Raw genomic sequence first — 223,855 nt, forward strand, 5'->3', positions numbered from 1 at the left:
GCGGTTGCTGGTCGAACTGGACGCCAAGCGCCGGCTCGGGCTCGGCCTGCTGGCGATGGACGATGCGACGGCCTTGCTGATCGAGATCGCCGGGCCGGATCGGCATGGCGGCGACGAGTCCGCGGTGCGCGAGCTGGCCGAGCACTGTGGGCGGTTGCCGTTGGCGTTGCGGATCGCGGGTGCGCGGTTGCGGCATCGGCCGGCCTGGTCGATGCAGCACCTGAACCAGCGGCTGCGGGGACGGCGCCGGTTGCGCGAGCTCGATGGCGACTCGAACGGGGTCCGGTCGGCGTTCGCGGTGTCGTACGAGCATCTGCCCGAGGATCAGCGCCGGATGTTCGCGTGCCTCGGGTTGTTCCCCGGCAAGGACTTCGACGCGCACGCTGCCGCGGCGCTGGCCGGGATCGACGTACCGGCGGCTGAGGTACTGCTGGAGAGCCTGGTGGATGCGAGCTTGCTGCTGGCGCCGCGGCCGGGGCGGTACGAGTTCCATGACTTGCTGCGTGGGTATGCCGCGGAGGTTGCCGATGACGCGAGTGCAGTCGGTCGGCTCGTCGAGCACTACCTGGCGGTGGCCGGTCCGGAAATTGGTCCGGATCTGAGCTGGGCCGATGTCGAGCGGCCGAACTTGCTTGCTGCGTTGGAGGTTGCCGAGGACGCGGCGGCGGTGCGGTTCGCCTTGGTGCTGGCTCCTTACCTGCATCGCCGTAGCCGGCTGGACGAGCTGGACGCCGTACTGACGACCGGGCTGGCTGCTGCCGCGCGGCGGCAGGATGCGGTCGGTGAAGCGCGGCTGCTGTTGCTGCGTGGGAACTTCGGGCAGTTCCGTTGTGGTCCGCAGAAGGGATTGTGCGATCTGCGCCGGGCCGCGGAGTTGGCGCCGGACGACGAGCCGGGGTTGCGAGCGCGGATCCTGGGATCGTTGGGCTACACGCAGGGCACGCTGGATCCGTCGTCGAGTCATGCCGACCTGCTGCGGACGTCGTTGCGGCTCGCGAACCTGGCCGGGGATCGTGAAGCCGTCGTCGAGACGCTGGGTCGCCTTGCTGCACTGGCGGTTCGGCAGCACGGGTTTGCGATGGCGCTGGAGTACTACGAGCGAGCGCTCGAGCTGGCGCGTGAGATCGGTGACGAGCGACTCGAACCCGAACTGCTGAACGGCATCGCCGTCTGCCGTCTCGCGGCAGACGACCCGCTACCTGCTCTCGAAGCGACGCGCGCCGCGCAACGTCTGGCCGCCGTGCACGAGCTGGACTTCTCAATGAGCTACGCCTTGTGTCACCAAGGTGAGGCCCACCGCCGCCTCGGCCGCACCAAGCTGGCTGTCGAGATTCACGAGCAGGCCCTGAAGCTGGCGATCGGCAACTGCACCCACCTCGACGAGGTCGACGCGCGGCTGCACCTGGGCCGCAGCCTGCTCAGCGCCGGTCGTGAGGAGTCGGCCGCCGAGCAGTTCGATCTGGCCCTCCGCCTCAGCCAGGACCGCGGTCACGCTCTGGGCATCGTCGATGCCCTCGCCGGCCTGGCCGACTGTGCACCACAGCCCGCCCGGGCCGACCGTCTGATCCGCCGAGCCCGTGACGTGGCCACCGAGGCCGGGTACGGCGCTCTGGCCGCCCGCTTGGAGTGTCGCCGTCCAGCGGTTCAGGTCTGATCAGGGTTCGCGGCGCCGGAGCTGGTTGATGGTGTGGGTGACGGTTGCCGGGTTTGGTGTGCTGTGGCTGGTGCGCTGGCTGAAGAGGTGGGCCGTGGTGGTGGCGAACCAGCAGACGGTGGTCACGAGAGCTATGGCTGGTCCGGGGCCCGGCCAGCTGTCACCCAGTGCTTCCACTTGACCTGCTTGGTAGGCGCCAGCCAGTAAGAGCAGGGTGATGACTGCGACGATGCACGCCGTGGCCTGGGCCCGGTGACCGGGCTTGAGCATCAGCAATGCGACTGTGGCGACTAGACCGACCAGCCATGTGAGGGCCAGCTGCGGCTGGGTTTCGAGACCCAGTTGCCAGACCGAGAGTCCGAGTCGGCGGCTGTAGGCCCACGGCAGAAGCAGTGTGAGGCCGGTAGCCAGTGCGGCGAGCAGTCCGGCTCGGGCGAACCAGCGATGCTCGTTGACGGCCAGCTTCTGCTCGGCTGCCGCCAGACGGATCGGCAGCTCTTCGTCCGGGAGGGTGCTCATCGGGCGACGTCCAAGCGCACCACGTCGTTGCCCAGCTGGAAGTACAGGGCCTGACCGATGACAGTCACCTGATCTGCAGCCTGCGGCACACCCTGTCCCGGGCCTGCGAGCACAGTGACCCGGCCGGCATCCACGCGCAGCAGGTGCACGGCGTCGTACCCCCAGAGCTTGCCATCGGGTCCGGCGAACCAGGTCCCGGGCGCATCACGGAGCGGCCGTAGCTCACCGTTGACCACAACTCGTCGTACGCCGTCCGGTCCGTAGAGGTTCAGCTCGCGGTGCACTGTGGTCCGGCCACGCACTAGATGTACGGCGCGGTCGGGATCCGCAAGGGTCCACCACACTCCGCCTTGACCGTCGGGCGCCCACGCGTGAGCAGCGAGCGGTAGCCGGATCCGCACCAGCTTGCCGGCGGCGTCGAGTCCGAGCTGGGTACTCACGCCAGGCGAACCCTGCTGCGGATCCACAGTCTCGACGGGCGGCAGTACGGTCGCCCGGAAGTTCGTCGTACCGCGCACTGGTGTTCGCCGATCGCAGCGTGGCTCTGGATCGGGTGCGGCCGGGTACGTCGAGGCTGCGCTCGCCGCAGCTGGGATCTGCAGGATCTGACCACCGCCACCTGGTGCAGTCCCCAGCAGCACCGATCCATCCGGCCGTGCCTCGATACTGCTGACTCCGTCAGCGCCTCCGGGCAGCTTGCGCAGTACGCCGTCCGGCGTGATCACCGATGTCGGCGCTCCACCGCCCAGCCAGATGTTGCCGCGGACATCGACCGCGAACGCATCGACCGTCGTCGACGAGCTGGCAGCGTCCCTGCTCAACAGACAGCCGGCCGGGGCCACTCCGGTCAGCTGCTGAGTCGCTCCGCCTGGACGCGCCATCGCCAGACCGGTGGCGCCTGTGCGCCAGACCGTCGTACCGTCCGGGCCGCTGGAGACAGCGTTGCCCTGTGCACCCACTCCGGGGTTGATCGTGAAGTCCTGCAACCGCAGGCCGGTCCGGAGCTGATTGGCCGGGATCTGCCACGTGGTCGAACCACCCCACACCACAATCGACCGGTCGGCGTTCCGATGACTCAGCGCCGGACCGACGCCTGAGGCAAGGACCTCTACGCCAGGAGTCACGTAGTACTGGCCGTCGGGGTCCTTGTGGCTAAGGCTGATATCCGCCTGCGCCAGGTCGAGTGGGACGGAAAGGATCGCCCAGGGCTTCCCGCGTGCTCCACCAGCCAGCAACACGAGCTGGTCGTCGGTGACGCCCCACAAGGCCGGTGCGGTCGGACCGTGGTTCAGCGTCACCTGGGGGAGCGCGACGCCGTCGTCGTACGCGAAGACTGTTGAGCTCTCCGAACCTGTCCGCCCCAGCAACCACAGCCCGGGTGAGCCGTCCAGAGTGCTTGCCAACGAGTCGAGCGGATCAGATGTGCCAATGGCGACCCGCATCCCGAGCCGGTCGACCAGCTGCCCACCATGGAGGTTCAGCATCCGGTGCGGCGCACCAACAGTCGTCTCCGGCCGGTACGTCGTACCTGTCGCAGACGGCACGAGCAGTCCGGCTACTGCGCCGACGCCGCCGAGTAAAACCACCAGCCGGCCACCGATCAGTCCAGTGGCAATCAGAAGGACGGCCAGCACCAGAGCGGTCCAGGCGCCGATGCCTGGGTGATACCCGACGCCGTTCGGCAGTATCGGTGGCAGCCACAGCAGATGCGCAGTCAGCCCAGCCACTGTGGCCGTTCCGCACGCGACAGCCGCCAGACGTCGTACGAGACCGCGAGTGGCCAGGGTCGCGACGGCGAGCGCGCAGAGGATCAGCGCCCAGGTCCGGGCCGACGGGATCTCCCAGAGCTGCGCCCGGATCAGCCCGGCGTCCGCAAGGCCGACGGCGACCGGATCCCGGAGCTCACGCCATGGAAGAACAGTTGAGAACAGAACCAGTACGGCGAGAGCGCCGGTTGCGAACGGCATCATCCCGGCCCGGATCGAGGTCCAACTCTCGGTCCGATCGATCATTCGGACAAACAGTGCCCGCAATTCGGACTGATTCAGCGGCTCGGCGGACGGGTTCGGCGAGTCGTTCCCAAGAGTTGGCCGAGGCGTCATCGGGCGCCGGACCAACTGGGTTGCCCAGTAGCCGGCCACTGCGGTCGCGAGGGTTCCGCAGGCCAGTGTCCCGATCACAGCCGGTGAGAAAGAACAGCTCGGCCGACCTTGCTGAACGAATCCGGTCCAGGCCGCCATGGTGACTGCCGCGACCACCGCCGTACCCCATCCGCGGACCTGCCGCCGTAGCCCGGAACTCTCGGCAGACAAGCGATCCGCGAGGATCAGGAGCACGATCACGACCGGTAGGACGAGGGCCGCGGACCGGCCGCCGACCGGTTGGACACCGGCCCGCCAGAGGTAACAGCCTGTGCCGGTCCGGCCTGGTAGCAGAACCGCGAACAGCGCGCCGACGGCAAGACACGCAAGTACTACACCGGGTTTGCCGGTACGTCGTATGGTCCTACGATGCGTGAGCAGATCAGTACGGATCAGTGCTGCCGCCGCCTGCGCTTCGGTGGGCAGATCGCGCAGCGGCATGAAAAAGAAGTTACCTCGCACCCCTGTGCCGCGTTGTAACCCTGTGACCACGTTGATGGAACCCGGACTGTCGGAAAGGGGGCGAGGGATGGAATCATCTCGTCGCATGGACGCGCCGCGTCTGCCCCTGACCCAGGAACCGGTCGTCGACACCGGTTCCTTTGGTGTGCGGCAAGCGGGCGGCGTGCTCGAGCGCGCACAGCGGATCGCGGACACCCTGCGCGAGCAGGCGGAGTACGAGAACGACCTGGCCCGCGAGGAGGCCGAGCGCGCCCGGACCGAGACCGAGCAGCTCCGCGCCGCGGCCGAGGCGGCGGCCAAGAAGCTGCGCACCGACGCGACTACGTCCGCGCAGCGACTGCTGAACGACGCCGAGCGCGCGGCCGAGCAGCTGCGCGTCGAGTCCGAGACTGAGGCAGAGCGGGTCCGGAGCGAGGCCCAGGAGGCCGCTGACCGGCTGCAGGCCGAGTCCACCGCAGAGGCAGAGCGGGTACGCCGGGAGGCGGCCGAGGCGGCTGAGAAGCTCCGAGCCGAGTCGACCGCCGAGGCGGAGCGCGTCCGGTCCGAGGCAACGACACTGGCCGAGCGGCTGACCGCAGGTGCCGAGCACGCTGCCGAGCAATTGCGCGCAACGGTCGCCGAGGAAGTGGCCAAGCGGCGCCACGACTCCGAATCGGCCGCCGAGCAGTTGCGGGCCGAGAGTCAGGCGGCAGCCGACCAGCTGCGGGCCGAGTCACAGGCCGCGGCCGACCGCCGGATCAATGGCGCCGAGGCCGCAGCAGCCCGGGTGACTGAAGCTGCTGAGTCTGAGGCGGCCCGGCTGAAGTCCGAATCGGAGGCTGAAGCCGCCCGAGTCACGGAAGCTGCCGCGTCGGAGGCGGCCCGCCTGAAGTCGGAGTCGGAGGCTGAAGCCGCCCGGGTCACCCAAGCTGCGGTGTCCGAGGCGGCCCAGCTGAAGTCGGAGTCCGAGGCCGAGGCCGCTCGGGTCAAGCAGGAGGCCGAGACTGCGGCTGCCCGGTTGACGGCAGAGTCCGAGTCCGAGGCCGCGCGGATCAAGGAAGAGGCCGACGAGCTGCTCGTCGCCGCCCGCGAGGCCCGGGAAGCGGCCGAGCTGATGGTCGATCGGGCCGGGCGCGAAGCGCAGCAGCTGGTGGCCGATGCCGGTGAGCAGGCCGCGCTGGTGTCGCAGGCCGCCGTACAGAACGAGGCGGAGCTGATCGCTCGCTCCGAGAGCGAGGCCGCCGAGCTGCGGGCCGCGGTCGAGCGCGAGGTCGAGGCAGCCCGGGAGAAGTCGCGGGTCCAGATCGCCGCGGCGCATGCCGAGATCGAGCGGTTGCGCGGCGAGAACCGGGCCGAGCTCGAGCGCCGGACGGCCGAGCTCGAGGAGACCGAGCGGGCCAAACTGGCCGCGATCTCGCTGGAGATCGACAAGCTCCGGGCCGAGGCCATGGCCGAGATCGCCGAGCGCAAGGCCGAGGCCGAGCTGTCCAACGAGCGGCTGATGGCCGACGCCCGGGCGCAGGCCAAACTGGTCGTCGACTCCATCGAGGCCGACCGGCGCAACGCGAGTGGCGAGGCCCAGCGGATCGTCGAGGAGGCGAACAAGGCGGCCGAGACGGCGCTGGCCGAGGCCGAGAAGCAGACGCTGTGGAGCAAGAAGACCGTCGACGACCTGATCAGTACGGCCGAGGCCGAGGCGCAGACGATCCGCGAGCAGGCCGCCGCGCAGGCCAGTGAGTTGCTGCTGCAGAAGCGGGCGCACCTGCGGCGCGTGGTCAGCCGCTCGACCAGCCGGCTCAAGCAGACCCAGGAAGCGATCGCCAAGGAGAACGCCGAGCTCACCGTGCTCGCCGAGCACACCTTGGAGTCCGCCTCCGCCCAGGCCGAGGCGACCCTGTCCACGGCGCGCCACGAGGCCGAGAAGGTGACCGCGCAGGCGCAGGCCCGGGCCGATCGGGTGAAGGCCGCGGCCGAGCTCGAGGCCAAGGAGATCGTCGACCGGGCCACCCGGCGGGAGACCGAGGCCCAGTCCAGTACCCAGGTTCTGCGCGAGCGCGCGGCCAAGGATCTCGCCGACGCGCAGCGCCAGTCGCACGAGCTGATTCGCAAGTCCCGCGCCGAAGCTCAGCAGCTCGAGGCGCAGGCCCGCGAGCATGCGGACGAACTGCGCGCGCAGGCCCGTAAACTACTCGCCGATGCCGAGGCGAGGGTCGCGGCACTGAATCAGCGCCGCGACGAGATCACCAAGGAGCTCACCCAGCTTTCGGGTGTGATCGAGGCACTCGCTGTACCGGGGTTCCGCCCAGGTGGTGGAATGTCTTCCAGTGAGGGTTCCACGGGGGAATCAGGATGAGGACGTGACAGTCAGATCCTTGTCAGTGACAATGTGTGATCCACCCACCCATCGAAGTGAGTATCGGAAAACATGAGCAGTGAAAGCCCAACCCCGTTCCGTACCGTTCTGCGTGGCTACGAGCCCGCTCAGGTGGATCAGCACATCCGTGAGCTGACCACCTCGCTGACCGCTCTGCAGCAGCAGTCCGAGCAGCTCCAGCGGCACGTCCAGGAGCTCCAGCAGCGCACCGACGCCGCGGAATCGGCCGTTATCTCCGCCCAGGAGGACAACAAGGACCGTGCCCCGACGTTCACCGAGTTCGGTGAGCGGGTCGCGAAGATCCTGTCGCTGGCCGATGACGAGGCCCGTGACCTGGTGACCCGCGCGCGGACCGACGCCGAGGCGATCGTCGCCGACGCCGAGGCGCACGCGAAGAAGGTCCGCAAGGAGGCCGAGCAGTACTCCCTGGACTGGAAGAGCGAGGTGGACGCGGAGGCCGCCCGGATCCTCGAGGAGGCCCGCACCCAGGCCGACGACATGCGCGACGAGGCCGAGCGCGACGCGACCGCCCGCCGGTCCGAGGCGCAGGCTCTCTACGAGCAGGAGCGCGCGAAGTCCGCACAGGCCGCGGCCGCCTTCGAGACCACCCTGGCCGAGCGCCGGGGCAAGGTCGAGCAGGAGTTCGCCGCTCGCACGGCACTGGCCGAGCAGCAGCTGGCTGCTGTCACCGACCGCGCCGCGCAGGTTCAGCGCGAGGCGGACCGGTCCCGGTCCGAGGCCGAGCGCCTGGCCCAGCAGCAGCTGGCCGACGCGAACCGTCAGGCTCAGGAGATCGTCGCCGCCGCGAAGGACAAGTCCGAGCGGATCCGCGCCGAGTCCGAGCGTGAGCTCGCCGCCGCGACCCAGCGCCGGGACAGCATCAACGCGCAGCTGACCAACGTCCGCCAGATGCTGGCGACGCTGTCCGGCAGCCCCGCGATGCCGCTCGACCTGCTGGCCGACGACGACGCCGAAGCCACCACGGGCAGCAAGAAGAACTGAGTACGACGTCAAAAGGCCGGCTCGCATTTCGCGAGCCGGCCTTTGCGCTTCAGGTAGGCAACCGGTAGCGGTTGCGGGGTAGCGGCTCCACGAGGCCGTCGGCGACTAGGCCGTCAAGGGCGCGTTCGCGTTGGACGGGGTCCTGCCAGCAATCGTCGAGGGCCTTCTTCGGTACGGCGCCCGGCTCGGAGCGCAGGACGGCGAGCAGCCGGCCACGGACTTGGCGGTCGGTGCCTTCATAGGTCTGGCCCTTGCGCGGCGGACCTTCGTACGGCGGACTGCCGGCCAGCACCCACGCGCACTGGCTGCGGATCGGGCAGTCGCCGCATCTCGGCGTACGGGCTGTGCAGACCAACGCACCGAGCTCCATGGACGCCACTGCCCACCGGGCGGCTGTTGCCTCATCTGATGGCAGTGACGAGACTGCGAGTCGTTGGTCGGCCGCAGTGGGGGAGATGGTCGGCTGTGCGACGCCGGTGAGGGCTCTGGCGAGCACGCGACGGACGTTGGTGTCCACGACTGCGTGCCGTTGCCCAAACGCGAACGAGGCGATCGCAGCGGCGGTGTAGGTGCCTACACCGGGCAGAGCGAGCAGTGCGGCGTGGTCGTCCGGCACCTCTCCACCATGGCGCTCCACGATCGCCTGTGCTGCCGCGTGTAGCCGCAGAGCGCGCCGGGGGTACCCGAGCCGATCCCAGGCCCGCACAGCCTCACCTGGTGGCTCTGCAGCCAGGTCTGCCGGCTTTGGCCATCGCTCCAACCACCTCTGGTACGCCGGGAGCACGCGCGCGACTGGAGTCTGCTGCAGCATGAACTCGCTCACCATGACTGCCCAGGGACTCGCTGCGGGATCCCGCCACGGCAGTACGCGCGCATTGGCGTCGTACCACTCCAGAACGGAGGTGTGGAGAGAGGTGAGCGGCGAGCCTGACTGGTGGAGCACAGAGCCGATATTAGGGTGCGTGCATGAGCAGCCTGCTCCATCCGGTCGGGCACCTGCCCGCCAGCGTCTACTGGTTCCGTCGGGGACTGGTGTTGTTCGTCCTGGCGCTGCTGTTCTTCCTGATCTTTCAGTTGTTCCCGGGTGGTGGCGACCCGAAGAAGTCGGCGGCTGTCGGCGACCCGCAGAATTCGCAGACACCGCAACCGTCGGTCAAGCCGTCGAAAACGCCCACCGCCAAGCCGACGGAGAAGTCTTCGAAGACGACTCCCCCCGAGGACGTCAAATGCTCCGCGTCGAATGTCCGGGTCGAAGTGATGCCGGCTGTTCGCCGAGTCACCTCCGGGGCCGCGCTGAACTTCGTCATTCGGTTGAACGCCGTCTCTGACGAGTGCAAGGCAAGCATCGACCCGGACTCGCTGACCGTCTCGGTCACGTCCGGTGCCGATCTCATCTGGACCACAGGCCATTGTGGGCAAGCGATTCCGAAGGCCACGCTGGTCGTTGCCAAGGGCAAAGAAGCTGCCAGCACAGTGGTCTGGAACGGGCACCGGTCCGGCCCCGGCTGCCTCCCTGGACAACCGGTGGCCAAACCGGGGACCTACGTGGTCAAGGCCGAGTTCTCCGGCCGCGAATCAACCTCGCAAGCCTTCACGATCGCCTGACGTCGCTGCTACCGGTGCCGGGGATCGCAGGAAGCCGGCCGAGGTGAGGGTGATCCAGATGATCCACAGCCCGAAGCCGGCGAACCCGAAAGCGCCAAGCGCGCTGTGGGTGGTCGCTGACCAGGGCGCGAGAACGGAGTTGGTGAGCGTCAGCAGGCCGCTGGCCAGGCCGAGGTAGGCGTGCCACGGCCGGAGGTTGCCGGTCCGCAGGCCGGCCATCGAGAATCCGCCGACCGTGAGGGCGATACCGATCGCGTTGACGGCGAAGTACGCGTTGTGCAGCGACCACAGTGGCGCGCCGTCGACGAGTGCGATCTCGGTCCCGACGACTCCGGCGAACAAGGAGATCAGCAGCACCGCGCCGATCACGCCGACGATCGTCCAGGCTTCGCCGCGGTCCTGCTCCGCCTTCCGCCAGCGTGCATGGGTCCCGGCCGCGAACACGGCCAGGAACATCCAGGCGATCGGCGCGATGGCGCTGCTGATCCGCGCTGCGTCCCCGTGTTCGGCGAAGAAGGTAGCGACCTCGGCGGGGGTGGCGCCGATCTGGGGAGGCAGCTCGGTGGCGACCGTGACCAGATTGGCGAGGATGACGGAGCCGGCGAAACCCAGCCCGGCCCAGCCTGCGAGACGTTGTGAATGCATGATGATCCCCCGGGAACAATATTGGCTATAGCTAGTGTTAAATGACTTTAGGGAGTGACAAGTCAATTGTCCACGGAGTCCGGCCCAGAGCTGCCCGAACAGGCATCGCAGCGACGCGGGTACGACGCGCCGCGGCGGCGTGCCCAGGCGTCCCAGACCCGGGCGGAGATCGTCGCCGCGGCGCGGCAGCTGTTTGCCGAGCGCGGCTGGGCGGCCACCACGGTGCGCGATATCGCCCGGGCCGCGCAGGTCTCCGAGCCCACCGTCTACTCGGCGTACGGCGGGAAGTCCGGGCTGGCGGTCGCGCTGATCGACGGCATCGACCCGTCGGTCGAGGTGGCAACCGTCCGGTCGCGCCTGGCCGCGTCGGACGAGCCGGCCGACCAGCTGGCGGCGCTGGTCGGTTACGACCGGGCGCTGTTCGAGCGCTCCGGTGACGTCCTGCTGATCCTGCGCGAGGCGGGCCGGACCGAACCTGAGCTGGCGGCGGCGTACGAGCGCGGCCGGGCGCGTGGCGAGGAGGTCTGGCGCCGGGTGTTCACGGGCTGGCCGCGGTCGGCGTTCGCGCGCGGAGTCACCGTCGACAACGCCTGTGATTCGTACGCCGCGATCTGCAACGTCGATGTGTTCACAACACTGCGGACCGAGCGCGGCTGGTCAGCCGACCAGGTCGAGCGCTGGTGGCACGACGTACTGGTGAAGGTGTTGCTGGGACCTCAGACGTAGCGTTCGAGGATGCTGGACTCGGCCAGGCGGGAGAGGCCTTCGCGGACAGTACGGGCGCGGTTCTCGCCGACGCCTTCGACGGTTTGGAGGTCGTCGATGCTGGCGGCGAGGAGCTTCTGCAGGTGGCCGAAGTGCTCGATCAGGCGGTCGATGACGGCGCCGGGGAGGCGGGGAACCTTCGCGAGCAGGCGGTAGCCGCGTGGGGTGACCGCGGCGTCGAGCTGCTCGGCGCCGCCGAGCTGCAGGGCGCGGGCGACCTGGCCGATGTCGAGCAGGTCGGTCGGGCTGACCGCGTCGAGCTCGAGCAGTACGTCGTCCGCCGTCTTGGCCTTGCGGCCGCTGGCCGGCGGGAGGTAGTCGCGGACGACGAGCTCGCGCTCACCGGCGACGCCGGCGACCAGCTCGTTCAGCTGGAGAGTGAGCAGGCGGCCGTCGGTGCCGAGCTCGACCACGTAGCCGTCGATCTCGGTGGCGATCCGGCGGACCATCTCGAGCCGTTGCGCGACCGCGGCCACGTCGCGAACCGTGACCAGGTCCTCGATCTCCAGTGCGGACAGCGTGCCGGAGACCTCGTCGAGACGCAGCTTGTACCGCTCGAGGGTGGCCAGTGCCTGGTTCGCCCGGGACAGGATCGCGCCGGAGTCCTCGAGGACGTACCGCTGGTCGTCGACGTACAGCGCGATGATGTGCATCGACTGCGACACCGAGATCACCGGGAAGCCGGTCTGCCGGGCGACCCGGTCGGCGGTGCGGTGCCTGGTCCCGGTCTCGTCGGTCTGGATCGACGGATCCGGCATCAGGTGCACGGCGGCCCGCATCAGCTTGGTGGCATCGCGGTCGAGCACGATCGCGCCGTCCATCTTGCTCAGTTCGCGCAGGCCGGTCGCGGTGAACTCGATGCCGATCTCGAAGCCACCGGTCGAGATGGAGTCCACGACCTTGTCGTGTCCCAGCACGAGTAGGGCGCCGGTCCGGCCCCGCAGGATCCGTTCCAGGCCTTCACGCAGTTCGGTACCCGGTGCCACGGCCATCAGAGTCGCGCGCATCCGGGCGCCGGTGCTGTTCTTGTCGGAGTTCGGGGCCACGGAAGGTGAGTCTATGCGGTTGTCCGCGGGTCATGGGTGCTAAGTCCCCGCGGACCGCACTCGCGGGGACCCTCGGTCCGGTTGAACTTGCAGTTGCGCGTGCACGCGCTCGTGCATCTGGACCGTGCAGTTCCCGATTCCCGCGTGGACGGGCTCCGGAAGGCCGTGACGCCTGCTGCGTCAGGGGGTCCGGACGACCTGTCCGGCGTACGAGAGGCCGCCGCCGAATCCGAACAGCAACACCGGCGCGCCGGACGGAATCTCCCGCTTCTCGACCAGCTTCGACCACGCGATCGGGATACTCGCCGCGGAGGTGTTGCCGGACTCGACCACGTCCTTGGCGACCACCGCGTTGACCGCGCCGAGACGCTTGGCCAGCGGCTCGATGATCCGCAGGTTGGCCTGGTGCAGGATGACGCCGCCGAGCTCCTCGGGCTTCAGGCCGGCCTTCTCGCAGACCTGCTGGGCGATCTCCGGCAGTTGCGTGGTGGCCCAGCGGAAGACGCTCAGCCCGGCCTGCTGGAACTTCCCCTCGCGACCCTCGATCCGGACCGCGTCGGACATCTCCGGCACCGAACCCCAGACGACCGGGCCGATCTCCGGCTCGTCGCTGGCGACCAGCACTGCCGCCCCGGCACCGTCACCGATCAGCACGCAGGTGGTGCGGTCGGTCCAGTCCGTCCAGTCGCTCAGCTTCTCGACGCCGATCACGATCGCCTTCGTCGCGGCGCCGGCCCGGATCGCCTGATCGGCGGTCGCGAGGGCATAGGCGAAACCCGAGCAGGCGGTGTTGATGTCGAGAGCGGCCGGGTGCGCGAGGCCGAGCCGCGCGGCGACCCGGGCGGCGATGTTCGGTGAGCGGTCGATCGCCGTACAGGTCGCGACGACGACGTAGTCGATCTCGCTGCTGTCGATACCGGCATTGGCCAGCGCCTTGTCGGCGGCCCGCCAGGCCATCTCGTCGACCTGCTCGTCAGGTGCCGCGATCCGGCGCTCCTGGATACCGACGCGGCTCTGGATCCACTCGTCGTTGGTCTCGACCATGGTCGCCAGTTCGGCGTTGGTGAGCACTCGCTCCGGCTGGTAGTGGCCGAGCGCGACAACTTTGGAACCGGTCATCTGGTGCTCCTGCGGTGATCCGGCGTACGCCGGGCGGGGGCGCGGGGTTCGACGATGAACCCAGCCTGGGGGGCTACCCCAGAGTACGTTCCCCGGTCACCCAGTGGGCATCCCTCGTCTCACGCCCCACGTAAAGGTGTGGTCAGGAACACAGGATCAGGTGAGGCCGGCGGCCAGCAGGGCGGAGCGGATGTCCGGGGCGGCGAAGGTGCGGAGACCGTACTTGGCCTGGATGTCCATCGGCTTGAGGTCTTTGCTGCGGTTGGGGATGTCGGCGGGGATGATCGCCTTGGTGAAGCCGAGACGGGCGGCTTCGGCGAGGCGCTTCTCCAGGCCGCCGACCCGGCGGACCTCGCCGGCCAGCCCGACCTCGCCGATGGCGACCAGGCCGGGGTGGATCGGGCGGTCCATGACCGAGGAGGCGACCGCGATAGCGACGGCCAGGTCGGCGACCGGTTCGGTGATCTTCACACCGCCGACGGTGGCGACGTACACCTCTTGGTCGTGCAGCTTCATGCCGGCGCGGTTGCCGAGGACGGCGAGCACCATGGAGACCCGCTGCGATTCGAGACCGGACGTCGTACGGCGAGGTTGGGGTGCTGCGGATGGGCCGACCAGGGCCTGGACCTCGGCGAGCAGCGGGCGGCGACCCTCCATCATCACCGTCACGCAGGTGCCGGCGACCGGCTCGGCGTGCTCGGAGACGAACAGGCCGGTCGGGTCGGTGACCTCGACGATGCCGGTGTCGACCATGTCGAAACAGCCGACCTCGTCGGACGGGCCGAACCGGTTCTTGGTGGCGCGGACCATCCGGAACCCGGAGTGCCGGTCCCCGTCGAACGCGAGCACGACATCGACCAGATGCTCCAGCATCCGCGGACCGGCGATCGCACCCTCCTTGGTGACGTGCCCGACCAGGACGACCGCGATGTTCCGCTCCTTCGCCAGCCGCACGAGCGCGCCGGTGACCTCACGGACCTGCGTGACACCGCCGGGCGCACCATCGACCTCCGGATGCGCCATCGTCTGCACCGAGTCGATCACCAGGAACGCCGGCTCGACCGCGTCGACCTGACCGACGACCGCGCCCAGGTCGGTCTCGGCCGCCAGATACAACTCGTCGACCAGAGCATCGGTCCGGCCGGCCCGCAGCCGCACCTGGGCCGCCGACTCCTCACCGGACACGTAGAGCGTGCGCTGCCCACTGCGCGCGGACTGCGCCGCAACCTCCAGCAGCAGCGTCGACTTGCCGACGCCGGGTTCACCGGCCAGCAGGATCACCGCCCCCGGCACGACCCCACCCCCGAGCACCCGGTCGAGCTCACCGATCCCGGTCGGCCGCGACTCGGCCTCGATCGCGGACACCTTGCCGATCGGCATCGCCGGCGACGTCACCGGCCCGGCCGTGATCCGGGAAGCCTTCGCCGCCCCGACCTCCTGCACCGTCCCCCAGGCCTGACACTCGCCACACCGACCGATCCACCGCGCCGAAGTCCACCCGCACTCCGCACACGCGAACGCCGACTTCCCCTTAGCCGTCACCACCTTCGCCATACCGCTCAACCTATAGCCGGCCGCCGACAAAACCGCAGAACCTCAGTGTGAGCGACGATCGCGGAGCCACCTGCGGAACCGGGCCGGCCAGGGCAGGTGCGCGGGCGGTCCCGGGCTCGGCGGTGCGGACGAGGTGTCCCCGACTTCCTTCAGGTACCTCGTCAGCAGCGGGCTGTCCGACATTCGGAGGTCGGCGCTGGCTGCGAGATATCCAGCTGCCTGCTTCAGGTTGCCGGCGACGGCCTGCGCCGAGCCGAGGTGCTGGAGACAGCGGGCCTGTGCCTCCCGATCGTCGATGTCGGCGTTGAGGTGTGCCGCATGCCTCCACCAACCCTCGGCTTCGCGCGGGTTCCGCCGCATCCACGCCGCCACCCCGATCAGTTCCGACGCGTGCGCCTCGCCGCTGACGTCGCCGGCGGCGGTGGCCCGGGCGATGGCCGCGTGCAGATGGTCCACGGCACCTTCGGCGTCGTGGCGGTACAACTGAACGACCGCGAGGTTGACGAGAATCGTGATCTCGGCCGTCAGGTCCGGTCCGGGCCGCCGCAACCGCGCGTCGTCCAGCCGGTTCCGTGCGGTCGACAAGGCTTCGTCGCGATCGCTGCCCGCGGACGTCCCGACTGCCCGGTGCAGACTCGACAGCGCTCGCTCCACGTGCCGGCGAGTCGCCATCGCGGCCGCCGTGCGGCCCTTGGGCGCCAGCTCGCTCGAGATCCCGAGCCACAAGGTGGCCGACCGCAGATCGCCCGTCATCCGGTACGCCGTCGCCGTCCGGGCCGCCGCAAGTTCTTTCAGGTCACTCCGCCCGCATCCCTCACCGACCGTCCTGAGGAACTCGCTCAGCTCCAGCAGCGCGTCCGGATCGGCCTGCCGGACGTACCAGAGCTCGAGTGCGTCGCAGATTCGGGCAAGGTCATCGGCGTTCTCCGGTCCCGGCTTGCCGGACTTCAGCAGCGCGCGCAGCCGGTCCGCGTTCATGGCGTACCACTCGGCCGCGTCGATGCCGCCGCTCTTCGACCCGAGCGCGACCATCCACTGCTCGGCCTCCTCTGCTGCCAGGTGCAGTTCCGACGTGGTGACCACTCGCCCGCTACGGGCCCGGCGGATCGCGTTCAGCACGGCCGGTGCGTTGTAGACGATCGCGATGACGCCGAGAACCACAGTGAGCGCGATCCCGATGCGCTGGATCCAGCCGCCGCTGTCAAGGCTCTGCGTCAGCAGTTCCGATGCGAGCCCGGACAGCAGACCGGTGGCGAGTGCACCGATCGCAAACCCCAGCCTACGTCCCAAGGGCGCCTGCTCAGGCTTCTGCTCGGCTTCCGTCACGGCTTGCTCCCGGTGGTCAGACCGCGCACCACTGTCGACCAGAACGACAGCAGCAGTACCACCGGCACCACGGATGCGACGACGGCGGCTGCTGCGACTGTCCCGCCCGACGCGGCGAACTGCCGAGCCTCACCCCACAACACCAGCGACAACGGCGTCGTACCCGGACCACTGATCAGGAACCCGACAATGAAGTCGTTCCACACCATCGCAAACTCCAGGACCGCAACGGCAACGAGTGCAGGCCGATATGTCCGCTGCACCGTTGCCAGTACGGCGCTCTGTCGCGCAGAGCCCTGCAGCGCCTCGGAGACCAGCGCCGGCGGTGCGGCCGCGAACGCGGACCGCAGCAGTAACACAGCGAACGGCAGACCGGCAGCCGCATGCACCAGAGCCAACGCGACACGCGATCCGGCGAGCCCCGCAGCCCCGATTGCGTCGCGCAAGGGAGCGGCGTACAGCTGCACAGGCGTCACCGCGAGGACAACGAACACCGACATCACCACGCGCCCCAACCAGGTCGGCAAGCCGCCCCACGCGACCAGATAGGCAGTCGGTACGGCGATCGACAGGAGGACTGCCGTGGCTGCGGCGGCAATGAGCGCTGTGGACAGCAAGGCGCTGAGCAGGCCTGCGTTCGCGGCATCGGCGAACGACGAGAATCCGAGACCCGACGGCGACCACCAACCGCGCAGACCGGCCTCCCGTGGCGAGTGGAGCGCAGTGGCGACCAGCACCACGGCCGGGAAGATCCAGACCAGGCTGACGACGAAGCCGGCAGTCCACCCGATGCGCCGCGCTCGCCGGCTGGGCTTCGGCCGGCCCAAGGCCGGGTCCTGGCGGGTCACCGGTACCGGCATTGCCCAGCGCCGACGTCGCAGCCCGCGGACCCCGATCAGCCCAACCGCGGCCACGATGGCGAACAACACGACGCCGAGTGCCGCCGTACGTCCGGAGGGGTCGCCGCTCGTGGTGGCACGCCACCAGTTGAGGCCGAGTACGTCGGCGGACTGCTGCATCGGCCCCGGGACGGCGATCAGCACCAGGTCGAAGATGCGGACTGCCGCGACCACCACCGTCAGTGTGACGACACCGGTGATCGGACGGAGCAGTGGGATCTCCACGGCCCACAGGCGGCGCCATCCGGTGACACCTTCCGCAGCGATCGTCCGGGTGACGTCGTCTGGGATCGCGTCCAGGCCGGCGCGGAACAACGAGACGATGTACCCGAGCCAGGTCCAGCCGAACGCAGACACCAGCACCAACCAGAACAGGCCGGGCCCGAGCCATACCGGACTCGATCCGAACAGCGCGGACCACACCGCGGTCACCGTCCCGCGTTCAGGCGCCGGGTCGAAGAGCAGCCGGAACGTCACACCGGACACCAGGACCGACACGGCGAACGGGACCACCAGCGCAGGTTGCAGGAACGGGGTCAGTCCGGGCAGTCGATAGCTCAGCAGTGCAAGGAAGAACCCGACGACGACGAGCCCGAACGCAACGAGCACCCAGAGGAGGCTGTTGCGCACCGCATGCAGTGCGGCCGGGTCGCCCATCACTGCGAAGTTGCCGAAGCCGAAGCCGTCCGGTGTGCGGAACGCTGTCACCACGGTGACACCGATCGGAATCAGCAGAACGCAACTGAGCAGCACGGCCGGTAGACCCAGGAGATACGGGCCGGCCGGTCGCCGAGGCCGTCCGGGGACCGGACGTCCGCTGACCCCGCGGCCGACGACCTCCAGCGTCAGGCCGTTCGTCTCCAGACCCATCAGCCCTCGACCTCCCGCATCTCGTTGACAGTCGCGTCCACTGCTTCCGGCAGGACAGCGGCGCCGCGACCGCCGACCTTGACGAGGAAGTCCGTCAGTACGCGCCGCAGCCCGTTGGTGTCGCCGAGGCGGCCGAGCCGATCGGACAGGTCGAACTGCAGCAGTTCGCCAGGAGCGGCCAGCTGTTCGGCGAGGCGGGTGAGCTCAGGGGAGTAGCCCTTGACCCGTGCGTCGCTCAGGAACCCGCCCTCCTTGATCCATGGGTCCACGGCTGCTGGTGCAGCCAGTCGTCGGACGAGATCGCGGGCGTCGTCGGTGGTGGGCTTCTGCAGCACCATCACGTCGGCGCCGACCACTACTGGTGCCTGTGCGCCCGGGACGAGGGGCGGGAAGGTGAAGAGCCCGACGTCCCTCGGGTCCGCCGCGAATTGCCTCACCACCGGCTCGGCGAAGTCGGATGCCAGGACCATGGCGGCTCTGCGATGACCGAACACCTCGATGATCGCGTCCGGGAACTGCTGCACGAGCGAACGCTGCACTCCGCCCGCGAGACCGCCGGGAGCCGACCACATCGTCCCCAGCAACCGCAGAGCCGCAGCGAACTGCGGCTGTCGCGACGGACGCGGATCGGTGGCTGTCGCAAGCTCTGCGTAGACAGCGGGCGCAATGCCCAACAGCACGTTCTCGAAGAAGTCGGTGAGCACCCAACCGTCCCCGGCAGCCAACGACAGCGGCCTGATACCGGCCTGAGCCAGGGTCCGGTTGACCGCCAGCCAGTCCGGCCACGACGCAGGTGGCTGGAGGCCGGCCGCCCGGAAGACCGACGGCCGGTACCAGACCGCGGACTTGTGCGCTGTCTTGAACGGGATGCCGTACGTCGCCCCGTCGTGCACCAGGAGCTCGTCCCAGAGCGCGGACCGCCTGGCGAGGTCTGCAGGCATCGGCTCCAGATCGCGCAGGTGACGTGGGACCAGACCGGGCTGCGGCAGCATCACCAGATCCGGGGGCCGCGTGCTGCGAGCGCCGAACGCGCTGGAGATGTCGTCACCGAGTGGCACGACCTCGACCGTGTAGTCGAGGTCGCCGAGACCGTCGAGCACCCTGTGGAACGCCCGGAGCTCCTGTCCACCCCAGCTCACGGCGACCCGGACGCTGCGACGCAGGCCGAGCACATCGTTCGAGCAACCCGCGACCAATAAGGTAGCGGCGCCGAGGAATGCTCTGCGGCTACTCCTCATAGCGAAAGCCCGCTGTGCGCGCGGCGCTGGTCGTAATCAGCAGGATTGCGCTGGAGCGGAGATCTGGGTTGCTGCTGATCGCCAGCAGCGATCCCCAGGTCGGCAAACCGTTCGCGTCCTCGAGCAGGAGCACGCGTGGGTGCGCGCCGAGCGCACGAGCCACACCGGCCAGTCGGCGGCGACCTGGTGTCAACTGGTGCGGGTAGCGATCCAGCAGGTTCTCGACGCCGCAGTTGGTCGCCCTGGTGTGGCTTTGTTGCCGAGCCTCTCTCGTGGTGAGTCGGCGGGCCGCCTTGTGCCCGTGCACGATGTTGCCCAGCACGGTCAGATGCGGCAACAGGCCCCCTTCGGCCGGCACCAGTCGCACCAGTCGCTTCGGTCCGCCCGCTCGCACGACGACCCCCTCGGGCGGGTCCTCCGCCCCGGTCACGAGGTCGGCGAGCCGACGACGGTCCGCCGAGGACGGCATCACGACCGCTCGCTGCTCGCCGATGTCGACCAGAAGCTGCGCAGGCAGCCCCGGCACATGTTCGAGCTGCAGACCGTCCATGTCGTTGCTGGCGCCTCCCGAGCTGGTCCGTCAACCCTTCTGCAGTCATCGGCGATCGCGCAACTCCAACGGGGTGTCGTTTCAGAACCGGTTCAGTAGGTCTTGCTCCAGAGGTTGATCGCGTAGTCGACCTCGACGCCTGAGTGCTCAGCGATGAAGCGGTCGGCGTCCGCAGGGGTGAACTCGATGCGGAGGACGGCCTCGAGGTCGGCGCGGGTCTCGAAACGCCAGCCCATGTCGAGTGTGGTGCGCTGCCAGCCGTGTTCGGCCCAGAAGCGCTCGACCGCGGGGGCCTTGATCATCGGGTACGCCGAACTGAACCAGCGACCGAACGTCGACCGGCTGCCGTCGTTGTCGATCACGAAGGCCGTGCCGCCGCGCCGCATCACGCGGTCGAGCTCGGCCAGGCCCGGTTCGCAGCCGGGCCCGAAGAAGTAGGCCCAGCGAGCGTGCATCACGTCCACCGACGCGTCCGGTACCGGTAGCCGTTGGGCCGTGCCCTGGCGGACGTCGACGTTCGGCAAGTTCCTGGTACGGCGACGCGCAGCCTCGGCCAGCCCGGCGTGCGGTTCGACCCCGATCACCCGGGCCGCGGTGGCGGCGAAGCGTGGGAGGTGGAAGCCGGTTCCGCAGCCGATGTCGAGCACGGTGGAGCCGGCCCAGTCGTGGATCGCTCGCATCGCCGGTTCGATGACGCCGTTCGGATCGACGGCGTGGTTCTCGATCTCGTACACCTTCGGGTGGTGCCAGATGTTGGGACTCGGGATCCCACCTTCCGCAATGCTCACGCCACAGAGCCTATTGACTGCTTGGTAGTGGCTGCGAGCAGGGCGACCGGGATCAGCAACAGGCCGCACAGTACGGCGAGCCAGTGGAACCCGAGGTACGCCAGGACCGGGCCGGACGCGATTCCGGAGACCGAGGCCAGCACGCCCATCGTCAGGTCGGACAGTCCTTGGGCCGACGTGCGGATGTCGTCAGGGACGGACTGGGACAGCAGAGCGGATCCGGAAACCAGACAGGCCGACCAGCCCAGGCCGAGCAGGACCAGTGCGGTCGCAGTCAGTCCGTGAGCGCGGTCCGGCGCAACTGCCGCCACTGTCATCGCCATGGCGAGCACAGCCAGGCCAATGCCGACGGTGGGGATGCGGCCGAGCCGGTCCGCCAGCCAGCCCATCACCGGAGACAGTGCGTACATGCCGGCCACGTGACCGCTGATCACGAAGCCGACGATCGTCAGTGAGGCGCCATGGTGCTGCAGGTGGACCGAGGTCATCGACATCACCCCGACCATCACCGCATGGGCCGTGGCGATCGCCAGCAGCCCCAGCCGCGCATGAGGGATCGCCATCACGCGCCGGAGGGTCACCAGCAGGGGTTGACGTTCCAGAGTCAGGTTCCGGGGCCGGGGCAGGCGGCGGAGGCCGAACCAGACGATCACCAGGCTGACCACCAGAGTGGCCACGGAGAACAGATATGGACCGGCCAGCGGCAGGATGCCGAGCGCGTCACCGACAGCCCCACCTAGGCCAGTCAGGTTCGGCCCGATGACCACACCGATGGTGGTGGCCCACACGACCAGCGACAGTGCCCGCGCGACGTGTGCCGGGTCGGCTGCGTCAGTAGCGGCGTACCGGGACTGCAGGTTGGCGGCGGAGCCGCTGCCGAACAGACAGCCGGCCACCAGTAGCAGTGCGAGCGAGTCGATCTGCGCAGCGACGATGCTGAGCACTGCACCGGCAGTCGCGATCAGGTAGCCAGTGGCCAGCGAGAGGCGCCGGCCCCGGGCCCGGGCGAGCCGAGCCAGCGGTACGGCGAGGATCGCGCCGCCGAGCGTGGTCGAGGTGGCGACGAGACCGGCCATCGACGTCGAACCCGAGATTCGCTCGGCCAGCAGCCCAGCGACCGCGAATCCGCTGGCCACCGCCACTCCGCCGAGCACGTTGCTGGCCATCAGGGTCCGGACGGTCGTTCGCTGGAGGTCGGCGGTCACTCGGTCACTCTCTCATCTCCCTGACAGCGCAGCCGAAATATTTTTAGAATAGGGTTGCATAAATAACCCTGCCTGCTTTGGAGCCACCGATGCCCGACATCGCGATCGTCCCCGCGCCGCGCGAACTCACCGTCACCGACGCTCGCTGGATCACCGCGGACCCGGTCGCCGAGGCGATCCGCGACGTGGTCGAGAACCTCGATGACACCGAGTACCGGATCGACGTGACGGCGGACGGTGCCCGGCTGGCCGCGGGCTCCGAGGACGCGCTCCGGCACGCCGAGACGACGTACGGGCAGTTGCTCGACGCGGCCGAGCCGGCGGCGGACGGGAAGGTCGCCGTACCGGGGGTGCACATCGCGGACGCGCCGCGGTTCGCCTGGCGGGGTGTGATGCTCGATGTCGCACGGCACTTCATGCCGAAGGACTTCGTCCTCAAGGTGATCGACGTGCTCGCCCTGCACCGGCTGAACACGCTGCACTTCCACCTCACCGACGACCAGGGCTGGCGGGTCGAGATCGAGGCCTACCCGCGGCTCACCGAGGTCGGGGCGTGGCGGGACGAGACCATGGTCGGCAAGATGTCGCACCTGCAGACCGAGTTCACGTACGACGGCACCCGGCACGGCGGCTTCTACACCAAGGCCGAGCTGCGCGAGATCGTCGCGTACGCCGCCGAGCGCGGTATCACCGTGGTCCCGGAGATCGATCTGCCGGGCCACATGCAGGCCGCGATCGCGGCGTACCCGGAGCTCGGCAACTTCCCGGAGAACCAGCTGACGGTCCGCCAGGTCTGGGGGATCAGCGACGACGTGCTGAACGTGAACGACGAGACCGTCGAGTTCGTCCGGACCGTGCTGCGGGAGGTGCTGGACATCTTCCCGAGCCCGTACATCCACCTCGGCGGTGACGAGTGCCCGGCGGTGCAGTGGCGGGTGGCGGACGACGCGCAGAAGCGGCAGGCGGACCTCGGGCTCGACGACGCCCAGCAGCTGCAGGGCTGGTTCACCGAGCAGGTCGCGGTGGTGCTGGAGGAGGCCGGTCGCCGGCTGGTCGGTTGGGACGAGATGGTCGAGACCGACTGCCCGAAGGACGCCGTCATCATGGCGTGGCGCAGCGCCGAGCGTGGCGAGGTCGCGGTGAAGGCCGGGCACCAGACGGTGATGACGCCGTGCGAGTCGGTCTACTTCGACTACTACCAGGGCGACCCGGCCACTGAGCCGCTCGCCATCGGCGGCTTCATCCCGCTGGAGAAGGTGTACGACTTCGAGGTGATCCCGGCCGGTCTGAGCGACGCTGAGGCCGCGCTCATCATCGGCGCCCAGTGCAACGTCTGGACCGAGTACATGGAAGGCCCCGAGCAGGTCGGCTACATGCTGCTGCCGCGGCTGTCCGCCCTCGCCGAGCGCGCCTGGGGTTCCCCCAAGGTCTCGTACGACGAATTCCTCGGCCGCCTGCGTCCGCATCTGGCGCGCATCGAGTCGTTGGGTGTGAACTACCGACCGTTGGACTGATCTTTCCTGAGCCTTCAGTTGCTGAGGGGATAACAAAATCCCCCTCAGCGCTGTTAGCTGGGATAGAAGGCAGCGGAGGTGCTCATGACCGCAGTAGGACCACTCGACGCGATGTTCCTGCTCGGTGAGAGCCGGGAGCAGCCGATGCATGTCGGCGGGGTGATGCTGTTCGAGCTTCCCGAAGGTGCCGGGCGGGACCATGTCTTCCCGGAGGGGGCGCGGGACTTCGTGTCCCGGCTTTACCACGACATTCTGGCTGCGCCGAGAGTGAATCCGGTCTTCTCGCGCCGCGTCCGGAACCGGGCACTCGACCTCGGCTACTGGTCCTGGGAGCAGGACGACGACATCGACCTCGAGTACCACGTCCGGCTGTCCGGACTGGCTCGGCCGGGGCGGTTCCGCGAGCTGTTCGAGCTCACCAGTCGCCTGCACGGCACCCTGCTCGACCGGCACCGGCCGCTCTGGGAGATCCACCTGATCGAGGGTGTCCAGGGCAGGCGGTTCGCCGTCTACAGCAAGATCCATCACTCGATGATCGACGGCGTCACCGCGCTGAAGTGGATGCAGGACACCCTCACCACCGATCCCACGAGGACGGACATGCCGGCCACCTACGCGCTGCCGGCGAAGGAGTCTGTGGCGAGGAACGGCGGCGGAGTTCCTACTGCTACCGAACTGCTGGCTGCTGTGGGCCGTACGCCGGGTCGTGCTGCTCGCGCGGTAGGTGAGGTCGGGAAGACGCTGGCGAATGTCGCTGGGCTCACGCCCGTCGGACTGAAGAGTCTGTTGCACGAGCACTCGTCGGTGGCGTTTCAGGCACCGCGGACGATCTTCAACCAGGGGATCACCGGGGCGCGGCGGTTCGCGGCGCAGTCGTGGCCGATCGAGCGGCTGGAGAAGGTGCGCGCGATCACCGGCGCGACGCTGAACGACGTACTGCTCGCGATGTGTTCCGGTGCCTTGCGCAACTATCTGCTGGAGCAGAACGCCTTACCTGACAAGCCTTTGACGGCCATGGTGCCGGTGTCGTTGCGAGGTAAGGACGATGCACCTGGTGGCGGGAACGCGTTGTCGACGTTGATCGCGGATCTCGCCACGGACGAGGCGGATCCCGAGCGGCGGATCAAACGGATCACCGCATCGACGTCGTACAGCAAGGGGGTGTTGTCCGGGCTCAGCCCGTTGCAGAACCTGATGGTCGGCGCGCTCGGCTTCGCCGCCGCCGGCCCCTCCGCGGTTCTTCCGGGCGTCGCCGGGCTCACGAACCCGCCGTACAACCTGGTGATCTCGAACGTGCCCGGCCCGGCCGAGAGCCCGCTCTACTGGAACCGCTCCCGCCTGCTCGGCATGTACCCGGCGAGCATCGTGATGAACGGTCAGGCGCTGAACATCAGCGTCACCAGCTACGACCACCAGCTGCACTTCGGCCTGGTCGGCTGCCGCCGTACCGTCCCGCACCTGCAACGGCTACTCGCCCACCTTGAGACTTCCCTGTCCGGGCTCGAGAACATCCACTAGTGCGGCCTGTTCGCTGAGCAGCCGGAAGCCGCAGGCCTCGGCGATCGATGCGGCCTGTACGGCGGCCTCGGCCGCGGCTGCCGGTTCGCCGATCGCACGTCGCGCCTGGGACAGCGTGATCAGTGCCTCGGCTTCGAGGTACGGGTAGGTCCCGCGCGCGATCGGGAGGCAGGTCTCGATCCACCGCACAGCGGCGGGAGCGTCGCCGAGGGCGAGCTGGACCTGGGCGACCGTCGCGGCGGTCTTGGCCTGGGCGGCCGGGTCGTGGATGGTGACCGCGAGTTCGTAGGCCCGGTGAGCGGCCTGCAGTGCGGCCGGTCCGTCTCCGCGCTGGATGTACAACTTGGCCAGCTCGTCCAGGGTCGACAGCTCGCCGCGAGGGTACGAACTGCGATGGTGGGCATCCAGTACGTCGCTCAGCAGCGCGGCCGCACGGTCGGCCTCGCCCAGTTGGCGCACCGCACTCGCCAGGTTCCCTCGGATGGCGAGCGTCGCCATGTCGGGCCCGGTATCGCTGACCTGCAGGGCGGCGCCGAACAGGTCGGCTGCCTCCTGGAATTCGCCCTGATACAGCCGGATCATCCCGAGACTGTTGAGCACGATCGCGCGGAGGTGGCCGTGCTGGTTGTTCTCGGTCAGCTCGAGCGCGCGATGGGTCCACAGTTCCGCGTCGGCGAGTTGGCCTCGCAGCTGGTGAAACCATCCGATGATGTAGGCCAGGTAGGCAGCGGCTGCGGGCCAGCCGATGGCCAGGGCGAGACTGTAGGCAGTCAGACCGTCGGCCAGTCCCTCCTCATCCCGTCCAAGAGCTCCGACGGCCTGGCTGTGGCTGATCAGCATCGTGACCCGGGCCGCCTCGTCGCCGGCCGTTTCGGCAGCCGCCAGTCCAGCCTGTGCCGCCGGTAGCCAGGCGTCGACATGCCTGCGGTGCAGGAAATATCCCCGGAGCTGGTCGACGATCCGCCAGGACAGCGACCGGTCGTCGGAGTGCGCCGTGTTCTGCACGACCGCCAGCAGAGCGGTGACTTCTTCGTCGAGCCAATCGAGCGCGTCGGCTCGCGACCCGAAGAAGGTGCCTGGTGCGGGATGGGTAGCGAGCCGCACGAGTTGCGGGTGCACGAGATTCATCGCGGCCGTCGTCGCCTCGAGGTACCAGGCGTACAGCCGGGCCCGGGCGGCGGTGCCCTCGGCGTCGCCGGCGAGCAGCCGGCGCGAGTAGAGGCCGAGCAGATCGTGGAACCGGAAACGGTTCTTCGTGTGCTGCAGGAGCATGTTGGCCTCGAGCAGCACCTCGAGGACCCGATCGGCCGCTGCCGTCGGGATGCCGAGCAGCACTCCGGCGCTCTCGGCGCTGAAGTCGTCGCCAGGGTGCAGGCTGCACAGCCGGAACGCGCGCTGGGCGTCGGCGCTCAGGTCTGCGTAGCTCAGGTCGAAACTGCTGAGCACACTGGACTCGCCGAGGCTGAGCTCGGTGAGCCTTCTGTTGCCGTCCTCCAGCCGGTGGGCCAGATCGGCAACCGTCCACTGCCGCCGGGTGGCGAGTCGTGCGCCGGCGATGCGCAGTGCGAGGGGGAGCCGGGCGCAGGCCTCCGCGAGGGCACTCACCCCCGACCGATCGTCATCGAGCCGTCGGCTGCCGGCGGTAGCGGCAATCAGCAGGACCGCGTCGTCGTGCGGGAGCGGCTCAAGGTCCACGACGTGGGTGGTGGCGAGGTCCGGCAGCCGCCGTCGGCAGGTGATGATCACGTCGCTGCCACCGGCGCCTGGGAGCAGCGGCCGGATCTGCGCCGCGTCCTGGGCGTTGTCGAGCAGGATCAGCATCCGGCGGTCGGCGAGTTCGCTGCGCAACAGCGCGGCCGCTTCGGCGGCGTCGGTTCCGATCCGTCGCCCCGGTATGCCGAGTGCGCGGAGAAAGCGGCCGAGGATCTGCAACGGTTCCGGGGCCACCGCGTCGGCGCCACGCAGGTCGGCGTACAGCTGGCCGTCCGGGTACTGCGAGCGGAGACGATGGGCGGCGGCCAGGGCGAGGGCGGTCTTGCCGACTCCGGGGATCCCGCTGATCAGGACCGCTCGGGACGACAGCGCGCCGGGCCGGGCGAGCGTCGTACAGATCATGTCGAGCTCTTCGGCGCGCCCGATGAAGTCCGGAGGTGCGGACGGCGTTTGCTGGACGACAGTTCGTCTTGGTGGGGGCGATGTCCCACTGCGAAGTACTTCGAGATGTACGGCGCGGAGTCCGTCGCCCGGGTCGACGCCGAGCTGGTTGGCGAGTGTGGACCGGATCCGGTCGTACGTCGCGAGGGCCTCGGCCTGGCGATCCGCGGCCGCGAGGGTCTGGATCAGTTCGACATGGAGTGGCTCGTCGAGCTCTTGCCGTCCGGCCAGGTCACGCAGGGCTCGCAAGGCTTGTTCCGGCTGACCGGCGTCCCGCGCCAGCTTGGCGAGGGTCCGGACCGCGTCGGCGTACTCGTTCGAGATCGCGACGTAGAGCGGGTTGGTGTCGATCAGCTCGACATCGGTGGTCCCGCGCCACAGGTCGACGGCTTGGGAGAGTTTGGCCAACGCGGTGACTGGCTCGGCGTGGGCCGCTTCGGTCGTGAGAGCGCGAAACGCCAGCAGATCAAGGCTTTCGGTGCTGACCGCCAGCCGGTAACCGGCCGGTCCGCCGACAATCACCTCGGGGGCCGGACTGCCGGTCTCGAGCAGTCGCCGCAACCGGGCGATCCGGGTCTGCAAGAGGTTCGCCGCGTTGAGCGGGACGTCATGCGGCCAGAGCAGATCGATGAGTTCGGTCTGGGCGACCGTCGTACCGGCACTGAGAGCGAGCCTGGCCAGCAGAGCGCGTTGCGGTCCGCCGCCGATCGGTACGGCGACCTCGCCATGCCAGGCCTCCAGCGGGCCGAGGACACAGATGCGTAGCGGCCCGCCGCTGCTCGCGGCCGGGATCGTGACGGCTCGGCCGGCTATCGCGGCGGCTCGGAGCTTCTCCGCGTCCGCACTGCTCAGTGCGAGCGCGGCGGCGATGGAATCGATCGAGTCCCGCTTCGGGGCACGACTCCGGCCTTGCTCCAGATCGCGGATCGCACCCGCACTGAGGCCGGCCAGGTCGGCGAGTTCCCGTTGGGTCTGGCCGGCGTCCTGGCGGAGATTGCGCAGCAAATCACCGAAGCCAGTATCCCGGGGCGTGGGCACAGCGAGCATCCTACGCACTACAGGGCGCCAGGGCTGCCGGTCGTTTGACCGACAGCCCTTGTCGAGGCTCAGCCGCACGCCCCCGTCTCCCAGTTGTGGGAACGGAGCCAGCGCGGGGTGTTGAGCGTTCCGTGCTGGCCGCGAGGAGTGCAGCCGGCGTTGTACTCACGGTTGTAGTCGGGCCTGGTGTAGTAGCGAACGCCGCTGTACGCGGTGCTGGCCCCGTTGTTGTAGACCGATTTGACCTGGAGCTCGTCGGCCCAGGAACAGGTCACGCTGCCTTGCAGCCAGTGGTTGTCATTGCCGAACCATGCGCACGCACGGCCGGATCCACCGGTGCCGGAGTAAAAGCAGACATAGCCACTGGCGCAGGTCCAGGCGGGTGCGAACTCCTGCTTCTGTTCGTCCCACACCTGGCCGGTCTGCTCGGCGATCTGCCCCATCGACGCGGCAGTGGCCTTCTCGGTGGGCGCGGGAGCGGCACTGGCCGGCGCGGACAGCGCCAGCACGGTCGCAACGGCGCCCAGAACGGCGATCAACGATTTCCGGAAAGTAGTCATGGAGCGACGTTACGAACTGCGATCGCCGCGCCACTGTCCGTACTCCACCCGTACCGCTAGGCCAGCAGCGCGTCCATCTGGCCGATGGCTTCGGTCAGGCCCTCGGCCATGCCCATGCTGATCAGCTGCTCCATCTGCTCGCTGCTGTCGAAGACCGACCGCAGCTCCATCCGCGTGCCGCCGTCGTACGGGCTCAGCGTCATCGTGGTCGTGTTCGTCGGCATCGTGTCGACCGGCTTGCCCTCGGCATCCGCGAACCCGTCGACGAACTCCAGCGATTTCGGCTCGTCCACGGCGATCATCCGCCACCAGGCGTGGTGCTTGTCGCCCTCGGGACCCGTCATGAAGTAGGTGACCTGCCCGCCGGGCGTCAGGTCGTGGTCGACCACGGTTGCCGGGTACGTCGGCGGGCCCCACCACTGCTCGAGCTTCCGCGGATCGGCCCACAGGTCCCAGACCTGCTCGGTGGTCGCGCTGAACTCCGCCACCAGGGTCAGGGTCAGTGCGTCCAGGTCCTTGTCAACGCTCTTCACGCTCATCGTTCTCGTTCCCTTCGTCAAGAGGGCCGGCCTGCAGGAGGTCCGACATCCGGTCCACGCGGGCGCGCCAGACCGCTTCGAGCTGATCGATCGCCGCGCGGGCCTGGCGGACGGCCTCGACATCGGTCCGCACGAGCTGCTCCCGTCCGCTGCGCTCCTTGGTCACCAGCCCGGCCTGTTCCAGGACGGCGACGTGCTTCTGCACGGCCGCGAAGCTCATCGAGTAGTTCTCGGCGAGCCGGGACACGGACGCCTCGCCGACCAGGCAGCGGCGCACGATGTCGCGCCGCGTGCGGTCGGACAATGCGTGCAGCAAGCGATCGGCGACTTCTTCACGTACAACCATTTGGTTGTACGTTAGCCCTGCGGAAGGACCGGGGTCAAGGCCAGGGGGTTTCAGATCCGTACGACGCCGGTCGGGGTCTCGAACTGCGCCGCGATCAGGCCCGGCTGACCGTTCGGGCCGGCCCACTTCACGTCCAGGTCGTCGAGGAGGTGGTCGGCGGGGTGGCCGATCCAGTCGGTGACGCGGATCGGGTCGCCGGCGATCTCGAGCGCGGTCAGGCGAAGGTCCTTGCCGCCGACCGACGGGTGCTGGGTGAGATCGTCCCAGTGGATGAAGAACGGGAGCTGCGGGTCGGCGATCAGGCCCTTGACCCCGATCTGCCGCCAGGTGAGGTTCACCCCGTCGGGGCGGTGCCGGTTGCCGGGCACGGACTCACGGCCGAGCCGCCGTTCCATCCGGACCATGTCGCGGATCGCGACCACCCAGCCCAGCCAGCCGCCGCCGAGCTCCTTGCGGGCACGGACGGCCTGGCCGAACGGCGCCTTGTCGGAGGCAGGGTGGTCGAGCACGTCGACGACCTCGATGTAGCGGTCGTTCTCCAGCGGCAGGATGTAGTTGATCGTCCCGAAGCGGGGGTGCACGCCACCGTCGACGAACTCCGCACCGAGCAGCGCGGACAGTCGCCTCACAGTGGCCAGGCACCCGTCGGGGCCGGCTGCATACGACAGATGATCCAGACGCATGCCAGCATTCTGGCCCCAAATTCCGTCCGTTGGGGCGGAACGGAGTGTCGGTTGCGTGTCGGTCAGCGGGACGCGGGGTGCGGCAGCAGCGGGCGGGCCGTCTCCAGGCGCTGGCGGCAGAGGTCGGCGAGGACGTCGTACGCCTTCAGGCCCATCAGGGTCTGCAGCTCGACCTTGCTCGACTCGAAGACCGCCTCGACCGCGATATGTGCCTCGGTGTTACCGGTGCAGTACCAGTTCAGGTCGTGGCCGCCCGGGCCCCAGCCGCGGCGGTCGTACTCACCGATGCCGACCTCCGTGTACGTCGTCCCGTCCGGGCGCTCCACCTCGCGGAACGTCCGGCGGATCGGCAGCTGCCAGCAGACATCGGGCTTGGTCTCGACGAAGTGCACGCCCTTCTTCAGGGCCAGGCCGTGCAGCGAGCAGCCGCCCGTACCGCCGTTGAAACCGGGGCGGTTCAGGAAGATGCAGGCACCGTCGAAGACCCGGGTCTTGCGGTCGCCGTCGTCGTCGGTCTCGACCCAGCCGTTCCGCTTGCCTTCCTTGCGGAACTGCCAGTCCTCCTTGGTCAGCTCCTTCACGTACTCCTTGACGCGGTTCTCGTCCTCGTCGTCGGAGAAGTGCGCACCGAGCGTGCAGCAACCGTCGTTCGGCCGGCCTTTGTAGATGCCGGCGCACCCACCGCCGAAGATGCAGCTCCAGTTCGACGTCAGCCAGGTCAGGTCGCAGCGGAACACCTGATCCGGATCGTCAGGATCGGTGAACTCCACCCACGCACGGGGAAAATCAAGAGAAACCTCAGGCACCCGTGCAGCGTACGCGCCCGTTGCCACGAACTGCGAACGGCAACTCCGAAACAACTCTTCCACCTCCGGTCGAGTAGTTTGTTGGGTATGCGGCTCGGCGTACTCGACGTAGGTTCCAACACTGTCCACCTGCTCGTGGTGGATGCGCACCGCGGTGCCGCACCGCTACCGGCGTACTCGCACAAGACCGAGTTGCGGCTGGCCGAGCATCTCGACCAGGACGGCCGGATCGCCGACGCGGGCGCCGACGAGCTGGTCGCGTTCATCTCCGAGGCCGCCGAGCTGGCCGAGGACAAGGGCTGCGAGTCGGTGATGGCGTTCGCGACCTCCGCGCTGCGGGAGGCGCCGAACGGCGAGAAGGTGCTGGCGCGGGTGCGCTCGGAGAGCTCGGTCGATCTGCAGGTGCTGAGCGGGGTCGACGAGGCCCGGCTGACCTTCCTCGCGGTACGGCGCTGGTTCGGCTGGTCGTCCGGCCGGCTGGCGGTGTTCGACATCGGTGGCGGCTCGCTGGAGATCGCGGCCGGGTCCGACGAGGAGCCGACGGTCGCGGTCTCGGCACCCCTCGGGGCCGGGCGGCTGACCCGGGAGGGCCTGACCCAGGACCCGCCGGACAAGGACGAGGTCCGCGCGCTCCGCAAACGGATCCGGATGGAGATGGCCGCGGTCGCCGGGGGCGTACTGCGGGCCGGCAAGCCGCAGCGATCGGTCGCGACCAGCAAGACCTTCCGGTCGCTGGCCCGGATCTGTGGCGCTGCTCCGTCCGACGACGGTCCCTACGTGCCGCGCTCGCTGCACCGCAGCGACCTGGCCGAGTGGACACCGAAGCTGATCAAGATGTCGTCGGCCGAGCGGGCCTCCCTGCCCGGAGTGTCGGCTGGTCGCGCGTCGCAGCTGGTCGCCGGTGCACTGGTCGCCGACGCCGTGATGGACCTGTTCGACCTGTCCGCACTCGAGGTCTGCCCGTGGGCGCTGCGTGAAGGCGTCATTCTGTCCGAGCTCGACCAGCTGCAGCCCCGGTGAGCCCGATGCCCGCTGCCACCACTGCCAAGATCGGCCTGTCCACCGCTTCGGTCTACCCCGAGACGACCGCGAGTTGCTTCGAGCTGGCCTCCCGCCTCGGGTACGACGGGGTCGAGGTGATGGTCGGCATCGACCCGCTGAGTACCCAGATCGACGCCATCCAGCGGCTCGTCGACTACCACCAGCTGCCGGTGCTGGCGATCCACGCACCCTGTCTGCTGATCACGCAGCGGGTCTGGGGGACCGATCCGTGGGGCAAGCTCGAGCGGTCGGCCGAGGCCGCGAAGGACCTCGGGGCGGACGTCGTCGTCGTACATCCGCCATTCCGTTGGCAGCGTGACTACGCCCGCGGGTTCGTCGACGGGATCGCGCGGCTCGAGGACGAGACCGGTGTGATCTTCGCGGTCGAGAACATGTACCCGTGGCGCGCGCCCGGCAAGGGCCTGCAGGCGTACGCGCCGAGCTGGGACCCGACCGAGCAGACCTACGCACACACCACGCTCGACCTGTCGCACTCGTCGACCGCCGAGCAGGACTGCGTCGAGCTCGCCCGGACGATGGGCCGGACGCTCAAGCACATCCACCTCACCGACGGCACCGGCTCGGCCAAGGACGAGCACCTGGTGCCGGGCCGCGGCACCCAACGAGCTGCTGACCTGCTCACCACCCTGGCCAGCCAGGACTTCCGCGGGCACATCATCGTCGAGATCAACACCCGGCGCGCGACCAGCCGGTCCGAGCGTGAGGTCGACCTGATCGAGTCGCTCGAGTTCACCAAGAAGCACTTCACTGCGGCCAAGCAGAGCATCAGTCGCCGGTCCTCGTTCGCGGTCACCCCGGAGGGGGAGATCTCGGAGCTCACTCCGTGACAGCCCGCCGTACGACGGAGGGTCCTGCTGCTCGTTCCGGCCGGCCCGGGCGGCGTCCCGGCGGACCGGACACCCGTGGCGAGATCCTCGGCGCGGCCCGTAAATCCTTTGCGGACAAGGGATTCACGGCCACCTCGATCCGCGCGGTAGCCCGCGAGGCCGGCGTGGACGCGGCGTTGGTGCACCACTACTTCGACAGCAAGGACGAGCTGTTCATCGAGGCGATGGCGCTACCGGTCGACCCGCGTCAGGTCGCCGCCATCGTCATCGAAGGCCCCCGCGACGAGATCGGCCGACGGATCGCGACCGTGTTCCTCGGCGTCTGGGAATCGCCGGACGGGCAGCAGCGGATGCGAGCGATCGTCCGCAGCATCGCGGGTAGTGAAGAGGTCGCCCGGGTGATGCGCGAGGGCATCACCCAGCTCATCCTGCAGCCGGTCTCCAAGGCGCTGGACGTCCCCGACGCGCCACTGCGGGTCAGCCTGGTCGCGGCCCAGCTGATGGGGCTGGCGATGGTCCGCTACCTGATCGAGCTGGAGCCAGTCGTGTCCGTCGACCTGCAAACGCTGATCGACCGCCTGGCCCCCGTCCTCCAGCACCACCTCACCGGGTGATCCCGACCGACCGCGAGATCCTCGCGATCCACCGGGAGGCGGCACCGACCCGGGCCGCCTTCGAGTCGGTCTACACCCATTGCCAGATCGTGTGCACGCTGGCCGAGCAGTTCTTCGCCGGGCTGGACGTCGACACCGATCTCGTCCGGGCCGGGGCGCTGCTGCACGATCTCGGCGTCTACCGGGTCGACGGTACGGCGTACGTCCGGCACGGCGTCCTCGGCCACGAAACCCTTGCTGCGCTGGGATTCCCGGAGGAGATCTGCCGGTTCGCGTCCTGCCATACGGGCGTCGGGATCACGCGGGACGACGTACTGACCCAGCAATTGCCGATCCCGGTGGCGGACTATCGGCCGCGGACCAGGGAGGAGGAGCTGGTGATGTATGCCGACAAGTTCCACAGCAAGCGGCTGCCTCCGGTGTTCGTGAGCGGGGACAGCTACGAGGTGATCGTCAGTCGCTGGGGTGTGGACAAGGCGGCGACCTTCGTGGACCTGCGGCGCCGGTACGGCGACCCGGCGCTCGACGGGTTGAGCGCTGCGACGGGACACGCGGTGGTCTGAGGTCTTGCCAACCGGGCCGCTGCGGTGGCTTAATTCATCACATGGTGAAAAACGCGGTGAGTTGCCGGGATGTCGTGGTGGTGCGCGGCGATCGGGAGGTCCTGCACGGGGTGGACTTCGACCTGCGGGCCGGGTCGGTGACCGGGTTGCTGGGGCCGTCGGGGTGTGGGAAGACGACGCTGATCCGCGCGATCGTGGGGTTACAGGCGCGGGTTTCGGGGTCGGTGTCGGTGCTGGGGGAGCCCGCTGGGTCCGTCGGGCTCCGTGGGCGGATCGGGTACCTGACCCAGGAGCCCAGTGTGTACGGCGATCTGACGGTGGTCGAGAATCTACGGTTCTTCGCGGCGGTGCTCGGGGCGGAAGCGGACGACGTACAGCGGGTTGTCGACGCAGTGGACCTGCGGTCGCATGCCGACGTACGGGTGGATCGGTTGTCGGGTGGGCAGCGCTCGCGGGCCTCGCTGGCGGCCGCGTTGCTGGGGTCGCCGGAGTTGCTGGTGCTGGATGAGCCGACGGTGGGGCTGGATCCGGTCCTGCGGCGGGACCTCTGGGAACTGTTCCATCGGCTGGCGGATGCGGGAGCCACGCTGCTGGTCTCCAGTCACGTGATGGACGAGGCCGCACGCTGCGATCGGCTGCTGCTGATGCGAGACGGCGAACTGCTGGCCGATGACACCCCGCAGGCCCTGCTCGACGCGGTCGGAACCGATGACATCGAGCAGGCATTCCTGACGCTGATCGAACGGAAGGCGGAAGCGCGATGACTCTGCGAGTGACGTTGGCTGTTGCCGCGCGAGTGCTGTCGCAGTTGCGGCGAGACCATCGCACGGTGGCGATGCTGATCGTGATGCCGGCGCTGCTGGTCACGTTGATGTGGTGGATGTTCCACGACTCACCGACCACCTTCGACCGCGTCGGTGGGCCGCTGCTGGCGGTGTTCCCGGCGATCATCATGTTCATCGTGACGTCGGTGGCGACCCTGCGCGAGCGGTCGAGCGGAACGTTGTCGCGGTTGTTCACGCTGCCGATGGCCAAGCTCGATTTCCTGCTCGGCTATGCCATCGCCTTCGCGGTGATCGCCGTCGTCCAGGCCCTCGTGGTGGTCTCGATCGCCTTGTACGCCTTGGATCTGGACATCCAGGGCGCCGCCTGGCAACTCGGCGTGGTGGCGGTTCTCGACGGCGTCCTCGGTACGGCGCTCGGCCTGTTCGCCAGCGCCTTCGCCGCCACCGAGTTCCAGGCCGTCCAGATGATGCCGGCGGTGATGATCCCGCAACTCCTGCTCTGCGGGCTCCTGCTGCCGCGGGACCAACTTCCCGACGTACTGCACGCCGTCAGTACCGTCCTACCACTCTCCTACGCCGTCGACGCGGTGACAGGAGTTGCCCAAGGCAACAGTCCGGTCGCGGAGATCCTCGTCGTACTGGGCTTCATCGTCGCGGCCCTGGGCCTCGGAGCCGCGACGCTGAAACGCCGTACCGCCTAGGTGAACGCCGGCCCACGGACGGGCCGGCGTTCAGTGGTTCAGCCGCCGATCTTCTTCAGGAATTTCCCGTTCTTGTCGTAGGCCTTGTAGACCGGGTACTCGGGCTTCTTCGGGTCGCCCGTCCAGGTGTGGGGTTCGATCGCCCAGGTGCTGGCCCACCAACCGTCCTTGGCCGGCGTCCGGTACGACTTGCCGTGCAGGCTGACCTCGACCGTGGCGGTCTCGGCCGGAGCGCGTCCCCAGGCGGTGGCGGAGCCCTTGCCGCACTTCTTCGTCGAGCTGTCACAGGGTCCGCCACCGTAACCGGCAGCGAACATCTCCGCCCACTTCTTCCCACGGGCGGGGGCGAGGATCGGATCCCGGTCGGGCTCCGGGGCCTGCAGGCGGGAGAACAAGGTGTTCGTCATGTCGCCCATGGGGCCGCCGCGGCTGTCGAGGCTGCAGGCGATCATGCTGCGACCCGACGGAGAGACTGCGATGATCTGTGCCTGCTTGAGCGTCGCCGACCGGTCGGCGGCCATGATGCGCCATCCGGTGACATCGACCCAGGTCTGCACCGAGCAGTTTCGCAACTGGCCCGCCGCGGTCTTGGGCAGTGGGTCGGCCGCCGCCGCGGCGACCAGCTTCGCCGACGGCTTGTCGCCGCCGGGGATCTGGCAGAAGCGCCGAGCTTTCGCCGGGAGCTTCGGCATCTCGTACGACGGCTTGCTCCCGACCCGGTGCGTCCGCGCGGAGGACTTGAGCTTCTGATGCTGACCGGGATACCGCAGGTCGCAGAGCTGCTGAGCCTGCTCATGGGTGACGTCGACGAAGAGTGCCGCCTCACCGTGCGGCAGGCCCGGGACGGCCTCGAACTGCGAGCTCTCCGCACCGGCGACGCCCGGGTCCTGACCGGCCGAGCTGAGGTTGGGGATCAGGCTGGCGGCTAGGGCGATCGCGGCGACGCCGGCGATACCACCGCTGGCGCCCAGCAACCGGCGGCGGCGCAGGCCGCGACGGCCTCGGGTGAGTACCGCGGAAGTATCGAAGGCGGGCAGCGGTTCGGCCTCGGCAACGCGGTGCAGCTGAGCACTGACTTCGGGGTCGTTGTACATCGGGTCCTCCTTCACAGCGCCGGGCTTGGTCGGCGGGTCATGGCTTTGCGGAGAGTGTCGAGGCCACGGGCTGCCTGGCTCTTGACGGTGCCTTCGGAGCAGCCGAGTACCTCGGCGGTCTGCTCGATGGACAGGTCCTCGTAGTACCGGAGGACCACACAGGCGCGTTGCCGTGGTGCGAGTGTGCGCAGCGCTTCGAGGACTTCGTCGCGGCTCGCGTGGCCGGCGGTGAAGTCCTCGGTGACCGGCTGGTCGGGCACTGCGGCGATCGTCACCTCGCGCCGCCACGGTCGCCGGCCGCCGTCGTACGCGGCGTTGACGACCATCCGGCGCGCATAGGCGAACGGATTGCCGACCCGGTTGACCTTCGGCCAGTGCAGGTACAGCTTGTACAGCGCGTCCTGCACGATGTCGTCAGCCTTGTGCCGGTCGCCACTGATCAGGTACGCCGTTCTTCGCAGCGACGGATTGGCCGTCTCCACGAACTCCACAAACGCCTGGTCCCGCTCGCTCATCCGTGCCCTCCCGCTCTCAGGTCCCCCTCAAGACGGAAGGGCGGCGTACCGGGGTTGCATGTCTCAGAGGTTTGGTTTGCCGGGCTGGTAGACCCAGGTCTGGAAGAAGGTGCCGAGGTCGCGGTGGGTGAGTCGCTCGACGAACTCGATGAAGGTCTGGGTGGAGACGTTGCTGTGCCGGTGGGTGGTCGGCCACTGCTTGAGGAGCCGGAAGAACGCCCGCTCGCCGATCTTCAGGCGCAGGGCGTGCAGGGTCATCGCACCGCGGGTGTAGACGAGGTCGTTGTAGATCCTGTCCCGGCCGGGGTCGGCCACCTTGCCACTCCAGTCCCGGTCCTCGGCGTAGGCCTCGTCGAAGGTCTTCTGGACCGGGATGCCGTTGAACTTCTCCTGGTAGAGCCACTCCGAGTAGGTGGCGAAGCCTTCGTTGAGCCAGATGTCCGACCAACGTGCCGGGGTGAGGCTGTCGCCGAACCACTGGTGACCGAGCTCGTGGGCAAGCAGGCCACCGCGGACGTTGCTGCTGCGCTGGTCGTACACTGGCCGGCTCTGGGTCTCGAGCGCGTAGTGGACGCCGACGTCGGCCATGATCCCGCCAGTGGAGTCGAACGGGTAGCGCCCGTACAACGAGGACTGCCACTGGACGATCTGCGCGGTGGTGTCGTTGAACAGCTTGCCCTGACCGGCCTTGGTGTCGATCGACTTGCCGATGGCGGTGATGTTGTCCAGGCCGTCGCTCGTCCGGGTGCGGGTGACGTTGTAGTTCCCGATCGCGATCATGCCCAGTTCACTGGCCATCGGCTTGTTCATGTGCCAGCGGAACGTGGTCTTGCCGGCGTGCTTGGTGGTCGGGCCGGGTTCACCGTTGGCCAGCACGGTCAGTCCGGTCGGCACCGTGATGGTCTGGCTGTACGTCGCCTTGTCGGCCGTGGTGTCGTTCACCGGGTAGTAGGTCGCCGCACCGATCGGCTGGTTGAGCGCAACCGCGCCGTCCTTGGTGGCCGCCCAGCCGGAGATGCCCAACGCCGGGTCGTCGATCTTCTGCGGAACACCCGCATACGACACCGCCACCACAAACCTGCTCCCACGCCACAACCCGCGCGACGGAGTGATCACCAACTCCTGCGCACCAGTCCGGGTGAACGACGCAGCCCGACCGTTGACCGTCAGCTTGCTGATCGTCAACGGTCCCAGAAAGTCCAGGTTGAACCGCGACAGATTCTGCGTGGCCCTGGCGGTGATCGTCGTCGTCGCGTCGATCGCCTTGCTCGCCGGATCGAACCCGAGCCGGATGTCGTAATGACTGACGTCGTACCCACCGTTCCCCATGTCCGGGAAGTAGGAATCCCCGGCCCCGGGAGCCCCCGGCAAGAACACCGGCGCAGCATTCGCCGTCAGATTCGACGCCCCCACCAACCCCAACGCCAGGACAACGGACACAAACCCGCGACGACGCCCCACAAGTCCTCCTAGATTGCCGGCAACGAACCCCCAGCAGACTAAGCGACCAAAGGCTGTCACCGGCCGGACCGCCATCACCGTCCAACCCACCCAGCAGCACCCCTCCCCGCCTGAGCCCACCCTAGGTCCGCGCGGCGTGACCACCTCAGGGCCCGGACCCCCAGCCCATCACAACTGCCCCGCACCCACCGCCCTCACGCTCACCCGTTGCCCGAACAAGCAATTGCAATGGCCCTGGGGTCCGCATCCACGACAACTGCAGTTGGCGAGCGGCCGCCCGCAGCACCGCGCCGCACAACCACGTCAGCCCGGCGTGCGACCGCCTCAGCCCACGGGCACGAGCCTCGGGCGCGACTCCCACTCACTCCATCCCAGTCGTGTGAGAGGGGGGACTAGCCCGAGAGGTGGGAGACGTTGTCCCAGGCTGGGTCTTGGGTGGTCGTGACGGCTACTTTGCCGTGGGTCCAGCCGGGGGTGGCGGCTTGGAGCTGGGCGGCGGCGGGGGTGGTGCCGTCGGTGTAGTAGTGCAGGAGGCGGGTGCCGGCGGAGGTTTCGTGGGCGAGGAGGTTGCCGGAGCCGCCGAGGCGGGCGGTGAGGTGGTCCTCGAAGGCGCGGAGTTCGTCGAGCATGTCGGACTCGGGGAGGCCGTCGTCGCGGACCACGGGGTAGCCGACGGAGATCTCGACGTGGGTGTCGAGGTGCGGGCGGCGGATGGAGCGCAGGGGGTATTCGGCGGTCGCGATCAGGCGTTGGCCGTTGCGGGTTCCCTCGAGCATCTTCCAGGCGGGGCTGCCGTCCTCGAGGGTGTGTTCGGCCGCGAAGCCCGCGACGGCGGGCAGCAGGGTGTTGATCGGCCGGGCGTCGACGGGTGGGCGGTCGAGGGTGTCGATGGCGCCGATCCAGGTCTCGACCATCTCCTCACCGAGGACGAGGTCGAGGATCAGGAAGGTGACCCGCTGCCGCACCTCGGCCGGCAGATCGGGGAACGCCGGATGAAACACGCCGACGTGGATCGCGGAGGCGTCCGGATCGACCTCGACAACGGCTTGCTCGATCGGTACGGCAGGCAGTCCCTCGAACTGGATCGTGCTGATCGGCCCCGGTCGCCGCAGATCGGCGTACTCCCACAACTCGTCGGAAACCGGCGCCGAGCGGAGCCAGCGGCGGGCGGTCGCGCGGCGGCTCGGGTTCCCGGCGGCGGTGACGATGAGGGCGTGCTGGGCGTGCAGGCCGGGTCCCAGCTCCCAGTCGAGCTCGGGGTGGACGCGGTTCACCCACTCGCTCAGGGTCGCGCCGATCGCGGCGGGTTCCTTCCGGGCGATCGCTTCGGCGACGAGCGTCGCGCCGGCCGAGGTCCACCAGGTCCAGAACGCGCCGATCGGGTCGGCCTCCACGACGGCCGCCTTGCGACGCTTGAAGATGGGCATACGTCCCATCTTCCCTCGCCAGAGGTGCGGATACCGTCCGTAATCAAACCAGTACGCGACTGGTGTGGTCCCGGCCACAGGATTATGGGGCGCCTGGTTCAGGCGCGTAACCTGCAGACACCACTGGCATACGGGGCCGGGTGGCTTGAGGAGGAGAACAGAAGTGCTTCGGCGAGTCCTGCTGGGCATGTCCCGCAGCCCCCAGATCAAGAAGGCCGTCTCGGCCATGCCGGTCTCCAGTGGCATCGTGGCCCGGTTCGTGGCCGGCGAGACCGCTCCGGAGGCCGTGCTGGCCACCGAGAAGCTGGTCAGCAACGGCCTGAACGTCACCCTGGACCACCTCGGTGAGGACGTCACCGACCTGTCCGCGGCGACCGCGACCGTGGACGCCTACCTCGAGCTGCTCCGCAAGCTCTCCGAAGCCGGCCTGACCAAGAACGCCGAGGTGTCGGTCAAGCTGTCCGCCGTCGGCCAGGCGCTGCCCGGTGACGGCGAGAAGATCGCCCTGGAGAACGCCCGGACGATCTGCCACGCCGCCCGCAACGCCGGTACGACGGTCACCCTCGACATGGAGGACCACACCACCACCGACTCCACCCTGGGCATCCTGCGCGAGCTGCGCCAGGACTTCCCGGAGACCGGTGCGGTGCTGCAGGCCTACCTGCGCCGGACCGAGGGCGACTGCCGCGACCTCGCGCACGCCGGTTCCCGGGTCCGCCTCTGCAAGGGTGCCTACAAGGAGCCCGAGTCGGTCGCCTTCCAGGACAAGCGCCAGGTCGACAAGGCATACGTCCGGGCGCTGAAGATCCTGATGAACGGCGCCGGCTACCCGATGATCGCCTCGCACGACCCGCGGCTGATCGCCATCGCCGGCTCACTCGCCGACCGCGCGAACCGCCAGCCGGGCAGCTTCGAGTACCAGATGCTCTTCGGCATCCGCCCCGAGGAGCAGCTCCGGCTGGCCGGCCTCGGCCACACCATGCGGGTCTACATCCCGTACGGCGAGGACTGGTACGGCTACCTGGTTCGCCGCCTGGCCGAGCGCCCGGCCAACCTCCAGTTCTTCGCCCGCTCCCTGATCAGCAAGAAGTAGGCATCAGCACGGCGACCCGTACTCGGTGCCGTACCACCGGCTGTAGTCACTCATGTTGCGGACCACGCCGTCCTTCAGCTCGTACAGCCGGAACCGTACGCACTTGCCTTCTTCGTGGTTGTAGTTGCAGGTTCCCCAGCCCTGCGCCGACGGCAGGGCCTGGCAGTACCGGTCCTTGCCGTAGTTGGTCTGCACGTGGACCACGGCTGCCCAGTCGTTGGTCCAGCCGTCGGAGACCCACTGGACGTCGCCAACCCACTGGAAGCAGGCGGAGCCGACGTTTGTCCCGGCGAACCGGCAGGTGTCGTAGTTGGGCGGGCCGGCCGCCCTCGTGGCCTTGTCCGGGTGCAACCACGGCGGGTCCGCGGCGGCGGCCGGACTGACGTTGCTGCCGAGCAGCAGTAGCGCGGCGGCAACAGCGGTGAGGGTACGGCGAAGTCGCATGGGCGGTTCCTTACGGGGCGGAGGGACGGATAGGACATCCTATGTCCTGTTCGTGGACAAATGATCGGAGTGCGTGGCGGATCGTCAGTACTGTGTGGTCATGACTGACCAGGTGGCCATTCTCGGGGCCGGTGTGATGGGCGAGACGTTGTTGTCGGGGCTGATCCGGGCCGGGCGACGACCGGAGCAGTTGCTGATCACTGAGCGGCGGGCCGAGCGTGCTGCCGAGCTGCGCGAGCGGTACGGCGTCGATGTCGTGTCCAACCTGGATGCCGCGGCGAAGGCCGACACCCTGGTGCTGGTCGTGAAGCCGCAGGACATGCCGGAGTTGCTGGGCGAGATCGCGTCGGTGGTGCGCCCGGAGCAGACCGTGGTCTCGCTGGCCGCGGGCATCTCCACGAGCTTCATCGAGTCGCGGCTGCCCGAAGGTGTCGCGGTTGTCCGGGTCATGCCGAACACGCCGGCCCTGGTCGACGAAGGCATGGCGGCGATCTCCCGCGGTGCGCACTGCGACGAGAGCCACCTCGCGTTGGCCGAGGGTCTGCTGTCCGCGACCGGCCGGGTGATCCGGGTGCCGGAGAAACAGCAGGATGCGGTGACCGCGATCTCCGGGTCCGGTCCGGCGTACATCTTCTTCGTGGTCGAGTCGATGATCGAGGCCGGTGTCCACATGGGGCTGCCGCGCACCACGGCGACCGACCTCGTCGTCCAGACCCTCTTCGGTTCAGCGAAGCTGCTGCGGGAGACCGGTGAGCACCCGACCGTGCTGCGCGAGCGCGTGACGTCACCGGGCGGTACGACGGCCGCAGCCGTACGGGAGCTGGAGGACCACAAGGTCCGGGCCGCGTTCCTGTCCGCGATCGAGGCGGCCCGCAACCGCTCGCGGGATCTCGCCGCCGAATAACACCTCTGGTGAGGCTGGCGTTACGCTGACGCTCATGGGTAATCGTTCGGAGCAGCAGAGCCCCGAGCAGCTGAGCCCTGCTCCGGAGCCGGTGGCCCAGCTGCCGGCCTTGCCGTGGCGGGTCCCGCTGGATCCCGCGCCGTGGTGGGCCTGGGCGTTGTTCATCGCGCCGTTCATCGCCGTACCGGCGCTGAACTCGTGGCTCTGGATGGGCGCCCGCGACATCCTCGCGGTCTTCCTGCTGACCGTCATCGGCGCCTCGGTGGTCCGGGTCGCCGGCGGCGTCGTGCTGTACCGGGTGATGCTGACGCCGACCGCTCTCAAGGCCCGCACGAGCATGCTGATCCGCAGCCTGCGCTGGCAGGACGTGGACAAGATCGAGGTCGGCGACGACAACGTCGTGCTGACCCGTGGCAAGGACGAGAACGAGATCAACGGCATCCCCGTCGGCCGCACCGCCGAGGTCGCCGCGGTGATGGAGGCCCTGCGCATCCAGGCCGCCGGCCGCCCGACCCGCCGCGCGACCCCGCGTCCCGGCATCGGCGCCCTGCTCGTCCTGCTCTACCTGGTGCTGTCCTTCGGTTCCTTCCTGATGCGCTGGCACCTGGTCTGACACGCGGCATAGGGTCGAAGCCATGGACTTTTCTCTGTGGCCGAACGCCGGCCGGACCTGGACCGACGTACTCGAAGGTGCGGAGTACGCCGAACGCACCGGCTGGTACGGCGTCTGGATCGCCGACCACTTCATGAAGAACGACAACGACCTGTCGGTGCCGGTGAACGAGGCCTTCGCGCTGCTGGCCGGTCTCGCGGTCCGCACCGAGCGGGTGCGGATCGGGTCGATGGTGCTCGGCAACACCTACCGGCATCCGGCCGTGGCGGCGAACGCGGCCGCGACCATCGACCAGATGAGCAACGGCCGGTTCGTGTACGGCATCGGCGCCGGCTGGCAGGTGAACGAGCACGAGGTCTACGGCATCGAGATGCCGCCGACCAAGGAGTTGCTGGCCCGCTTCGAGGAGGCCTGCCAGGTCCTGAAGGCCCTGCTCACCGAGGACCGGGCGACCTTCGACGGCAAGTACTACCAACTCAAAGGCGCCCCGCTCGAGCCGAAGCCGGCCAAGCTGCCGGTGCTGATCGGTGCCGCCGGTGAGAAGGTTGCCCTGGGCATCGTTGCTAAGTACGCCGATGAGTGGAACCACTGGGGCCGCCCCGAACTCGCTGCCCACAAGGGCAAAGTGTTCGCCGAGCACTGTGAGCGGAACGGCCGCGACCCGAAGACGGTACGCCGCTCCGCCCAGACCTTCCTCGAGGTGATCGCCCCCGGCGACACCGACGCGGTCGCGCGCAAGGAGAACTTCGAGTCCCGCGGGCTGCACGTGATCATGGGCTCCGCCCAGGAGGTCCTCGACGTCGTCGCCCAATACCCCGACGCGGGCATCGATGAGGTGCTCGTCCCGGACCACTGGTTCGGTTCCGGCGCCAAGCGCTTCGAAACCCTCGAACGCCTCCGCGAAGAGGTCTTCAACAAGATCTAGAGAGACAGCGTGGCCATCACGGGCCAGTGATCGCTGGGCAGCCGTCCGCCCGGACGGAAGTGCGAGACGGCTGCCTCGGTCACGGTCCAGGCCGGGCTGATCAGGATGTGGTCGATCCGTTCATCGTCCTCGGCGCCGGTGAAGTCGTGCCAGCTACCACCGGCATCGGCAGGTACGGCGTACCGCAGTCCGGCGTCCGTCAGCGCCTTCAGTGGCGGGGAGTCCGGGGTCGCGTTCAGGTCGCCCATCACGATCCACGGCAGGTCGCCGGTGGTCCACTTCGCGACCAGGCGCGACGACTGCAGCTGCGCGACCTCGCCCGCATGGTCGTAATGCGTGTTCAGCACGCCGATCGTCGTACCACTGCGGTGCCGCAGCCACACGAGCGTCGCCACCCGGGTCAGATGCGCGTCCCAGCCGACCGATCCCGGCGTACCGGGGTCGTCGGACAGCCAGCGGGTCTCGGACCGCTCGATCCGCCAGTCACCGGGCCGGACCAGCACGGACGAATGCTCACCGGCACTCATCCCGTCGTCCCGCCCGGCGCCGACGATCTCGTACTTCGGGAACCGGAACCGCAGGTAGTCGAGCTGGTCGGGCAGCACCTCCTGCAACCCGACCACATCGGCCTCGAGGAGCTCGATCGCCGCCACCGCCGCCTCCCGCCGGAGCGGCCAGGCGTTCTCGCCGTCCGGGGCGGAGGAGTTGCGGAGGTTGAAGGTGGCGGCGCGGATCTTCATGGCAACGATCCTGCCAAACCCATCGCAATGGTCGCCGCCCGGAGTCGCGGAGTGCTCGCTTCGAGGGCCCGATCCCGACCTTGCGCCAGCAGTGCGTCGATCGCCCCAGGATCGGTCGCCAGCCGGGCGTACTCCTTCTGCAGCGGCTCGATGACGGCCAGTACGGCGTCCGCCACCTCCTGCTTGAGGTCGCCGTACGACGAGTACGCTGCTGCCAACGCGACCGGATCGCCGTCCGTACAAGCGGCCAGGATCTCCAGCAGGTTGGTCACCCCGGGCTTCGCGGACTCGTCGTGGCGGACCTCGTTCTCGGAGTCCGTGACGGCCCGCATCACCTGCCGCCGGATGACGTCCGGCGGGTCGAGCAGCCGGATCGTCCCGACCGCGTCGTCGGAGTCGGACTTGCTCATCTTGGCGGTCGGGTTGGCCAGGTCCTTGATCCGCGTGGCCAGCGCCGCCTTGTGCAACTCCGGTACGACGAACGTCTCGCCGTACTCGCGGTTGAACCGGATCGCGATGTCCCGGGCCAGCTCGACGTGCTGATCCTGATCGCCGCCGACCGGGACCCGCTGGGCGCCGTACAGGAGGATGTCCGCCGCCATCAGGCACGGGTACGTGAACAGCGACGCCCGGGTCATCGGCCGGCCGCCCTTCTGTTTGTACTGGATCATCCGGGACAGCTCGCCGACGTACGAGGTGCATTCGAGCAGGTACGCGAGCTGGGCGTGCGTCGAGACGTCGGACTGGACGAAGACCGCACCGGGCGGGATCCCGGCGGCGAGCATCAGCGTCGCGCACTCCCGGGTGAGCGTGGCGAGCCGCCGTGGATCGTGTTTGGTGGTCATCGCGTGCAGGTTCGCGACGAAGAAGAATCCGTCGGGGTCGGTGAACCGCCGCAGGGCGCCGAGGTGGTTGCCCAGGGTCAGCCGGCCGGACGGGGTGATGCCGGAGAGCGAAGTCATGTCATGACCTTTCGGTGAGGTGAGTGGCGAGAGCCCCACCGAGGGCACAAAAAAAGGCCGTCTCGGCGAGACGGCCTCGTGGATGCGTGTGAACGCCGGGTGACCGCCCTAGACGGCCCACCACAGCTGAAGATTCGTGTTCACAGCCTCAGATTAGCTCACTGTGGGCGATCGGTCTGCACTTCTTCCGCAAAATCTGTAACGCTTTGCAGTCCGGCACCGATGAACCGGACGTTGGACCCGCTGCTGACCCAGCGCTCGGGCGGGCCGGCGCAGCCTGGGAGGGGTGTTGCGCCGCCCGCCGACTCGGGTTTGTCAGGATGAGGTCATGACGGTGCTGGTACGGCGACTGGCCGAGGACGACTGGGGGATTCTGCGCGAGGTCCGCCTCCGCTCCCTGCTGGACGCTCCGGAGTCGTACTACCAGACGTACGGTGAATCGGTCGGGCTGACCGAGGCCGATTGGCGCGCCCGGATCGGGGCGGCCGACAAGGTTGCGCTGGTGGCCGAGTCCGACGGGAAGTCCGCTGGGATGGTCCTCGGCGTCCCGGCCGGACCGGACGAGCGGGATCCCGACGCCGCGCTGATGCTGTCGATGTGGGTCGACCCGGAGTTCCGCGGTCAGCGGGTCGCCGACGCCCTGACCACCGAGTTGCTCGCGTGGTCCCGGGAGCAGCAGTACAAGCGGCTGCTGCTCTGGGTGTACGACGCCGCCCCGCGAGCGGCCGCGTTCTACCGCCGGGCCGGGTTCGAGCCGACCGGACGCGTCGAGACGTTCTACGACCCGACGCGCCCGCTCACGCTGATGTCCCAGACTCTCTAGGCGGTCGGCACCAGGCTGATGTCGATCGCGTCCAGCTCGGTGTAGCAGTCACCCTTCATGAAGGTGACCGTGTTCTTGCCCGCGTTCAGCGGCAGGTCGACCTTCGAGACGCCGAGCAGGTCCCAGCCGTACGACGGGTAGCTGACGATCGCCTGCGGGCCGCCGTTCGCGCTGACCTTGTGCGTACAGACGGCGTTCATCCCGTTCGCGCCGCGGGCCCGGATCCGGTAGTGGCCCGCGGCACCGACCTCGAAGGTGAACTTGACGAAGCTGGTCTCCAGGTCGATGTAGCCGATCTTGGCGCCGCCGGAGGCCGACACGATCTGGGTTCGCCGGGTCGGCGCGCCGCTGATCGACGCGTTGGCCGACTGCTCGGCTTCCAGCCGGGTCACCTGCTGCCCGGTCAGCGCGGCGTACCAGCGAACCGCGGCCTTCGACGCGGCGCCGTAGTTCGGGTGCCACATGTCGACGAAGTCGTAGGGCTGGAACAGCGTCGCGTTCGCGTCCAGGGCGGTCACACTCTTGCCGGCGGCAACCTTCGCCGCGACGATCCCGGGAATCGTGTAGTTGAAGGCGGCGACCCGGCTGTGGTGGTTGGGGTCCTGGAGCTGCGGGATCGTGGTCACGAAGACCTTCACGTCCGGCAGCGTCGTGGTGATGCTGTCGATCAGGGCCGACAGTCTGCCGGGCGCGGCGCCGGCCGACGCGTCGTCGTACATGTCGTTGGTGCCGATCTGGAGTGTGATCACGTCCGGCCGGTAGGTGTTCAGCCAGCCGACGACGTTGGCCTGGATCTGGCTGATCGTCCAGCCGCCGTGGCCCTCGTGGTCGGGGTCCATCAGGTTCGCCGGGCCGGCGGCACCCGAGCCGACGAAGTCGACCGGCCGCCCGTCCGCCCTGAGCAGTTGCCACAGGTCGGCGCGGTACGACCCAGCCCCGCTGCCGGTGGAGCTGCCCGTGTTCGAGTCGCCGATCGGCATGAGCTTGGTCGGGGTCGCCCGCTCGATCGGTACGGCGGGGCCGTCGGCAGCAGGTGCGTTCGTGGAGCTGGTGACGGTGGCGGCGGTGACGGCGCTGCCGATCAGGGCCGCGGTGCCGAGCAGGGCGGGCAGTGCGCGATAGATCGCACGCATGAGGTTTCTCCTCGAGGTGGGCGGGCCGGAGGTGGCGCCTCGATCGTGAGCCGCTGCGCGAACACCGGCAAACCTTTCGACGGACCCTGAACATCTGGTGGACCGCTATGGTCGGATCCATGAGTGGTGAGGCGAGACTGGTCTATGAGGACGGGCTGACGAAGTACGACTTCGGGCGCGGGCATCCGATGAGTCCGATCCGGGTCCAACTGACCATCCGGCTGGCGCGGGAGCTCGGCATCCTGGACCAGTTGACGGTGGTCCCCGCGCCGGTGGCGAGTGACGAGCTGCTGCGGACCGTGCACACGGCGGAGTACGTCGAGGCGGTCAAACGGGCCGGCGAACATCCCGACGTACCGGATCTCGAGCACGGTCTCGGGTCGGACGACACCTACAACTTCGCGGGGATGCACGACGTCAGCGCGCAGATCGCCGGGGCCAGTGTCGAGGCTGCGCGGTCGGTCTGGGAGGGCGAGGTGCTGCACGCGGCGAACATCGCCGGCGGGCTGCACCACGCGATGCCGAACCGGGCCAGCGGCTTCTGCGTCTACAACGACCCGGCGATCGCCATCCAGTGGCTGCTCGACCACGGCGCCGAGCGAGTCGCTTACGTCGATGTCGACGTGCACCACGGCGACGGCGTACAGGAGGTCTTCTACAACGACCCCCGGGTGCTGACTGTGAGCCTGCACGAGTCGCCGACCACGCTCTTCCCGGGGACTGGCAGTGCAGGCGAGATCGGTGGACCGGACGCGCAGGGGTCGGCGGTCAACATCCCGCTGCCGCCAGGGACCGGGGATGCGGGCTGGTTGCGGGCGTTCCACGCGATCGTGCCGGATGTGATTCGTGCGTTCCGGCCGTCGATCCTGGTCACGCAACACGGATGCGATTCCCATGTGGAGGACCCGCTCGCTCATCTGACCAAGACGGTCGATGGGCAGCGAGCGGCGTACCTGGCCCTGCACGACCTGGCCCACGAGGTCACCGGCGGCAAGTGGGTGGCCACCGGCGGCGGGGGTTACGCGATCATCGACGTCGTCCCGCGCGCCTGGAGCCACCTGCTGGCGATCGTCGCGGGGAAGCCGATCGATCCGCAGACCCTGGTGCCGGAGGCGTGGCGCGAGGAGGTGCGGATCCGGTTCGGCCGGGTCGCGCCGCTGCGGATGACCGACGGCCGCGATCCCGAGTACGCCGACTGGTCGGCCGGCTACAACCCCGACACCTGGCTGGACCGGTCGATCAAGGCCACCCGGGACGTCGCTTTTCCGTACCTGGGCCTTGACCCGACGTACTGACTTCGTCACAGGATCGAGTCACACGAGTCCCCCTCTTTCCCATTCGCACCAACAGCCACTACCCTCGTCACATGCACGGACGGAGGTGCCGGAGGGGAAGCCGGCGCACGATCTGTGCTGGAAGTGCGGTGCGCAAATGGCATCAAAGAAGTCCGGTGGTGAGCAGCCGCTCGCAGAGGTGAAGTTCCTGACCGTGGCAGAGGTTGCCACGGCCATGCGCGTGTCCAAGATGACGGTGTACCGGTTGGTGCACTCCGGTGAGCTGCCCGCGGTGCGGGTAGGTCGTTCGTTCCGGGTGTCTGAGGATGCCGTGCACGACTACCTCAAGGGCGCCTTCTTTCAGGCCGGATAACCACGAGAGAGGCGGCCGGATCCCTGTTTGGGGACCGGCCGCCTCGTCATGTCAGCTCACGGAGGGCTGCTGCGGCGCGCTGGACGACCTCGTCGGGTAGGTGGTCCCAGAGTTTGTGATGGGCCGCGGCACTGGCCGAGACGGCCGCCTCGGCCAGCTGGACACCATCCTCGGTCAGCCGGATCTGCGTCCCCCGGCCGTCGTCCGGATCAGGCTCGCGGACGACGAGCCCGCGCCGTACGAGCTGGTTGACGACGTTGCTGGTGCCGCCGGAGGACAGCAGCAGGTTACGGCTGAGGTCGGACGGCTTCTGCCGGTACGGCGCTCCGCCGCGGCGCAGCGAGACGATCACGTCGAACTCCGCGCTGGTCAGCCCGAGCTCGCGGAGCACCTGCCGGGTCGCCTCGTTCAGACCGCCGGCCAGCACCATCAGCCGCTTGGTCAGCTCGCTGGTCGGATAGAGGACGGCCGGCAGCTCGCGCTGCCAGGACGTGAGCAGCTCGTCCACCCGATCGGTCGCCATGGTTGACAGTCTAGATGTCTTTGGTGATAGCTTTCAGTAAAGCTTTCTAGTGAGGAGATTTCATGCGGACAGTGCTGCAGGGTGGGTTGGTGATCGACACCGCGCCGGAGGTGACGGTCCGCCGGGAGGTCGACGTACTGATCGAGGACGGCCGGATCGCGGCGATCGGGCCGGGGCTGGCGACCGAGGGATCCGAGGTGATCGACGCACGCGGGCGGATCGTGCTGCCCGGGTTTGTCGACACTCACCGGCATGTGTGGCAGACGGCGCTCCGGGGGATCGCGGTCGACGGTGACCTCGGGATGTACTTCGAGCGGGTGCTCGCCGGTGCCGGGATGCGCTTCCGGCCGGAAGATGTTGCTGCTGGCAACTTGGTTGGCGCGCTGGAGTGCCTGGACGGCGGGATCACGACCGTGCAGGACTATTCGCACGTCCAGGGCTCGGCCGAGCATGCGGATGCGGCGGTGCAGGCGCTGGAGCAGAGCGGGATCCGGGCGGTCTTCGGGTACGGGCCGTCACCGCTCGGCGGTGGCGCGGTGGACGGCGCCGGCCTGCGACGCCTGCTGGACCGAGCCTCGGACCGGATCGGATTCGCGGTCGCCGCGATCGGCCCGGCGTACGCGCCACTCGAGACTGTCCGCGCCGACTGGGCGCTGGCCGACGAGCTCGGCCTTCCGGTGGTGGTGCACGTCAGCAGTAGTGAACTCGCCCCGACCCCGATCGCCCTGCTCCGCGAAGCCGGTCTGACCCGGGCGAACACGCTCTACGTGCACGGCAACAGCCTGCCGGACGCCGAGCTCAAGCTGATCGCGGAGTCCGGCGCGAGCGTCTCGGTCACCCCTCTCGTCGAGGCGCGCCTCGGCCTCGGCCCAGCCATCGCCGGACGGCTACGGGCAGCCGGCGCCCCCGTCAGCCTGGGCATCGACACCGTGGCCTCAGCGGCCGGCGACATGTTCAGCGTCATGCGCGAGATCCTCTCGCTGGGTCACGACACCTTCACCGCCGCCGAAGTCCTCCAGTTGGCCACGATTGCCGGCGCCCGGGCCCTCAACCTCCCTGACATCGGTTCCCTTGCCATCGGCAACCAAGCCGACCTCGTCCTGCTCCGCGCCACCGACCTCAACCTCGCCGGCGGCCTCCAGGACCCAGTAGCCACCATCGTCACCTCCGCCCACCCCGGCAACGTGGAAACAGTCCTGGTCGGCGGCACGGTCGTCAAACGCAACGGCCACCTGACCACCACGCCCCTCCCCGACGCCCTGGCCGCCCTAGCCACCTCCACCGCCCACCTCCTTGCCGGCTGAATCTGTGTCCGGTGTAAACTGTGTCTATGGGACACAGAAGAGGGTTACTTCCGGCGGTGGGGCTGTTTGTGCTGACGCCCTTGGTGGCCGAGTTCGTGCCGGGGTACATCTCGATCGACCGGATTGTGGGGGCGGTGGTGCTGGCGCCGATGTACGGCGGTGGTGCGCTGCTGATTCGTGAGGTGGTCAGGCGGATGGGGCGGGGGTGGTGGACGATCCTGCTGCTCGCGCTCGCGTACGGGCTTGTTGAGGAGGGGGTGGCGACTCAGTCGCTGTTCAATCCGGGCTACGCCGGGCTGGCGCTGCATGAGCCTGCGTATCTGGCGGGGGTGGAGCTCGGTGGGTGGTGGACTGTGTTCGTGCTGCTCCTGCATGTGGTGTGGAGCATCGCGGTGCCGATCGCGCTGGTCGAGACGCTGACGCCAGACCGGCGTACGACGCCCTGGTTGGGCAACGTCGGGTTGGTGATCACGGGGCTGCTGTTCGTCCTCGGGGCCGGGGTGATGTCCGCGTTCACGTTGGCGGATGACCCGTTCGTGGCTTCGCATGCGCAGTTCGCCGGGGTTGGCATCGCCGTACTGGTTGTGGTTGTGCTGGCCTTCGCTGTCGGGCATCGATTGGAGGCCCAGGTGGTCGAGCAGCGGCGCGCGCCGTCCGCCTGGTTGGTGGGTGCTGTGTCGCTGGTGGCCAGTTCGCTGGTCGCCGGATCGGCGTTCTTGGTCACGGGCGGTTCGAACGACCACCTGGGATGGATCCTCGTCGGCGGCTATCTGGTGTTGGCCGCGGTGGTGATCGCGGCGGTACGGTACTGGTCGGCGAGTCCCGGCTGGAGCGCGGTGCATCGGTTGGCGCTAGCGGGTGGAGCGCTGCTGACGTATGTCTGGAACGCGTTCCCCGAGACTCCGCCCGAGCTGACCGACCCCGGGATCGACCTGGCCGGCAATCTGCTCTTCGGGGCCGGAGCGCTCGCCTTGCTGGCCCTGGCGATCAGGCGAGTCACCGGGCCAGCAGGTCCTTGAGGGCGGTGACAACTTCTTCGGGGCGTTCTTCGGCGAGGAAGTGGCCGGCGGTGGTGGTTTGGTGGGTGAGGTCGGGGGCCCAGGCGCGCCAGAGGGCGGCGGCGTCGAAGCCGAGCGCGGAACCCCAGTCCTGCTGGATGACGGTCACCGGCATCCGGAGTTTGTTGCCAGCAGCAAGGTCTTCGGTGTCGTGGGTGACGTCGACGGTGGCGGAGGCGCGGTAGTCGGCGACGATGGACGGGATAGCGGCCCGGGAGGCCTCCAGGTACGCCGTTCGGACGTCGGCCGGGATCGCGGTCGGGTCCTTGGTCCAGATGTCGAGGAAGTGACCGAAGAAGGTGTCGGGGGCGCCGGCGATCAGCGTCTCCGCGAGGCCTGGCGGCTGGGCCATCAGGTAGAGGTGGAATCCGACGGCTGCGGTGGTCCCGTGCAAGACATCCCACATGTCGAGGGTCGGGAGTACGTCGAGCGACAGCAGGTGGGTGACGACCTCGGGGTGGTCGAGGGCAACCCGGAAAGCGACCAGGGCACCACGGTCGTGACCGGCCAGCGCGAACGTCTCGTGTCCGAGGGCCTTGGCGACGGCGACGATGTCAGCGGCCATGGTGCGTTTCGCGTAGCCGTCGGCCGGCTTGTCGCTGGCGCCGTAGCCGCGGAGGTCGGGGCAGATGACGGTGTGCTCGGTGGCGAGCTTGGTGGCCACGTGCCGCCACATCAGGTGCGTCTGCGGGAAGCCGTGCAGCAGGACGATCGGCGTACCGCTACCGCCGACCGCGACGTTGAGTGTGACGCCGTCGGCGCCGGGGAGCTGGTGGTACTCGAATCCGTTGATCTTCACCCGGCCAGGGTTGCGGATGCGGATGAGCGCTGGATGAGCACGTTACGGTGAGCGGGTGGAGTTCGGGGTGCTCGGGCCGGTGGTGGCCTGGGACGACGCAGGGCAGCTTGTTGCGCTGAAGGGGCCGCGGCATCGGGCGGTGCTGGCGCGGCTGATCGTGGCGCGTGGCCGAGTGGTGCCTGCGACGCGGCTGGTGGACGACCTCTGGCCGGATCCGCCGGATGGTGCGCTGAGCGCCGTACGGACGTTTGTGGCCGCACTGCGCCGCTCTCTCGAGCCGGACCGAGCGCCGCGGAGCAAGCCGCGGTTGCTGGTGACCGAGGGGCCCGGGTACGCACTGCGGACCGATGCGGTCGACGCCTGGCGTTTTGAGGCGGCTGTTGAGGCGGGGGAGTACGAGACCGCGCTGGGGTTGTGGCGCGGTCCCGCGTACGCCGACTTTGCCGATGAGCCGTGGGCGCAGGGAGAGCGGTCGCGGCTGACCGAGCTGCGGTTGCTGGCGGTAGAACGGTTGGCGGCGACGCGCCAACCTGCGGAGGCCGTAGCTGAGCTGGACGCACACGTGACCGACCACCCGTGGCGCGAGGAGGGCTGGCGGCTCCTGGCGCTCGCGCTCTACCAATCCGGTCGGCAGGGCGACGCACTCGCCGTACTGCGGCGTGCCCGCGCCATGCTGGTCGCACAGCTGGGCATCGACCCCGGACCGGCGCTGGCGCGGCTCGAGGAGGACATCCTCAACCAGGCCGCGCACCTGCAGCCGGCGTCGGTGTGGTCCGCGACCGCGGCCGCCTATCAGCGGACTGCGGGTGCACGGGCTCAGCTGGAATCAACAGTCGGGTTGCTACGCAGTCTCGCGGTGACCGGTGAGCTTGCCGAGGTACGGCGGCATCGGCTGGCCGCGATTACCGCTGCCGAGGAGCTCGGTGATGCTGATCTGGTCGCGCGCGTGATCGGGGCGTACGACGTACCGGCGATCTGGACGCGGTCGGACGACGAGACGCAGGCCGCGGCGATCGTTCGTGCTGCTGAGCGGGTGCTTCCGACCCAGGATCATCCGACGATGCGGGCCCGGCTGCTGGCTACAATCGCCTTGGAATCAAGGGGTTCCAGTGCTGCGCGGCCTTTGGAAGCGGCTCGGGAGGCCGAGCAGATCGCGCGGACTCTGGACGATCCGGCCGTCCTTGCCTTCGCGTTGAACGGCGTCTTCATCCAGTCCTGCCGCCGGCCCGGCCAGTCGGCGGTTCGGGACGGGATCGGGGCCGAGCTGATCGCTCTCGCCGCGCGCCACGCACTTCCGGCGTACGAGATCCTCGGGCACCTGATTCGTCTGCAGTCTGCCTGCGCGGTCGCGGATTATGTTGCCGCTGACAACCATTCCGCCGCTGCCGACGACCTCGCGGCGCGGCACGACTCCCCACTCGTCGGTGTCTTCACCCGGTGGTACGACGCCCTCCGCGCCGACACCCCGGCCGCTTACCTGCAGGCCGCCGCCCAGCACCCTGCCACTGCTATGCCAGGCCTGGACGCCGGCCTACTCCCACTGGCCCTGGCTGCCCAGGCCATCCGCCACGGAACGCCCGTCCCCGACGCCGACTACGGCCCACACGCTCCCTACATCCACCCCGACTCCCACGCGCCCGACCCACCCCCGGGCCTCTTCCTCGAACTCCACTGGACGCTCATCGCTCGCGCCGCCACCACCCGCGGCGACGACCAGACGCTCGCCCGAGCGCGCGCCGTACTGGCTCCTGCGGCAGCCGAACAGGCAGGAGGCCAATCCGGCCTCCTGACCCTCGGTCCGATCAGCGACTACCTCTAGACCACGGGCTTCCGGGCGCGGACGGCGAGCGCGTGAGGTACGCCGGGGCCCTCGGGCTCGATGAAGCGCTCGAGTGTCAGGCCTGTGGTGAGGAAGGCGTTGAGGTACTGGGCAAGGGGAACGTGGTTCATGCCGATGTGCTCGCGGATGCCACCTTTGCCCCACCAGGGCGCGGACTGGTGCCAGCCGGGTTGCCGGTACGTCGTGTGTGCGGTCCGGCTGTCGTCTTCCTCGTTGTAGACGACATGCGGCCCGTTGAAGCACGGGTGCACGCCGTACTCGATGAAGACGCCACCTGGCCGCAGGACGCGAGTGGCCTCGCGCAGGACGTCGCCGAAGTCGTCGACGTCGGTGGAGATCCACATCACCAGCACGGTGCTGAAGGACTCGTCGGGAAACGGCAGCGCGGCCGCGTCACCGACCATCAGCGGGCCGTCGGTGCGGGTGCGCGCCAGACGGAGTTGATCGGACGAGTAGTCGAGGCCGACGACCTCGCGGCCGCTCGCGCGGATGGTTTCGAAGTTCCGGCCGGTGCCGCAGCCGATGTCCAGGCACGGGCCGGAGCCCTCGCCGAGCAGCTCGAGCAGACCTGGCTGATGTGGCTCCGCGCCGACCACGAACCGGTCGTCGTACCAGTCGGCCAGACCGTCGTAGCGGGCGTTGGTGACAGTGTTCATAGAGCCTCCCCAGACGTGATCTCCACCCTACCCAAGGCCCGCTTTAGGTCCACGACGATACGTACGGGTAAGCTTTGCCGACGTTCTCTTTGAGTTTGGATGGTCCACTGTGGGTTCCGTAATCAAGAAGCGCCGCAAGCGTATGGCGAAGAAGAAGCACCGCAAGCTGCTGAAGAAGACGCGGGTTCAGCGCCGCAAGCTCGGCAAGTAGCCCCACCTTCTCCCTAGGTTGGGTCCGCCGCGCCCCGGTTGATGAGGGTGGCGCGGCGTTCAGTGGGGTTGTTGCTGTCTGGCTGGGGGCTTCTCGTGGCACAGGTGGTAATGGTGACCGGCGTCTCGCGAGACGCCGGTGCTCGTTGTGCCCGCAGGCTGGCCGATGATCCGTCGATCGGCACGGTGCTCGGCGTCGACGTGGTTCCGCCACGGGCCGAGCTGGGCCGGGTCCGGTTCGTGCGAGCTGATATCCGCAACCCCGTGATCGCGAAGGTGATCGCTGCCGAGGGCGTCGACACCGTCGTCCACACCGGCGTGGTGGCCACCCCGGGGAGTGCCGGCGGCCGGTCGTCGATGAAGGAGATCAACGTCATCGGCACCATGCAGCTGCTGGCCGCGTGCCAGAAGGCGTCCGGCGTGGCCAAGCTGGTGGTGAAGTCGTCGACCACTGTGTACGGCGCGGGTCCCCGCGACCCCGCCATGTTCACCGAGGAGATGGCGCCGCGGGCGATCCATCAGACCGGTCTGAGCAAGGACGCGGTCGAGGTCGAGGGATATGTGCGCGGGTTCGCCCGGCGCCGCCCCGATGTCTGCGTGACCACGCTCCGGATGGCGAACTGGATCGGCCCCAAGACCGACTCCCCGATGACCCGGTACTTCGGCCTCCCCGTCGTACCGACGATCTTCGGGTACGACGCACGTCTGCAGTTCCTGCACGAGGACGACGGGGTCGAGGCCATCCACCACGCCACGGTGAACGATCTGCCCGGCACCTTCAACCTGGCCGGTGACGGCGTGCTCGCGCTGTCCCAGGCGATCCGGCGGCTCGGCCGGCCGACGCTGCGGCTGCCTCCGTTCACCGCAGCCACCTCAGCCGCCGCCGTACGGCGTGCCCGGCTGGCGGACTTCTCGCCGGACCAGATCACCTTCCTCACCTACGGCCGGGTGGTCGACACGACGCGGATGCGGAGCACCTTCGGGTTCGAGCCGCAGTACACGACCGCTGAGGCGTTCGCCGAGTTCCGCCGTTCGCTCGGCCCGGGCGCGGCCAGTCAGGTGGCGTCGCTGCTGACGAGCGGGCTCGGAGCACTCCGTGGCTGACGCGGACGTGATCCCGATCGGTTCCGGTGGCCGCCCGGGGCGCGGCAGCGGCCGCCGTACGACGCCGTCCGCAGCTGCTCGCGCTCTCGCCGGCCCGGGCGCGCGGCCGAAGAAGCCACGCAAGACGAAAGCCGCCGAGGCCGAGGCCGTCGATCAGACGGTGACCGAGTTGCCCCCGCCTGCCGATGCCGAGAGCAGCCCGGCCCAGGGAAGCAACACCGGAGGCGGCGAGGACAGCACCACCCGGGGGAGCGAGCTCGGGGGCGGTGTCTCCGGGGAGAGCGCCACCCGCAGCAGCACGCGGGCCGAGGGGCGCGGACCGGATCTTGCGGGGCTGGCCGGGCTGGACTTTGCGGCGCTCGAGAAGGTTGTGCGGGAGATGTTCGGGGCGGACGGTGAGCGGCGGATCGCGGAGTGGTTCGCGTTCCTGCGCCGGCGGCTGTCGGGGGAGTACGAGGTCGACGAGTTCGGCTTCGACTCCGACCTGACCGACCAGATCCTGCTGCCGATGCTGCGGCCGCTCGCGGAGAAGTGGTTCCGGGTCGAGGTGCGCGGGGTGGAGAACATCCCGGACACCGGCAGCGCGCTGATCGTCGCGAACCACTCGGGCACGATGCCGCTCGACGGCCTGATCACCCAGCTGATCGTCGCCGACCACACCAACCGGCCGCTGCGCACGCTCGCCGCCGACCTGGTGTTCCGGACGCCGTTCGTCGGTGAGTGGTCCCGCAAGGGCGGCGCGACGCTGGCGAACAACGACGACGCCGAGCGCCTGCTCCGCCAGGGCAACCTGGTCGGCGTCTGGCCCGAGGGTTTCAAGGGACTCGGCAAACCGTTCAGCGAGCGCTACAAACTGCAGCGGTTCGGCCGCGGCGGCTTCGTCAGCGCGGCGATGCGGACCGGCGTACCGATCGTGCCCTGCTCGATCGTCGGCGCCGAGGAGATCTACCCACTCGTCGGCAACCTCTCCTCACTGGCCCGCCTGATGGGCGTCCCCTACGTCCCGGTGACCCCCTTCTTCCCCCTGCTCGGCCCCCTCGGCCTGATCCCCCTCCCGTCCAAGTGGCTGATCGAGTTCGGCGAACCGATCCGCACCGACGAGTTCCCCGACGGCGCCGCCGACGACCCCATGCTGGTCTTCAACGTGACCGACCAGGTCCGCGAAACCATCCAGCAAACCCTCTACACCCTCCTGGTCCAACGCCGCAGCGTCTTCTTCTGACCTACCCCTCCCGCGGTCGGCAAAAGAAGAAGCCCGGCCGCTGGGGCCGGGCTTCTGGGGTGCTGTTACTTCCAGGGTGGGAGCAGGGTTTGCAGGACACCCGGGATGTTGATCAGCGGGGGGAGGCTCAGGCTGGGGAACGGCCAGGGCCAGGACGGGGTGACCGATGGGGGGCCGGACGGGGTGCCTGATGGCGTACCGGTCGGCTGGGACCCGGACGGGCGTGGGGGAGTCTTCAGACTGCTCGGTGGCGTCGTGGGCTCCCCGACCAATGTCGTGTTCGGCACCTTGGTGGGTGTGGTGGTGGGCTTGCTGGTCGGAACCGTCGACGGCTTGACGGCCGGCGGGGTCTTCGGGCTGCCCTTGGGCGGCTTCACCGACTCCTCGACCGTGGTCGGCACCTGCTCGTTCTTCGGCGCCTTCGGTTTGTCGCACTTCGGGCAGGCCGTCGTGCTGTGCTGGGCCAGTTGGTCGATCGTGGCCAGGGCCTCGACCGCCGACTTCAGCGACTCCGGTGGCAGCTTCGGCGCCAGCTCTCCCAGCCCCTGGCGGGCGCTGGTGATGAACGCCGTGACCGCGGTGATCGAACTCGCGTCGCCGTCCTGCTGGTACGACGCGACCAGCCGGGACACGCCCTTGCGGGCCTGCGCCGAGAAGTCGTCCAGCGTGCCGTTGATGGTGGCCGCGGACCCGCCGTTACCGGCGAGTGCCTGGACCTCGGACAACCGGGTCTTGGCGTGCTCGAGATCGCGCCGGCCGCGGGAGTCGTCGCCGATCCCCACATTGGTCGCCACGTTCTCGATGCTGCGCTTCATCCCGTACAACGTGTCGCCGGGCATCGCCTGCTGCGCGGCAGCGGCAGAACCGATGCCACCTCCCAGCAGCACCAGCGCGGCGGTACTGGCCACGAGCCGGATGCGCCGGCCATGACGATGGCGGATATCTGTCACGGACGCGTCGACGTCCTCGCCACTCGGCGGGTCGTCGGAGCTGTCAGGAGTGCTGCGCACCATGGTCGGGGTCGTGGTCGCCGCGCGGGCGGCCGCCTGCTCCAGCAGGCGGTGCCTTAGCTCGGCGCTGAACTCCGGCCGAGGTGCAACTGCGCCGGCGGTCCTCAGCCGTCCGACGAGTTCTACAGCCTCTTCCAACTCCGGGTCATCGCTCAGTCGCGAAGAGTGACGGGGCCCGTGATCGACGGCGTGCGCGAAGGTCTCCGCGCGCGCTCGAGCCCTGTGTAGGTCACTCATGGATCTCGTTCTCCTCAATGGCCAGTCGGGGTCACCGACAGGTCCTCACGAGGGAGAACGATGAAACTCCCTGACGGGTTACGGAAGACTGTCGTTGTCATCCGTCTCACCTCAAGTCCTTGGGGATAACCTTCGCCAAGTGCCGGACGGCCCTCAGTTGCAGTTGCTTGACGGCGCCTTCGGACTTCTCCAGCGCCCTGGCCGTTTCCGCGATCGACAAACCGGCGAAGAACCGCATCGTCAGGCAGTCGCGTTGTTCGTCGGGCAAGCCCGCGACGGCGTCCCGCAGTACCTCGGCGGTGGCGGCGGCCAGTACGTCGACCTCCGGCCCCTCGGTCTGCCGGTCGTGCGTCTCGATCTCGTCCGTGACCACCTCGAGCCGGACCCGGCCGGACTTGTAGTGGTCGGTGATCAGGTTCCGGGCGATCGTCACCAGCCAGGCGCCGAAATCCCGGCCCTGCCAGCGGAACGAGTCCAGGGCACGCAGTGCCCGGACGAACGTCTCGCTGGTCAGGTCCTCGGCGAGTGCCGAGGACGACACCCGCGCGTAGATGTAGCGATAGACGGTGAGCGAGTACTCGTCATAGAGCTCACCGAAGGCACCGACGTCACCTGCCTGAGCGCGATCGACGAGCTCAGCCCGTCTCATCCCGTCCGGACTTGGCTCCGGCGTCGTCAAAATCTCTCCCCGTTCGAAAGACACGTCGTCTGACACATCCGCGCATGGCCACTCACGGCTGGGACGTGCGAGCACTGAGCGTTACGTCTGCAGCACTCACTGTCAACAGCTGGTGGCGTGCCGCCTTCCCGTCGGTCGATCGTCACGAATGCGCCAGCGGACTGCTTCCGTCACCACCTGATGACGCAACGCAGCCTGCTGTCGGGGTTGTCGCGCATGGTCTCCCCGTCATGGACGGGTTTCTGCAGTGTGAGGTTCAGCAGAAGCACATCCACGAGTTCACCTGTATATCTCCCGTCACGCTCTGCTGCAACCATTCCGTGCGCGCCGGGTCCTCGGTGAGCCTGGAAAAGCCATGACAGACTCAGCGGGTGGACTTCAACTTCGCGGACCTTCTTCGTGACACAGCGCGACGTCACGGCGATCGGATCGCGCTGGTCGACGGCGACCGGCGACTGACCTGGACCGAGCTCGACGCGGCCGTCGAGACCGCTGCCCGCGGGTTCGCCGCGGCCGGCCTGGTGCCTGGGTACCGGGTCATCCTGCTGATGGCCAACAGCATCGAGTTCGTCACCTCCTACCTGGGCGTTCTTCGCTCCGGCCTGGTCGCCGTACCGCTGAACACCGGGCTGACGAAGCCCGAGGTGGACACCGTCGTGGCGCATTCCGGGGCCCGGCTCGCGGTCACCGACGAGGACCTCGCAGGGGTCGTCGAGGGGGTCCGGACGATGCGAGCCGGCGAGCTCCAAGGTGACGCTGTGTTACAGCCGACGAACGACCCGGAGACTCTCGCGGTCCTCCTGTACACCTCGGGGACCAGTGGAGATCCGCGGGCCGCGATGCTCACGCACCGCGCTCTCACGGCCAACGTGAAGAATCTCTCCGGCCTCGGCCCCGACAGAATGGGACCCGAGGACGTGGTGCTCGGCGTACTGCCGATGTTCCACGCCTTCGGTCTCAACGCGGTCCTCGGCTGGACCGTCGCGAGCGGTGCGGCCCTGGTGATCGACAAGCGCTTCGACGCCGCGCACACGCTTGATCTGGTCAAAGAGCACGGGGTCACCCGGTTGCCGGTGGCCCCACCGGCTCTCCACGCGCTCCTGACCCGTCCCGATCTCCGTACGGCGCTCTCCGGCGTGAAGGTGGTGCTGACCGGCGCCTCGACGCTGGATCGCGGCCTGGCCGATCGCTTCGAGCAGGAGACCGGACTCTTCGTCCACCAGGGCTACGGCCTGACCGAGGCCTCCCCGGGCGTGACCACGACCCTGGGTGAGGGTGAGCCGAAGCCCGGCTCGGTCGGTCGCCCGCTGCCGAACGTCGAGGTCCGGATCGCCGACGAGCAGGGTGAGGACGTCGAGGGCGACGATCCCGGCGAGATCCTGATCCGCGGGGCGAACGTCTTCTCCGGCTACTGGCCGGACGGTGTGGACGGCCCGGATGCCGAGGGTTGGTACCGCACCGGTGACGTCGGGTACCTGGACGCCGACGGTGACCTCTTCCTGGTCGACCGGTTGCGCGAGCTGATCATCGTCTCCGGGTTCAACGTCTTCCCCAGTGAGGTCGAGGACGTGCTGGTCGGGGCCGACGGCGTACTGGAGGCCGCCGTGATCGGGGTCCCGTCCGAGGAAACCGGTGAGGCGATCAAGGGCTTCGTCGTACCGGAGCCTGGCGTGACGCTGGAGCCGAGCAGAGTTCTGGAGTACGCCGGGACCCGGCTGGCGCGGTTCAAATGCCCGAGCGAGCTCGAGATCGTCGAGCAACTGCCGCACTCCGTCACCGGCAAGGTGGCCAAGGGCCGGCTGCGGGCGGAGGGATGAGCGCCCGCGTCACGCTCTACGGCAAGCCCGGCTGTCACCTCTGTGACGACGCCCGGGCGATCGTCGCGGCGGTCTGCGCCGAGCTCGGGGTGGAGTGGACCGAGGTCGACATCACTCAGGATGACGCGCTGTTCACCCGGTACGGCGAACAGATCCCGGTCACGCTCGTCGACGGCAAGCAGCACGATTTCTGGCGGGTGGACCCCGCTCGGCTCCGGAAGGCGCTCACTGCTTAGTGCTGTCGGTCACCCTGGGGTTCGCCGATTTTGTTCTCACGTTCACAAGCTCCTAGAGTAAGAGGAGCCGCAGGGTACTGAACGCGGCTGATGAGAACCACCCCCCAGGAGAATTGTGACGCGTGCCAGCAGCCGTCGTCCCGGCCCGCCGACGAGAACCGAACGCGGCATCCCCGAGGCGACTGTCGCGCGCTTGCCGGTCTATCTGCGGGCGCTGACCGCGCTGTCGGACAGTGGTATCGCGACCGCGTCGAGTGAGGACCTGGCCACCGCGGCCGGCGTGAACTCGGCCAAGCTCCGCAAGGACCTGTCCTACCTGGGCTCCTACGGCACCCGCGGTGTCGGGTACGACGTGGAGTACCTCCGCTACCAGATCGCCCGCGAGATCGGCGTCACCCAGGACTGGGCGGTCGTCATCGTCGGGATCGGAAACCTGGGGCACGCGCTCGCGAACTACTCCGGTTTCGGCACCCGCGGGTTCCGGATCGTCGCCCTGCTCGACGCCGACCCGAAGCTGGTCGGCGAGCGGATCGGTGACATGGAGGTCCGCGACTTCGCCGAGCTCGAGCACATCGTCGAGACCGACCGGGTCTCGATCGGCGTCATCACCACCCCCGCCGGTCCGGCCCAGGAGGTCTGCGACCGGCTGGTCGCGGCCGGGGTGACCAGCATCCTGAACTTCGCGCCGGTGGTGCTGTCCGTGCCCGACGGTGTCGACATCCGCAAGGTGGACCTCTCGATCGAGTTGCAGATCCTGGCGTACCACGAACAACGAAAGTCCGGAGAGGTGGCGCTCCCCCAGGTGCCCGAGCTACCAGCGACCAACGCGCTCGCTCCCGATCTGCCCGCCGTCGGTGGGGGTGTGATCGCATGAGCTACCTGGTGGTCGGGATCAGTCACCGCAGCGCGGACATCAACGTGCTGGAGCGGGTCGCGCTGGATCCGGACGCGGCGACCAAGCTGGCGCTGGCCGTGCAGAGCACCCCGGCCGTGACGGAGTCCGCCGTACTGGCGACCTGTAACCGCACCGAGGTGTACGCGACCGTCGACCGCTTCCACGCCGGCATGGACGAGGTCACCGCGATCCTGTCCGACATCACCGGCGTACCGCTGATCGATCTGGCCGAGCACCTGTACGTGCACTTCGAGGAGGGCGCGGTCGCGCATCTCTTCCAGGTCGCGGTCGGGCTCGACTCGATGATCGTCGGCGAGAGCCAGATCCTCGGCCAGGTGAAGGAGTCGCTGCGCGTCGGCCAGGACCTGGAGACGGTCGGCACCGACCTGAATGCCCTTCTGCAGCACGCGTTGCGGGTCGGCAAGCGGGCGCGCGCCGAGACCGGTATCGACTCCGCGGGCCGCTCGGTCGTCTCGGCCGGGCTGGACGCGGTCGGCGGTTTCGAAGGCCGCCGCGCCCTGATCGTCGGCGCCGGTTCGATGGCCTCGCTGGCCGCACAGACGCTGATCAACGGCGGCGCCGCGAGCGTGGTCATTGCCAACCGCAACTATGAGCGCGCGGTCGCGTTGACCGATCGCATCGGCGGTACGGCGATCCAGCTGGCAAACGTTCCGGACGCCCTGGCCGAGGCCGACCTGGTGGTGTGCTGCACCGGTGCTCGTGGCGTCGTGCTGACCGCGGAGATGATCCAGAACGCCAGTGATGGAAGGCCTTTCGGTGTGCTGGACGTTGCGCTGCCGCGCGATGTCGCACCCGAAGCAGCCCGCATTCCCGGCGTCACGCTCGTCACGCTTGCCGACCTGGCCGGGACGGCCGGTGGCAGCGAGGTCGACATCGAGGACGTACGGCGGATTGTCGCCGCCGAGACCGGTGCGTTCGAAGCGACCCGGCGGGCTGCCTCGGTGGCCCCGACTGTGGTCGCGTTGCGCACGATGGCCAGCGAGCTCGTCGATTCCGAGCTGGCCCGGCTGGAGCGCCGGCTGCCCGGCCTGGACGACAACCAGCGGCAGGAGGTGGCCCGGACGATCCGCCGGGTCGTCGACAAGGTGCTGCACAACCCGACCGTCCGGGTGAAGGAACTTGCCGCCGATCCCGGCGGACCGACGTACGCGAACGCGCTGCGCGAACTGTTCGCCCTCGACCAGGCGACGGTCGACGCGGTGACGACGCCCAAGGCGCGCGGAGGTGAGCACGCATGATCCGACTGGGGACCCGGCGGTCCGCACTGGCGACCGTCCAGGCCAACCTGGTGGCCGACCAGTTGCGCGCCCTCGGGCACGAGGTCGAGCTGGTGCCGATCGTCACCACCGGCGACGTCAACCTCGCGCCGATGCAGCAGATCGGTGGCACCGGGGTGTTCGTCAGCGCACTGCGCGACGCGCTGATGGCCGGTGAGATCGATGTCGCGGTGCACTCCCTGAAGGACCTGCCGACCGCACCGGTCGAGGGCCTGACGCTCGGCGCGATCCCGCTCCGCGAGGACCCGCGCGACGTACTCGTCGCCCGCGACGGACTCACGCTGGGTGAACTGCCGCAGGGCGCCCTGGTCGGGACGGGCTCGGCGCGCCGGACCGCGATGCTCGACGGGCTCGGTCTGGGACTGGAGATGACCGGGATCCGCGGCAACGTGGACACCCGGATCAAGCTCGTCACCGATGGCAAATTGGACGCGGTGGTACTTGCGAGGGCAGGGTTGTCCCGGTTGGGACGGCTCGCCGAGGTGACCGAGACCCTGGATCCGATCCAGGTTCTGCCCGCTCCCGGACAAGGTGCCCTGGGCATCGAGTGCCGGGCGGACGACACCGCGGTACTGGCCGCCCTGGCTCCGCTGGAGGACCCGGCGACCCGGGCAGCGGTGACAGCGGAACGGCAGATGATGGCCACACTCGAGGCAGGATGCTCGGCTCCGGTCGGAGCACTCGCCGAGGTGGTCGAGGGTGAGGACGGCCCCGAGCTCTGGTTGCGGGGCGCGCTCGGCCAGGACGACGGCGTACGGCGGCTCTCCGCGAACGGGCCGGTGGACGATCCGGTGTCCCTCGGCATAGCGCTGGCGAACGAGTTGCTGGAGCGCGAATGACACCACCGGCACAGGGCACGACGACAGCCAAGAAGACAAGCACCACGAGGACGAGGGCGAAGGCAGACGTGAGCAGCGCACAGACAGCAGCCTCCACCGCGACATCCGCGACACCTCAGACCGTGCCGGCGAAGGCTGCCGCGACGAGTGCCGCCAAGCAGCCGAGACCACTCGGCCACGTCACGTTCGTCGGCGTCGGCCCGGGTGACCCCTCGCTGCTGACGCTGGCCGGACGCGACGTCCTGGCCGGTGCGGACGCGGTCGTCGTCGAGGGTCCGGAGCACGACGCCTTCCTGGCGTACTGCAAGCCGGGTGTCGAGGTGATCGACGGCTCCGGCGCCGAGGGCAGCCGCGCACTGCGCGTCGCCGCCCGCGGCCGGCTGGTGGTGAAGACCGCCAAGTCCGCGGCGAACGTGGTGCGCCTGCTGACCGGCGACCCGTTCACCTTCTCCAGTGGTGCCGAGGAGGCCGCCGCGTGCCGCAAGGCGGGCATCGGCTTCAACGTGATCCCCGGTGTCAGCGAGGTGAGCGCGGTCCCGACGTACGCCGGAATCCCGCTGACCATGAAGAACGACCGCGAGGTCACCGTGGTCGACCTGGCCGAGGCCAAGCTCGACCTGAGCCGGCTGCACACCAAGCAGACGCTCGTCCTGCTGAACGCGACCGACGTCCTCAAGGACACCGTGGCCGCGCTCGTCGAGGCCGGTTTCGACGCCTCGACCCCGGTCGCGGCAACCGTCGGCGGGACGACGACCGCGCAGACCAGCGTGATCGGCACCCTCGAGACGATCGTGGCCGACCTGCGGGCCGCCAAGGTCACCGGCGAGGCCGTGATCGTGGTCGGCTCCGTGGTCGAGCAGCGCGAGGCGCTGTCCTGGTTCGAGACCAAGCCGCTGTTCGGCTGGCGGATCCTGGTGCCGCGCACCAAGGACCAGGCCGGTCCGCTGATGGACCGCCTCCGCCGGTACGGCGCGATGCCCGAAGAGGTACCCACGATCTCGGTGGAGCCGCCGCGCAACCCGCAGCAGATGGACAAGGCGATCCGCGGGCTCGTCGAGGGCCGCTACGAGTGGGTCGCGTTCACCTCGGTCAACGCGGTCAAGGCGGTCCGGGAGAAGTTCGACGAGTACGGGCTGGACGCGCGGGCGTTCTCCGGACTGAAGATCGCGGCGGTCGGCGACAAGACCGCCGAGGCGATCGGTGCCTGGGGCATCCGTCCGGACCTGACCCCGACCGGTGAGCAGTCCGCCGCCGGCCTGGTCGAGGACTGGCCGCCGTTCGACGAGGTGCTGGACCCGATCAACCGGGTCTTCCTGCCGCGCGCCGACATCGCCACCGAGACGCTGGTCGCGGGACTGACCGATCTCGGCTGGGAGGTCGACGACGTCACGGCGTACCGGACCGTGCGGGCCGCCCCGCCGCCCGCGCCGACCCGTGAGGCGATCAAGTCGGGCAAGTTCGACGCGGTCGTCTTCACCTCGTCGTCCACCGTGCGCAACCTGGTCGGTATCGCCGGCAAGCCGCACGCCTCGACGGTGATCGCGGTGATCGGCCCGGCCACGCTGAAGACGGCCGAGGAGCACGGACTGCGCGTCGACGCGATGGCGGATGCGCCGTCCGCCGAGGAGCTGGCCGATGCGCTCGCCCGGTTCGGTGCGAGCCGGCGTGACACCATGGTGGAAGCGGGCGAGCCCGTGACCCGCCCCTCTGAACGTCGTGCAGGATCTCGTCGGAAGAGCTAATACTGTGCCTGGATTCCCGGATGTGAGGCCCCGCCGGCTGCGGTCGTCGGCGGCGATGCGCAGGCTGGTCGCGGAGACCACGATCGAGCCGCGGCAGCTGATCCTGCCGATGTTCATCCGGGAAGGGGCCCGCGAGCCGCTCGCGATCAGCTCCATGCCGGGCGTCTACCAGCACACCCGGGACACCGCGCGGAAGGCGGTCGCCGAGGCGGCGCAGCTGGGGCTCGGTGGCGTGATGCTGTTCGGTGTACCGGAGGAGAAGGACGAGGTCGGCTCGGGTGCGCTCGATCCGGACGGCATCCTGAACGTCGCGATCCGGGACGCGGTCAGTGAAGCCGGCGACTCGTTGCTGGTGATGTCGGACCTGTGCCTGGACGAGTTCACCTCGCACGGGCACTGCGGCGTACTGGATGCCGAGGGCCGGGTCGACAACGACGCGACGCTGAAGATCTATGCGGAGATGGGTGTCGCACAGGCCTCGGCCGGTGCGCACATCGTGGGTCCGTCCGGGATGATGGACGGCCAGGTCGGCGTCGTACGGCGTGGTCTGGATGCGGCCGGGTTCCAGGACACGGTGATCCTGGCCTACGCGGTGAAGTACGCGTCGAGCTTCTTCGGGCCGTTCCGCGAGGCCGTGAACTCGTCGCTGCAGGGCGACCGGAAGACCTACCAGCAGGACGGTGCGAACGCGCGCGACGCGATCCGCGAGGTCGATCTGGACATCGCCGAGGGTGCGGACATCGTGATGGTGAAGCCCGCGCTGCCGTACCTGGACATCATCCGGCAGGTTCGCGACCACGTGAACGTGCCGGTGGCGGCGTACAACATCTCCGGTGAGTACGCGATGGTCGAGGCGGCCGCGGCGAACGGATGGATCGACCGGGAGCGGGCGATTCTCGAGACGCTGACGTCGATCCGGCGCGCGGGGGCCGACCAGATCCTCACCTACTGGGCCGCGGAGGCTGTGGACCTCCTCGGGCGTCGCTGATCCCAGGCTCGCGTTAGTCTCGGGGCGACGTCCTTTGTTGCTCCGAGAGAGGTGTTCGCGTGTCCACCACGGACCCGGCCGACCAGCCGAACGAGGCCCTGCAGGCTGCCCGCGACCAGTTGCAGGCTGCCCGGTCTGAGCTCCAAGGTGCCGAAGCGGCTCTCCGCGCGGCCCTGGACGAGACCGAGGACGACAAGTGAGTACGCCGGCCCAGGAGCAGGTGCGTGCCCAGGAACGGGCCGCCTGGCTGGCAGAGACCGCGTTCAACGCACTGTCTGCCGCCCGGGTGTCGCTCGGACGCGCGGCTGATGTCACCCGTGAGGTCGACAACTACCTCCGGCGCAGCGAGGAAGAGATCTTCGAGCTGCCCGTACAGGCCAACCGCGTCCAGACCGCCGACGAGCCCCGCCCCTTCCAGCGGAACGCGCAGGAGCTCGCCGACCAGGCCGACCAGCGAATCCGCTACGCCCGCCAGGGCATCACCGAGGTCCGCGACCGCGTGGCCGACGGCGGTCGCGCCCTGAAGGCCGGGCGCGACGCCCTCACCGAGCTGTCCGAGCTGCCGGTCCAGCACGACACCGCCGCGATGGACCGCCTCTCGCACCAGCTCAACACCCTCGATGCTGCCGTCGGCAACTTCACCGAAAGCATCGACAACGCCGACCGCCGCCTGATCGCCACTCGCGAAGCACTCGACCCGCTGGTCAATTCCAGCAGCCACGTCGACAACCGCCAGGCCGCGGCCGCCCTCATCACCAACGCGGCCCAGTCCGCCGACACCCAGCTCATGCAGACCCGCGCCGGCCTCAACACCCTCAACGAAGCCTTCGAGGACACCCGCGGCGACTCCACCCAGGCCACCGCCGAATCCGCCGAACTGGCCCGAACCTTCCACGCCGCCGCCAACCCCACCCCCCGCACCGCCCAGCACCACCAGCAAGCCGCCACGGAAGACGCCCACAAACCCAAACAGTCCGAAATAGCCTCCCGCCTCCGCGACCTCTAACTACCCCACCTGACGGGGTTCGTGGGGACGCGACTCGGCCGGAGTTCGCCGACGCCGGCTACCGGAGGACGGTGTAGTCGGACTGGACGAAGCCTGCCTTCAGGGTCCGGGTGGCGTTGTGGACCAGGGTGACGTCGTTGTCCAGGGCACCGAACAGGGGTAGGCCGGATCCGATCAGGACCGGTGCGGTGGTGATGGTCAGCTCGTTGAGCAGGCCGGCTCGCAGGAAGGTCTGGATGACGGCACCGCCGTCGGCGTAGATCCGCTGGGCGCCGCGATCCGCGAGGGTCTCGACCAGGCCGTCCAGGGTGCGGTGCACGATGACCCGCTCGTCGACGTCGGGATCGAGCGTCGTACTGAGTACTTCGACGTGTTTGCCCTCGTAGGGCCAGAAGCCGAACGTGAGCACCTTCTCGAAGGTCTTGCGGCCCATCACGACGGTGTCGATCGAGGCCATGAACTCGTCGTATCCGGTGTCACCTGCCTGCTCTCCGCGTTCGGTGAGCCAGTCGATCGAACCGTCCGGCCGTGCGATGTACCCGTCGAGGCTGGTGGCGATGAAGACCGCCGCATGAAAAGTCACGAGAACAGTTTTGCAGGTGTCCGGAAGCGGCCAAGTCGAATCGCTTCGACCCCTTGTCCCGGTACCGCTTTCCCGGCATGCTGTCCGGCGACAGGGCAAGCGCTTTCCATAGGAGGAGGATCGATGTCGCGACGGGACAACCTGGCCGCCTACCTGTTCCTGTCGCCGTGGCTGCTCGGGCTCTTCCTGATCACCATCGGTCCGATGATCGCGTCGCTCTACCTGGCCTTCACCGACTACAACCTGATCCAGGCACCGCAGTGGATCGGGTTCCAGAACTTCACCCGGATGCTCTCCGACGAGCGGCTGCACAACTCGTTGCGGGTGACGTTCACCTATGTGTTCGTCTCGGTCCCGCTGCAACTCGCGATCGCCCTGCTGCTGGCCGTGGTCCTGGATCGCGGCGTCCGCGGGATGGCCTTCTACCGCTCGGTCTTCTACCTGCCGTCGCTGCTCGGCTCGAGTGTCGCGATCGCGATCCTGTGGCGGCAGGTGTTCGGCACCGAGGGCCTGCTCAACCAGGTGCTCGCGCTGGTCGGGATCGAAGGCAAGGGCTGGATCTCCGACCCCAGTACGGCGCTCGGCACGCTCGTGGTGCTGAACGTCTGGACGTTCGGTTCGCCGATGGTGATCTTCCTGGCCGGCCTGCGGCAGATCCCGACCATGTACTACGAGGCGGCGGCGGTCGACGGGGCTTCGACGCTCCGGAGGTTCTTCGGGATCACGATGCCGCTGCTCACGCCGATCATCTTCTTCAACCTGGTGCTGCAGATCATCCACGCGTTCCAGTCGTTCACCCAGGCGTTCGTGGTCTCGGGCGGCAGCGGCGGACCGTCGGACTCGACGATGTTCTTCACGCTCTACCTCTACGACCGCGGCTTCGGGAACTTCGACATGGGCTACGCCTCGGCGATGGCCTGGTTCCTGCTGGTGGTCATCGCGATCTTCACCGGGGTCAACTTCCTCGTCTCCAAGTACTGGGTGTTCTATGAGAATTGATCTCCGCCCGCGGACGGTGCTGATCCACCTGGCACTGATCGCCACCGCCCTCGTGATGCTGTACCCGCTGATCTGGATGGTCGTGAGTTCACTGCGTCCGGGCAACGAGATCTTCCGCGAGCCCGGCCTGCTGGTGAAGGACCTGCGGATCGAGAACTACCGGGCCGGCTGGAACGCGCTGACCGAGCCGTTCACCCGCTACCTGCTGAACTCCGCGGTCGTCGTCCTCGGCTCGATCCTCGGCAACCTGGTCTCGTGCTCGATGGCGGCGTACGCCTTCGCCCGGCTGGAGTTCGCCGGGAAGAAGATGTGGTTCGCGATCATGCTGCTCAGCATCATGCTGCCGATCCACGTGGTGATCGTGCCGCAGTACATCCTGTTCTCGCACGCGGGCTGGATCAACACGTTCCTGCCGCTGATCGTGCCGAAGTTGCTGGCCACCGACGCGTTCTTCGTCTTCCTGATGGTGCAGTTCATCCGCGGGATCCCGCGGGAGCTCGACGAGGCGGCCACGATCGACGGCTGCGGCCGGGCCGGGATCTTCCTGCGGGTGATCCTGCCGCTGATGGTGCCCGCCCTGGCGACCACGACGATCTTCACGTTCATCTGGACCTGGAACGACTTCTTCGGCCAGCTGATCTACCTGACCGACCCGCACATGTACACCGTGCCGGTCGCCCTGCGCTCGTTCGTCGACGCGACCTCGAGCTCGTCCTGGGGCTCGATGTTCGCGATGTCGGTCGTCTCGCTGGTCCCCGTCTTCCTCGCGTTCCTGCTCGGCCAGCGCTTCCTGGTCAAGGGCATCGCCACCACCGGTATCAAGTAAGGAGCCTGCCATGACACGTCTCAAGGCACTGGCCGCCGTCGCGATCGTCTCCACCCTGCTCGTCGCGAGCGCCTGTGGTGGAGACTCGGGCGGGCCGGCCGCGAAGGATGGCGAGGTGACGCTGCGCTTCTCCTGGTGGGGCAGCGACGCCCGCACCAAGCTCACCCAGTCGGCGATCGACGCGTTCCAGAAGGAACACCCGAACATCAAGATCAAGGGCGAGTACGGCGAATGGGCCGGCTACTGGGACAAGCTCGCCACCACCGTCGCCGCGAACGATGCCCCCGACGTCATCCAGATGGACGAGAAGTACCTGCGCGAGTACGCCGATCGCGGCGCGCTGCTGGATCTGAAGAAGGCCGGTGACCTGAAGACCGACAAGTTCCAGCCGGACACCCTGGGGGCCGGTGAGTTCGACGGTGGACTGTACGGACTGAACGCCGGGATCAACTCGTTCGCCGTCCTCGCGAACCCGGCCCTGTTCAAGGCTGCCGGCGTCGCCCTGCCGAACGACACGACCTGGACCTGGGACGACTACAACCGGATCGCTGCCGAGCTGACCACCAAGCTCAACGGCAAGGGCTGGGGCACCGGTGTCATCGGGGCCAACGAGGCCGGACTGAACCTGTGGGCCCGCCAGAACGGTGAGTCGCTGTGGACGCCCGACGGCAATGTCGGGGTCTCGGCCGGGCAGACCGCCAAGTTCTTCGAGTACGTGCTCAAACTGCGGGACAGCAAGGCGATCCCGTCCGCGGAGACGATCACCCAGGACATGACCGCATCCCTCGACCAGACCTCGCTGGCCACCGGCAAGGTGGCGATGAGCTTCGGCTGGAGCAACCAGCTGAACGCCTTCAGCAAGGCGTCGGGCCAGGAGCTGAAGCTGCTCCGGATCCCGAGCGCGACCGGGCAGGCCGCGAAGAACGGTTCGTATTACAAGGGGTCGATGTTCTGGTCGGTCTCCTCGCGGTCTAAGCATCGTGAGGCGGCGGCACAGTTCGTCAACTTCCTGGCCAACAACCCGGCGGCGGGCAGCATCCTGCTGGCCGAGCGCGGCGTACCGCCGAACACCGAGATCCGCGCCGCCGTCACCTCGAAGCTGCAGCCGGCCGACGCGGCCTCGGCGAAGTTCATCGAGGACATCGGCAAGGAGCTCGGCGAGCCCTCGCCGGCGCCGCCGGTCGGAGGTGGTCAGGTGGAGAAGATCATCCAGCGCTACACCACCGAGGTGCTGTTCGGACGGCTCGCGCCGGACAAGGCAGCGCAGCAGTTCCTCGACGAGGTGAACGGAGAGCTCAAATAAAGAACACACGGATCGCCGTGGCCGGGGTGCACGGCCACGGCGCGACCCACGTCCGCGATGCCCGCTTGTACGGCGATCTGGTGGCGATCGCCGATCCGCGGCCGCCGGAAGACATCGACGTACCGGTGTATCCGTCGCTCGGAGAGTTGCTGGCGGCAACCGAAGTCGATGTCGTGGTGATCAGTACGCCGATCCAGACGCACGTCCCACTGGCCGAGCTGGCCATGCGGGCCGGCGCCGACGTCCTGCTGGAGAAGCCGCCGACGGCGTCGATGGCCGAGTTCGATCACTTGTCCCGGGTGATCGAGGAGACCGGTCGCGCGTGCCAGGTGGGCTTCCAGGCGCAGGCGTCGGCCGCGACTCTGCAGCTCGCGCAGTTGCTGGCCGGTGGTGTGCTCGGCGAGATCCGCGGCATCAGTGCCACCGGCAAGTGGTTGCGGAAGGCCGGCTACTTCGACCGCGCGCCCTGGGCCGGCCGGCGGACGCTGAACGGCGTCGCCGTGGTCGACGGCGCGGTCACCAATCCCTTGGCGCACTCGACTGCGGCCGCTCTGCTGCTCGACGGTTCGACCGGTGTGGACGACATCCGTTCGGTGGAGACCGACCTGTTCCGGGCCAACGACATCGAATCCGACGACACCTCCACGGTCCGCATCACCACCACCCGCGGTACGTCGATCTTGATCGCGGTGACCCTGTGCGCGGCCGACCAGGCCGACCCCGCGGTGATCGTGCACGGCTCGGAAGGTCGCGCCGTACTGAACTACACCACGGACACCCTCGAACTACCTGACGGCAGGCAAACCCTTGGGCGGGGCAACCTGTTGCAGAATCTGATCGCGCATCGCGCCGACGCCGCCGTACCGCTGTATTGCTCGTTCGCCGCGACCGGTGGTTTCACTCGCGTGGTCGAAGCCATCCGGTTGGCGGACGAGCCGGCGGTCATCCCGGATGCCTGCGTGCGCTGGGAAGGCGAAGGGGCCGAGCGGCACCCGATCGTCCGCGATGTCGAGAAGTGGATCGACCGCGCGTCCGACGAGCTGGCGTTGTTCCGCGAACTCGGTGCGCCCTGGGTCTGAGTACTGCGGACCGTTTGTCCGTACACCGGCAGATCACGACAGCGGAGGTTTTCCTCCGCACCGTTCCGTGACTTTGTCGAGTTTGCCTTTCGGACGTGTAAAGGCGAGGGTATTGGGCAGGTTCGAGACGTTTCCGGATTCGCCTCCCCTATCGGGGCCGGGAACCGGTAGCCTCGTGCCGCCGTACCAGTCAGCCCCGCCGTCCGCGACGGAACTGCCGGAGTGCCCAAACCGGTCAGGAGACCACGTCTTGCAGGAGAACACCAGCAACACCAGTACTGGCGAACTGGCGAACGTACCCCTCACCGGGGCGGACAAGGTCGCCTACGCTTTCTACGCCACGGCGGCCGCGGCCGCCCTCGTCGGACAGGTGTGGGCGGGTGTCACGCACATCCCGTGGCCCGACGCCGGCTTCTCGACGTTCCTCAAGATCGTCCTCGTCACTCCGGCGGTGGCGGTCCTCGAGCTCGGTGGTGTCGCCACCGCCGCGCTGGCCGACCTGCGGCGCCGCAAGGGTGAGACGGCCTACGCCTACCGGGCGATGTCGTTGTTCGCGGCCGTGATCGCGGTCGTCTTCAACGTGGTCGGGCACTGGCGGCCGGAGGAGCGCTTCCTGGCCTTCGGCTTCGGCGGCCTGTCGGCGTTCGCCTATGTGCTGTGGCTGATCCACAGCTCGGCCCGTCGCCGCGACGCACTGCGTTCCGCCGGGCAGATGATGACGACGTCTCCGGTGTACGGCGTGGTCCAGTGGGCGCGTGAGCCCAAGGTGACGTGGCAGGCGCGGTCGCTGGCGATCGAGCACGGGTACAGCCTCTACGAGAGTCTGCACGCGGCCCGGCACCAGATCCGGAACAAGACCCGCCGCGATGCGATCGCGAGCACGGTCGCGGAGTACATCCGCTCCGAGCACCAGGACGAGCGGCTGGCGAAGATCGCCGAGACGACGTACGACCCGGACCGGCTGGCCGGCATGCTCGAGGACCGGATCAACTACGAGGTCATCACCAACAAACTGACCAAGGCGATCTCGCCGCCGCCGGAGCCGGAGGAGACTCCCGACCCTGACCTGCGGGCAGCTGTCTGGGTGGTCGAGGGTGAGGCACCGCGGGCGCGGCAGCTCCGGGCCTCGGACACCGGCGTCTCGCTGCGCGACGAAGGCGCTTGGGGCGAGGCGATGACCGGTGAGCTGATGGCGGTGGACTACCTGCCGTACGACCGCAACACCGACGAGTCGGTCGCCGAAGCGGTCGTGGTCGAGGACGAGCAGAAGCACGTCGTACAGAACGGCGCCAAGGTCAACGGCAAGCTCAAGCCGACCGCCCCGAAGGAGAAGGTCGAGCCGGTCGTGCAGAAGCCGGCCGCCCCGTCCCCCTTCGCCGGGCCCACCGACACCGAGCCGCCGGCCCTGATCACCACGGCCCCTGAGAAGAAGGCCGCCGAGAAGAAGGCCGCCTCCGACTCTCCCAAGGGCGACGACGAGCCGGAGCCGACCGCCCTCGAGAAGCTGCGTTCACGCGCCTGGGCCCTGCTGGCCGACTGGCCCGAGGACCGCGAGCGCACGGCCCAGGCCCTGTCCGCCGCCATCGCCTCCAGCGAGCCGATGGCCGCCCGCTTCATCCAGCAGTACGACGTCGAGCACGGCCTGGCCACCACCTCGCCGAACTGATTCGTCATCAGAGCCCGCGCCAGTCCTTGGCGCGGGCTCTCAGCTTTCCCAGACCGGCACCGAAGGCAACCCGAGTCGCACCCGCGCCGCATCCGTGAGCCGTCGCTTCAGCTCGCCGTACTCGCGTACTGCGGATGGCGTCTCAGAGGGTGGTGCCTGGGGTGCCGACGCCGTGGAGGAGGGTTTCTATGACCTGGGTGGCGACGAGATTGGTGTCGAGTTCTTGGTCGGGGTGCTGGGCTGCTTCTTGGCAGACCTCGTGGAGGAGGGCGTAGTAGACGCGGCGGGCCCAGAGTGGGGTGATGCCGGGGCGGAGGATGCCGGCTTCGGCGAGGCGGGCGAAGAGGTGGTCGCAGCGCTCGAGGACGCCGGCCTGGATCCGGTCGGCTTCGTTGCCTGGGGCAAGTGATGCGTTCATCGCGAAACCCCAGGAGAGCTTGACGGCCAGCACGTTGGCGGTCGCCTGGTAGAGGGCGATCAGTGGGGGTGTGGAGTCCGGGCGGGCCGCGTCGACGGCGTCGGACAGTTGCTGAGCGGCCCAGGTGGCGAGGGCGGTGATCAGCGCCTCGCGGGTGGCGAACCGGCGGTGCACGGTGGTCCGGGCGACGCCGGCCGCGGCGGCGATCTCCTCCATCGTGGCGTTCGGTTTGCGGTCCAGGGTGCGCTCGGCCGCCTCCAGGATCGTCAGCACGGTACGGGCACTGTCCGCGCGCAGCCTGGTCTCGGTCATGCCCTCCAGACTACCCGGAAGATGCGTCTCAGACACTACTTGCAACATTCATGATGCAAGTAGTACCTTGAAGAGGTCAACGGAGACGCAACTAGGGAGAAGCTCATGGATCTGCAGCTGAAGGACAAGACAGCGCTCGTCACCGGTGCCAGTCGCGGAATCGGCCTGGCCGTGGTCGAGCAGCTCACCGCCGAGGGGGTTCGGGTGGCCGCGGTCGCACGGACCAGTACGCCGGAACTGCGCGCGACCGGGGCATTCGTCGTACAGGCTGATCTTGGTACGGCGGGTGGGCCCGAGCATGCGGTTGCCGCGGCGCTCGCGGAGTTCGGCGAGCTCGACCTGCTCATCAACAACGTCGGCGGTGGTGAGGGTGAGGTCGGGGCCGGCTTCCTCGACTTCGACGACGCCACCTGGGCCACGGTCTTCGAGCTGAACTACTTCGCCACCGTCCGGGTGACGCGGGCAGCCCTGCCGAGTTTGGTGCGACAGCACGGCTCGATCGTCAACCTGTCGTCGGTCGGCGCGCGGATCCCGTCCGGCGGCCCGGTGCCTTACACAACCGCCAAGGCGGCGCTCACGGCCCTGGGGAAGGCGCTGGCCGAGGAGTTCGGTCCTCAGGGCGTCCGCGTCAACACGGTCTCGCCGGCTGCGGTGCGGACGGCGCTCTGGACCTCACCCGAGGGGTACGGCGGCCAGCTCGCCAAGCAGCTCGGTATCCCGCAGGAGCACTTGCTCGCGGCGCTTCCGCAGCAGACCGGGATGCTCACCGGCCGGCTGATTGAGCCGGCTGAAGTGGCCGCGCTCGTGGTGCAGCTGTGCTCGCCGCTGACTGCGAGCATTACCGGCGCCGACTACCTCATCGACGCCGGTAGCTCAAAGACAGCCTGAGTTACTTGGTGCCGAAGCTGTAGACGGTCGTCGACTTGTAGGTCTGGCCGGGGCGCAGGACCGTCGACGGGAAGTTCGGCTGGTTGGGGGAGTCGGGGAAGTGCTGGGTCTCGAAGGCGAACGCGTCGCCCTGGCGGTAGGCCTTGTTGCCGATCCCGCGGAAGGTGCCGTCGAGGAAGTTGCCGCTGTAGAACTGGGCGCCGGGCTCGGTGGTGTGCACGGTCACCGTGCGGCCCTCCGCCGGCTCCCAGAAGCGGGCCGCGAACCGCATCCCGTCCGCGTCGGCCTTGCCGCCGAGGACGAAGTTGTGGTCGTATCCACGGCCCACGACGAGCTGCGGGTGGTCGCCGCGTAGCCGCGCGCCGATCGCGGTCGGCTTGGTGAAGTCGAACGGCGTCCCGGCGACCGGCGCGATCTCGCCGGTCGGGATCAGGCCGGCGTCGACCGGCGTGTACTTCGGTGCGTTCAGCTGCAGCACGTGGCCGTCGATCGAGCCGCTGCCCTCGCCGGCCAGGTTGAAGTAGACGTGGTTGGTCAGGTTCACGATGGTCGGCTTGCCCTTGACCGTCGCGTGGTAGTCGATCCGCAGGTTGTCGTCACGGTCGAGGGTGTACGTGACGGTCGTGGTGAGCTCACCAGGGAAGCCCATCTCGCCGTCCGGGCTGACGTAGCTGAACGCAACGCCCACCGCCTTGGACGTCTGGACGGTCTTGGCCGACCAGACCCGCTTGTCGAAACCCGTCGTACCGCCGTGCAGTGCGTTCTCGCCGTTGTTGACCGGGATCTGGTACGACGCCCCGTCGATCGAGAACTTGCCCTTCGCGATCCGGTTGCCGAAGCGGCCGATGGTGGAGCCGAAGTACGGGCTGAGGGTGGCGTAGTCGGGCAGGTTGTCGAAGCCGAGGCTGATGTTCTCCACCCGGCCGCGCCGGTCCGGCGTCTCGACCCGCTGGATGGTGGCACCCCAGGTCAGCATCGAGATGGTGACTCGCCCGTTGCTGAAGGTGTAGACGTCCACCTTCTTCCCGTCCGGCGTGGTCCCGAACGGGTCTTTGCGGATCTCCAGCTTGCCGTGGTGTGCGCCCATGGGAGCAAACCTATCCGGCGCACCGGTGGCCTCTGCAGTGCTGGTCAGGGCTCCGGCGGTGGCAGCGCCCAGGCCCAGGGCGCCGGCCGTCCGGAGTACCTGACGGCGAGGCAGGTGATCAGGCATCGCATTCCCCTCACTGAGTCGAGAACGGCGGCGGGAGCGTTTCCACGTCGCCTCGGCGCACTGTAAGCACTCCGGTCCAGTGTTTGGAACAGTTCGGAAGGGTGTGAATTCGTCCGACCTCTCCAACGATGGCAAACTCTCTGTAGCCGGCTGACCGGATCGGTCCGGTGTCCGCCGCGATCAGGCCTACTCGACGAGGCGACGGTCCGTGACGATGGAGCCATGAGCCGAACCGCACTTCTCGTCGTCGACGTCCAGGAATCGTTCCGGGTCCGCCCGAGCTGGCAGGTCGTCAACCACCCCGACATCGCTGACCGCGTCAACCGACTGGTGGCCGCGGCCCGTGCGGTCGGCGACCTGGTCGTCTGGGTCCTGCACACCGAACCAGGCACCGGTACGACGTTCGATCCGGCGAGCGGACATGTCCGCCTGATCGAAGGTCTGGAACCGGCCGAGGGTGAGCCGGTGATCACCAAGACCGCCCACAACGCCTTCACCACCACGAATCTGCAGCAGATCCTCACCCAGCACGGTGTCACCGAGATCGTGGTCAGCGGCATCCGCACCGAGCAGTGCTGCGAGACCACCACTCGCGTCGCCTCGGACCTCGGGTACGACGTCGTGTTCGTCACCGAGGCTTGTGCGACGATGCCGCTACCGCACTGGACGCTGCCCGCGGATGCGACCGTCGAGGAGATCCTCGCCGATCCCCGAACCCTGTCCGCCGAGGCCGTCACCGAACGTACCGAGTACGCCCTCGCGGGACGGTTCGCCACCATCCGGACGCTGGACGACCTGACCGCCGTACCCGTGTCATCCTGACCGAATGGGGAGTATCCGGGTCGTCTTCGTGCTGGTGCCGAAGCTGCACTTGCTCGACCTGGCTGGGCCTGCGCAGGTCTTCTCGACCGCCGAGACCCTCGGCTACGGCTATGAGCTGACATATGTGGCCGAAGCCGAGGAGGTCATGACGGCACAAGGCGTGCCGCTGAAGACCCAGCCGGAGTGGCCGGAGCTCGGTCCGGACGACCTCATCGTCGTACCGGGCTGGCGCTCGCCGCGCCTCCTCCCGGTGCCGCCGATCGGCGCTGCGTTCCAGCAACGCCTTCGGGATCACCATGCGGCCGGGGGATCAGTGGCGAGCGTCTGCTCCGGCGCTGATGCGCTCGGCGCGGCCGGTCTGCTCGATGGCCGTCGCTACACGACCCATCACGACCTGACCGACATGATGGCCGCTCGCTACCCGCGGGCGACCATCGTCCGCGACGTCCTGTACGTCGTCGACGACCGCGTCATCACCTCCGCCGGGATCGCCAGCGGCATCGACCTCGCCCTGCACCTCGTCGCAGGCGCACGCGGCGCCGAGGCAGCCGCCCGGGTCGCGCGCGAGATGGTCGTCTACGCCCGCCGCAACGGCGACGAACTGCAAGAGAGCGCAATGCTCCGGCACCGCGGCCACCTGAGCGATCTCGCCCATCGCATCCAGGACGTCATCGACGCCCGGTACGCCGAACGCCTGCTACTCGCGGATCTCGCCGGCCAGGTCGGTGTCAGCGAACGCACCCTGACCCGCATGTTCACCACAGCAACCGGCCTCACCCCACTCCGCTACCAGCAACTCCTCCGCCTGGAACGAGCCGAACACCTCATCGGCCACGGCAGCACCATCGAAGCCGCCGCCCGAGCAGTCGGCTTCGAAGACGCCCGCATGCTCCGCCGCCTCCGCTCCCGCACCCCATCTAACGTCCGAAGATCCGGAGGCGGGCCCTGCGACTTCTTCGGACGTTAGCTCGGGGTGCGCGCAACGTCCGAAGATCCGGAGGCGGGCCCTGCGGATTCTTCGGACGTTGTGAATCACTTCGTTCGGTAGGCGGTGGTGAGTTTGGCGACGGCGGTGGCGAGGTGGCCGGTGAGTGCCGAGTGTTCGGCGTCTGCGGTCAGCTTGGAGGTGGGCTCGGTCAGGTTTTGGCCGATCTTGGTTTGGGTCATCCAGCGGGCTGCGGCGACTACTGCGTCACCCTCGGCGAAGGTGTCTACCTTGGTGCGGTCCAGGTACTTGGCGGACTGCTCGAGTGCGGCCAAGGCGATAGTTGCCTGGGGCCCTGACCAGTCCTTGACGCCGAGGGCGATCGAAGCTGCTACGCCGGCTGCCAGTGCGTACGGGTCGTGCTTGCGGAGCAAGGTGTTTCGGGCGTCGGTGAGCTTCTGGCGAGCTGCTGCTTGCGTGGTCAGGCCCCAGCCGTACGGGTACTGCGGGTCGTACGACGCGTCGCCGACGTTCAGCGGCTGCTGGGCTTCGGTGCGCGGCCAGCTCACCGGCAGCCGGCCGCTGAACGGCTTCTTGCCGAACAGTACGTCGGCCACGCCCGCACCCTCGGTCCCCGGCAACCATGACGCGACCAGCGCGTTGATCTTGCCGAGCTGGTCGGAGACGACCTGCGGCCGGCCGGACACGGTCAGCACGACACACTTCATCGCGCCGCAGACCTTGTCCACAGTGGCCTTGTCGGCATCCGACAGCAACTGGTCGTGACCGTTGCCGACGTCGCCGACACCTTCGGCGTACGGGCGTTCGCCGACCACGACCACGCCGACGTCATGACCGGTCAGAGGCGCCGAGGCATCCGCGCTGAACGTTGCCGACGGCACCACTTCCTTGATCCCGGCGAGGATCGTCGTACCAGTGGTCGTCGCGCCGGACTTGCCCTGCCAGGTGATGCTCCAGCCGCCGAGCTGGTTGCCCAGGTCATCGGCGTTGCTACCGGCCACGTAGACCTTCGAGGTCGGTGCCAGTGGCAACAAGTTGCCCTCGTTCTTCAGCAGCACCTGGGACTTCGCCGTCGCCTCCCGCCCGACCGCGCGGTGTGCGGCCGAGCCGACCGTGCCGAGCTGTGCCGGGTCGGAGTACGGCTTCTCGAACAGGCCGAGCTTGAACTTCTCACCAAGGATCCGGCGCACCGCGTCGTCGACCCGGCTCAGCGGAACCCGCCCGGCACCGACCTCGGCAGTCAGCCCCTGCGTGAACTCCTGGTACCGCGCCGGCACCATGATCATGTCCAGACCGGCGTTGATCGAGGTCCGGATGTCGCTCGCGTAGTCGCCGGGCAGCTGGTCGATCGCCGCCCAGTCGCTGATCACGAAGCCCTTGAACCCCATCCGGTCCTTCAGGACGCCGTTGATCAGTTCGTCGTTGCCGTGCATCTTCACCGGCGGCGCACCGTCGATCGAGACACTCGAGAACGACGGCATCACCGTGCCGACGCCGAGGTCGACCGCCTTCTTGAACGGTGCCAGGTGCAACCGCTCCAGCTCTTCACGCGTGACCTGGGTGATGCCCTGGTCGATCTTGTAACCACCGGTCGTCGACGACCCGTACGTCGTACCTCCGTCGCCGGCGTAGTGCTTCGCCGACGCCAGGACGCGGTCCTTGTTCTTCAGCTGGCTGCCGTCGGCCTTGCCCTGCATGCCGGTGAGAACGGTGGCCATCGCATCCACGAGTGCCGGGTCCTCGCCATAGCCCTCGTAGGCCCGGCCCCAGCGGTCGTCGCGGACCACGCACAGGCACGGCGCGAAGTCCCACGGGATGCCGGTCGCGCGAACCTCGGTCGCGGTCACCTCACCGGTACGGCGAGCCAGGTCCGGATCACGAGTCGCGCCGAGACCGATGTTGTGCGGCAGGATCGTCGCGCCGACCACGTTGTTGTGTCCGTGCACGGCGTCGACCCCATAGATCAGCGGAATCTGCAGCCGGGTGGCCTGCGCGCTCCGCTGGAAGGTGTCGATCATCGCGGCCCAAGAAGCCGCAGTGTTCGGCGTCGGCACCGACCCGCCACCGGAGAGCAACGAACCGAGCGCGTACGTCGCGATGTCGCCGCGGGTCTTGAGCGCGTTCCGCTCGGCCTGGGTCATCTGGCCGACCTTCTCGGCGAGCGTCATCCGGGAGAGCAGGTCGTCGACCCGCATCTTCACCGGCAGCTTCGGGTTCAGGTACGGCAGGTCGTGCGCGTCGATCACCACGACCGGCTGGGTCGCCGGCGGCTTGGCGCCGGTAACGGTCAGTTCGAGCGGGATCGTCTCGGCGACCTCCGCCGTACCGTCCTTCCGAGTCGCCACAGTCACGGTCTGGCTCGCCCCGGACGCCGTACCGGCCGGGAACGTGAGCGTGCCGGAGGCCGGTGTGTAGTCGTCGGCTCCAGCAGTCCCGCTGCCGGCGGTGTAGGCGACGGTGACCGGCTCCTCGAGCGGCGCGCTGCCAGTGGTCGTGACCGCGACCTTCACCTGGGCGCTGCCACCCTCCTTGACCGGGTAGACCTCGGCGTCCGTGCTGATGCTCGCCTTGGTCGCCGGGTCGGCCTTGCCGTAGGTCTCGACCTGGTCGATCTGGAACTGGCCGGGTGCCCCACCGGGCATGGTGAACGCGTAACCCCACATCTGGGTGAGGCCGAGGACCTGGTCGATACCACCAACCGGTTGGTAGTCACCGCGGTAGACGAAATCGCTGAACGGGATCTCGACCTGGTGCCAGCCTTGCCAGTCGTCGGTGAAGCTGGTGTTCCACAGCTCCGACGCCTCGGCGTTCGCGCCCCCGTCCTTGATCTCGAAGAAGATCCGCTTCCCGGTCCCGGGCTCGGTCTGCGCGGGGTTCTGGCCGTACCACCAGAACCGGATGCCTTTGAAGGCCGACCAGTTCCCGGGGTTCTGGTCGAAGGTGATGTCGTGGGTGAAACCGCCCCAGCCGCTGATGTTGTACGTGCCGTGCAGGACTGAGCCACCTGCCGGTGCGTCGGCGCGGGCCTGGAGCTCCATCGTCGGCGGGTCGTCGGCGTCACTGCCCCAGCCGAAGATGCCGGGGTTCGGCGGTGACGCGAACGGCTCGGCCCCCTCGAAGGCAGCCAGCGTCAGCGGCGTCGGATCGGCGGCGACGGCTGGACCGGCCACGAGCGTGCCGGCCAGCAGCGCGACCGCGGCGGCCACCGCCGTTCGCCGTCTGGATTTATGGGCAACTGGCCACCTGGGCATGGGCGACTCTCCTGACGCTCAGCGCGGGCGCGCGCCCGCGTCGCGCCCGACTCTGGGCGCTCCCGGCGCCCAAATCAAGAGGGCGGCGGTTCCGGAACTAGAGCGCTCTCATAGAACACCTTTCGACCTCCATGTAAAGGCCAGGCAGGTTTCTTGTGCTCCAGGGGACCGGCTTTTATGCTCACATATGGAGATTCATCTTCGATATTTCGAAGCTTAAGACCTTCCCCCGCCCACTGGAGCGTCCGATGCCGAACCTGCCCCGTCGTCAGTTCCTCGCGTTGTCCGGTGGTGCCGCGTTGGCGGGGCTGGTCGCCGGCCCCGCTACCCCGGCCGCGGCCCGGCCGACCGCCGTACCGCCGCCGACCATCCCCGCGCTGCAGTCGTGGACGGCAGCCAGTGGCCAGTACGTCGCTCCTGCCAATATCCGGATCATCGTTCGGGGTGCTGACGCCGCGGCGTTGCGTCCGCCCGCTGAGACGCTTGCCGCCGCGCTGGCGAAGGCTTTGAATCGGCCCGCTCAGGTCGAGGTGCAGGACACGCCGGCACCGGCCGCCGGTGACATCGTGCTCAGCCTGGCTGCCGCAGTCGTGAACGCCGAGGGGTACGAGATCAAGGTCGGTGCCGCGCTCGAGGTCAGCGGCCAGCGCGCCGGAGTCTTTCACGCAGCCCAGACCATCGTGCAGTGGCTGAAGCAGGCGACGACGGTGCCCGGGGGAGTGGCCCGGGACTGGCCGAAGTACCCGGAGCGCGGCTTCCTGGTGGCCAACGCGGCCCGGTTCTACACGACTGCTTGGTGGAAGGGCCAGCTCGACGAGATGGCCTACCTGAAGCTGAACATGCTGTGGGTGAACATCGGCTACGACACCGCGCCGCTGGCCCAGGCGAAGGAGATCGAGGCGTACGCCGCGAAGTACAACATCGGGCTGGTCCCGCTGACCGGGATGCCCGGGCACATGGACAAACTGCTCGCGAATCGGCCGGACCTGAAGCTGCCGAACTGGGGTTCGCACATGGACATCAGTAAGGACGCGGCCTACGAGTTCGGCCGGAACGACGTGCTCGCGCCGAACCTGCGGGAGTTCAGTACGCCGTACTGGCACCTCGGTGCGGACGAGTACATCACCGACTTCTCGCAGAACGCCAAGGTCCGCTACGACCTGTTCCCGCAGCTCGGTATCAAGGCCAAGGAGCGGTTCGGCGCCAACGCGCAGCCGGTGGACGTGTTCACCGGCTTCCTGAACGACATGAACGAGACCGTCCGGGCCAGTGGCAAGCAGATGCGGATCTGGAACGACGGCCTGCTCACCAGCATCACCGAGGCTCCGCTGAACAAGAACATCGTCGTCGAGCACTGGGTGAGCTGGGAGGGCCGGAAGACCTCCGAGCAGCTGCTCACCGAGGGGTACCTGGTTCACAACTCCAACGGCGACTTCCTGTACTACGACCCGGCGACGACCGAGAGCCCACGGCGAGTGCCGGATCCGAGGCGCCTCTACAACGAGTTCCACCCCGGCCGCTTCACCGACCGGACCGTCGACCGGAACCACCCCGGGCTGCGCGGCGCCAAGCTGCATCTGTGGACGATGCCGTTCAGCGAGCACGAGGAGCTGCAGTCGTACCTGCTGACCGAGCCGTTCCGCTCGCTGTCGCAGGTGCTGTGGGACTCGCCACGGCCGGCCGACACCTACGACACCGGTTTCTCGGACCTCATCCGGACGGTCGGTCGGCCGCCACTCTTCCCGATCGGCCGGTTCACCACCGCACCGTTGCCCGGAGCAACCAGTGTCTGGCCGCAGCGCAAACTGCAGGTCACCTTGTACGACGACATCGTGCCGAGCTCGGTCCAGATCCGCGAGGGTGGCAGCGAGACCGGGATCCCGGGACAGACGACGTACGACGCAGCGTCGCGGACGGCGACGTTCACCCCGGCCGCGGTGCTGCCGTACGGCAAGAAGCTGGCGATGAGTTTCGTCGCGCGGACCACCAGCGGGCAGAACATCGTCGGGGAGTGGCCATTGACGGTTGCGAAGCCGCCGAGCCTCGCCTATCCGCGGTCGCTGTTCAACGACGAGGACGGTCCGGGGGTCGAGTGGTACTCCGATCTGCGCGAGTCCGAGCTCGGGGTGCGCTTCCGGGTCGACCGGCCGGGCGTCGTACTGGGGGTGAAGTTCTACAAGGCGCCGCGGGATGTCGCTGTCCACACTGGGAGTCTGTGGTCGCCGTCCGGGCAGAAGCTGGCGACGGCAACGTTCGCAGGTGAGACGTCCGGTGGGTGGCAGGAGGTGCGGTTCGCGCAGCCGGTCCGGATCGATGCTGGGGGCAACTACACGGCCTCGTACCACTCGCCGGCCGGGTCCTTCGGGTACAACCACAACTTCTTCGACGGCCGGACCCAGGACAACGGCGTACTGCACACTCCGACCGCGGCCGGCTACTTCTCCCACGGACCGACGTGGTACCCGACCCAGAGCTGGAAGAACACGAACTACTGGGTCGACGTGATCTTCCAGCCGGACACGTACACGTTGTTCAACGTCGGCGACGCGCCGGTCTTCGGCACCACCGAAGCGACGTCACTCGAACTGGGCATGCGGTTCGGATCGTCGGTCGGCGGCAAGGTGCACGGTGTGCGGTTCTTCAAGGGCACGCACAACACCGGCACCCACGTCGGCTCGCTGTGGACCGCGTCCGGACAGAAGCTCACCAGCGCGACCTTCACCGGTGAGAGCGCCGGCGGCTGGCAGGAGGTCCGGTTCGCACAACCGGTCACCATCGAGGCCAGCGCCGACTACGTCATCTCGTACAGCTCGGGCGGCGGCTTCAGTGCCACCGACCAAGGGCTCGCGAGTGCCCGCACGAACGGCACGCTCTTCACGCGCACAAGTCAGCCGGCCGGTATCTACGCGCTGTCCGCCGGCACCTTCCCCACGCTCTCGTACCAGGCCCGCAACTACTTCGTCGACCCGGTCTTCTCCGAAGGATAGGCAACCATGACCTCGAATCTGCCCAGACGACACTTCCTGACCCTCGCCGGCGGGGCCGCCCTCGCCACGGGCATCAGCACGACGACCGCTTCCTCCGCTGCGGCCACGGATCAGGGCGCGCTCGCCGTACTGCCCGAGACGATTCCCGCCCTGCAGGAGTGGCAGGCCCGCACTGGTTCCGAGTACGTCGCACCTACCTCCGGTCCGTTCCGGATCATCCTGCGGACCGGCGACGGTGCGCAGCTGGTCAAGGCGAAGGTCATCCTGCAAGAGGATCTCCCGAAGGTGCTGGGCGGGCGGACGGTCGAGGTCGTGACGCAGGACAACCCGGCACCGGCGGCCGGCGACCTCGTGGTCACACTGGGCGCACCGCCGAACCAGAACCTCGAGGGCTACGAGATCGAGGTCGGCACGGCGCTGTGGTTGCGCGGTACGGCGGCCGGCGTGGTGCACGGCGTCCAGACCATCCTGCAGTGGCTGAAGCAGCGGACGATCCTGCCGCCCGGTCTGGTCCGCGACTGGCCGAAGTACCCGGAGCGCGGGTTCCTGGTCGCCAACTCGGCCCGCCACTACACGATGCAGTGGTGGAAGGGGCAGATCAACGAGCTGGCCTTCCTGAAGATGAACATGCTCTGGGTCTACGTCGGGTACGAGTCCACCACCTCGCTGGCCCAGCTGAAGGAGATCTCGGCGTACGCGACGAAGTACAACATCGCGCTCGTCCCGCAGGTCAACATGCCCGGTCACATGGACCGGTTGCTGGAACCCGGGATGGGCCTGCCGGGTCGCGGCGACCTCGACCTCAGCAAGGAGGAGGCCTATCCGTTCGCCCGCGGTCTGTTCGAGAAGTACCTGGACGAGTTCCCGACGCCGTGGTGGCACCTCGGCGCCGACGAGTACCTGACGGTGCTCGACGGCGATCCGGACTACACCGTCGAGTACGCGCGGTATCCGGAGCTGGGGCAGGCGGCCAAGCGGCGGTACGGCGCGGACGCGAACCCGGTGGACATCTTCACCGGTTTCCTCAACGAGATGAACGTGACGGTCCGCGCCCACAACAAGCAGCTGCGCGTCTGGAGCGACGGTCTGCTCAACAACATCCTGCGGGCGGGCGTGAACCAGAACATCATCCTCGAGCACTGGATCACCTGGCCCAACCGCCTGACGCCGACCCAGCTGCTCAACCAGGGCTACCAGGTGCACAACTCGAACGGCGAGTTCCTGTACTACGACCCGCCGAACCCGCCGGGTCTCCCGAACGGCCGCCTCCCGAATGCGGAAGCGATCTACAACCGGTTCCACCCGGGAGTCTTCCCACGCCCGCGCCCGGATGCCGACCTCGAGGTCGTCGACAAGAACCACCCTGGTCTGCGCGGCGCCAAGCTGCACCTGTGGACGCTGCCGGCGACCGAGCCCGAGGAGATCCAGTCGAACAACCTGCGCCTGCCGTTCCGGTCGCTGGCTCAGGTGCTGTGGGGCTCGCCGTTCCCCTACGCCCGGTACGCCGACGGCTTCCCCGGGATGGTCAACCGCGTCGGCCGGCCGCCGCAGTACCCGATCGGCCGGCACCAGAAGTCGCCGGCGGCCGGGCACACCTCGGTCCCGCCGGCGCGCCCGGCGCGGGTGATCTTCTTCGACGACATCGTTCCCGAGAGCGTCCAGATGGCCGAGGGCGGGATCGAGGCGGGGACGCCGGGGCGGACCACGTTCGACCCCGCGACCAACACGGCGACCTTCACACCGCTCGCGCCGTGGAGCTGGGAGAAGACCTGCGAAGTCCGTTACAGCGCCCGGGACACTCTCGGTCAGACGCTCCAGGGCAAGTGGACCTTCAAGGTGGCGAAGCAGCCGACTATCACGTACCCGCGGTCGCTGTTCAGGGACATGGACGCTCCGAAGGTCGAGTGGTCCTCCGATTCCCGCGAGACCGAGCTCGGCGTCCGGTTCCGCGTCGACCGGCCGGGCGCCGTACTGGGGGTGCGGTTCTACAAGGCGCCGGGGGACAACGTCGTACACACCGGAAGTCTGTGGTCGCCGGCCGGGGTCGAGCTGGCCACCGCGACCTTCAGCGGTGAGAGCGAGGCGGGCTGGCAGGAGGTGCGGTTCGCGCAGCCGGTGCTGATCGAGGCCGGGGGCAACTACACGGCGTCGTACCACTCACCGAACGGGACCTTCGCGTACGACCACGACTTCTACGCGGGCCGTACGCAGGACAACGGAGTCCTGCACACCCCGACCGGGGCCGGTCACTTCGCCTACGGACCGACGTCGTACCCGACCGAGACCTGGATGAACACGAACTACTGGGCCGATGTGATCTTCCAGCCGGACACCTACACGCTGTGGAACGTCGGCGATGCGCCCGTGTTCGGGGCGACGGAGTCGACGTCGCTGGAGATGGGCGTGAAGTTCACCAGTTCGACGGCGGGCAAGGTGCGCGGGGTGCGGTTCTTCAAGGGGACGCACAACACCGGGGCGCACACCGGATCGCTGTGGACAGCTGCCGGGGTGAAGGTTGCCACCGCGACCTTCACCGGTGAGTCGGCCTCCGGGTGGCAGGAGGTGCGCTTCGCACAGCCGGTCACGATCGACGCGTGGGCGCCGTATGTCGTGTCCTACAGTTCGGCGGGTGGGTTCAGCGCCACCGAGAACGGGCTGGCGGAGATGCGGCTGAATGGTTCGCTGCGCACCGACGGTCCGGGGATCTACGCGCTGAAGGCGGGCGATTTCCCGACACTCTCCTACCAGAACCGCAACTACTTCGCCGATGTGGTCTTCTCGGAAGGGTGACGACACTGACTGACGTGCGGATCACCGATGTCGAGGTGCTGATCCTCGACAACGGGATCGAGTACGGGACCCGGCTCGGCGACGACGAACGGGCCGGGCCCCGGCACACCTGCCTGATCCGGGTGGCGACCGACGCCGGCGTCGAGGGGTACGGCGATGTCGACTCGCACCCGTGGGTGGTGAAGTCGATCGTGGAGGCGGTGACCCACATTCCGGCGTTCTGCGCCGGGTTACGCGAGGCCGCCATCGGTCAGAACGTGTGGGACCGGAACGCTTTGTGGGACAGGCTGTACCAGCACTCCTGGTACCACGGCCGTCGCGGGCCGGCGTTGCATGCTCTGAGCGGGATCGACCTTGCTGTGTGGGATATCTGCGGCCGGCTGTCGGGGCAGTCGGTGGCCTCGTTGCTGGGCGGTCGGCGGCGGGACCGGGTGCTGGCTTATGCGAGCACGTTGTTGTTCCGCGAGACGCCGGACGAGATGCGCGCGGCGACGCGGTCCTATCTGGACCGTGGGTTCCGCGCGATCAAGTTCGGTTGGGGGCCGTGGGGTTCGGACCTGTCCCGCGATCGCGCGCTGCTCGCCGCCGCGCGGGCAGAGGCGGGTCCCGACGTACGGCTGATGGTGGACGGCTACCTGCAGGGCGACTTCAACGCCGTACGGCGATTTGTCAGCAGCCTGGAGGACCTGAACCCGTACTGGGTCGAGGAGCCGTTCCGGGCCGATCGACCCCGGGACCTGGCCCGGCTCGGCCGGGAGACCGGTCTCACCATCGCATCCGGTGAGCAACTCGGCGGCGACGAGTTCGACGAACTGCTGGCCGAGCCCGGCGTCAGCATCATCCAGCCGGACCTCTCCCGCTGCGGCGGCTTCACCGCTCTCCAGTCCCTGGCCGCCACGGTAGCCCGCTCAGGCCGCCACATAGTCCCGCACGCCTGGACCTCGCCCCTACTCACCGCCGGCACACTCCAAGCCGCCGCCTGGCTCCCCGACCCCGTCATGGTCGAGTACAACGTCTCCACAGCCCCCATCAGCCAAGACCTAGCCACAGGCCTATCCCTCGTCGACGGCCACGTGGTAGTCCCCGATGCCCCCGGAGTCGGCGTACAAATCAACCCCGCCGTAATCACCAAATACCGCATCGCCTAACGCTTCCCCAAACGAGTCAGAGTTGGCCGGGGAGGTCGGAGGGCCAGGGGATTCGGCGGTCGGTGAGGCAGGGGCGGAAGGACTCGGCGTGCGGGACCAGGAGGCGGCGGCCGGTGAAGCGGTCCTGCTCGGCCAGCTGGTCGGCGTAGTCCTCGCCGCCGCTGAGTTCGCGCATGACGTCCATCTGGCTGCGGTGCCGGCGGATCAGTTCGGCCTTGCGGGTGGCGTGTTCGGGGCCGAAGGCAACGAAATGGGTGGCCTCGAAACCGTGGCCGGGCCCGGGATCGACGTACCAGATCCGTGGTGCGTGGGCGAGGACGCCGGGGCTGGGGGCGAACGACGAGAGCGGCGCGAGCAGGGCGCTGTCGGTGACGAGTTTCGCGGTCAGGACGTGGTCGGGGTTGTAGTCGGTCGTCCAGTGCGTGAAGACGACCTCGGCCCCAACCTGGCGCAACGTGCGGATCAGGTCGGCCCGCAACTCGGCGTCCTCGATGACGAAACCGTCCTCGCGCGCCAGGCTGATGTACTCGGCATCGAAGTACGCCGCGACCTCCTGCATCTCCGCGGTCCGGATCTCGGCGGCCCGCTGCTGCTCCTCCGGCGGGTGGTACGGCAGCCCTTTGTCGCCGGTGGTGATGGTCACGAACGCGAACTCGTGCCCGGCGTCGCGCAGCCGCAGCAGCGTGCCCAGGCAGCGCATCTCGTCATCGGGGTGAGCGAACACGCAGACGTACTTCATGGTCAGAGTCCTCGGAGCCGAGCGAGTGAGGTGGACAAGGCGCCGTCGACGGTCAAGAACGATCCGGAGACATACCCGGCAGCCTCCGAGGCCAGGAAGCCGACCGCCGCCGCGACCTCCTCCGGCCGCCCATGCCTTTTGAACGGAAGCAGTCGCCCCGCGGCCTCGAGCGCCTCGGCGCCATGGAACACCTCCTCGCCCGGAGTCGCGATCCACCCCGGTACGACGGCGTTCACCCGGATCCCGCGGTCCGCCCACTCGTGGGCGAGCGTCCGCACGACCTGCCCGAGTGCACCGTGCGCTGCGTTGTACCCCAGGCAGTTCGCGAACGGCTGTGTCTCGTGCAGCGACCCGATCGCGACGTACGACGCTCCCGGCGCGGGCGTCAGCGCGCGGAAGAACTCGAACGCGCCCACCGGCCCGACCGTGAGGCTCCGCACCAACGACTCGCGGCTGAGCTCAACCGCAGGCGTGTGCTCTTCGTAAGCCACCGCATAAACCGCACACCCCACCGGCCCGAGCTCCGCGGCCGCGGCTCCCACCATCCGTCCGAAGTCCGGATCGGCCGCATCGCCCGCCAAAGCCACGGCCCTCGGGCACTCCGGCGCTTCGGCGTCGCCCTCCCAAGCCACCGCCCGCGGCGCCGTCGTAGAGCCGCTCGCCGGCACCTCCTGTCCCGCTCGGAGACTTCGGATCGCCTCGGCGGTGCGCTCTGCGGCGTCAAGGTCCCGGTCTACGCACAGCACCGCGTCGTACTGCTCAGCGAGCTGTCGTGCGCACGCTCCGCCGATCCCCCCTCCGGCCCCGACCACGACCGCCAGCATGCCGACCTCCATGTTTCGCTATTCCGAAGAAATCTCCAGCAAATCGTATCCTGCGGTCGCAACGACCGAGGGAAGCTGGAGATCGTCCACACCGATCCCGAGATCTCGCAGCAGGCCGACAAGTTCTGAGTGCAGTCGGCCGGCTCGATCCTGCTCGCCCAGGGCCGCGTGGACCGCAGCGAGCCGGGCCAGGTCGTGGGCGACCTCGAGCCGTACGCCCTCGCGCCGATGTCGCAGCAGGGCCCGCTCGAGCAACGGGGCCGCCTCAGCCGCTCGCCCACGGGCGAGCAGGATGTCGGCGCGGACGCGCAACTCCTCGTCGGTCGGCTCCGAGTTCGGTATGCGCGGGCCGCCCGACGCCGAGCTGTCGTTGAGGATGTGTTCGGCGCGACAGACGTCATCGGCGCGCAGCGCGATCGCCGCTCGGGTCTGGGCGATGTCGAGCAGGACGTTGCGGTCCTCCAAGCTCTTGGCGAGCTGTTCGGCCTCGTCCAGCGCCAGCTCAGCTGCCGCCGCGTCGCCGGTCAGTGCGAGGCAGTCGGCGTAGGTGATGAGCCAGATGCTCAATCGCCGAGACGGCCCGCGCGCCCGTTCAGCCTGCAGGGTCTCGGCGACCAGCGTCGCACCACGGACAGGGTGTCCGGTGCGTGCCAGCATGATGCCGAGGTGTCCGCGGGCCAAGGCCACCATCGTCGCGTCGTGACGCGCCGCCGCACCGGACGAAGCTTCTTCGAACCGTGCCGCCGCCTCCTCGAAGCGACCGAGCTCGCGCAGCGCACAGCCGAGCTGCACCAGGGCGCTCTGCTCCATCGACCCGGCATCGAGCTGGCGGGCGACGGCGAGCTGTGCCTGTGCGAGATCCACCAGCTCGGAGAATCGACCCGCCTCGGCAGCGGTGTGGAACAACGACCGCAGGACGCCCCGGCGCAGAACTGGGTCCGAACAGTCGACGACCCGCCGCAGCAGACCCGTACGGACGTGTGTCTCGCCGCGGACCACGAGGTAGCCGTCCGAGCGCAGCGCGAGGGCAGCTGCCAGATCGAGCTCACCGGCGCGGCTCAGCGCGTGGACGAGGTCGCGGATGCTGTCGATCTCCGCGTCGAACCAGGCTGCGGGTTGCTCCGCCGCGACGGAGACCCGACGAGGTGGGAGACCCGCCGGGATCGTGGCGCCGTCCGGACCGATCACCGGACGCAGTCCGTGACCGATGCCGTCGTCGGCCTGCGAAGCCAGTCCCAGCCAGGCCATGGCGGCGGCACGGCGGCAGCGCGCGACAGCGCTCACGTCCTCCTCGCGGGCAGCGCGCTCGCCGGCGAATGCAGCCACGAGAGGGTGCAGGGTGAACCGGAGTTGTCCCGCGGCATCACGACCGCACGGCTCGACGAGATGGACGTCGACAAGCTCATCCAGCGCCCGTGAGCCCAGGAGTACGTCGCCTTCCAGCGCCACGCCGGCGAACCAGGCCGGCCAGGTCGTCACCGCAACGGCGGCGACCCGCCGGAGCAGTCGCTGAGCGGGTCCGGACAGGTGTCCGTCGTACGACAGCGCGATGCTGGCCCGAACGTCGACGTCCCCGATGGCGAGCTCGTCCAGGCGGATGTGCTCCTCGCTGAGATGGTCGACGACCTCGGACAGGTCGACGGCGCCGGACGCCAGCCGGGCAGCGACGACCATCAACGCGAGGGGAAGGTGCCCGCACAGCTGCACGGCAGACCTGGCGAGTCCCGGTGCCGGCTCGGTGACGTCCCGACCTGCCTGCAGCAGATCGACGGCGACCTCGGTCGACAGCGTGGGTACGTTGCGGCGGATTACGTCGTCAAGGCCGGCGAGCCGGTGACGTGAGGTGACGATCGCGGCCGAACGCGGCGACGGTGGGAGCAGGTCGCGGACCTGTCGTTCGTCGAGGGCGTCGTCCAGGACCACCAGCACGCGGCGGTTCGCAATCGCACTGCGGTAGAGCGCCAGCCGTTCTTCACGCCGAACGTGGGTTGGGGGAGCGGTGACGCCGAGCGCACGGAGGAACCGGTCGATGACCTCGTCGGGGTCACGTGGATCGCGCGCGGTGCCGTCCAGCTCGGCGTACAGGGTGCCGTCGGGGTACCCGTCCTGGACGCGGTCGGCGAGAACGACAGCAAGCGATGTCTTGCCGATGCCGCCCGCTCCGACCAGAAGCACCGTGCCCGGACGCGGTTCAGGCGTCCGTAGGACATCGGTCAGCGGGCCGAGGATCTCGTCACGGCCGGCCAGTGAGATCGGGCGGGGCAGTTGACGCGGCACGTGCCGAGGAGAGGCCGACGGTGGATCGGCATCCCGCAGAAGGCTGGAGTGGGTCTCCTGGAGATCCGGCCCGGGCTCGACACCGAACTCGTCGACGAGCCGGCGTCGTAGATCCTGGTAGGCGCCGAGAGCCTCGGTACGTCGGCCGCTTCGGGCCAGGGCGCGCAATCGAAGGTCGTGCAGGCCTTCGTGCAGTGGATCGGCGGCCAGCAGGGCTTGCACCGTCTCGAGAACGCCGGCGTGATCGTGCGTCGCGAGCTGCGCCTGCGCGAGTGCTTCCCCGGCCGCAACCCGCTCGCGGTGGAGCGACTCGCGGGTCGCCGCGGCCCAATCACCGGACAGGTCGGCGAGAGCGTCCCCGCGCCACAGCGACAACGCGGTGCCCAGCTCGATCCGGGCGTCGTCGTACTGCTTGTCCTGCAACTGCTCCCGCCCACGGAGGACGGACAGCCGGAATTCGTGCAGGTCGAGTCCGTGGTCGGTGAGAGCGAGCTGATAACCCAGTGGACGGGTCACGATGAGGGCCCCGGTCGGGTCCAGCTTGCGGCGCAGCCGAGCGATGATGTTGTGCAGCTGCTGCCGGGCGGACCGCGGCGGGCACGACCACACCGTGTCGATCAGCCGGTCGGACGGCGTGACCCGGTCGGCGTTGATGAGCAGCATCGACAACACGAGCCGCTCCCGGCCGCCGAGCGCGCTGGGCTCGGCGGCCACCTCGACCGGTCCGAGAACGCGAAAGTACACACCACATTCTCGGTCAAGGTCGGGTCAGCTGCGGAGGATCAGGTGCCAGTGCGGGTTGTGCGTGCTGACGTAGGTGCAGCTCCAGGACCAGCCGTAGTACGGGTTGGTCGGGGACGGGTTGCCGGTGATGTTCTTGCCGGACTGGTTGCAGGCGCCGCTGGTGCTGTACCAGCCGCCGTTCGCTGTGGCGGCCGACGCGGTGCCGGTGGTGGCGAGCGACACCGCCAGGACACCGGCGGCGAGTGCACCGGTCAGCGCAGCAGACTTGCGGAACGTGGACATCGTGGCTCCTTCCTGAGGCCCGCCGCGAGCGACGGACCAGACGGGATGACGCGCACAGGTTCGCCGAGCACGCTCACCATCGGCTCACCGTTCGCTCACAACGCCACCGGCCGCATATGCGGCCGCTGCCCGCCGGCCAACTGGAACCGGACCAGTTCCGCGGCCGGGATCCGCAGCTCGCCGAGCTCTTCGGTACGTCGCTCTGCCACCCAGTCGATCAGTTTCCGGGGCTCGGGGATGTCGCCGGTGAAGTGCAGCAGGTTCACGTACCAGATGTCACGCCGCCCGTACGGCCGCTCGAACCACCCGTCCGGACCCAACTCCAGCGCGAGCCGATCCATGAACTCGTCAGCTACGTCGTCGGCCGGCTCCGCAGCAGCCATCACGCTGCCCGGGGTGAGCGTCAGCCCGGTGACTCGCATTCGGAAGGGGGCGGCCGCCGTACGCGCTATTGCGCTGAGATATCGCGCGCAGGCCGGATCGCCCGGTGGCACCTCGCTGCGGTAGCCCTCCAACGCTCGCACGGTGAAGTGGGCCGATCCGAGTTGCCCGGTCTGCCAATGGCCGGGCCCCGCCAGTTCGGCGGCTTCCGCGGTCAGGTCGTCCAGGAACGCCGTACCGGCGGGAAGAATCACCGACAACGGCCAGCGCCCGCCCTCCGCCGGCGGTTCGTCACGGGAGTGTGCACCGGCGGCGATCAGCGGTGCGGCCTGGTCGAAGAGCTCGTCGAACTTGCTGATGATTCCTCCTCGGATCGGATGCCGGGGGATACGACGCCGGAAGCGATTCAGAAGTTCTAGTGGTCCGATTGAGAACGAATTAGAGGGCTGGGTGGATGGACCCGGGGCCCTGCTGGTGGAAAGGATGGAGACCATGACTACACGTTTCGGTTTGTTCGTGCCGCAGGGCTGGAAGATGGATCTGGCGCAGATCGCGGATCCGGTGGAGCAGTGGGAAGCAATGACGGCAGTGGCGAAGCGGGCCGACGAGCAGTCCTGGGACTCGATCTGGCTGTTCGACCACTTCCACACGGTGCCCGAGCCGAGTGACAACACGACGTTCGAGTGCTGGACGGCGACCGCCGCGCTGGCCCGCGACACCCAGCGGGTGAACATCGGCCAGATGGTCGGCTGCAACGGCTACCGCAACCCCGCGCTCTACGCGAAGATCGCCTCCACCGTCGACGTCGCCAGCCACGGCCGCCTGTACGCCGGAATCGGCGCCGGCTGGTACGAGCACGAATGGAAGGCCTACGGCTACGAGTGGACCGACGTGAAGCCGCGGATGGCCGCCTTCCGCGAGGCCACCGAGATCATCCACCGGATGTGGACCGAGGACCGCCCGGTCGTCCAGGGCAAGTACCACTCGATCGACGGCCCGATCAACCTCCCCAAGGGCGCCGGCAACAAGAAGCCCAGCCTCTGGATCGGCGGCGGTGGCCCGCAGGTCACCCTCAAACTCGTCGCCCAGTACGGCGACGCCGCGAACATCGGCGGCGGCAACCCCGAGGTGATCCGCGAGAAGGTCGCCGTCCTCAAGGACCACTGCGACAAACTCGGCCGCGACTACGACTCGATCATCAAGTCGACCGGTATCAACGCCTTCCCCATCGACAAGGGCGACGACCCGAAACTCGCCACCGACCGCGCCCGCGGCCCGCTCGACTGGGACCGCTTCTCCAACGACAACAACATCGAGACCGAGGACGAGCTCGCCCTCCGCGTCGAAGCCGCCCTCGAAGCCGGCGCCGACTACGTCATCTTCTACGTCCCCGGCGTCGCCTACGACCTCAACCTGGTAGACCGAGTAGAGCAGGTCGCCAAGCGCTTCAGCTGATCCCCGCGCGAAACCCCCTCGCGGCCGACTACGCGGTCCACCCCACCCACCCTCCTGCGCTCGCAACGCTCGCTGACCTGCTCGCTACCGCTCGCCACGACCACATGTCGCGTGCGGCGCAGGCAGGTGCAGCGGCTCCACGACGCGGGCGACGTGGAGCGGGGAGCCGCGAGGGCCCGCCACACGGTCTGTGGGTAACTCTGCGGCGGATTGCGGACCGCCAGCACTCCACAAGTGCGTCCAACGGCAGCTGTCACGCCTGAACACACCGCGCAACCCGCAATTGTGGAGTGCTGCGCGTCCGCGGCTATGGAGGCTCGAGCGCATTGGCCCACGTGGCTGACAGCTGCGCCGACCCCGCAGCTCACGCGACCTGCAGTCAGGGCGAGCGGTAGCGAGCAACCCCAGCGAGCGTTGCGAGCGCAGGAGGGTGGGCGAGGGTGTACGACCCGGCGTAGAAAAGGGCGACGCCACGGAGCTGGGGGGGAGTAGCTCCGTGGCGTCGCCAGGCGCGCCTAGGGAGGGGTGGGGGCAGGCGCGCCGTCTGGGGGTCAGCCGCCGAGGCCTCCGCCGAGGAGGAGGCCGAGGAGGGAGAGCAGGTTGCGGATGACCTGGTCGACGGCTTTGGCGCCGCCGGTCTGGTAGGCGGTGACGCACTTCTGCAGGTGGGCCTGGGTCGGCTTGGTGATGCCGGCCTTCTTCATCTCCGACTGGCAGTACGTCGTTGCGTTCGACAGCTCGGTGACTGTGCTGCCGACCGTGCCGACGATCAGGCCGACGGCGGTTTGCAGCGTGGCCACGCCCGGGGCCGGGGGCTTCGGCGAGGTGGTGGGGGGCTTGGGGGACGACGGGGTGCCGGGCTCGGTCGGCTTGGTGGTGGGGGGCTTGGTGGCCGTTGGTTTGGTGCTCGGCTTCGGCGGGGTCTTGGTGGGGGTGGTGCCTGGCTTGCCCGGTTGCTCGACCGTGCCGGTGGTCGGGGTGGGCTGCGGGTAGGACTGCTGGTCGTTGGCCTGCGGGAGGTTGTCGTCCGCGGGGGCGTCGATGTCCGGGTTGTCGATCTGGTCACCGGCCCGGTCGACGCCCTGGTTGCCGTCTTCGGTGCCGTTGCCGACCGCGATCCAGCTACCGGTCGCGTACGCCTTGGCGATGTTCATCACCAGGTTGGCGTAGTCGGTGGAGTGGTTGTAGCGCAGCAGGGCCTTGGTCAGGTCGCTCGCCTTGGCCATGTCGGTCGACCCGGAGCACAGGTAGACACCGGCCGACATCGCCGCGTCGTCGATGTCCTGCGGGTTCCGCACACCGTCGCCGTCACCGTCGACACCCATCGAACGCCAGGTGCCGGGGATGAACTGCATCGGCCCGACCGCGCGGTCGAACGCGGTGTCGCCGTCGAACGAACCGGCGTCGGTGTCGTTGATCTTGGCCGTCTTCGTCCCGTCCAGCCGGGGCCCGAAGATCCCTGGTACGGCGACGCCCTTGCTGTTCAGCATGCTGCCGCCGAAGCGGCCGTGGTTCGACTCGACGCGGCCGATCGCGGCGACCAGCGTCCACGGTAGATGGCAGGTCGGATCGGCCTGTCCCAGCAGTTGCTGGGTCCGCGAGTACGCCTTCAGTGCTGCCTTCGGAATGCCGTTGCGGGACAAGCCGGACACCACCTGGTTGGCCGGCTCACCTGGCTCGACACCGTGACCCACCACGCCCGGCACCGGCACGTTGGCCGGCTCCGCGATCGGTGTGTTCGGTACGACGACCGAGTCCTTACCTGACAGTCCTTGGTCCAGCGACGCCGTGGCGACCGCCGGATCGTCGGTTGCGCTGACGGTGAACGCGCTCGCGAACAACGCCAGCGGAACGAGCGGCGCAACGGACCGCCAGCCGTTTCCCGTGGCGCGGCGCTTGCCCTTCGCCATCGATGATCCCCTCCGTGACTCATCGACCTGTCCAGCCCCACGCCGCGAACAGGTCCTTCGTCGTTGCCGGTCAACCGTCGCAATAGGTACAACGTCCGCCCCGTTGCGTGGGTTACGCGCCGGACCTCGACCGTGTACGTGCAGTCACCCGGGTACCCATACTGGCCCGTAACAACGCCGCTGTGAACCCCTCGGCAGCGCGAATCCTGCCGCCCGCCCACCGAGTGCGCGGGTCTGTCGGGAAGAATGGCCGCCGTGCCCGACCACACAGAACAGTCCGCCGCGCTCTTCGACAGGGCCTCCGCTGTCACCCCGGGTGGAGTCAACTCTCCCGTCCGGGCGTTCCGCGCCGTCGGCGGCGTGCCGCGCTTCATGACCAGCGGTGATGGAAGTCACATCACCGACGTCGACGGTAACCGCTATCTCGACCTGGTCTGCTCCTGGGGCCCCATGCTGCTCGGCCACGCGCACCCCGAGGTGACGGCCGCCGTCCAGGCCGCGGTCGCCCGCGGGACGTCGTACGGGACACCGACCGAGCCGGAGGTGCTGCTCGGTGAGGAGATCGTCGCGCGGACGCCGGTCGACAAGGTGCGGCTGGTCTCGTCCGGGACCGAGGCGACGATGTCCGCGCTCCGGCTGGCCCGCGGGTTCACCGGCCGTGCGAAGATCGTGAAGTTCGCCGGCTGCTACCACGGTCACGTCGACGCGCTGCTCGCTCAGGCCGGCTCCGGCGTGATCACACTCGGTATCCCCGGTACGCCGGGAGTCACCGAAGCGACCACCGCCGACACGATCGTGCTGCCGTACAACGACCAGGCCGCCGTCACCGCTGCCTTCGCCGAGTACGGCGACCAGATCGCGGCCGTGATCACCGAGGCCTCGCCCGGCAACATGGGTGTCGTCCCGCCCCGGGACAACTTCAACGCGTTCCTCGCCAAGACCTGCACGGACCACGGCGCGCTGTTCATCTCCGACGAGGTGATGACCGGCTTCCGGATCACCAAGTCCGGCTGGTACGGCGTCGACGGCGTCCGGCCCGATCTGATGACGTTCGGCAAGGTGATGGGCGGCGGCTTCCCGGCTGCGGCGTTCGGCGGCCGTGCCGACGTGATGGCCCACCTCGCCCCCGAGGGCTCGGTCTACCAGGCCGGGACCCTGTCCGGGAACCCGATCGCCACCACCGCCGGCCTGACCACGTTGCGGCTGGCAACCGACGAGGTCTACGCGAAGCTCGACCGGACCGCACTGACCATCCAGGGCCTGGTGAGTGCCGCCCTGGACAAGGAAGGTGTGCCGCACGTCATCCAGGCGGCCGGGAACCTCTTCAGCGTCTTCTTCGTGGAGTCTGAGGAGAAGAGCGTCATCACGAACTTCGCCGATGCCGGCGAGCAGGTGCTGCCGAGGTTCGGTGCGTTCTTCCATGCGATGCTGGACGGCGGGGTGTACCTGCCGCCGAGCGCGTTCGAGGCCTGGTTCGTGAGCAGCGCGATCGACGACGACGGGCTCGCCGAGATCGAGTCCGCCCTCGCACCCGCGGCTGCTGCAGCGGCCGCCGTACAGAACTGAGAGGCAAGCGGTGACCGAAACGACGGTCGTGCACGTGATGCGTCATGGCGAGGTGCACAACCCGACCGGCGTGCTCTACGGCCGGATCCCCGACTTCCACCTGTCCGACCTCGGCCGCCAGATGGCCGATCGGGTGGCGGAGCACGTCAAGAACCGCGACATCGTGCACCTGGTCAGCTCGCCGCTGGAGCGGGCCCAGGAGACGATGGAGCCGATCGCCTCGGTGTTCGGGATCACCCCGGACATCGACGAGCGGGTGATCGAGGCGGCCAACCTGTTCGAGGGCAAGAAATTCGGCGTCGGCGACGGTGCCCTGAAGAACCCGAGCGCCTGGTGGCTGCTGCGCAACCCGGTGAAGCCGTCCTGGGGTGAGCCGTACCAGCAGATCGTCCGCCGGATGCGGGACGCGATCGAGACCGCCCGGCAGAAGGCCGCCGGGCACGAGGCCCTGATCGTGTCGCACCAGCTGCCGATCTGGATCGTCCGGTCCGCGATCGAGGGCCGCCGGCTGTGGCACGACCCGCGCAAGCGGCAGTGCAGCCTGGCCAGCGTCACCTCGTTCACCTTCCACGGTGAGTCGATCGTCTCGGTCGGCTACTCCGAACCGGCCAAGGACCTGCTACCGGTGAAGAACCCCAAGAAGTTCGTCGGCGGCGCGTGATGAAGTTCCGCCGTACGGCGTTCCTCGCAGCGGGCGTCCTGCTGATCACCGGATGCACCACCGGTCAGCAGTCGGCGCAGAACCGGGATGGTCAGTCCGGCTTCGTCAGTGGCACCGGCAATGTGTCGGTCTTCGCCAAGGCCGACCGCAAGCCGGCCCCGGTGCTGAGCGGCGACACCCTGGACGGCAAGAAGTGGACGCTGTCCGACCAGCTCGGCAAGGTCGTCGTCCTGAACGTCTGGGGCTCATGGTGCCCACCGTGCCGCCAGGAGGCCCCCGACTTCGTGAAGGCCGCGGAGGAGCTCGGTACGTCGGTCCAGTTCGTCGGACTGAACACCCGCGACCTCGACCCGGCCCCGGCGCGCAGGTTCCAGCAGGAGTTCAAGGTTCCGTACCCGAGCGTCTACGACCCGTCCGGCAAGGCGCTGCTCCGGTTCCGCGGCCAGATCTCGCCGAACGCGATCCCGACCACGCTCGTGATCGACAAGGACGGCAAGGTCGCGGCCCGCGCGATCGCGCCGATCACCAAGGACACGTTGCTCGGCATGGTCAAGGACGCTGGTTGAGCTGATGGGTCAGTGGTTCGCCGACGCCATGACGGGGTCGATGCTGGTGGCACTGCCGATCGCGGTGCTGGCCGGTGCGATCTCGTTCTTCTCACCCTGCGTCGTACCACTGCTCCCCGGCTACCTGTCCTACGTGACCGGACTGTCCGCGGCCGAGCTCGGCTCGAACCAGCGCGGCCGGATGCTCGCCGGTACGGCGCTCTTCGTGGCCGGGTTCTCGGCCGTGTTCATCCTGACCGGGGTGCTGTTCGGCAAGGCCGGTGACCTCCTGATCGACCACCAGGGGCTGATCACCAAGGTGCTCGGCGGGGCGACCGTCGTACTGGGGCTGGTCTTCCTCGGCGGATTGGGCTTCCTGCAGAAGGATCTGCGGGTGCACCGGGTCCCGGCGGTCGGGATCGCAGCCGCGCCGCTGCTCGGCGTGCTGTTCGGTTTCGGCTGGACGCCCTGTATCGGGCCGACCCTCGGAACCGTGATGACACTCGCGACGACCGAGGGCAGTGTCGGGCGCGGCGCGTTGCTGGCCGGGGTGTTCAGCCTCGGGCTCGGGATCCCGTTCGTCGTTGCTGCGCTGGCGTTCCGGCGGATGCTCGGCGCGGTCGCGTGGGTGCGCAAACACCAGTTGCTGGTGATCCGGATCGGTGGCGTGATGATGATCGCCGTCGGTCTGCTGCTGTTGACAGGAGTGTGGGATGTGATGACCGCGGACCTGCGGCAATGGGTCGCCAACTTCGGGTCGGCGGTGTGAGATGACCGAGGTCAAGGACCGCATCGCCGCCGGCTCCAGCCCGGACGGGCGCCCCGACCTGCCGGCCCTCGGCTTCGTCGGCTGGCTGCGCTGGGCGTGGCGGCAGCTCACCTCGATGAAAACCGCGCTGGTGCTGCTGTTCCTGCTCGCGCTCGGCGCCGTACCGGGCTCACTGATCCCGCAGACCGGGGTCGACCCGATCAAGGTCGCCGACTTCCTCGAGATGCATCCGAAGCTCGGCCCCTTCTACGACAAGCTCGGTCTCTTCGACGTCTACAAATCAGCCTGGTTCTCGGCGATCTACCTGCTGCTGTTCATCTCGCTGATCGGCTGCGTCGTCCCCCGGCTCGGCGTCTACCTGAAGGCCGTTCGCTCCCGCCCCCCGAAGCCGCCACGCAACCTGAACCGCCTGGCCGGCTTCGAGACCTTCACCGTTGACGACGACCCGGACGCCGTACTGGAGTCCGCTCGCAAAGAGCTGCGCCGGCGCCGCTTCCGGGTCGAGTCGTACGACGGCGCGATCGGCGCCGAGCGTGGTTACCTCCGCGAGGCCGGCAACCTGCTCTTCCACTTCTCCCTGATTCTGGCGCTGATCGGCGTGGCCTGGGGTTCGCTGTTCGGTTACCGCGGCACCGTGCTGGTTGTCGTGGGCAACAGTTTCGCCAACTCACTGGCCCAGTACGACGACTTCACGTCGGGCGCGGCCTTCGACACCGAGAACGACCTGCCGCCGTTCGCGCTGACCGTCAAGGACTTCGAGGCGAAGTTCCAGGAAAGCGGTCCGCAGAAGGGCGCTGCGCGCGAGTTCAACGCCGATGTCAGCTACCAGGAGACGCCGGACGCGCCGGAGAAGTCGTACGACCTGCGGGTCAACCACCCGCTGAAGCTCGACGGCAGCAGCGTCTACCTGCTCGGCCACGGTTACGCGCCGAAGGTGACGGTGAAGGACGGCAGCGGACAGGTCGCGTTCTCCGGGCCGGCGCCGTTCCTGCCGCAGGACGGCAACTTCTCGTCGTTCGGCGTGATCAAGGCCCCGGACGCGCGACCGGTGACGCTGGGCTTCGAAGGCTTCTTCCTGCCGACCGCGCTCATCGACGATCTCGGCCCGCGCTCGGTCTTCCCCGACGACCTGAACCCGGAACTGGTGATGACCGCCTTCTACGGCCGTCCGCAGCCGGAGACCGGGAAGCCGGAATCGGTGTACCAGCTGGACAAGACCAAGCTGACCCAGTTCGAGAAGGACGGCGACAAGCTGCGCTTCCAGCTCAAGCCCGGTGAGAGCCTGGCGCTGCCCGACAAGGCCGGCTCCATCACCTTCGACGGGTACAGCCGCTGGGTGAAGCTGCAGGTCAGCCACACCCCCGGGACCGGTCTCGCACTCGGCGGTGTCGTGCTGATGATCCTCGGGCTGATGGGTTCGCTGTTCATCCACCCGCGACGTACCTGGGTGCGGGTCCGCACCGAGGACGGGCGTACCGTGGTCGAGGTCGCGGGGCTGGACCGGGGTCCTGAACGCGGTCTCGGCGACGAACTGCAAGCCATCACCAAAGCTCTCAACCCCTCGAGCACGCAGGAGAAGAAACCATGAGTCCGGAGACCTACGCGCAAGTCTCCAACCTGCTGATCCCGACGGCCACTGTGATCTACGCGATCGCGATGGTCTCGCACGCGTCCGAGTGGGCGATGGGCCGGGCGGTTGTGAAGGTCGAGGCGAAGGAAGAGGTCCTGGTGACCTCCGACGGCCAACCGGTCTCGAGCGGTACGGCGACGGCTGCGGCCGGTCCGGCCGACCACGACGCGCCGTCCGTGCGGATGGCTGCGGCCAGCCGCATCGGCGTGCTGCTGACCTGCCTGGCGTTCGTCCTGCACCTCGGTGGCGTGGTGACTCGTGGGCTGGCCGCGGGGCGCGTGCCGTGGGGCAACATGTACGAGTTCTCCATCACGGCGTCCCTGGCGGTCGCGGTGGTGTACCTCGCCTTCGTGCAGCGGTACCGGCTGCAGTGGCTGGGGCTCGGGGTCACGCTGGTAGTGGCCGCCGTACTGGGGCTTGCGACGCTCGCGCTCTACACGCCGGCCGGTCCGCTGGTGCCGGCACTGCACTCGTACTGGCTGGTCATCCACGTCTCGGCGGCCGCGATCTCCGGTGGCGCGTTCACCGTCGGCGGGCTCGTCTCCGTGCTCTACCTGATCAAGGCCCGGGCCGAGCGCAAGGTGCTGGACGGCGGCTCGATGTCGACCGCGCTGAGCCGGCTCCCGAGTGCCGAGGCGATGGACGGTACGGCGTACAAGGTGCTCGCGTTCGCCTTCCCGCTGTGGACCTTCGGCGTACTGGTCGCCGGGCCGATCTGGGCCGAGTACGCCTGGGGCCGGTACTGGGGCTGGGACCCCAAGGAGGTCTGGTCGCTGGTCACCTGGGTCGTGTACGCCGCCTACCTGCACGCGCGGGCGACGGCCGGCTGGCGTGGCCGCCGGGCCGCCACGATCGCGATCATCGGCTGGTTCGTCTTCATCTTCAACTTCGTCGGCGTGAACCTGCTCGTGTCCGGCCTGCACTCGTACGCCGGGGTCTGACATGCAGGAATTCGCCGTCTACACCGGGTTGCGGGCCGGGTTGTTCGCGATCTGTTTCGCGGTGCTGTACTTCCCGCTGCGGAACCAGCTGAGTGTCTTCCCGTTGCTGCTGGTGGCGCTGATCATCTCGTCGATCCTGTCGATCTTCGTCCTGCGGGCGGCACGGGACCGGCTGGCCGGGAAGATCGAGCACCGCGCCGGCAAGATCTCGCAGCGGATCGAGCAGACCCGCACCGCCGAGGACGACCAGTAACGGTTCCCCGCTCCTGACGCCGTACCACTGCATCGAGTGGTACGGACAGTGACGCACGCCACTTTTCTGCTGCCCGAAAAACCTTTGTGCATCCATTCACATGAGGCGTACCGTGATGGATAGAACGAAACGGTTTCGTTCTATCTGCAACCGGACGCTTACTCAGGGTGATGATGATCGAAACTGCACGGCAGCGGCCCCGGGTCGAGGGTGGTCGCGAGGAGGAGATCCTCGAGGCGACCGTCACGGTGCTGGCCGAGCTCGGCTACGACCGGCTGACCATGGACGCGGTCGCGGCGACGGCGAAGGCGAGCAAGGCGACGCTGTACCGGCGCTGGTCGACCAAGGCCGATCTGGTCGTGGAAGCGATCAGCCGGGCCAAGGGCTGCCCGCTGCCGGAGGATGTCGACACCGGCAGCCTGCGCGGCGACCTGATCGCGATGTCGTGCGGCGAGGGTGGGTTCACCGACGAGCTTCCGATGTCGGTGATCGCCGGGCTGGTGACGGCACTGCACCGCGACGTGGACCTGCAGAAGGCGTTCCAGGAGCGGTTCCTGGCGCCGCGACAGCACATCAGCGCCGGGGTCTACACCCGGGCCGTCGCCCGCGGTGAGATCGGGCCGGACGCCGACATCGAGATGCTCTCGGTGACGCTGCCGGCCGTGATCGTGCACCAGGCCTACATCCTCGGCCAGCAGCCGACCGAGGAACTGATCCTCCGAGTGATCGACCACATCATCCTGCCTGCGGCGCGGGGGTCGCAGGCAAGCTGACCGGCGAGGGGCTGGTCGGCGCATCCGTGAGGCACTGCGCAAGAGGGGAAACTTTTCATGTCCGAAGACGTCGTCAAGGGCGATCGCCCGGTCGACTCCGTGCCCGAGCACGGGCACCGCAATCTGGGGATCGCGCTGGCGCTGATCAGCATGGCGCAGTTGATGGTGGTGCTGGACGGCACCGTCGTCAACATCGCGCTGCCGCACATCAAGGACGCGCTGGGCTTCACCGACGCCACGCTGACCTGGGTCGTCAACGCGTACGCGCTGGCCTTCGGCGGCCTGCTGCTGCTCGGTGGCCGGATGGGTGACATCCTCGGCCGCCGCAAGGTGTTCATCTTCGGTGTCGTCCTGTTCGGGGTGGCATCGTTCGTCGGCGGTATCGCGCAGAGCGAGAGCGTGCTGCTCGCCAGCCGGATCCTGCAGGGTGTCGCGGCGGCCGCCGCCTCACCGAACGCACTGGCACTCATCACCACCACCTTCCCGGCCGGCAAGGAACGCAACCGGGCGATGGGCGTGTACGCCGCGATGTCCGGGGCCGGTGCGGCCGTCGGCCTGATCCTCGGTGGCGCGCTGACCGAGCTGTCGTGGCGCTGGACCTTCTTCATCAACACGCCGATCGGCCTGATCGTCGCCGTACTGGCCTTCCGCTACCTGGGGGAGTCGGCGCGCCAGAAGGGCAGGTTCGACCTGCCGGGTGCGATCACCGGGACGGTCGGTCTGACCGCGCTGGTCTACGGTCTGACCCGCGCCGGCTCCGAGGGCTGGGGCGACGCGTTGACGCTGGCCTTCATCATCGGCGGGGTGGCGCTGATCGGGGTGTTCCTGCTGATCGAGGCCCGCTCGCGGCACGCACTGATGCCGTTCCGGATCCTCGCGAACCGGACCCGCGGGGTCAGCTTCTTCGTGATGCTGATCGTCGGTGCCGCGATGTTCTCGATGTTCTACTTCCTGGGCATCTTCGTGCAGATGATCATGGGCTACAGCGCGATCGTGACCGGTCTCGCCTTCCTGCCCTTCAGCGTCGGCATCGTGGTCGCGGCGCAGGTCGCCTCGACGCTGATCGCCCGGATGGACCCGCGCTGGATCTCGGGTGCCGGTGGGTTGTTCGTCGCGGCCGGCATGTTCGGCTTCAGCCGGCTCGCGGTCGACTCGACGTACGTGACCGACCTGCTGCCGTTCATCCTGCTGCTGTCCTTCGGGATGGGCCTGATCTTCGTACCGCTCACGCTGACCGCGGTCAGCGGGGTCGCCGACGAGGACTCGGGCGTGGGCTCCGCCGTACTGAACACGGTCCAGCAGATCGGTGGAGCGATCGGCCTGGCGCTGCTCGGCACGGTCTCCACCAATGCGATCAAGGACAAGTTCACCGAGCTGGCCCCGGGCCTGCAGAAGGCCGCCGAGGCCGGGCAGTCGCCGGAGCAGCTGGAGCAGCTGAAGAACCAGTTCACCGCGGTCGCCACCACGCACGGGTTCACCCGCGCGTTCCTCTGGTCGACCTTCCTGGCCCTCGGATCGGCGATCATTACCCTGATCGGCCTGTCGGTCAAGCACAAGGACCTCGCCGGCGACGGCAAGACCCCGGTGCACATCGGCTGATCGCCCCGCATGCTGAAAGGCCCGCTTCCCGGGAGGGGGGAAGCGGGCCTTTCTCTGCTCTACAGACTCTTCTGCATGATCTTTTCTCTGAGGACGCGGTCGCCGTCGACCTCTTCCTGGCTACCGGTCACGGCGTACCCGCTGCGTGCGTAGAGCCCGATCGCCTTCTCATTGCCCTCAGCAACCATCAGTTCGAGGGTGTGGGCGCCGCTGCCGCGCGCGCCTTCCTCGACCCAGGCCATCAGCAAGTCGCCGACGCCCTTCCCGCGACCGGCCGGCGCGACCCACATCGACATCAGCACGATCACGCCGTCCGCCTCCGCAGGAGCGCCGCTGCACATACCGACCGGCGTACCGTCGTGGTAGACCACCGCGTTGCGAGCGCCCGGCATCTCCAGCCGGGCCCGCCACTTCTCTTCCGGCGCGTCCACCCAGTCGGCCAGCTTCGAGCCGAACGCGTACGGCGCCTCGGCCAGTGCCGCCAGCCGCAGGTCCCGCCAGACCTTCCAGTCGTCGGACGTGAGCTCCTGAACTTCGATCATGCCGCCAGGATCCCTCGGTTGCTGGTCCGGCGACACTCAATTAGCGCGGCGGGCGGAGTTTGTCGGAGACCCAGTCGCGGACGCCGCCGAGGCCGTCGCCGAGGTCGCGGAGGAGTTTGGCGAGAGGGTCCTGTGAGCGGGCGAAGGCGTCGCTGTAGGACTTGGCGGCGTTCTTCGCCTCCTGCGACATCGAGGCGTTGTCGTCGTCCTGGCGCTTGGGGTAGTCGCCGGAGACGACTGTCGTGTACTCGCCCTCGTCGACCCAGCGGCGCAGCTCGTGCGCGCGGATGACGGCCAGCGGGTGCGACTGGGCCTCGAGGAGCAGCAGCTTCAGGACGCTGTCCCGCAGGTCGCCGGAGCTCTCGTACTCCGTGCCCTGCGCGAGGAAGGCAGTGGTGTCGAGCTCGGCGAGCTGACCGCCGCTGGCCAGCTTCATCTGCACGCGGAGCGCGACGGCCGGATCCTGTACGGCGAGGAGGCCGGCGCGGTCACCGGACAGCTCGGCCTTGCGGGACCACTCGTGCAGCGCGGCGATGATCGCCCGGATGCCCAGTGCGCCGATCGGCATCCAGTTCATCGCACCGGTCAGGCGCATCAACCAGAACAGCAGCGACTGGTACAGCGCGTGCCCGCTCTGCGCGTGGCCGAGCTCGTGACCGAGGATGAACCGCAGCTCCTCCTCGTCGAGACCCTGCAGCAGGGCGCTGTTGACGACGATGATCGGCTTGTCCAGACCGATCGTGAACGCGTTCCAGATCGGGCTGTTGGTGACGTAGAGCTCGGGCAGCTGCCGTACGTCGAGAGTGCTGCCGGCCTCGGTGTAGAGCCGGTGGACCCGTGGGAACTGGCGCTCGTCGACCCGGATCGCCGATCCGAGGAACTGCAGCCGGACGGCGCGCTCGTCGATCAGCCCGGAGATCTTCCGCAGCACGAAGTCGAAGCCCTTGAGCTGCCGAAGCGCCACCAGAGCGCCTCGGTCGGCCGGGTGCTCCCACGCGCGCGAACTGATGTCCGTCAGCGTGACCCTGGTCCTGGTCGGCCGGTCGTCGTTGTTGGTCATCGTTCCCCCACAGGTCGTCGTGTGCGTCCCAAGGTAGCTCGCTTCGGGGGTCTGACCGACTTTGGCCGGATTGCTCGTAAGTGCAATCTCGAACCGGCACGCTGGTGAGGACATAGTCTCCAACCGCCCCTGGAGGACCAGATGATCCGCCCTGCCCTCAGTGCGGCAGTCGCCTTGGCTGCACTGACAGTCGCGCCGGCACTCCCCGCCGGCGCCGCCCACGACCCCGCACCCGCCCCGAACAGCTACATGGCCCAGCGGGCCGCGTTACAGCAGAACAGGTCCGCGGACGCCGTCACCGCGCGCCCTCTGCTCCGCGTTCCGTTCCGATGCGGGGAGAACTGGTCCGGAGCGAGCCGCTCCGGCCACAGCCCGTCGTACTACTCCGTCGACTTCAACTGGGGCTCGGGTCGCGACGACCTGGGCAAACCTGTGAAGACCAGTGCAGCCGGCACTGTCGTCCGGTCGGCATACGACGCCGGCGGGTACGGCAACTACATCGAGATCGCCCACGGCGACGGCTGGAACACCCTCTACGCCCACCTCCAGAACCGCGCGTTCGGTGTCGGCGCCCGAGTAGCCGTCGACGCGCAGATCGGCCGCGTCGGCGAGACCGGCAACGTCAGCGGACCCCACCTGCACTACGAGCAGATCCACAACGGCACAGTCGTCCCCGCCCTCTTCGGCACGAGCACCTGGGTCGCCTACCCCGGTCCCGCCACCTACGCCCGAGTCCGCGACTGCTGAACCACCTTGCCTCGGCCCCCGGGCGCGCTCGGAATACCTAAATCTTGACGGAGCACCTAGCCTGCTGCGCATGAGTGACAGCGGGGTTTGTCGTGAGGTGGACCGTCGGGACGAGAAGGCGCGCGCCTGGGTGTCGGAGGCGATCCGGATCGTCGAGGCGGATGCGAACCGGAGTGCGGACACGCATCTGCACGTGTTCCCGATGCCTGCGGTCACCGGTGTGGACCTTTATCTGAAGGACGAGTCGGTGCATCCGACCGGGTCGCTCAAGCACCGGCTGGCGCGGTCGCTGTTCCTGTATGCACTGTGCAACGGGTGGATCTCCGAGGGGACGCCGGTGATCGAGGCGTCCAGCGGGTCGACGGCGGTCAGCGAGGCGTACTTCGCCCGCCTGCTCGGGCTGCCGTTCGTGGCGGTGATGCCGGCCTCGACCAGCCCGGAGAAGATCGAGCTGATCGAGTTCTACGGCGGCCGCTGCCACTTCGTCGAGCGGTCCGGCCAGATCTACGGCGAGGCCAAGCGCCTGGCCGAGGAGACCGGCGGTCACTACATGGACCAGTTCACGTACGCCGAGCGCGCCACCGACTGGCGCGGTAACAACAACATCGCCGAGTCGATCTTCGAGCAGCTCTCGCTGGAGCAGTACCCGGTCCCGACCTGGATCGTGGTCGGCGCCGGCACCGGCGGCACCTCGGCCACCATCGGCCGCTACGTCCGCTACCAGCGCCACGACACCTCGGTCGCCGTCGTCGACCCGGAGAACTCGGCCTTCTTCCCCGCCTTCGAATACGGTGACAACGACTTCGCCACCGGCCGCCCCTCCCGCATCGAGGGCATCGGCCGCCCCCGCGTCGAACCCTCCTTCGTCCTCGGCGTCGTCGACCGGATGATCGCCGTCCCCGACGCCGCCTCCATCGCCGCCATGCAGTTCTGCTCCCGAGTCACCGGCCGCCTGGTCGGCGGCTCCACCGGCACCAACCTGTGGGGCTCCCTCCGCCTGGCCGCCGAAATGCGCCGTACCAACACCCGAGGCAGCATCGTCACCCTCCTCTGCGACAGCGGCGAACGCTACGGCAACACCTACTACGACGAAGCCTGGCTCCGCACCAGCGGCATCGACATCACTCCCTACCTGGCCACCCTCGACACCTTCGCCACCACCGGCGAATGGACCGAACCCCAGTAGTAGGCGCTTGGCCCACCACTACGTGTTCTTACCGACGGCTCAGGGTTCGGTGAGTTTGGTGGTTAGGTCGTCGGCGAGTTTGGTGAGGAGGCGGCCCAGGTCGGCTCGGTCCTGGGCGGGCCAGTCGTTGATGACGTCGCGGAACCAGCCGAGGACTGTGGTCATGTAGCGCTGGGCGGCTTCGGTGCCGGTGGGGGTCGGCTCGATGAGGCTGACGCGTTTGTCGTGGGGGTCGGCGACGCGCTGGACGAGGCCGCGTTGTTCGAGGGCTTGGACCTGGCGGGTGACGTGTGGGCCGACGACCTGCATGCGGTCGGCGATCTCGCCGACGCGGAGCGGGGTGCCCTCGGTGACGAGGGTGACGAGGATCGTCAGGCCGGGGCGGTCCAGGGACAGGCCGGTCGCGTCCATGGCCCGCTGAGCCATCCGGCCGCGGTTCATGGCCGTACTCAGCTGGGCGATCCGGGGGAGGACGGCCAGGAGGTCGTCATCGCTCATTGATTACCTAACTTAGGTATGTATATGCTTCAGGAGAACGATACCTAAAGTACCTATCTTTCTCGGAGGATGCATCATGACGCGCAGTGTGCTGATCTCCGGCGCCAGCATCGCCGGTCCGACGCTCGCCTACTGGCTGGACCGCTACGGCTTCGACGTGACCGTGGTGGAGAGGTCCGACGCACTCCGGGGCGGCGGCTACGGCATCGACATTCGCGGTACGGCGCGGGACGTGGTCGACCGGATGGGCCTCCTGCCGGTGCTGCGGAAGGCGCATCTCGACACCCAGCGACTCTCGTTCGTCGAACCCGACGGTGCGCCGATCGCGTCGATCCGGCCGGAACGCATGACCGGTGGGGAGGAGGGACTCGACCTCGAGGTACGGCGGGGAGACCTGGCGGACGCGCTCTACGGCTCGATCCGGGATCGCGTCGACTTCCGGTTCGCCGACTCGATCGCGCGGCTCGACGACCGTGGTGACCGGGTGGACGTGGTCTTCGCCAGTGGTGTGGAGCGGTCGTTCGACCTGGTGATCGGGGCCGACGGCCTGCACTCGAACACGCGCGCTCTGGTCTTCGGGCCGGAGGAGGACTACCACCGCTACATCGGCTACGTCTTCGCCGGCTTCACCCTGCCGAACGACTTCGGCCTGTCCCACGAAGGCGTTATCTGGAACGCCCCTGACCGGTGCGCGGTCCTCTACGCGCACGAGCCCGGCGAGCCGACGTACGGGTTCCTCACCTTCGGTCTGGACGAGCCGCCGTACGACGCCTTTCGTCAGCCGGAGGCGCAGCGGGAGCTCGTGGCGAGCCGGTTCCCGGACCAGGGCTGGGAGGTGCCGCGGCTGGTCGAGGCGATGCGGACGGCGGACGACCTGTTCTTCGACGTGGTCAGCCAGATCCACATGCCGGGCTGGTCGCAGGGACGGGTCGCTCTGGTCGGCGATGCGGCGTTTGCGACGTCGTTCATGTCAGGTCAGGGCTCGAGCGTCGCCCTGGTGGGTGCGTACGTGCTGGCAGGTGAGCTGGCCACCCATGAGGACCACACTGAGGCTTTCCAGGCCTACGAGCAGCGCGTGCGTGGATTCGTCGAGCAGAATCAGGCACTGGTCCAGTTTGGCCGCTCAAGCATCGCACCGGCGACCCAAGAGCTTCTCGATGCGCGCAATGAGGCGCTCCGCGGCCAGACCGTCAGCCATGAAGCAGGCGTGGCCGCTCACAGCGCACTGGTGCTGCCGGACTACGAGGCGATGAAGAGTCCGGCCGTGAGGCCGACTGCGTAGACGAGTTCGGTGAGGCCGGTGCCCTGCAGTACGGGGATCAGGGCCGGGCCGACGGCGTCGCTCAGCACGATGCGGATCGCCTTGATAGCAAGCGGTACGGCGATGAAGGCCAGCAGTGCCCAGGGGGTAGCGAAAGCAGAGGCGATCGCGAGGACGAACGCCAGTCCCACCAGCCCGGCGTACAGCTTCCGGGAGCGCGCAGCGCCCAGTACGACGGCCAGGGTGCGCTTGCCGGTCACCGTGTCGGTGGGGATGTCGCGGAGGTTGTTGGCGACCAGGAGTGCACAGGCGATCGCACCGACCGACACAGCACCCGCCACTGCGACCCAGCTCAGCTTCTCGGCCTGCACGAAGGTCGTGCCCAGTACCGCGACCAGTCCGAAGAACAGGAAGACGCTGACCTCTCCCAGTGCGCGGTACCCGTAGGGACGCTTGCCGCCGGTGTAGAACCACGCACCGACCAGTGAGGCTGCGCCGGCGACCAGCAACCACCAGCTGGAGGTGGCGCACAGCACGATGCCGAGTGCGGCGCCGACACCGAAGCAGGTGAACGCTGCGGTTTTCACCTGTCCCGGCGTGGCGACCTTGGAGCCCACCAGCCGCAGTGGGCCGACCCGGACCTCGTCCGTGCCGCGGATGCCGTCGCTGTAGTCGTTGGCGTAGTTCACCCCGATCTGCAGGGCCAGGGCGACGCCCAGGGCCAGCAGCGCCTTCCACCAGACGAAGGCGTCCAGGTACGCCGCGGCTCCGGTTCCGACCAGGACGGGAGCGACGGCGGCGGGGAGTGTGCGGGGTCGCGCGCCTTCGATCCACTGCGCAGGGGTGGCCATGGACAGAGATTCTTTCAGCCGTACGCTCGGACTGACATGTCTACCCTCCATCTGGTCCCCGGTACGCCGGACGCCGTGCTCCGCGCGCTGACCGGCGTACTGGATGGCAGCGGCCCGCCGTTCGCCCCAGTACCGGCGGATTTGGCGGCTGCGGAGCGGGTACGGCGTGCTGCGGTACCGGACCAGCCGTTGGAGGACGACTGTGCAGTCGTACTGACCACCTCGGGGTCATCTGGTGAGCCCAAGGGCGTCCTGCTGTCCCGGGACGCATTGGTCGCGTCAGCCGAAGCCACGCACGAGCGGCTCGGCGGACCGGGGCAGTGGCTGCTCCCGATGAAGCCGTACTTCGTCGGTGGTCTGCAGATCCTCACCAGGTCCGTGCTGGCCGGTCAGACGCCGGTGGTACTCCAGGACAGCTTCAGCGACTCCGCCGCGACCATGACCGGCTCCCGTTGCTACACGGCGATGGTGCCGACCCAGCTGGCCCGCTACCTCGAAACCGACCTCGACGCGTTACGAAGCTTCGACGCGATCATCATCGGTGGCGCGGCCACGCCGGCTGCACTGAAGACCCGTGCGGCCGAGGCGGGCGTCACCGCGATCCCGGCGTACGGAATGACCGAGACCGGCAGCGGCTGTGTGTACGCCGGTCTGCCGCTCACCGGGACGTCCATAGACCTCGATGACGGCCGCATCCTGATCAAGGGCAGCACGCTGTTCTCCGGCTACCGCCTGCAGCCAGAGCTGACCGCAGAGGTGCTGCGGGACGGCTGGTTCCGGACGCAGGACCGTGGTGAGCTCGTCGACGGCCAGTTGCGAGTCATCGGCCGCATCGACGACGTGGTGATCTCCGGGGGAGTCAACATCACCCTGCCCACGGTGCAGGCCCGACTGCTCGAGCATCCGGAGGTGAAAGACGCTGTGGTCCTCGGATTGCCCGATGCGGAGTGGGGGACCCGAGTGGTCGCGTATGTCGTGGGCGAACCGAGCCTTGCCGAGCTGCGGGACTACGTCGCCGAGGTGCTGCCTCGAACCTGGGCCCCGCGCGAAGTGCGCCATCTGGACGCACTCCCGATGCTTGCCTCCGGCAAGGTCGATCGGCAGGCCCTGCTGTGATCACGTACTCGATCGGCCTCAAGAACAAGTTCCGCGGCATCACCGTCCGCGAAGGCATGCTCTTCGAGGGTCCGGCCGGCTGGGCGGAGTGGAGTCCGTTTCTGGACTACGACGACGCCACCTCCGTCCCCTGGCTGCGCGCTGCACAGGAGGCCGCGTACGACGGTTGGCCGGCGCCACTGCGCGACGTCGTACCGGTCAACTGCACTGTCCCCGCGGTCAGCCCGGAGAAGGCCGCGGCGATCGTTCGATCATCCGGTTGCCGCACCGCCAAGGTGAAGGTGGCCGAGCCTGGTCAAACGCTCAAAGATGATCTCGCCCGGGTAGAAGCCGTGCGGGATGCGATCGGTCATGGTCAGGTGCGCATCGATGCGAACGGACTCTGGTCGGTCGATCAGGCTCTCCGTGCTTTGACCGAGTTGTCGCGTTTCGATCTCGAGTACGTCGAGCAGCCGTGCGCCGCGGTCGAGGACCTGGCTGCGGTTCGCCGGCGGACCGACGTACTCGTGGCCGCCGACGAGTCGATCCGCCGGGCCGAGGACCCCTTGCTGGTCAAGAAACTCGACGCGGCCGATATCGCGGTGCTCAAGGTGCAGCCGATCGGCGGCGTCCGTGCCTGCCTGGAGATCGCGGAACAGATCGGTCTCCCAGTCGTCGTCTCGTCCGCCCTGGAGACCTCGGTGGGCATAGCGGCCGGAGTCGCCCTCGCAGCGGCCCTGCCCGAGCTCCCGTACGCCTGCGGTCTCGCGACTGTCTCCATGTTCACCAGCGAAGTCGTCAGTGAACCGCTGCTGCCGGTGGACGGCTTCCTGCCGGTCAAGCTCGTGCAGCCTGACCAGCTCGAAGCCAACCGGGCCGACCCGGAGCGGACCGCCGTGTGGGAAGAACGCCTGACCCGAGTGCAACAGAGGAGTACCCGATGAACCCGTCCACTGCGTTCGCGACCGTGGTGGTCGACGAGCTGATCCGCTGTGGAGTCCGGGAGGCCGTGGTCTCCCCAGGCTCCCGCAGCGCCCCGCTGGCCCTCGCCTTGGCCGAGGCGGACCGCACCGGCCTGCTGCGGCTGCACGTCCGGATCGATGAGCGTACGGCGGGCTTCCTGGCGATCGGCCTGATCCGCGGCACCGGTCTGCCCGTGCCAGTGGTGACGACCTCCGGTACGGCGGTCGCCAACCTGCACCCGGCTGTCCTGGAAGCGTCGCACAGCGGACTGCCGTTGATCGTGCTGAGCGCGGACCGGCCGCCCGCACTCCGCGGTGCCGGAGCGAACCAGACGACCGATCAGCTCAAGGTGTTCGGCAATGCCGTGCGACTGTTCCATGAGATGGGCACTCCGGTCCGAGAGGTCGGCCAGGTTGCGTACTGGCGCTCACAGGTCGCCCGGGCAGTGGCCAATGCGGCAGGTGCGCGGTCGGCGGACCCGGGGCCAGTGCAGCTCAACTGCCCGCTCGCCGAGCCTCTGGTTCCGACTGAGGGTGAGGACTGGCCCGAGCCGTTGGACGGCCGCAGTACCGGGCCATGGACCGCCGTACACGCGGCCGCTGGTCAGCCGTCGGCTGTGGCACCCGGACCGAAGACCGTGGTCGTTGCGGGCGACGGTGCGTCGCAGGCAGCGCGGCTGGCGGCGGAGGGTGGCCGCTGGCCGTTGTTCGCCGAACCGTCCAGCCGGTCAAGGACCGGGCCCGCGGTCATCTCGGCGTACCGATTGTTGCTACAGGCAAGTGATCTGGCCGCCGAAATCGAACGGGTGCTGGTGTTCGGGCACCCCACGCTGTCCCGGCCGATCTCGAAGCTGCTCGCCCGCGCCGACGTCGAAGTGATCGTGGTCGCGCCGACTGGACTGTGGCCCGACCCGGCCCGCCGTGCCGCGGCCGTGGTTACCGGCCTAGAGGTCGCAGCTCCGGACACCACAGACTGGCTGGAGCGCTGGCAGCACGCAGACCAGACCGCCCGCCCGGCGATCGACAAGCTGCTCACCGACGGTCTCACCGGGCCGGGGATCGCGGCGATCGTCGGCGCCGCCGCCGGTGCCGACGGCATGCTCGTGGTCGCGTCGTCCAACGCAGTCCGCGATCTCGACCTGGCTCCGGTCGTCCCGATCCGGACCATCGCCAACCGCGGTCTGGCCGGTATCGACGGCACCATCTCGACCGCGATCGGCGCCGCCCTCGCGAACGCGGGACCGACGTACGCGCTGATCGGCGACCTCGCCTTCCTGCACGACGCGAACGGGCTCATCATCGGCCCGGACGAAGCGCGTCCGGATCTGCGGATCGTGGTGGTCAACGACAACGGTGGCGGGATCTTCTCCACCCTCGAACAGGGTGATCCGACCCACGCGTCGCACTTCGAGCGCATCTTCGGTACGCCGCACAACACCGACCTGGGCGCACTCTGCGCTGCGAGCGGGACGCCGTACCAACTGGTCGAGACCGCTGCGGACCTACAGGCCGCACTGGCGGCCACGGTGGCCGGTGTGGACGTGATCGAGGCCCGCGTGCCGCGGTCTACGCACCGACCGTTGGCTGAGGAGCTGGTTGCGGCACTTCGGTCCGTCTGACGACACGTGCCGGGTGCAGCTTGCGCAGCCGGTTGAGCAGCGGTGCGACGACCGCAATCACCAGTGCGGTCGTCGTGAGGATCGGAATGGTCGCACCGCGCAGTGAGGAGTTCAGTGGCGCAGCGATCGTGAAGATCAGACTGACTGCAGCAATGCTGGTCACCAGACGACGCCCCGGTCGAGCGACGGCCAGGAAGGGCAGACACCACAGGAAATACCAGTCATGGGCCGTCGGACCGAGCAGGACGATCGCCAGCAACGCTATGCCGACAGCACGGGCCGCGTGATGGATCGACGACCGCAGACTCAGTACGGCGATCAGGGTGATCGCCAGGAGCATTCCAGCCAGCTTCACAACTTCCAGAGCCTGCTCCGCCGCAGTGTCCTGACCGAACAGATCGAGTACGCCGTGCGCAGCGTCGCCGACCAGGTTGGCGATCGAGAACGGTGATCGAACCAGTCCTGGTACGTCGAGTGCGTTCAGCCAGCCCGAACCGACACCAGTGAACGCACCGACCGTCACCAGCGACAGCACTGACACCGCACCGGCAATAGCGAGACTGGCGAACCGCGACAGCCGTCCGGCCAGTGGACTCATCACTGCGGCGATGGCGATCACCACCAGCCCACCAGGAAGCTTCACAGCGGCAGAGATGCCGGCCACGACAGCCGCCGTACCCCAGTGGCCTGTGAGGGCCAGTGCGAAGGCGCTGCAGGCCAGACCGAGCATGAGGATGTCGTTGTGGGCAGCGCCGATCCCATGCATCAGCAGCATCGGGTTGGCGACCACCAGCCAGGTTGCGAACACCGGATCGACCCGGCAAGCCCTCGCGAGCCGCGGTACGGTCCAGGCGATCAGCACAATGCCGATCACTGCCAGCAGACGATGCGCCAGCATCAGCACGTACGGATCCATGGTCAGGTGGGACACCAGGCCGCCGTACGCGAGCGGTATCGGCCCGTACGGCGCCGGCGTCTCCATCCACCGTGGATCGACCGCCTCGATGATGGGGCCGGACAGTGCGGCCGGACCGACCGCATAGGGGTCGAAACCCTCGGCCACCAAAGCACCCTGCGCCGCGTAGCTCCAGGCGTCCCGGCTGAACAGTGGCGGGATCAGCAGCAGCGGCAGACTCCAGTACGTCGCCATCCGCACCAGCCGTGGCTTCTGGCCGGCCATGACGTTGCGGCCGACCTCCAGCCAGGCCCACGCCATCAGCCCGAGCCCGGCCACCATGAACGCCAGTGCGATCATCCGGCCGGCCAGTGTGGTGCGCAGATCGCCGGTCACCGGGAACGACGCCACCCATGACGAAGGAGGCACCACCGAGGTCACCAGACTGGTAACGGCGACGACGACAGAGCCCACCAGTCCACGGATCAAAGGCGAACGCACGGCCGGACACTAGCCCGGCCATGCGACGCCCCGATGAACTTAAGCCGATTCTTTCCTGAAGGTCCGGGCACCGACTGCCAGCCCGACGACAGTCAGCAGCACAACCCAGAACAGACCCCAGAGCGCCGCACTGCTGGCAACCTCACCCCGGAACATCGCCCGGACTCCGTTGACCACGTGCTTGAGCGGACTGATGTCGGACAGCCGCTGCAACCAGGTGGGACCGATCTGCATCGGCAGCAGGATGCCGGACAGCAGCAGCAACGGCATCGCGATCCCATTGAGCAGCGGGGCCAGTGCGTCCTCGCTCTTGGTGATGAGTGCCACCGAGTAGGACAGTGACGCGAAAGTCGCGCCGAGCAGCGCCACAATCACCAGTGACAGCAGCACGCCCTTCCATGGTGCACGCAGCCCGAGTGGCAGCGCGGCCACGAGCAGCAGCACCGACTGCGCGACCAGTACGACGACATCGCGCAGTACACGGCCTGCCATCAGAGCGATCCGGGATGCCGGGGTCACTCGGTCGGCCTCGATCACACCGGCCCGGTACTCCGCGATCAGCCCGAAGCCGACGAACATCGCCCCGAACATGCCGAGCTGGACGATCAGACCGGGGATGAACACCTGGTACGCGTTCGTGGTCGCGCCCTCGCTGATCTGCGCGGTGATCGGCTTCAGCAGTGGGCCGAACAGGAACAGGTACATCAGCGGCTGGCTGAGCATCAGGATCGACCACATCGGGTTGCGCAGCGACAGCCGCATCGCCCGGTTGAAGACGATCCAGGTCTCCCGCAGTACGTTGCTGCCGCGGGTGGAAGCCATGACATCGGCGCTCATGCCGCGACCTCCTTGTCAGCAGGCGTTGCGGTGTCCTCGTCGCGCAGCGAGCGGCCGGTCATGGTCAGGAACACGTCGTCCAGCGTGGGGCGATGCACCTCGACCCCCTCCAGCTCGATGCCCTGGGCGTCGATGGATCGCAGCAGACCGGGCAGCACCGAGCCACCGCGCGGGATCCGGAAGCTCACCGCCTGTCCAGCGGTCTCGATCGCCACAGCGCCGTCCAGTTCCGCAACGATCTTGGAAACCGCTGGTGCCTGCCCAGCGTCGGCGAGTGCCAGCCGGACACCGTCACCGGAGACCTGCTGCTTCAGCTCCTCCGGGCTACCGGCGCCGACGATCTTGCCGTGGTCGATGACCAGGATCCGGTCGCAGAGCGCGTCCGCCTCGTCCAGGTAGTGCGTGGTGATGAAGATCGTCGCGCCCCGGTCCCGCAGCCCGCGGATGTGCTCCCACAGGTTCGCCCGCGCCTGCGGATCGAGGCCGGTCGTCGGCTCGTCCAGGAAGATCAGCTTGGGGTCGTGGATCAGCCCCATCACGATGTCGAGCCGCCGCCGCTGCCCACCGGACAGCGTCTTGCACTGCCGGCGCCACAGCCCCGGCAGATCCAGCTCCTCGAACAGCCGCTGACCGCGGGCAGCCGCCTCGGCCTTCGGTACGCCGTACAGCCGGGCGTGGTCGACGACCTCGTCACCGGCGATCGCCTCGGGCAGTGTGGACCCGCTCTGCGGGACGTAGCCGATCCGGCGGCGGACGCCGACCGGGTCCTTCGCCAGGTCGCACCCGGCCACTGTCGCGGTGCCGCTGGTCGGCTGGATCAGAGTCGCCAGCATCCGCATCGTCGTCGTCTTACCGGCCCCGTTGGGCCCGAGGAAACCCACGATCTCGCCATCGGCGACCGCCAGGTCCACCCCCTGTACCGCCTGCACCGGCCCCCGCCGGGTCTTGAACGTGCGGACAAGTCCGCGAGCTTCGATCATCATGTAGACAGTCTGCTCAATCAATATTGAATAGTCAACATTGAATAACCGCCCCAGTAGCACCATCTCCCACCCCGCATTTCGCTGGCTGGCCAGTCATGTTGGGGGTTAAGCACCCTGAATCACGGTGCTTAACCCCTGATTTGAGTGCCTAGCCAGGCAAATGGGGGTCGGTCAGCTGCTGGGGCGGTCGCGCCATTCGGCGATCAGGGCGGGGTCGGGATTCCAGTCCGGGGGCTCGCCGGCGAAGGAGTAGGCGCCACTCGCGATGCGGGCGCGGAACTCGCGGGTCCAGTCGAGCTCCCCGCCGTCGCGGGCCGCGGCGATCCGGAGCATCTCGACGACCTGGTTCGGCGTGCCGGGAGCCGCCTCGACCTGCCGCTCCATGAACGGCGCCGCCTTCAGCCGCGCCTCCATCTGAGCGATCCGCGACTCCAGCGCAGTCAGTACCTCGTCGCGCTCGAGGGTCCACAGGAAGCTCAGCGCCGCCTGCATCCGGTCCGGGTGGAAGCCGTCCACGGTCCACAGGTGATGCCGCAGCAGCGAGAAGAACTCGGTCTCCCCATCCGCCGTCAGCTTGTACGACGTCCGCCCGGGCCGGTGCCCTGGACCTTCCTCGAGCTCGGCCAGGTACCCGTGCTTGGCCAGCGTCCGCAGCCCGGTGTAGATCGAGCCCGGATTGATGTTGGCCCAGTCCTGCACATTCCAGGTGAGCAGCTCGCGGCGCAACTGGTACCCGTAAGCCGGCTGGAAGATCCGGACGATCCCGAGCAGCAGCAACCGCGTGGTGGACATGTCCGCAGTGTAATTCCCGGTGGTACTGGGGGAGGCGTAGTCTCGACGACCATGCGCGTCCAGGTGACCAGCGACCCGGCTGACTTCTCGCAACTCGTCTTCCCTTTCCTGCAACAGGATCCGGTACTGAACACGGTCATCCTCAGCAACGTGCACGAACGGGCCATCGGGATCCGGCCGGTCGACGACATCCCGCCGTACTTCGTCTCGGTCCATGACGAGGAGGTGGTCGGGGTCGCGATGCGGACGTCCGGGCGCGGCGTCTACCTCGGATCGCTGCGCGCGGACCTCGTGGACCTGGTGACCGATCAGTACCTGGAGCTGTACGACGGCGTGGTCTCCGAGGGCCTGTACGACGAAGTGGTGCCGGGCGGGGTTGCCGGGGACGCGGCGGCCGCGCAGCGGTTTGCGGAGCGCTGGTGCGAGCGGCGCGGTGGTCAGGTGCAGGAGGCGATGCGCACGCGGCTGCACAAGCTGATCACCCCCGCGCAACTGACCGCCGAGGCCGGAGTCGCCCGGCTGATGCAGTCCGAGGACATCGACCTGGTCGCGGCCTGGGGCCGGGACGGCTTCCCGGAGCTGGGCGACGACACCCGGGACTGGGCCGAGCACAAACTGGCCGAGAACACGATGTGGATCTGGGAGGTCGACGGTGAGGCGGTGAGCATGGTCGGCTACCACCGGCCGATCTTCGGGGTCTGCCGGGTCGGCCCGGTCTACACGCCGCCGGAGCACCGCCGGCACGGTTACGCGGGTGCGTTGACCAGTCACGTCACCGCGGAGATCCTTGCTGACGGCAACCAAGCCTGCCTTTACACGGACCTGGCGAATCCGACCTCGAACAAGATCTACCACCAGGCCGGCTACCGCCCGCTCGCCGACTTCGTCGTACTGGAATTCACTCCGTGATCGCGCGGGCGACGTACGACGCGGCCGCCTTCCAGGAGCTGGTGTTCCCTTACCTGCAACGCGATCCAGTACTCAACACCACGCTTCTGACTGCTGTCTCGGACAGCGTTCACGGGATCCTGAACGATCCGGAGCCGACGGTCTTCGTCTCCGTGCACGACGACGCGGACGAGGTGATCGGCGCGGTCATGTGGCGGCCGTTGCGCGGGATCCAGCTGGCCGGGCTGCCGGCCGACCTCGTGCCGCCGGTGCTCGACGTACTGGCCGAAGCTGTGCCGGATGCTCAGAGTGTGCACGGATCGGAGAAGTCGGCGCGGCTCTTCGCCGAGCAGTTCGGCGCGCGCACCGGCCGGTCCTTCGCTGTCGTCGATCGCTCCCGGCTGCATGTCCTCGGCGAGTTCGTTGCTCAGCAGGCCGACGGTACGGCGAGGCTCGCCACTGAGGGCGATCTGGATGTGCTGGCGCCGATGTTCGCTGCCTATCGACTCGAGGTCGGTCATCCCGGTGAAGGCGCTGAGGCCGTCCGGACGTGGCTGCTGCAGCGCGTCGAGCGGGGGCGGCTCTGGGTGTGGGAGGACGGCGGACGGGTCGTCACGATGGTGGGCCACCAGAACCCGGTCTTCGGGGTCGTCCGGGTCGGTCCGGTCTACACGCCACCCGAACACCGCGGTCGCGGCTACGCGAGCGCGCTGACCGCCCACGTCACCCGGCACCTTCGCGATGCCGGTGATCAGGTCTGCCTGAACACCGATCTGGCCAACCCGACCTCCAACAAGATCTACGCGGCCATCGGGTACCGCCCGGTCCAGGACTTCGTCGCCTATGCGTTCTCCTGAACACCTTGCCCTGCTGGAGGAACTCGACCAAGGCGGCACCCTGGTCGAGGTCCCCGGCGGGTTCGCAGTCGCGCGCGAACCGCGCGGGATCCGGCTGGGCGACGTACCGGATCAACCTGACGCGCTGGTCGCGGAGCTCCTCAAGGTTGCCCCGCACTCCACCGGCATCGAAGGGGAAGGCGAGCCCGCCGCCCGCTTCGCCGAGGCCTGGTCGGTTGCCACAGGCAAGCAATTCCACGAGGTCGGCGGCGTCCGCCTCTACCGCCTCACCGAACTGCACCCACCTTCAGCAGCAGGCACACCCCGCCTGGCCGAGACTTCCGACGTACCGGTCTGTGCCGACTGGCTGGCCGAGATGAGTCGCACCGAAGATGAACGCCGAGGCTGGGTCCCCGGTGACCGAGCCGCCGACCTGACAGCCGCCGTACAAGCGTTGATCGCAGCGAACCGCCTCTGGCTCCTCGAAGCCGACGGTCACCCCGTAACCCTCGGCGCCCACCGCCTGCCACTGCACGGCGTCGTTCGCCTAGGCCCGATCTACACCCCGGCCGCCCACCGCCGCCACGGCTACGGCACCGCCATGACCGCCCACCTGGCCCGGTTGTTCCACGGACGAGCCGAGGTCTGCCTACGCACAGATCTCGGCAACCCGGACTCCCACCGCGTCTACCAACGCCTCGGCTTCACCCCAGTCACCGACCTCCGCCGCTTCACCCACCCCTGATCCACCCCAGCCCACCCCGCGCGCAACACGAACGGATATCCGTCCGTGTTGCCCCTTCTCCGGTCGTATACGGGGGGAGAAGGGGCAACGTCAGGGGTTATCCGTTCCAATTGCCGGCGTGGTCCGCGGCACCACCCCAGTCGCCGCGAGCTGGCTGGGCGGACGGCCACGCCATCACAAATGGGCGTGCGCGCTGGAGCCACGCGTGGGCGGTGGCGATTCGGGTGATTGTGATGGCCTGGGGGTCCGCGAGGCGGGGGTGGTCAGGCGATGGTGAGCGACTCGCCGGGGGCGAGCTTCTGGTACGGGCGGTCGTCGGAGTTGAGGAAGCGCGGCATCATGCCGAGGCCGATCTCCGACAGGAGGCCGTCGTGGATGCCTACCAGTTGCTCGGCCTTCACTGCGCGGGCGTAGTCGATGGCGGGTGGCAGTGCGAACCATGGGCCGGAGATGGGGACCAGGTTGGTGTGGACGGCGCGGTCGGGCTGGGTGAAGGAGTCGCCGGGGTGGTAGACGGCGTCGTCGATCAGGAAGCCGACGTTCTCGCAGGGCACGCCCCACTCGGGCAGGATCACGGCGTGGTCCTTGCCGTAGGCGCTGACCGCGAAGCCGGCCGCGTCGAAGGACTGACCACCTTCGACCACCTGCACACGGTCTCCGAGCTCAGTGAGCTGCGCGGCGACTCCGGCGTTGGTGTAGACGGGCACGTTCAGAGCCTTCACGCGCTCGATGTCCAGGTGATCCTGGTGCTCGTGCGTGACCAGTACGGCGTCGGCCCGCTCGAACGCGGCGTCCTCGCTGAACGAGCCCGGGTCGACGAGCAGCGTCTTCCCATCTTTCTCGAGCCGAACACACGCATGCGCAAACTTCGTCAGCTTCATCACCACACCAGCCTAGTGAGAATGCCGCGCAATTCCAGGCCCGCGCGGCCACCCGCCTACCGCCGATCAGTCGCCGAGGGCGTCTCGCATGGGGACTAGTTTGGCGTTGGTTTCGGCTAGTTCGGCGATCGGGTCGGAGCCGGCGACGATGCCGGCGCCGGCGAAGAGGCGCATGCGGCGGGCGTCGGTGGGGTCGGCTTGGCCGCAGCGGAGGGCGATGCACCACTCGCCGTCGCCGGCCGCGTCCATCCAGCCGACCGGTCCGCTGAAGCGGCCGCGCTGCATGCCTTCGATCTCGCCGATCAGGTCGCGTGCCACCGGGGTCGGCGTACCGCAGACTGCTGCCGACGGGTGCAACGCCGCGGCGAGGCCGAGGGCGGAGGCGCCGTTGTTGGCGACGCCGGCGACGTCGGTGGCGAGATGCATCACGTTCGGCAGGTGCAGGACGAACGGAGTCTCCGGCACGTTCATCGACTTGCAGTGCGGCTTCAGAGCATCGGCCACCGACCGTACGGCGAACTCGTGCTCCTCGAGGTCCTTCGACGACCGGGCCAGCGACGCGGCCAAGGCGAGGTCGTGCGCGTCGTCCCCGGTACGGCGGATGGTCCCGGCCAGCACGCGGGACGTGATCAGGCCCTTCTCCCGGCGTACCAGCAGCTCGGGTGTCGCGCCGATCAGGCCGTCGACCGAGAAGGTCCAGCAGTTCGGGTAGGCCGTGGCCAGCCGGCGCAGTGGCCAGCGCAGGTCGATCGGCTGCTCGGCGATCGCGATCAGGTCGCGGGCCAGCACCACCTTGTCCAGCTCGCCGGAGGTGATCCGCTTGATGGCGTCGGCCACGATGCTCGACCAGTCCGTCCCCGACCGCGCTCCGTCGGCGAACGTGACGTCGTACACCGGAGAGGCTTCGTGCGTGACCAGATCGGGAGGTCCGGCGAGTGAGCTCGCCGGTGAGATCGTCGTCACCCAGGTGGTACCGCCACGGCGCCCGACGATCACCTCGGGAACCACCAGCTCACCCGGGTCCTCGTCGGTGAAACCAAAGGAGCCGAAGCAGACCAGTCCGGACCCTGGTACGCCGATCTCGTCCCGGACGACGGCCGCGCCGACCAGCTCCTGCCACCAGAGCACGGCGTCGGTGAAGCGGTTGCCACCGGCAACGTCGAGCCGCGCGGCGACTCCCCAGCCGATGTGACCGTCACCACGTCGCACCCAGCTCAGCCCGCCCTCGGCCGGCAAGTGATCGATCAGTTGCGCAGCCACCCCTGTCACCGGCTGGCTGCGAACCACCAGATGCGGTGCCGCCACACGACCGGATCGGACCGGTTCAGACAGACTCACGCAACCACTCCTCGCTAGCGCTCAGGCCCCGGATCACGACGGCCACTAATGCACCCACGAGAGGCAAGCGTACGACCGTCCGATGTCCAGTGAATTTCAGCGCCTGTCGCAGCCGTGATGAACTAGACAGGTGACCCGCGCCGACTTGAGCAAAGATCCGCATGCTGTGGCCGCCATGTTCGACAACGTGGCGGAGGGGTACGACCGCACGAACGCGGTGGCCACGATGGGGCTGGAGAAGCTGGTCTGGCGGCCGGCGACGCTGGCCGAGATCGCGCCGCGGAAGGGGATGAAGATCCTCGATCTGGCGGCCGGGACCGGCGCGTCGAGTATCAAGTTGCGCGAGGCCGGGGCCGAGGTGGTGTCCTGCGACTTCTCGGTCGGGATGCTCCGGGTCGGCAAGCGGAACCACCCCGAGCTGGACCTGATCGCGGGGGACGCGCTGCGGCTGCCGTTCGCCGACGACTCGTTCGACGTGGTGACGATCTCGTGGGCGCTGCGGAACGTGAACGATGTCACTGCCGCCCTCCAGGAGATGCTCCGGGTGACCCGGCCGGGCGGCCGGCTCGTCATCCTCGAGCAGTCGCACCCGACCTGGAAGCCGTTCCGGGTGGTCTACCTCGAGTACATGATGCGCGCCGTACCGGTGGTCGCGAAGGTGGTCTCGAGCAACCCGGAGGCCTACGGGTATCTGGCCGAGTCGACCCGTGCGTGGCTGCCGCAGGAGCCGCTGGCCCGGACGATCGAGGCGGCCGGCTGGACCCGGGTGCACTGGGCCAATCTGACCGGTGGTCTGGTCGCCATCCACCGGGCCGTGAAGCCGGCTTAATTACGCAAGGAAAACTGTGCGTAATTTGCTTGTCTGCAAGGGGGTTGGGGCGAGTTTCGTGTCCGCGTCAGGCAGTCCTAGACTGTCGGATGACCAGGCTTAGTGAATCCCTTCACGAGCCGTAGAGCCCCCAACTTTCAGGTCGGGATGAGATGAGCCAGAGCGTGTCGGCAGGGCCCCAGTCCGAGACCGCCGATGTGATCGTGGTCGGTGCGGGACCCGCTGGTTCGTCGGCGGCGTATCACCTGGCCAACGCGGGCCTCGACGTCCTGTTGCTGGAGAAGACCGCGTTCCCGCGGGAGAAGGTCTGCGGTGACGGGCTGACCCCGCGCGGGACCAAGCAGCTCATCAACATGGGCATCGACATCTCCGAAGAGGCCGGCTGGATCCGCAACTACGGGCTCCGGATCCAGGGCGCCGGACATGTCCTCCAGCTCGACTGGCCGGATCTGGCCAGCCACCCGAACTACGGCCTGACCCGGAACCGGATGGACTTCGACGACCTGCTCGCGCGGCAGGCGGTCAAGGCCGGCGCGCAGTTGCGCGAGCGGACCAACGTGACCGGCCCGATCCTGGACGACAAGGGGCACATCGTCGGCGTCACCGCGAAGCCGGTCGACGACAACGGCCGTCGCGACGGGGCCGACATCGAGTTCCGGGCGCCACTGGTGATGGCGGCCGATGGCAACTCGTCGCGGCTGAGTATCGGGATGGGCCTGCACAAGCGGGACGACCGGCCGATGGGCGTCGCCGTACGGACGTACTTCACCAGCCCGCGGCACGACGACGACTACCTGGAGTCCTGGCTCGAGCTGTGGGCCGACGACCCCAAGCAGCCGAGCCAGAAGCTGCTGCTGCCCGGCTACGGCTGGATCTTCGGCATGGGCGACGGCACCGTGAACGTCGGCCTCGGCATCCTGAACACCTCCGATGCCTTCGGCAAGGTCGACTACGCCGACCTGCTGAAGGCGTGGCTGAAGAACACGCCGGAGGAGTGGCAGTTCCGCGACGAGTTCCAGACCATCCCGATCCGTGGGGCCGCGCTGCCGATGGGCTTCAACCGGCAGCCGCACTACACCCGCGGCCTGATGCTGCTCGGCGACGCCGGCGGCATGGTCAACCCGTTCAACGGCGAGGGCATCCCGTACGCGATGGAGTCCGGGATGTTCGCCGCCGAGGTCGCCGCCCAGGCCCTGCACCGGCAGCCGAACCAGCGCGAGCGCGCGCTGTCGGCGTACCCGAAGGCGCTGAAGCAGGAGTGGGGCGGCTACTACTCGCTCGGCCGGGTCTTCGTGAAGCTGATCGGAAATCCGGAGGTGATGCGGCTCTGCACGAAGTACGGTCTGCCGCGCACCACCTTGATGAAGTTCACCCTGAAGTTGCTGGCCAACCTCACCGATCCGCGCGACGGCGACGTGATGGACAAGATCATCAACGGGCTCACGAAGGTCGCCCCGGCCGCCTGAACGGCGGGGCGAGTGAGCTGAGTCACTCCGGTACTGATAACACAGTGCTGGCTGAAACGAACCAAACAAACACCGACCACCGGCTGTAAGGAAGGAGCCCAGAGCGATGCACCCCTACGTCCCGATCCTCGCTCTCGGTGTACTCGCGGCGCTCTTCGTGCTGGGCAGCATCACCGTGAGCGCGCTGGTCGGCCCGAAGCGTTACAACCGGGCCAAGCTCGACTCGTACGAGTGCGGGATCGAGCCGACCCCGCAGCCGGTCGGCGGTGGCCGCTTCCCGGTGAAGTACTACATCACCGCGATGCTCTTCATCGTGTTCGACATCGAGATCGTCTTCCTCTACCCGTGGGCGGTGGCCTTCGACCAGATGGCGCTGTTCGGGCTGATCGAGATGGTCATCTTCATCGTCACCGTCTTCATCGCGTACTCCTATGTGTGGCGTCGCGGTGGACTGGAGTGGGACTGACATGGGTCTAGAAGAACAGCTTCCGGCCGGCGTACTGCTCGGCACCGTCGAGGGCCTGCTCGGCTATATGCGCAAGGCGTCGTTGTGGCCGGCAACCTTCGGGCTGGCCTGCTGCGCGATCGAGATGATGACGACCGGAGCCCCGCGGTACGACGCGGCCCGGTTCGGCATGGAGGTCTTCCGGGCGTCGCCGCGGCAGGCCGACCTGATGATCGTGGCCGGCCGGGTGAGTCAGAAGATGGCCCCGGTCCTGCGCCAGATCTACGACCAGATGGCGAACCCGAAGTGGGTGCTCGCGATGGGCGTCTGCGCCTCGTCGGGTGGCATGTTCAACAACTACGCCGTCGTCCAGGGCGTGGACCACATCGTCCCGGTCGACATGTACCTGCCCGGCTGCCCGCCGCGGCCGGAGATGCTGCTGGACGCGTTCCTGAAGATCCACGACCAGATCCAGCACAGCAAGCTCGGCGCGCACAAGAAGGTGCTGCAGGCCGAGCAGGAGGCCACCGCACTGACGGCCGCCCCGACGCTCGAGATGAAGGGTCTGCTCCGATGAGTGAGCACCAGCCGGAGAACCTTCCGGCGACGTCTGACGCTGGTGACGCACAGACGCCGGGTGCGGAGGTGATCGACCAGCGCGAGGGCATGTTCGGTGTCCGCGGCACCGGTGACACCTCCGGCTTCGGTGGCCTGCGCCGCCAGGTCGCACTCCCCGGCGGTACGCCGAAGCCGTACGGCGCCTGGTTCGACGGAGCCGTCGACCGCCTCGTGGGTCTGGTCGGCGATGACGCGATCGAGAAGGTCGTCGTCGACCGCAACGAGCTGACCCTGCACGTGGCCCGCGAGCAGCTGGTCGCGGTCTGCCAGCAGCTGCGGGACGACGAGGCACTGCGCTTCGAGTTCTGCTCCGGTGTCAGCGGCGTGCACTATCCGAACGAGACCGGCCGCGAGCTGCACGCGGTCTACCACCTGTTCTCGATCACCCACAACCGGCGGATCCGGCTCGAGGTGTCCTGCCCGGACAGCGACCCGCACATCCCGTCGGTGGTCTCGGTCTACCCGGCCAACGACTGGCACGAGCGCGAGACCTGGGACTTCTTCGGCATCGTCTTCGACGGGCACCCGGCACTGACCCGGATCCAGATGCCCGACGACTGGCCGGGGCACCCGCAGCGCAAGGACTACCCGCTCGGCGGCATCGACGTCGAGTACAAGGGCGCCGTCATCCCGCCGCCCGACACGCGGAGGTCGTACAACTGATGACCGAAACACACGCAGACCCCTACGCGACCACCCGGGACACCACCGAGGGCAAGGTCTTCACCGTCACCGGTCAGGACTGGGACTCGGTCGTGGCCGGCCTCGGCGAGGAGCCCGAAGAGCGGGTCGTGGTCAACATGGGGCCGCAGCACCCGTCGACGCACGGCGTGCTCCGGCTGATTCTCGAGCTCGACGGTGAGACGGTGACCGAGGCCCGCTGCGGCATCGGCTACCTGCACACTGGCATCGAGAAGAACATGGAGTTCCGCTCCTGGACCCAGGGCGTCACCTTCGTGACCCGGATGGACTACCTCTCGCCGTTCTACAACGAGACGGCGTACTGCCTGGCGGTCGAGAAACTGCTCGGGATCGAGGACCAGATCCCCGAGAAGGCCAACGTGATGCGGGTGCTCCTGATGGAGCTCAACCGGATCAGCAGCCACCTGGTCTGTATCGCCACCGGCGGGATGGAGATCGGCGCGCTGACCGTGATGACGATCGGGTTCCGCGAGCGCGAGATGACGCTGGACCTGTTCGAGCTGATCACCGGCCTGCGGATGAATCACGCGTTCATCCGGCCCGGCGGTGTCGCCCAGGACCTGCCCCCGGGCGCGCTGGACAAGATCCGCGAGTACATCACCTGGATGAACAAGCACCTCCCGGAGTACGCCGAACTCTGCAACGCCAACCCGATCTTCAAGGCGCGGCTGCAGAACGTCGGCTACCTGGACCTGGCCGGCTGTATGGCGCTGGGCATCTCCGGACCGACGGTGCGTTCCACCGGCTACGCGCTCGACCTGCGCAAGACCCAGCCGTACTGCGGCTACGAGACCTACGACTTCGACGTACCGACCTGGGACAGCTCGGACTCGTACGGCCGCTTCCGGGTCCGGCTGCAGGAGATGTGGGAGTCGCTGAAGATCATCGAGCAGTGCGCCGACCGGCTGGAGAAGATGGACGGCGACCCGGTGATGGTGGCCGACAAGAAGATCGGCTGGCCGAGCCAGCTGGCGGTCGGCAGCGACGGGATGGGTAACTCCCTCGACCACATCAAGCACATCATGGGCGAGTCGATGGAAGCCCTGATCCATCACTTCAAGCTCGTCACCGAGGGGTTCCGGGTGCCGGCCGGTCAGGCCTACGTGGCGATCGAGTCGCCGCGCGGCGAGATGGGCTGTCACGTCGTCTCCGACGGCGGCACCAAGCCGTACCGGGTGCACTTCCGGGACCCGTCCTTCGCAAACCTGCAGGCGATGCCGATCATGTGTGAGGGCTCACAGGTGGCCGACGTGATCGTCGCCGTTGCCAGCCTTGACCCGGTAATGGGTGGAGTGGACCGATAGATGGCGAACGATCACGCGACCGCGACCAATGTCCCGGTCCCTTACAGCACCGGTGACTCGAAGATCACCGAGACCACGATCGCGGAGATGCGCGAGCTGGCCGCCCGGTACCCGGTCGGCCGGTCCGCGCTGCTGCCGATGCTGCACCTGGTGCAGTCGGTCGAGGGCCGGGTCACCCCGGAGGGCATCGAGGCCTGTGCCGACGTGCTCGGGCTGACCGGTGCCGAGGTCTCCGCGGTGGCGACCTTCTACACGATGTACAAGCGCCGCCCGGTCGGCGAGTACCACGTCGGGGTCTGCACCAACACGCTCTGCGCGGTGATGGGCGGCGACCTGATCTTCGAGCGGCTGAAGAGTCACCTCGACGTCGGGAACGACGAGACCACCGAGGACGGCAAGATCACCCTCGAGCACATCGAGTGCAACGCCGCCTGCGACTACGCGCCGGTGATGACGGTGAACTGGGAGTTCTTCGACGACATGACGCCGGAGTCGGCCACCCAGCTGGTGGACGACCTGCGCGAGGGCACCGAGGTGAAGTCGCCGCGCGGCGCCACCATCTGCTCCTGGCGCGAGGCCGAGCGCGTGCTGGCCGGCTTCCCCGACGGCCGCGCCGACGAGGGCCCGACCGGTGGCAAGGCCTCGCTGGCCGGCCTCCGCCTGGCCCGTGAGCGCAACTGGACCGCCCCGAACGGCAGCAGCGCCGGCAACGGCCGCGCCGCCGAGACGACGGTCTCCCCGGAGGCCGCGGCCGGTCCGCGCCCGTCCGACCAGCCAGGCAAGGAATCCCAAGCCGTCGACGGCGACGATTCGCGGAAGGAGGACTGACCATGCTGACCCCGGTACTGTCCGACAACTGGGACCAGATCAACGCGTGGCAGCTCTCGTCGTACCAGCGCACCGGTGGGTACGACGCACTCCGCAGCGCACTGCGGATGCAGCCTGCCGACGTGGTCACCGCCGTCAAGGACTCCGGTCTGCGCGGTCGTGGTGGCGCGGGCTTCCCGACCGGGATGAAGTGGTCGTTCATCCCGCAGGACAACCCGAAGCCGAAGTACCTGGTGGTGAACGCCGACGAGTCCGAGCCGGGCACCTGCAAGGACATCCCGCTGATGATGGCCTCGCCGCACACGCTGGTCGAGGGCGTCATCATCTCGTCCTACGCGATCCGCGCGAGTGTCGCGTTCATCTACGTCCGCGGTGAGGTCCTGCACGTGATCCGCCGGCTGCAGCAGGCGGTCCAGGAGGCCAAGGACGCCGGCTTCATCGGCACGAACATCCTCGGTACCGGCTACGACCTGGACGTCGTTGTGCACGCCGGCGCCGGCGCCTACATCTGTGGCGAGGAGACGGCGCTGCTCGACTCGCTGGAAGGCCGGCGTGGTCAACCTCGGCTGCGTCCCCCGTTCCCGGCGGTCGCCGGTCTGTACGGATGCCCCACAGTGATCAACAACGTCGAGTCGATCGCGTCTGTTCCCGCCATCATCAAGAACGGCGCGGACTGGTTCTCCTCGATGGGCACCGAGAAGTCCAAGGGCATGACGCTGTACTCGCTGTCCGGGCACGTCACCCGCCCCGGCCAGTACGAGGCGCCGATGGGCATCACGCTGCGCCAGCTGATCGATCTGGCCGGCGGTATCCGGGACGGGCACGAGCTGAAGTTCTGGACGCCGGGTGGTTCCTCGACCCCGCTGCTGACCGCCGAGCACCTCGACGTCCCGCTGGACTACGAGGGTGTCGGTTCGGTCGGCTCGATGCTGGGCACCAAGGCGCTGCAGATCTTCGACGAGACCACCTGCGTCGTCCGCGCCGTCCTGCGCTGGACCGAGTTCTACAAGCACGAGTCCTGTGGCAAGTGCACCCCGTGCCGTGAGGGCACCTGGTGGCTGGTCCAGATCCTCGAGCGGCTGGAGCACGGCAAGGGCACCGAGGAAGACCTCGTCACCCTGCTCGACCTCTGCGAGAACATCACCGGCCGGTCGTTCTGCGCCCTGGCCGACGGTGCGACCGCGCCGATCAGCAGCTCGATCCAGCACTTCAAGGACGAGTACCTGGCGCACTTCGCCGAGGGCGGCTGCCCGTTCGACCCGATGGCAAGCACTGTCTTCGCGACTGCTGGAGCAAACGCATGACGACCGCTGAAGTGGAGCGGACCGACCTGATCACCGTCACCATCGACGACATCGAGGTCAAGGTTCCGAAGAACACCCTGCTGATCCGGGCCGCGGAGCAGATCGGGATCCAGATCCCGCGGTTCTGCGACCACCCGCTGCTCGACCCGGTCGGCGCCTGCCGCCAGTGCCTGGTCGAGATCACCGACGCCGGGAACGGCCGCGGGATGCCGAAGCCGCAGGCCTCCTGCACGATCACCGTCGCCGACGGCATGGTGGTCCGTACCCAGGTCAGCTCGCCGGTGGCGGACAAGGCCCAGCACGGTCAGATGGAATTCCTGCTGATCAACCACCCGCTGGACTGCCCGGTCTGCGACAAGGGCGGCGAGTGCCCGCTGCAGAACCAGGCGATGACGAACGGCCGCGGCGAGACCCGCTTCCACGAGATCAAGCGGACCTACCCGAAGCCGATCAACATCTCCGCCGAGGTGCTGCTGGACCGCGAGCGCTGCATCCTCTGCGCGCGCTGCACCCGCTTCTCCGAGCAGATCGCCGGTGACCCGTTCATCGCGCTGATCGAGCGGGGTGCGCTGCAGCAGGTCGGCATCTACGAGAAGGAGCCCTTCGAGAGCTACTTCTCCGGTAACACCATCCAGATCTGCCCGGTGGGTGCGCTGACCAGCGCGGCGTACCGGTTCCGGTCGCGGCCGTTCGACCTCGTCTCGGTGCCGTCGGTGGCCGAGCACGACGCGTCGGGTGCCGCGATCCGCGTCGACCACCGGCGCGGCAAGGTGATGCGCCGGCTGTCCGGTGACGACCCGCAGGTCAACGAGGAGTGGATCTCGGACAAGGACCGGTTCGCGTTCAACTACGCGAGCACCGGTGACCGGCTGACCCACCCGATGATCCGCGAGGACGGCGTACTGCGGCCGGCGTCGTGGCCGGAGGCGTTGTCCTACACCGCGGAGAAGCTGACCGCGGCCCGGGGCAACGCGGCCGTCCTGACCGGTGGCCGGCTGACCCTCGAGGACGCCTACGCGTACTCGAAGTTCGCCCGGGTCGCCCTCGGCAGCAACAACATCGACTTCCGGGCCCGCACGCACTCCGCCGAGGAGGCCGACTTCCTGGCCGCCGCGGTGGCCGGGACAGGACTCGGTACGACGTTCGCCGATCTCGAGAAGGCCGGATCCGTACTGTTCGTCGGGTTCGAGCCGGAAGAGGAAGCGCCGTCGGTGTTCCTGCGGCTGCGGAAGGCCGTCAAGGCCCACGGCACCAAGGTGTTCACGGTCGCCGCCTTCGCCTCCCGCGGAGTCGAGAAGCTGAACGGCGTCGTCGTCCCGGCCGCGCCGGGCACCGAGGCCGCCGTACTGTCCGAGCTCAGTGGCGATGCCAAGGCTGCGCTCGGTGCCGACTCGATCATCATCGTGGGCGAGCGGCTGGCCAGTGTCCCGGGTGGGTACTCGGCCGCGCTGCGGCTGGCGCTCGACACCGGTGCGCAGCTGGCCTGGATCCCGCGGCGCGCGGGTGACCGCGGTGCGCTCGAGGCCGGTTGTCTTCCGGGTCTGCTGCCCGGTGGCCGTCTGGTCGCCGACGCGCAGGCACGGGTCGACCTGCAGGCCGCATGGGGTGTCGACAGCCTTCCGGCCACTCCGGGCAAGGACCTGACCGAGATCCTCGCGTCCGCTGCATCACTGGACGCACTGGTTGTCGCGGGCGTCGAGGTCGACGACCTGCCGGACCCGGCTGCCGCACTGGCCGCACTGGCCGCGGCGCCGTTCGTGGTCAGCTTCGAGGTTCGCAACTCGCAGGTGACCGAGCACGCCGATGTCGTCTTCCCGGTGGTTCCGCCGGCGGAGAAGGACGGCACCTTCGTGAACTGGGAGGGTCGCGAGCGGCCGTTCCCGGTGGTGCTCAAGGTGCCGGCCGCGATGCCGGACGTCCGGGCCCTGGCCGCACTGGCCCAGGAGATGGACAGCACGCTCGGATTCACCACCCCGGCCGGCGCCAAGCGCGAGTACGACGAGCTCGGCCGCTGGGACGGTGACCGCTCCCAGGAGCCGACGTACCAGGCCGGTCCGGCGCTCGGCGCCTTCGACTCCACCCGCCTGGCGACCTGGCGGATGCTGATCGACGACAGCCGCGCCTGCGACGGCGAGCCGCACCTGACGGCGACCGCGCGCAAGCCGGTCGCCCGCCTCTCGGCGACCACGGCGCACCGCGTCGGCGTCGCCGACGGTGACGAGCTGGTGGTCAGCACCGACGCCGGTTCGGTCCGGCTCCCGGTCGTGATCACCCCGATGACCGACAACGTGGTGTGGCTGCCGACCAACTCGGCCGACTCGCACGTACGTCGTTCGCTGCACGCCGATCACGGATCGATCGTGACGATCGCCGGAGGAAACGCATGACGATGATCCCGCTGGCTGCCCCGCCGGATGCGGGGGTCGGCAGTGACCCGTGGTGGGTGATCGGCCTCAAGGTGCTGATCATCTTCGTGCTGCTGGTCGTGCTGACGCTGTTCAACATCTGGTGGGAACGCCGGGTGGTGGCACGGATGCAGCACCGGGTCGGACCGAACGTGCACGGACCCTTCGGTCTGCTGCAGTCGCTGGCCGACGGTGTGAAGCTGATGCTCAAGGAAGACCTGATGCCGAAGGGCGTGGACCGGTTCGTCTACGTGCTGGCTCCGGTGATCGTCGCCGTACCGGCCTTCCTGACCTTCGCGGTGATCCCGTTCGGGCCGACCGTGAAGATCCCCTTCACCGAGACCTACACCCGCCTGCAGCTGACCGACCTGCCGGTCTCGGTGCTGTACGTGATGGCGATCGCCTCGATCGGTATCTACGGCATCGTGCTCGGCGGCTGGTCGTCCAACTCGACGTACTCGCTGCTCGGTGGTCTGCGCTCCAGCGCCCAGATGATCTCCTACGAGGTCGGCATGGGCCTGGCGCTGGTGACCGTGTTCCTGTTCGCCGGCTCGATGTCCACCTCGGAGATCGTCGCGGCGCAGAGCACGCACCAGACCGTCAACCTGCTCGGCGCGGACATCCCGATCCCGGGCTGGTACGCGTTCCTGCTGTTCCCGTCGTTCGTGATCTACGTGGTCTCGATGATCGGTGAGACGAACCGGGCGCCGTTCGACCTGCCGGAGGCCGAGGGTGAGCTGGTCGCGGGCTTCCTGACCGAGTACTCCTCGATCAAGTACGCGATGTTCTTCCTGGCCGAGTACATCAACATGGCGACCGTCTCGGCGTTGGCCACCACGCTGTTCCTCGGCGGCTGGCAGGCACCGTGGCCGATCTCGCTGTGGGACGGCGCGAACTCCGGCTACTGGCCGGTGCTGTGGTTCTTCGGCAAGCTGATGGCCTTCATCTTCTTCTACATCTGGTTGCGCGGAACGCTGCCGCGACTGCGCTACGACCAGTTCATGAAGCTGGGCTGGAAGATCCTCATCCCGGTCTCGCTGGGCTGGATCCTGCTGGTCGCCACCGTGCGTGCGGTCGGCCGGGAGACCACCTTCAGCCGGACCACGCTGCTGGTCGCGGCCGCGGTCGTGGTGGTGCTGGCACTGCTCAGCATGCTGCTCCCGAGCAAGCCGAAGGACGAGCAGCCCGCCGAGGTTGCCGATGGCAAGGACTTCGACGCCTTCGCGGGCGGCTATCCGGTACCACCACCGATCGTCAGTACGCCGAGCCAGCGCGAGACCGACAGTCGTAGCAAGGAAGGCAGTCGTGGCTAGTGTCAAAGAGTCCCTCTGGGACCCGGTAGCAGGGTTCGGGGTCACTTTCCGGACGATGTTCCGCAAGGTGTTCACCGAGGAGTACCCGTTCGAGAAGAAGCCGACCGCACCGCGCTTCCACGGCCGGCACCAGCTGAACCGCTGGCCGGACGGTCTGGAGAAGTGCATCGGCTGTGAGCTGTGCGCCTGGGCCTGCCCCGCGGATGCCATCTACGTCGAGGGTGCCTCGAACGTGGACGGCGAGGACTCCGCACGGTTCTCACCCGGTGAGCGCTACGGCCGCGTCTACCAGATCAACTACCTGCGCTGCATCCTCTGTGGACTGTGCATCGAGGCGTGCCCCACCCGGGCCCTCACGATGACCAACGAGTACGAGCTGGCCGACACCAGCCGCGCCTCGCTGATCTACGAGAAGAAGGACCTGCTGGCCCCGATGCTTCCGGGTATGCAGGAGCCGCCGCACGCGATGCAGCTCGGCGCGACCGAGAAGGACTACTACCGCGGTCTGACCGGCGCGGCCACCACCGAGGGTGGTGACGCCAAATGATCACCCTGGTGACCGGACCGCAGGTCGCGTTCTGGCTGCTCGCGCCGGTGATGGTGCTGGCCGCGATCGCGATGGTGCTGGTCCGCAAGGCCGTGCACTCGGCGCTGCTGCTGGCGACGGTGATGATCTGCCTGTCCGTCCAGTACGCCGCACAGGACGCACCGTTCCTGTTCGCCGTCCAGATCATCGTCTACACCGGCGCGATCCTGATGCTGTTCCTGTTCGTGCTGATGCTGGTCGGTGTCGACGCGTCCGACTCCCTGGTGGAGACGATTCGCGGTCAGCGGCTGCTCGCCGGTCTCGCCTTCCTCGGCTTCGGCCTGCTGATCGTCTTCGCGGTCGGCAACGGGATCTACGGCAACCCGATCGGCCTGGCCGACGCGCAGCCGGACGGTAACCCCAAGGGCATCGCGCAGCTGCTGTTCGGCAAGTACGTGTTCGCCTTCGAGGTCACCTCGGCGCTGCTGATCACCGCCGCGCTCGGCGCGATGATGCTGGCGCACCGCGAGCGGCTGACCAAGAAGCGCACCCAGCGCGACCACGCCGAGGAGCGGATCCGCAAGTACGCCGAGCAGGGGATCCACCCCGGTCCGCTGCCGACTCCCGGCGTACTGGCCCGGCACAACGCCGTCGACACGCCGGCGCTGCTGCCCGACGGGTCGATCGCACCGACCTCGGTTTCGCGCGTCCTGCAGGCTCGTGGCACCGTGTTCCCCGAGGCGGAGGAGCGCGCGGACGTCGAGACCGTCCGCGAGATCACCGAGGGCGACCCCGGTGACGAGGTCCGCTCCGACGCGGAGAGCACCGACCTGAGCGGATTCGGCAAGGAGGACAAGCTGTGAGCACCGAGCCCTACATCGTGCTCGCCGCGATTCTGTTCAGTATCGGCGCCCTGGGTGTGCTGGTACGCCGGAACGCGATCGTCGTGTTCATGTGTGTCGAGCTGATGCTGAACGCGGCCAACCTGGCGTTCGTCAGCTTCGCCCGCCAGCACGGCAACCTCGACGGCCAGATCGCCGCCTTCTTCGTGATGGTGGTGGCCGCGGCCGAGGTCGTGATCGGCCTGGCGATCATCATGGCCATCTTCCGCACCCGTCGTTCGGCCTCGGTCGACGACGCCAACCTGCTCAAGTACTGAGGTCTGAAACCGATGAGTCATGAGCTGACGTGGCTGCTGGTCGCGATTCCGGCGGTGTCCGCGGCGATCCTGTTGCTGGGTGGTAAGGCCACCAACGCATGGGGTCACCTGCTCGGCACTGCGGCGTCGCTGGCCTCGTTCGTCTGCGGTGTCCTGCTGTTCGTCCAGATGCAGGGGCTGCACGGCGAGGAGCGGTCCGAGACGGTTCGCCTGTTCGAGTGGTTCACGGTCGGCAGCGTGAAGGTCGACTTCACTCTGCTGGTCGACCCGCTGTCGATCCTGTTCGTGCTGCTGATCACCGGTGTGGGTTCGCTGATCCACATCTACTCGATCGGCTACATGGAGCACGACGCCCGGCGGCGCCGGTTCTTCGCCTACCTGAACCTGTTCATCGCGGCGATGCTGCTGCTGGTGCTGGCCGCGGACTACCTGCTGGTCTTCGTCGGCTGGGAGGGCGTCGGTCTGGCGTCGTACCTGCTGATCGGGTTCTGGCAGCACAAGAACTCGGCCGCGGTCGCCGCCAAGAAGGCGTTCGTGGTGAACCGGGTCGGTGACATCGGCCTCTCGCTCGCGGTGATGAGCATGTGGGCCCTGTTCGGTTCCTCGGCCTTCACCACGGTGAACTCCGGCGCCGAGAGCATGTCGAGCACCTGGGCCACGCTGGTCGGCCTGATGCTGCTGCTGGCCGCGTGCGGTAAGTCCGCCCAGGTGCCGCTGCAGTCCTGGCTGCTGGACGCGATGGAGGGCCCGACCCCGGTGTCGGCGCTCATCCACGCGGCGACCATGGTCACCGCGGGCGTCTACCTGGTGGTCCGCTCGCACGCGATCTTCGAGCAGAGCGAGGCGGCCTCGACCGCCGTCGTCATCGTCGGAACCGTGACGGCTCTCGCCGGTGCGATCATCGGTACCGCCAAGGACGACATCAAGAAGGCGCTCGCCGGTTCGACGATGAGCCAGATCGGCTACATGATGCTGGCCGCCGGTCTCGGCCCGGCCGGCTACGTGTTCGCGATCTTCCACCTGATCACGCACGGCTTCTTCAAGGCCAACATGTTCCTCGGCGCCGGTTCCGTCATGCACGGGATGAACGACGACGTGAACATGCGCCACTACGGTGCCCTGCGGACCTCGATGAAGGTCACCTTCGCCACCTTCGCGTTCGGCTACCTGGCGATCCTCGGCATCCCGCCGTTCGCCGGCTTCTTCAGCAAGGACAAGATCATCGAGGCCGCGTTCGCGGACAACATCGTGATCGGTCTGTGTGCGCTGCTCGGTGCCGGGATCACCGCGTTCTACATGACGCGGGTGATGCTGATGACGTTCTTCGGCGAGAAGCGCTGGGACAAGGACGCGCATCCGCACGAGTCGCCCAAGGTGATGACGATCCCGCTGATCATCCTGGCGGCGCTGTCGCTGGGTGGCGGCGCGCTCTACTTCGCCGGGCACTGGATCGAGCACTGGCTCGAGCCGGTCGTCGGGAAGCACGAGGAGCACCACCTGCCGCTGCCGGCGATCGTGATGACGCTGATCACCCTCGCGGTGGTCGCCATCGGTCTCGTGATCGCCGTGCTCAAGTACCGGCGGGACATCCCGCGCGAGGCCCCGGCCGGTTCGCCGCTGACGGTCCTCGCCCGGCGTGACCTGTACGGCGACGCCCTGAACGAGGCGGTCCTGATGCGCCCGGGCCAGTACCTCACCCGGACGCTGGTCTGGCTCGACAACCGCGGCGTGGACGGCCTGGTGAACGGGCTGGCCGCACTGTTCGGTGGGATGTCCGGCCGGCTCCGCCGGTTCCAGACGGGCTTCGTCCGTTCGTACGCACTCAGCATGGTCTTCGGCGCCGCATTCGTGGTCGTCGCCCTCCTCGCGGTGAGGTTGTCGTGAAAATCGGTTGGCTGACCCTCTTACTGCTGCTGCCCTTCGTGGGCGCCCTGGTCACCATGGCGGTGCCCAAGGCGAAGGCACTGCTGTCCAAGCAGGTTGCGCTCGGCTTCTCGCTCGTCACCCTGGTGCTGACCGCGATCGTTGCGGTCGGCTACCACCAGAACGGTGGTGAGAAGTACGCCGAGTCGCACACCTGGATCAAGGCCTTCGGGGCGAACTACGCGCTCGGTCTCGACGGTGTCGGCATCGTGCTGGTGGTCCTCACCGCGCTGCTGACGCCGATCGTGCTGATCGCGTCCTGGAACGACGCGGACAAGGGCCGCTGGTCGGAGAAGTCCTTCTTCGCCTGGATCCTGGCCCTGGAGGCACTGTCGATCGGAGTCTTCTCCGCCACCGACGTGTTCCTCTTCTACGTGCTGTTCGAGGCCACGCTGATCCCGATGTACTTCCTGATCGGTGGGTTCGGCGGTCCGCAGCGCTCGTACGCCGCGGTGAAGTTCCTGCTCTACTCGCTGCTCGGTGGGCTGCTCATGCTCGCCTCGGTGGTCGGTCTCTACGTGATCTCCGCGCGCGCCGGCGACCCGTCGTACCTGCTCAGCGATCTGGTCAAGCTCGACATCAGCCAGAACACGGAGCGGTGGCTGTTCCTCGGCTTCTTCTTCGCCTTCGCGGTGAAGGCGCCGATGGTGCCGTTCCACACCTGGCTGCCGGACGCCGCCGGTGAGGCGACCCCGGGCACCTCGGTGCTGCTGGTCGGCATCCTGGACAAGATCGGCACCTTCGGGATGATCCGGTTCTGCCTGGGCCTGTTCCCGAACGCGTCCGAGTGGGCCACCCCGGTGGTGCTGGTACTCGCGCTGATCTCGGTCCTGTACGGCGCCCTGGTGGCGATCGGCCAGACCGACATCAAGCGGCTGATCGCGTACACGTCGATCTCGCACTTCGGCTTCATCGTGATGGGCATCTTCGCGCTGACGTCACAGGGCCTGACCGGGTCGACGCTCTACATGTTCAACCACGGTCTCTCCACCGCAGCGCTGTTCCTGGTGGCCGGGTACCTGATCTCCCGGCGCGGATCGGCGCGGATCGCCGACTACGGCGGGGTCGAGAAGGTCGCCCCGGTGCTGGCCGGCCTGTTCCTGTTCGCGGGGCTGTCCAGCCTGGCGCTCCCCGGTCTGTCGCCGTTCATCTCCGAGTTCATGGTGCTGGCCGGGACGTTCGCCAACCACAAGGTGATCGCGGTGATCGCGGTCCTCGGCATCGTGCTGGCAGCGCTCTACATCCTGCTGATGTACCAACGCACGATGACCGGACCGGTGCGTGACGGGATCGAGAAGCTCAAGGACCTGAACGCGCGGGAGATCCTCGCGATCGTGCCGCTGGTGGTCCTGATCATCGGCCTCGGCATCTTCCCGAAGCCGATCGTCGACATCATCAAACCCGCGGTCGAGTCGACCATGCAGCGTGTCGGAGTCACCGACAAGGCGCCGGAGATCCCCGTGACGGAGGGACAGAAGTGATCGGCCTGATCCTGCCTGCGGCGGACTTCGTCGCGCCGAAGATCGAGTACACCGAGCTGATGCCGATGCTCGTGGTGTTCGGCGCGGCCTGTGTCGGCGTCGTCGCCGAGGCGTTCCTGCCGCGCGCTCTGCGGCACATGGCGCAGCTGGCCATCACCGTGGTGGCGATCGTCGTCGCCGGGGTGCTGACCGGGCTGCTGATCAACGGCAACAAGGAACTGATCGCGGCCCAGGGTGCGATCTCGGTCGACGGCCCGGCGCTGTTCACCTGGCTGATCCTGCTCGCGCTGACGCTGATCAGCGTGCTGCTGTTCGCCGAGCGCTCGCTCGACGGTGGCCTGTCCGCGTTCGCGAGCCAGGCGGCCGCCGTACCGGGGTCCGAGGCCGAGCGTGAGGGTACGGCGGCCCGGATCGAGCACACCGAGATCTTCCCGCTGACGCTGTTCGCGGTCGGCGGCATGATGCTGTTCGCGTCGGCCAACGACCTGCTGGTGCTGTTCGTCGCGCTCGAGGTCTTCTCGCTGCCGCTGTACCTGCTGTGCGGGCTGGCGCGTCGTCGCCGGCTGATCTCGCAGGAAGCCGCGATGAAGTACTTCCTGCTCGGTGCGTTCGCCTCCGCGTTCCTGCTGTTCGGGATCGCGCTGCTCTACGGGTACGCCGGCACGATGTCGCTCGGCGGGATCGCGGACGCGCTGGCCCAGGACACCGGTGCGGAGTCCATCCTGCTGGCCGGAACCGGTCTGATCGGGGTCGGCCTGCTGTTCAAGGTCGGCGCCGTACCGTTCCACTCCTGGACGCCGGACGTGTACCAGGGTGCGCCGACGCCGGTCACCGGGTTCATGGCGGCCTGCACCAAGATCGCCGCGTTCATCGGGCTGATGCGGGTCTTCTACGTCGCACTCGGCGGATCGCGCTGGGACTGGGCGCCGATGATGTGGGTCGTCGCGATCCTCACCATGGTGGTCGGTTCGATCGTCGCGATCACCCAGACCGACGTGAAGCGGATGCTGGCCTACTCGTCGATCGCGCACGCAGGCTTCCTGCTGACCGCGTTCGTCGGCCTGGCTCAGGCCGGGAGCGGTGTCCACAACGGGATCACCTCGACCCAGGCGGTGCTCTTCTACCTGGTCGCCTACGGCTTCTCGACGATCGGTGCCTTCGCGGTCGTCACGCTGGTCCGGGACGCGGGTGGCGAGGCCACCCACCTGTCCCGCTGGGCCGGGCTCGGCAAGAAGTCGCCGCTGCTGGCCGGGATCTTCGCGTTCTTCCTGCTGTCCTTCGCCGGTATCCCGCTCACCGCGGGCTTCACCGGCAAGTGGGCGGTCTTCAGCGCAGCCTGGACCGGTGGGGCGTGGCCGTTGGTCGTCGTCGCCGTCCTGTCCAGCCTGGTCGCCGCGTTCTTCTACGTCCGCGTGATCGTGCTGATGTTCTTCTCCGACCTGCCGACCGACGCGCCTGATGTGGCGCTGCCGGGCTGGCAGACCACGACCGCGGTTGCCCTCGGTCTCGCCGCCACAGTGATTCTCGGCCTGGTCCCCGGACCGGTCCTCGAACTGGCGGCCCGCGCGGGTGAGTTCATCCGTTGAGTCCGACCCCGCTGCCGGCCGAGAGCCTGGGCTTCGCGTTCGCCGATGAGGCGCTCGAAGCCCGGGTCCGCGCTGGGCTGGAGGCTGTGGAACAGGCGCTGCACGACTCCACCGAGTCCGAGGCGCCGTTCGTCACTGCCGCCGCTCAGCACGTCATGGTTGCCGGCGGCAAGCGGTTCCGGCCGCTGCTGGTGCTGATCGGCGCCGAGTTCGGCCCGGTCCCGGCGTCTGCTGACGTCGTGAAGTCCGCGGTCGTGGTCGAGCTGACCCACGTCGCCACCCTGCACCACGACGACGTGATGGACGAGGCCGCGCTCCGCCGCGGCTCGGCCACCGCGAACGCCCGCTGGGACAACTCGGTCGCAATCCTGTCCGGCGACTGGCTGTTCGCCCGTGCCTCCGACCTGGTTGCCGACCTCGGCCCCGAGGCCGTCCGGATCCAGGCCCGCACCTTCGGCCGCCTGGTCGAGGGCCAGATCCGCGAAACCCTCGGCGTCGGCGAAGGCCAGGACCCGCTCAAGCACTACCTGTCCGTCGTCGCCGACAAGACCGGCTCCCTGATCGCCACCTCGGCCCTCTTCGGCGCCCGCTTCGCCGGTGCCTCCGAAGAGATCCAGGAGGCCCTGCGCGCCTTCGGCGAGGAGATCGGCGTCGCCTTCCAGCTCGCCGACGACATCCTCGACATCGCCGGCGAATCCGGCCAGTCCGGCAAAACCCCCGGCACCGACCTCCGCGAAGGCGTCCCCACCCTCCCGGTCCTGATCTTCCGGGCCCAGGCCGACCCCACCGACCCCGGCGACGCCCGCCTCCTGGAGCTCCTCGACTCGGACCTCTCGGACGACGCCCGCCTCGGCGAGACCCTCGACCTGCTCCGCGCCCACCCCGCCTTCACCCAAGCCGAGGACGACGTCCGCCGCCGAGCCACCGACGCCCGCCGCCTCCTCACCCCCCTCCCCGAAGGCCCGGCCCGCCAAGCCCTCGACTCCCTCTGCGACCTGGTCGTCACCCGCTCCGTCTGACCCCCGCCGTCGAGCGGTTCGGGGCTGGGTGGAAATGGTTGGTGGTGCTGATTCAGCGATTCTGCCAGGTGGGGCTGTCGGCGTAGTGGTTGTCGTAGAGGTCGCTGGTGGCGGCTACTTCGGACCAGTCGGTGGTGCCTTGGTAGGCGCCTTCCAGGAGGCGGTAGTAGCCGAAGCGGGGTTTGGCGTGGGTGAGGACGAAGAGGACTTCGGCGGGTTCGGTGCCGGCGGCCTCGAAGGCGTGGGTGGTGCTGGGCGGTACGACGAGGAAGTCGCCTTGGTCGAGGAGGATCAGCTCGTCGTCGAGGAGGACGCGGAGCCGGCCGGTGAGGACGAAGAAGAGTTCCGAGGCTTCGTGGTGCTGGTGTGGGGGAGCGCCTTCCTTGCCGGGCCGGAAGGTGGAGCGGTGGCTGGTCAGCTGCCCGCCGGTCTGCGGTACGTCGGCCAGCAGGGTCACGCCGCTGGCGGACAGGACCTCGCCGTCGGTGGCGCGGACGAGGACGGGCTTGGTGAAGGTCATCTCTGCTCCTTGAAATATGGACATCTAATATCCAGAATTAGGACAAACCTCAGGACTTGAGGTTGGCGAAGCGGGTGCGGGTGTTCTCGGGTGCGTCGGGATAGTTCCGTACGACGCGCTCGGCCACGGCGGCGATCGTCTGGCCGGCGAGCTCGCGCCGGTAGGTCAGCTCCGCGGCGCGCATGGCCTGGGAGATCTCGCAGATCTCGCGGTAGTCGGCCTTGGGGTCGCCGCCGGGGCCGACCTTCAGGATCTCGGTGCAGCGGAACGCGTCATCGGCTCCGTCGATCGCCACCACGATGTCGAGCAGGCTGATCTTCCGCGGGTCCCGGGCGAGCTGGAAGCCGCCCTTGGGGCCCGGGACCGACGAAAGAATGCCTGCTCGTGCGAGCGCCTGCAACTGCTTGTTCAGGTACGCCGTGGGGAGCTCGTAGAAGGCGGCGAGGTGCCTGGCGGTGACCGCCTGGCCGGGCAGCCAGCTGAGATTCACGCAGCTGTGCAAGGCCCACTCGACGCCCTCGTTCATCTTCATAATCTGGACATTAGATGTCCAGGTTATGTGCTGTCAACCTACGAACCGACGCGGCCGCCGTCGCGGCGCCAGACGCAGGCGATCGCGGGGCGCGGGAACTTGTCGGTGTGCGGCCAGGTGGAGGTGGGCTTCTCGAAGGTGGCGTCGTCGGTCTCGCCGGGGTGCTGGACGGCGACGAAGGCGGTCTTGTCGTCCTCGGAGACCAGCGGGCCGCAGGCCTCGGCCGCGAACGGCACCGAGAGGAACTGCTTGACCTGACCGCGGTTCGGGCCGGCCACCGGGACGGTGAAGATGCCGTCGTTCGAACCGAGCACGTTGCCGTCGGTGGAGATCCACAGGTTGCCGGAACCGTCGAAGGCGACGTTGTCCGGGCAGGAGATCGGGCTCACCTTGGACTTGTCGAAGCCGCCGAAGTAGGTCTCCTGGGCGGTCGGGTCGCCGCAAACCAGGAACAGGGTCCAGAAGAAGCCGGTCTTGGCCGCGTCGTCGCCCTCCTCGGTGATCTCGAGGATGTAGCCGTTGCGGTTACCGGCCTTCTCGATCAGCGGCCCGTCGAGCTTCTCGCGGACGTGTGAGGTGGCGATCGGGTTGGCCTCGTCGGCCGGGAAGCTGCCGCCCCGCTTGTCGTTGTTGGTCAGCGCGGCGTAGATGCGGCCGTTGACCGGGTTGCGCTCGACGTCCTCCGGGCGGTCCATCCGGGTCGGGCCGACCCTGTCCGCCGCGATCCGGGTGTCGATCAGGACGTCGGCGACCGACATCCCCTCGACGTACGACGTGGTGTGGCTGGTCAGCGGGATCCACTGGCCGGTGCCGTCGTGCAGGCCGTCGCCGTTGCCGTCACCGGTGAACTTGGCGACGTACAGGGTGCCGGCGTCGAGCAGGCCGAAGTTCTTCTTCCGGTTGTCCGGGTCGTACTTGCCTTCGGAGACGAACTTGTAGATGTACTCACCCTTCTCGTCGTCACCGAGGTAGACCGCGATCCGCCCGTCGGCGGTGATCGTGGTGGTCGCACCCTCGTGCTTGAGCCGGGCCAGCATGGTCCGCTTGCGCGGGGTCGCGCGCGGGTCGTACGGGTCGACCTCGACGATCCAGCCGGAGCGGAACACCTCGGTCGGGGTCTTGGTCAGGTCGAAGCGCGGGTCGACGACACTCCACTGGCGCGCCGACTTCGTGACCGTGGTCGGGACGCCGTACCGCTTGTACGACGCCGCGTACTCCGCCGGGGTGCTGCCCGAGACGTCGTAGTACCCGTTGAAGTTCTCCTCGCCGGACAGCACGGTGCCCCACGGCGTGACGCCGCCGGCGCAGTTACCGAAGGTGCCGTAGGCAACCTTTCCGACGCGCTTGTCCTCGGCGGCCGGACCGGTCACCTCGAACTTCGTGGTGGCGGTGATCCGGCGGTTGTAGCGGGACAGGTGCTTGTCGCGGCGCCACTGGCCCGTGTGGCCGACGCGCTCGATCTGGACCACCGACATGCCGTGCGCGGCCAGGCTGATCTTGGCCTGGGCGGCCAGGTCGTACTTGCCGGTGGGGAACATCAGGTACTCGTCGGTGTACTCGTGGTTGCAGACCAGCAACGACTTCCGCTCGTCGCGCAGCGGCACCACCATCGTGTAGTCGTTGTTGTACCCGAACTGCTTGGCCTGCGACGCCGCCGACTGCTTGTGTGCGTCGAACCGCGGAGCGCCGTACTCGACCGGGTCGCCCCAGGCGATGATCACGCCCTGCTCGTAACCGCGCGGGATGACGATGTCGTCCTTGCGGTTCGGCGGTACGACGGCGTGGGTCAGCTTGCCGTGACCACCACCGAGGCCGGGGAAATCACCGTTGCCCTTGGGGAAACCGCCGTACACCTGCTGGTCGGCGGTGGCCGGGAGGTTGGTGGCCAGGGTCGCGACCCCGGCGGCAGCAGCGCCGGCCGCACCGACCTTCAGCATGTTGCGGCGGGTGAAGGCCGACCGGAACACGGACTGGATGTGCTCGTTGTCGGACGTGTTCGGCTGAGCGTGGTCGCACTGGTTGGCGCACTTCATCTCACAGGTGCGGAACGAGCGGGAGCCATGGCGGGTACCGAGCTGACTGATCAGCGGCAGGAACTTGGTCACGTCGGGACCCTAGGGAGCGCAGGCGGTCGCCGAGTGAAGGTCAGATGAACGTCGGACGGCTTAGGTTGCCCTAAGTAGCCAAGAGGAGTCGAACACTCACGCTGCGGAGGTGGCCAGCGCGGCCCGCTCCAGCGCCATTGTCCGGTGGCGCCGCATTCCGTCGAAGGTGAAGATCACCAATGCCACCCAGACCAGGCCGAACCCGGCCCAGCGCATCGGCGACATGTGCTCGTGGAACAGCGTGACACCGCAGATGAACTGCAGGATCGGGGCGATGTAGTTCAGCAGGCCGAGAGTCGTCAGCGAGGTCCTGGTCGCGGCCGCGCCGAAGAACAGCAGCGGTACGGCGGTCAGCGGGCCGGTCAGCAGCACCAGCAGGAAGTACCCGGTCCCGGCGTGGGTGACGGTCGACTGACCGTGTGCACCCAGTACGACGAGGGCTGCGATCGCCAGCGGTACGACGGTGGCCGACTCGACCGCCATACCCTCGATCGCCCCCGCGTCGGCCTTCTTCTTCACGAGCCCGTAGAAGCCCCAGGAGAACGTCAGGATGATCGCGATCCACGGCGGCCGGCCGTTCTCGATCGCCAGCCCGAGGACGGCAGCGAATGCGATCGCCAGCGCGACCCACTGTGCCGGGCGCAGCCGCTCCTTCAGGACGACTACGCCGAGGAAGACCGCGAACAGCGGGGTGATGAAGTACCCGAGCGAGGTCTCGACCACATGGCCGTTGATCACGCCCCAGATGTACGTCCCCCAGTTGACCGAGATCAGCAGCGCGGCGCCCATCAGCGCCCACCGCTTCCGCGGCTGCCGGAGCAACGCCTTCACCTGGTCGAACTTCCGCAGTACGGCGACCAGGGCGGCGATCGTCAGCAGCGACCAGATCACCCGGTGGGCGAGCAACTCGATCGCGCCGGATCGGTCGAGGAGCCGCCAGTACAGCGGGAACAGGCCCCACATCAGGTAAGCGGTGAACCCGTAGATGAACCCTTTTCGCTGATCCGGCACAGCTTGCACTCTAAGCGCGAGCGTCAGTTGCATCCAAGAGCTTTGCTCATGACGTGAGACGGTGACCAGGATCGCGTGGGCGGCGCTGGCCCGATGGGGTTGGATAGAGGGCAGGACACTAGGAGGCACGCGTGGGTGTGAGGACCGGACTGGTCTCGGTGACGTTCCGTCAGTTGCCGGCCGACGAGGTGGTGGAGGTCGCGGCGAAGGCGGGTCTCAAGGCGATCGAATGGGGTGGCGACATCCACGTCCCGCTCGGCGACCTGGTCGCCGCCCGCCGCGTGAAGAACCTGACCGAGCTGCACGGACTCCAGACCGTCGCCTACGGCTCCTACCTCCGCGCGGGCGCGGCCGACCGCGAGCAGATGCGCGCCACTGTGGCAACGGCCGAAGCCCTCGGCGCCTCCCGCATCCGCGTCTGGGCCGGCACCGTCGGTACGGCGGAAGCGGGCGTCGGCGACCGGATGGCGGTGACCCGTGGACTCGCCGAGCTGGCCGACGTGGCTGCCAGCTCCGGTATCGAGATCGCCCTGGAGTTCCACCGCAACACCCTGACCGACGAGGTCGACTCCACCATCACGCTGCTGATGGACGTCGGCGCCCCGAACCTCACGACGTACTGGCAACCTCCCGTAGGCATGGCCGACGAAGAATGCCTCCAGCAACTGGACTCCCTCCTGCCCTGGCTGACCACAGTCCACGTCTTCTCCTGGGACCCCGACGGCACCCGCCGCCCCTTGGCCACTCGCGAGTCGCTGTGGCGCCAGGTCCTCGCTCGGTTGGCGGGCGACCCCCGAGAGCTCAACGCCCTCCTGGAATTCGTCCCCGACAACAGCCCCGAGCAGCTGGTCAAAGACGCCGCCGACCTGCACGCCTGGCTGTAACACCAGGCGCGCAGGCCGCGCGCTAGGCGGGCAGGTAGATCGCGATGAAGACCTTGCCCTTGGTCGGCTTCCCCTTCGTCACCTTCATCTCAGCCTGACCGGCCGGCCCAGGGCCCCAGCCGCTCAGCCCGCTGCCCAGCCCACCGGCAGTGCCGGCGGCCTTGCCGATCCCGCCGGGCTGACCGCGGAACGACATCTCGCCCTCCGCTTCCCCGGGGATGCCGAGTTCGGAGCTGCCGTAGGCGATGAGGAACGGCTTGTCGGCGGGGGTGTCGATGGTGACCCGGCCTGACGGTCCTGCCGCTTCGCGCACCTGCGCGAGCTGGTAGTCGTAGCCACCGAACTCGACCCGCTCCGCGATTCCGACTCCGTCGATCACGCGCTGCTTGCCCTGCGCGTAGATGCCGAGGCCGAGCCGGACGTTGTCCCTCGGGGCTGGGACCTTGCCTTTGGCGACGATCCGAGCGACGACCTCGACCTGCTGCCCGGCCGGCGGGGCCGGGACAATGTGGCTGCTGCCGCGGCCCGCGTCGGTCGAGGATGCCTCGCAGGTCATCTTGCTGATCGAGGTGTCGTTGAAGAACGTCTGGACCTCATAGGGCTGGGCATCGAACGTCGATGCGCTGTTCGCCGTGCAGAACCCATGCAGGACCAGCGGGGCACCCGTCGAGGTGAAGCTGAACCGGACCTCTTTGGCGCCGGGTTCACCGGCAGCGGCACCGAGCAGGGTGTCACCGCCGACCTGCTTGCGGTAAACCACGCCGGAGGACTGGTAGTCGTCCGGGCCGACTGGTGGGGTGCGCGCCGCGAGCCCCTCGGTGTAGGTCAGCACCTCCGGCGTGGAGTAGAGGCCGACCTGGATGCTTCCGGTCGACTTGGCCAATTCGCCGGACTCGCTGACGACCTGTGCGGTGACCGTCGTCGGCTTCCCGATCGGGGAATCGAGCCAGAGCGGTGAATCGGTCCGCAAAGTGCTGACCAGTGCGGCGTTCGAGGCCCAGGCGTCGGCGCCCAGGTTGCAGGGCATCCTTCCGGCGTATGCGTCGCCAACCCAGATCCGGACCTCTGCGAATCCGGCATAGCCTTCGGACTCGCAGGCGCCGCGGACGTTGATGCTCTTGGTTGTCGGCGTCCACGCGAAGGAGACCTTGTTCTCGTTCTTGTCGCCGATCCACGCCTTGAGCAACTTGTCGGACCCGACCATGCCCGGCACGGTCCTGCCGTTCTCGATGTAGTCCGACGGCTTCTCCTCGGCCGGGTCCGGGGTCGAGGTGGTGATGACGCCGGGGACCACGGCCACGGCGAGGATCGCGACGGCTGCTACCGAGGCGAGGGCTGTCGCCGTACGGCGTTGCTTCGTGCGGCGGATCTTGTGCCGGATGCCGGGCAGGAGGTCGGGCTGGCGGGCAGCTGATTCTTCGGCGCGGGCGGTCAGCTCGGTGCGGAGGTCTTGGAGGTTCATCGGGGGGTCTCCTGGGTGGCAGGGGTGCCGGAGAGGAGGGCGGGGTCCAGGCGGAGTTTGGCCACGGCCTTGCTGGCTTGGCTCTTGACGGTGCCGACGCTGGTACCGAGGAGGCGGGCGGTCTCGGCCTCGGTCAGGTCCTCGTAGTAGCGCAGGACGATCACGGCGCGCTGGCGGCGGGGGAGCCGTTGGAGCGCGTCCCAGAGATCGCCTTCGTACTCGGGGCCGGCGGCGGAACTCTCGGGGAGTTCGTCGCTGGGGATCTCGTGTGTCCAGCGGCGGCGCCACCAGGAGGCGTAGGTGTTCACCATGATCTTGCGGACGTACGGCTCGGGATCGTCGCGTTCGATCCGGGACCAGGCGAACCAGGCCTTGGCGAGTGCGGTCTGCACCAGATCCTCGGCCAGGGCGTGGTCGTGGGTGAGCAGGTACGCCGTCCGCAGCAGGCGGCCCGAGCGGGCGGCGACGAACGCGTCGAATCCCTCGCTGGATGTCACCGGCGGCCCCGTTTCTCCTGCGCCCAAAAGACCACGCTGCGTGAGCGTGCCGATTTTCGTAGTCACATCCTGCCTGACCAGGTGTCCCCGGGATTTGGTTGCCTGTTCGGAAGAAAGTTCCGGACAATCCCTGGTAATGCGGTGGATCTTGCCGCACTGTGGTCGGCAGACAAGTCACTTCACCGCCCGGAGGTTGTCATGTCCCACCTCATCGGCCGCCCGCTCCCGCGGCTCGCCGCCATCTTCCTGCTGTTCGCGGCGATGCTGGCCGCGACCCTGACCACCCAGTTCGTCACCGCCCCCAAGGCGCACGCCGACGGTTGCTACACCTGGAGCCGGACCCTCAGCGAGGGGGCGGTCGGCGCTGACGTCGAGCAGTTGCAGATCCGGATCGCCGGCTATCCCGGGTACGGAAAGCATCTGGCCATCGACCGCGACTTCGGCCCCGCCACGAAGGCCGCCCTCGTGCTGTTCCAGAAGGCATACGGGCTGCCGGCGACCGGCATCGCCGACGGCACGACGTACAACAAGATCTACGCACTGCAGGACGACGACTGCACCCCGATCCACTTCACCTACGCCGAACTCGACGACGGCTGCGGCGGTTCCGGGTACGACGGCGGTCCGCTGAGTGCGGCCGACACCAAGCTCAACGCGCTCAAGACCATGTGGCAGCTCGAAGCCATGCGGCACGCCATGGGGGACCAGCCGCTGAACATCTCGAGCGGATTCCGCAGCATCCCGTGCAACCGTTCGGTCGGCGGCGCCAGCGACAGTCAGCACCTCTACGGCCGCGCGGCCGACCTGGTCGGTTCACACTCGCTGTGCGCGCTGGTCAAGCAGGCCCGCTACCACGGCTTCGGTGGCATCCTCGGCCCGGGCTTCTCCGGTCACAACGACCACGCCCACCTCGACATCCGCACCAGCAACTACTGGAGCGCCCCCAGCTGCGGCATCTGATTTGGCTGGCTAGCCACTCAAATCGGGGGTTCTGCACCGTGGTTGACGGTGCAGAACCCCCAATTTCGCTGCCTAGCCAGTCAAATGCGTCAGAGGAGTTGGCTGACCGTGTGGATGACCAGGCCGACGAGGGCGCCGACGACGGTGCCGTTGATGCGGATGAACTGGAGGTCGCGGCCTACGTGCAGTTCGATCCGGGCCGACGCCTCGCGGCCGTCCCAGCGGGCGATCGTGTCGGAGATGACCGAGACGATCTCGGTGCCGTAGGTGCGGATGACGTAGCTGACCGCCTCGGTGGCGCGGGCGTCGACCTTGCCCCGCAGTACGTCGTCGTCCTGCAACCGCTGACCCAGGTCCTGGATCACCTTCACCCCGCGGACCCGTAGCGTGCTCGCCGGATCCTGGATCGAGTCGATGAGTGCCGTGCGCAACGAATCCCAGACCGCCGTGAGGCTGGAACCCATGTCGGGGTGGGTGAGCATCCGCGCCTTGAAGGCCTCGAACCGTTCCATCGTCTCGGGGTCGTTCTGCAGGTCGACCGCGAGCTTCTGCAGCAGCCGGTCGACGGCCTGCCGGGCCTTGTGGTCCTGGTTGTCCCGTACGTCGGCCAGCCAGGCGAGCGCCTCGCGGTGGATCCGGTCGACCACCAGCCGGTCGACCCACATCGGCGACCACCGCGGCGCCCGCGGGCCGACCACCTCGGCGAGCAGTTCGCGGTTCTCGCTCAGCCAGTCGTGCGCCTCGATCATCAGCAGGTCGAACAGCGCGTGATGAGCCCCGTCGTCGACCACCGACTCGAGGAAGTGCCCGGCGATCGGGCTCAGCGGTTCCTGGACGAACCGCGGCAGCAGCGATCCCCGGACGAACGCGGTCACGTCGTCGTCCCCGAGCTTCGGCAGCGCGGCCCCGATCGTCCGGGCGCCTTCCGCGACGATCCGCTCGGCATGGTTCCCGGCGGCCAGCCACTCACCGGCCCGGCGGCTGACATCGGCCGACCGCATCTTCTCCGCCACGACCTCTTCGGAGAGGAAGTTCTCGGTGACGAACTGTTCGAGGCTCTCGGCCAGCATGTCCTTGCGGGTCGGCACGATCGCGGTATGCGGAATCGGCAACCCCAGCGGATGCCGGAACAATGCAGTCACCGCGAACCAGTCGGCCAGCGCACCAACCATCGCCGCCTCGGCCGCCGCATTCACGTAGCCCAAGCCGCCGTCGCGGTGCAGCGTGATCACGTAGACGATCGCAGCCAGCACCAGCAACGACAGTGCGACCAATCGCATCTGCCGCAGCCCACGCCGCCGTACCTGATCGGCGGCGCTCAACGTCATAGTCGCCATACTCCGATCCAACCAGGTGATACCCAGGGATCCGGTCAGGCGGTTGCCTGGTTCACCCCTGATTTCGCCGTCCGACGATCCATCAAGCCCGAGATCACCGCGAAAATCAGCCCGGCGACCGCCAGTGCTGCGCCGACCCGGCTCGGCCATTCGTAGCCGTAGCCGGCCGACAGTACGAGGCTGCCGAGCCAGGCGCCGAGCGCGTTGGCGATGTTGAGTGTGGAGTGGTTCAGCGACGCGGCCAGTGACTGTCCCTCGTGAGCGACGTCCATCAGCCGCGTCTGCAGCGCGGGGATCAGGATGCTCGCCGAACCGCCCATCAGGAACACCGCGATCAGCGCGGTCGGCTTGGTGTTCGCCATCCACCCGAACACACCGAGGACGATGGTCACCGCGATCAGGCCGCCGTACAGGCTCGGCATCAGCGCACGGTCGGCCAGCCGGCCACCGATCAGCGTGCCGCAGGTCATCCCGACGCCGTACGTCGCCAGCACGATCGTGACCGCGGACGGGGAGAAACCGGCCAGTTCCGTCATCGTCGGGGTGATGAACGAGTACGTCGCGAACATGCCGCCGAACCCGACCATTCCGACCAGCAACGCCATCCACACCTGCGGCCGGGCCAGCGCACTCAACTCACTGCGCACGTTCGTGTCACTGCCCACGGCTTGCGGCGTCACCCAGAACCAGACGGCCACCAACGTCAGCAACCCGAGCCCACCAACCGCCAGGAACGGTGCCTGCCACCCGAGGCCCTGTCCCATCAAGGTCGTCAGCGGTACGCCGATGATGTTCGCCACCGGCAGCCCGACCATGATCATCGACACGGCCCACGCCCGCCGGTTCGCCGGCACCATCGAGGCCCCGACCACCGCACCGATCCCGAAGAACGCGCCATGCGGCACCCCGGTCAGGAACCGCGCCGCCATCAACAGCTCGTAGCTCGAAGCAACAGCCGACAAAACGTTGCCCACCACAAACATCGCCATCAGCCCGAGCAGCATCCGCTTCCGCCCGGTCCGCGCCCCCAGCGCCGCAATCACCGGCGCCCCCACCACAACCCCCAGCGCGTACGCCGAAATCACATGGCCCGCGGTTGGAATCGAGATCCCCACCCCCGCCGCGATCTGAGGCAGCAACCCCATCGTCACGAACTCGGTCGTCCCGATCGCAAATCCACCGGTCGCCAACGCGAACAACGCCAACCCCACCCGCCGAGACACACCCCGACCGTCAGCAGTCACTCCACTAGTCACCCCTGAGTCTCCCAAACCCCGCCCGCCACCACCCACAAACCTGCCACCAGATTGTCAACTTCCCAGGACTTCAGGACGAACTCGGGCACCAGGCTGACGGACCTCGGGGGCCGTTCCTGACAGATGTCATGTTGTGGGAGCATCCGGCATGGCCAACTTCGGTGATTTTCAGCTGCAGATCTATCTGCAAGGAATGCTGCAAGGGACCCGGCCGGAGATCACGACCGACCTGGCCCGGCTGGAGTCACAGGCGGCCGGGACGCTGTCCGCGGAGGCGATGGGTTACATCGTGCCGAGCGCGGGGAACGGCGCGACCGCGCGGGCCAACCTGGCGGCGTTCGATCGGTGGCGGCTGGTGCCGCGGATGTTGCGCGGGAGTACCGAACGCGACCTGAGCTGCACGATCCTCGGTACGGCGATGCCCGCGCCGGTGCTGGTCGCACCGATCGGTGTCCAGACGCTCGCGCACCCGGACGGCGAGCTGGCCGTGTCGCGCGCCGCCGACACCCTAGGCATCACCTACACGCACTCGACCCAGGCCAGCCACGCGATCGAGCAGATCGAGGCGAAGAGCAAGTGGTACCAGCTGTACTACCCGACCGACCGCGACGTCTGCCTCAGCTTGCTGCAACGCGCCAAGGCCAGCGGGTACGGCGTCCTGGTGGTGACCCTGGATACCGGCACGATCGGGTGGCGTCCGGCCGACCTGGATCGCGGGTTCCTGCCGTTCCTGAAGGGTGAGGGGCTCGCGAACTACTTCAGCGACCCGGCCTTCCAGTCCAAACTCGCCAAGCCGATCGACGAGGATCCGGGCGCCGCGGTGATGCAGTGGGCGCAGATGTTCCCGAACGTCGGTCTCAGCTGGGACGACCTCGGATTCCTGCGCGACAACTGGGACGGTCCGATCGTCCTGAAGGGCATCACCGCCGTCGAGGATGCCAAGCTCGCTGCCGAGCACGGTTTCGAAGGCCTCGTGGTGTCGAACCACGGTGGTCGCCAGGTCGACGGCGCGATCGCCGCGCTGGACGCGCTGCCCGCGATCGCGGAGGCGGTTGGTGAGCAGATGACCGTCCTGTTCGACTCCGGCGTACGGACAGGCGCGGACGCGGCGAAGGCGCTCGCTCTGGGCGCCAAGGCGGTGCTCCTCGGCCGGCCGTTGCTGTACGGCCTCGCGCTGGCCGGCCAGGCCGGTGTCGAACACGTCCTGCGCTGTTTCCTCGCCGAACTCGACCTGACCCTGGCCCTCTCCGGCTACGCCAACCACCGCGAACTCAACCGCGATTCGGTAGTGCGCGCGTGAAGGCAGTCATCTTCGACCTCGACAACACCCTGTTCGACCACACAGGTTCCGCCGCGATCGCCGTACACGCCTGGATCTCGAAGCTGGGCGGTACACCGTCCGACGCCTTGCTGGCCGAGTGGTTCGCCATCGAGGACCGCGTCTACCCCCGCTGGCTCGCCGGCGAACTCACCCACCAGGGCCAACGCCGAGCCCGCCTGCACGAATTCCTCCCGCTCCTCGGCCACCCGGTCCCCGCCACCGAGCCCGAACAGGACGAGTTCTTCGCCGGCTACCTCGAGCTGTACACGGCGAACTGGTCGGCCTACCCCGACGCCCGCCCCGCCCTGGAAGTTGCCCGCAGCAACAACTGGCGCATCGGCATCCTCACCAACGGCAGCACCCGTCAGCAGAACGCCAAACTGAACGCCATCGGCCTCGCCGACCTGGTCGACGTCGTCTGCACCACCGAGTCCCTCGGCATCAGCAAACCCCACCCCCACTCCTACCTCCAAACCTGCGCCCACCTGGGCGTAACCCCCGCCGAAACCCTCATGATCGGCGACAACCTGGAACTGGACGTAGTAGGCGCCCAAGCAGCCGGCCTAACCGCCCGCCACCTCAACCGCCCCGCCGGCAACCTCCTCACCGACCTGCTGCTTGGAGAAGTTGTGTAGTACAAAACTGAGTTATGTAGTACATTACCTAGGTGGCGATCACGTGGGCACCAAGCGCGGACAAGCACGGCATCGATCGTGAGGACGCACTTCACGCGATCATGAACGCGCACTACGTTGAGCAGGAGTTCGACGAACCGCGGCCGCCGGCAAGCATCCGGCCGACGTTGTTCATCGGACCACCCAGGCAACTCGGCGGTCCGTTGCTGGAAGTTATGGTCGAGGTCAATCCGCCCCGAGACCTGCACATCTTCCACGTGATGGTCGCACGGCCCAAGCATCTTCAGCGTATGAAGGAGGATAGATGAGCGAGAAGGACTACGACGCGGCCGCGGAATGGGCCGAGCATGACATGGCGCTCCCGGAGGACTCGCAGTCCGCGCTTCGGGGGCAGGCTGCAGCCGCCTTCGGCAGCGATCTCATCGAGCGATCCCGCGGTGGCCGGCCGTCGATCGACCCGGATGCGGCGCCGGGTGAGACCTCGCCTGTGCGGCAGGTTCGGTTGCCACGCAGCATCGACAACGATCTCGTCGCCTTCGCGGAAGAAAACCATCGAAAGCTCAGCGAAGTGATGCGTGAGGCGATTGCTGAGTACCTCATCACGCACCGAAAGGCCAGCTAGACGGCCTGATCCCGCTTGATGACTTCGCCTGGCCTGGGTCTGCCCAGGCCAGGCGCTGTCAGTCGACGGTCCAGGTGTCGGTGCCGGTGATCAGGGACTGGAGGTCGCCGGGGCCTTGGGCTTGGGTGGCGGTGGTGATCTGCTGGCGGACGAGGTCGTCGTAGGCGGGGCGGTCCACCTGGCGGAAGATGCCGATGGGGGCCTGGTGGAGGACGCCGGCGTCGGTCAGGCGGGAGAGGGCGAAGGCGTAGGCGGGGTCCTCGGTGTGGGCGTCGTGGACGACCAGGTCGGACTCGCCGCCGGGGAGGTCGGCGACCTCGCGGACGGCGAGGGAGGCGAAGCCGTCGCGGACGACGCCGAGGTGGCCGTCGACACCGAACCGGATGGGGGCGCCGTGGACGAGCGGGATGATCGCGTCGTCGCGGGTGTCGGGGTTCTTGAAGGCGTCGAAGGCGTTGTCGTTGAAGATCGGGCAGTTCTGGTAGATCTCGACGAACGACGTGCCGCGGTGTTCGGCGGCCGCGCGCAGCACCGAGGTGAGGTGCTTGCGGTCGGAGTCGACCGTGCGGGCCACGAAGGTCGCCTCGGCACCGAGGGCCAGCGAGACCGGGTTGAACGGCGTGTCCACCGAACCCATCGGGGTCGACTTCGTCACCTTGCCCGGCTCGGAGGTCGGGGAGTACTGACCCTTCGTCAGACCGTAGATCCGGTTGTTGAACAGCAGGATCTTCAGGTTCACGTTCCGCCGGAGGGTGTGGATCAGGTGGTTGCCACCGATCGACAGCGCGTCGCCGTCACCGGTCACCACCCAGACGCTCAGGTCGGGCCGTGCCGTCGCGAGCCCGGTCGCGATCGCCGGCGCGCGCCCGTGGATCGAGTGCATGCCGTACGTCGACAGGTAGTACGGGAACCGTGACGAGCAGCCGATCCCGGACACCATCGCGACGTTCTCGCGCTTGATCCCGAGCTCCGGCAGGAACCCCTGGAAAGCAGCCAGTACGGCGTAGTCGCCGCACCCCGGGCACCAGCGAACCTCCTGGTCGGACACGTACTCCTTGCGGTTCTGCGGCCCGTCCGCGACCGGAACACCCTTCAGGCCGCCCGGCAGTCCCAGATCAACCGTGCTCATCGTGCACCCTCCAGGTGATCCCAGTGCGTCAGGTTCGCTGCCGCCGAGCCCAGGTGGCGCGCGTCGTCGTCGATCCCTTCGGTCTCCTCGACCAGGTTGCCGATCACCTCGGCGAGCTCGGCCGCGCCGAGCGGCATCCCGCGGACCTGCGCGTACGAGACGACATCGATCAGGTACTTCGCCCGCAGCAGCATCGCCAGCTGCCCGAGGTTCATCTCCGGGACCAGCACCTTGTCGTAGCTGCGCAGCACGTCCCCGAGGTTCGCCGGGAACGGGTTCAGATGCCGCAGGTGTGCCTGCGCGATCTTCCCGCCGACAGTCCGCACCCGCCGCACACCGGCCCCGATCGGCCCGTACGTCGATCCCCAGCCGAGCACCAGCACCTTCGCCGTACCGTCCGGGTCGTCGACGTGCAGCGGCTCGATCGTCCGGGCGATCCCGTCGATCTTGGCCTGCCGGGTCCGGATCATCAGGTCGTGGTTGGCCGGGTCGTAGGAGATGTTGCCGGTCTTGTCCTCCTTCTCCAGACCACCGATCCGGTGATCCAGCCCTGCCGTACCGGGGATCGCCCAGGCTCGCGCCAGCGTCTCCGGATCACGCAGATACGGCAGGTACGCCGGCTTGCCGTCGGCCGCCGTCGCATTCGGCTCCACCGTGAAGTTGGGATCGATCGTCGGCAGCGACTCGACCGACGGGATCTGCCACGGCTCCGAACCGTTGGCCAGGTAACCGTCGGACAGCACGATCACCGGCGTCCGGTAGGTGACCGCGATCCGGGTCGCCTCGACCGCGATCGCGAAACAGTCCGCGGGGGACTGGGCCGCGACGATCGGCAGCGGCGCCTCGCCGTTGCGGCCGAACATCACCTGCAGCAGATCCGCCTGCTCGGTCTTGGTCGGCATCCCGGTGGACGGGCCCGCGCGCTGGATGTCGCAGACGACCAGCGGCAGCTCGAGCATCACGCCGAGACCGATCGTCTCGGACTTCAAGGAGATCCCGGGCCCGGACGACGTGGTCACGCCGAGCGCACCACCGAACGACGCACCCAGCGCAGCACCGACCCCGGCGATCTCGTCCTCGGCCTGGATCGTGGTCACGTTGAACCGCTTGAGCTTGGACAACTCGTGCAGTACGTCGGACGCCGGAGTGATCGGATACGCGCCGAGCACCATCGGCAGCCCCGCCCGCTGGGCGCCCGCCACCAGGCCGTACGCCAGCGCGAGGTTGCCGGAGATGTTCCGGTAGGTGCCGGTCGGCATCACGGCCGGCTTCACCTCGTAGCGGACCGAGAACTCCTCGGCCGTCTCACCGAAGTTGTAGCCGGCCCGGAAGGCCGCGATGTTCGCGTCGCGGATATCGGGCTTCGAAGCGAACTTGGTCTCCAGGAACTTGATCGTCGACTCGACCGGCCGCTGGAACAGCCAGGAGACGAGACCGAGTGCGTACATGTTCTTCGCCCGGGACGCGTCCTTACGGGACAGCCCGAACTCCTTGACCGACTCCACCGTCATACCGGTCAGGTTCAGCGCGACCACGTGGTACGCCTCGAGCTCGCCGTTCTCCAGCGGGTTCTCGTCGTACCCGATCCGCTTCAGGTTCCGGGCCGTGAAGTCCGCGGTGTCGACGATCACCGTCGCGCCGCGCGGGACATCCTTGAGGTTCGCCTTGAGGGCGGCCGGGTTCATCGCGATCAGGACGTCGGGCGCGTCACCCGGCGTCAGGATGTCGTGATCGGCGAAGTGGAGCTGGAACGACGACACTCCCGGCAGAGTCCCGGCTGGTGCCCGGATCTCGGCGGGGAAGTTGGGCAACGTCGACAGATCATTGCCGAACGATGCCGTTTCCGCTGTGAACCTGTCCCCCGTGAGCTGCATCCCGTCGCCGGAGTCGCCGGCGAAGCGGATCACCACGCGGTCGAGCTGCTTGACCTCGATGGTCACTGTTCTGTTCATCTCCAAGTCGGCACTTGGGCCGGCGCACCGCCTTGTGAGCGGCAACCGGTCCCCCCAGGGCAGGGCGGTAACCCCAATATTAGTTCGCCCTTAGAACGGAACCACGCGAAAGCCCCGCCGGTCCACAGCCTGGGACGGGGTGTTGAAAGCTGGAGGCCTGTGCACCACCGGTATCACTCTGAGCAGCCGCTCGGTTGCGGAGGTGGAGCACCAGGAGGCAGGGTGTCTCCATGGTCCGTCGTCCCGTGGTCGCTCTCGCCTGTCTGCTGCTCGCCCTGACCGCTTGCGCGGCTCCGGCGGCACCTTCCAGCGGCGCACTGAGCCTGTCTGGAACCGACCGCTCCGACGGTACGGCGGACGCCGTACTGCCCGCGGCTGCCGCGGCACCGGCCCGCGCGCTCAAGATCACCGGGATCAAGACGACCAACGCGACCACCGGGGTGATCACGGTGACCGGCACGGTCACTCCGGCCCCGGTCAAGGGCACCCGGATCCGGCTGCACCAGTGGATCCCGACCACGAAGAAATGGCAGGAGATCGGCCACGGCTTCTCGGTCGGCACCGGCGTGACGATCAAGGTCACGCAGCCGGGCTCGGTGCGCGACTACCGCCTGAACGTGTACGCCCAGGCGCCGTACGCCGCCTCCACCTCGAAGCCGATCACCTTCCAGCACTTTGTCTGGCGCGGGTTGTTCAAGCGCGGCGTACTGGCGTCGGGCGGTAAGGCGAACCCGCAGTTCACCGTCATCCCGCCGAGCGAGGGGCCGCGGCGTTCGGAGGCAGACCTGCTCGCGGACAAGGGTGGTTACGTCTGGGGCGAGGTCGACTCGACCGGGTGCCGGCACTTCAAGAGCTGGCTCGGCAACCTCACCGACGGCACCGCGCGGCTCTCGATCCACAACGGCCCGCGGGCGAAGGCGATCGCCTCGATCCGGCAGTTGCAGGAGACCGAGGGCAACTTCCAGGCCAAGATCGACGGCGTCACTCGGCTCCGCCTGCAGGCGACCGACGTCAAGTCCGGCTACGGCCCCTACATCTCGGTCGACTCCTACTTGCTCTGCACGAACTAAGCTTTCAGCTGTGTCGGAGAGCTATGGCGTTGTCGCGGCGATCGTCGTCCTGGGTCTGCTCGGGCTGATCGGTGCGTTCGCGCTGAACAAGGCGCTGACCGTCACCTACCCGACCGAGGGCAAGCTCACGACGTACGAGTCCGGTGTCGACCCGGTCGGCGAAGGCTGGGCGCAGGTCCACATCCGGTACTACCTGTTCGCCTACCTGTACGTGATCTTCGCCGTCGACGCGGTCTACCTGTTCCCGTGGGCGACCGTGTTCGCGCAGCTCGGCGTCGCCACGCTGATCGAGATGTTCGTCTTCCTCGCGTTCGTCGCGGTCGGGCTGCTCTATGCCTACCGCAAGGGAGTCCTCCGGTGGACCTGATGAACAGCCTTCACCGTGATGCGATCGTCGCGGACGCGCACAACGACCTGCTGATGCTGGTCGCGCGCCGGCCGAAGGCCGTCTGGTCGTCGTACTTCCGGGAGCGGTGGATCCCGCAGCTGCGGGCCGGCGGGATCGACGTTCAGGTGCTGCCGGTCTTCATCGACGACGAGTTCCGGCCCGAGGGGGCGTTGCGGGAAACGCTGCGGATGATCGAGGCCGCGCACCGGATCGCCGAGGGCAACGCGGACGAGGTCGCACTCTGTACGGCGCCTGGTGATATCGCGGCCGCGAATTCCGCCGGGAAGATCGCGCTCGTGCTGGCCCTCGAGGGCTGCCCGCAGATCGACAACGACCTGGAGCTCTTCCAGACGCTGCAGCGCCTCGGGGTCCGGATGGTGTCGTTCACCCACTTCGGCCGCAGTGCTCTCGGGGACGGCTCGGGTGAGGACGCGACCGGTGGTCGGCTCACCCTGGCCGGTGTCGAGGCGGTCGGGTTGCTGGAGGAGCTCGGCGTACTGATCGATGTGTCGCACGTCGGCCGGCGCGGGGTCGAGCACATCCTCGAGCTGGCCCGGAAACCGATCGTTGCCTCGCATTCCAGTGCCTTCGCGCTCCGCGAGCACCACCGCAACCTCACCGACGAGCAGCTGCGCGCGATCGCGGCGACCGGCGGCGTGATCTGCGTGAACTTCTTCGCCGGCTTCCTCACTGCGGAGAAGCCGACCATCGAGCACCTGGCCGACCACCTCGAGTACGTCGTCGACGTGGCCGGCGCGGATCATGCCGGCTTCGGCAGTGACTTCGTCGCCGAGGTGTTCGACGAGAAGATCCCGGCCTGCGACAAGCCGCTGATCATCCAGGGCCTCGACGCCAGTGTGTACGTGCCGGGCCTCGAAGGACCGGCCGGGATGCCGCTGATCACCGACGCGCTGCAGCGTCGCGGAATGCCCGAAGCGACCCTGCGCAAGGTCCTCGGTGCGAACCTGACGGCGCTGCTCTCCACCGTCGCCTGAACCGATTTTCGTCGCGCTCCGTATTCATGGTGCGAGAGGTCTCGTTTCTCCGGAGGTGACAGATCGTCATCTCTGTCAGGCGTGAAATGGTTGCTTTATCACCCTTTGTAATTGCGTAAGGCAACAAGTGTGAGCGTGATCGCCGTGTTCATAACGCATTGCGTCCGGACTGTCGCCAATAGGTCGATTCGCGGTTATCGTGATTACGCCGGGGTACCACACAGGCAGAGGGTGGTGGGCGATGATTTGGCAACTCTGGGTGGCGATCGGCATCGTCGCGGCCGTCCTCCTCCTGCTCGCGGCGACCCGGATGCGGCACGCCCAGCACGTCTTCGACGACATCACCCAGGTCGAGCGCCCGGCGCACGCCGACGAGCTCGCAGACCGCCGTACCGGACGGGTCGCACCCGAGACGGGCCGGCACCGCAAGCACGGCTGACATTCTTCGAGGCGGCTCGCCCGCCGAGGTTCGGAGCGCCCGGTCCCCACACCGGGTCCCGCCCAGCACCGCTCATGATCGGTGGCCGCACAGCGCCGATCGTGAGCGGTGCACTCTGTGTCGTAGGTCAGTCGTTCGATGAAGCAACAATCCGTGCTGGGTCAGACGCTTGTTGAAGGCAACAGAGAGTCGTGTGTCATGCGCTTAATCCAGTAGGCCGTCTCGCCGGGCTACCGCGGCGGCTTCGGTCCGGGAGCGGACGCCGAGTTTGCCGAGGATGTTCGACACGTGCACGCTGACTGTCTTCTCGCTGATGTACAGCTCACGAGCGAGCTGCCGGTTGGTCCTGCCCTCGGCCAGCAGCTTCAGCACCTCGGTCTCGCGAGCCGTCAGCGAACCACCGCCCAGCCCCGGACCGTCGGTACCGCCGAGCTCATCGAGTAGTGGTTTGGCGCCGAGCGCCCGCGCTGCCTCGGCAGCCAGGAGCGCCTGCTCGTTCGCCTCGGAGACCTTGCCGGCCGCCCGAAGAGCGTCGGACAACCGCGCCCGCGACCACGCCTGCTCGTGGACATACCCGTACCCGAAGGCTTCCGTCGTCCGCCGCCACACCGCCACGTGCTCCTCGGGCGAGGGCGGATCGATCCCGGTCAGCCACCGCAGCCGCTCCCACTCGGCCTCGAGACGCGACAACCAGGCAAGCCCTTCGACGCCCAGCAACCGCCCGGGCGGCAGGCCCTTCTCGGCCGTCATCTGACCGCCCGCGACCAGCTCCGCACCGCGGGCGACCAACTCCTTCGCCGCGGACGGCTCACCGACCGCGCGGTGGCAGAGCACCTGCAGGCCGATGGCCGAGAACCGGATCCGCCCGGTGAACAACTCCGTCTGATAGATGTCCTGGGACAGGGCCGTGATGTCCGCGATCAGCTTCTCCGCGTCGGCCGGCCGATCGAGCTGCCGGTACGCGTCGACGGCCGGCTGGAGGCCGTTGATCGGCAGCAGCAGATCCAGCTCCCACCACTTCCGCAGCGTCTCCATCTCCTCGGCGACGGCAGTGTCTCCGCGGCCGCCCCGAACGTTGAACTCGATACCCCGCAAAGCGGCCGCCGACGCTGCCGGCGTACCGGAATCGACCCGGGTGGTCTCCGTCACTGCATCCCACTCGCCGAGCGTGAACTGCGTCAACGCGAGCATCCGCCGGGCGTCGAACCCGTACGCCGCCCACTGCCGGCCCAGCTCGGTGGCTCGCCGGCAGGTGGTGGCGAAGGTCGCCTTGGCCGCCTGCAGGTCACCTTCCTCGTACTGGATCGAGCCGAGCAGGAACCGGCTGCGCACCTCGGCCGCCGCGTCACCGGCCAGCTCGGCGCGCACCGCGGCTTCTTCCATCTGCCGCGCCGCGGTCGCCGGATCGCCGGCCCGGCGACGCAGCTGGGCCAGCGTGATCCCGGCGTCACCAGCGGCCGACTCCTCGCCGGCCTCGCGGGCGATCTCGAGCGCCTTGTGCGCCCAGCGCTCGGCCTCCATGGACCTGCCGAGACCGGCCGAGACCCGCGCGTACAGCGTGGCGATCTGTGCCTTGAAGACGGTCGACGGCTCGTCGGCGACCAGCTTGAGCGCCTGGGTGGCGGCCTCGTTCGCCTCTTGGTCCTGATCGATGACCAAGGCGATATCGGCCAGCGGCAGCAGCAACTGGGCCCGCTGAATCTTGGGCGCGTCGGCCGGCAGATCGGCGAGCGCCTTGCGGAGCAGCTTGAGCGCCCGCAGGTGCTGCGACGAGAGGGTGGCCGCCATCGCGGTGTCGGCGATCAGCCAGGTCTTGTCGATCGTGTTGTCCTCGGCGGCGTTCGGGAACAGCTCCAGCGCCATCTCGTAGTGCTTCAGCGCCTCCTGGGGCGCAGCGACCGAGATCGCCTCCTGCCCGGCCCGGACCCGCGCCTCGAACGCGGTCGCCAGATCATGTGAGCGAGTCGCATGCCCGGCCAGCTCAGCCGCCGTACCAGCGACGGTCTGATCCTTCAGCGCCTGCACGTACGACGCATGCTGGCGAACTCGCTCGCCGGGCAGCAGATCGTCGTACACGGCCTCGGCCAGTAGCGCGTGGCGGAAGTAGTAGCTGGCATTGCCCGGTACATCGATGATGTGCGCGTCGATGAGCTCGCGCAGCGCGACGTCCAGCTGGCTGTCCGGCAGCCCGGCGACCGTGGTCAGCAGCGTGTGCGGAACCCGGCGGCCGGCCACCGCGATCACCCGCGCGACCTGGCGAGCCTCATCGGACAGCGGGTCGAGCCGAACCAGCAGCAGATCAGCCAGATCAGGCGGAACGGCGGCGCTGTCGCCCATCGACGACGCTGCCACCAGCTCCTCGGTGAAGAACGCATTGCCGCCGGCCCGATCGAGGATCCGCCGTACGTCGCTCTCCGGGAGTGGCTCGGTGAGCAGGGAATCGAGCAATGAGCGCGACTCGGTGGCGTCCAGCGGCAGCAGGTTGACCCGGCGGACGCGCGGGTTGCGCGACCACTCGGCGATCGGGCGGCGCAGCGGGTGCCGCCGATGCAGGTCGTCGCTGCGGTACGAAACCACGAGCGTGAGGCGCTGCGCGGTCAGCCGGGTGATCAGGAAACCGATCAGGTCCCGGGTGGAGTCGTCGGCCCAGTGAGCGTCCTCGACGATCACCAGCAGCGGCTCGCTGGTCGACAACGCGGTGAAAGCGCCGAGGACCGCGTCGAACAGCGCGGCGCGATCCAGCGGGCCGTCCTGCGGAACCGGCTGGGCGCCGATCAGGCGGTGGGTCGGCAGCAGCCGGCCGATCGCCGGGAAGTTGGTGAGCACGCTCTCAACGAGATCCGGCCGGTCACCGGCCAGCCGGCCGAAGATCTCCGAGAACGGCAGATACGGCAGGCCGGCGTCACCGAAGTCGGTGCAGTGCCCGACCAGTACGCCGAACCCGCGCTCGTGGGCACCGGTCGCCACCTCGTCCAGCAGGCGGGTCTTGCCGACGCCCGCGTCACCGGACAGCAGAACGGCACCGGCGCGACGCGTTTTGGCGTCGTCGACGGCACTGAGGAGGGCAGCCATCTCGGTCGAGCGGCCGACGAGAGGTGTCGAGGTCCAGGGCACGGTGTCCATCTTCGCCCCTGGAGCCGACACAAATCGACGGCATCCCGTCCGATGAGCGCCACCGGCAACAAAAACGCCGTCCCTGACCTGGACTATCCGGTCAGGGACGGCGGTCCTGGCACTCATGCGGCCGTAGTGAAGGAACGGCGGCGGGCGTGCCGCGGGGCGGGCTTGGCGGCCTGCTCCGGACGCGTCCAGCGGCTCAGCTTGCGGAACTCACGCGTGGTGCGCTCCTGGCGGTAGGCAGTCTCTGCCTGGATCGTCTGCGGTGTGATGAACATGGTGTACCTCCCTTCAGGCTTTCCGGCCGAACAAGTGGGTGAGGGCCCGGCGGGCTCCGGTGCTCCGGTGCTGCCGGAAGTCACGGGCGAGACGCTCCTGGCGGTAGGCGACCTCGGCCTTGACCGATTCGTTCGTGTACATGGCGTTCTCCTTGGTTGGTGCCGGCGTCCTGCCGACATGAGTAACTCTGTTCTTCTGAGGTAGCTCCGCACATCGGAACTCCTCCCTATCCCGGCTCCCTAGGGGGTCCTAGGGAGTCCGGGCCGGCACCTAGGAGGTGCCTCGAGGGGTGTTCACATGACGGGGTGGGCGCGGAGTTCGGGGGCGCAGGGCTCGGGCCGCTGCGTCTTCGGCTTGCGCTGGAACCAGAGCGGGCGCTGATACGAGCGCCGCAGCTTCTCCTGGCGGTACTGGACCTCGGCCCGGACCATTTCTGGCGTGTAGAAGGACATGCCCAGACAGTGCTCGCCTGAGGAGCAGCGCCGCATCGGCACAACTCCCTATGCCGGGCTCAGGAGGTTCCGTAGTCCAGGCTGAGCTCGAAGTAGGAGGGGTCGAGCAGGCACTCTGCGTACTCGGCGAAGCGGTCGTCCGCGGTCCAGCTCGTCCGCTCGGTGTGCAGGAACCAGGAGCCGGTACGGCGTCGCAGCAGCTTGGCCTCGTCTGCCTGGAGCGCTCGGGCGCGGAGCCGTTGTTGGCAGTGGTCCGGGTGGAGACCGGCGCGGGTCAGGGTGAGCGCGATCGAGTCACCCACCAGACCGCGTTTCGGCAGCTCACGCAGGCTGTCCAGCGCCGGGATCCAGCTGCGCTCCCAGGCGATCGGTTTGCTGCCGGTGACTTGCAACCGCTCGATCACTATCAGTTTCTCGGTGCGGTCATGCCGGTGGTGCGTGTGTTCGTGGGCGATGCGGATGGTGCGGAGTTCGACTTCGAGGTCTCGGTCGGTGGGGGAGTGGGTCCAGCCGAGGCGGCCGTCGAGGGGGCGGCCGTCGAAGACCACGAACGAGCCTTTGCCGGTCCGGGTGCTGATCAGGCCTTCCTCGGTCAGCTGGGCCAGCGCCGCGCGGACCGTGTTCCGGCTGACCCCGAACCGGCGTGCCAACTCGACCTCACCGGGCAGGCGGGCCCCACGCCGTACCAGCCCGGCTTTGATCTCCCGGGCGAGCACGGCGGCGACGCGCTCGTGCTTGAGGCCCTCTGGCATTAAGCGACGGCCTCCTGGCGGCGGATGGCGCGGCTGCCGGTGACGAGCTGGACGACGAAGCCGAGGACCAAGGCGACCAGGACGCCGAGGTTGGCGTAGGCCCAGGCACCGTCCTTGAGGCCGAGGCCGAACGGCTGGAGCAGATAGCCCTGCCAGCCCAGCCAGGAGGCGAAGGTGTTGGTGACCAGGCCCCAACCGATGCCGGTGGCAACGAGCATGGTCAGGACGGGCGCCCAGCGGATATCGCCGTACCGGCCGATCGGGTCGTAGAGGTCGCGTTCGGCGTAGTCGCGGCGGCGGGTCGCGATATCGGCCAGCATGATCCCGCACCAGGCCGCGATCGGGACGCCGAGAGTGATCAGGAAGCCCTGGAACTGGCCGAGGAACTCACCGCCGAAGAACACCACGTAGATCGTGCCGGCGATCATCACCACACCGTCGATGAGCGCAGCGACCCACCGCGGAGCCGGGAGGCCGATGGAGAGCAGGGCCAGGCCGGACGAGTAGATGTCGAGGACGGCGCCGCCGACCAGGCCGAGTACGGCGACGATCACGAACGGGACCAGGAACCAGGTCGGCAGCGCGGCGGCCAGAGCGCCGATCGGGTCGGCGCCGATCGCCGTACTGAGGTCTGCGGAGGAACCAGCCAGGAGGAGACCGAAGAAGAGCAGTACGAGCGGCGCGATCGAACCGCCGAACGTCGTCCAGCCGACCACACCGCGGCTCGACGACCGGCGCGGCAGGTAGCGGGAGTAGTCGGCGGCCGCGTTCACCCAGCCGAGGCCGAAGCCGGTCATCAGGAAGACGAGCGCACCGATCACCTCCTGCGTCGAACCGCTCGGGAGCGCGGAGACGGTGCTCCAGTGGATCTTGTCCGCGACCAGGGCGATGTAGACGACGGTCAGGACGCCGGTGACCACGGTGATGACCGTCTGCGCCCGCATGATCAGGTCGAAGCCGAGGACGCCGCAGACGACGATCAGTACGCCGACGACCAGTAGCGCGACGATCTTCGTCACGGTGCCGCCGCCCCAGCCGAGCCGCTCGAACACGGTCGCCGTGGCGAGTGTCGCGAGGATCGTCAGCACGGTCTCCCAGCCGACCGTCAGCAGCCAGGACACGAGCGACGGCAGCTTGTTGCCGCGCACCCCGAAGGCCGCGCGGCTGAGCACCATCGTCGGCGCCGAACCACGCTTGCCGGCCAGCGAGATCAGACCGCAGAGCAGGAACGAGAACACGATCCCGACCGCCCCGGCCACAACCGCCTGCCAGAACGAGATCCCGAACCCGAGCGCGAACGCGCCGTAACTGAGCCCCAGCACCGACACGTTGGCCCCGAACCACGGCCAGAACAGCTGACTCGGCCGCCCCTTCCGATCGGCGTCGGCAATCACGTTCAGCCCGTTGCTCTCCACACTGAAGGCGCGGGTCTCGACCTGCTCAGCCATGGCCGTCTCCTAGCAGAATGAACCTGTTCAGTCCTGTTCAATCACGGTAGTCGAGAATAGGCGGCATGCGAAGCGCAGCGGTGGACGGATTCGAGCTCGAGTACGACCGGTTCGGCGAAGGCCCGGCGGTGGTGTTGCTGCACGGCTGGCCAGGCGACCGAACCGACTACCGCCTCCTCGCCCCACTCCTCGCCGACCGCGGCTTCGACGTAGTAGTCCCCGACCTCCGAGGCTTCGGCGCCTCATCCCGCGCCGCGGCCGCCCCCGAGGCGTCCCCTCCCATCACCACACCCACCGATCCGGCACAGTTTGGTGCGGCTGGGCAGGCTCGGAGTGTTGTTGGGTTGATCGAGGAGCTCGGACTCGACCAGCCCGTGCTCGCGGGCTATGACGTGGGTAGTCGGGTGGCACAGGCGATCGCGCGGACACACCCCGAGCTGATTGACGGACTCGTGGTCGCACCGCCGTTGCCGGGGATCGGGAAGCGGGTCTTCTCGGAGCAGGCACAGCGGGAGTTCTGGTACCAGTCGTTCCACCGGCTCCCGCTGATCGAGGAGCTGATCGACGGCAAGCCGGATGCAGTCCGGTCGTACCTGAACCACTTCTGGCAGCACTGGTCCGGCCCGGGATTCGTGCCCGACCTCGACCACCTGGTCGAGGTGTACTCGGTCCCTGGCGCGTTCACCGCCTCGCTCAACTGGTACCGCGGTGGCTCCGGCGCGGTCGCGATGTCCGCGGCCGAGACGGCGCCCGCGTCGTACGACCGGATCAATGTGCCGACGGTCGTGCTGTGGCCGGAGTTCGACCCGCTGTTCCCACGGGCGTGGTCGGACCGGCTCGACGACTTCTTCAGCGACGTCCGGCTGCGGACGGTCGACGGCGTCGGGCACTACGCGCCGCTGGAGTACCCGGAAATCCTCGCCGAGGAGATCGCGGGACTAGGCTGAGCCCATGTCCCAGACCGACCTGCCGCTGCCGGCCGTGCGCCCGGCCGTGGGTGCGCTGGCCAAGCTCGCGCCCACCCCGGTCCGGTACCTGCTGAACTGGGGCCGGAAGTACTCCCTGTGGGTGTTCAACTTCGGCCTGGCCTGCTGCGCGATCGAGTTCATCGCGGCGTCGATGGGACGGCACGACTTCATCCGGCTCGGTGTCATCCCGTTCGCGCCGGGCCCGCGGCAGGCGGACCTGATGGTCGTCTCCGGCACGGTCACCGACAAGATGGCGCCGGCCATCAAGCGGCTCTACGACCAGATGCCGGAGCCGAAGTACGTGATCTCGTTCGGCTCCTGCTCGAACTCCGGCGGCCCGTACTGGGACTCGTACTGCGTGACCAAGGGCGTCGACCAGATCATCCCCGTCGACGTCTATGTGCCCGGCTGCCCGCCGCGTCCGGAGGCGCTGCTGCAGGGCATCCTCAAACTGCAGGAGAAGATCGCCGGCGAGAAGCTCGCCGACCGATACGACGAACCGTCGGCCGCCGCGCTCACCCGCGACCTGGTGCCGCCGCAATGAGCGATGCGCTGGATGCCCTCACCACAGCCGGCATCGAGGCAGTGGCCGCGGACAGCTTCGGTCCCGCGACGATCGACGTACCGGCTGCTGACTGGGTCGCCGCGCACGAGGTGTTGCGCGACGGGGTCGGGTTCACCTTCTTCGACTTCCTGTCCGCCTCCGACGAGCTCACCGACGGCTTCCGGATCGTCACCCACCTGGCCGACTTCTGGGGCGGTGCGCACGTCGACCACGTCCTCGTCCGCACCCTGATCCCCCGCGCCACCCCGCAGCTCGCCACCCTCTCCGACCTGTACGCCGGCGCGAACTGGCACGAGCGCGAGACCCACGAGATGTTCGGCATCACCTTCGACGGCCACCCGAACCTCGTCCCCCTCCTCCTGCCCGACGGCTTCGAAGGCAACCCGCTCCGCAAAGAGTTCATCCTCGCTGCCCGCGTCGCCAAACCCTGGCCCGGCGCCAAAGAACCCGGCGAGTCCGACCACGCCCCCACCTCCGGCGCCCCCTCCCGCCGCCGCACCCTCCCACCCGGCGTCCCCGACCCCGACTCCTGGGGCCCCCGCCCACCCGGCACCCCCGACCCAGACCCCCTGGCCCCCGCCCAAGCCGCCGCCACCCCAGCCCGCCGAACCCCACCCAACCGCCGAACCAAAAAACAAACCACCCCAGACGCGGCTACCCCCGCAAACGCAACCGCCCCTGCGGATGCACCTGCCCCCACAGACGCCACCCCACCCACGGATGCTGCTCCTCCCGACGCGTCTTCGCCTGGGTCTGCCTGACGACACTGCGTACAGACGAACGGGTAATAGTCACTCCGTCAGCGGATTCTGCCGCGCCCGGACGCTGCGGCCCGGCAGTTGCTGCGCACTACTACCCGTTGTTCTGTACGCCTTCGAAGTCGGCGGCGTGGTCCCGGGCCCAGGTGGCGAAGGTCAAGGCCGGGCGGCCGGTCAACGTGGCGACTGTGGTGGTGACGGGTTCGGGGGTGATGACGAGGCTGGACCAGTAGGTGACGGCGCTGTCGGCGAGGAGAGCGTCGGCGCCTTGGGCGAGCATTTCCTGGCGGGCCTCGTCGTCGGTCAACTCCTCGACCCGGATCGGCCGGCCGACGACCTCGGCGATCGTGGCGACCTGGTCTTCCTGGGTGATGGCTTCGGGCCCGGTGAGCTCGTACGACTTCCCGATGTGGTGATCACCAACGAGAGTCAGTACGGCGACCGCTGCGATGTCACGCTCGTGGATGAGGGACCGCGCGGCCTTCGGATAGGGAATCCGTACGACGCCAGTGCGGATCTGCTCAGCCCAGCTCAGCGTGTTCACGGCGAACCCGCTTGGCCGGACGAACGTCCAGTCCCGATCCTTCAGCAGCTCCTCGATCTCGCCCCAGAACCCACCCCCACCCAGCGTCGACAGGTACACGACTCGCCGCGGCAGCTCCGCGACCACGGCCGCGGCACCTTCCGACGAGAACCACGGCCACAGCAAGAAGGCGGCATCCGCCCCAGCCGCAGCCCGTCGTACGGCGGCTGGATCCTGCAGATCACCTGCCACCAGCTCGACATCCGCGGGTAGGTTCGCGAGGTCCGGCGTACGGACCAAGGCTCGGACGGTGACCCCGGCGGCGAGGAGGCCGGTGACGATGTGGCGGCCGGTGCGGCCGGTGGCTCCGATGACGAGAACTGTGCTCATGACGCCAACGATCGGACCTCAACGGTGGTTCAGGTCAAGCGGAACTCGATAGGGTGGCGGGCATGCTGGAGTTCGTGGTGCGGGTGGTCGGCGTGATCGTCGCCTTCCTGGTGGCGCCGCTGGTGGTCGGTCAGGCCGAGCACAAGGTGATGGCGCACATGCAGTCACGGCTCGGCCCGATGTACGCCGGGGGATTCCATGGCTGGGCGCAGCTGGTGGCGGACGGGGTGAAGTTCGTCCAGAAGGAGAGCGTGGTCCCGGCCGCGGCGGACCGCCGGGTGTTCGAGTGGGCGCCGTTCGTCGCGATCCTGCCGTACATGGCCGCGCTGGCCGCGATCCCGATCGCGCCGGGCATCGTCGGCGCGGATCTGGAGTCCGGGCTGTTCTTCGTGCTCGCGGTGATGAGTGTCGGCGTGCTCGGTTCGCTGATGGCGGGCTGGGCCAGCGGGAACAAGTACAGCCTGCTCGGCGGTCTCCGGGTCGCGGCCCAGCTGATGAGCTACGAGCTCCCGTTCGTGCTGTCCGCGGCCAGCGTCGCCGTCGCCGCCGGCTCCCTGAGCCTCACCGGCATCGCCAACGCCTGGAACCCGTGGTGGCTGCTCTGGCAGCTCCCCGGCCTGGTCGTCTTCTTCATCGCCGGCCTCGCCGAGCTGCAACGCCCACCCTTCGACATGCCGGTCGCCGACTCCGAGGTCATCTTCGGCCCCTACACCGAGTACACCGGCCTCCGCTTCGCCCTCTTCCTGCTCGCCGAGTACGCCGGCATCGTCATCCTCTCCGCCCTCACCGCCGTCCTCTTCCTCGGCGGCTGGTCCGGCCCCGGCCCCGACTCGATCGGCTGGATCTGGACCATCCTCAAAACCGCCGTCGTCGCCTTCGCCGTCATCTGGGTCCGCGTCTCCTTCCCCCGCATGCGCGCCGACCAACTCCAAAAACTCGCCTGGCAGGTCCTGGTGCCGGTGGCACTGGCCCAGCTCGCGATCACCGGCATCGGCGTCGTCTTGACCTAGACCACGCTCCAGCAGGCAGAGTCGACAGCATGATCCAACGGACTCGTTTCGAGGAGCTCCGGCGCACCGCCTGACCCGAACGACAGGACGTGTAGGTATGCGGCGGCGCTCGCGTGGCATGTCCAGGCGGGCGCTGCCGTCTACGTATACGGCTACCTCCTGTCGTTAGGGCGGTTAGGGGGTGGCGAGGGCTTCGGTGGGGGATAGGTGGGAGGCGCGGATTGCTGGGTAGAGGCCGGCCAGGGCGCCGATCACGAGGGTGGCCAGTACGCCGCCGGCCAGGGCCCAGACGGGGATTACGGTCAGCCAGTTCTGGTACGACGCGTAGGCGGCGGTGACTGCGGATCCGAGGAGGGCTCCGCCGAGGCCGCCCAGGGCGGAGAGCAGCAGGGACTCGGTCAGGAACTGGGTGCGGATCTGGCCGCGGGTGGCGCCGAGGGAGCGGCGGAGGCCGATCTCGGCGCGGCGTTCGAGGACCGAGATCACCATGATGTTGGCGACGCCGACCCCGCCGACGAGCAGGGCGACCGCGCCGAGACCGAGGAGCAGACCGGTAAAGGCCTGACCAGCGGCCTGTTTCGCGGCGAGTGCGTCGGAGGGGCGCGACACCTCGACCTCGTTCGGCGCTTCGGGGTTGGCTGTTGCCCCGAGCACCGATCGGACTGCCTCGACCTGGGCGTCGTCCGAGCGGGTGTAGATCGTGGTCGGGTGCCCGTCGAAGGCCAGGGTGCTGGCGGCGGCCGGCCAGCCCATCAAGGCGGCAGCGTCCAGTTCGGGCGCCAGCGCGGCCGGTTCGAGAATCCCGAGCACGGTGAACCAGGTGTTGCCGATCAGCACCTGGACCTCCGGGCCCGCGCGGGTGATCCCGAGTCGCTCGGCCGCGCCGGCCCCGAGCACAGTCGCCGGGTAGCGGCCGGTCGCGGCGTCGAGCCATTTGCCACTGCGGACCGTTGCGCCGATGGTGTCGAGCAGGTTCGTCCGAGCGGCGTACGCGATGATGCCGTTCGTCTCGATGACCGGGATCTTGTTGCTCCGGTACACCGAAGCGCCGTCCACCGTGCCGACCGCCGACTCGGCCCGGACGGGCGCGATCCGGCGGACCATCTCCTCCGCGGTGAGTGGGAGCTGGGCCTGCTCGCCGGTCAGCCGGACCCCCGGCGCGACCGTGAGCAGATTGGTGCCCAGGGCATCGAGTTGCCCGTCGAGCTCGGCGCGGGAGGACGACGAGATACCGACCACCGCGACCATCGCGGCGATCCCGATCGCGATCCCCAGCGCGGACAGGAACGCCCGCATCGGCCGCGTCCGCAGTCCTACGGCACCAACTCGTACGACGTCACGCAGCCCCAGGCTCGCCGGCCGCAACTCGCTTCCCTCACGACCGGCCCGTCGCGCGCTCATATCCCCTCCTCCAGGATCAGGCCGTCGCGCATCCGGACCTGACGCGGCAGCGCGGCCGCGATGTCCCGGTCATGCGTGATCACGACGACCGTCGTACCGCCCGCATGCAGGTCCCGCAGCAGCTCCATCACGCCGGCACCGGACGCCGAGTCGAGTGCTCCGGTCGGCTCATCAGCCAGCAGTACGGCGGGTTCGCCCGCGACCGCTCGTGCCACGGCGACCCGTTGTCGCTCGCCACCGGACAGCTCATGGGGTTCGTGATCCATGCGGTGCCCCAGGCCGACCCGCTCCAACGCGGTCGCCGCCCGCTTCCGCCGTACCGATGATCGGAGCCCGGAGTAGAGCAGCCCGTCGGCCACGTTGTCCAGGGCGCGACGGCCGGACGCGAGATGGAACTGCTGGAACACGAACCCGATCCGGGTCGCCCGCAACGCGGACAGGCCCGAGTCCGACAGCCGCGCCACGTCGTACCGGTCGATCCGGACCGCGCCGGAGGTCGGCCGGTCGAGGGTGCCGAGGACGTTCAGCATCGTCGACTTGCCGGAGCCGGACGGGCCGACGATCGCGACCAGTTCGCCGCGGTCGATGCGCAGACTGACACCACCGAGGGCGGTCACACCGCCCGGATACACCTTGGTCACCTCGTTCAGCTCGATCACTTGGGGATCCCCACTACGGTGCCGGCCTTGATCCCGGCGCCGCTGACCTCGACCTGACCGCTCGCGAACAGACCAGTCTTGACCGGCACGTACGACGATGCCGTGCCGTCGGTGACCTCGACGCCGAAGCCGCCTTCGCGCAGGGCGACCAGTGCGGAGACCGGGACGGTCAACACGTTCTTGCGTTCCGAGGAAGTAAAGGTCACATCGACGGAAGCGAGCGCCCAGGCGGCGACGGCCTTTTGGTTGTCGATAGCAACGATTACTTCCACCTTGGTCTCCGGATCCTTGGCCGGGTCGGCGGCCGGGATGATCACCGTCGACACCTTCTCCACCTTGCCCGGTACGGATTTGCCGTCCGGCAGCGTCAGGTCGACCTTCGACTGCGGCTTAGCAAGACGTTGATCCGCCGCGTCCAGCTGAACCGTGACGGCCTTCCGCGTGCCGGTGTAGGTGAGCACCGGCTGGTTCGGCCCGAGTGGTGCGCCTTCCTCGGCCTGGACGCTGTCGACGCGAATGTGGGCGGGAGCGAACAACACGGACCCGAGCTCCACCACGCCGGTCTCGTCCAGACCGAGATCCTCCTGCCACTCCGAAACAGCTTCGGCGGTATTGGCGGTGTACTCGTCGTCAACAGTGAAACCGTCATAACCCAGAGCCTGCAGATTGTGCTCGAGCTGCTGGACGTCCGGTCCTTCGCTCCCGTCCGCGAGCCGCCGGTACGACGGCAGAGCGCCGTACAGCAACGTGGTTGGCTTGTTGTCGACGCTGTAGACGGTGTTGCCGCGCCGGAGTTCCTGCCCGCTGTCCGGCAGGCTGGTGATGGTTCCGGCGACCCGGTTGACCGCGGTGGACGTCGTACCGAAGCCGAGCTCGCCGTCTGCGGTCTCGGTGTCCTTGAGCGTCTGCTGGGTGACCTTGGCGGTGTTGACCGGCAACGGCTGTGCGGTCTGATTCGTGGCCTGGCTGGTGTCGCCCCGGTTGACCAGGAAGGCGCTCATCGCACCTCCCGCGGCCAGGACGGCCACAGCTGTCAGCATCTTTCGCATCAGCGCGCCGCCAGGATGCTCTGGCACGCTTCCTGCGCCTTCGGGAAGTCGGGGTCTTCACCGACCTCCGGGCCGATCATGATGCCGCGCTGACCGGGCTTCGGGTCCGGGAACTTCTCCACACCGTTCTCCCGCATGCATGCCGCGTGCTTGCGGCCGTTCTCCTCCTGCTGCGGATTCGGTGCGGCGTCGGCCTGCGGGTTGTACTCCCGGCACGCCTCCATGGCCTTCTGGACCTGCTCCTGCGAGACCCCCGAGCCAGGACCGAACTTGAGCATCGGCCCCTTACCGGGCTCCGGATCCGGCACGTTCAGCCCGTTCTCGCGCAGGCACTGGGTGAACTTGACCGCCTTCTCGTCCCGGCTCAGGCTGGGCGACGCGCTGCTGCTCGGGGCGGTGGACTGAGCGCCGGAGCCCGACGCGACCTGGCTGTCCGGCGCCTCCGCACCACAACCAGTCATCAGTACGACGGCCGCCAGCGCCGCGGCGGCCAAGGTGGTCTTGCGCATGAACATCTCCTCTAGCTCGGGGTGATGGCCACAGCCTTCGCCGAAGGCCGTTTCCCGGCTGTTTCCGAGTGCGATAACGCGGAGGAAACCTGGCGGTCGGGGATCATGGGGACTGTGCGCGTACTGGTGGTCGAGGACGAGCCGCTGCTGGCAGCAGCGATCGCGGAGTGGTTGCGCGACGATTCGCATGCCGTCGACGTGGCCGGCGACGGTGCTGCCGCGCTCGAACGGCTGACCACGAACGAGTACGACGTACTGGTGCTGGACCGCGACATCCCCGTCGTACACGGTGATGACGTGTGCCGGCAGGTGGTGGAGTCCGGGTCGATGACCCGGGTGCTGATGCTGACTGCGGCCGCGGCGGTCACGGACCGGGTCTACGGCCTCGGTCTCGGGGCGGACGACTACCTGACCAAGCCGTTCGCCTTCGCCGAGCTGGCAGCACGGGTGCTGGCGCTGGGCAGACGGAGTCACCCGGCCGATCCGCCGGTACTGCGGCGGGCCGGTGTCACGTTGGATCCGGCCCGGCACGAGGTGTTCCGGGACGGTCGCTATGTACCGCTGTCCAAGAAGGAGTTCGCCGTACTCGCGGAGCTCCTCAGAGCCGACGGTGCGACCGTGTCGGCCGAACAACTGCTGGAGAAGGCATGGGACGAGCACGTGGATCCGTTCACCGGAGTGGTGCGGCTGACCATCCTGAAGCTGCGCCGGAAGCTGGGCGAACCCGGTCTGGTGGAGACGGTCACCGGCGTTGGCTACCGCATCCCCTGACACTGCGGGGTCGCCTGACCCTCCTGTACGGCGGCCTGTTCCTGGCGGCGGGCGCACTGCTGCTCGGACTGACGTATCTGCTGTTCAGCAACAACTTCGGGCAGCAGTACCGAGTGATTGTGCAGGGCACTTATCTCAACCCGGGTCAGACCGGGAAGCCGCCAGTGCCGAACCAGGTGTTCGCCACGGGCAAGGACGGCACCATACTCACTGGTCCTGCTGCCGAGCAGGCGATGCGCGAGCAGCGCGAGCAGGTGCGGCAGGCGGCGACCAAGTCGCTTCTGACCCAGGGCAGCATCGCACTGGTGTTGGTCGGCGCATTGTCGGCTGGATTCGGTTGGCTGGTGGCCGGCCGGGTGCTGGCGCCGCTGCACCGGGTCACGGACACCGCCCGGCGCATTGCGGCCTCACCGGCGGCGCTGCACGAGCGGATCGCTTTGCGAGGACCGGACGATGAGGTGAAGAACCTGGCGGACGCGTTCGACACCATGGTCGAGCGGCTGGACCATTCGTTCGACGGTCAGCGCAGGTTCGTCGCCAACGCGTCGCACGAGTTGCGGACGCCACTCACGCTTGGGCGCGCGTTGGTCGAGGTGGCGATGCATCGCCGGACTGCCTCGGCGGACGTGAAGGAACTCGGGGAGAGCCTGCTCACGATCAATGCCCGGCATGAGCAGTTGATCGACGGACTGCTGATCCTGGCCGACTCGGAGAAGCAGCTGACCACGCCGTACCCGGTCAACCTCGCGGATATCGTCGACCACGTCGCCGGCCAACTCGGCGCGGAAGCTGCCGCGGCCGGGATCGAGATCATCCGCGGACCCGGCGACGCACCGGCCCGAGGTGACGCGCTGCTGCTGGAACGCCTGGTCCACAACCTGGTCGAGAACGGCATCCGCCACAACGTCCACCCGGGCTGGGTTCGGGTGATCTCCCGCGCCGCCGGCGACCAGGTGCAGGTCGAGGTGACCAACACCGGCCCGGAGATCCCGCCGTACGAGGTGGACGCGCTGTTCAAGCCCTTCTACCGGCTCGGCGCTGAGCGCCTGGTCAGCGGGAAGGGCGCCGGCCTGGGCCTGTCGATCGTCCGATCCGTAGCTGAGGCCCACGGCGGAACCGTCACCGCCGTACCCCGGCCCGCAGGTGGTCTGGAGATCACCGTCACCCTCCCAGCAGACCCGAGCTAGAGCAGCCTGCGTACCTTCGCCGGTGCCCGGGCTGTCCATGAATCGGTCACGACCTCGGTCAGCTCGTTTTCGTCCAGTTGGTCGAGCCACGCGAACACGGCTGACGGGAACGCCTTGGCCAGCCAGTAGGCATCGGGCGACGCAGCAACCAGCGCTTGCCGATCGGCCGGATCGGGAACCCAGAATTGCAGGATCTCCCGGCCCTCGTCGTTCCAGCGCAAGCGAGCGAACTGACGGCCGGCCACCTCGTACGTCGGCGACCCCTCGTGAGCGACCCCCGGAGCAGTCTCCGGGAGCTCAGCAGCGACCCGGCCGACGCGCACCCAGTCCGCCATCAGGACCTTGCGAGGAACGGCGCCGGATCGCCGTACCCGAGATCGGTCATGCCGGCCTTGCGGAACGCGTCGACGACCAGCGTCCGGCGTACCGCGGCGAAGGTGAGCACGTGCGCGATCATGCTCCCGTAGCTGGAGACTTTGGGCGGAGCGCAGGTCGAGTCGACGAAGGTTTCGTCGAACGAGTTCTCGGCGCTGACCCGATGGACCAGCTCGAGGAACCGCGGCCCCGCCACTTCGTAGCGATCCCGCAGCTGACCCAACGACACAGCTCTGCCGCTCTCCGGGAACTCGAACGGTTCGGCGGCCACGGCCGCGAGCCACATCTCGAGCTGCCAGACCATCCGGTCCAGCATCCGTCGTGGCGTGATCGGCGGTTCGTCCAGATCAGGTGCGGGGACCTCACCGTCGAGGACGTCGGGCGAGATGTCGCGGGCGCGGTCGATCAGTTCGCCGAGCAGACTCACGTGGTGCTCGGCGAGACCGGTGACGATGTCCATGCTGGTGACCTTTCGTCGGGCCGGCAGGCGGAGACCCGCCGGTGGATGGAAATGGACCCCGCTCGGTGCGTCGAGGAAGAACGGATGCGTCGGCTGCCGGCGCCACTGCTTCGGCGTCGTCCCGTAGGACCGCGAGAACGCCCGGGTGAACGCCTCGTGCGACCCGAACCCGGCATCGACCGCGATGTCGAGGATGCCGCGATCAGTACCGGCCAATTGGTACGCCGCTCGCTCCAGCAGCAACCGCCGCCGGAGGGCGATCGGGGTCTCACCCGCCACTGCCGTCGCGATCCGGTCGCAGTGGAACCGCGACAGGTGCAACCGCCGAGCCAGCTCGGCCCCGGATGCGGACACGTCGTCCAGGCTCTCGCCGACCACATCCACCAACGCCACGAACAGATCCATACGTAGATCCTGCCGATCCGCGGTCCCGTGAGTCTTGACCGCTTTTGCTCACTGTCTTCTGAGATTCACCTCGGCGCCACTGCTGAGCCGTTGATCTCCGGTGCCAGACCTGATGGCATTGGTCCGGACCAATCAATTGCCTTCGGAGGAGCCTGTGAACCGCCCCTTAGCTGTCACCGCTCTCGGTATCGTCGCCGCCACCAGCCTGCTCGCCACCTCCGCCTTCGGGGTTGCCGAGGCCCGCACCCAGAAGGTGCTGGTGATCGGCATCGACGGCGCGATGCTGACCAAGATCCAGGCCTTCAACACCCCCGCGATGAAAGAGCTGATCAGTACCGGCTCGGCCGCCAAGACCTCCTTGTACGCCGCGCCGTTCGCTCCGACCGTCTCGGGACCGGGATGGGCGACCAACGCGACCGGCGTCTGGCCGGACAAGCACAAGGTGAAGAGCAACAGCTGGGGAACGGGTTCGAACCTGACCCAGTACCCGGACTTCCTGACCCGGATCGAGCGCGCCCGCCCCGAACTGTCGACGTACGCGATCGCCGACTGGACCCCGCTGACCACCAACAGCGCCGGGCAGGCGATCTTCAGCGACGAGATCCAGAAGAAGGTCACCTACGACGGTGACGCCCTCGGCTGGGCGGCCGCCGATGCGCGGATTGCGACCGAAGCCGCGGCGTACCTGAAGGACACCGGCCCCGACGCGTCCTTCGTGTACTTCGGGGACGTCGACATCGCCGGCCACAGCTGTGGTGCCGCCGGTGCCTGCTACCGCAAGGCCACCGAGCAGACCGACAAGCACATCGCGACTCTGCTGACCGCGGTCCGCGCGCGGCCGACGTACTCGAACGAGGACTGGACCATCCTGGTCACCTCGGACCACGGCCACACCGAATCCGGCGGTCACGGTGGCAGCTCGCCCGCCGAACGGTCGTCGTTCATCATCCGCAACGGCCCCGGTACGACGCCTGGTACGCCGGCGATCGCCCCGAAGAACGTGGATCTCGCGGCCATCGTGCTGAGCCGGTTCGGGGTGTCCGCTCCAGAGCTCGACGGTCAGGCGACACCGCCCGCGGATCCGTTCGACTCGTTGGCCGGCTCATTGCAGTCGCGTTTGGACGAGACCGGCGTACCGGCCGAGGTGAAGGGCTGGACCCACAGCACGCCGGCGGGGTGGACGATCGACAACGCTGGTCTTGGTACTGGTGGCGTCCGTGAATGGCAGGGCTGGTCGTTCACCACGGACGACTTCTGGACGCGTGCGGCTCCCGACCAGTCGCGGGAAGGCAATGTCCGGGCGCGCGGTGTCTTCGCCGTCGCCGACTCCGACGAGTGGTCCGACAAGTCCCGCAGCGGTCTGTTCAACAGCAAGCTGTCGTCGCCGGCCTACGACGTCACCGGCGCAACGACCGCAACCGTCACCTTCTCCTCGCACTACCTGAAGAGTGGCAACGAGACCGCGACCGTGCTCGCCGCCTTCGACAACGCGGCACCCAAGCCGGTCCTCACCTACACAGCCGACGCCATCGCCAAGCAGGAGCGCCTCACCATCCCCGTCCCCGCCGGCGCCCGCAGCCTCAAGCTCACCTGGTCCCTCACCAACGGCGACAACGACTGGTACTGGGCGATCGACAACCCGAAGATCAGTCGCTAACGACACGTAGTAGTGGTAGAAACGGCGCCCGCGCGGGAGCTCCCCGCGGGCGCCGTCGTCTACGTACACACCTACTACCTGTCGTTACCGTCACTCAACAGCGTGGTAGAGGGCCAGAAACAGTTCTCCCGAGACCTGGCGCTTGGTTTGGCGGAAGATGACGGGGCCGGCGGCTTGGGCGGGGACCGGGGCCAGGTAGAGGCCGGAGGCCGGGCCGTCGGCGGGGGCGAATTCGTAGGACCGGCCGCCTGGCGTGCCTGCGAGCTCCAGGGAGTGCGCCCGGCCGCTGGCTTCGACACCGAAGACGGCGAGGTACGGCTCGAAGGCCGGGCCCTGGAGCTCGATGTTCGCGTAGTTCGGGCCGGACGTGGAGGTGGCCTGGACTTCGTCCAGCTGGTAGCGACGGCCGTGGAACTGGGCGATGACCGGGAGCTCGATGTAGTTGTAGGCACCGAAGGCACGGGTTTCGGCGCGGGTGTAGACGGCGGCACCGAGGAGCAGGCCGCGCGACTTCACCTCACGACCGTTGCCGTCGACAACTGTTGCGGTCAGCTGGACGGTGCGGCCGACGCGGACGCCCAGGTCCTGGCTCGGATCGGCCCCGAACCGCTCGCCCGGGAGCGGGTCGGACACGTTGTCGCAGGGGCGGGAGGTAATGACCTTCCCGTTGAGCCGCAGTACGACGGCGCCGATCCCGCTAGCCGACCCGTTCCCGGGGATCGTGCAGAAGATCCGGAAGTCGACCTTCGTGTCAGTCGGCGTCCAGGAGAACGACAACGGCCGATCGTTGATGCGCGCCACCTGCAGTTCGGCGCCGGCCACCTCGGCTTGATAGTTGACGCCGTTGATGACGTAGTCGTTCTTGGCCGGTTGGACCGGGCTAGTCGGCATGCCGTCGCTCGGGGGCGACGTGACCTGCGTCGGAGCGGGAACCGGGGTGGTCGCCGGTTCACCGCGGTCGAGGACCGGTGTACCGGTGAGGACCGCGCCGACCGCGACCAGGCAGGCCGCTGCACTGACAACCCCGGTCGCGACCCGGCGGCGTCGTACCTGGGTCGCCCGGCGCTGGACCTGGGCGAGCGGGGCCGGGGTGGCGAGATCGATCTCGTCCGCCTGGTCGCTGAGGTGGCGGCGGAGTTCGTCGAGGCTCATGACTGCTCCAGGGGGTGGTCGACGAGACGGGGATCGATGCGGAGTTTGGCCAGTGCCCGGCTGGTCTGGCTCTTGACGGTGCCGACCGAACAGCCGAGGATCCGGGCGGTCTCCGCCTCGGAGAGGTCTTCGTAGAAACGCAGTACGACGACCGCCCGCATCCGCCGGGGGAGTCGCTTCAACGCGCGGCCGAGGTCGACCGCAGGTTCCCCGTCGTACTGCGGGGAGTGGGGGAGCTCGTCGGTCGGATGCTCACCGTTCCAGCGGCGGCGCCACCAGGCGGCGTAGGTGTTGAGCATCGTCCGGTGCACGTACGCCCCCGGCTCGTCGATCCGCGCCCAGGCCAGCCAGCACCGGGCCAGCGTCGTCTGCACCAGGTCCTCGGCCAACGCCCGGTCCTGGGTCAGCAGGTACGCCGTCCGCAGCAGCTGCCCGTATCTCGCCGCGACGAAGTCCTCGAACTCCGCCCGGTCCACTGTCATTCCCACACCCTGCCCGAGTACCTGGGCCAACGCAGAGGTTGCACGCGGTGTCGATCCGGGCCCACCTCGTTCGTGTAGAGGGTGAGACTAGAGACCAGGAGGTCATGATGACGCAGTACTTGCTGAGCATTTATCAGCCGGACGGACCCGTGCCGGAGCCGGAGGTTCTCGAGAAGGTCATGCGGGAGCTGCAGGCAGTGAACGAGGAGATGCAGGCGGCGGGCGTGTGGGTGTTCGCGGCCGGGCTGCACCCACCGGAGACCGCGACCGTGGTCAAGGCGTCCGGCGGGGACGTGCTGGTGACCGACGGGCCGTTCACCGAGGGGAAGGAACACCTCGGCGGGTTCACGGTGATCGAGGTCGAGGACCTGGACGCCGCGCTGCACTGGGCCCGGAAGGTGGCGGTGGTGCTGGATCCGCTGTCGATCGAGGTGCGGCCATCCCAGGGCTGACTGTCGCCGAGGTGTTCCGGGCCGAGCACGGCCGCGCGGTGGCTGTGCTCACCCGGATCTTCGGTGATCTCGAGATCGCGGAGGACGCCGTCCAGGAGGCGTTCGCCACGGCGGTCGAGAAGTGGCCGGAGACCGGTGTACCGCCGAGCCCGGCCGGCTGGATCATCACGACCGCGAAGAACCGGGCGATCGACCGGTTGCGGCGTGAGGACAAGCGTGAGGACAAACATGCGCAGGCGGCGTTGCTGCATGCGCAGGACGAGCCGGAGGAGGTGGGAGCGGTGTACGACGAACCGTTGCGGCTGCTGTTCACCTGCTGCCATCCCGCCCTCGCGCTCAACGTCCGGGTCGCACTCACGCTGCGGATGCTCGGTGGGCTGACGACGACCGAGATCGCCCGCGCCTTCCTGGTGCCGGAGCCGACGATGGCGCAACGGCTGGTCCGGGCCAAGACGAAGATCCGCGCGGCCGGCATCCCGTACCGCGTCCCGTACGAGGCTGACCTGCCCGAACGCGTCCGCGGTGTCCTCGCGGTCGTCTACCTGATCTTCAACGAGGGGTACGCCGCTTCGTCCGGCGACACCCTCGTGCGTGACGACCTCGCGCTGGAGGCGATCCGGCTCGGCCGGGTCCTGGTCGACCTGATGCCCGACGAACCCGAGGCAGTCGGCCTGCTCGCCCTGATGCTCCTCCAACACTCCCGCCGCCGGGCCCGAGTCGACGCCGACGGCTCACTCATCCGCCTCAAGGACCAGGACCGCATCCAGTGGGACCCCGACCTAGTCGCGGAAGGCCAAGACCTGGTACGCCGTTGCCTCCGCCGCAAGCAGCCTGGTCCCTACCAACTGCAAGCCGCGATCAACGCCGTCCACAGCGACCCGCCACCCACCGACTGGACCCAGATCCTCCAGCTCTACAACCACCTACTAACCCTCGACCCCACCCCGGTAGTAGCCCTCAACCGAGCCGTAGCCCTGGCCGAAGTAGAAGGCCCAGCCGCAGCCCTGACCGTCGTCGACGAGCTCAACCTGGACACCTACTACCTCTTCCACGCCATCCGAGCAGACCTCCTCAGCCGCCTAAACCGCCCCACCGAAGCCCGAGACGCCTACCGCGTCGCCCAGGAGCTCACGGAGAACGCCGCCGAGCAACGCTTCCTCGCCACCCGCGCTCGCGCCCTCCCCACCTGACCTGGCTAGGGAGCTGCCCGCCCCCTGGAACTTCGCCTGGCGCCCCCAACCACATCAGTAGGGTTCGGCTATGCCGGGATTCGAGCTGATCTGTGAGGTGGAGCCGCCGACGCGGCCTGATCTGAAGAAGGTGCGGCACCAGATCGGGGTGATGAGCCCGATCGCGGACGCGTTCCTGATTCCCGACAACCACATCGGCCGGGCGACCGTGTCCAGTGTCGCCGTCGCCAATGAGGTGCAGGCGATGGGTTCCCGCGGCATTGCCTGCCTCAACTCGCGGGACCGCAACCTGCTCGGATTCCGCCGCGACCTGCTCACGGCGGCCGCGTACGGCGTGGAGCAGTTCCTGTTCGTCCATGGCGACGACCCCGCGGAGGGCGCGCGCACCAGCCAGCTCACGGTTCGGGCGATGATCGAGCAGACGCGCGAGACGACGTACCCGGGCTTGAAGCCCTTCCAGGTCGGCGCCACCACCCGCCTCCGCCCGGTCCCGCGCTGGAAGGCCGAGGCCGACTTCCTGTTCGTCCAGATCAGCTACGACGTCGACGAGCTCCTTCGCTGGCGCGATTCCGTCGACCTGACCATCCCCGTGTACGCCGGGGTGATGGTCCTCGCCAGTCCGACCATGGCCCGTAATCTCGCCGCCCTGCCCCAGCTCACGATCCCCGACAGCCTGATCGAAGCGGTCGGCCAGGACCGCGACGCCGGTGTCGACCACGCCTGCGAACAGATCCTCCGCATCCGTGACTCCGGCGCCTTCGACGGCGTTCACCTGATACCGGTGAGCCGTTACCGTCAGGTCGCGGCCCGCCTGGAAAGGGAGCTGGTCGCACCCAATCGGCGCGGAACCGACTAGTGTCCTGCTAGTACATGACTTCGACGGGGAGGTGGAGCGTGGGGGTACCGGGTAAGGGTCTGATCGATGGGCTGAAGGTCACCGCGAAGACCTTGGGCCGCCGATCCGTCACCGAGCAGTATCCGGAGGTCCAGCCGGAGCTGCCGCCGCGGTCGCGCGGGGTGATCGCGCTGATGGAGGAGAACTGCACGTCCTGCATGCTCTGCGCCCGCGAGTGCCCGAGCTGGTGCATCTACATCGACTCGCACACCGAGACCGCGCCGTCGGTCGGTGAGCAGGCCCGCGAGCGCAGCCGGAACGTGCTGGACCGCTTCGCGATCGACTTCAGCCTGTGCATGTACTGCGGGATCTGTATCGAGGCCTGCCCGTTCGACGCGCTGTTCTGGTCACCCGAGTTCGAGTACGCCGAGACCGAGCTCCGCAACCTCACGCACGAGAAGGACCGCCTGCGGGACTGGATGTGGACCGTCCCCGCCCCGCAGCCGATCGACCCCGGCCCGACCGTCACCGCGGTGGAGGGCGAGGCGTGACCACTGCGCTCTTCGCTGTCGCCGGTGCGGTGGCAGTGGCCGCCGCCGTGATGGTGGTGACGTCGCGCCGGATCGTGCACGCGGCCCTCTGGCTGGTGGTCACGCTCGGCGCGATCGCCGGTTGCTTCGGGGCTCTGCACGCGGAGTTCGTCGCACTCGTCCAGATCCTCGTGTACGTCGGTGCCATCGTCCTGCTCGTCCTGTTCGCGCTGATGCTCACCAAGGCCCCGACGAATCCGCTCCCCAACCTGACCACTGCGCGCAGCCCGTTCGCGGCCACCGTCGCGGTGGTTCTCGCACTGCTGCTGGGTTCCGGTGTGGTGTTTGCCTTCGGCAATCAAAAGATCAAGCCCGTCCCCGCAGGTTCTGCAGAAGCCGTCGGGACCTCGATCTTCAAGACCTGGGTGCTGCCGTTCGAGATCCTGTCGGTGCTGCTGCTGGCCGCACTGATCGGAGCGATCGCGTTGTCCCAGCGGAAGAAGGAGGACTGAGATGCCGCTCGTCCTCCCGCTGCTGCTCGCGGTCGTCCTGTTCTGCCTCGGCGTGTACGGCGTCCTGGCCCGCCGTAACGCGGTCACCATCCTGATGTCGCTCGAGCTGATGCTGAACGCGGTCAACCTCAACCTGGTCGCGTTCGATGCGTGGCACCTCGACGGCCTGGCCACCGGTCAGACCCTCGCGGTCTTCGTGATCACGCTGGCCGCGGCCGAGATCGGGCTGGGGCTCGCGATCGTGCTGCTGCTGTTCCGCGGCCACGGTCACGTCGACGCGGACGCCGCCCGCGACCTGGTCGAGCACGAGGAGTCGCCGACGTGATCGCGACCGTCTGGCGGGTGGCCGGCGTCGGCTTCTCGCTGCTCCTGCTGCTGATCGCCGGTCTCCTGTACGGCGCCGCCCCGGAGCAAGCCTCGTTCCTGGAATCGCAGATCGGCGACCTGACCATCGGGTTCGCGGTTCGCACCGACGATCTGACCCTGCTGCTGCTCGCGGTGGTTGGAGTCGTCGCGACCTGCGTGCAGGTCTACTCGCTCAGCTACCTGCACGAGCGCGCGGCGTCGTACCACGCGCTCGTCACGCTCTTCACCGCCGCGATGGCGACGGTGGTCGTCTCGGACAGCCTGTTCCTGCTGCTGATCGGGTGGGAGGTGATGGGCGCCTGCTCGTATCTGCTGATCGGTCACTACTGGGAGCGGCGCGACGCCCGCTCCGGCGCGGTGAAGGCGTTCCTGATGACCCGGCTCGGCGATGTCGGTTTCCTGTTCGGCATCTTCGTTCTCGGCGTCGGCGCGGGCACCTTCCGGATCTCCGAGCTCGATCCGGCCCGGATCTCGCCCGGTGTCCTGACCGCCGGCACGCTGCTGCTCCTGGTCGGCGTGGTCGGCAAGTCGGCCCAGGTGCCCTTGCAGACCTGGCTTCCGGACGCGATGCCCGGTCCGAGCCCAGTCAGTGCGCTGATCCACGCGGCGACCATGGTGGCCGCCGGTGTCTTCCTGATCGCCCGGCTGTACGACGTCTTCTCGGCCTCGGCCACCACGATGACCGTGCTCGCGGTGATCGCCTGCGTGACCATGCTGTTCGCGGCGCTCTGCGCGATGGCCGCGGTCGAGGTGAAGCGGGTGCTGGCGTGGTCGACGGTCAGCCAGCTCGCGATCATGTTCGCCGCGTTGTCGCTGGGCACGCAGGAGGGGCGTCATGCCGCGCTCTTCCACCTGGTCACCCATGCGGCATTCAAGGGTCTGCTCTTCCTCTGTGCAGGCGTGCTGCTGCATCAGGTCGGCAGTGCTGCCTTCGTGGTGCTGCGCCGGTACACGCGCCGCGGGGTGCTGCGGAACCGGCTGCGGGTGACCTTCCTGACGATGACGGTCGGCCTCGCGGCACTGGCCGGCGTACCGGGGTTTGCCGGGTTCTTCTCCAAGGACACCGTGCTGGAAGCGGCCTGGGAGCATGCGCACGGGGACGGTTCGGCGATCGGCTGGGTTGTGCTGGCGTCGGTCGGGCTCACGGCGGCGTTCACTGCGTTCTACTGCGCTCGGCTCTGGCTGTGGGTGTTCTTCCGGACACCGGCGCTGGCCGGGGCGATGGGTGCGTTCGAGCAGGACGACCCGATGGCGGACCTCGAAGATCCGGACACGTCGAAGCTCAAGGACGCGCCCTGGCTGATGCTCGGTCCGCTCGTCCTGCTGGCGGTGGCCGCGATCGGGCTCGGGTACGTCGACGGTCTGCACCTCAACTGGGTGATCGCGCTGGCTTCCACGGTTCTCGTGCTGTTCGGCGTACTGCCGGCGTACTCGCTGTGGTCGCGTGGCGCGGACCCGCGGCCGACGGTGCTGGAGCGTGAGTTCGGGATGGATCGGGCGTACCACGGGCTGTTCGTGGTGCCGGTGCGTTGGCTGTCCAAGCTGAGTGTGCTGGGAGATCGCGACGTGATCGGTGGCTACGTGCGCGCGGTCGGCCGCAGCGGGACACTCGCCTCCCAAGGCTTCCGCCTGCTGCAGACCGGCAACGTCCAGACCTACCTGACCGGAGCCGTGGTCGGCGTAGTCGCACTGGCGATCCTGGCGGGAGTGATCGCCCGATGATCACCGTGCACACTGCGAACGACAGCTTCGAGGTCGCCGTCCTCCTCGGCATCCTGATTCTCCCGCTGCTCGCCGCGCTGGCTCTCTGGGCGCTCCCGATTCAGCTAGGCGATCGGCTGGCCGCGGCGTACGGCGCGGTTGTGTCCGGGGTTGTGCTGGTCGGCTCGATTCTGCTCTGGCCGCGCTCCGGCGGCTGGTTCGCCTACGCCCCCGCCAGTGACCTCCCCGGCGGCAAGCCGCACGTGACGCTCTACGCGAACTCGAACGTCGACGGCACCCTGCTCCGCGCAGTCACCGACGTCCCCTGGATTCCGCCACTGAACGTGCGGTTCCACATCGGGATCGACACGATCTCCCTGCCGCTGATCATCCTGACCGCGTTGCTGACCTTCCTGTGCTGCATCTACTCGCTGAAGATCACCCCGCGGATCGGGCGGATGCGCTCGCTGATCGCGCTGCTGCTGGTGATCGAGGCGGGCGTGATCGGTGCGTTCAGCGCGATGGACCTGGTGCTGTTCTTCGTCTGCTTCGAGATCGTGCTGATCCCGATGTGGCTGATCATCGACATCTGGGGTGACGACCACGACCGGGCCGGGCGCAAGCGGGCCGCGACCACGTTCGTGCTGATGACGGTGTTCGGCTCCGCGCTGATGCTGCTGGGCTTCCTGCTCGTCTACCGGCAGGCCGGGACGTTCGACCTCGTGCAGCTGACGAACTCCCCGGTGCTCGGCGGGCACGGCGTACCGCTCGCTGCCGCGCTGCTGATCGCGGTCGGTCTGGCAGTGAAGGTTCCGTTGTGGCCGCTGCACATCTGGCTTCCGGATGCGCATGCGAAGGCCCCGACGGTCGGCTCGGTGATTCTGGCCGGCGTCCTGCTGAAGCTCGGGACGTACGGGCTGATCCGGATCCTGGTCCCGGTCCTGCCCGACGCGACCGTGACGATCGCGCCGTACCTGGCCGGGTTCTCGACCGTCGCGATCATCGCCGGCTCGCTGGCCTGTCTCGGCCAGACCGACGTGAAGCGCCTGATCGCCTACTCGAGTGTCGGCCACATGGGTTTCATCGGACTCGGGATCGCCTCGCTCTCGGAGGCCGGGATGCAAGGTGCCCTGTTCGCGAACATCGCTCACGGCATCATCACCGGCCTGCTGTTCTTCCTGGCCGGCGCCATCAAGGACCGCCACGACACCAGCGACCTGCGGACGATCGGCAGGGCCCTGTACGCGCGGTTGCCGCGGATCGGGGCGTTGCTCACGTTCGCGTGCCTGGCCTCGCTCGGCCTGCCGGGGCTGGCCGGGTTCTGGGGCGAGATGCTGATCCTGCTCGGCGCCTACAACCCGGCGGACTCGTTGCCGCGGGCAACCTACCTGGTGTTCATGGTGATCGCCGGACTCGGCACCGTGCTGACCGCGGCCTACTTCCTGCGGCTGATCCGCAACCTCTGCCAAGGCGACCCGGCCGAGAATCCGGCTAGTGCCTTCGCGGTCGACCTCAGCCGGATCGAGCTGATCACCTGGTCGCCGCTGATCGTGCTGACCGTGCTGCTCGGCGTCTGGCCCGGCCTGCTTCTGCATCAGTGGGGGAGCCTGTGACGCTCACATGGACCGACTGGCAGGCGATCGCCGTACCGCTGGTGCTGGCGATCGGCGCAGTCGCCGTACTCCTCATCGACGCGTTCTGGCGGAGTTCGCCGAAGCAGCTTCGGCATACCGTCGTCACCTTGCTGACCGGCGCGGTGATCCTGTTCGGGATGGTCTTCGTCTGGGCGCAGCGGGACGACTTCAAACCCGCCTTCTGCCGCCCGGTGACCGAAGGGCCGGCCGAATGCAGTCTGGTGTTCGAGCCGTTGACCGCAGGGCTGTGGGGCGTGCTGCTGATCGGCGGGCTCGGGGTCGTCGGACTCTCGGCGTACCGGCTGTTGTCGGCCGATATCCCCGTCGGCGAGTACCACTTCCTGCTGCTCAGCGCGCTGGTCGGCGCGACCACGCTGGCCGGGGCGCGCGATCTGGCGACGGTGGTGATCGGGCTCGAAGTGGTGTCGCTGCCGGGCTTCGCGCTGGTCGCGCTGCGCCGGGACCGCCGTGGTTCCGAAGCCGCGATGAAGGCCTTCCTGGTGTCCGTCCTGTCGACCGCGGTGATGCTGTTCGGCATCTCCTACCTGTACGGCGTGACCGGCTCCCTGCACCTGACCACCATCGCGAACCGGCTCAACGGTCTCGATGCGAACCTGGAGCGGGTCGCGTTCGCGGCGGGGTTGTTCGTGATTGTCGGGTTCGGATTCAAGATCGCCGCTGTCCCGTTCCACGCCTGGCTTCCGGACACGTACGTCGGTGCGCCGGTCGAGGTGACCGCGTTCCTGGCGGTGGTGTCGAAGTCGGCGGGTGTCGCCGGACTGCTCGTCCTGGTGGTGACCGGGCTCGCGCCGGACGGCTCCGACCTGCGGCTGGTGATCGCGATCCTGGCCGCCGTCACGATGACCGTCGGCAACCTGGCCGCGCTGCGGCAACGCGAGGCCGTGCGGCTGCTCGCCTGGTCCTCGATCGGCCAGGTCGGCTTCCTGCTGGCGCCTTTGGCGGTTGGTGATGCCCAAGCGGTGGTCGGGTATCTCGCGGCGTACGTGATCGTCACGCTCGGGGCCTTCGGCGCGGTGGCCGTCGTACAGCGGCATCGGCCGAGCGGGTTGCTGTCGGACTATCGCGGCATGGTTCGCTCCGAGCCGGGGCTCGCGGTCGCGCTGATCTTTTTCCTGGTTGTGCTGGCCGGATTGCCGCCGGGGTTGGCCGGGTTGTTCACCAAGTTCGCCGCGTTCCAGGCAGTCATCGACGCGCATCTCGGCTGGCTGGCGATCGTGATGGCGATCAACGTGATGATCGGCCTCGCGGTCTACCTGCGCTGGGTCGCCGAACTGTTCCTGCTGCCGGCCGACGACCCGTTCTCGGTCGACATCGAGACCCCGGCCGTCGTGATGGTCTCGCTGTTCACCGCGGCCGCCGTGGTCGTCTCGGTCCTGCCCAGCACACTCTTCGCCTTGGCCACCTGACACCTTCCGGCCAATCCACGTCGGGTGTCGGTAGCCGTGGCTAGTGTCAGTTGGGTGATCAGACGCCTACTCCTCGCGGTGACGCTGACCGCAGCCCTAGCGGCCTGCGGTAGCTCCTCGGGCGAGCCCGAGGCGGAGTACAGCCTGAGCTGGGACGGCCCGACCTGGCCGACGGTCGGCCCGCCGACGCCGATCATTCCGACCACGCCGCCGCTGCCGGAGGCGAAGGACGGGCAGAACTACGAGGCCTGTAACGACGGCAACTGCGAGGTGCTGATCCGCAAGACAGCGGTCATCACGATCGGCGGTGAGAAGAACAGTGCGACCGTGAAGGACGGCGTCATTCGCCTCGTGCGCAAGAACGGCAGCATCACCCTCGGCGGCGTGGGCGGCGTAGTCCTGTGGGGCGACGGCACCGGACCGCTCCACCGCGCCACCCTCACCTTCTCCGAAGGCGACACGGTGGTTATGGCGATCGTTACCCGCCGCTAGGCTGATCCGGTGAGCCTTTCACCGGATGACTCGTCGCGACGGATCGGCGACGACGACCGCAACACCGCCGTACAGCGTCTGCAGAGCGCCTACACCGGCGGGTTCATCACGCACGAGGAGCTGGACGAACGGCTGCAGCAGGTGCTGACCGCCAAAGCGCAGAACGAACTCGAGGTCGCGCTGTCCACTCTTCCGGCGGAGCGCCCGGCCACCACCGCGGCCATCGGCGCCGCCAGTGGGCGGATCCGCCGTCGCGGTGTGTGGAAGGTACCGCGGAACCTCAAGGTCGAGTCCGCGTTCGGGCAGGTGTACCTCGATCTGTCCCAGGCGATCATCGAGGACCCGGTCGTCGACATCGAGCTGCAGCTCGGTACCGGCCAGGCCCGGATCAGGGTTCCGCGGAACGCGATCGTCGAGATCGAGGGATTCCAGACCGGGTGGAAGGACGTGAGCTACAAGATGCGGCCGCCCACCGGACCCAATGGGCCGACGATCCGGATCACCGGGTCGATGGGGTTCGGGCGGCTGAAGGTCCGGCACGCCCGGAGCTAGGTCGTCTGCGCGACGAAGTCCTCGTACTGCTGCCAGACCCGGCGCCACAGCTGGTCGCGCTGCGCGTCGTCGTACTGGGGGAGGGGCAGGAAGAACTCGTCGGCCAGGATCGCGAAGTAGTCCGCCTGGTTCTCGATGATGCTGCTGTCGGCTCGGTCGCCGAAGGTCTCCTTGCGGCCGACCGAGCGCAGTACGACGATCGACTCGCGCTTGCGGCGGAAGACCGACGCGGTCCGGCGGAAACCGGATTGCGGGTCCCCCGACAGCTCGAGGTGTTTGGCCGCGAAGTCGCCGAGAGTGGCCGGTGCGTCCTCGAAGTCCATGCCGAACAGGCCGAAGCGCGGGTCGTGGTCCATCCGCCAGCCGGTGGTCTTCTCCGAACGGCGCAGCACCAGGTCGAACGGGTTCTGGTGGAAGGTCCCGGCCTCGAGCGGAGTCGGATGGATCAGGCCGGTACCGAGACCGGCGTCGACCAGCCACACCCGGTCCGGATCCTCGACCAGTCCGCGCACGGTCAGGACGAGATGACTGCCATCCACATCGCCAGCCGAGTTCGGGGTCTGGACGCCGCCGCGGTGCATGGTCACGTCGTAGCCGAGCTCGGTGAGGAGCAGGCCGAGGACGCCGTTCAGCTGGAAGCAGTAGCCGCCGGTCTCACGGGCGATGATCCGGCGGGCGGTCTCCTCGAGATCGAGCGGCGTACCGGGGGTGAGCTGGAACTGGACCGACTCGTACGGGATCTGGTCGACGTACGCCTCGTGCAGGCGCGTCAACCCGTCCAGGCCGGGCTTCTCGTCGTGCTCGACGCCGATCCGGCGGAGGAAGGCTTCGGTATCCACGAGGTCGAGGTTATGTCAGGATTCTCGAGGTGATCGCCGTCCTGGACCGAACTGCAGCTTTAGGCATCGCCACGGAGCTGGGCGAGGTCTTCGCCGCCGCGTTCGCCGGAGAAGAGCACTCCGACGCCACCCGCTTCACGAACGAACAGCTGCCCACCCACGCCGAGCGGGACGACTTCCGGCTGGTTGTGGCGCAGGAAGAATCTGTTCTTGGGTTCGCCTACGGGTTCACCGGCTGGCCGGGGCAGTGGTGGTCAGATCGGATCTCTGCCGCGATCTCCGCCGAGCTCGCGGCCGAGTGGATCGGTGGACACTTCGAAGTGGTCGAGCTCGCCGTCGCTCCGGAGGCTCAGGGACAGGGGATCGGGGCGGCGCTGATGACCGCACTCGTCGCTGGACTTCCCCATCGCCGACTGCTGCTCACGACGTACGTCGATGATCGGGCCGCACCGCGGTTGTACCGGCGGTTGGGGTGGCAGGTGCTGGTGCGGGACCTCGGCTGGGGGTCGGCGCTCTACGGGTTGGACACCGGCGTGCCCCACGGTGAGTGACCTGGCAGGGTAGGCGCTATGACCTCTGAGCAGATCTATGTCGGGAGCTACACCAGTCAGGACGGGGGCGGCGAGGGGATCGGCTTCGGTTCGCTGGACGGCCTCGCGCTGGCGGCGACGACTGCCGACCCGTCGTTCCTGGTGCGATCCGCCGATGGGCGGTTCCTCTACGCGACCAACGAGGAGGAGACCGGCCGGGTCAGCGCCTTCGCGATCCAGGCCGACGGTGGTCTGGAGTTCCTGAACGACCAGCCGACCGAGGGGCTGCACCCGTGCCACCTCGGCATCGACCCGTCCGGCAAGTACCTGCTGTCGGCCAACTACAGCTCCGGCTCGATCGCGATCCACCCGATCGGCGCCGACGGCGCACTCGGTACGGCGACCCAGATCCTGCAGCGCCAGGGCACCGGCCCGAACGTCGATCGTCAGGAGGGTCCGCACGCGCACCAGGTCGTGTTCTTCGGTGACTTCGTCTTCGATGTCGACCTCGGTTCGGACACCGTCTACACGTCGACGCTGACCTCGGCAGGCCGCCTCGAGGCGGTCGACCTGCTGCAGATCCACCCCGGCGCCGGTCCGCGACACCTGGTGTTCCATCCGGGCGGCAGCGCGGCGTACGTGATCAATGAGCTCGACTCCACGCTGAGCGTCTGCAGCTACGCCGAGGGCAAGCTGGCGGTCGTCCAGACGCTCTCCACCCGCCCGGCCGACTCACCTGGTGAGAGCTACCCGGCCGAGCTGCTGATCTCCGCCGACGGCCGCTTCCTCTACGGCTCCAACCGTGGCGACGACACCATCGCCGTCTTCGCTGTCGCGGCGGATGGCCTCTCGGCCGAGCTCGTCCAGACCATCGACTCCGGTGGCAACTGGCCGCGCCACCTTGCCTTCAGCACGGATGGCACCCGTCTCTACGCAGCCAACGAGCGCTCCGACACCATCGCGACGTACGGAATCACTGACGGGCTCCTGACGCCCGACGGCGACCCCACCAGCTGGCCCAAGCCCGTCTGCATCCTGCCGGTCTAACCCGTGATGTCCGCGGCCAGTTGCTTGGCCTCCTTGGACGTGAAGCTCCCGGCGATCTGTACCCGCCCGCCCGTGATCGGCGCCGAGACACTCGGCGCCGACACCACGCGATCGTTGACCACGATCGCCAGCTGATTGGCCGGTGGCCTGGCCTTCACCAGTTGGCCGGTCAGCGTCGCGAACGTCTTGGTGCCCGCGGCATCGAGCGTCAGCATCACCAGCCAGCCGGTTCCTTGCGTGTCCGCAATCGCCTGGACGTCAGTGACGTGGGTGCTGTCCAGTTCGACCTTGCCCAGCGTGTACTTCGTTCCGTCCGCACTGCACCGGACGTTGGCCGCGACCGGTGCCTTGGCGCACGCGTTCGGCTCCAGCTTCAGCACCCGCCGGAACTGCAGCGTGTCCGCCGCGGCCGGCTTCGGCGGTGCGGGCTCCTCGTTCACCCGCTTCAGCACGATCACGACGATCCCCGCGAGCGCCGCGATCAGCACCACCACGAGCAGCAGGAACAAGACGATCGGCCCCCGGCTGCGCTTGATCGGAGCACCGGACTGCGGGGGCGGATACGACTGAGCCATGGCACCGGATGTTACCGATGCCATGGCTCCTTCGCGGTCAAACAGTAACGAGCTTCTCGAAGAAGAACTCGTGCTTGAGGAACGAGACGTCGTACTCGTGTCCCGGCTGCGGCGGCAGCAACTGCGCGGCCTGGAACAACCGCCAGCCGTCCTTCAACGCATCCAGCCCACTCGAGTACGGCGGTACGTCGCTGTCCCCCGTTGTCGGCGACGTCGCCCCCGTCCCGTCGTACGTCGACCAGCCGACGACCCGCGCGTCCAGGGCGGACGAGGCGAGGTACAGCACGAGCACCTGCTGGCGGACGGTCTGCTGGGCAGCTTCTGTTGCTGGGGCGGTCATGCGATCACCTTCTTGGCGTGGGGGTTGACGCTGCGCTGGGAGACCACGCGCTGCGGGCGGTTCGACACCCGGGTCACCCAGTAGTCCGGGTCGAACGTGTCGTCACCGGTGATCGCCTGCCACAGCTTCACCCGGTTGTAGATCTCCAGCCGGCCCGTCGCGTTCTCGTACCAAGGGAAGGACTGGCTCAGCTCGCGCGCCACCTCGTCGTCGTACAGGTCCTCGAGGTTCCACAGCCGGACCTGACGCACGGTCGGGTTGAAGCGGATCTTGAACATGTACCGGTCGATCGCACTGTCGTTCTTGCGGCCGCCGTGCCAGATGCCGTGGTGCAGGAACTGGACGGTGCCGGCCGGGCAGACCAGGCGGGTCTGGCCGAGCAGGTTCTGGTAGCGGCCGGTGTCGGACTCGTTGGTCCGGCGCAGGTGGCTGCCGGGGACGCTGAGCGTGCCGCCCATCTCCAGCGTGACGTCCTGCGGGTAGTACATGAGCTGGACGTCGAACGCGTCCGGCCGGACGTCGATGATCGCGTCACCGTGCAGGTTCTGCGCCTCACCCTCGTGCGCCTTGCGGATGTGCACGGCGTGGTGGTCGACCGTCGGCTCCGGGCCGACCAGGCTGTGGATCGCCCCGGCCACCTCCGGCAGCTGCACCAGCCGCTGGACGAATTCGCTGTCCACGAACGCCTCTGACAGCGGGGTGCCGTAGGGGACGCCGGGGATGCCGTTGTCGAGGACCTCGATCGCCTGCCGGTTCATCTCGTCCGGTACGACGGCGTCCATCCGGAGCGACCCCGTCGCCACGAAATGCGCCATCTGAACCGAGCTGAGCAGGTTCTTCTGATGCGGATGGGGCATGGTTCTCCCTCTCGGGGGTGGTGGTTACTACTCCACAACGCTAGGTCGATCCATCGTTGGATTGCGTGGGTTGTGATCACCACTGGTGGTAATTTTTCACCATGATCGAGCTGCGGCTAGCTGCGCCGCCGGAGGTTGTCAACATCGGATCCGGGATCCACGGCACCCGCTCGCTCCGCGACACCTTCCAGCTCCCCGACCTCTGGCAGCTGCACCTCTACACCTACTCCGCAGACCTGACCGTCGCCGGTACGACGTACGCGGTGGCACCGGGGTACGTGTCGCTCACTCCGGCCGGTTCTTTGGTTCAGTTCGACTACCGCGGTCGCTCCGAGCACCTCTATGCCCACTTCCGCCCGTCTGCTGTGGGCGAGCCGTCGTACCTGCCCGTCGTACAAGATGCTGGGACTACCGCCCCGCTACTGACGGCCCTGATGCGCTCCGCCCTCGAAGCGTCGCCGTCCGGATCCGCCCGGGTTGCCGCCGAGGTCTGGACGGTCCTCTGGCACCTGACCGATCTCGCCACCACCACGTCTCAGGGCGAGGCCCACCCTGCTGTTTCGGCTGCCACCGCCCACATCGAGGCCAACCTCGGCCGCCCCCTCACCGTCGCCGGGGTGGCACGCGTGGTCGGCGTCTCCCACAACCACCTGACCCGCCTCTTCCAAGCCGAAACCGGCAGCACCGTCATCGCCTACATCCGCCACCGCCGCATGGCCAGAGCCCGGCACCTCCTGGCCGCCTCCACCCTCTCCATCCCAGCGATCGCCGCGTCCGTAGGCATCCCCGACCTGCAAGCCTTCAACAAGGCCTGCCACCGAGAACTGGGTGCCTCCCCACGCGCGATCCGCACCACCGCCTAGCCGGCACGAACGACAGGAGGTCACCCCTGGCCGGTGCTCATTTCGGCTCCAGGTGCCGCTCAAGACCGGACACCTCCTGTCGTTAAGGCAGCAGGACGCGGACCTGGTCCCTGATTTCCTGCACCACGGCGTCGACCGGGTTGGCGCGGTTGATCGTCGCGGCCATGCTGAGGAACATGACCGCCGAGATGATGTGCGCCAGCGTCGCCGCGTCGCCGGCTCTGATCTGCTCGTCCCGCCGCAGCACGTCGGCGATCGCCTCTTCGGTCTGCACGGTCAGCATGAGGGCATCGCGGTGGTGCGGCTCCTCGGGGTCGCCGAAGACGATCTCGCGCAGGTAGGTCCGCCCGTTGTCGACCTGCTTGCGGTTGCACTCCACGACCGGGCGGACGATCGCCATCACCGCATCCAGTACGTCGGGGATGCGCTCGGCCGCCGATCGACCCTCCACCAGCGCATCGGCGTACCCGGAGTTCTGCACGAGCAGCAGGAGTTCGCCCTTGGACTTGGCGTAGAGGAACAACGTGCCGGCGCCGACATCGGCCTGGTCGGCGATCTCCTGGGTGGTTACCTCGTCGACCCCGCGCTCGGCGAAGAGGTCTCGGGCGGCGGCGGTGATGCGGTCCAGCTTCTCCTGCTTGTTCCGCTCTCGCCGTCCGGTGGGTGGCATGTTTGCCGTCCTTCCGTGTTCACAGGCTGAGGAAATCTACGGCGACCGGGGCGAATTTGTCGTGGAACTGGAAGACGCCGCCGTGCCCTGAGTCAGGGTAGATGACCAGCTGCGAGCCCTTGATCCGGCGGTGCAGATCCTCGGACAGCACCGAGGGCACCATCCGGTCGTTGTCACCGTTCGCGATCAGCGTCGGCTGGGTGAACTTCGACAGATCCGCCGGGGCTGAGCGTCCCCACTTCTTGATCGCCTTCAGCTGGGTCTGGAAACCCCGCAGCGAGACCGGTGCGTCGCGGTCGGTCGTGCGCTCCTGGAGCCGCTGCACGAACGCTCGGGCGGCCGGCTTACCGGTGGCGTTGCGGTTGAAGAACAGGAACTCCTTCGGATCCGAGCGGGTCAACGTCGCCCGCAGGATGTCGTAGTACGTCACACCGGCGACCTTGTCCATGTCCTTCCCGCCTGCGGGACCGGTGCCCGTGAGGACGAGTTTGCGGACCAGGTCGGGGTGCTTCGTGACGAGGGCCTGGGCGACCATGCCGCCGAGGGAGAACGAGAACACGTCGATCGTGTCGAAGCCGAGCGCCGTGACGAAGGTGTAGGCGTCCTCGGCCATCGCCTCCACACTGTCCGGGACCTTGCCGGTCGACGCCCCGACACCGCGCTGGTCGAAGGCGATCACGTGCCTGGTTCGCGCGATCGGGTCGACGATGCGCGGGTCCCAGTTGTCCAGGTTCCCGGCGAGGTGGACGAAGAAGACGACGGGGATGCCGCCTTTCGGTCCGAGTTCGCGATAGGCGTAGGTGACGCCTTTGGCATCGACTGTTTGGGTGGGCGCGTCCTTGTAGGCCGTGATGACGTTCATGCTGCTTCTCCTGTTTCTGTTGTTCTGGTGATGACGGTCTTGCCTTCTTTGCCCATCGACTGCAGCGCCTCCACGGTCTCGTCGAAGCCGACGACTCGCCGCACGACCGGGCGCACTGCCCCTTGGTCGACGAGAGCCGTGATCCGGCGCAATTGATCGCCGCTGGAGCGCATGAAGAGGAATTCGTAGTTCACGCCCAGGCGCCGCGCTTGGCGGCGGATGCTGCTGCTGAGAGCGGCAATCGCCAGCCGCATCACGGGATTCGCGCCGAGCTCGCGACCGAACGCCGGGTCCGGCGGCCCTACAATCCCGATCGCCTTACCGCCAGGACGCAGTACCCGCAGGGACTTCGCGAGGTTCTCGCCACCGAGGCTGTCCAGGACGACGTCGTACCCGTCGAGCAGTTCCTCGAAGTCCTGACTGCGGTAGTCGATGACGTGATCCGCCCCGAGCCCACGCACGAAGTCGGCGTCACCCGCACTGACCGTGGTGGCAACCGTCGCACCGAGGTGCTTGGCAAGCTGGATCGCGATCGACCCGACTCCACCGGCGCCGGCGTGGATGAGAACCCGCTGCCCCGGCTGCAGATTGGCCCGCTCGACCAGTGCCTGCCAGGCAGTCAAAGCCACCAACGGCATCGATGCCGCTTCCTCGAAACTGACCGAGGCCGGTTTGAGCGCCAGATCCTCCTCGGCGACCGCAATTCGCTCCGCCAACGTCCCGATCCTGCTGGGCCGCGCATAAACCTCGTCACCTGGTTTGAAGGTCTGCACCTTCGCACCCGTGCTGATGACCGTCCCGGCCACATCGTTGCCGAGGATCAACGGCAGCTCGTACTTCAGAATCTGCCGGAACTCACCCGCCCGAATCTTCTCGTCCAGCACATTGAGCCCAGCCGCCCGCACCTCGACCAGCACCTCGTGCTCCCCGACCACGGGCTCGGAAACATCGGCTTCCTGCAACGGCCCCTTGTACTCCCTGACCACGAACGCTCGCATGACATCCATCCCTCTCTGAGTTGACTCAATAATGAGTCTACTCAGAATTTATGTCAAGCCAAGGCGCTTGGCGAGACCTACGTCACCTGGCCCCGTCGCCAACGACACGTAGTAGTCCCCGATCAGCAGCCGCCGGACTTCTCTCCGAGCGCGACCGCCCGCCACCCAACCGACCTCTACGTGTCCTTACCGACGCCTACGGCCAGGCCCTCGGTGAGGATGCTGCGGGTGATGGCGATGCAGTCTTCGCGGTCGGGACCGGTGAGGGCCTGGTGCGACCACAGCACGACGTCCTCGCGAGCCCGGATATGCCGGTAGTAGCGCACGGCCTCGTCGTCGATCTCATGCGGTCCGTAGCCCCTCAGGAACGCCTCGATCTGTTCATCCGACGTCGGCCCAAGATCGCCCATGCCACCGAGCATGAACATCAGGTCTTGTTCGCGCGGCGCCAGGATCACGTCGTCCCAGTCGATCAGGTGCAGCCCGTCCTTCGCGACCAGCACGTTGCCGAGGTGCGGATCGCCGTGGCAGACCACCCGCGGTCCGGTCGGTGCCGGCGGATCCCCAGCCAGCAGTACGTCGATCGTCTCCGCGTGCTCCTCCCAGAGAGCAGCCAGCTCGGGCGCCTCCGTGAGCCGCTCCCGCACTTCCTCGGCCACCCGCGGCACTCGGGCGTCGATATGGCTGTGCTTCGGCAACGCCTCCCGCAACCGCTCGGGCGGTTCCGCATCATGCACCCGCCGCAGCAGAGCGCCGTACCCGGTCCACTCCGCCCCCGACAGCCCAACCTCAGCCGCCCGCGCCCCCTCGATCCACGGCGTCACCGTCAGCCGCTTCTTCTTCCCGTGGAAGGTCCACAACCCACCCTCCACCGTCCGGACGACCTCCGGTACGCCGGGCAGCCCGCAATCACCCAGGTACGCCGCCACCTGGTGGCCGGTGTTCGTCCCGGCCCCACTCCACTTCACGGCGTACGCATTGGTCGCCGTACTCGCCTTCCACACCTGCGCGGCCAGGTCTGCCCCGTGGCCGACAGGTGAGAGTTCCACCACATCCAGCCCGAAGTCGTCGTACAACCACCGCCGCAGCAACGTGTCACCCACGCCGCCCAGCATGCCCGCCCAACCGGCCCGCGGCGACCCGTTAGCCGGGCCGCCGTCCGGCCTGCGTCAGCGGTAGTTCACGAACTGCACCGCGAAGTCCAGGTCCTGCCCCTTGATCAGCGCCTGCACGGCCTGCAGGTCGTCCCGGCTCTTGCTGGACACCCGCAGCTCGTCGCCCTGGATCTGCGCCTTCACGCCCTTCGGACCCTCGTCCCGGATCAGCTTCGACAGCTTCTTCGCGTTCTCCTGCGTGATCCCGGCGCTGATCGTGGCGTTGATCTTGTAGATCTTGCCGGACAGCTTGGGCTCGTCGGCCTCCAGCCCCTTCAGCGAGATCTGCCGCTTGACCAGCTTGTCCTTGAGCACGTCGAGAACGGCGTTGCACCGCTCCTCGGTGTTCGCCTGCATGTCGATCGCCTCGCCGGACAGCTTGATGCCCGCATCCACGTTCTTGAAGTCGAACCGCTGGCTGATCTCCTTCGCCGCCTGGTTCACGGCGTTGTCCACCTCCTGCTGATCGACCTTGTTCACGATGTCGAAGGAGGACTCCGAAGCCATGGGCACTTCCTTTCCGATTTGCTGTGAGGGGCACCTACTGTTGTATCGTCTCCCACGCCGGTTCACGAACCGGCAGCACCCTGGCGGGTTGCCCGAGTGGCCAAAGGGAGCAGACTGTAAATCTGTCGGCTTATGCCTACGCAGGTTCGAACCCTGCACCCGCCACAGGCTGCATGAGAGCCCCCGATCTGCGGAGACGCGGTCGGGGGCTCTTTCGTGTGTCTGGGGCTGGAAACTCGGTGGCGGGCTGGTACGGCGGGTGGTCAGCATGGGGAGATGTTGAGTGACGACCAGTTGGAAGGGTTTGCGCGGGACGGGATGTTGCGGGTGCCTGGGGCGTTCGGGGTTGCGGATGCGGCTCGGGTGCGGGATGGGGTTTGGCGTGAGTTGGGGGAGCTGTACGGCATGCGGGCGGATGATCGCCGTACCTGGGAGCCGCACCGGCCGACGAGGTTGAAGGTCAGTAAGCGGGATCCGGCGGCTGACGCGATTCTGGGGCCGAGGTTGCGGGGTGTGCTGGATCAGTTGCTGGGGGAGTGGGTCGAGCCGACGCATCAGGGGCAGGTGCTGGTGACTATGTCTACTGGGGAGCCTTGGGTGGTGCCGCATCGGTTGTGGCATACGGATGTGGGGTTCGACCTGCCCCGGGACGAGCTGGTGGCGGTGAAGGTTTGGGCGTTGCTGGGCGATGTTGAGGCGGGCGGGGGTGGGACGCCGCAGGTGTTGGGGTCGCATCGGGTGATCCGGAAGCAGTTGGAGAGCGTGCAGGAGCCGGACCTCAAGGCGTTTCGGGATGAGGTGCTGGGGTCTCACGAGTGGTTTCGGCAGCTGACCACAGCGGATCGGGAGGTCGATCCGATGGTTGAAGCGGATGTGGACGGGATTCCGGTGCGGGTGGTTGAACTGACCGGGAAGGCTGGGGACGTCTTCGTCACGCATCCGTGGGTGTTGCATTCGATTGCGCCCAATGCGCGGGATACGCCGCGGATGATGCGGAGCCGGATGATGTGGCGGAAGGACTGACTACTCGCCGACTGAGCCGTCGATGGATTCGCGGATGAGGTCGGCGTGGCCGTTGTGGCGGGCGTACTCCTCGATCATGTGCAGGACGATCCAGCGGACGCTGGGTATCTCACCGTCGGGGAGAGAACGGCGGGCCGGCTGGTCGAGGCCGCCGTTCGCCAGGGTTTCGGTCAGTTGGGTGCGGGAGCGGGCGACTGCGGCTTCCCAGACTGCGTGGAGGGCATCGGGCGTCTCGCGGACGACCCAGACCTCTTCGGGGTTGAGACCGGCCCACTGGGGGTGGCGTTTGTTGCCTTGCATGCGGCGGGAGAACCAGTGGTCCTCGTAGTAGGCGAGGTGTTTGAGCATTCCGCCCAGCGTCATGGTCGAGGCGCCCACGGTTGCGGCTAGGCCGGCTGCGTCCAGGCCGGCGCATTTCCAGGCGAAGGTTGCGCGGTGGTACTCCAGGAAACCCACGAGGGTCTCGGCTTCGCCCGCGGCGAGTGGTGGTTCCGGCCGGTTCATGGTCAGGAGATTAGCGGCGGTCGGCCCAGAGGGCGCGAACGGCGGGGGCGTGGTTCTCGACCAGCGGTTGCGGGCCGGCGAACTCGCGTTCGATCCGGTTTGCAGGCTTGTACGTCGGCCAGCCGGGGTCGCCGTTGTGGGCAAAGGCGACCCAAGCTGCGTGCATCTCGGTCGCCACAGCCTGGTCGGGGTGAGTGCCGAGGATGCCTTCCCAGATCGGGTCGGCGAGGTTGTCGAAGACGTAGGGGAGTTCGACGGCGTGGGCTGCTCCGAGGCGGCCGTCGCGGGCGGGGGAGGGCCAGGCGAAGCGGTAGACGTGGGCGTTGCCGTGGGCTTCGGCGAGGCGGAGCGCGGGGATCCGGTAGATGGCGTCGGTGACCATGGCGACGAGGGCCGCGTGGTCGGTGGTCGACCAGCGCCGGTAGGCGGCGAGGTCCTTGCGGCGGAGGCCGAGGGCACGGCCGAGCAGGTACGACGTGAGCCGGGGAGCGAAGCCGTCGTCCGCGAGGTCCAGGAAGAAGAGGCGGGCTTCTTCGGCGTTGTAGCCGACCAGTACGTCGAGCTCCGAGCCGGCGCCGGCCTCGATGGCGCGGATCGGGAGTTCCGGCAGCACCACACCGTCGATGACGGGCTCGAACGGCATCAGGTTCGGCGCGACATCACCCCAGATGCGGCGGAACGGCGACTTGACGAGCTGTGCGGAAATCCGGCTCTGGGCAACGATGAGGTCGGCTGAGGAGACGCCGGCGAGGCCCTCGCGGGTCGCCGGTACGCCGAGGAGTTTGGCCAACCGGCGTCCGACATTCAGCGCGGCTGACGGCGAGATCGCGTGGTGCCCGGCGCCGGATTCCAGGATCACGCGGTGGAAGAGCCCTTTGGCGGCCGGCATCGTCATCAGCGCGCCGATGCTCATCGCGCCCGCCGACTCGCCCATCACGGTCACCCTGCCGGGGTCACCACCGAAGGACGTGATCGTGTCGCGCACCCACGTCAGCGCCGCGATCTGGTCGAGTAGACCGAGGTTGGGGACACCGTCGCCGTACCAGGCGAAGCCGTCGGCACCGAGCCGGTAGTTGATGGTCACGAACACGACCCCGTCGCGGGCGAACGCCGTACCGTCGAAGCCGGTGAGGGCGTTCGAGCCGAAGGTGAACGCGCCGCCGTGGACGAACACGATGACCGGCGCGGAGCCGTTCACGTCCGGCGTCCACACATTCAGATGCAGGTAGTCGTCGCCCGCGATGACGACGTTCGGCAGCAGGTCGGACAGCGCCGTCGTCTCGTCACTCTGCGGCGCGGTCGCCCCCACCGAGCGCGCGTCCCGGACGCCGGACCACGCCGGCACCGGCTGCGGTGGCTGGAAGCGGTTCGGTCCGACAGGAGGAGCGGCGTACGGCACGGCCCGAAAGACCATTCCGTACGCCGTTGGCTCGCCACGCAAAGGTCCGGACGGAGTACTGACGGTGTGGGCGGCCACGCCTTCCTCCCGCTTCATGAGCGCGAGTTTAGAAGGTCGCCGCAAAGGAGCGGATGCCTCGGTTGACCTGCGTCGGGCGTTCCGGGGCCGGAATCTGCCCAGCCACGGAAACTGTCGGTGGGCCGGGTTAGAACTGACGGATGAAATACGGATTCATCTTGCCGGGCGGGACCGCGGGTGAGCAGTTGGAGCAGGCTGTGCTGGCTGAGCAGGCCGGCTGGGACGGCGTGTTCGTCTGGGAGGCGGCGTACGGCGTGGATCCGTGGGGGCTGCTGTGTGCGGTGGCGGCGAAGACGGAGCGGATCCGGTTGGGGACGATGCTGACCCCGCTGCCGTGGCGACGGCCGTGGAAGGTGGCTAGTCAGGTGGTGACGCCGGACCAGCTGTCCGGTGGGCGGGCGACGCTGGCGGTGGGTGTGGGGGCGTTGGAGACAGATCTGCCGCGGACGGGTGAGGAGCTGGAGCTGCGGAAGCGCGCCGCGATGCTCGACGAGGGGATCGACCTGATCCGGGAGCTGTGGGGTGGTGGGCTCAGCTACCAGGGCGCGCACTACGAATACAACTGTGAGCGCGACGACCTGGCCCAGGTGGGGCGGCCGGTGCAGGAGCGGATTCCGATCTGGGTCGTCGGAGTGTGGCCGCGGCCGAAGTCGATGCGGCGCGTGCTGCGTTGTGACGGCGTCCTGCCGCAGTTCGAGGCGGGGCAGGACACGCCGGCAGAGCTGGGGCGGCTCAAGGCCTGGTTGGGTGAGCGCGAGATCGATGTCATCGCCGAGGGCGAGTCGAAGGACGCGACGGATGTCCAGCCTTGGGTCGATGCAGGAGCGACCTGGTGGCTGGAGACTCGCTGGGAGATGCCGCACCACTCTGCCGAGCGGATGCAGCAGGTCCGCGACCGTATTGCGGCAGGCCCGCCTGCCTAGACCTTGCGGGTCATGAAGATGTCGACCGGGTCCTCGGAGTCGATGATGAAGCCGTGGCGTTCGTAGAGGCGGCGGGCAGGGCTGCCTTGGAGGACGTTGAGGCGCACCAGACCGTCGTGGGAGTCCAGGACGTGCTGCAGTACGGCGCTCCCTAGGCCGCGGCCCTGCAGTGAGGGGTGCAGGTAGAAGTGCTCCAGCCACGGACCGTCGGCTGCCGGGCGGAGGGCGACGGAGCCGGCGAACGCCTCGTCGGCCTCGATGATCCAGGTGTGGGCCGGGTCGAAGCCGTCACGGAAGCGCTGGCGGACGCGGACCTCGTCGTACCGGCCGAGGCGCTCCAGGTCCGGGCGCATGACGAGCGCGCGCAGCTCGGCGATCGGTTCGACATCCGCCGGGGTGGCGGAACGGAGGCACCAAGGGATCATGGGTCCAACCCTAGGGTTGGGAATACCGGCCGGGCGGGGCAGGGTTGGCGTTGGTGAGCACAAGTGTGAGAGGGATGGGATGAAGCCGACTGAGTTCGTGAAGGTGAACACGCAGTTCTGGGGGGAGCACCTCCGGGAGATCAGCGGGCACCTGCCGGTGAGCCACCGGCGGGAGCTGGCCGGTCCGCTGCTGTATCCGCGGATGATGGTCCTGACGGAGACGCCGGACTGGAACATCGTGGAGCTGGTCGGCATCAGCCGGGAGTACCGCAGTCTCGAGGTGCGGCGGCAGAAGGTCGCGAGCGTCGAGGAGTACTTCGGCGTCAGCGGAGGCTCGGCCGTGGTCACGCTGCCGGGCGAGAACCTGTTCAAGGACGCGACCGTGGCGACGCAGGCCGGTCGGCAGGAGCTCACGGCGCGGTTCCCGGGGGCGCGCGGGATGCTCGGGCAGGAGTTCGTCGGTCCGCAGGAGGACCTGCTGAAGTTCGCGCCGGGGAACTACTCGACCTTCGACCGGACGCTGCTCGTGCACTCGGCCGGGTCCGCGCTGCGGGCGCACTGGGTGTTCTTCGCGCTGGCGATCCACCGCTCGGAGCCCGCGGAGAAGTATCTGGACTTCCTGCGCAACTTCGCCGCCGCCGCGCCGCACACCGACCCGATCGGGACGCTCAGCGTGCCGCGGGCCGACGACGGCGCCGACCTGCAGGGCGCGGTCTTCGCGAGCACCTACCTGGCGCACGACGTACCGAAGTCGACGGTCGACCAGTTCTTGAGCTCCAACGAGGACTTCCTGCTGACGGCGTTCGACGCGACCAAGCTGATCCGCCAGCCGCACCTGGAGTGGCAGAGCGGCGACGAGGCCGCCCTGACGCCCGACTTCATTCTGGAGCGGGCCGACGGCTCACATGTCGTCGGTGACCTGCGGCTTCCATTGGCTGACGGCGCCAAGAAGCATCGCCGTACGACGACGCTCGCGGACGGCGTTGCCCAGCTCGCGCGCGTGACGGAGTACTTCGGCGACGCGGACAACCGTGCGTTCGCGAACACGAAGTACGGAGTGGAGATCACCGCCCCGCGCAAGCTCGTCGTGATCAGCTCGCAGGACGTCGTCGACGCCGCACAGCTGAAGGCGGCCGAGGGCGTCGAGGTGCTCGACTACGACACCATCCTGCGACTGCACCTGGCCGCGACGACCGCCTGATCCGCTAAGGTCCGATCCCGTGCAGTACTTCGTGTACGGACGGGATCGGGCCGGCGCCGGCGAGCTCAAAGCGAGCCTGACGCCGGAGCACTGGGCGTTCATGGACGGGTACGCCGAGGCCCTGATCGCCCGCGGCCCCACCCTCACGCCGGACGGCGAGGGCACGACCGGCAGCCTGCACATCGTCGACCTGCCGACGCTCGAAGCGGTCAAGACGTTCGCATACGACGAGACCTACTACCGCGCCGGCGTCTTCGAATCCGTCCTCATCACCCGCTTCCACAACCACACCGGCGGCACGATGTGGGACTTCACCAACGCGGTCGACGGCTACCACCGCTACCTCGTCCACACCGACGACACCCCGCGCCCGCTCACCTCGCCGCACGTCATCCTGCACGGCGACCTCGTGGCCCTCGACACGGACGAGCACCTCGGCCGCGCCGTACTGCTCGAGGCCCCAGACGCCGTAGCCGCCGCCGCTCTCGCGGACGCCGATCTCACCCAGGTCCACCCCTGGACCTTCGGCGGCCGCCGCTAACCCCGAACCGCCAGGCCATCACAATTGCTCGATCCGGGGGACCTCCCGCCTGGCGTGTCCACGAACAGCCAATTGTGATGCTGTAGCGGTCCGCACCTCACGCACCAGGTGATCGTCCGCGCAGCGCGCGCCTACCCCGGTTGCCTCGACTGCGCCATCTCGACCGACCCGATCGACCAAACCAAAAGAACTGACCGCCTCGCTCGCGCCGAAGCCGATGGGGTGGATCTGGAGGATGCGGAATCGGGCCACTCCCGGTGGCCTGGTAGGCGACGCGGGCGCCTGCGTGCAGGGCCGTGGGCATCGGTCAGGCGTGGGTGAGGAGGGTTTGAACAGTGGTGGTGAGGGTTGTGCGGGTGCTGGCGGGGAGGTTGGTGGTCAGTTGGGTGATGCGGGCGGTCACTGCCTCGTGGGCCTCGTCGGCCAGGGCTCGGCCGGGGGCGGTGAGCTCGATCTGGCAGGCGCGGCGGTCGGTGGGGTGGGAGGTGCGGGCGACGAGGGTACGGCGTTCCAGGCGATCGACCATGTTGGTGAGGGTGGAGCGTTCGATGCTGAGGATGCGGCTGAGATCGGTCATGCCTTGCGGGCCCATGAGCAGGACGCAGAGCAGGTGTGCCTGCTGCGGGGTGAGACCGAGCGGGCGGCTGGTCTCGGCGTACAGGTCCTGGAGGAGGTGCATGAGCTGGATGAGGGCACCGGTCAGTTCGGTGTCTCGGGCCGTCGTCGTCGCCATGGCACCACTGTAGTCCGGACGCCTGATACTTCGTAGGGCTACTATTTAGGCCTACGAACTAAATCAGGAGGTTCACCATGTGGTTCGGGTATGGCTCGCCCGCCGGGGTTCGCGAGGTCGGCACCGTGCTGCGGCTGGCGGAGCGGGCCGATCGGGACGGGCTGGATCACGTCAGCGTGTCGGATCATCCGTACGTCGCGAACCTGCTCGACGGGTACGCGACGATCGGCGTACTGCTCGGCCGGACGACGCGGTTGTCCGCGTTCGTCAACGTCACCAACCTGCCGCTGCGCCCGGCGCCGGTGCTGGCGCGGACGGCAACCTCCCTCTCCGCGTTGTCGGACGGCCGGTTCATCCTCGGTCTCGGAGCAGGTGGAGCGTGGGATCAGATCACCACGATGGGCGTCCCGAAGCTTCGGCCCGCAGCTGCCGTGCAGGCGTTCGAGGAAGCGATGCAGCTCGTCCGCGGGCTGTCCGACGGCGGTGATCCGCAGCACACGAAGCACTATCCGATCGGCAAACTCCGCCCGGCTCCAGTCGCTGCCCCTCTGATCTGGACCGGGTCGAACGGTCCGAAGTCGCTGGCCGCAACCGGTCGTCAGGCTGACGGCTGGATCCCGGGCCACTCGGCCGACTGGCTGAGCGAGCGGTACCGCTGGTCCCGCCCGATCATCGACGAGGCCGCCCTGTCCGTCGGCCGCAAGCCGGCTGACATCGCCACGATCTACAACTTCCCAGGCGAGCTCACGACCACCCCAGTACGCCGTACTCGCGGCGCCGACGGCATGTGGATCGGCGGATCCAGCGACCAGTGGATCGAGGAACTCACCGGCGCGATCCTCGACCACGGCGCCGGCGGTTTCACGTTCTTCCCACGCGGATCCGACCCCTTCGACGTACAGCTCGCCCGCTGGAGCAACGAAGTCGCGCCGGCCGTCCGCGCCGCCGTCGGTCGTTGATCGGCGGATCAGCCGAGGACCGCGAGCTCCTGTGCGGTCAGCTGGATGTCGCCGGCCGCGACGTTCTGCTCCAGGTGCGGGATCTTGCCGGTCCCCGGGATCGCGAGGATGTTGGGCGAGCGCTGCAGAGTCCAGGCGAGCCGGACCTGCTGCGGGCTGACCCCTTGGGCGTCGGCGACCGCTTGGACCGCGGCGGTCGGCGCCCCGACCATCGAGGAGAACGGGACGTACGCGATGCCTTGGCTCTCACAGAGGTCGATGAGCGGGTCATCGTCGCGCTGGTCGACCGAGTAGTTGTTCTGGACGCAGGCGACCGGGGCGATCGTGAGGGCCTCGTGCAGGTGGTCGGGGCGGATGTTTGAGATACCGAGGTGCTGGATCAGGCCCTGGTCACGTAGATCAGCCAGTACGGCGAAGCGGTCGGCCAGGGGGCCGGAGTTGTCGGCGACGCGGAGGTTGACCAGGGCGAGGGAGTCGACGCCGAGGGCACGCAGATTGTCCTCTACCTGCGCGCGGAGCTCGGCAGCGGTGGTGGCTTGGTAGAAGCCGCGGTCGGGGTCGTTCCCGGGGCCGACCTTCGTCGAGATCAGCAGCTCTGGCGGGTACGGCGCGAGGGCCTCGCGGATCAGCTCGTTTGCCGGCCCGTAGAACGCTGCGGTGTCGAAGTGGTCTACTCCGAGCTCGACAGCACGACGCAGTACGGCGACGCCGGTGGCCGGATCGAGCCGCATGGCGCCGAACCCGATCCGCCGTACGGTGTGGTCCCCGAGCTTCCAGGTGGTGGTCACTCTTCGACCGCTCCCTTCACTGCGCGCAGGTGCTGACGGAAGGTCAGCGACGGATCGGCCGCCCGGGCCGTCAGGTACTCCGCGAATCTGACCTGCTCGCGCAGCGAACGGCCGGACCGGATCTCGGTGGCCTGTCTGCGCTCGGTGTCGCGTATGGACTCGGCCAGGTCGAACAGCTCGCCGATCCGGTCCGCCGGCACGAAGATCACGCCGTCCTCGTCGCCGAGCACCAGGTCGTCGCGGGTCACGCTCCACTCGCCAATAGTTGCCGTGAGCAACGCATCGGCGGGCTGTGGGTCGAGCCGAAGCGGGCCGGTCGGCATCGCGCCAAGACTGAACACGGGAAGCCCGATCGCCTGTAGATCAACGGTATCGCGGTGCAGACCCCAGATCACGATGCCGCTCAGGCCGGCGGCCTGTGCCTCCAGCGCGACCATGTCACCGGCACATGCTTCGTCGCGGCGCCCGCCGTTGTCGATCACGAGCACGTCGCCCTCGGCAGCGCTCTCGAACGCCTCCAGGAAGACGTCGACACTGCCCACATGCTGGGCCGGCAGCACCCGACCGGCAACACGACCGCCAACCGCGGCAGTGAGTGACACCGTCCGCACCGGCAAACCCGCACGGACACAAGCGTCTGCCATATGTGCGGTGGTGAGTTCGTCGAACCGTTCCAGCATCCCCACACCCCTCATCGGTTGATCCACCGACGACAGTAATAGGTCGCTAGGACAGAAACTGCAGAATCTCGGGAAACGACGGGTTGTAGTCCTCGACCGAGGTGTCCACGGTGAGGCTCGGGACCGGCAGATCGACAGCCTGGAAGGCGTTGTGGGTCCGCAGCCGGGCATCCGCGGTGATCTGGGCGTCCTCGTGTGCAGCACGCCGTGGGTCACTCGCGGTCCGTGCGGTGATGCGGTCCAGGGCGACCTCGGCGGGAACCACGCAATGCAGGATGCGAAGGTCGGCCTGCCCGAGCAGCGGGCTCAATCCGGGCGACCAGATCCGGTCCTGGAACGCGGCCTCGGCGACGATCGTCGTACCGCGGCCGACAAGCAGACCGATCACATCGAAGAACGTCGACAGCGTCCGCATCGTGAGCGGATCGCCGGGTCCGGGGACGAATCCCGGGGTGGCGTGGGCCATCCCTTCTTTGATCTCGTCCCGGCAGATCGCCGGGCACCCGATCGCACCCGCCACCCGATGCGCCAACGTCGTCTTGCCGGTCCCTGGTGGACCACTTACAACAACCACCAATGGGTTCGAGTGCACCGCCGCACCTTAGCCATCTCCACGCCGACCCGCCAGCCGAATTCTGCGTAAGGACAGGAGGTATACGCCGATTTGATGCCACGGCCGGTGGTGCTGAGCGTGGCGCGGGGCGGTGGTAGGCCTATACGTCCTGTCCTTCGGGTGATCGCCAAGAGGGCCGGACAACTTCAGGTTCGGGCGCGCAGCCGATCCGGCAGTCCCGGCAGCTCCAGCCACTGTGCGAGGAAGCGGGCCCGGTCGCTGTACGCCGCCACCTCGTTGATCACGTGCCCGGTGTCGTACCAGTGGAATTCCTTCGGCTCACTCCCCGCCGCGAAGAACGCCTCGCAGTTCTCCCGGCTGACGTTCTGGTCGAACCAGGCCGACTGGAACAGCAGCGCCGCCGGCGCCGCGGCACCCACGAAGTGCCCGCAGTCGTACGGTTCCATCAACGCCAGCAGCGGTTCGTACTGCTCCGGCGTCATCGAGTCCCGCATCGCCTTGATCTCCTTGTACGGCGTCTCGCGGAAGTGGATGCTCATCCCGGACAGCCCCGAGTCGAACACGAAGCACCGGAACCGCCGGTCGATCCCGCTCACTGTGCCGGCCATCATCGCGCCCATCGAGTGCCCGACACAGCCGAGCCGCTGAACGCCGTACGACGTGAGCAGGTCGGCCCCGCGCCGGATCGCGAAGATCGACTCGCGGATGTTGCGGACCGCGTCCCCGGTGTCCGCGATCGGCAGCGACAACGCGATCCCGCCGGCCTCGGCGAACTGGATCGCCTCCGGCAGGAAGCCCTCCTTGCCGCCGGTCGAGTGCTGGTAGATCACCCCGGCCAACTCGTCGCCGCCGAGCAGCGCGCCGGACGGGAAGACGAGATAGCCCTCGACCCGGTCGCCTTCGGCGTTGTCGAAACTGCAGCGGGCGACCACCACGCCGTCGCGCTCACCCAGTACGTCGGTGACCGGGTGCAGCGGCAGCGCGTCGTCGTACGAGAGATCAACCATGTCATCAGGGATAGAAGCATTTGCTCCAGGCAACTAGTGTGTATCGCTATGCAAGACGATATGTCTCATTCAGCAAGATCATGGGTTACCGTGAGGCGTGTCGCCGGAGGCAAAGGAGCCTGGGATGAATAACGTGTACACGCACGGCCATCACGAGTCGGTACTGCGCTCGCACAGCTGGCGGACCGCGGAGAACTCGGCCGGCTACCTCCTCCCGCATCTGCGCCCCGGCATGTCGCTGCTCGACATCGGCGCCGGCCCCGGGACCATCACCGCCGATCTCGCCCGCCTGGTCGAGCCGGGCCGGGCAACCGCGCTGGAAGCCACCGAGGACGCCCTCGCGATCACCCGGGCGACCTTCGCCGAGCTGGACCTCGAGATCGAGTTCGTCGTCGGCGACGTTCATGCGCTGGACATCCCCGATGACACGTACGACGTCGTGCACGCCCACCAGGTGTTGCAGCACGTCGCCGATCCGGTCCAGGCACTGCGCGAGATGCGTCGCGTCTGCAAACCCGGCGGGATCGTTGCCGCCCGCGACTCCGACTACCGCGCCTTCGCCTGGTACCCGACGCTCCCCGAGCTCGACGAGTGGATGGAGCTGTACCAGCAGATGGCCCGCGCCAACGGTGGCGAGCCGGACGCGGGTCGGCAACTGCTGTCCTGGGCACTCGAGGCCGGCTTCGAGAAGGTCGACTCCACGGCAAGCAACTGGACCTTCGCCGATCCCGACGGCCGCGCGTTCTGGGGCGGAATGTGGGCCGACCGCATCCTCCAGTCGGCGATGGCCGATCAGGCCAGGGCGGCCGGCGTACCGGAGGCGAGGCTAGAAGCGATCTCCGCCGCGTGGCGCACCTGGGCGACCAGGCCGGACGGCTGGATCTCCATCCTGCACGGCGAGATTCTGTGTACAGCTTGAGTTAGCGCAGCCGCTGGCGGGAGACCTCATACAGTACGGCGGTCGCCGCGTTGGCCGCGTTGAGCGAACTGGCCGCGCCGGTGATCGGGATCCGGACCAGATGGTCCGCCGCTTCCTTCCAGGCGGAGCTCAATCCGTTGGTCTCGTTGCCGATCAGCACCAGGGCAGGCTGGGTGAAGTCGAAGTCGAAGACATCGACCGTGCCCGACTCGTCGGTCCCCGCGATCACGATCGGGACGCCGGTATGTCGTACCCAGTCGATCACCTCGCGATGCGACGGAACTCGGACCGCCGGTACGGCGAACAGTGAGCCCGTGGTCGCGCGGACCGCCTTCGGGTCGTAGATGTCGGCCGCGTGGCCGGTGACGATCACGCCGGAGGCACCGAAGGCATCGGCGGAGCGGATGATCGAGCCGATGTTGCCGGGGCCGGTGGGACGGTCGAAGACGACACCCAGGAAGTCAGGGCCGACCGGGATCCGGTCGAGGTCATCGGCCGGCATCTCCACGACGGCGATCAGTTCGGGCTCGTCCTTCTCCCCGAGCTCGGCGAGCAGGTCGGGTTCCATCGCGATCCGCTCGACGCCCGGCAGCCGCCCCAGCAACTCGCGAGCCCAGGTCGAGAGCGGGCGGGCGGCGTCGTGGATGACCGCGCGGATCGGCCAGCCGTGGTCGACCGCGAGCGAGATCGGCCGCACCCCATGCACGAGGAACTCCCCGGCCCGCTGCCGCTTGTTCCGGTTACCCAAGTACGACTGCCACACCTGGAACCGGGCGTTCCGCGTCGAGATCCGCTGCATCCCACCCACCCTAGTCCGCCGCCAGCTAACGTCCGACGATCCGGAGACAGCGCCTGCGGTTCTTTCGGACGTTGCGGGGAGCCGTGGCTAACGTCCGACGATTCGGAGACAGCGCCTGCGGTTCTTTCGGACGTTAGGGCTGGATGTAGCCCTTGGTGTGGGTGGCGTGCAGGGTGGCGTGGGTTTCGGCTACCTGGTGGCAGAGGGCTAGGAGCTCTGGCTCGTTCTTGACCTGCTGGCGGGCTTTGGGGCCTAGGGCGATGATGTGGTCGCGGGCGCGGAGGAGGCGGAGGAAGATGCGCTCGCGCTCGCCCGGGTCGTCGGTGTACTCCTCGTCCAGGTACGCCGTTGCGTCGCGGCGGATGTGGGCCATCGCCGTCTGGGTCCGCCCGCGGGTGCTGAGCAGCGAAGCGAGGATGGTGACCACCAGCACGGCCAGGATCACCACCAGCGACAGGCCGGTGCTGATCTCGCCGACCTCGACGTGTTCGCCGTCGTTGATGAACGGCAGGTTGTTCTCGTGCAGCGCGTGCAGGATCAGCTTGGTGCCGATGAACGCCAGGATCACGGCCAGCCCGAAGGACAGGTAGATCAGCCGGTCCAGCAGTCCGTCCAGCAGGAAGTAGAGCTGACGCAGACCGAGCAGGCTGAACGCGGTCGCGGTGAAGACGACGAAGACGTTCTGGGTGAGACCGAAGATCGCCGGGATCGAGTCCAGCGCGAACATCAGGTCGGTACCGCCGATGGCCACCATCACCAGCACCATCGGGGTCATCATCCGCTTGCCGTCGATCACCGTGAACAGCTTGTCGCCGACGAAGTCCGGAGTGGTCCGGAACATCCGGCGGGCCAGCCGGACTACGAGGTTCTGCGCCGAGTGCGACTCCTCGGTCTCCGGCTTGAACATGTTGCCGGCGGTCAGCAGCAGCGCGATCCCGAACAGGTAGAACACCCAGGAGAACGTGTTCAGCAACGCCGAGCCGAGGAAGATGAAGCCGCCCCGGGCGATCAGCGAGAACACGATGCCGACCAGGAGTACCTTCTGCTGGTTCTCCCGAGGTACCCGGAAGCTGGTCATGATGATCAGGAAGACGAACAGGTTGTCGACCGACAGCGCCTTCTCGGTGACGTAGCCGGCGAAGTACTCCGACCCCATCGCCGAGCCGCCGAAGATCAGTGTCCCGAGCCCGAACAGCAGCGCGATCCCGACGTACAGCCCGGACCAGATCGCGGCCTCGCGCACGGTCGGCACGTGCGCGGACCGGACGTGGAAGAAGTAGTCGAACAGCAGCAGCCCAACGATCCCGAGCAGGGTCAGTACCCAGACCAGCGTCATGGGGCCAGCCAATCACGGCTGTGTCGCCGGTGAAGCCCAACGAAAGAAAATTGCCGAAAAGGCATCTTTGCCTAAAAGGCAAGTTTGTGTAGAGTCGATGACATGACCGAAGGGTTGCGGGAGCGGAAGAAGCGGGAGACCCGGATCGCGCTCAGCTGGGCGGCCGTCCGGCTGGTCGTCGAGCGTGGGTACGGCGCGGTCCGGCTCGAAGACATCGCGGCCGAGGCCGGAGTCTCGTTGCGGACGTTCCGCAACTACTTCGGTAGCAAGGCGGAGGCGATCGCGGCCCGCCAGGTCGAGCGTGGTCACGCCGTCAACGCGGCGCTCCGGGATCGTCCGCCCGGTGAACCCTTGTGGGACGCGGTCCGGGCCGCGGTCGCCGCCGGCTTCGCGCTCGGCGAAGAAGGTCACGGCGGGATGCAATTGCCGGACGAGTCCTGGTTGGCCGGCGTTCGGTTGATGGTTGCCGAGCCCGCGCTTCAAGGTGCGATGGCGGGTGCGCAGGCCGCGGTCACCGAGGAGCTGGTCAGCATCGTGGCCGAGCGGACCGGGACCACCGGCCTCTACCCGCGGTTGGTGGCCGAGGTCATCGGCGCGGCCCAGTTGGCCGCGACGCACGAGTGGCTGCGCGCTGACCCGCCGCGGCCGATGTTCGAGCTGTTCAACGAGGTCCTGGACCGGATCACCGCCGGTCTGCCGGAACCCTCCTAAATCTCCAACCACGAAAACCCTGGCCAGCAGCCCGGGTGCTGAGTCCTGCCCTCGAAGGGGAGAATCGCCATGGATGCCGATGTCGTCATCGCCGGAGCCGGGCCGAACGGCCTGCTCCTCGCCGCCGAGCTGCGGCTCGCCGGAGTCCGCCCGATCGTGCTCGAGCGCCTCGCCGAGCGCAGCAACGAACAGCGCGCCAACGGACTGGTCGGCCAGGTCGCCCGCGCCCTCGACCGCCGCGGCCTCGCCGAACCCCTCGGCGCTGAGCCCGGCGGCCCGGTCCCGCGACCGGAGTACATCTTCGCCGCGATGCGCCTGCCCCTGCAGCTGATCGAGGACAACCCGATCTACATCCTGCCGTCGCCGCAACAGAAGATCGAGGCAGTCCTCGAGGAGCGCGCGCTGGAGCTCGGCGCCGAGATCAGGCGCGGCCACGAGCTGGCCGACTTCACCCAAGATGCCGACGGCGTCACCGTCGAGGTCGCCGGTCCGGACGGCGCATACAAGCTGCGGGCCAAGTACCTCGTCGGCGCCGACGGCGGTCGCAGCCGCACCCGCAAGCTGGCCGGGATCGACTTCGTCGGCGTGACCAACGACGCCATGGTCTCCCGGACCGGCCACGCCGCGGTCCCCGCCGAGTATGTCGACCAGGCGACCGGCGTACTGCGGATTCCCGGGTACGGCGACATCCCGCCGTTCATGCATCATCGCTCGGACCGCGGCCTGTTCGTGTACGCGCCGTTCCCGGGGCGCCCGGCCCTGGTAAGCACAGGCGAGTGGGATGACGCCGGCGACGGTGAGATGACGTTCGAGGAACTCCAGGCCAGCGTCGATCGGGTTCTCGGAGTCCACCTCCCGCTGACCCAGACGTCCGACTTCGTACGGCGAACCGTCGGCGGCAACACGCGGATCGCCGACCGGTTCCGCGCCGGCCGGGTGATCCTGGTCGGCGACGCGGCCCACGTGCACTCGGCCATGGGTGGTCCGGGGCTGAATCTCGGACTGCAGGATGTCCTCAACCTGGGCTGGAAGCTGGCTGCGGAGGTCCAAGGCCGAGCGCCGGAAGGTCTGCTCGACACCTACGAATCCGAACGCCGGCCGGCCGGTGAGCGAGTGGTCATGCAGACCCAGGCGCAATCCGCATTGGTTGCCCCAGGCCCCGAAGTCACCGCACTCCGGCAGCTGTTCGCCGAGCTGCTCACCGAACCCGCGGTCGTCCAGCACGTCGCGGATCTGATCTCCGGTGCGGACATCCGGTACTTCGACGGCCCGCACCCACTCGTTGGCCGATCCGCCCCCGACCTGACCGTCGACGGTGTCCGCCTGGCCGAGCTCCTGCGCTCCGGTCGGCCGCTACTGCTCGATCTGATCGACGGGGCGCCGTACCGGGCCACTGATGAGGTCGACGTGGTCACTGGTAGCGGTGAGCAGCAGGTCGCGCTGCTGATCAGGCCCGACGGGTACGTCGCCTGGGCTTCCAATGACGCAACAGACCAGGAAGGTCTGCGAGTCGCGCTGAGCAAGTGGTTTCAGGCGCGCGACTTGACCAGTGCGACGACGTAACGACAGGAGGTATTGGTCGGATTGTGGAAGGTGGTGGGGGCCGGTGCGCCTAGCTGCAGGCAATCGCCCACGTTCAACTCATGCACCTCCTGTCCTTCGTGAAACTCCAATCGGCCCTCGAGGATCCACAACTGCTGGCTCTTGAAGATGTAGGCGTCGGCGGGGTACGAGACCGAGGCGCCCGCCGGCAGCTCGACCTCGACCAGCTCGAGCGGTCCCTCGGTCACCGGTGACAGGGCCCGGCGCCGGTAGCCGGTGACCGGATCGGTCCACACCGGCTGATCCGCCGCGCGGCGTAGGAGGTCGCCGGTGTGTTCGGCCCGGGCGACCAGCTCGGACAGGGTCATCCCGAGGGCACCGGAGAGACGGCCGAGCAGAACTGCGGTCGGCTGGGCTTCGCCGCGCTCGATCTTGCCGATCATCGCGCGGGAGACGCCGGAGCGCTCGGCGAGCGCGTTCACGGACAGGTCCTGGGCGATCCGGGCGGCGTGCACGGTCGCGGCGAGCGAGTCGGAGAGATCCACACTTGCCACTATAGCGACAGTTGTGGCTACTATCGTTACATGATCAGAGATGCCGGCCCGGAGGACGCCGCAGCCTGTGCGGCGATCTACGCGCCCTATGTCACCGACACCGCGATCACCTTCGAGACCGAGCCGCCGACGCCGCAGGAGATGGGCGCGCGCATCAAGCAAGCGCTGGAGACGCACGCCTGGGTGGTCGTCGAGGACGCCGGCCAGGTGACCGGTTACGCGTACGCCGGTCCGATGAAGCCCAGAGCGGCGTACCGGTGGTCCTGTGAGGTCAGCGTGTACCTGGAGGTCGGGCGGCGCCGGACCGGCGCCGGGCGAGCGCTCTACGAGGCGCTGTTCGAGCGGCTGATCGCCCGTGGGTACCGGACCGCGATCGCCGGGATGACCTTGCCGAACGACGCCAGCGTCGGGCTGCACAAGGCGCTCGGGTTCGAACCGATCGGGACCTACCGCAACATCGGCTGGAAGCTCGGCGGCTGGCACGACGTGGCCTGGAGCCAGCGGACACTCGCCGTACTGCCCGACCCGCCGGAGGAACCGCGTTAGGACGGCGTGGTCATCGGCGGGCAGTCGCCGCCGGGCGTGGTGACCAGCTCGAAGTGCCAGATCTCGTTGGAGTACGTCTGGCACAGGCCGAACCGGTTGCCCTTGCGGATCAGCCAGTCGTCGGCGTCGGTCGGGCCGATGTCGACCGCGTGACCGGTGACGTGATGCGACTCGTCCGGGTCCGCCACGAACTTGCGAGCCTTCTCCCGGCTGCCGTACTGCTTGATCGCCTTGTCCATCAGCTCGATCTGATACTTCTTGCTCCGCCACCCGGTGGTTACCTGCATCGGTACGCCGTCCGCCTTCATCGCCAGCTCGGCCTTCTGCACGGCCTCCCGCAGCTTGGGGTCGAGGTTGGCGATCCCGGGCAGGTCGGTGTCGAAGGCGCTGGTCCCCGACGGCAGCTTGCCGTCCGCGGCGCCCGGGAACTTGCTGCCGCCGCCGGACTTGCCGCGCGGGGTTCCGGACGGGGTCGAGGCGCCGGACTGGTCCGAAGCGGAGACCGCGGAGCAGGCGGCCAGACCGAAACTGGTGACCGCGGCAACGATCACCAGCCCGGTGAGGGCAGTGGAGCGACGAGGTGTGGTTTCGATCATGCCGAACAGTTCATCTGAGGCGATGTTGCCGGAGCGTCTACGTTTCGGCATACGTTTTCGATACGCCGGGCCTGCTTCAATGGTCGGTATGCGGGTGCTGGTCGTGGAGGACGAGGTCTATCTCGCCGAGGCGATCCGGGCCGGCCTGCGGCTGGAGGCGATCGCGGCCGATCTGGCCTTCGACGGGGACGCGGCGCTGGAGGCGGTCGCGGTGAACGACTACGACGTGGTCGTCCTGGACCGCGACATCCCCGGGCCGAACGGCGACGAGGTCTGCCGGCAGATCGTTGCGCAGGGCATCGGCTGCCGGGTGCTGATGCTGACCGCGGCCGGTGATCTGGACGACAAGGTGACCGGATTCGAACTCGGCGCCGACGACTACCTGACCAAACCGTTCGAGCTGCGCGAGCTGATCGTCCGGCTGCGGGCGCTGCTGCGCCGGCCGTCCACGGCCACACCGACAGTGATCGAGTACGCCGGGGTCCGGCTCGACCCGTTTCGTCGCGAGGTCTACCGGGGCGGTCACTTCGTGAAGCTGACCCGCAAGCAGTTCGCCGTCCTGGAGGTGCTGATGACCGCACGTGGTGGGGTGATCAGCGCGGAAACGCTGCTGGAGAAGGCCTGGGACGAGAACGCCGACCCGTTCAGCAACGCGGTCCGGATCACCATCTCCGCCGTACGGAAGCGGCTCGGCGACCCGTGGGTGATCCACACCGTGCCCGGCGTCGGCTACCGGATGGGCGCATGAGCTCGGCGTTGATGACGTGGCGGCCGCGGCTGACCGTCCGGCTGCGGCTGACCCTGAGCTACGCCGGGCTGCTGGTCGTGGCCGGTGGCGTGATGGCGTGCATTCTGTGGCTGGTCTTCCGGATCGTGCCGAACTATCCGTTCCAAGCCGCTAACCCGCGCGATGAGCGGCCGGCCCCGACCAGGGGCGAGATTCTCGACCTGACGGTGAAGCTGTCGGCGTACGCGATCGGTTTTCTGGCGATCGTCGGCCTGGTCGGCGGCTGGTTCCTGGCCGGGCGGATGCTGAAGCCGCTGCAGGAGATCACCGCTGCCGCTCAGCGGGCATCCACCGGCGCGCTCGATCACCGGATCGGGCTGACCGGGATCCGGGACGAGTTCACCGATCTGTCGGACACGTTCGACGCGATGCTGGACCGGTTGCAGGCGTCGTTCGAGCAGTACCGGCGGTTCGCGGCCAACGCCTCCCACGAACTACGCACCCCACATGCCGTGATGAAGACGATGCTGGACGTCGCGCAGGCCGATCCTGAGCACCAGGACGTCCCAGAGCTGGTGAAACGCCTGGCCGAGACCAACCAGCGCGGGATCGACATCGTCGAGGCGCTGCTCAGCCTGGCCGCGCTGAACAACCGCGAGGTGGAGCTGGACCCGCTCGACCTGTCGGCAGTTGTCCGTACGGCGCTCCCGGTGCTGACGTCCGAGGCCCGCGCAGCGGGGATCACCGTGGAGACCGCGCTGGCAGAATCGGTTGTCGAGGGCAACGAGATCCTGCTGCACCAGCTGGTCACCAACCTGGTTCAGAACGCGATCCGGCACAACTTCGGCCCGGGTGGCTCGGTCACGCTGGCGCTGTCGCCGGGCCGCCTGATCGTGCGCAACACCGGCCCGGTCCTCGACCCCGCCCAGGTCCGCACCTTCGTCGAACCCTTCGCCAAGGATCGCTACGGCGCCGGCCACGGTCTCGGCCTGGCCCTGGTCGCCCGCATCGTCGAAACCCACCACGGCACCCTGGACCTCACCCCCAACCCCGACGGCGGCCTCACCGCCACCGTCACCCTCCCCACCGCCGACCTCGTCAGCTACTGAGCGGGCGGGACCAGGCGACTTCGTGGTGGAGTTGGCCGGTTTGGGTGAAGAGGCGGACCTGGTGGGTGTGGGGGAGGGCGGCGGCCAGGGCCTGGCGGTCTGCTGGTTGGAAGCCGAGTCGCTGCCAGAAGGGGCCTGAGCGCCGGCTGAACAACCAGGCTGAGCGCGCGCCCTGGCGAGCTGCCTCGTCCAGCGCGAAGCGCGCAAGCGTGGTGCCGTAGCCACCGCGGCGTGCATTCGGATGTACGGCGACGCTCCGGATCAGCGCGTGGTCGCGGTCGGTGCTGAGCTCGAACCCGGTACTGCCGATGACCGCACCGGACTCGTCGCGGTCGATCCAGACCAGGACCCCGGGATCGTCGAGACCGCTCAGCGTCAGGTCGGCTTCCTTCAGGAACTGCGTCAGTGCTGCCCGATCCTCCGCGGTCACGACCTGGGTCCTCACAGCCTCCAGTCTTTCACCGCCGGGGCATGACCTCCCGGCTGGGTGACGATGGTGAGATGAGTGAGGTGACGATTCGATGGGCAGAGGCAGCCGATGACGCCGCGCTGCTGGAGATCGAGCTGACGTCGTGGGACGGGTCGACCGGCTTCCCGTCGTACCTGGAGAGGTTGGGCGAGACCTTCTTCGGGCGGAGCGGGCCGGAGGCTCACCTGGTCGCGGAGGATGCCGGGGTCGTCGTGGGGTATGTGCGGCTGGAGGAGAAATACCCGTTCCCCGAAGGAGCCGGCGTACTGGCGATCAACGGGCTCGCGGTCGCCCCGGCCGCTCGAGGGCGAGGTGTCGGGTCGGCTCTGCTTGATGCGGTGACCGAGGAGGCGCGCAGCCGTGGTGCGCGCAAGATCAGCCTGCACACGTTCGGCACGAACACCGCCGCGCGTCGGCTCTACGCGCGGCACGGCTATGTCGTGGAGGCCACGCACACCGCTGAGTTCCTGATCGACGGCAACCTGACCGATGACCTCGTCCTCGCCAAGGTCCTCTGATGCTGACCTATCGCATCAAGGGCGACGGTATGCCGGTGGTTTGCGTCCCGGGCGGGATGTTGCCGGCCACCTACCTG

224 protein-coding genes, 1 tRNA gene and 1 pseudogene (2 of these 226 only partly in view) are annotated in these 223,855 nt (G+C 68.3%); 127 read left to right on the top strand and 99 right to left on the bottom strand.

All coding sequences use genetic code 11. From position 1 onward, the window contains the following. Nucleotides 1-1,654, top strand: the 3' portion of a protein-coding gene (locus ACFCV3_RS15325) for a BTAD domain-containing putative transcriptional regulator (RefSeq protein ID WP_376030526.1). 1,196 nt of this gene lie to the left of the window's left edge; 1,654 of the gene's 2,850 nt are visible here — the last part of the coding sequence; its start codon lies beyond the left edge, outside the window; its stop codon occupies nt 1,652-1,654. Here the strand turns inward: ACFCV3_RS15325 and ACFCV3_RS15330 are convergent, their stop codons facing one another. Both ACFCV3_RS15330 and ACFCV3_RS15335 read right to left on the bottom strand, forming a co-directional pair. Beyond that, nucleotides 1,655-2,173 (bottom strand): hypothetical protein, encoded by a 519-nt coding sequence (locus ACFCV3_RS15330; protein WP_376030528.1) that lies wholly within the window; start codon nt 2,171-2,173, stop codon nt 1,655-1,657. After that, on the bottom strand, nt 2,170-4,755 hold the full coding sequence (locus tag ACFCV3_RS15335) for a hypothetical protein (protein WP_376030530.1): 2,586 nt from the start codon (nt 4,753-4,755) through the stop codon (nt 2,170-2,172). Before ACFCV3_RS15335 ends, ACFCV3_RS15330 begins: the two co-directional genes overlap by 4 nt. A 106-nt stretch (nt 4,756-4,861) precedes the next feature. On the opposite strand from ACFCV3_RS15335, the gene ACFCV3_RS15340 reads away from it, so the two are divergent. Both ACFCV3_RS15340 and ACFCV3_RS15345 read left to right on the top strand, forming a co-directional pair. Next, nucleotides 4,862-7,108: a kinetoplast-associated-like protein gene (locus ACFCV3_RS15340; RefSeq protein WP_376030532.1), complete on the top strand. Its 2,247-nt coding sequence runs from the start codon at nt 4,862-4,864 to the stop codon at nt 7,106-7,108. A 72-nt stretch (nt 7,109-7,180) separates the two neighbouring features. Next, nucleotides 7,181-8,131, top strand: a complete 951-nt coding sequence (locus tag ACFCV3_RS15345; RefSeq protein ID WP_376030534.1) for a hypothetical protein — start codon at nt 7,181-7,183, stop codon at nt 8,129-8,131. 49 nt (nt 8,132-8,180) lie between these two features. On the opposite strand, the gene ACFCV3_RS15350 is transcribed toward ACFCV3_RS15345, so the two are convergent. Then, entirely contained in the window at nt 8,181-9,074 is an 894-nt protein-coding gene (locus ACFCV3_RS15350; protein WP_376030536.1) for an A/G-specific adenine glycosylase, read from the bottom strand. A gap of 23 nt (nt 9,075-9,097) precedes the next feature. On the opposite strand from ACFCV3_RS15350, the gene ACFCV3_RS15355 reads away from it, so the two are divergent. Further along, the gene (locus ACFCV3_RS15355; protein ID WP_376030538.1) at nt 9,098-9,736 is read left to right on the top strand and encodes a hypothetical protein; all 639 of its coding nucleotides are present in this window, start codon (nt 9,098-9,100) and stop codon (nt 9,734-9,736) included. On the opposite strand, the gene ACFCV3_RS15360 is transcribed toward ACFCV3_RS15355, so the two are convergent. Continuing rightward, the gene (locus ACFCV3_RS15360; protein ID WP_376030540.1) at nt 9,707-10,381 is read right to left on the bottom strand and encodes a hypothetical protein; all 675 of its coding nucleotides are present in this window, start codon (nt 10,379-10,381) and stop codon (nt 9,707-9,709) included. The two genes, ACFCV3_RS15355 and ACFCV3_RS15360, sit on opposite strands and share 30 nt — an antisense overlap. Before the next feature lie 54 nt (nt 10,382-10,435). On the opposite strand from ACFCV3_RS15360, the gene ACFCV3_RS15365 reads away from it, so the two are divergent. Beyond that, the gene (locus ACFCV3_RS15365; RefSeq protein ID WP_376030542.1) at nt 10,436-11,107 is read left to right on the top strand and encodes a TetR/AcrR family transcriptional regulator; all 672 of its coding nucleotides are present in this window, start codon (nt 10,436-10,438) and stop codon (nt 11,105-11,107) included. Here ACFCV3_RS15365 and disA read toward each other — a convergent pair. From disA to ACFCV3_RS15410, 9 genes are all read right to left on the bottom strand, one after another. Then, the gene (disA, locus tag ACFCV3_RS15370) at nt 11,098-12,153 is read right to left on the bottom strand and encodes a DNA integrity scanning diadenylate cyclase DisA (RefSeq protein ID WP_132401854.1); all 1,056 of its coding nucleotides are present in this window, start codon (nt 12,151-12,153) and stop codon (nt 11,098-11,100) included. The two genes, ACFCV3_RS15365 and disA, sit on opposite strands and share 10 nt — an antisense overlap. A 219-nt stretch (nt 12,154-12,372) precedes the next feature. Continuing rightward, entirely contained in the window at nt 12,373-13,311 is a 939-nt protein-coding gene (locus tag ACFCV3_RS15375) for a beta-ketoacyl-ACP synthase III (RefSeq protein ID WP_376030544.1), read from the bottom strand. Nucleotides 13,312-13,467: 156 nt separating this feature from the next. After that, nucleotides 13,468-14,865, bottom strand: coding sequence for a DNA repair protein RadA (radA, locus tag ACFCV3_RS15380; RefSeq protein ID WP_376030546.1), 1,398 nt, complete (start codon nt 14,863-14,865; stop codon nt 13,468-13,470). Nucleotides 14,866-14,907: 42 nt separating this feature from the next. Continuing rightward, nucleotides 14,908-16,191, bottom strand: a complete 1,284-nt coding sequence (locus ACFCV3_RS15385; RefSeq protein ID WP_376030548.1) for a hypothetical protein — start codon at nt 16,189-16,191, stop codon at nt 14,908-14,910. Beyond that, nucleotides 16,188-17,960 (bottom strand): ABC transporter permease subunit, encoded by a 1,773-nt coding sequence (locus tag ACFCV3_RS15390; RefSeq protein ID WP_376030550.1) that lies wholly within the window; start codon nt 17,958-17,960, stop codon nt 16,188-16,190. Before ACFCV3_RS15390 ends, ACFCV3_RS15385 begins: the two co-directional genes overlap by 4 nt. Next, nucleotides 17,960-19,132 (bottom strand): ABC transporter substrate-binding protein, encoded by a 1,173-nt coding sequence (locus tag ACFCV3_RS15395; protein ID WP_376030551.1) that lies wholly within the window; start codon nt 19,130-19,132, stop codon nt 17,960-17,962. Before ACFCV3_RS15395 ends, ACFCV3_RS15390 begins: the two co-directional genes overlap by 1 nt. A 55-nt stretch (nt 19,133-19,187) precedes the next feature. Beyond that, nucleotides 19,188-19,748, bottom strand: coding sequence for a hypothetical protein (locus ACFCV3_RS15400; RefSeq protein WP_376030553.1), 561 nt, complete (start codon nt 19,746-19,748; stop codon nt 19,188-19,190). Nucleotides 19,749-19,840: 92 nt separating this feature from the next. Beyond that, entirely contained in the window at nt 19,841-20,536 is a 696-nt protein-coding gene (locus ACFCV3_RS15405) for a class I SAM-dependent methyltransferase (protein WP_376030555.1), read from the bottom strand. Then, complete coding sequence (locus ACFCV3_RS15410; protein ID WP_376030557.1) at nt 20,533-21,741, bottom strand: MFS transporter; 1,209 nt, start codon at nt 21,739-21,741, stop codon at nt 20,533-20,535. The genes ACFCV3_RS15405 and ACFCV3_RS15410 overlap by 4 nt, the downstream gene beginning before the upstream one ends. A gap of 89 nt (nt 21,742-21,830) precedes the next feature. Here ACFCV3_RS15410 and ACFCV3_RS15415 point away from each other — a divergent pair, with 89 nt between their 5' ends. Together ACFCV3_RS15415 and ACFCV3_RS15420 are read left to right on the top strand one after the other, a co-directional pair. Continuing rightward, nucleotides 21,831-23,255 (top strand): beta-N-acetylhexosaminidase, encoded by a 1,425-nt coding sequence (locus ACFCV3_RS15415; protein WP_376030559.1) that lies wholly within the window; start codon nt 21,831-21,833, stop codon nt 23,253-23,255. An 84-nt stretch (nt 23,256-23,339) separates the two neighbouring features. Next, on the top strand, nt 23,340-24,773 hold the full coding sequence (locus tag ACFCV3_RS15420; protein ID WP_376030561.1) for a wax ester/triacylglycerol synthase family O-acyltransferase: 1,434 nt from the start codon (nt 23,340-23,342) through the stop codon (nt 24,771-24,773). On the opposite strand, the gene ACFCV3_RS15425 is transcribed toward ACFCV3_RS15420, so the two are convergent. The 6 genes from ACFCV3_RS15425 to ACFCV3_RS15450 form a co-directional block, all read right to left on the bottom strand. Further along, entirely contained in the window at nt 24,723-27,965 is a 3,243-nt protein-coding gene (locus ACFCV3_RS15425; RefSeq protein ID WP_376030563.1) for a BTAD domain-containing putative transcriptional regulator, read from the bottom strand. The genes ACFCV3_RS15420 and ACFCV3_RS15425 overlap by 51 nt on opposite strands. Nucleotides 27,966-28,033: 68 nt before the next feature. After that, nucleotides 28,034-28,525, bottom strand: coding sequence for a peptidase inhibitor family I36 protein (locus ACFCV3_RS15430; RefSeq protein WP_376030565.1), 492 nt, complete (start codon nt 28,523-28,525; stop codon nt 28,034-28,036). A gap of 56 nt (nt 28,526-28,581) precedes the next feature. Then, a complete protein-coding gene (locus ACFCV3_RS15435) occupies nt 28,582-29,064 on the bottom strand; it encodes an SRPBCC domain-containing protein (RefSeq protein WP_376030567.1) in 483 nt (160 codons plus the stop codon). Next, nucleotides 29,045-29,410 carry an ArsR/SmtB family transcription factor gene (locus ACFCV3_RS15440; protein ID WP_376030568.1) on the bottom strand — a complete coding sequence of 122 codons (366 nt, stop codon included), beginning with the start codon at nt 29,408-29,410 and terminating at the stop codon, nt 29,045-29,047. Before ACFCV3_RS15440 ends, ACFCV3_RS15435 begins: the two co-directional genes overlap by 20 nt. 50 nt (nt 29,411-29,460) lie before the next feature. Beyond that, a complete protein-coding gene (locus tag ACFCV3_RS15445) occupies nt 29,461-30,093 on the bottom strand; it encodes a VOC family protein (protein ID WP_376030570.1) in 633 nt (210 codons plus the stop codon). A 62-nt stretch (nt 30,094-30,155) separates the two neighbouring features. Next, the gene (locus ACFCV3_RS15450; RefSeq protein WP_376030572.1) at nt 30,156-30,899 is read right to left on the bottom strand and encodes a hypothetical protein; all 744 of its coding nucleotides are present in this window, start codon (nt 30,897-30,899) and stop codon (nt 30,156-30,158) included. 87 nt (nt 30,900-30,986) lie between these two features. Here ACFCV3_RS15450 and ACFCV3_RS15455 point away from each other — a divergent pair, with 87 nt between their 5' ends. From ACFCV3_RS15455 to ACFCV3_RS15480, 6 genes are read left to right on the top strand one after another with little or no spacing between them, the layout of a single operon-like run. After that, nucleotides 30,987-31,919: a Ppx/GppA family phosphatase gene (locus ACFCV3_RS15455; protein ID WP_376030574.1), complete on the top strand. Its 933-nt coding sequence runs from the start codon at nt 30,987-30,989 to the stop codon at nt 31,917-31,919. 5 nt (nt 31,920-31,924) lie between these two features. Further along, nucleotides 31,925-32,788: a sugar phosphate isomerase/epimerase family protein gene (locus ACFCV3_RS15460; protein ID WP_376030575.1), complete on the top strand. Its 864-nt coding sequence runs from the start codon at nt 31,925-31,927 to the stop codon at nt 32,786-32,788. Next, nucleotides 32,785-33,402: a TetR family transcriptional regulator gene (locus ACFCV3_RS15465; RefSeq protein WP_376030577.1), complete on the top strand. Its 618-nt coding sequence runs from the start codon at nt 32,785-32,787 to the stop codon at nt 33,400-33,402. Before ACFCV3_RS15460 ends, ACFCV3_RS15465 begins: the two co-directional genes overlap by 4 nt. Next, complete coding sequence (locus ACFCV3_RS15470) at nt 33,399-33,965, top strand: HD domain-containing protein (protein WP_376030579.1); 567 nt, start codon at nt 33,399-33,401, stop codon at nt 33,963-33,965. The genes ACFCV3_RS15465 and ACFCV3_RS15470 overlap by 4 nt, the downstream gene beginning before the upstream one ends. Before the next feature lie 41 nt (nt 33,966-34,006). Further along, entirely contained in the window at nt 34,007-34,729 is a 723-nt protein-coding gene (locus ACFCV3_RS15475) for an ABC transporter ATP-binding protein (RefSeq protein ID WP_376030581.1), read from the top strand. Beyond that, a complete protein-coding gene (locus tag ACFCV3_RS15480) occupies nt 34,726-35,451 on the top strand; it encodes an ABC transporter permease (protein ID WP_376030583.1) in 726 nt (241 codons plus the stop codon). The genes ACFCV3_RS15475 and ACFCV3_RS15480 overlap by 4 nt, the downstream gene beginning before the upstream one ends. Nucleotides 35,452-35,489: 38 nt before the next feature. Here the strand turns inward: ACFCV3_RS15480 and ACFCV3_RS15485 are convergent, their stop codons facing one another. From ACFCV3_RS15485 to ACFCV3_RS15500, 4 genes are all read right to left on the bottom strand, one after another. Beyond that, nucleotides 35,490-36,545, bottom strand: coding sequence for a hypothetical protein (locus ACFCV3_RS15485; RefSeq protein WP_376030585.1), 1,056 nt, complete (start codon nt 36,543-36,545; stop codon nt 35,490-35,492). A gap of 11 nt (nt 36,546-36,556) precedes the next feature. Then, the gene (locus ACFCV3_RS15490) at nt 36,557-37,060 is read right to left on the bottom strand and encodes a SigE family RNA polymerase sigma factor (RefSeq protein ID WP_376030586.1); all 504 of its coding nucleotides are present in this window, start codon (nt 37,058-37,060) and stop codon (nt 36,557-36,559) included. Between the two features lie 63 nt (nt 37,061-37,123). Then, nucleotides 37,124-38,437, bottom strand: a complete 1,314-nt coding sequence (locus ACFCV3_RS15495) for a M1 family metallopeptidase (RefSeq protein WP_376030588.1) — start codon at nt 38,435-38,437, stop codon at nt 37,124-37,126. Nucleotides 38,438-38,913: 476 nt separating this feature from the next. Further along, a complete protein-coding gene (locus tag ACFCV3_RS15500; RefSeq protein ID WP_376030589.1) occupies nt 38,914-39,948 on the bottom strand; it encodes a DUF695 domain-containing protein in 1,035 nt (344 codons plus the stop codon). A gap of 163 nt (nt 39,949-40,111) precedes the next feature. Here ACFCV3_RS15500 and ACFCV3_RS15505 point away from each other — a divergent pair, with 163 nt between their 5' ends. Next, nucleotides 40,112-41,041 carry a proline dehydrogenase family protein gene (locus tag ACFCV3_RS15505; protein ID WP_376030591.1) on the top strand — a complete coding sequence of 310 codons (930 nt, stop codon included), beginning with the start codon at nt 40,112-40,114 and terminating at the stop codon, nt 41,039-41,041. 3 nt (nt 41,042-41,044) lie between these two features. Here the strand turns inward: ACFCV3_RS15505 and ACFCV3_RS15510 are convergent, their stop codons facing one another. Next, complete coding sequence (locus ACFCV3_RS15510; RefSeq protein WP_376030592.1) at nt 41,045-41,485, bottom strand: hypothetical protein; 441 nt, start codon at nt 41,483-41,485, stop codon at nt 41,045-41,047. 100 nt (nt 41,486-41,585) lie between these two features. Here ACFCV3_RS15510 and proC point away from each other — a divergent pair, with 100 nt between their 5' ends. From proC to ACFCV3_RS15525, 3 genes are read left to right on the top strand one after another with little or no spacing between them, the layout of a single operon-like run. Then, complete coding sequence (gene proC / locus ACFCV3_RS15515) at nt 41,586-42,389, top strand: pyrroline-5-carboxylate reductase (RefSeq protein ID WP_376030594.1); 804 nt, start codon at nt 41,586-41,588, stop codon at nt 42,387-42,389. Nucleotides 42,390-42,423: 34 nt separating this feature from the next. Beyond that, nucleotides 42,424-43,002 carry a hypothetical protein gene (locus ACFCV3_RS15520; protein ID WP_376030596.1) on the top strand — a complete coding sequence of 193 codons (579 nt, stop codon included), beginning with the start codon at nt 42,424-42,426 and terminating at the stop codon, nt 43,000-43,002. A 22-nt stretch (nt 43,003-43,024) separates the two neighbouring features. Continuing rightward, nucleotides 43,025-43,927 carry a TIGR03560 family F420-dependent LLM class oxidoreductase gene (locus ACFCV3_RS15525; RefSeq protein WP_376030598.1) on the top strand — a complete coding sequence of 301 codons (903 nt, stop codon included), beginning with the start codon at nt 43,025-43,027 and terminating at the stop codon, nt 43,925-43,927. On the opposite strand, the gene ACFCV3_RS15530 is transcribed toward ACFCV3_RS15525, so the two are convergent. Then, entirely contained in the window at nt 43,924-44,667 is a 744-nt protein-coding gene (locus ACFCV3_RS15530; protein ID WP_376030599.1) for an endonuclease/exonuclease/phosphatase family protein, read from the bottom strand. The genes ACFCV3_RS15525 and ACFCV3_RS15530 overlap by 4 nt on opposite strands. After that, complete coding sequence (gene trpS / locus ACFCV3_RS15535) at nt 44,664-45,629, bottom strand: tryptophan--tRNA ligase (RefSeq protein ID WP_376030601.1); 966 nt, start codon at nt 45,627-45,629, stop codon at nt 44,664-44,666. Before trpS ends, ACFCV3_RS15530 begins: the two co-directional genes overlap by 4 nt. A 328-nt stretch (nt 45,630-45,957) precedes the next feature. Here trpS and ACFCV3_RS15540 point away from each other — a divergent pair, with 328 nt between their 5' ends. Further along, complete coding sequence (locus ACFCV3_RS15540) at nt 45,958-46,452, top strand: GNAT family N-acetyltransferase (protein WP_376030603.1); 495 nt, start codon at nt 45,958-45,960, stop codon at nt 46,450-46,452. Here ACFCV3_RS15540 and ACFCV3_RS15545 read toward each other — a convergent pair. Continuing rightward, nucleotides 46,449-47,585, bottom strand: a complete 1,137-nt coding sequence (locus ACFCV3_RS15545) for a GDSL-type esterase/lipase family protein (RefSeq protein ID WP_376030605.1) — start codon at nt 47,583-47,585, stop codon at nt 46,449-46,451. The two genes, ACFCV3_RS15540 and ACFCV3_RS15545, sit on opposite strands and share 4 nt — an antisense overlap. Before the next feature lie 119 nt (nt 47,586-47,704). Between ACFCV3_RS15545 and ACFCV3_RS15550 the strand changes: the two genes are divergently transcribed. Together ACFCV3_RS15550 and ACFCV3_RS15555 are read left to right on the top strand one after the other, a co-directional pair. Beyond that, nucleotides 47,705-48,880 (top strand): acetoin utilization protein AcuC, encoded by a 1,176-nt coding sequence (locus ACFCV3_RS15550; protein ID WP_376030607.1) that lies wholly within the window; start codon nt 47,705-47,707, stop codon nt 48,878-48,880. A 136-nt stretch (nt 48,881-49,016) separates the two neighbouring features. Next, the gene (locus ACFCV3_RS15555; RefSeq protein WP_012923942.1) at nt 49,017-49,232 is read left to right on the top strand and encodes a helix-turn-helix domain-containing protein; all 216 of its coding nucleotides are present in this window, start codon (nt 49,017-49,019) and stop codon (nt 49,230-49,232) included. A gap of 46 nt (nt 49,233-49,278) precedes the next feature. Here the strand turns inward: ACFCV3_RS15555 and ACFCV3_RS15560 are convergent, their stop codons facing one another. Next, the gene (locus tag ACFCV3_RS15560; protein ID WP_376030610.1) at nt 49,279-49,755 is read right to left on the bottom strand and encodes a MarR family winged helix-turn-helix transcriptional regulator; all 477 of its coding nucleotides are present in this window, start codon (nt 49,753-49,755) and stop codon (nt 49,279-49,281) included. Nucleotides 49,756-49,817: 62 nt separating this feature from the next. On the opposite strand from ACFCV3_RS15560, the gene ACFCV3_RS15565 reads away from it, so the two are divergent. Both ACFCV3_RS15565 and ACFCV3_RS15570 read left to right on the top strand, forming a co-directional pair. Continuing rightward, nucleotides 49,818-51,059 (top strand): amidohydrolase family protein, encoded by a 1,242-nt coding sequence (locus ACFCV3_RS15565; protein WP_376030611.1) that lies wholly within the window; start codon nt 49,818-49,820, stop codon nt 51,057-51,059. A gap of 26 nt (nt 51,060-51,085) precedes the next feature. Further along, a complete protein-coding gene (locus ACFCV3_RS15570; RefSeq protein ID WP_376030613.1) occupies nt 51,086-52,078 on the top strand; it encodes a hypothetical protein in 993 nt (330 codons plus the stop codon). Here the strand turns inward: ACFCV3_RS15570 and ACFCV3_RS15575 are convergent. Further along, nucleotides 52,056-52,916 (bottom strand): alpha/beta hydrolase, encoded by an 861-nt coding sequence (locus ACFCV3_RS15575; RefSeq protein WP_376030615.1) that lies wholly within the window; start codon nt 52,914-52,916, stop codon nt 52,056-52,058. The genes ACFCV3_RS15570 and ACFCV3_RS15575 overlap by 23 nt on opposite strands. A 55-nt stretch (nt 52,917-52,971) precedes the next feature. On the opposite strand from ACFCV3_RS15575, the gene ACFCV3_RS15580 reads away from it, so the two are divergent. Next, entirely contained in the window at nt 52,972-54,735 is a 1,764-nt protein-coding gene (locus ACFCV3_RS15580; protein ID WP_376030617.1) for a BTAD domain-containing putative transcriptional regulator, read from the top strand. Here the strand turns inward: ACFCV3_RS15580 and ACFCV3_RS15585 are convergent. Next, nucleotides 54,732-55,412: a class I SAM-dependent methyltransferase gene (locus ACFCV3_RS15585; protein WP_376030619.1), complete on the bottom strand. Its 681-nt coding sequence runs from the start codon at nt 55,410-55,412 to the stop codon at nt 54,732-54,734. The genes ACFCV3_RS15580 and ACFCV3_RS15585 overlap by 4 nt on opposite strands. 109 nt (nt 55,413-55,521) lie before the next feature. On the opposite strand from ACFCV3_RS15585, the gene ACFCV3_RS15590 reads away from it, so the two are divergent. From ACFCV3_RS15590 to ACFCV3_RS15600, 3 genes are all read left to right on the top strand, one after another. Further along, complete coding sequence (locus ACFCV3_RS15590; protein WP_008356322.1) at nt 55,522-55,623, top strand: 30S ribosomal protein bS22; 102 nt, start codon at nt 55,522-55,524, stop codon at nt 55,621-55,623. Between the two features lie 95 nt (nt 55,624-55,718). Beyond that, complete coding sequence (locus tag ACFCV3_RS15595; protein WP_376030623.1) at nt 55,719-56,726, top strand: NAD-dependent epimerase/dehydratase family protein; 1,008 nt, start codon at nt 55,719-55,721, stop codon at nt 56,724-56,726. Continuing rightward, a complete protein-coding gene (locus ACFCV3_RS15600; protein ID WP_376030625.1) occupies nt 56,719-57,948 on the top strand; it encodes a lysophospholipid acyltransferase family protein in 1,230 nt (409 codons plus the stop codon). The genes ACFCV3_RS15595 and ACFCV3_RS15600 overlap by 8 nt, the downstream gene beginning before the upstream one ends. 65 nt (nt 57,949-58,013) lie before the next feature. Here ACFCV3_RS15600 and ACFCV3_RS15605 read toward each other — a convergent pair whose 3' ends face one another. Next, nucleotides 58,014-59,195: a DUF5667 domain-containing protein gene (locus ACFCV3_RS15605; protein WP_376030627.1), complete on the bottom strand. Its 1,182-nt coding sequence runs from the start codon at nt 59,193-59,195 to the stop codon at nt 58,014-58,016. Nucleotides 59,196-59,301: 106 nt separating this feature from the next. Continuing rightward, the gene (locus tag ACFCV3_RS15610; RefSeq protein WP_132164702.1) at nt 59,302-59,844 is read right to left on the bottom strand and encodes a sigma-70 family RNA polymerase sigma factor; all 543 of its coding nucleotides are present in this window, start codon (nt 59,842-59,844) and stop codon (nt 59,302-59,304) included. Nucleotides 59,845-60,245: 401 nt separating this feature from the next. On the opposite strand from ACFCV3_RS15610, the gene ACFCV3_RS15615 reads away from it, so the two are divergent. The 9 genes from ACFCV3_RS15615 (at nt 60,246) to ACFCV3_RS15655 (ending at nt 68,695) form a co-directional block, all read left to right on the top strand. Beyond that, entirely contained in the window at nt 60,246-61,691 is a 1,446-nt protein-coding gene (locus tag ACFCV3_RS15615; RefSeq protein ID WP_376030629.1) for a class I adenylate-forming enzyme family protein, read from the top strand. Next, entirely contained in the window at nt 61,688-61,927 is a 240-nt protein-coding gene (locus ACFCV3_RS15620; RefSeq protein WP_376030631.1) for a glutaredoxin family protein, read from the top strand. Before ACFCV3_RS15615 ends, ACFCV3_RS15620 begins: the two co-directional genes overlap by 4 nt. 115 nt (nt 61,928-62,042) lie before the next feature. After that, a complete protein-coding gene (locus ACFCV3_RS15625) occupies nt 62,043-62,801 on the top strand; it encodes a redox-sensing transcriptional repressor Rex (protein WP_376030633.1) in 759 nt (252 codons plus the stop codon). Then, complete coding sequence (locus tag ACFCV3_RS15630) at nt 62,798-64,081, top strand: glutamyl-tRNA reductase (protein ID WP_376030634.1); 1,284 nt, start codon at nt 62,798-62,800, stop codon at nt 64,079-64,081. The genes ACFCV3_RS15625 and ACFCV3_RS15630 overlap by 4 nt, the downstream gene beginning before the upstream one ends. Further along, on the top strand, nt 64,078-64,959 hold the full coding sequence (gene hemC, locus ACFCV3_RS15635) for a hydroxymethylbilane synthase (RefSeq protein ID WP_376030636.1): 882 nt from the start codon (nt 64,078-64,080) through the stop codon (nt 64,957-64,959). The genes ACFCV3_RS15630 and hemC overlap by 4 nt, the downstream gene beginning before the upstream one ends. Next, nucleotides 64,956-66,701: a uroporphyrinogen-III synthase gene (locus ACFCV3_RS15640; protein WP_376030638.1), complete on the top strand. Its 1,746-nt coding sequence runs from the start codon at nt 64,956-64,958 to the stop codon at nt 66,699-66,701. Before hemC ends, ACFCV3_RS15640 begins: the two co-directional genes overlap by 4 nt. A gap of 22 nt (nt 66,702-66,723) precedes the next feature. Then, nucleotides 66,724-67,689, top strand: coding sequence for a porphobilinogen synthase (gene hemB / locus ACFCV3_RS15645; protein WP_376030640.1), 966 nt, complete (start codon nt 66,724-66,726; stop codon nt 67,687-67,689). A 59-nt stretch (nt 67,690-67,748) separates the two neighbouring features. Continuing rightward, complete coding sequence (locus ACFCV3_RS15650) at nt 67,749-67,889, top strand: hypothetical protein (protein WP_376030642.1); 141 nt, start codon at nt 67,749-67,751, stop codon at nt 67,887-67,889. Next, a complete protein-coding gene (locus ACFCV3_RS15655; protein ID WP_376030644.1) occupies nt 67,886-68,695 on the top strand; it encodes a hypothetical protein in 810 nt (269 codons plus the stop codon). The genes ACFCV3_RS15650 and ACFCV3_RS15655 overlap by 4 nt, the downstream gene beginning before the upstream one ends. 58 nt (nt 68,696-68,753) lie before the next feature. Here ACFCV3_RS15655 and ACFCV3_RS15660 read toward each other — a convergent pair whose 3' ends face one another. Next, complete coding sequence (locus tag ACFCV3_RS15660; RefSeq protein ID WP_376030646.1) at nt 68,754-69,278, bottom strand: dihydrofolate reductase family protein; 525 nt, start codon at nt 69,276-69,278, stop codon at nt 68,754-68,756. A gap of 123 nt (nt 69,279-69,401) precedes the next feature. Between ACFCV3_RS15660 and ACFCV3_RS15665 the strand changes: the two genes are divergently transcribed. The 5 genes from ACFCV3_RS15665 (at nt 69,402) to ACFCV3_RS15685 (ending at nt 75,151) form a co-directional block, all read left to right on the top strand. Continuing rightward, entirely contained in the window at nt 69,402-70,277 is an 876-nt protein-coding gene (locus ACFCV3_RS15665; protein ID WP_376030647.1) for a carbohydrate ABC transporter permease, read from the top strand. Beyond that, nucleotides 70,267-71,103 (top strand): carbohydrate ABC transporter permease, encoded by an 837-nt coding sequence (locus ACFCV3_RS15670; protein ID WP_376030649.1) that lies wholly within the window; start codon nt 70,267-70,269, stop codon nt 71,101-71,103. The genes ACFCV3_RS15665 and ACFCV3_RS15670 overlap by 11 nt, the downstream gene beginning before the upstream one ends. 10 nt (nt 71,104-71,113) lie before the next feature. After that, on the top strand, nt 71,114-72,406 hold the full coding sequence (locus ACFCV3_RS15675) for an ABC transporter substrate-binding protein (protein WP_376030651.1): 1,293 nt from the start codon (nt 71,114-71,116) through the stop codon (nt 72,404-72,406). Nucleotides 72,407-72,423: 17 nt separating this feature from the next. Further along, on the top strand, nt 72,424-73,485 hold the full coding sequence (locus ACFCV3_RS15680; RefSeq protein ID WP_376030652.1) for a Gfo/Idh/MocA family protein: 1,062 nt from the start codon (nt 72,424-72,426) through the stop codon (nt 73,483-73,485). A 250-nt stretch (nt 73,486-73,735) separates the two neighbouring features. Beyond that, nucleotides 73,736-75,151 carry a hypothetical protein gene (locus ACFCV3_RS15685; protein ID WP_376030654.1) on the top strand — a complete coding sequence of 472 codons (1,416 nt, stop codon included), beginning with the start codon at nt 73,736-73,738 and terminating at the stop codon, nt 75,149-75,151. A 142-nt stretch (nt 75,152-75,293) separates the two neighbouring features. Here the strand turns inward: ACFCV3_RS15685 and ACFCV3_RS15690 are convergent, their stop codons facing one another. Further along, complete coding sequence (locus ACFCV3_RS15690) at nt 75,294-75,881, bottom strand: TetR/AcrR family transcriptional regulator (RefSeq protein WP_376030655.1); 588 nt, start codon at nt 75,879-75,881, stop codon at nt 75,294-75,296. A 105-nt stretch (nt 75,882-75,986) separates the two neighbouring features. On the opposite strand from ACFCV3_RS15690, the gene ACFCV3_RS15695 reads away from it, so the two are divergent. Next, on the top strand, nt 75,987-76,769 hold the full coding sequence (locus ACFCV3_RS15695; protein WP_376030657.1) for an SDR family NAD(P)-dependent oxidoreductase: 783 nt from the start codon (nt 75,987-75,989) through the stop codon (nt 76,767-76,769). 1 nt (nt 76,770) lies between these two features. On the opposite strand, the gene ACFCV3_RS15700 is transcribed toward ACFCV3_RS15695, so the two are convergent. Further along, nucleotides 76,771-77,982, bottom strand: a complete 1,212-nt coding sequence (locus ACFCV3_RS15700; protein ID WP_376030659.1) for an aldose epimerase family protein — start codon at nt 77,980-77,982, stop codon at nt 76,771-76,773. 222 nt (nt 77,983-78,204) lie between these two features. Between ACFCV3_RS15700 and ACFCV3_RS15705 the strand changes: the two genes are divergently transcribed. Beyond that, entirely contained in the window at nt 78,205-78,804 is a 600-nt protein-coding gene (locus ACFCV3_RS15705; RefSeq protein WP_376030661.1) for a cysteine hydrolase family protein, read from the top strand. Between the two features lie 4 nt (nt 78,805-78,808). Beyond that, complete coding sequence (locus ACFCV3_RS15710; protein ID WP_376030663.1) at nt 78,809-79,771, top strand: GlxA family transcriptional regulator; 963 nt, start codon at nt 78,809-78,811, stop codon at nt 79,769-79,771. 65 nt (nt 79,772-79,836) lie between these two features. Here ACFCV3_RS15710 and ACFCV3_RS15715 read toward each other — a convergent pair whose 3' ends face one another. After that, nucleotides 79,837-82,956: a glycoside hydrolase family 3 N-terminal domain-containing protein gene (locus tag ACFCV3_RS15715; RefSeq protein ID WP_376030665.1), complete on the bottom strand. Its 3,120-nt coding sequence runs from the start codon at nt 82,954-82,956 to the stop codon at nt 79,837-79,839. Between the two features lie 293 nt (nt 82,957-83,249). On the opposite strand from ACFCV3_RS15715, the gene ACFCV3_RS15720 reads away from it, so the two are divergent. The 3 genes from ACFCV3_RS15720 to ACFCV3_RS15730 are packed head-to-tail and all read left to right on the top strand — an operon-like array spanning nt 83,250 to nt 89,926. Further along, complete coding sequence (locus ACFCV3_RS15720; protein WP_376030667.1) at nt 83,250-85,988, top strand: DUF4082 domain-containing protein; 2,739 nt, start codon at nt 83,250-83,252, stop codon at nt 85,986-85,988. 6 nt (nt 85,989-85,994) lie between these two features. Further along, entirely contained in the window at nt 85,995-88,778 is a 2,784-nt protein-coding gene (locus tag ACFCV3_RS15725; RefSeq protein WP_376030669.1) for a DUF4082 domain-containing protein, read from the top strand. Further along, the gene (locus tag ACFCV3_RS15730) at nt 88,775-89,926 is read left to right on the top strand and encodes a mandelate racemase/muconate lactonizing enzyme family protein (RefSeq protein WP_376030671.1); all 1,152 of its coding nucleotides are present in this window, start codon (nt 88,775-88,777) and stop codon (nt 89,924-89,926) included. Before ACFCV3_RS15725 ends, ACFCV3_RS15730 begins: the two co-directional genes overlap by 4 nt. A 16-nt stretch (nt 89,927-89,942) precedes the next feature. Here the strand turns inward: ACFCV3_RS15730 and ACFCV3_RS15735 are convergent, their stop codons facing one another. The 5 genes from ACFCV3_RS15735 to ACFCV3_RS15755 all read right to left on the bottom strand — a co-directional run bounded on the left by ACFCV3_RS15735 (nt 89,943) and on the right by ACFCV3_RS15755 (nt 95,667). Next, nucleotides 89,943-90,665: a PIG-L deacetylase family protein gene (locus ACFCV3_RS15735; RefSeq protein ID WP_376030673.1), complete on the bottom strand. Its 723-nt coding sequence runs from the start codon at nt 90,663-90,665 to the stop codon at nt 89,943-89,945. A gap of 2 nt (nt 90,666-90,667) precedes the next feature. Next, the gene (locus tag ACFCV3_RS15740) at nt 90,668-91,489 is read right to left on the bottom strand and encodes an SDR family NAD(P)-dependent oxidoreductase (RefSeq protein WP_376030674.1); all 822 of its coding nucleotides are present in this window, start codon (nt 91,487-91,489) and stop codon (nt 90,668-90,670) included. 18 nt (nt 91,490-91,507) lie between these two features. After that, on the bottom strand, nt 91,508-94,510 hold the full coding sequence (locus ACFCV3_RS15745) for a BTAD domain-containing putative transcriptional regulator (protein WP_376030676.1): 3,003 nt from the start codon (nt 94,508-94,510) through the stop codon (nt 91,508-91,510). A gap of 24 nt (nt 94,511-94,534) precedes the next feature. After that, entirely contained in the window at nt 94,535-94,792 is a 258-nt protein-coding gene (locus ACFCV3_RS15750; protein WP_376030678.1) for a hypothetical protein, read from the bottom strand. A gap of 95 nt (nt 94,793-94,887) precedes the next feature. Then, a complete protein-coding gene (locus ACFCV3_RS15755) occupies nt 94,888-95,667 on the bottom strand; it encodes a hypothetical protein (protein ID WP_376030679.1) in 780 nt (259 codons plus the stop codon). On the opposite strand from ACFCV3_RS15755, the gene ACFCV3_RS15760 reads away from it, so the two are divergent. Next, nucleotides 95,666-96,628 (top strand): LLM class F420-dependent oxidoreductase, encoded by a 963-nt coding sequence (locus ACFCV3_RS15760; protein WP_376030681.1) that lies wholly within the window; start codon nt 95,666-95,668, stop codon nt 96,626-96,628. The genes ACFCV3_RS15755 and ACFCV3_RS15760 overlap by 2 nt on opposite strands. Before the next feature lie 551 nt (nt 96,629-97,179). Here ACFCV3_RS15760 and ACFCV3_RS15765 read toward each other — a convergent pair. Then, complete coding sequence (locus ACFCV3_RS15765) at nt 97,180-98,538, bottom strand: lytic transglycosylase domain-containing protein (protein ID WP_376030683.1); 1,359 nt, start codon at nt 98,536-98,538, stop codon at nt 97,180-97,182. A 246-nt stretch (nt 98,539-98,784) separates the two neighbouring features. On the opposite strand from ACFCV3_RS15765, the gene hemL reads away from it, so the two are divergent. From hemL to ACFCV3_RS15810, 9 genes are all read left to right on the top strand, one after another. Continuing rightward, entirely contained in the window at nt 98,785-100,104 is a 1,320-nt protein-coding gene (gene hemL, locus ACFCV3_RS15770; RefSeq protein ID WP_376030685.1) for a glutamate-1-semialdehyde 2,1-aminomutase, read from the top strand. Between the two features lie 37 nt (nt 100,105-100,141). After that, a complete protein-coding gene (locus ACFCV3_RS15775) occupies nt 100,142-100,765 on the top strand; it encodes a histidine phosphatase family protein (protein ID WP_376031345.1) in 624 nt (207 codons plus the stop codon). Continuing rightward, nucleotides 100,765-101,331 carry a TlpA family protein disulfide reductase gene (locus ACFCV3_RS15780; RefSeq protein WP_376030687.1) on the top strand — a complete coding sequence of 189 codons (567 nt, stop codon included), beginning with the start codon at nt 100,765-100,767 and terminating at the stop codon, nt 101,329-101,331. Before ACFCV3_RS15775 ends, ACFCV3_RS15780 begins: the two co-directional genes overlap by 1 nt. A gap of 4 nt (nt 101,332-101,335) precedes the next feature. Then, nucleotides 101,336-102,079: a cytochrome c biogenesis CcdA family protein gene (locus ACFCV3_RS15785; protein ID WP_376030689.1), complete on the top strand. Its 744-nt coding sequence runs from the start codon at nt 101,336-101,338 to the stop codon at nt 102,077-102,079. A 1-nt stretch (nt 102,080) separates the two neighbouring features. After that, nucleotides 102,081-103,667 (top strand): cytochrome c biogenesis protein ResB, encoded by a 1,587-nt coding sequence (locus tag ACFCV3_RS15790; RefSeq protein ID WP_376030690.1) that lies wholly within the window; start codon nt 102,081-102,083, stop codon nt 103,665-103,667. Continuing rightward, entirely contained in the window at nt 103,664-104,650 is a 987-nt protein-coding gene (gene ccsB / locus ACFCV3_RS15795) for a c-type cytochrome biogenesis protein CcsB (RefSeq protein ID WP_376030692.1), read from the top strand. Before ACFCV3_RS15790 ends, ccsB begins: the two co-directional genes overlap by 4 nt. Before the next feature lies 1 nt (nt 104,651). Continuing rightward, on the top strand, nt 104,652-104,903 hold the full coding sequence (locus ACFCV3_RS15800; RefSeq protein ID WP_376030694.1) for a DUF4229 domain-containing protein: 252 nt from the start codon (nt 104,652-104,654) through the stop codon (nt 104,901-104,903). A 170-nt stretch (nt 104,904-105,073) separates the two neighbouring features. Further along, nucleotides 105,074-105,676, top strand: a complete 603-nt coding sequence (locus ACFCV3_RS15805; protein WP_376030696.1) for a TetR/AcrR family transcriptional regulator C-terminal ligand-binding domain-containing protein — start codon at nt 105,074-105,076, stop codon at nt 105,674-105,676. A 57-nt stretch (nt 105,677-105,733) separates the two neighbouring features. Continuing rightward, on the top strand, nt 105,734-107,275 hold the full coding sequence (locus ACFCV3_RS15810) for an MFS transporter (RefSeq protein ID WP_376030698.1): 1,542 nt from the start codon (nt 105,734-105,736) through the stop codon (nt 107,273-107,275). Nucleotides 107,276-107,334: 59 nt separating this feature from the next. Here the strand turns inward: ACFCV3_RS15810 and ACFCV3_RS15815 are convergent, their stop codons facing one another. Both ACFCV3_RS15815 and ACFCV3_RS15820 read right to left on the bottom strand, forming a co-directional pair. Then, nucleotides 107,335-107,817, bottom strand: coding sequence for a GNAT family N-acetyltransferase (locus tag ACFCV3_RS15815; protein ID WP_376030700.1), 483 nt, complete (start codon nt 107,815-107,817; stop codon nt 107,335-107,337). 40 nt (nt 107,818-107,857) lie between these two features. Then, nucleotides 107,858-108,877 (bottom strand): M48 family metallopeptidase, encoded by a 1,020-nt coding sequence (locus ACFCV3_RS15820; RefSeq protein WP_376030702.1) that lies wholly within the window; start codon nt 108,875-108,877, stop codon nt 107,858-107,860. 141 nt (nt 108,878-109,018) lie between these two features. On the opposite strand from ACFCV3_RS15820, the gene ACFCV3_RS15825 reads away from it, so the two are divergent. Both ACFCV3_RS15825 and ACFCV3_RS15830 read left to right on the top strand, forming a co-directional pair. Then, on the top strand, nt 109,019-109,624 hold the full coding sequence (locus tag ACFCV3_RS15825) for a M23 family metallopeptidase (protein ID WP_376030704.1): 606 nt from the start codon (nt 109,019-109,021) through the stop codon (nt 109,622-109,624). A 70-nt stretch (nt 109,625-109,694) separates the two neighbouring features. Then, nucleotides 109,695-110,810: a PLP-dependent cysteine synthase family protein gene (locus ACFCV3_RS15830; protein WP_376030706.1), complete on the top strand. Its 1,116-nt coding sequence runs from the start codon at nt 109,695-109,697 to the stop codon at nt 110,808-110,810. 39 nt (nt 110,811-110,849) lie between these two features. On the opposite strand, the gene ACFCV3_RS15835 is transcribed toward ACFCV3_RS15830, so the two are convergent. Continuing rightward, nucleotides 110,850-111,308 (bottom strand): MarR family winged helix-turn-helix transcriptional regulator, encoded by a 459-nt coding sequence (locus tag ACFCV3_RS15835; protein ID WP_376030708.1) that lies wholly within the window; start codon nt 111,306-111,308, stop codon nt 110,850-110,852. Nucleotides 111,309-111,384: 76 nt separating this feature from the next. Here ACFCV3_RS15835 and ACFCV3_RS15840 point away from each other — a divergent pair, with 76 nt between their 5' ends. Next, a complete protein-coding gene (locus ACFCV3_RS15840; RefSeq protein ID WP_376030709.1) occupies nt 111,385-112,590 on the top strand; it encodes an FAD-dependent oxidoreductase in 1,206 nt (401 codons plus the stop codon). Here ACFCV3_RS15840 and ACFCV3_RS15845 read toward each other — a convergent pair. Beyond that, nucleotides 112,548-113,420, bottom strand: coding sequence for a 1,4-dihydroxy-2-naphthoate polyprenyltransferase (locus ACFCV3_RS15845; RefSeq protein WP_376030711.1), 873 nt, complete (start codon nt 113,418-113,420; stop codon nt 112,548-112,550). The genes ACFCV3_RS15840 and ACFCV3_RS15845 overlap by 43 nt on opposite strands. A 36-nt stretch (nt 113,421-113,456) precedes the next feature. Between ACFCV3_RS15845 and menE the strand changes: the two genes are divergently transcribed. Genes menE through menD form a run of 3 tightly spaced genes read left to right on the top strand, consistent with a single transcriptional unit; the run spans nt 113,457 to nt 117,096 of the window. After that, entirely contained in the window at nt 113,457-114,536 is a 1,080-nt protein-coding gene (menE, locus tag ACFCV3_RS15850; RefSeq protein WP_376030713.1) for an o-succinylbenzoate--CoA ligase, read from the top strand. Next, nucleotides 114,533-115,459 (top strand): o-succinylbenzoate synthase, encoded by a 927-nt coding sequence (locus ACFCV3_RS15855; RefSeq protein ID WP_376030715.1) that lies wholly within the window; start codon nt 114,533-114,535, stop codon nt 115,457-115,459. Before menE ends, ACFCV3_RS15855 begins: the two co-directional genes overlap by 4 nt. Beyond that, entirely contained in the window at nt 115,456-117,096 is a 1,641-nt protein-coding gene (gene menD, locus ACFCV3_RS15860) for a 2-succinyl-5-enolpyruvyl-6-hydroxy-3-cyclohexene-1-carboxylic-acid synthase (protein ID WP_376030717.1), read from the top strand. The genes ACFCV3_RS15855 and menD overlap by 4 nt, the downstream gene beginning before the upstream one ends. Here menD and mptB read toward each other — a convergent pair. From mptB to ACFCV3_RS15880, 4 genes are all read right to left on the bottom strand, one after another. After that, nucleotides 117,044-118,492 carry a polyprenol phosphomannose-dependent alpha 1,6 mannosyltransferase MptB gene (gene mptB / locus ACFCV3_RS15865; protein WP_376030720.1) on the bottom strand — a complete coding sequence of 483 codons (1,449 nt, stop codon included), beginning with the start codon at nt 118,490-118,492 and terminating at the stop codon, nt 117,044-117,046. The two genes, menD and mptB, sit on opposite strands and share 53 nt — an antisense overlap. 39 nt (nt 118,493-118,531) lie before the next feature. Beyond that, nucleotides 118,532-119,329: an ABC transporter permease gene (locus ACFCV3_RS15870; protein ID WP_376030722.1), complete on the bottom strand. Its 798-nt coding sequence runs from the start codon at nt 119,327-119,329 to the stop codon at nt 118,532-118,534. After that, on the bottom strand, nt 119,326-120,312 hold the full coding sequence (locus ACFCV3_RS15875; RefSeq protein WP_376030723.1) for an ATP-binding cassette domain-containing protein: 987 nt from the start codon (nt 120,310-120,312) through the stop codon (nt 119,326-119,328). The genes ACFCV3_RS15870 and ACFCV3_RS15875 overlap by 4 nt, the downstream gene beginning before the upstream one ends. 171 nt (nt 120,313-120,483) lie before the next feature. Further along, nucleotides 120,484-121,104, bottom strand: a complete 621-nt coding sequence (locus ACFCV3_RS15880) for a PadR family transcriptional regulator (RefSeq protein WP_376030725.1) — start codon at nt 121,102-121,104, stop codon at nt 120,484-120,486. A 51-nt stretch (nt 121,105-121,155) separates the two neighbouring features. On the opposite strand from ACFCV3_RS15880, the gene ACFCV3_RS15885 reads away from it, so the two are divergent. Genes ACFCV3_RS15885 through ACFCV3_RS15895 form a run of 3 tightly spaced genes read left to right on the top strand, consistent with a single transcriptional unit; the run spans nt 121,156 to nt 123,573 of the window. Next, complete coding sequence (locus ACFCV3_RS15885) at nt 121,156-122,013, top strand: GNAT family N-acetyltransferase (RefSeq protein ID WP_376030727.1); 858 nt, start codon at nt 121,156-121,158, stop codon at nt 122,011-122,013. Continuing rightward, entirely contained in the window at nt 122,010-122,849 is an 840-nt protein-coding gene (locus ACFCV3_RS15890) for a GNAT family N-acetyltransferase (RefSeq protein ID WP_376030729.1), read from the top strand. The genes ACFCV3_RS15885 and ACFCV3_RS15890 overlap by 4 nt, the downstream gene beginning before the upstream one ends. After that, a complete protein-coding gene (locus ACFCV3_RS15895; protein WP_376030731.1) occupies nt 122,836-123,573 on the top strand; it encodes a GNAT family N-acetyltransferase in 738 nt (245 codons plus the stop codon). Before ACFCV3_RS15890 ends, ACFCV3_RS15895 begins: the two co-directional genes overlap by 14 nt. A gap of 263 nt (nt 123,574-123,836) precedes the next feature. Here ACFCV3_RS15895 and ACFCV3_RS15900 read toward each other — a convergent pair whose 3' ends face one another. Both ACFCV3_RS15900 and ACFCV3_RS15905 read right to left on the bottom strand, forming a co-directional pair. After that, nucleotides 123,837-124,454 (bottom strand): MBL fold metallo-hydrolase, encoded by a 618-nt coding sequence (locus ACFCV3_RS15900; RefSeq protein WP_376030732.1) that lies wholly within the window; start codon nt 124,452-124,454, stop codon nt 123,837-123,839. 66 nt (nt 124,455-124,520) lie between these two features. Beyond that, complete coding sequence (locus ACFCV3_RS15905; protein ID WP_376030734.1) at nt 124,521-125,792, bottom strand: isochorismate synthase MenF; 1,272 nt, start codon at nt 125,790-125,792, stop codon at nt 124,521-124,523. Between the two features lie 130 nt (nt 125,793-125,922). Between ACFCV3_RS15905 and ACFCV3_RS15910 the strand changes: the two genes are divergently transcribed. The 17 genes from ACFCV3_RS15910 (at nt 125,923) to ACFCV3_RS15990 (ending at nt 144,700) form a co-directional block, all read left to right on the top strand. Next, complete coding sequence (locus ACFCV3_RS15910; RefSeq protein WP_376030736.1) at nt 125,923-126,621, top strand: demethylmenaquinone methyltransferase; 699 nt, start codon at nt 125,923-125,925, stop codon at nt 126,619-126,621. Between the two features lie 152 nt (nt 126,622-126,773). Continuing rightward, a complete protein-coding gene (locus ACFCV3_RS15915) occupies nt 126,774-128,087 on the top strand; it encodes a geranylgeranyl reductase family protein (RefSeq protein WP_376030738.1) in 1,314 nt (437 codons plus the stop codon). A gap of 106 nt (nt 128,088-128,193) precedes the next feature. Further along, complete coding sequence (locus ACFCV3_RS15920; protein ID WP_132411643.1) at nt 128,194-128,553, top strand: NADH-quinone oxidoreductase subunit A; 360 nt, start codon at nt 128,194-128,196, stop codon at nt 128,551-128,553. A gap of 1 nt (nt 128,554) precedes the next feature. Next, entirely contained in the window at nt 128,555-129,109 is a 555-nt protein-coding gene (locus tag ACFCV3_RS15925) for an NADH-quinone oxidoreductase subunit B family protein (protein ID WP_132411645.1), read from the top strand. Beyond that, the gene (locus ACFCV3_RS15930; protein WP_376030741.1) at nt 129,106-129,813 is read left to right on the top strand and encodes an NADH-quinone oxidoreductase subunit C; all 708 of its coding nucleotides are present in this window, start codon (nt 129,106-129,108) and stop codon (nt 129,811-129,813) included. Before ACFCV3_RS15925 ends, ACFCV3_RS15930 begins: the two co-directional genes overlap by 4 nt. Further along, on the top strand, nt 129,813-131,156 hold the full coding sequence (locus tag ACFCV3_RS15935; protein WP_376030743.1) for an NADH-quinone oxidoreductase subunit D: 1,344 nt from the start codon (nt 129,813-129,815) through the stop codon (nt 131,154-131,156). The genes ACFCV3_RS15930 and ACFCV3_RS15935 overlap by 1 nt, the downstream gene beginning before the upstream one ends. After that, nucleotides 131,157-131,984, top strand: a complete 828-nt coding sequence (gene nuoE, locus ACFCV3_RS15940; RefSeq protein ID WP_376030745.1) for an NADH-quinone oxidoreductase subunit NuoE — start codon at nt 131,157-131,159, stop codon at nt 131,982-131,984. A 2-nt stretch (nt 131,985-131,986) separates the two neighbouring features. Next, nucleotides 131,987-133,288 (top strand): NADH-quinone oxidoreductase subunit NuoF, encoded by a 1,302-nt coding sequence (nuoF, locus tag ACFCV3_RS15945; protein WP_376030747.1) that lies wholly within the window; start codon nt 131,987-131,989, stop codon nt 133,286-133,288. Next, nucleotides 133,285-135,675: an NADH-quinone oxidoreductase subunit G gene (locus ACFCV3_RS15950; protein ID WP_376030749.1), complete on the top strand. Its 2,391-nt coding sequence runs from the start codon at nt 133,285-133,287 to the stop codon at nt 135,673-135,675. Before nuoF ends, ACFCV3_RS15950 begins: the two co-directional genes overlap by 4 nt. Then, nucleotides 135,672-137,006, top strand: coding sequence for an NADH-quinone oxidoreductase subunit NuoH (nuoH, locus tag ACFCV3_RS15955; RefSeq protein ID WP_376030751.1), 1,335 nt, complete (start codon nt 135,672-135,674; stop codon nt 137,004-137,006). The genes ACFCV3_RS15950 and nuoH overlap by 4 nt, the downstream gene beginning before the upstream one ends. Continuing rightward, nucleotides 136,999-137,553, top strand: coding sequence for an NADH-quinone oxidoreductase subunit NuoI (gene nuoI / locus ACFCV3_RS15960; RefSeq protein ID WP_376030753.1), 555 nt, complete (start codon nt 136,999-137,001; stop codon nt 137,551-137,553). Before nuoH ends, nuoI begins: the two co-directional genes overlap by 8 nt. Beyond that, the gene (locus ACFCV3_RS15965) at nt 137,550-138,395 is read left to right on the top strand and encodes an NADH-quinone oxidoreductase subunit J (protein WP_376030755.1); all 846 of its coding nucleotides are present in this window, start codon (nt 137,550-137,552) and stop codon (nt 138,393-138,395) included. Before nuoI ends, ACFCV3_RS15965 begins: the two co-directional genes overlap by 4 nt. After that, on the top strand, nt 138,392-138,691 hold the full coding sequence (gene nuoK / locus ACFCV3_RS15970; RefSeq protein ID WP_132411663.1) for an NADH-quinone oxidoreductase subunit NuoK: 300 nt from the start codon (nt 138,392-138,394) through the stop codon (nt 138,689-138,691). The genes ACFCV3_RS15965 and nuoK (ACFCV3_RS15970) overlap by 4 nt, the downstream gene beginning before the upstream one ends. A gap of 12 nt (nt 138,692-138,703) precedes the next feature. Continuing rightward, nucleotides 138,704-140,575: an NADH-quinone oxidoreductase subunit L gene (gene nuoL / locus ACFCV3_RS15975; RefSeq protein ID WP_376030757.1), complete on the top strand. Its 1,872-nt coding sequence runs from the start codon at nt 138,704-138,706 to the stop codon at nt 140,573-140,575. Beyond that, nucleotides 140,572-142,095, top strand: a complete 1,524-nt coding sequence (locus tag ACFCV3_RS15980; RefSeq protein ID WP_376030759.1) for an NADH-quinone oxidoreductase subunit M — start codon at nt 140,572-140,574, stop codon at nt 142,093-142,095. The genes nuoL and ACFCV3_RS15980 overlap by 4 nt, the downstream gene beginning before the upstream one ends. 59 nt (nt 142,096-142,154) lie before the next feature. Continuing rightward, entirely contained in the window at nt 142,155-143,681 is a 1,527-nt protein-coding gene (gene nuoN / locus ACFCV3_RS15985) for an NADH-quinone oxidoreductase subunit NuoN (RefSeq protein ID WP_376031347.1), read from the top strand. Then, a complete protein-coding gene (locus ACFCV3_RS15990; protein ID WP_376030761.1) occupies nt 143,678-144,700 on the top strand; it encodes a polyprenyl synthetase family protein in 1,023 nt (340 codons plus the stop codon). The genes nuoN and ACFCV3_RS15990 overlap by 4 nt, the downstream gene beginning before the upstream one ends. Nucleotides 144,701-144,752: 52 nt before the next feature. Here ACFCV3_RS15990 and ACFCV3_RS15995 read toward each other — a convergent pair whose 3' ends face one another. From ACFCV3_RS15995 to rarD, 4 genes are all read right to left on the bottom strand, one after another. Next, nucleotides 144,753-145,220 carry a cupin domain-containing protein gene (locus ACFCV3_RS15995; RefSeq protein WP_376030763.1) on the bottom strand — a complete coding sequence of 156 codons (468 nt, stop codon included), beginning with the start codon at nt 145,218-145,220 and terminating at the stop codon, nt 144,753-144,755. A 49-nt stretch (nt 145,221-145,269) separates the two neighbouring features. Continuing rightward, nucleotides 145,270-145,752 (bottom strand): RrF2 family transcriptional regulator, encoded by a 483-nt coding sequence (locus ACFCV3_RS16000; RefSeq protein ID WP_376030765.1) that lies wholly within the window; start codon nt 145,750-145,752, stop codon nt 145,270-145,272. Nucleotides 145,753-145,790: 38 nt separating this feature from the next. After that, nucleotides 145,791-147,857 carry a PhoX family phosphatase gene (locus ACFCV3_RS16005; RefSeq protein ID WP_376030767.1) on the bottom strand — a complete coding sequence of 689 codons (2,067 nt, stop codon included), beginning with the start codon at nt 147,855-147,857 and terminating at the stop codon, nt 145,791-145,793. Nucleotides 147,858-147,953: 96 nt separating this feature from the next. Next, complete coding sequence (rarD, locus tag ACFCV3_RS16010; RefSeq protein ID WP_376030768.1) at nt 147,954-148,868, bottom strand: EamA family transporter RarD; 915 nt, start codon at nt 148,866-148,868, stop codon at nt 147,954-147,956. 131 nt (nt 148,869-148,999) lie between these two features. On the opposite strand from rarD, the gene ACFCV3_RS16015 reads away from it, so the two are divergent. Then, nucleotides 149,000-149,752 carry a sugar phosphate isomerase/epimerase family protein gene (locus tag ACFCV3_RS16015; RefSeq protein WP_376030769.1) on the top strand — a complete coding sequence of 251 codons (753 nt, stop codon included), beginning with the start codon at nt 149,000-149,002 and terminating at the stop codon, nt 149,750-149,752. 22 nt (nt 149,753-149,774) lie between these two features. On the opposite strand, the gene ACFCV3_RS16020 is transcribed toward ACFCV3_RS16015, so the two are convergent. Together ACFCV3_RS16020 and ACFCV3_RS16025 are read right to left on the bottom strand one after the other, a co-directional pair. Continuing rightward, nucleotides 149,775-151,214 carry a hypothetical protein gene (locus ACFCV3_RS16020; RefSeq protein WP_376030770.1) on the bottom strand — a complete coding sequence of 480 codons (1,440 nt, stop codon included), beginning with the start codon at nt 151,212-151,214 and terminating at the stop codon, nt 149,775-149,777. After that, a complete protein-coding gene (locus ACFCV3_RS16025) occupies nt 151,211-151,711 on the bottom strand; it encodes a SigE family RNA polymerase sigma factor (protein WP_376030771.1) in 501 nt (166 codons plus the stop codon). The genes ACFCV3_RS16020 and ACFCV3_RS16025 overlap by 4 nt, the downstream gene beginning before the upstream one ends. Before the next feature lie 198 nt (nt 151,712-151,909). Between ACFCV3_RS16025 and ACFCV3_RS16030 the strand changes: the two genes are divergently transcribed. Continuing rightward, a complete protein-coding gene (locus ACFCV3_RS16030) occupies nt 151,910-152,671 on the top strand; it encodes a D-Ala-D-Ala carboxypeptidase family metallohydrolase (RefSeq protein ID WP_376030772.1) in 762 nt (253 codons plus the stop codon). 89 nt (nt 152,672-152,760) lie between these two features. On the opposite strand, the gene ACFCV3_RS16035 is transcribed toward ACFCV3_RS16030, so the two are convergent. Next, nucleotides 152,761-154,008 carry a DUF445 domain-containing protein gene (locus ACFCV3_RS16035; RefSeq protein WP_376030773.1) on the bottom strand — a complete coding sequence of 416 codons (1,248 nt, stop codon included), beginning with the start codon at nt 154,006-154,008 and terminating at the stop codon, nt 152,761-152,763. A 35-nt stretch (nt 154,009-154,043) separates the two neighbouring features. Further along, nucleotides 154,044-155,231 carry an MFS transporter gene (locus tag ACFCV3_RS16040; protein WP_376030774.1) on the bottom strand — a complete coding sequence of 396 codons (1,188 nt, stop codon included), beginning with the start codon at nt 155,229-155,231 and terminating at the stop codon, nt 154,044-154,046. A gap of 181 nt (nt 155,232-155,412) precedes the next feature. Here ACFCV3_RS16040 and ACFCV3_RS16045 point away from each other — a divergent pair, with 181 nt between their 5' ends. The 4 genes from ACFCV3_RS16045 to ACFCV3_RS16060 are packed head-to-tail and all read left to right on the top strand — an operon-like array spanning nt 155,413 to nt 157,842. After that, nucleotides 155,413-156,564 (top strand): alpha-hydroxy-acid oxidizing protein, encoded by a 1,152-nt coding sequence (locus tag ACFCV3_RS16045; RefSeq protein WP_376030775.1) that lies wholly within the window; start codon nt 155,413-155,415, stop codon nt 156,562-156,564. Then, the gene (locus ACFCV3_RS16050; protein WP_376030776.1) at nt 156,561-157,220 is read left to right on the top strand and encodes an HAD family hydrolase; all 660 of its coding nucleotides are present in this window, start codon (nt 156,561-156,563) and stop codon (nt 157,218-157,220) included. The genes ACFCV3_RS16045 and ACFCV3_RS16050 overlap by 4 nt, the downstream gene beginning before the upstream one ends. Before the next feature lie 32 nt (nt 157,221-157,252). Then, on the top strand, nt 157,253-157,528 hold the full coding sequence (locus ACFCV3_RS16055) for a hypothetical protein (RefSeq protein ID WP_376030777.1): 276 nt from the start codon (nt 157,253-157,255) through the stop codon (nt 157,526-157,528). Beyond that, entirely contained in the window at nt 157,525-157,842 is a 318-nt protein-coding gene (locus ACFCV3_RS16060; RefSeq protein ID WP_376030778.1) for a hypothetical protein, read from the top strand. The genes ACFCV3_RS16055 and ACFCV3_RS16060 overlap by 4 nt, the downstream gene beginning before the upstream one ends. Before the next feature lie 58 nt (nt 157,843-157,900). Here the strand turns inward: ACFCV3_RS16060 and ACFCV3_RS16065 are convergent, their stop codons facing one another. Both ACFCV3_RS16065 and ACFCV3_RS16070 read right to left on the bottom strand, forming a co-directional pair. Continuing rightward, nucleotides 157,901-158,971, bottom strand: coding sequence for a 2-oxoacid:ferredoxin oxidoreductase subunit beta (locus ACFCV3_RS16065; RefSeq protein ID WP_376030779.1), 1,071 nt, complete (start codon nt 158,969-158,971; stop codon nt 157,901-157,903). Beyond that, complete coding sequence (locus ACFCV3_RS16070) at nt 158,968-160,923, bottom strand: 2-oxoacid:acceptor oxidoreductase subunit alpha (RefSeq protein ID WP_376030780.1); 1,956 nt, start codon at nt 160,921-160,923, stop codon at nt 158,968-158,970. The genes ACFCV3_RS16065 and ACFCV3_RS16070 overlap by 4 nt, the downstream gene beginning before the upstream one ends. 230 nt (nt 160,924-161,153) lie before the next feature. Between ACFCV3_RS16070 and ACFCV3_RS16075 the strand changes: the two genes are divergently transcribed. The 4 genes from ACFCV3_RS16075 to ACFCV3_RS16090 all read left to right on the top strand — a co-directional run bounded on the left by ACFCV3_RS16075 (nt 161,154) and on the right by ACFCV3_RS16090 (nt 163,815). After that, complete coding sequence (locus ACFCV3_RS16075) at nt 161,154-161,993, top strand: hypothetical protein (RefSeq protein WP_376030781.1); 840 nt, start codon at nt 161,154-161,156, stop codon at nt 161,991-161,993. Between the two features lie 10 nt (nt 161,994-162,003). Beyond that, nucleotides 162,004-162,360, top strand: a complete 357-nt coding sequence (locus tag ACFCV3_RS16080; protein WP_132413023.1) for an NADH-quinone oxidoreductase subunit A — start codon at nt 162,004-162,006, stop codon at nt 162,358-162,360. Continuing rightward, nucleotides 162,360-163,376 (top strand): dipeptidase, encoded by a 1,017-nt coding sequence (locus tag ACFCV3_RS16085; protein WP_376030782.1) that lies wholly within the window; start codon nt 162,360-162,362, stop codon nt 163,374-163,376. Before ACFCV3_RS16080 ends, ACFCV3_RS16085 begins: the two co-directional genes overlap by 1 nt. Nucleotides 163,377-163,617: 241 nt before the next feature. Beyond that, the gene (locus tag ACFCV3_RS16090; RefSeq protein WP_376030783.1) at nt 163,618-163,815 is read left to right on the top strand and encodes a hypothetical protein; all 198 of its coding nucleotides are present in this window, start codon (nt 163,618-163,620) and stop codon (nt 163,813-163,815) included. A gap of 204 nt (nt 163,816-164,019) precedes the next feature. On the opposite strand, the gene ACFCV3_RS16095 is transcribed toward ACFCV3_RS16090, so the two are convergent. From ACFCV3_RS16095 to ACFCV3_RS16120, 6 genes are all read right to left on the bottom strand, one after another. Further along, nucleotides 164,020-166,938: an AAA family ATPase gene (locus tag ACFCV3_RS16095; RefSeq protein ID WP_376030784.1), complete on the bottom strand. Its 2,919-nt coding sequence runs from the start codon at nt 166,936-166,938 to the stop codon at nt 164,020-164,022. Between the two features lie 113 nt (nt 166,939-167,051). Further along, nucleotides 167,052-167,210, bottom strand: coding sequence for a hypothetical protein (locus ACFCV3_RS16100; RefSeq protein ID WP_376030785.1), 159 nt, complete (start codon nt 167,208-167,210; stop codon nt 167,052-167,054). A 13-nt stretch (nt 167,211-167,223) separates the two neighbouring features. Then, nucleotides 167,224-167,352, bottom strand: a complete 129-nt coding sequence (locus ACFCV3_RS16105; protein ID WP_272948621.1) for a hypothetical protein — start codon at nt 167,350-167,352, stop codon at nt 167,224-167,226. A gap of 152 nt (nt 167,353-167,504) precedes the next feature. Next, nucleotides 167,505-167,663, bottom strand: a complete 159-nt coding sequence (locus ACFCV3_RS16110; protein ID WP_165952716.1) for a hypothetical protein — start codon at nt 167,661-167,663, stop codon at nt 167,505-167,507. A 59-nt stretch (nt 167,664-167,722) separates the two neighbouring features. After that, a complete protein-coding gene (locus ACFCV3_RS16115) occupies nt 167,723-168,415 on the bottom strand; it encodes a GntR family transcriptional regulator (RefSeq protein ID WP_376030786.1) in 693 nt (230 codons plus the stop codon). Continuing rightward, nucleotides 168,415-169,863 (bottom strand): purine-cytosine permease family protein, encoded by a 1,449-nt coding sequence (locus ACFCV3_RS16120; protein WP_376030787.1) that lies wholly within the window; start codon nt 169,861-169,863, stop codon nt 168,415-168,417. Before ACFCV3_RS16120 ends, ACFCV3_RS16115 begins: the two co-directional genes overlap by 1 nt. A gap of 65 nt (nt 169,864-169,928) precedes the next feature. Between ACFCV3_RS16120 and ACFCV3_RS16125 the strand changes: the two genes are divergently transcribed. Genes ACFCV3_RS16125 through ACFCV3_RS16135 form a run of 3 tightly spaced genes read left to right on the top strand, consistent with a single transcriptional unit; the run spans nt 169,929 to nt 172,157 of the window. Further along, complete coding sequence (locus tag ACFCV3_RS16125; RefSeq protein WP_376030788.1) at nt 169,929-170,810, top strand: alpha/beta fold hydrolase; 882 nt, start codon at nt 169,929-169,931, stop codon at nt 170,808-170,810. A gap of 4 nt (nt 170,811-170,814) precedes the next feature. Further along, a complete protein-coding gene (locus ACFCV3_RS16130) occupies nt 170,815-171,375 on the top strand; it encodes an NADH-quinone oxidoreductase subunit B (protein WP_132413009.1) in 561 nt (186 codons plus the stop codon). Beyond that, the gene (locus ACFCV3_RS16135) at nt 171,372-172,157 is read left to right on the top strand and encodes an NADH-quinone oxidoreductase subunit C (protein ID WP_376030789.1); all 786 of its coding nucleotides are present in this window, start codon (nt 171,372-171,374) and stop codon (nt 172,155-172,157) included. Before ACFCV3_RS16130 ends, ACFCV3_RS16135 begins: the two co-directional genes overlap by 4 nt. Nucleotides 172,158-172,248: 91 nt before the next feature. On the opposite strand, the gene ACFCV3_RS16140 is transcribed toward ACFCV3_RS16135, so the two are convergent. After that, on the bottom strand, nt 172,249-173,067 hold the full coding sequence (locus ACFCV3_RS16140) for an SDR family oxidoreductase (RefSeq protein WP_376030790.1): 819 nt from the start codon (nt 173,065-173,067) through the stop codon (nt 172,249-172,251). A 62-nt stretch (nt 173,068-173,129) separates the two neighbouring features. Between ACFCV3_RS16140 and ACFCV3_RS16145 the strand changes: the two genes are divergently transcribed. Then, entirely contained in the window at nt 173,130-174,077 is a 948-nt protein-coding gene (locus ACFCV3_RS16145; protein ID WP_376030791.1) for an NADH-quinone oxidoreductase subunit H, read from the top strand. Nucleotides 174,078-174,251: 174 nt separating this feature from the next. Here the strand turns inward: ACFCV3_RS16145 and ACFCV3_RS16150 are convergent, their stop codons facing one another. The 4 genes from ACFCV3_RS16150 to ACFCV3_RS16165 are packed head-to-tail and all read right to left on the bottom strand — an operon-like array spanning nt 174,252 to nt 177,695. Next, on the bottom strand, nt 174,252-175,478 hold the full coding sequence (locus tag ACFCV3_RS16150; protein WP_376030792.1) for an ABC transporter permease: 1,227 nt from the start codon (nt 175,476-175,478) through the stop codon (nt 174,252-174,254). Next, a complete protein-coding gene (locus ACFCV3_RS16155) occupies nt 175,475-176,137 on the bottom strand; it encodes an ABC transporter ATP-binding protein (RefSeq protein WP_376030793.1) in 663 nt (220 codons plus the stop codon). The genes ACFCV3_RS16150 and ACFCV3_RS16155 overlap by 4 nt, the downstream gene beginning before the upstream one ends. Continuing rightward, nucleotides 176,134-177,213, bottom strand: coding sequence for an efflux RND transporter periplasmic adaptor subunit (locus ACFCV3_RS16160; RefSeq protein WP_376030794.1), 1,080 nt, complete (start codon nt 177,211-177,213; stop codon nt 176,134-176,136). The genes ACFCV3_RS16155 and ACFCV3_RS16160 overlap by 4 nt, the downstream gene beginning before the upstream one ends. Further along, nucleotides 177,186-177,695 (bottom strand): hypothetical protein, encoded by a 510-nt coding sequence (locus ACFCV3_RS16165; RefSeq protein WP_376030795.1) that lies wholly within the window; start codon nt 177,693-177,695, stop codon nt 177,186-177,188. The genes ACFCV3_RS16160 and ACFCV3_RS16165 overlap by 28 nt, the downstream gene beginning before the upstream one ends. Nucleotides 177,696-177,809: 114 nt before the next feature. Here ACFCV3_RS16165 and ACFCV3_RS16170 point away from each other — a divergent pair, with 114 nt between their 5' ends. Together ACFCV3_RS16170 and ACFCV3_RS16175 are read left to right on the top strand one after the other, a co-directional pair. Continuing rightward, nucleotides 177,810-178,466: a response regulator transcription factor gene (locus ACFCV3_RS16170; protein WP_376031349.1), complete on the top strand. Its 657-nt coding sequence runs from the start codon at nt 177,810-177,812 to the stop codon at nt 178,464-178,466. 41 nt (nt 178,467-178,507) lie between these two features. After that, nucleotides 178,508-179,653, top strand: a complete 1,146-nt coding sequence (locus ACFCV3_RS16175; protein WP_376031351.1) for a sensor histidine kinase — start codon at nt 178,508-178,510, stop codon at nt 179,651-179,653. Here the strand turns inward: ACFCV3_RS16175 and ACFCV3_RS16180 are convergent. Then, nucleotides 179,650-179,988: an MmcQ/YjbR family DNA-binding protein gene (locus tag ACFCV3_RS16180; RefSeq protein WP_376030796.1), complete on the bottom strand. Its 339-nt coding sequence runs from the start codon at nt 179,986-179,988 to the stop codon at nt 179,650-179,652. The genes ACFCV3_RS16175 and ACFCV3_RS16180 overlap by 4 nt on opposite strands. Then, nucleotides 179,988-180,893 (bottom strand): helix-turn-helix domain-containing protein, encoded by a 906-nt coding sequence (locus tag ACFCV3_RS16185; protein WP_376030797.1) that lies wholly within the window; start codon nt 180,891-180,893, stop codon nt 179,988-179,990. Before ACFCV3_RS16185 ends, ACFCV3_RS16180 begins: the two co-directional genes overlap by 1 nt. A gap of 154 nt (nt 180,894-181,047) precedes the next feature. On the opposite strand from ACFCV3_RS16185, the gene ACFCV3_RS16190 reads away from it, so the two are divergent. Continuing rightward, entirely contained in the window at nt 181,048-182,550 is a 1,503-nt protein-coding gene (locus ACFCV3_RS16190) for an alkaline phosphatase family protein (protein WP_376030798.1), read from the top strand. A 90-nt stretch (nt 182,551-182,640) separates the two neighbouring features. Here the strand turns inward: ACFCV3_RS16190 and ACFCV3_RS16195 are convergent, their stop codons facing one another. Next, nucleotides 182,641-183,702: a hypothetical protein gene (locus ACFCV3_RS16195; protein ID WP_376030799.1), complete on the bottom strand. Its 1,062-nt coding sequence runs from the start codon at nt 183,700-183,702 to the stop codon at nt 182,641-182,643. Next, nucleotides 183,699-184,184, bottom strand: a complete 486-nt coding sequence (locus ACFCV3_RS16200) for a SigE family RNA polymerase sigma factor (protein ID WP_376030800.1) — start codon at nt 184,182-184,184, stop codon at nt 183,699-183,701. Before ACFCV3_RS16200 ends, ACFCV3_RS16195 begins: the two co-directional genes overlap by 4 nt. Before the next feature lie 107 nt (nt 184,185-184,291). Here ACFCV3_RS16200 and ACFCV3_RS16205 point away from each other — a divergent pair, with 107 nt between their 5' ends. From ACFCV3_RS16205 to ACFCV3_RS16255, 11 genes and pseudogenes are all read left to right on the top strand, one after another. Further along, nucleotides 184,292-184,636, top strand: a complete 345-nt coding sequence (locus ACFCV3_RS16205) for a YciI family protein (protein WP_376030801.1) — start codon at nt 184,292-184,294, stop codon at nt 184,634-184,636. A gap of 11 nt (nt 184,637-184,647) precedes the next feature. Next, nucleotides 184,648-185,826: an RNA polymerase sigma factor gene (locus ACFCV3_RS16210; RefSeq protein ID WP_376030802.1), complete on the top strand. Its 1,179-nt coding sequence runs from the start codon at nt 184,648-184,650 to the stop codon at nt 185,824-185,826. A 70-nt stretch (nt 185,827-185,896) separates the two neighbouring features. Further along, nucleotides 185,897-186,682, top strand: coding sequence for a methylenetetrahydrofolate reductase (locus tag ACFCV3_RS16215; protein WP_376030803.1), 786 nt, complete (start codon nt 185,897-185,899; stop codon nt 186,680-186,682). A gap of 173 nt (nt 186,683-186,855) precedes the next feature. Next, nucleotides 186,856-187,071 (top strand): annotated as a pseudogene (locus ACFCV3_RS16220) (4Fe-4S binding protein); the annotation flags it as partial. Between the two features lie 137 nt (nt 187,072-187,208). Beyond that, the gene (locus tag ACFCV3_RS16225) at nt 187,209-187,703 is read left to right on the top strand and encodes an NADH-quinone oxidoreductase subunit J (RefSeq protein WP_376030804.1); all 495 of its coding nucleotides are present in this window, start codon (nt 187,209-187,211) and stop codon (nt 187,701-187,703) included. A 1-nt stretch (nt 187,704) separates the two neighbouring features. Then, nucleotides 187,705-188,028, top strand: a complete 324-nt coding sequence (gene nuoK / locus ACFCV3_RS16230) for an NADH-quinone oxidoreductase subunit NuoK (RefSeq protein ID WP_132407902.1) — start codon at nt 187,705-187,707, stop codon at nt 188,026-188,028. Further along, nucleotides 188,025-189,791 (top strand): NADH-quinone oxidoreductase subunit L, encoded by a 1,767-nt coding sequence (locus tag ACFCV3_RS16235; RefSeq protein ID WP_376030805.1) that lies wholly within the window; start codon nt 188,025-188,027, stop codon nt 189,789-189,791. The genes nuoK (ACFCV3_RS16230) and ACFCV3_RS16235 overlap by 4 nt, the downstream gene beginning before the upstream one ends. Beyond that, entirely contained in the window at nt 189,788-191,383 is a 1,596-nt protein-coding gene (locus tag ACFCV3_RS16240) for a NuoM family protein (RefSeq protein ID WP_376030806.1), read from the top strand. Before ACFCV3_RS16235 ends, ACFCV3_RS16240 begins: the two co-directional genes overlap by 4 nt. Further along, nucleotides 191,380-192,831 (top strand): NADH-quinone oxidoreductase subunit N, encoded by a 1,452-nt coding sequence (locus ACFCV3_RS16245; RefSeq protein ID WP_376030807.1) that lies wholly within the window; start codon nt 191,380-191,382, stop codon nt 192,829-192,831. Before ACFCV3_RS16240 ends, ACFCV3_RS16245 begins: the two co-directional genes overlap by 4 nt. Before the next feature lie 54 nt (nt 192,832-192,885). Next, nucleotides 192,886-193,323 carry a hypothetical protein gene (locus ACFCV3_RS16250; protein ID WP_376030808.1) on the top strand — a complete coding sequence of 146 codons (438 nt, stop codon included), beginning with the start codon at nt 192,886-192,888 and terminating at the stop codon, nt 193,321-193,323. A gap of 9 nt (nt 193,324-193,332) precedes the next feature. Beyond that, nucleotides 193,333-193,875 carry a DUF1707 domain-containing protein gene (locus tag ACFCV3_RS16255; RefSeq protein WP_376030809.1) on the top strand — a complete coding sequence of 181 codons (543 nt, stop codon included), beginning with the start codon at nt 193,333-193,335 and terminating at the stop codon, nt 193,873-193,875. Here ACFCV3_RS16255 and ACFCV3_RS16260 read toward each other — a convergent pair. Further along, entirely contained in the window at nt 193,872-194,714 is an 843-nt protein-coding gene (locus tag ACFCV3_RS16260; protein WP_376030810.1) for an arylamine N-acetyltransferase, read from the bottom strand. The genes ACFCV3_RS16255 and ACFCV3_RS16260 overlap by 4 nt on opposite strands. A gap of 29 nt (nt 194,715-194,743) precedes the next feature. Between ACFCV3_RS16260 and ACFCV3_RS16265 the strand changes: the two genes are divergently transcribed. After that, nucleotides 194,744-195,265 carry a GNAT family N-acetyltransferase gene (locus ACFCV3_RS16265; RefSeq protein ID WP_376030811.1) on the top strand — a complete coding sequence of 174 codons (522 nt, stop codon included), beginning with the start codon at nt 194,744-194,746 and terminating at the stop codon, nt 195,263-195,265. A gap of 18 nt (nt 195,266-195,283) precedes the next feature. Further along, complete coding sequence (locus ACFCV3_RS16270; protein WP_376030812.1) at nt 195,284-196,291, top strand: lactonase family protein; 1,008 nt, start codon at nt 195,284-195,286, stop codon at nt 196,289-196,291. Here the strand turns inward: ACFCV3_RS16270 and ACFCV3_RS16275 are convergent. From ACFCV3_RS16275 to ACFCV3_RS16285, 3 genes are read right to left on the bottom strand one after another with little or no spacing between them, the layout of a single operon-like run. Beyond that, entirely contained in the window at nt 196,288-196,866 is a 579-nt protein-coding gene (locus ACFCV3_RS16275; protein ID WP_376030813.1) for a hypothetical protein, read from the bottom strand. The genes ACFCV3_RS16270 and ACFCV3_RS16275 overlap by 4 nt on opposite strands. A 37-nt stretch (nt 196,867-196,903) precedes the next feature. After that, complete coding sequence (locus ACFCV3_RS16280) at nt 196,904-197,206, bottom strand: hypothetical protein (protein WP_376030814.1); 303 nt, start codon at nt 197,204-197,206, stop codon at nt 196,904-196,906. Next, nucleotides 197,203-198,063, bottom strand: a complete 861-nt coding sequence (locus ACFCV3_RS16285; protein WP_376030815.1) for a phytanoyl-CoA dioxygenase family protein — start codon at nt 198,061-198,063, stop codon at nt 197,203-197,205. The genes ACFCV3_RS16280 and ACFCV3_RS16285 overlap by 4 nt, the downstream gene beginning before the upstream one ends. A 101-nt stretch (nt 198,064-198,164) precedes the next feature. On the opposite strand from ACFCV3_RS16285, the gene ACFCV3_RS16290 reads away from it, so the two are divergent. Continuing rightward, nucleotides 198,165-198,926, top strand: a complete 762-nt coding sequence (locus tag ACFCV3_RS16290) for a helix-turn-helix domain-containing protein (RefSeq protein ID WP_376030816.1) — start codon at nt 198,165-198,167, stop codon at nt 198,924-198,926. Nucleotides 198,927-199,008: 82 nt separating this feature from the next. On the opposite strand, the gene ACFCV3_RS16295 is transcribed toward ACFCV3_RS16290, so the two are convergent. The 5 genes from ACFCV3_RS16295 to ACFCV3_RS16315 all read right to left on the bottom strand — a co-directional run bounded on the left by ACFCV3_RS16295 (nt 199,009) and on the right by ACFCV3_RS16315 (nt 203,117). Beyond that, nucleotides 199,009-199,596 carry a TetR/AcrR family transcriptional regulator gene (locus tag ACFCV3_RS16295; protein ID WP_376030817.1) on the bottom strand — a complete coding sequence of 196 codons (588 nt, stop codon included), beginning with the start codon at nt 199,594-199,596 and terminating at the stop codon, nt 199,009-199,011. A gap of 19 nt (nt 199,597-199,615) precedes the next feature. Further along, on the bottom strand, nt 199,616-200,458 hold the full coding sequence (locus ACFCV3_RS16300) for an alpha/beta fold hydrolase (protein ID WP_376030818.1): 843 nt from the start codon (nt 200,456-200,458) through the stop codon (nt 199,616-199,618). After that, on the bottom strand, nt 200,455-201,456 hold the full coding sequence (locus ACFCV3_RS16305; protein WP_376030819.1) for an NADP-dependent oxidoreductase: 1,002 nt from the start codon (nt 201,454-201,456) through the stop codon (nt 200,455-200,457). Before ACFCV3_RS16305 ends, ACFCV3_RS16300 begins: the two co-directional genes overlap by 4 nt. Nucleotides 201,457-201,632: 176 nt before the next feature. Continuing rightward, entirely contained in the window at nt 201,633-202,559 is a 927-nt protein-coding gene (locus ACFCV3_RS16310) for a phosphotransferase enzyme family protein (RefSeq protein WP_376030820.1), read from the bottom strand. 66 nt (nt 202,560-202,625) lie between these two features. Further along, entirely contained in the window at nt 202,626-203,117 is a 492-nt protein-coding gene (locus ACFCV3_RS16315) for a YajQ family cyclic di-GMP-binding protein (RefSeq protein WP_376030821.1), read from the bottom strand. An 82-nt stretch (nt 203,118-203,199) separates the two neighbouring features. On the opposite strand from ACFCV3_RS16315, the gene ACFCV3_RS16320 reads away from it, so the two are divergent. Beyond that, nucleotides 203,200-203,282 (top strand) — tRNA-Tyr (locus ACFCV3_RS16320). Between the two features lie 111 nt (nt 203,283-203,393). Next, nucleotides 203,394-204,140, top strand: coding sequence for a phytanoyl-CoA dioxygenase family protein (locus tag ACFCV3_RS16325; RefSeq protein ID WP_376030822.1), 747 nt, complete (start codon nt 203,394-203,396; stop codon nt 204,138-204,140). Here ACFCV3_RS16325 and ACFCV3_RS16330 read toward each other — a convergent pair whose 3' ends face one another. After that, nucleotides 204,141-204,644 (bottom strand): DinB family protein, encoded by a 504-nt coding sequence (locus ACFCV3_RS16330; protein ID WP_376030823.1) that lies wholly within the window; start codon nt 204,642-204,644, stop codon nt 204,141-204,143. A 10-nt stretch (nt 204,645-204,654) separates the two neighbouring features. Beyond that, complete coding sequence (locus ACFCV3_RS16335) at nt 204,655-206,139, bottom strand: carboxylesterase/lipase family protein (protein ID WP_376030824.1); 1,485 nt, start codon at nt 206,137-206,139, stop codon at nt 204,655-204,657. 122 nt (nt 206,140-206,261) lie between these two features. Here ACFCV3_RS16335 and ACFCV3_RS16340 point away from each other — a divergent pair, with 122 nt between their 5' ends. Next, nucleotides 206,262-207,044 (top strand): LLM class flavin-dependent oxidoreductase, encoded by a 783-nt coding sequence (locus ACFCV3_RS16340; protein WP_376030825.1) that lies wholly within the window; start codon nt 206,262-206,264, stop codon nt 207,042-207,044. Here the strand turns inward: ACFCV3_RS16340 and ACFCV3_RS16345 are convergent. Then, nucleotides 207,041-207,469, bottom strand: a complete 429-nt coding sequence (locus tag ACFCV3_RS16345) for a GNAT family N-acetyltransferase (protein ID WP_376030826.1) — start codon at nt 207,467-207,469, stop codon at nt 207,041-207,043. The genes ACFCV3_RS16340 and ACFCV3_RS16345 overlap by 4 nt on opposite strands. A 79-nt stretch (nt 207,470-207,548) precedes the next feature. On the opposite strand from ACFCV3_RS16345, the gene ACFCV3_RS16350 reads away from it, so the two are divergent. Continuing rightward, complete coding sequence (locus tag ACFCV3_RS16350; RefSeq protein WP_376030827.1) at nt 207,549-208,670, top strand: hypothetical protein; 1,122 nt, start codon at nt 207,549-207,551, stop codon at nt 208,668-208,670. Nucleotides 208,671-208,689: 19 nt separating this feature from the next. Further along, complete coding sequence (locus tag ACFCV3_RS16355) at nt 208,690-209,211, top strand: YciI family protein (protein ID WP_376030828.1); 522 nt, start codon at nt 208,690-208,692, stop codon at nt 209,209-209,211. 307 nt (nt 209,212-209,518) lie between these two features. Here the strand turns inward: ACFCV3_RS16355 and ACFCV3_RS16360 are convergent, their stop codons facing one another. After that, nucleotides 209,519-209,944: a MarR family winged helix-turn-helix transcriptional regulator gene (locus ACFCV3_RS16360; RefSeq protein ID WP_376030829.1), complete on the bottom strand. Its 426-nt coding sequence runs from the start codon at nt 209,942-209,944 to the stop codon at nt 209,519-209,521. A gap of 77 nt (nt 209,945-210,021) precedes the next feature. Here ACFCV3_RS16360 and ACFCV3_RS16365 point away from each other — a divergent pair, with 77 nt between their 5' ends. Then, nucleotides 210,022-210,903 carry an LLM class flavin-dependent oxidoreductase gene (locus ACFCV3_RS16365; RefSeq protein ID WP_376030830.1) on the top strand — a complete coding sequence of 294 codons (882 nt, stop codon included), beginning with the start codon at nt 210,022-210,024 and terminating at the stop codon, nt 210,901-210,903. 8 nt (nt 210,904-210,911) lie between these two features. On the opposite strand, the gene ACFCV3_RS16370 is transcribed toward ACFCV3_RS16365, so the two are convergent. From ACFCV3_RS16370 to ACFCV3_RS16385, 4 genes are all read right to left on the bottom strand, one after another. Further along, entirely contained in the window at nt 210,912-211,691 is a 780-nt protein-coding gene (locus tag ACFCV3_RS16370; protein WP_376030831.1) for an aldo/keto reductase, read from the bottom strand. Continuing rightward, a complete protein-coding gene (locus ACFCV3_RS16375) occupies nt 211,688-212,386 on the bottom strand; it encodes an RraA family protein (protein WP_376030832.1) in 699 nt (232 codons plus the stop codon). The genes ACFCV3_RS16370 and ACFCV3_RS16375 overlap by 4 nt, the downstream gene beginning before the upstream one ends. A 31-nt stretch (nt 212,387-212,417) precedes the next feature. Next, the gene (locus ACFCV3_RS16380) at nt 212,418-212,963 is read right to left on the bottom strand and encodes an AAA family ATPase (protein WP_376030833.1); all 546 of its coding nucleotides are present in this window, start codon (nt 212,961-212,963) and stop codon (nt 212,418-212,420) included. Between the two features lie 167 nt (nt 212,964-213,130). Further along, a complete protein-coding gene (locus tag ACFCV3_RS16385; RefSeq protein WP_376030834.1) occupies nt 213,131-213,952 on the bottom strand; it encodes a prolyl oligopeptidase family serine peptidase in 822 nt (273 codons plus the stop codon). Between the two features lie 124 nt (nt 213,953-214,076). Here ACFCV3_RS16385 and ACFCV3_RS16390 point away from each other — a divergent pair, with 124 nt between their 5' ends. After that, nucleotides 214,077-214,871 (top strand): class I SAM-dependent methyltransferase, encoded by a 795-nt coding sequence (locus ACFCV3_RS16390; protein ID WP_376030835.1) that lies wholly within the window; start codon nt 214,077-214,079, stop codon nt 214,869-214,871. Nucleotide 214,872: 1 nt separating this feature from the next. On the opposite strand, the gene ACFCV3_RS16395 is transcribed toward ACFCV3_RS16390, so the two are convergent. Together ACFCV3_RS16395 and ACFCV3_RS16400 are read right to left on the bottom strand one after the other, a co-directional pair. Next, nucleotides 214,873-215,670, bottom strand: coding sequence for a TrmH family RNA methyltransferase (locus ACFCV3_RS16395; protein WP_376030836.1), 798 nt, complete (start codon nt 215,668-215,670; stop codon nt 214,873-214,875). A gap of 133 nt (nt 215,671-215,803) precedes the next feature. Further along, nucleotides 215,804-217,006: a TerC family protein gene (locus ACFCV3_RS16400; RefSeq protein WP_376030837.1), complete on the bottom strand. Its 1,203-nt coding sequence runs from the start codon at nt 217,004-217,006 to the stop codon at nt 215,804-215,806. Nucleotides 217,007-217,108: 102 nt separating this feature from the next. Here ACFCV3_RS16400 and ACFCV3_RS16405 point away from each other — a divergent pair, with 102 nt between their 5' ends. Both ACFCV3_RS16405 and ACFCV3_RS16410 read left to right on the top strand, forming a co-directional pair. Then, nucleotides 217,109-217,717: a TetR/AcrR family transcriptional regulator gene (locus ACFCV3_RS16405; RefSeq protein WP_376030838.1), complete on the top strand. Its 609-nt coding sequence runs from the start codon at nt 217,109-217,111 to the stop codon at nt 217,715-217,717. 69 nt (nt 217,718-217,786) lie between these two features. Continuing rightward, the gene (locus ACFCV3_RS16410) at nt 217,787-219,280 is read left to right on the top strand and encodes an FAD-dependent monooxygenase (RefSeq protein ID WP_376030839.1); all 1,494 of its coding nucleotides are present in this window, start codon (nt 217,787-217,789) and stop codon (nt 219,278-219,280) included. On the opposite strand, the gene ACFCV3_RS16415 is transcribed toward ACFCV3_RS16410, so the two are convergent. Next, nucleotides 219,247-219,804 carry a helix-turn-helix domain-containing protein gene (locus ACFCV3_RS16415; protein WP_376030840.1) on the bottom strand — a complete coding sequence of 186 codons (558 nt, stop codon included), beginning with the start codon at nt 219,802-219,804 and terminating at the stop codon, nt 219,247-219,249. The two genes, ACFCV3_RS16410 and ACFCV3_RS16415, sit on opposite strands and share 34 nt — an antisense overlap. Before the next feature lie 39 nt (nt 219,805-219,843). Between ACFCV3_RS16415 and ACFCV3_RS16420 the strand changes: the two genes are divergently transcribed. Continuing rightward, the gene (locus ACFCV3_RS16420) at nt 219,844-220,359 is read left to right on the top strand and encodes a GNAT family N-acetyltransferase (protein ID WP_376030841.1); all 516 of its coding nucleotides are present in this window, start codon (nt 219,844-219,846) and stop codon (nt 220,357-220,359) included. On the opposite strand, the gene ACFCV3_RS16425 is transcribed toward ACFCV3_RS16420, so the two are convergent. Continuing rightward, on the bottom strand, nt 220,356-221,006 hold the full coding sequence (locus tag ACFCV3_RS16425; RefSeq protein ID WP_376030842.1) for a M15 family metallopeptidase: 651 nt from the start codon (nt 221,004-221,006) through the stop codon (nt 220,356-220,358). The genes ACFCV3_RS16420 and ACFCV3_RS16425 overlap by 4 nt on opposite strands. A 37-nt stretch (nt 221,007-221,043) precedes the next feature. Between ACFCV3_RS16425 and ACFCV3_RS16430 the strand changes: the two genes are divergently transcribed. Together ACFCV3_RS16430 and ACFCV3_RS16435 are read left to right on the top strand one after the other, a co-directional pair. Further along, nucleotides 221,044-221,703 carry a response regulator transcription factor gene (locus tag ACFCV3_RS16430; RefSeq protein WP_376030843.1) on the top strand — a complete coding sequence of 220 codons (660 nt, stop codon included), beginning with the start codon at nt 221,044-221,046 and terminating at the stop codon, nt 221,701-221,703. Continuing rightward, the gene (locus ACFCV3_RS16435) at nt 221,700-222,791 is read left to right on the top strand and encodes a sensor histidine kinase (protein ID WP_376030844.1); all 1,092 of its coding nucleotides are present in this window, start codon (nt 221,700-221,702) and stop codon (nt 222,789-222,791) included. Before ACFCV3_RS16430 ends, ACFCV3_RS16435 begins: the two co-directional genes overlap by 4 nt. On the opposite strand, the gene ACFCV3_RS16440 is transcribed toward ACFCV3_RS16435, so the two are convergent. Further along, nucleotides 222,781-223,236 (bottom strand): GNAT family N-acetyltransferase, encoded by a 456-nt coding sequence (locus tag ACFCV3_RS16440; RefSeq protein ID WP_376030845.1) that lies wholly within the window; start codon nt 223,234-223,236, stop codon nt 222,781-222,783. The genes ACFCV3_RS16435 and ACFCV3_RS16440 overlap by 11 nt on opposite strands. Nucleotides 223,237-223,292: 56 nt before the next feature. On the opposite strand from ACFCV3_RS16440, the gene ACFCV3_RS16445 reads away from it, so the two are divergent. Next, nucleotides 223,293-223,778 carry a GNAT family N-acetyltransferase gene (locus tag ACFCV3_RS16445; RefSeq protein ID WP_376030846.1) on the top strand — a complete coding sequence of 162 codons (486 nt, stop codon included), beginning with the start codon at nt 223,293-223,295 and terminating at the stop codon, nt 223,776-223,778. After that, nucleotides 223,778-223,855 carry the beginning of an alpha/beta fold hydrolase gene (locus ACFCV3_RS16450; protein WP_376030847.1) on the top strand. Its footprint extends 714 nt past the window's final position, so 78 of the gene's 792 nt are visible here — the first part of the coding sequence; the start codon lies at nt 223,778-223,780; the stop codon falls past the right edge of the window. The genes ACFCV3_RS16445 and ACFCV3_RS16450 overlap by 1 nt, the downstream gene beginning before the upstream one ends.

Origin of the sequence: Kribbella sp. NPDC056345 (genome assembly GCF_042262745.1) — a bacterium.
Lineage (GTDB): Bacteria > Actinomycetota > Actinomycetes > Propionibacteriales > Kribbellaceae > Kribbella.

Coding starts and splice junctions, on each gene's coding strand:
- ACFCV3_RS15780 (WP_376030687.1), top strand. CDS start 100,765: ATGAAGTTCCGCCGTACGGCGTTCCTCGCAGCGGGCGTCCTGCTGATC.
- hemL (WP_376030685.1), top strand. CDS start 98,785: ATGGCCGCCGTGCCCGACCACACAGAACAGTCCGCCGCGCTCTTCGAC.
- ACFCV3_RS16285 (WP_376030815.1), bottom strand. CDS start 198,063: ATGCCCCATCCGCATCAGAAGAACCTGCTCAGCTCGGTTCAGATGGCG.
- ACFCV3_RS16065 (WP_376030779.1), bottom strand. CDS start 158,971: ATGAGCACGGTTGATCTGGGACTGCCGGGCGGCCTGAAGGGTGTTCCG.
- ACFCV3_RS15665 (WP_376030647.1), top strand. CDS start 69,402: ATGTCGCGACGGGACAACCTGGCCGCCTACCTGTTCCTGTCGCCGTGG.
- ACFCV3_RS15800 (WP_376030694.1), top strand. CDS start 104,652: ATGCAGGAATTCGCCGTCTACACCGGGTTGCGGGCCGGGTTGTTCGCG.
- ACFCV3_RS15620 (WP_376030631.1), top strand. CDS start 61,688: ATGAGCGCCCGCGTCACGCTCTACGGCAAGCCCGGCTGTCACCTCTGT.
- ACFCV3_RS15760 (WP_376030681.1), top strand. CDS start 95,666: ATGACTACACGTTTCGGTTTGTTCGTGCCGCAGGGCTGGAAGATGGAT.
- ACFCV3_RS15810 (WP_376030698.1), top strand. CDS start 105,734: ATGTCCGAAGACGTCGTCAAGGGCGATCGCCCGGTCGACTCCGTGCCC.
- ACFCV3_RS16430 (WP_376030843.1), top strand. CDS start 221,044: ATGCGGGTGCTGGTCGTGGAGGACGAGGTCTATCTCGCCGAGGCGATC.
- ACFCV3_RS16335 (WP_376030824.1), bottom strand. CDS start 206,139: ATGAAGCGGGAGGAAGGCGTGGCCGCCCACACCGTCAGTACTCCGTCC.
- ACFCV3_RS16090 (WP_376030783.1), top strand. CDS start 163,618: ATGATTTGGCAACTCTGGGTGGCGATCGGCATCGTCGCGGCCGTCCTC.
- ACFCV3_RS15700 (WP_376030659.1), bottom strand. CDS start 77,982: ATGCCTGATCACCTGCCTCGCCGTCAGGTACTCCGGACGGCCGGCGCC.
- ACFCV3_RS15950 (WP_376030749.1), top strand. CDS start 133,285: ATGACGACCGCTGAAGTGGAGCGGACCGACCTGATCACCGTCACCATC.
- ACFCV3_RS15965 (WP_376030755.1), top strand. CDS start 137,550: ATGATCACCCTGGTGACCGGACCGCAGGTCGCGTTCTGGCTGCTCGCG.
- ACFCV3_RS15420 (WP_376030561.1), top strand. CDS start 23,340: ATGACCGCAGTAGGACCACTCGACGCGATGTTCCTGCTCGGTGAGAGC.
- ACFCV3_RS16435 (WP_376030844.1), top strand. CDS start 221,700: ATGAGCTCGGCGTTGATGACGTGGCGGCCGCGGCTGACCGTCCGGCTG.
- ACFCV3_RS15830 (WP_376030706.1), top strand. CDS start 109,695: ATGAGTGACAGCGGGGTTTGTCGTGAGGTGGACCGTCGGGACGAGAAG.
- ACFCV3_RS16115 (WP_376030786.1), bottom strand. CDS start 168,415: ATGCCAGAGGGCCTCAAGCACGAGCGCGTCGCCGCCGTGCTCGCCCGG.
- ACFCV3_RS16205 (WP_376030801.1), top strand. CDS start 184,292: ATGACGCAGTACTTGCTGAGCATTTATCAGCCGGACGGACCCGTGCCG.
- nuoE (WP_376030745.1), top strand. CDS start 131,157: ATGGCGAACGATCACGCGACCGCGACCAATGTCCCGGTCCCTTACAGC.
- ACFCV3_RS16000 (WP_376030765.1), bottom strand. CDS start 145,752: ATGAAGATGAACGAGGGCGTCGAGTGGGCCTTGCACAGCTGCGTGAAT.
- ACFCV3_RS15930 (WP_376030741.1), top strand. CDS start 129,106: ATGAGTGAGCACCAGCCGGAGAACCTTCCGGCGACGTCTGACGCTGGT.
- ACFCV3_RS16165 (WP_376030795.1), bottom strand. CDS start 177,695: ATGCGCAAGACCACCTTGGCCGCCGCGGCGCTGGCGGCCGTCGTACTG.
- ACFCV3_RS15720 (WP_376030667.1), top strand. CDS start 83,250: ATGCCGAACCTGCCCCGTCGTCAGTTCCTCGCGTTGTCCGGTGGTGCC.
- ACFCV3_RS16295 (WP_376030817.1), bottom strand. CDS start 199,596: ATGCCACCCACCGGACGGCGAGAGCGGAACAAGCAGGAGAAGCTGGAC.
- nuoH (WP_376030751.1), top strand. CDS start 135,672: ATGACGATGATCCCGCTGGCTGCCCCGCCGGATGCGGGGGTCGGCAGT.
- ACFCV3_RS15510 (WP_376030592.1), bottom strand. CDS start 41,485: ATGCGACTTCGCCGTACCCTCACCGCTGTTGCCGCCGCGCTACTGCTG.
- ACFCV3_RS16280 (WP_376030814.1), bottom strand. CDS start 197,206: ATGACCGCCCCAGCAACAGAAGCTGCCCAGCAGACCGTCCGCCAGCAG.
- ACFCV3_RS15400 (WP_376030553.1), bottom strand. CDS start 19,748: ATGGACGGTCTGCAGCTCGAACATGTGCCGGGGCTGCCTGCGCAGCTT.
- ACFCV3_RS16105 (WP_272948621.1), bottom strand. CDS start 167,352: ATGTACACGAACGAATCGGTCAAGGCCGAGGTCGCCTACCGCCAGGAG.
- ACFCV3_RS15545 (WP_376030605.1), bottom strand. CDS start 47,585: ATGCGTGCGATCTATCGCGCACTGCCCGCCCTGCTCGGCACCGCGGCC.
- ACFCV3_RS15330 (WP_376030528.1), bottom strand. CDS start 2,173: ATGAGCACCCTCCCGGACGAAGAGCTGCCGATCCGTCTGGCGGCAGCC.
- ACFCV3_RS16365 (WP_376030830.1), top strand. CDS start 210,022: ATGTGGTTCGGGTATGGCTCGCCCGCCGGGGTTCGCGAGGTCGGCACC.
- ACFCV3_RS15835 (WP_376030708.1), bottom strand. CDS start 111,308: ATGAGCGATGACGACCTCCTGGCCGTCCTCCCCCGGATCGCCCAGCTG.
- ACFCV3_RS16390 (WP_376030835.1), top strand. CDS start 214,077: ATGAATAACGTGTACACGCACGGCCATCACGAGTCGGTACTGCGCTCG.
- trpS (WP_376030601.1), bottom strand. CDS start 45,629: ATGACTTCGCTCTCCGGCATCACCCCGTCCGGCCGGCTGACCCTGGGC.
- ACFCV3_RS16135 (WP_376030789.1), top strand. CDS start 171,372: ATGAGCGATGCGCTGGATGCCCTCACCACAGCCGGCATCGAGGCAGTG.
- radA (WP_376030546.1), bottom strand. CDS start 14,865: ATGGCGAAGGTGGTGACGGCTAAGGGGAAGTCGGCGTTCGCGTGTGCG.
- ACFCV3_RS15920 (WP_132411643.1), top strand. CDS start 128,194: ATGCACCCCTACGTCCCGATCCTCGCTCTCGGTGTACTCGCGGCGCTC.
- ACFCV3_RS15820 (WP_376030702.1), bottom strand. CDS start 108,877: ATGACCAACAACGACGACCGGCCGACCAGGACCAGGGTCACGCTGACG.
- ACFCV3_RS15705 (WP_376030661.1), top strand. CDS start 78,205: ATGAGCCGAACCGCACTTCTCGTCGTCGACGTCCAGGAATCGTTCCGG.
- ACFCV3_RS15710 (WP_376030663.1), top strand. CDS start 78,809: ATGGGGAGTATCCGGGTCGTCTTCGTGCTGGTGCCGAAGCTGCACTTG.
- ACFCV3_RS16405 (WP_376030838.1), top strand. CDS start 217,109: ATGACCGAAGGGTTGCGGGAGCGGAAGAAGCGGGAGACCCGGATCGCG.
- ACFCV3_RS15605 (WP_376030627.1), bottom strand. CDS start 59,195: ATGAGTGACCTACACAGGGCTCGAGCGCGCGCGGAGACCTTCGCGCAC.
- ACFCV3_RS16140 (WP_376030790.1), bottom strand. CDS start 173,067: ATGAGCACAGTTCTCGTCATCGGAGCCACCGGCCGCACCGGCCGCCAC.
- ACFCV3_RS15880 (WP_376030725.1), bottom strand. CDS start 121,104: ATGTCCACCACGCGGTTGCTGCTGCTCGGGATCGTCCGGATCTTCCAG.
- ACFCV3_RS16020 (WP_376030770.1), bottom strand. CDS start 151,214: ATGAACCTCCAAGACCTCCGCACCGAGCTGACCGCCCGCGCCGAAGAA.
- ACFCV3_RS16300 (WP_376030818.1), bottom strand. CDS start 200,458: ATGAACGTCATCACGGCCTACAAGGACGCGCCCACCCAAACAGTCGAT.
- ACFCV3_RS15695 (WP_376030657.1), top strand. CDS start 75,987: ATGGATCTGCAGCTGAAGGACAAGACAGCGCTCGTCACCGGTGCCAGT.
- ACFCV3_RS15915 (WP_376030738.1), top strand. CDS start 126,774: ATGAGCCAGAGCGTGTCGGCAGGGCCCCAGTCCGAGACCGCCGATGTG.
- hemC (WP_376030636.1), top strand. CDS start 64,078: ATGATCCGACTGGGGACCCGGCGGTCCGCACTGGCGACCGTCCAGGCC.
- ACFCV3_RS15805 (WP_376030696.1), top strand. CDS start 105,074: ATGATGATCGAAACTGCACGGCAGCGGCCCCGGGTCGAGGGTGGTCGC.
- ACFCV3_RS15530 (WP_376030599.1), bottom strand. CDS start 44,667: ATGAAGATCCGCGCCGCCACCTTCAACCTCCGCAACTCCTCCGCCCCG.
- proC (WP_376030594.1), top strand. CDS start 41,586: ATGACTGACCAGGTGGCCATTCTCGGGGCCGGTGTGATGGGCGAGACG.
- ACFCV3_RS15825 (WP_376030704.1), top strand. CDS start 109,019: ATGATCCGCCCTGCCCTCAGTGCGGCAGTCGCCTTGGCTGCACTGACA.
- ACFCV3_RS15875 (WP_376030723.1), bottom strand. CDS start 120,312: ATGATGATCGAAGCTCGCGGACTTGTCCGCACGTTCAAGACCCGGCGG.
- ACFCV3_RS15895 (WP_376030731.1), top strand. CDS start 122,836: ATGCGTTCTCCTGAACACCTTGCCCTGCTGGAGGAACTCGACCAAGGC.
- ACFCV3_RS15870 (WP_376030722.1), bottom strand. CDS start 119,329: ATGAGCGCCGATGTCATGGCTTCCACCCGCGGCAGCAACGTACTGCGG.
- ACFCV3_RS15445 (WP_376030570.1), bottom strand. CDS start 30,093: ATGCGTCTGGATCATCTGTCGTATGCAGCCGGCCCCGACGGGTGCCTG.
- ACFCV3_RS15440 (WP_376030568.1), bottom strand. CDS start 29,410: ATGGTTGTACGTGAAGAAGTCGCCGATCGCTTGCTGCACGCATTGTCC.
- ACFCV3_RS15375 (WP_376030544.1), bottom strand. CDS start 13,311: ATGACCGGTTCCAAAGTTGTCGCGCTCGGCCACTACCAGCCGGAGCGA.
- ACFCV3_RS15555 (WP_012923942.1), top strand. CDS start 49,017: ATGGCATCAAAGAAGTCCGGTGGTGAGCAGCCGCTCGCAGAGGTGAAG.
- menD (WP_376030717.1), top strand. CDS start 115,456: ATGAACCCGTCCACTGCGTTCGCGACCGTGGTGGTCGACGAGCTGATC.
- ACFCV3_RS15560 (WP_376030610.1), bottom strand. CDS start 49,755: ATGGCGACCGATCGGGTGGACGAGCTGCTCACGTCCTGGCAGCGCGAG.
- ACFCV3_RS16275 (WP_376030813.1), bottom strand. CDS start 196,866: ATGGCTCAGTCGTATCCGCCCCCGCAGTCCGGTGCTCCGATCAAGCGC.
- ACFCV3_RS15565 (WP_376030611.1), top strand. CDS start 49,818: ATGCGGACAGTGCTGCAGGGTGGGTTGGTGATCGACACCGCGCCGGAG.
- ACFCV3_RS15585 (WP_376030619.1), bottom strand. CDS start 55,412: ATGAACACTGTCACCAACGCCCGCTACGACGGTCTGGCCGACTGGTAC.
- ACFCV3_RS16385 (WP_376030834.1), bottom strand. CDS start 213,952: ATGGTTGATCTCTCGTACGACGACGCGCTGCCGCTGCACCCGGTCACC.
- ACFCV3_RS16030 (WP_376030772.1), top strand. CDS start 151,910: ATGTCCCACCTCATCGGCCGCCCGCTCCCGCGGCTCGCCGCCATCTTC.
- ACFCV3_RS16060 (WP_376030778.1), top strand. CDS start 157,525: ATGAGCGAGAAGGACTACGACGCGGCCGCGGAATGGGCCGAGCATGAC.
- nuoK (WP_132407902.1), top strand. CDS start 187,705: ATGCCGCTCGTCCTCCCGCTGCTGCTCGCGGTCGTCCTGTTCTGCCTC.
- ACFCV3_RS16180 (WP_376030796.1), bottom strand. CDS start 179,988: ATGGCGGACTGGGTGCGCGTCGGCCGGGTCGCTGCTGAGCTCCCGGAG.
- ACFCV3_RS15900 (WP_376030732.1), bottom strand. CDS start 124,454: ATGAAGCTGACGAAGTTTGCGCATGCGTGTGTTCGGCTCGAGAAAGAT.
- ACFCV3_RS16340 (WP_376030825.1), top strand. CDS start 206,262: ATGAAATACGGATTCATCTTGCCGGGCGGGACCGCGGGTGAGCAGTTG.
- ACFCV3_RS16305 (WP_376030819.1), bottom strand. CDS start 201,456: ATGCGAGCGTTCGTGGTCAGGGAGTACAAGGGGCCGTTGCAGGAAGCC.
- ACFCV3_RS16315 (WP_376030821.1), bottom strand. CDS start 203,117: ATGGCTTCGGAGTCCTCCTTCGACATCGTGAACAAGGTCGATCAGCAG.
- ACFCV3_RS15755 (WP_376030679.1), bottom strand. CDS start 95,667: ATGGTCTCCATCCTTTCCACCAGCAGGGCCCCGGGTCCATCCACCCAG.
- ACFCV3_RS15790 (WP_376030690.1), top strand. CDS start 102,081: ATGACCGAGGTCAAGGACCGCATCGCCGCCGGCTCCAGCCCGGACGGG.
- ACFCV3_RS15355 (WP_376030538.1), top strand. CDS start 9,098: ATGAGCAGCCTGCTCCATCCGGTCGGGCACCTGCCCGCCAGCGTCTAC.
- ACFCV3_RS15480 (WP_376030583.1), top strand. CDS start 34,726: ATGACTCTGCGAGTGACGTTGGCTGTTGCCGCGCGAGTGCTGTCGCAG.
- ACFCV3_RS16110 (WP_165952716.1), bottom strand. CDS start 167,663: ATGTCCTTCTACACGCCAGAAATGGTCCGGGCCGAGGTCCAGTACCGC.
- ACFCV3_RS16095 (WP_376030784.1), bottom strand. CDS start 166,938: ATGGACACCGTGCCCTGGACCTCGACACCTCTCGTCGGCCGCTCGACC.
- ACFCV3_RS15670 (WP_376030649.1), top strand. CDS start 70,267: ATGAGAATTGATCTCCGCCCGCGGACGGTGCTGATCCACCTGGCACTG.
- ACFCV3_RS15885 (WP_376030727.1), top strand. CDS start 121,156: ATGCGCGTCCAGGTGACCAGCGACCCGGCTGACTTCTCGCAACTCGTC.
- nuoN (WP_376031347.1), top strand. CDS start 142,155: ATGCCGATGCTCGTGGTGTTCGGCGCGGCCTGTGTCGGCGTCGTCGCC.
- ACFCV3_RS15725 (WP_376030669.1), top strand. CDS start 85,995: ATGACCTCGAATCTGCCCAGACGACACTTCCTGACCCTCGCCGGCGGG.
- ACFCV3_RS16125 (WP_376030788.1), top strand. CDS start 169,929: ATGCGAAGCGCAGCGGTGGACGGATTCGAGCTCGAGTACGACCGGTTC.
- nuoF (WP_376030747.1), top strand. CDS start 131,987: ATGCTGACCCCGGTACTGTCCGACAACTGGGACCAGATCAACGCGTGG.
- ACFCV3_RS15485 (WP_376030585.1), bottom strand. CDS start 36,545: ATGTACAACGACCCCGAAGTCAGTGCTCAGCTGCACCGCGTTGCCGAG.
- ACFCV3_RS16145 (WP_376030791.1), top strand. CDS start 173,130: ATGCTGGAGTTCGTGGTGCGGGTGGTCGGCGTGATCGTCGCCTTCCTG.
- ACFCV3_RS15815 (WP_376030700.1), bottom strand. CDS start 107,817: ATGATCGAAGTTCAGGAGCTCACGTCCGACGACTGGAAGGTCTGGCGG.
- ACFCV3_RS15690 (WP_376030655.1), bottom strand. CDS start 75,881: ATGACCGAGACCAGGCTGCGCGCGGACAGTGCCCGTACCGTGCTGACG.
- ACFCV3_RS15335 (WP_376030530.1), bottom strand. CDS start 4,755: ATGCCGCTGCGCGATCTGCCCACCGAAGCGCAGGCGGCGGCAGCACTG.
- nuoL (WP_376030757.1), top strand. CDS start 138,704: ATGAGTCATGAGCTGACGTGGCTGCTGGTCGCGATTCCGGCGGTGTCC.
- ACFCV3_RS16375 (WP_376030832.1), bottom strand. CDS start 212,386: ATGAGGGGTGTGGGGATGCTGGAACGGTTCGACGAACTCACCACCGCA.
- ACFCV3_RS16120 (WP_376030787.1), bottom strand. CDS start 169,863: ATGGCTGAGCAGGTCGAGACCCGCGCCTTCAGTGTGGAGAGCAACGGG.
- ACFCV3_RS15570 (WP_376030613.1), top strand. CDS start 51,086: ATGGGACACAGAAGAGGGTTACTTCCGGCGGTGGGGCTGTTTGTGCTG.
- ACFCV3_RS15845 (WP_376030711.1), bottom strand. CDS start 113,420: ATGGCCACCCCTGCGCAGTGGATCGAAGGCGCGCGACCCCGCACACTC.
- ACFCV3_RS15430 (WP_376030565.1), bottom strand. CDS start 28,525: ATGACTACTTTCCGGAAATCGTTGATCGCCGTTCTGGGCGCCGTTGCG.
- ACFCV3_RS15840 (WP_376030709.1), top strand. CDS start 111,385: ATGACGCGCAGTGTGCTGATCTCCGGCGCCAGCATCGCCGGTCCGACG.
- ACFCV3_RS16395 (WP_376030836.1), bottom strand. CDS start 215,670: ATGCAGCGGATCTCGACGCGGAACGCCCGGTTCCAGGTGTGGCAGTCG.
- ACFCV3_RS15640 (WP_376030638.1), top strand. CDS start 64,956: ATGACACCACCGGCACAGGGCACGACGACAGCCAAGAAGACAAGCACC.
- ACFCV3_RS15750 (WP_376030678.1), bottom strand. CDS start 94,792: ATGTCCACGTTCCGCAAGTCTGCTGCGCTGACCGGTGCACTCGCCGCC.
- ACFCV3_RS15455 (WP_376030574.1), top strand. CDS start 30,987: ATGCGGCTCGGCGTACTCGACGTAGGTTCCAACACTGTCCACCTGCTC.
- ACFCV3_RS15475 (WP_376030581.1), top strand. CDS start 34,007: ATGGTGAAAAACGCGGTGAGTTGCCGGGATGTCGTGGTGGTGCGCGGC.
- ACFCV3_RS15540 (WP_376030603.1), top strand. CDS start 45,958: ATGACGGTGCTGGTACGGCGACTGGCCGAGGACGACTGGGGGATTCTG.
- ACFCV3_RS16035 (WP_376030773.1), bottom strand. CDS start 154,008: ATGGCGACTATGACGTTGAGCGCCGCCGATCAGGTACGGCGGCGTGGG.
- ACFCV3_RS16185 (WP_376030797.1), bottom strand. CDS start 180,893: ATGGATCTGTTCGTGGCGTTGGTGGATGTGGTCGGCGAGAGCCTGGAC.
- ACFCV3_RS15360 (WP_376030540.1), bottom strand. CDS start 10,381: ATGCATTCACAACGTCTCGCAGGCTGGGCCGGGCTGGGTTTCGCCGGC.
- ACFCV3_RS15435 (WP_376030567.1), bottom strand. CDS start 29,064: ATGAGCGTGAAGAGCGTTGACAAGGACCTGGACGCACTGACCCTGACC.
- ACFCV3_RS15490 (WP_376030586.1), bottom strand. CDS start 37,060: ATGAGCGAGCGGGACCAGGCGTTTGTGGAGTTCGTGGAGACGGCCAAT.
- ACFCV3_RS16240 (WP_376030806.1), top strand. CDS start 189,788: ATGATCACCGTGCACACTGCGAACGACAGCTTCGAGGTCGCCGTCCTC.
- ACFCV3_RS15765 (WP_376030683.1), bottom strand. CDS start 98,538: ATGGCGAAGGGCAAGCGCCGCGCCACGGGAAACGGCTGGCGGTCCGTT.
- menE (WP_376030713.1), top strand. CDS start 113,457: ATGTCTACCCTCCATCTGGTCCCCGGTACGCCGGACGCCGTGCTCCGC.
- ACFCV3_RS16350 (WP_376030827.1), top strand. CDS start 207,549: ATGAAGCCGACTGAGTTCGTGAAGGTGAACACGCAGTTCTGGGGGGAG.
- ACFCV3_RS15390 (WP_376030550.1), bottom strand. CDS start 17,960: ATGGGTCTGGAGACGAACGGCCTGACGCTGGAGGTCGTCGGCCGCGGG.
- ACFCV3_RS15500 (WP_376030589.1), bottom strand. CDS start 39,948: ATGCCCATCTTCAAGCGTCGCAAGGCGGCCGTCGTGGAGGCCGACCCG.
- disA (WP_132401854.1), bottom strand. CDS start 12,153: ATGCGCGCGACTCTGATGGCCGTGGCACCGGGTACCGAACTGCGTGAA.
- ACFCV3_RS15525 (WP_376030598.1), top strand. CDS start 43,025: ATGGACTTTTCTCTGTGGCCGAACGCCGGCCGGACCTGGACCGACGTA.
- ACFCV3_RS16045 (WP_376030775.1), top strand. CDS start 155,413: ATGGCCAACTTCGGTGATTTTCAGCTGCAGATCTATCTGCAAGGAATG.
- ACFCV3_RS16420 (WP_376030841.1), top strand. CDS start 219,844: ATGATCAGAGATGCCGGCCCGGAGGACGCCGCAGCCTGTGCGGCGATC.
- ACFCV3_RS15550 (WP_376030607.1), top strand. CDS start 47,705: ATGAGTGGTGAGGCGAGACTGGTCTATGAGGACGGGCTGACGAAGTAC.
- ACFCV3_RS15935 (WP_376030743.1), top strand. CDS start 129,813: ATGACCGAAACACACGCAGACCCCTACGCGACCACCCGGGACACCACC.
- ACFCV3_RS15345 (WP_376030534.1), top strand. CDS start 7,181: ATGAGCAGTGAAAGCCCAACCCCGTTCCGTACCGTTCTGCGTGGCTAC.
- ACFCV3_RS16130 (WP_132413009.1), top strand. CDS start 170,815: ATGTCCCAGACCGACCTGCCGCTGCCGGCCGTGCGCCCGGCCGTGGGT.
- ACFCV3_RS16150 (WP_376030792.1), bottom strand. CDS start 175,478: ATGAGCGCGCGACGGGCCGGTCGTGAGGGAAGCGAGTTGCGGCCGGCG.
- ACFCV3_RS16425 (WP_376030842.1), bottom strand. CDS start 221,006: ATGCCGAAACGTAGACGCTCCGGCAACATCGCCTCAGATGAACTGTTC.
- ACFCV3_RS16270 (WP_376030812.1), top strand. CDS start 195,284: ATGACCTCTGAGCAGATCTATGTCGGGAGCTACACCAGTCAGGACGGG.
- ACFCV3_RS15735 (WP_376030673.1), bottom strand. CDS start 90,665: ATGAAGTACGTCTGCGTGTTCGCTCACCCCGATGACGAGATGCGCTGC.
- ACFCV3_RS16345 (WP_376030826.1), bottom strand. CDS start 207,469: ATGATCCCTTGGTGCCTCCGTTCCGCCACCCCGGCGGATGTCGAACCG.
- ACFCV3_RS16325 (WP_376030822.1), top strand. CDS start 203,394: ATGTTGAGTGACGACCAGTTGGAAGGGTTTGCGCGGGACGGGATGTTG.
- ACFCV3_RS15740 (WP_376030674.1), bottom strand. CDS start 91,489: ATGCTGGCGGTCGTGGTCGGGGCCGGAGGGGGGATCGGCGGAGCGTGC.
- ACFCV3_RS16085 (WP_376030782.1), top strand. CDS start 162,360: ATGAACAGCCTTCACCGTGATGCGATCGTCGCGGACGCGCACAACGAC.
- ACFCV3_RS16290 (WP_376030816.1), top strand. CDS start 198,165: ATGATCGAGCTGCGGCTAGCTGCGCCGCCGGAGGTTGTCAACATCGGA.
- ACFCV3_RS16075 (WP_376030781.1), top strand. CDS start 161,154: ATGGTCCGTCGTCCCGTGGTCGCTCTCGCCTGTCTGCTGCTCGCCCTG.
- ACFCV3_RS16200 (WP_376030800.1), bottom strand. CDS start 184,184: ATGACAGTGGACCGGGCGGAGTTCGAGGACTTCGTCGCGGCGAGATAC.
- ACFCV3_RS16215 (WP_376030803.1), top strand. CDS start 185,897: ATGCCGGGATTCGAGCTGATCTGTGAGGTGGAGCCGCCGACGCGGCCT.
- ACFCV3_RS15995 (WP_376030763.1), bottom strand. CDS start 145,220: ATGACCTTCACCAAGCCCGTCCTCGTCCGCGCCACCGACGGCGAGGTC.
- ACFCV3_RS16445 (WP_376030846.1), top strand. CDS start 223,293: ATGAGTGAGGTGACGATTCGATGGGCAGAGGCAGCCGATGACGCCGCG.
- ACFCV3_RS16330 (WP_376030823.1), bottom strand. CDS start 204,644: ATGAACCGGCCGGAACCACCACTCGCCGCGGGCGAAGCCGAGACCCTC.
- ACFCV3_RS15785 (WP_376030689.1), top strand. CDS start 101,336: ATGGGTCAGTGGTTCGCCGACGCCATGACGGGGTCGATGCTGGTGGCA.
- ACFCV3_RS15630 (WP_376030634.1), top strand. CDS start 62,798: ATGAGCTACCTGGTGGTCGGGATCAGTCACCGCAGCGCGGACATCAAC.
- ACFCV3_RS15340 (WP_376030532.1), top strand. CDS start 4,862: ATGGACGCGCCGCGTCTGCCCCTGACCCAGGAACCGGTCGTCGACACC.
- ACFCV3_RS16070 (WP_376030780.1), bottom strand. CDS start 160,923: ATGAACAGAACAGTGACCATCGAGGTCAAGCAGCTCGACCGCGTGGTG.
- ACFCV3_RS15925 (WP_132411645.1), top strand. CDS start 128,555: ATGGGTCTAGAAGAACAGCTTCCGGCCGGCGTACTGCTCGGCACCGTC.
- ACFCV3_RS15610 (WP_132164702.1), bottom strand. CDS start 59,844: ATGAGACGGGCTGAGCTCGTCGATCGCGCTCAGGCAGGTGACGTCGGT.
- ACFCV3_RS16195 (WP_376030799.1), bottom strand. CDS start 183,702: ATGAGCCTCGACGAACTCCGCCGCCACCTCAGCGACCAGGCGGACGAG.
- ACFCV3_RS16100 (WP_376030785.1), bottom strand. CDS start 167,210: ATGTTCATCACACCGCAGACGATCCAGGCAGAGACTGCCTACCGCCAG.
- ACFCV3_RS15520 (WP_376030596.1), top strand. CDS start 42,424: ATGGGTAATCGTTCGGAGCAGCAGAGCCCCGAGCAGCTGAGCCCTGCT.
- ACFCV3_RS15415 (WP_376030559.1), top strand. CDS start 21,831: ATGCCCGACATCGCGATCGTCCCCGCGCCGCGCGAACTCACCGTCACC.
- ACFCV3_RS16360 (WP_376030829.1), bottom strand. CDS start 209,944: ATGGCGACGACGACGGCCCGAGACACCGAACTGACCGGTGCCCTCATC.
- ACFCV3_RS16410 (WP_376030839.1), top strand. CDS start 217,787: ATGGATGCCGATGTCGTCATCGCCGGAGCCGGGCCGAACGGCCTGCTC.
- ACFCV3_RS15775 (WP_376031345.1), top strand. CDS start 100,142: ATGCGTCATGGCGAGGTGCACAACCCGACCGGCGTGCTCTACGGCCGG.
- ccsB (WP_376030692.1), top strand. CDS start 103,664: ATGAGTCCGGAGACCTACGCGCAAGTCTCCAACCTGCTGATCCCGACG.
- ACFCV3_RS15460 (WP_376030575.1), top strand. CDS start 31,925: ATGCCCGCTGCCACCACTGCCAAGATCGGCCTGTCCACCGCTTCGGTC.
- ACFCV3_RS16400 (WP_376030837.1), bottom strand. CDS start 217,006: ATGACGCTGGTCTGGGTACTGACCCTGCTCGGGATCGTTGGGCTGCTG.
- ACFCV3_RS15675 (WP_376030651.1), top strand. CDS start 71,114: ATGACACGTCTCAAGGCACTGGCCGCCGTCGCGATCGTCTCCACCCTG.